The 230686-nt window shown below is 47.2% G+C and carries 174 protein-coding genes, 1 pseudogene and 1 riboswitch (2 of these 176 cut by a window edge); of the genes and pseudogenes, 140 read left to right on the plus strand and 35 right to left on the minus strand.

Annotated elements, in window-relative coordinates; all coding sequences use genetic code 11:
* From AC3WRW_RS00450 to AC3WRW_RS00460, 3 genes are all read right to left on the minus strand, one after another.
* Positions 1-231, minus strand: the 5' portion of a protein-coding gene (locus AC3WRW_RS00450; protein WP_492543918.1) for a RidA family protein. It extends 228 nt beyond the left edge of the window; 231 of the gene's 459 nt are visible here — the first part of the coding sequence; it begins with the start codon at positions 229-231; the stop codon falls past the left edge of the window.
* Between the two features lie 96 nt (positions 232-327).
* Positions 328-1710: a DUF4179 domain-containing protein gene (locus tag AC3WRW_RS00455; RefSeq protein ID WP_492543920.1), complete on the minus strand. Its 1383-nt coding sequence runs from the start codon at positions 1708-1710 to the stop codon at positions 328-330.
* Positions 1711-1717: 7 nt separating this feature from the next.
* Positions 1718-2239, minus strand: a complete 522-nt coding sequence (locus AC3WRW_RS00460; protein ID WP_492543922.1) for an RNA polymerase sigma factor — start codon at positions 2237-2239, stop codon at positions 1718-1720.
* Between the two features lie 179 nt (positions 2240-2418).
* Here AC3WRW_RS00460 and AC3WRW_RS00465 point away from each other — a divergent pair, with 179 nt between their 5' ends.
* The 11 genes and pseudogenes from AC3WRW_RS00465 to AC3WRW_RS00515 all read left to right on the plus strand — a co-directional run.
* Complete coding sequence (locus AC3WRW_RS00465) at positions 2419-2994, plus strand: 5' nucleotidase, NT5C type (protein WP_492543924.1); 576 nt, start codon at positions 2419-2421, stop codon at positions 2992-2994.
* Positions 2995-3180: 186 nt separating this feature from the next.
* A complete protein-coding gene (locus AC3WRW_RS00470; protein ID WP_492543926.1) occupies positions 3181-3474 on the plus strand; it encodes a YjcN family protein in 294 nt (97 codons plus the stop codon).
* 314 nt (positions 3475-3788) lie between these two features.
* A complete protein-coding gene (locus tag AC3WRW_RS00475) occupies positions 3789-4457 on the plus strand; it encodes a 3'-5' exonuclease (protein ID WP_492543928.1) in 669 nt (222 codons plus the stop codon).
* A gap of 133 nt (positions 4458-4590) precedes the next feature.
* Positions 4591-4968 carry a hypothetical protein gene (locus AC3WRW_RS00480; protein ID WP_492543930.1) on the plus strand — a complete coding sequence of 126 codons (378 nt, stop codon included), beginning with the start codon at positions 4591-4593 and terminating at the stop codon, positions 4966-4968.
* 22 nt (positions 4969-4990) lie between these two features.
* Positions 4991-5551, plus strand: coding sequence for a GNAT family N-acetyltransferase (locus tag AC3WRW_RS00485; protein ID WP_492543932.1), 561 nt, complete (start codon positions 4991-4993; stop codon positions 5549-5551).
* A gap of 116 nt (positions 5552-5667) precedes the next feature.
* Positions 5668-5964, plus strand: a complete 297-nt coding sequence (locus AC3WRW_RS00490; protein WP_492543934.1) for a DUF5316 family protein — start codon at positions 5668-5670, stop codon at positions 5962-5964.
* A gap of 146 nt (positions 5965-6110) precedes the next feature.
* Positions 6111-6653, plus strand: coding sequence for a GrpB family protein (locus tag AC3WRW_RS00495; RefSeq protein ID WP_492543936.1), 543 nt, complete (start codon positions 6111-6113; stop codon positions 6651-6653).
* A gap of 143 nt (positions 6654-6796) precedes the next feature.
* Positions 6797-7342: a hypothetical protein gene (locus AC3WRW_RS00500; protein ID WP_492543938.1), complete on the plus strand. Its 546-nt coding sequence runs from the start codon at positions 6797-6799 to the stop codon at positions 7340-7342.
* Positions 7343-7685: 343 nt separating this feature from the next.
* Positions 7686-7880 (plus strand): hypothetical protein, encoded by a 195-nt coding sequence (locus AC3WRW_RS00505; RefSeq protein ID WP_492543940.1) that lies wholly within the window; start codon positions 7686-7688, stop codon positions 7878-7880.
* Positions 7881-8671: 791 nt separating this feature from the next.
* Positions 8672-9682, plus strand: a complete 1011-nt coding sequence (locus tag AC3WRW_RS00510) for a phosphotransferase enzyme family protein (RefSeq protein ID WP_492543942.1) — start codon at positions 8672-8674, stop codon at positions 9680-9682.
* A gap of 284 nt (positions 9683-9966) precedes the next feature.
* Positions 9967-10266 (plus strand): annotated as a pseudogene (locus AC3WRW_RS00515) (DUF7674 family protein); the annotation flags it as partial.
* 667 nt (positions 10267-10933) lie between these two features.
* On the opposite strand, the gene AC3WRW_RS00520 reads toward AC3WRW_RS00515, so the two are convergent.
* Positions 10934-11086 (minus strand): hypothetical protein, encoded by a 153-nt coding sequence (locus AC3WRW_RS00520; protein ID WP_492543944.1) that lies wholly within the window; start codon positions 11084-11086, stop codon positions 10934-10936.
* 67 nt (positions 11087-11153) lie between these two features.
* Between AC3WRW_RS00520 and AC3WRW_RS00525 the strand changes: the two genes are divergently transcribed.
* The 5 genes from AC3WRW_RS00525 (at position 11154) to AC3WRW_RS00545 (ending at position 14799) form a co-directional block, all read left to right on the plus strand.
* Positions 11154-11741 (plus strand): DUF1444 family protein, encoded by a 588-nt coding sequence (locus tag AC3WRW_RS00525; RefSeq protein WP_492543946.1) that lies wholly within the window; start codon positions 11154-11156, stop codon positions 11739-11741.
* 282 nt (positions 11742-12023) lie between these two features.
* Positions 12024-12671: a DEAD/DEAH box helicase family protein gene (locus AC3WRW_RS00530; protein ID WP_492543948.1), complete on the plus strand. Its 648-nt coding sequence runs from the start codon at positions 12024-12026 to the stop codon at positions 12669-12671.
* 218 nt (positions 12672-12889) lie between these two features.
* Positions 12890-13411 carry a DUF6199 family natural product biosynthesis protein gene (locus tag AC3WRW_RS00535; RefSeq protein WP_492543950.1) on the plus strand — a complete coding sequence of 174 codons (522 nt, stop codon included), beginning with the start codon at positions 12890-12892 and terminating at the stop codon, positions 13409-13411.
* 359 nt (positions 13412-13770) lie between these two features.
* On the plus strand, positions 13771-14298 hold the full coding sequence (locus AC3WRW_RS00540) for an AAA family ATPase (protein ID WP_492543952.1): 528 nt from the start codon (positions 13771-13773) through the stop codon (positions 14296-14298).
* Positions 14299-14565: 267 nt separating this feature from the next.
* Positions 14566-14799 (plus strand): hypothetical protein, encoded by a 234-nt coding sequence (locus AC3WRW_RS00545; RefSeq protein WP_492543954.1) that lies wholly within the window; start codon positions 14566-14568, stop codon positions 14797-14799.
* A 131-nt stretch (positions 14800-14930) separates the two neighbouring features.
* Here the strand turns inward: AC3WRW_RS00545 and AC3WRW_RS00550 are convergent, their stop codons facing one another.
* Together AC3WRW_RS00550 and AC3WRW_RS00555 are read right to left on the minus strand one after the other, a co-directional pair.
* Positions 14931-16298 carry a hypothetical protein gene (locus AC3WRW_RS00550; RefSeq protein WP_492543956.1) on the minus strand — a complete coding sequence of 456 codons (1368 nt, stop codon included), beginning with the start codon at positions 16296-16298 and terminating at the stop codon, positions 14931-14933.
* A gap of 105 nt (positions 16299-16403) precedes the next feature.
* The gene (locus AC3WRW_RS00555; RefSeq protein WP_492544270.1) at positions 16404-16688 is read right to left on the minus strand and encodes a PH domain-containing protein; all 285 of its coding nucleotides are present in this window, start codon (positions 16686-16688) and stop codon (positions 16404-16406) included.
* A 292-nt stretch (positions 16689-16980) separates the two neighbouring features.
* Here AC3WRW_RS00555 and AC3WRW_RS00560 point away from each other — a divergent pair, with 292 nt between their 5' ends.
* Together AC3WRW_RS00560 and AC3WRW_RS00565 are read left to right on the plus strand one after the other, a co-directional pair.
* Entirely contained in the window at positions 16981-17439 is a 459-nt protein-coding gene (locus tag AC3WRW_RS00560) for an NUDIX hydrolase (protein WP_492543958.1), read from the plus strand.
* Between the two features lie 77 nt (positions 17440-17516).
* Complete coding sequence (locus AC3WRW_RS00565; RefSeq protein ID WP_492543960.1) at positions 17517-17969, plus strand: hypothetical protein; 453 nt, start codon at positions 17517-17519, stop codon at positions 17967-17969.
* 425 nt (positions 17970-18394) lie between these two features.
* Here the strand turns inward: AC3WRW_RS00565 and AC3WRW_RS00570 are convergent, their stop codons facing one another.
* Positions 18395-18631, minus strand: coding sequence for a hypothetical protein (locus AC3WRW_RS00570; RefSeq protein WP_492543962.1), 237 nt, complete (start codon positions 18629-18631; stop codon positions 18395-18397).
* 638 nt (positions 18632-19269) lie between these two features.
* Here AC3WRW_RS00570 and AC3WRW_RS00575 point away from each other — a divergent pair.
* Positions 19270-19557 carry a hypothetical protein gene (locus tag AC3WRW_RS00575; protein WP_492543964.1) on the plus strand — a complete coding sequence of 96 codons (288 nt, stop codon included), beginning with the start codon at positions 19270-19272 and terminating at the stop codon, positions 19555-19557.
* Between the two features lie 27 nt (positions 19558-19584).
* Here the strand turns inward: AC3WRW_RS00575 and AC3WRW_RS00580 are convergent, their stop codons facing one another.
* Together AC3WRW_RS00580 and AC3WRW_RS00585 are read right to left on the minus strand one after the other, a co-directional pair.
* Positions 19585-20001, minus strand: coding sequence for a hypothetical protein (locus AC3WRW_RS00580; protein WP_492543966.1), 417 nt, complete (start codon positions 19999-20001; stop codon positions 19585-19587).
* 301 nt (positions 20002-20302) lie between these two features.
* Complete coding sequence (locus tag AC3WRW_RS00585; protein ID WP_492543968.1) at positions 20303-21139, minus strand: AraC family transcriptional regulator; 837 nt, start codon at positions 21137-21139, stop codon at positions 20303-20305.
* 186 nt (positions 21140-21325) lie between these two features.
* Here AC3WRW_RS00585 and AC3WRW_RS00590 point away from each other — a divergent pair, with 186 nt between their 5' ends.
* The 7 genes from AC3WRW_RS00590 to AC3WRW_RS00620 all read left to right on the plus strand — a co-directional run bounded on the left by AC3WRW_RS00590 (position 21326) and on the right by AC3WRW_RS00620 (position 32072).
* Positions 21326-22480 carry a glycoside hydrolase family protein gene (locus AC3WRW_RS00590; protein WP_492544272.1) on the plus strand — a complete coding sequence of 385 codons (1155 nt, stop codon included), beginning with the start codon at positions 21326-21328 and terminating at the stop codon, positions 22478-22480.
* 74 nt (positions 22481-22554) lie between these two features.
* Entirely contained in the window at positions 22555-24789 is a 2235-nt protein-coding gene (locus AC3WRW_RS00595) for a helix-turn-helix domain-containing protein (RefSeq protein WP_492543970.1), read from the plus strand.
* A 147-nt stretch (positions 24790-24936) separates the two neighbouring features.
* A complete protein-coding gene (locus AC3WRW_RS00600) occupies positions 24937-26604 on the plus strand; it encodes an extracellular solute-binding protein (RefSeq protein WP_492543972.1) in 1668 nt (555 codons plus the stop codon).
* A gap of 20 nt (positions 26605-26624) precedes the next feature.
* Positions 26625-27599, plus strand: coding sequence for an ABC transporter permease (locus AC3WRW_RS00605; protein WP_492543974.1), 975 nt, complete (start codon positions 26625-26627; stop codon positions 27597-27599).
* Positions 27600-27616: 17 nt separating this feature from the next.
* The gene (locus AC3WRW_RS00610) at positions 27617-28492 is read left to right on the plus strand and encodes a carbohydrate ABC transporter permease (RefSeq protein WP_492543975.1); all 876 of its coding nucleotides are present in this window, start codon (positions 27617-27619) and stop codon (positions 28490-28492) included.
* A gap of 29 nt (positions 28493-28521) precedes the next feature.
* Positions 28522-31338 carry a heparinase II/III family protein gene (locus AC3WRW_RS00615; protein WP_492543977.1) on the plus strand — a complete coding sequence of 939 codons (2817 nt, stop codon included), beginning with the start codon at positions 28522-28524 and terminating at the stop codon, positions 31336-31338.
* 191 nt (positions 31339-31529) lie between these two features.
* Positions 31530-32072, plus strand: a complete 543-nt coding sequence (locus AC3WRW_RS00620; RefSeq protein ID WP_492544273.1) for an AAA family ATPase — start codon at positions 31530-31532, stop codon at positions 32070-32072.
* A gap of 29 nt (positions 32073-32101) precedes the next feature.
* Here the strand turns inward: AC3WRW_RS00620 and AC3WRW_RS00625 are convergent, their stop codons facing one another.
* A complete protein-coding gene (locus AC3WRW_RS00625) occupies positions 32102-32818 on the minus strand; it encodes a YwaF family protein (RefSeq protein ID WP_492543979.1) in 717 nt (238 codons plus the stop codon).
* Between the two features lie 495 nt (positions 32819-33313).
* Here AC3WRW_RS00625 and AC3WRW_RS00630 point away from each other — a divergent pair, with 495 nt between their 5' ends.
* On the plus strand, positions 33314-34891 hold the full coding sequence (locus AC3WRW_RS00630) for a M4 family metallopeptidase (RefSeq protein ID WP_492543981.1): 1578 nt from the start codon (positions 33314-33316) through the stop codon (positions 34889-34891).
* A gap of 64 nt (positions 34892-34955) precedes the next feature.
* On the opposite strand, the gene AC3WRW_RS00635 is transcribed toward AC3WRW_RS00630, so the two are convergent.
* Positions 34956-36308: a catalase gene (locus AC3WRW_RS00635; protein WP_492543983.1), complete on the minus strand. Its 1353-nt coding sequence runs from the start codon at positions 36306-36308 to the stop codon at positions 34956-34958.
* A 337-nt stretch (positions 36309-36645) separates the two neighbouring features.
* Positions 36646-36731, plus strand: a riboswitch (cyclic di-GMP riboswitch).
* A gap of 173 nt (positions 36732-36904) precedes the next feature.
* On the opposite strand from AC3WRW_RS00635, the gene AC3WRW_RS00640 reads away from it, so the two are divergent.
* The 5 genes from AC3WRW_RS00640 to AC3WRW_RS00660 all read left to right on the plus strand — a co-directional run bounded on the left by AC3WRW_RS00640 (position 36905) and on the right by AC3WRW_RS00660 (position 45671).
* Complete coding sequence (locus AC3WRW_RS00640) at positions 36905-37741, plus strand: amidase (RefSeq protein ID WP_492543985.1); 837 nt, start codon at positions 36905-36907, stop codon at positions 37739-37741.
* Positions 37742-37872: 131 nt separating this feature from the next.
* Positions 37873-40062: a family 2 glycosyl transferase gene (locus tag AC3WRW_RS00645; protein ID WP_492543987.1), complete on the plus strand. Its 2190-nt coding sequence runs from the start codon at positions 37873-37875 to the stop codon at positions 40060-40062.
* A gap of 10 nt (positions 40063-40072) precedes the next feature.
* A complete protein-coding gene (locus tag AC3WRW_RS00650; protein WP_492543989.1) occupies positions 40073-43123 on the plus strand; it encodes a hypothetical protein in 3051 nt (1016 codons plus the stop codon).
* Between the two features lie 36 nt (positions 43124-43159).
* Positions 43160-44212 (plus strand): HEAT repeat domain-containing protein, encoded by a 1053-nt coding sequence (locus AC3WRW_RS00655; protein ID WP_492543991.1) that lies wholly within the window; start codon positions 43160-43162, stop codon positions 44210-44212.
* Between the two features lie 34 nt (positions 44213-44246).
* Positions 44247-45671 carry a glycosyltransferase family 2 protein gene (locus tag AC3WRW_RS00660; protein WP_492543993.1) on the plus strand — a complete coding sequence of 475 codons (1425 nt, stop codon included), beginning with the start codon at positions 44247-44249 and terminating at the stop codon, positions 45669-45671.
* 51 nt (positions 45672-45722) lie between these two features.
* Here AC3WRW_RS00660 and bcbE read toward each other — a convergent pair whose 3' ends face one another.
* Complete coding sequence (gene bcbE, locus AC3WRW_RS00665) at positions 45723-46955, minus strand: bacillibactin exporter BcbE (RefSeq protein ID WP_492543994.1); 1233 nt, start codon at positions 46953-46955, stop codon at positions 45723-45725.
* A 162-nt stretch (positions 46956-47117) separates the two neighbouring features.
* On the opposite strand from bcbE, the gene AC3WRW_RS00670 reads away from it, so the two are divergent.
* The 6 genes from AC3WRW_RS00670 (at position 47118) to AC3WRW_RS00695 (ending at position 55708) form a co-directional block, all read left to right on the plus strand.
* Positions 47118-47921, plus strand: a complete 804-nt coding sequence (locus AC3WRW_RS00670; protein ID WP_492543996.1) for a DUF2935 domain-containing protein — start codon at positions 47118-47120, stop codon at positions 47919-47921.
* Positions 47922-48927: 1006 nt separating this feature from the next.
* Entirely contained in the window at positions 48928-49821 is an 894-nt protein-coding gene (locus AC3WRW_RS00675; protein ID WP_492543998.1) for a carbohydrate ABC transporter permease, read from the plus strand.
* Between the two features lie 16 nt (positions 49822-49837).
* Complete coding sequence (locus AC3WRW_RS00680; protein WP_492544000.1) at positions 49838-50701, plus strand: carbohydrate ABC transporter permease; 864 nt, start codon at positions 49838-49840, stop codon at positions 50699-50701.
* Between the two features lie 149 nt (positions 50702-50850).
* The gene (locus AC3WRW_RS00685; protein ID WP_492544002.1) at positions 50851-52248 is read left to right on the plus strand and encodes an ABC transporter substrate-binding protein; all 1398 of its coding nucleotides are present in this window, start codon (positions 50851-50853) and stop codon (positions 52246-52248) included.
* A 93-nt stretch (positions 52249-52341) separates the two neighbouring features.
* Positions 52342-54093: a sensor histidine kinase gene (locus AC3WRW_RS00690; RefSeq protein ID WP_492544004.1), complete on the plus strand. Its 1752-nt coding sequence runs from the start codon at positions 52342-52344 to the stop codon at positions 54091-54093.
* The gene (locus AC3WRW_RS00695; RefSeq protein WP_492544006.1) at positions 54086-55708 is read left to right on the plus strand and encodes a response regulator; all 1623 of its coding nucleotides are present in this window, start codon (positions 54086-54088) and stop codon (positions 55706-55708) included. The genes AC3WRW_RS00690 and AC3WRW_RS00695 overlap by 8 nt, the downstream gene beginning before the upstream one ends.
* A gap of 253 nt (positions 55709-55961) precedes the next feature.
* Here AC3WRW_RS00695 and AC3WRW_RS00700 read toward each other — a convergent pair whose 3' ends face one another.
* Positions 55962-58571 (minus strand): heparinase II/III domain-containing protein, encoded by a 2610-nt coding sequence (locus AC3WRW_RS00700; protein WP_492544008.1) that lies wholly within the window; start codon positions 58569-58571, stop codon positions 55962-55964.
* 227 nt (positions 58572-58798) lie between these two features.
* On the opposite strand from AC3WRW_RS00700, the gene AC3WRW_RS00705 reads away from it, so the two are divergent.
* The 14 genes from AC3WRW_RS00705 (at position 58799) to AC3WRW_RS00770 (ending at position 79910) form a co-directional block, all read left to right on the plus strand.
* Positions 58799-59794 carry a LacI family DNA-binding transcriptional regulator gene (locus AC3WRW_RS00705; RefSeq protein ID WP_492544010.1) on the plus strand — a complete coding sequence of 332 codons (996 nt, stop codon included), beginning with the start codon at positions 58799-58801 and terminating at the stop codon, positions 59792-59794.
* Positions 59795-59964: 170 nt separating this feature from the next.
* On the plus strand, positions 59965-60804 hold the full coding sequence (locus tag AC3WRW_RS00710; protein WP_492544012.1) for a sugar phosphate isomerase/epimerase family protein: 840 nt from the start codon (positions 59965-59967) through the stop codon (positions 60802-60804).
* Positions 60805-61068: 264 nt separating this feature from the next.
* Positions 61069-61236 (plus strand): hypothetical protein, encoded by a 168-nt coding sequence (locus tag AC3WRW_RS00715; RefSeq protein WP_492544014.1) that lies wholly within the window; start codon positions 61069-61071, stop codon positions 61234-61236.
* 33 nt (positions 61237-61269) lie between these two features.
* A complete protein-coding gene (aceA, locus tag AC3WRW_RS00720; protein WP_492544016.1) occupies positions 61270-62547 on the plus strand; it encodes an isocitrate lyase in 1278 nt (425 codons plus the stop codon).
* Between the two features lie 23 nt (positions 62548-62570).
* Positions 62571-64175 (plus strand): malate synthase A, encoded by a 1605-nt coding sequence (gene aceB / locus AC3WRW_RS00725; protein WP_492544018.1) that lies wholly within the window; start codon positions 62571-62573, stop codon positions 64173-64175.
* 98 nt (positions 64176-64273) lie between these two features.
* On the plus strand, positions 64274-65602 hold the full coding sequence (locus AC3WRW_RS00730) for a DRTGG domain-containing protein (RefSeq protein ID WP_492544020.1): 1329 nt from the start codon (positions 64274-64276) through the stop codon (positions 65600-65602).
* 315 nt (positions 65603-65917) lie between these two features.
* Entirely contained in the window at positions 65918-67657 is a 1740-nt protein-coding gene (locus tag AC3WRW_RS00735) for a DUF5605 domain-containing protein (RefSeq protein ID WP_492544022.1), read from the plus strand.
* 265 nt (positions 67658-67922) lie between these two features.
* Entirely contained in the window at positions 67923-69671 is a 1749-nt protein-coding gene (locus AC3WRW_RS00740; RefSeq protein WP_492544024.1) for a sensor histidine kinase, read from the plus strand.
* Positions 69672-69685: 14 nt separating this feature from the next.
* Positions 69686-71272, plus strand: coding sequence for a response regulator transcription factor (locus AC3WRW_RS00745; RefSeq protein ID WP_492544026.1), 1587 nt, complete (start codon positions 69686-69688; stop codon positions 71270-71272).
* Positions 71273-71383: 111 nt separating this feature from the next.
* Positions 71384-72898 (plus strand): ABC transporter substrate-binding protein, encoded by a 1515-nt coding sequence (locus AC3WRW_RS00750; protein ID WP_492544028.1) that lies wholly within the window; start codon positions 71384-71386, stop codon positions 72896-72898.
* A gap of 203 nt (positions 72899-73101) precedes the next feature.
* Entirely contained in the window at positions 73102-74034 is a 933-nt protein-coding gene (locus AC3WRW_RS00755; protein ID WP_492544030.1) for an ABC transporter permease, read from the plus strand.
* A 12-nt stretch (positions 74035-74046) separates the two neighbouring features.
* Positions 74047-74940, plus strand: coding sequence for a carbohydrate ABC transporter permease (locus tag AC3WRW_RS00760; RefSeq protein WP_492544032.1), 894 nt, complete (start codon positions 74047-74049; stop codon positions 74938-74940).
* 49 nt (positions 74941-74989) lie between these two features.
* Positions 74990-77662: a glycosyl hydrolase family 2 protein gene (locus AC3WRW_RS00765; protein ID WP_492544034.1), complete on the plus strand. Its 2673-nt coding sequence runs from the start codon at positions 74990-74992 to the stop codon at positions 77660-77662.
* Positions 77655-79910 (plus strand): glycoside hydrolase family 3 protein, encoded by a 2256-nt coding sequence (locus AC3WRW_RS00770; protein ID WP_492544036.1) that lies wholly within the window; start codon positions 77655-77657, stop codon positions 79908-79910. The genes AC3WRW_RS00765 and AC3WRW_RS00770 overlap by 8 nt, the downstream gene beginning before the upstream one ends.
* A 34-nt stretch (positions 79911-79944) precedes the next feature.
* On the opposite strand, the gene AC3WRW_RS00775 is transcribed toward AC3WRW_RS00770, so the two are convergent.
* Positions 79945-80868 carry a helix-turn-helix transcriptional regulator gene (locus AC3WRW_RS00775; RefSeq protein WP_492544038.1) on the minus strand — a complete coding sequence of 308 codons (924 nt, stop codon included), beginning with the start codon at positions 80866-80868 and terminating at the stop codon, positions 79945-79947.
* Between the two features lie 158 nt (positions 80869-81026).
* Here AC3WRW_RS00775 and AC3WRW_RS00780 point away from each other — a divergent pair, with 158 nt between their 5' ends.
* From AC3WRW_RS00780 to AC3WRW_RS00835, 12 genes are all read left to right on the plus strand, one after another.
* Positions 81027-82151, plus strand: coding sequence for an amidohydrolase family protein (locus AC3WRW_RS00780; RefSeq protein ID WP_492544040.1), 1125 nt, complete (start codon positions 81027-81029; stop codon positions 82149-82151).
* Between the two features lie 9 nt (positions 82152-82160).
* Positions 82161-82532 carry a Rieske (2Fe-2S) protein gene (locus AC3WRW_RS00785; protein WP_492544042.1) on the plus strand — a complete coding sequence of 124 codons (372 nt, stop codon included), beginning with the start codon at positions 82161-82163 and terminating at the stop codon, positions 82530-82532.
* 407 nt (positions 82533-82939) lie between these two features.
* Positions 82940-85963 carry a family 20 glycosylhydrolase gene (locus AC3WRW_RS00790; RefSeq protein WP_492544044.1) on the plus strand — a complete coding sequence of 1008 codons (3024 nt, stop codon included), beginning with the start codon at positions 82940-82942 and terminating at the stop codon, positions 85961-85963.
* 268 nt (positions 85964-86231) lie between these two features.
* Positions 86232-88580, plus strand: a complete 2349-nt coding sequence (locus AC3WRW_RS00795) for a helix-turn-helix domain-containing protein (protein ID WP_492544046.1) — start codon at positions 86232-86234, stop codon at positions 88578-88580.
* 222 nt (positions 88581-88802) lie between these two features.
* Entirely contained in the window at positions 88803-90431 is a 1629-nt protein-coding gene (locus tag AC3WRW_RS00800) for a type 2 periplasmic-binding domain-containing protein (RefSeq protein ID WP_492544048.1), read from the plus strand.
* Positions 90432-90458: 27 nt separating this feature from the next.
* Positions 90459-91373, plus strand: coding sequence for an ABC transporter permease (locus AC3WRW_RS00805; RefSeq protein ID WP_492544050.1), 915 nt, complete (start codon positions 90459-90461; stop codon positions 91371-91373).
* 14 nt (positions 91374-91387) lie between these two features.
* Entirely contained in the window at positions 91388-92260 is an 873-nt protein-coding gene (locus tag AC3WRW_RS00810; RefSeq protein ID WP_492544052.1) for a carbohydrate ABC transporter permease, read from the plus strand.
* 51 nt (positions 92261-92311) lie between these two features.
* Positions 92312-94267 (plus strand): heparinase II/III family protein, encoded by a 1956-nt coding sequence (locus AC3WRW_RS00815; RefSeq protein ID WP_492544054.1) that lies wholly within the window; start codon positions 92312-92314, stop codon positions 94265-94267.
* 139 nt (positions 94268-94406) lie between these two features.
* Positions 94407-98288, plus strand: coding sequence for a CBM96 family carbohydrate-binding protein (locus AC3WRW_RS00820; RefSeq protein ID WP_492544055.1), 3882 nt, complete (start codon positions 94407-94409; stop codon positions 98286-98288).
* A 126-nt stretch (positions 98289-98414) separates the two neighbouring features.
* Positions 98415-100913: a GH39 family glycosyl hydrolase gene (locus tag AC3WRW_RS00825; protein ID WP_492544057.1), complete on the plus strand. Its 2499-nt coding sequence runs from the start codon at positions 98415-98417 to the stop codon at positions 100911-100913.
* 215 nt (positions 100914-101128) lie between these two features.
* Positions 101129-102367: a PTS sugar transporter subunit IIC gene (locus AC3WRW_RS00830; protein ID WP_492544059.1), complete on the plus strand. Its 1239-nt coding sequence runs from the start codon at positions 101129-101131 to the stop codon at positions 102365-102367.
* A 40-nt stretch (positions 102368-102407) separates the two neighbouring features.
* Complete coding sequence (locus AC3WRW_RS00835; RefSeq protein WP_492544061.1) at positions 102408-104678, plus strand: beta-glucosidase family protein; 2271 nt, start codon at positions 102408-102410, stop codon at positions 104676-104678.
* A 291-nt stretch (positions 104679-104969) separates the two neighbouring features.
* Here the strand turns inward: AC3WRW_RS00835 and AC3WRW_RS00840 are convergent, their stop codons facing one another.
* Positions 104970-107063, minus strand: coding sequence for an acyltransferase family protein (locus AC3WRW_RS00840; RefSeq protein WP_492544063.1), 2094 nt, complete (start codon positions 107061-107063; stop codon positions 104970-104972).
* A gap of 270 nt (positions 107064-107333) precedes the next feature.
* Between AC3WRW_RS00840 and AC3WRW_RS00845 the strand changes: the two genes are divergently transcribed.
* From AC3WRW_RS00845 to AC3WRW_RS00895, 11 genes are all read left to right on the plus strand, one after another.
* Positions 107334-107945: a TetR/AcrR family transcriptional regulator gene (locus AC3WRW_RS00845; protein ID WP_492544064.1), complete on the plus strand. Its 612-nt coding sequence runs from the start codon at positions 107334-107336 to the stop codon at positions 107943-107945.
* 175 nt (positions 107946-108120) lie between these two features.
* A complete protein-coding gene (locus AC3WRW_RS00850; RefSeq protein WP_492544065.1) occupies positions 108121-109578 on the plus strand; it encodes a 4-hydroxyphenylacetate 3-hydroxylase family protein in 1458 nt (485 codons plus the stop codon).
* Between the two features lie 97 nt (positions 109579-109675).
* A complete protein-coding gene (gene ssuD, locus AC3WRW_RS00855) occupies positions 109676-110833 on the plus strand; it encodes an FMNH2-dependent alkanesulfonate monooxygenase (RefSeq protein ID WP_492544275.1) in 1158 nt (385 codons plus the stop codon).
* Between the two features lie 43 nt (positions 110834-110876).
* Positions 110877-112160, plus strand: a complete 1284-nt coding sequence (locus tag AC3WRW_RS00860) for an acyl-CoA dehydrogenase family protein (RefSeq protein ID WP_492544066.1) — start codon at positions 110877-110879, stop codon at positions 112158-112160.
* Positions 112161-112209: 49 nt separating this feature from the next.
* On the plus strand, positions 112210-113103 hold the full coding sequence (locus tag AC3WRW_RS00865; protein WP_492544067.1) for a MetQ/NlpA family ABC transporter substrate-binding protein: 894 nt from the start codon (positions 112210-112212) through the stop codon (positions 113101-113103).
* 18 nt (positions 113104-113121) lie between these two features.
* Positions 113122-113892 (plus strand): methionine ABC transporter ATP-binding protein, encoded by a 771-nt coding sequence (locus AC3WRW_RS00870; RefSeq protein ID WP_492544069.1) that lies wholly within the window; start codon positions 113122-113124, stop codon positions 113890-113892.
* Positions 113885-114550 (plus strand): methionine ABC transporter permease, encoded by a 666-nt coding sequence (locus AC3WRW_RS00875; protein WP_492544071.1) that lies wholly within the window; start codon positions 113885-113887, stop codon positions 114548-114550. The genes AC3WRW_RS00870 and AC3WRW_RS00875 overlap by 8 nt, the downstream gene beginning before the upstream one ends.
* Before the next feature lie 23 nt (positions 114551-114573).
* Entirely contained in the window at positions 114574-115953 is a 1380-nt protein-coding gene (locus AC3WRW_RS00880; protein WP_492544073.1) for an LLM class flavin-dependent oxidoreductase, read from the plus strand.
* A gap of 13 nt (positions 115954-115966) precedes the next feature.
* Positions 115967-118198 (plus strand): SfnB family sulfur acquisition oxidoreductase, encoded by a 2232-nt coding sequence (locus AC3WRW_RS00885; protein WP_492544075.1) that lies wholly within the window; start codon positions 115967-115969, stop codon positions 118196-118198.
* 32 nt (positions 118199-118230) lie between these two features.
* The gene (locus AC3WRW_RS00890) at positions 118231-119607 is read left to right on the plus strand and encodes an LLM class flavin-dependent oxidoreductase (RefSeq protein ID WP_492544077.1); all 1377 of its coding nucleotides are present in this window, start codon (positions 118231-118233) and stop codon (positions 119605-119607) included.
* Positions 119608-119623: 16 nt separating this feature from the next.
* Positions 119624-120601 (plus strand): aldo/keto reductase, encoded by a 978-nt coding sequence (locus AC3WRW_RS00895; protein WP_492544079.1) that lies wholly within the window; start codon positions 119624-119626, stop codon positions 120599-120601.
* Positions 120602-120702: 101 nt separating this feature from the next.
* Here AC3WRW_RS00895 and AC3WRW_RS00900 read toward each other — a convergent pair whose 3' ends face one another.
* The gene (locus tag AC3WRW_RS00900; protein WP_492544081.1) at positions 120703-122391 is read right to left on the minus strand and encodes a methyl-accepting chemotaxis protein; all 1689 of its coding nucleotides are present in this window, start codon (positions 122389-122391) and stop codon (positions 120703-120705) included.
* A gap of 366 nt (positions 122392-122757) precedes the next feature.
* On the opposite strand from AC3WRW_RS00900, the gene AC3WRW_RS00905 reads away from it, so the two are divergent.
* Positions 122758-122910 carry a hypothetical protein gene (locus AC3WRW_RS00905; RefSeq protein ID WP_492544083.1) on the plus strand — a complete coding sequence of 51 codons (153 nt, stop codon included), beginning with the start codon at positions 122758-122760 and terminating at the stop codon, positions 122908-122910.
* A 252-nt stretch (positions 122911-123162) separates the two neighbouring features.
* Here AC3WRW_RS00905 and AC3WRW_RS00910 read toward each other — a convergent pair whose 3' ends face one another.
* The 4 genes from AC3WRW_RS00910 to AC3WRW_RS00925 form a co-directional block, all read right to left on the minus strand.
* On the minus strand, positions 123163-123636 hold the full coding sequence (locus AC3WRW_RS00910; RefSeq protein WP_492544085.1) for a hypothetical protein: 474 nt from the start codon (positions 123634-123636) through the stop codon (positions 123163-123165).
* Between the two features lie 95 nt (positions 123637-123731).
* The gene (locus tag AC3WRW_RS00915; RefSeq protein ID WP_492544087.1) at positions 123732-125570 is read right to left on the minus strand and encodes an ABC transporter substrate-binding protein; all 1839 of its coding nucleotides are present in this window, start codon (positions 125568-125570) and stop codon (positions 123732-123734) included.
* A 137-nt stretch (positions 125571-125707) separates the two neighbouring features.
* The gene (locus AC3WRW_RS00920) at positions 125708-127219 is read right to left on the minus strand and encodes an ABC transporter permease (protein ID WP_492544089.1); all 1512 of its coding nucleotides are present in this window, start codon (positions 127217-127219) and stop codon (positions 125708-125710) included.
* A gap of 12 nt (positions 127220-127231) precedes the next feature.
* Positions 127232-128674 carry an ABC transporter permease gene (locus AC3WRW_RS00925; RefSeq protein WP_492544091.1) on the minus strand — a complete coding sequence of 481 codons (1443 nt, stop codon included), beginning with the start codon at positions 128672-128674 and terminating at the stop codon, positions 127232-127234.
* Positions 128675-128828: 154 nt separating this feature from the next.
* On the opposite strand from AC3WRW_RS00925, the gene AC3WRW_RS00930 reads away from it, so the two are divergent.
* The 25 genes from AC3WRW_RS00930 (at position 128829) to AC3WRW_RS01050 (ending at position 166733) form a co-directional block, all read left to right on the plus strand.
* Entirely contained in the window at positions 128829-130565 is a 1737-nt protein-coding gene (locus AC3WRW_RS00930) for an ABC transporter ATP-binding protein (RefSeq protein WP_492544093.1), read from the plus strand.
* 113 nt (positions 130566-130678) lie between these two features.
* The gene (locus AC3WRW_RS00935; protein WP_492544095.1) at positions 130679-131530 is read left to right on the plus strand and encodes a helix-turn-helix transcriptional regulator; all 852 of its coding nucleotides are present in this window, start codon (positions 130679-130681) and stop codon (positions 131528-131530) included.
* Between the two features lie 118 nt (positions 131531-131648).
* Positions 131649-133163, plus strand: a complete 1515-nt coding sequence (locus tag AC3WRW_RS00940; protein WP_492544097.1) for an ABC transporter substrate-binding protein — start codon at positions 131649-131651, stop codon at positions 133161-133163.
* Positions 133164-133180: 17 nt separating this feature from the next.
* Positions 133181-134083, plus strand: coding sequence for a carbohydrate ABC transporter permease (locus AC3WRW_RS00945; protein WP_492544099.1), 903 nt, complete (start codon positions 133181-133183; stop codon positions 134081-134083).
* Positions 134080-134904: a carbohydrate ABC transporter permease gene (locus AC3WRW_RS00950; RefSeq protein WP_492544101.1), complete on the plus strand. Its 825-nt coding sequence runs from the start codon at positions 134080-134082 to the stop codon at positions 134902-134904. The genes AC3WRW_RS00945 and AC3WRW_RS00950 overlap by 4 nt, the downstream gene beginning before the upstream one ends.
* Positions 134905-134957: 53 nt before the next feature.
* Entirely contained in the window at positions 134958-136355 is a 1398-nt protein-coding gene (locus AC3WRW_RS00955) for a sulfatase family protein (RefSeq protein ID WP_492544103.1), read from the plus strand.
* Between the two features lie 225 nt (positions 136356-136580).
* Entirely contained in the window at positions 136581-138245 is a 1665-nt protein-coding gene (locus tag AC3WRW_RS00960; protein ID WP_492544277.1) for a helix-turn-helix domain-containing protein, read from the plus strand.
* Between the two features lie 172 nt (positions 138246-138417).
* The gene (locus AC3WRW_RS00965) at positions 138418-143976 is read left to right on the plus strand and encodes an Ig-like domain-containing protein (protein WP_492544105.1); all 5559 of its coding nucleotides are present in this window, start codon (positions 138418-138420) and stop codon (positions 143974-143976) included.
* A 16-nt stretch (positions 143977-143992) separates the two neighbouring features.
* The gene (locus AC3WRW_RS00970; protein WP_492544107.1) at positions 143993-148090 is read left to right on the plus strand and encodes a beta-N-acetylglucosaminidase domain-containing protein; all 4098 of its coding nucleotides are present in this window, start codon (positions 143993-143995) and stop codon (positions 148088-148090) included.
* A 91-nt stretch (positions 148091-148181) separates the two neighbouring features.
* Complete coding sequence (locus AC3WRW_RS00975) at positions 148182-152279, plus strand: beta-N-acetylglucosaminidase domain-containing protein (RefSeq protein ID WP_492544109.1); 4098 nt, start codon at positions 148182-148184, stop codon at positions 152277-152279.
* A 41-nt stretch (positions 152280-152320) separates the two neighbouring features.
* The gene (locus AC3WRW_RS00980) at positions 152321-155062 is read left to right on the plus strand and encodes a cohesin domain-containing protein (protein ID WP_492544111.1); all 2742 of its coding nucleotides are present in this window, start codon (positions 152321-152323) and stop codon (positions 155060-155062) included.
* A 480-nt stretch (positions 155063-155542) separates the two neighbouring features.
* Positions 155543-156568: a transposase gene (locus tag AC3WRW_RS00985; protein WP_492544113.1), complete on the plus strand. Its 1026-nt coding sequence runs from the start codon at positions 155543-155545 to the stop codon at positions 156566-156568.
* Between the two features lie 43 nt (positions 156569-156611).
* The gene (locus AC3WRW_RS00990) at positions 156612-157133 is read left to right on the plus strand and encodes a hypothetical protein (RefSeq protein WP_492544115.1); all 522 of its coding nucleotides are present in this window, start codon (positions 156612-156614) and stop codon (positions 157131-157133) included.
* A 288-nt stretch (positions 157134-157421) separates the two neighbouring features.
* Positions 157422-158003, plus strand: a complete 582-nt coding sequence (locus tag AC3WRW_RS00995; protein ID WP_171682068.1) for an RNA polymerase sigma factor — start codon at positions 157422-157424, stop codon at positions 158001-158003.
* 7 nt (positions 158004-158010) lie between these two features.
* Positions 158011-158640 carry an anti-sigma factor family protein gene (locus tag AC3WRW_RS01000; RefSeq protein WP_492544117.1) on the plus strand — a complete coding sequence of 210 codons (630 nt, stop codon included), beginning with the start codon at positions 158011-158013 and terminating at the stop codon, positions 158638-158640.
* 50 nt (positions 158641-158690) lie between these two features.
* Positions 158691-159272, plus strand: a complete 582-nt coding sequence (locus tag AC3WRW_RS01005; protein ID WP_492544119.1) for a histidine phosphatase family protein — start codon at positions 158691-158693, stop codon at positions 159270-159272.
* A 139-nt stretch (positions 159273-159411) separates the two neighbouring features.
* Positions 159412-160569, plus strand: coding sequence for a hypothetical protein (locus tag AC3WRW_RS01010; RefSeq protein WP_492544279.1), 1158 nt, complete (start codon positions 159412-159414; stop codon positions 160567-160569).
* Positions 160570-160740: 171 nt separating this feature from the next.
* A complete protein-coding gene (locus tag AC3WRW_RS01015; RefSeq protein ID WP_167053825.1) occupies positions 160741-160929 on the plus strand; it encodes an IDEAL domain-containing protein in 189 nt (62 codons plus the stop codon).
* A 170-nt stretch (positions 160930-161099) separates the two neighbouring features.
* Positions 161100-162122: an LCP family protein gene (locus tag AC3WRW_RS01020; protein WP_492544121.1), complete on the plus strand. Its 1023-nt coding sequence runs from the start codon at positions 161100-161102 to the stop codon at positions 162120-162122.
* Positions 162123-162194: 72 nt separating this feature from the next.
* Positions 162195-162629, plus strand: a complete 435-nt coding sequence (locus AC3WRW_RS01025; RefSeq protein WP_492544123.1) for a DUF2487 family protein — start codon at positions 162195-162197, stop codon at positions 162627-162629.
* Between the two features lie 281 nt (positions 162630-162910).
* Entirely contained in the window at positions 162911-163456 is a 546-nt protein-coding gene (locus AC3WRW_RS01030) for a QcrA and Rieske domain-containing protein (RefSeq protein WP_492544125.1), read from the plus strand.
* Between the two features lie 17 nt (positions 163457-163473).
* A complete protein-coding gene (gene qcrB / locus AC3WRW_RS01035; RefSeq protein ID WP_028554311.1) occupies positions 163474-164145 on the plus strand; it encodes a menaquinol-cytochrome c reductase cytochrome b subunit in 672 nt (223 codons plus the stop codon).
* 20 nt (positions 164146-164165) lie between these two features.
* A complete protein-coding gene (locus tag AC3WRW_RS01040; RefSeq protein ID WP_492544128.1) occupies positions 164166-165056 on the plus strand; it encodes a c-type cytochrome in 891 nt (296 codons plus the stop codon).
* A gap of 63 nt (positions 165057-165119) precedes the next feature.
* A complete protein-coding gene (locus tag AC3WRW_RS01045) occupies positions 165120-165782 on the plus strand; it encodes a DUF1405 domain-containing protein (protein ID WP_492544130.1) in 663 nt (220 codons plus the stop codon).
* Between the two features lie 66 nt (positions 165783-165848).
* Positions 165849-166733, plus strand: a complete 885-nt coding sequence (locus AC3WRW_RS01050; protein WP_492544132.1) for a sporulation protein YpjB — start codon at positions 165849-165851, stop codon at positions 166731-166733.
* A 49-nt stretch (positions 166734-166782) separates the two neighbouring features.
* Here the strand turns inward: AC3WRW_RS01050 and AC3WRW_RS01055 are convergent, their stop codons facing one another.
* On the minus strand, positions 166783-167655 hold the full coding sequence (locus AC3WRW_RS01055; RefSeq protein WP_492544134.1) for a YitT family protein: 873 nt from the start codon (positions 167653-167655) through the stop codon (positions 166783-166785).
* A 113-nt stretch (positions 167656-167768) separates the two neighbouring features.
* On the opposite strand from AC3WRW_RS01055, the gene AC3WRW_RS01060 reads away from it, so the two are divergent.
* The 14 genes from AC3WRW_RS01060 (at position 167769) to AC3WRW_RS01125 (ending at position 180799) form a co-directional block, all read left to right on the plus strand.
* The gene (locus tag AC3WRW_RS01060) at positions 167769-168107 is read left to right on the plus strand and encodes a nucleotide pyrophosphohydrolase (RefSeq protein ID WP_167053839.1); all 339 of its coding nucleotides are present in this window, start codon (positions 167769-167771) and stop codon (positions 168105-168107) included.
* A gap of 62 nt (positions 168108-168169) precedes the next feature.
* A complete protein-coding gene (locus tag AC3WRW_RS01065) occupies positions 168170-168679 on the plus strand; it encodes a tetratricopeptide repeat protein (protein WP_492544136.1) in 510 nt (169 codons plus the stop codon).
* Between the two features lie 26 nt (positions 168680-168705).
* Positions 168706-169509: a 4-hydroxy-tetrahydrodipicolinate reductase gene (gene dapB, locus AC3WRW_RS01070; protein WP_492544138.1), complete on the plus strand. Its 804-nt coding sequence runs from the start codon at positions 168706-168708 to the stop codon at positions 169507-169509.
* A gap of 26 nt (positions 169510-169535) precedes the next feature.
* Positions 169536-169955, plus strand: coding sequence for a methylglyoxal synthase (locus tag AC3WRW_RS01075; protein WP_492544140.1), 420 nt, complete (start codon positions 169536-169538; stop codon positions 169953-169955).
* Position 169956: 1 nt separating this feature from the next.
* Positions 169957-170649, plus strand: a complete 693-nt coding sequence (bshB1, locus tag AC3WRW_RS01080) for a bacillithiol biosynthesis deacetylase BshB1 (RefSeq protein WP_492544142.1) — start codon at positions 169957-169959, stop codon at positions 170647-170649.
* Between the two features lie 19 nt (positions 170650-170668).
* Positions 170669-171841 carry an N-acetyl-alpha-D-glucosaminyl L-malate synthase BshA gene (gene bshA / locus AC3WRW_RS01085; RefSeq protein ID WP_492544144.1) on the plus strand — a complete coding sequence of 391 codons (1173 nt, stop codon included), beginning with the start codon at positions 170669-170671 and terminating at the stop codon, positions 171839-171841.
* A gap of 29 nt (positions 171842-171870) precedes the next feature.
* Positions 171871-173154, plus strand: coding sequence for a CCA tRNA nucleotidyltransferase (locus tag AC3WRW_RS01090; protein WP_492544146.1), 1284 nt, complete (start codon positions 171871-171873; stop codon positions 173152-173154).
* A 44-nt stretch (positions 173155-173198) separates the two neighbouring features.
* A complete protein-coding gene (locus AC3WRW_RS01095; protein ID WP_492544148.1) occupies positions 173199-174167 on the plus strand; it encodes a biotin--[acetyl-CoA-carboxylase] ligase in 969 nt (322 codons plus the stop codon).
* Between the two features lie 257 nt (positions 174168-174424).
* A complete protein-coding gene (panB, locus tag AC3WRW_RS01100) occupies positions 174425-175279 on the plus strand; it encodes a 3-methyl-2-oxobutanoate hydroxymethyltransferase (protein ID WP_492544150.1) in 855 nt (284 codons plus the stop codon).
* Positions 175280-175306: 27 nt separating this feature from the next.
* Entirely contained in the window at positions 175307-176170 is an 864-nt protein-coding gene (gene panC, locus AC3WRW_RS01105; protein ID WP_492544281.1) for a pantoate--beta-alanine ligase, read from the plus strand.
* Positions 176171-176174: 4 nt separating this feature from the next.
* Positions 176175-176558 carry an aspartate 1-decarboxylase gene (panD, locus tag AC3WRW_RS01110; RefSeq protein WP_492544152.1) on the plus strand — a complete coding sequence of 128 codons (384 nt, stop codon included), beginning with the start codon at positions 176175-176177 and terminating at the stop codon, positions 176556-176558.
* 79 nt (positions 176559-176637) lie between these two features.
* Positions 176638-177231: a tetratricopeptide repeat protein gene (locus AC3WRW_RS01115; protein ID WP_492544154.1), complete on the plus strand. Its 594-nt coding sequence runs from the start codon at positions 176638-176640 to the stop codon at positions 177229-177231.
* A gap of 89 nt (positions 177232-177320) precedes the next feature.
* The gene (gene dinG, locus AC3WRW_RS01120; protein ID WP_492544156.1) at positions 177321-180182 is read left to right on the plus strand and encodes an ATP-dependent DNA helicase DinG; all 2862 of its coding nucleotides are present in this window, start codon (positions 177321-177323) and stop codon (positions 180180-180182) included.
* The gene (locus AC3WRW_RS01125) at positions 180179-180799 is read left to right on the plus strand and encodes a redox-sensing transcriptional repressor Rex (protein WP_492544158.1); all 621 of its coding nucleotides are present in this window, start codon (positions 180179-180181) and stop codon (positions 180797-180799) included. Before dinG ends, AC3WRW_RS01125 begins: the two co-directional genes overlap by 4 nt.
* A gap of 68 nt (positions 180800-180867) precedes the next feature.
* On the opposite strand, the gene AC3WRW_RS01130 is transcribed toward AC3WRW_RS01125, so the two are convergent.
* Positions 180868-181869 (minus strand): inorganic phosphate transporter, encoded by a 1002-nt coding sequence (locus AC3WRW_RS01130; RefSeq protein WP_492544160.1) that lies wholly within the window; start codon positions 181867-181869, stop codon positions 180868-180870.
* A 64-nt stretch (positions 181870-181933) separates the two neighbouring features.
* Positions 181934-182560, minus strand: a complete 627-nt coding sequence (locus AC3WRW_RS01135) for a DUF47 domain-containing protein (RefSeq protein WP_492544162.1) — start codon at positions 182558-182560, stop codon at positions 181934-181936.
* Positions 182561-182804: 244 nt separating this feature from the next.
* On the opposite strand from AC3WRW_RS01135, the gene AC3WRW_RS01140 reads away from it, so the two are divergent.
* The 8 genes from AC3WRW_RS01140 (at position 182805) to AC3WRW_RS01175 (ending at position 191233) form a co-directional block, all read left to right on the plus strand.
* Positions 182805-184100 carry an amidohydrolase gene (locus AC3WRW_RS01140; RefSeq protein WP_492544164.1) on the plus strand — a complete coding sequence of 432 codons (1296 nt, stop codon included), beginning with the start codon at positions 182805-182807 and terminating at the stop codon, positions 184098-184100.
* Between the two features lie 40 nt (positions 184101-184140).
* The gene (locus AC3WRW_RS01145; RefSeq protein ID WP_492544166.1) at positions 184141-184635 is read left to right on the plus strand and encodes a cell wall elongation regulator TseB-like domain-containing protein; all 495 of its coding nucleotides are present in this window, start codon (positions 184141-184143) and stop codon (positions 184633-184635) included.
* 116 nt (positions 184636-184751) lie between these two features.
* Positions 184752-185282 (plus strand): hypothetical protein, encoded by a 531-nt coding sequence (locus AC3WRW_RS01150; protein WP_492544168.1) that lies wholly within the window; start codon positions 184752-184754, stop codon positions 185280-185282.
* Positions 185275-186783: an AAA family ATPase gene (locus AC3WRW_RS01155; protein WP_492544170.1), complete on the plus strand. Its 1509-nt coding sequence runs from the start codon at positions 185275-185277 to the stop codon at positions 186781-186783. Before AC3WRW_RS01150 ends, AC3WRW_RS01155 begins: the two co-directional genes overlap by 8 nt.
* A 259-nt stretch (positions 186784-187042) precedes the next feature.
* Entirely contained in the window at positions 187043-187915 is an 873-nt protein-coding gene (locus tag AC3WRW_RS01160; RefSeq protein ID WP_492544171.1) for a 3-hydroxyacyl-CoA dehydrogenase family protein, read from the plus strand.
* Positions 187912-189120, plus strand: a complete 1209-nt coding sequence (locus AC3WRW_RS01165; RefSeq protein WP_492544173.1) for an acetate/propionate family kinase — start codon at positions 187912-187914, stop codon at positions 189118-189120. Before AC3WRW_RS01160 ends, AC3WRW_RS01165 begins: the two co-directional genes overlap by 4 nt.
* A 102-nt stretch (positions 189121-189222) precedes the next feature.
* Positions 189223-190512, plus strand: coding sequence for an asparagine--tRNA ligase (gene asnS, locus AC3WRW_RS01170; RefSeq protein ID WP_492544175.1), 1290 nt, complete (start codon positions 189223-189225; stop codon positions 190510-190512).
* A gap of 40 nt (positions 190513-190552) precedes the next feature.
* Positions 190553-191233, plus strand: a complete 681-nt coding sequence (locus AC3WRW_RS01175; RefSeq protein ID WP_492544177.1) for a DnaD domain-containing protein — start codon at positions 190553-190555, stop codon at positions 191231-191233.
* A 71-nt stretch (positions 191234-191304) separates the two neighbouring features.
* On the opposite strand, the gene mtnB is transcribed toward AC3WRW_RS01175, so the two are convergent.
* The 8 genes from mtnB to AC3WRW_RS01215 all read right to left on the minus strand — a co-directional run bounded on the left by mtnB (position 191305) and on the right by AC3WRW_RS01215 (position 200502).
* Positions 191305-191940 (minus strand): methylthioribulose 1-phosphate dehydratase, encoded by a 636-nt coding sequence (gene mtnB / locus AC3WRW_RS01180; RefSeq protein ID WP_492544179.1) that lies wholly within the window; start codon positions 191938-191940, stop codon positions 191305-191307.
* The gene (locus AC3WRW_RS01185) at positions 191937-192599 is read right to left on the minus strand and encodes a 2-hydroxy-3-keto-5-methylthiopentenyl-1-phosphate phosphatase (protein WP_492544181.1); all 663 of its coding nucleotides are present in this window, start codon (positions 192597-192599) and stop codon (positions 191937-191939) included. The genes mtnB and AC3WRW_RS01185 overlap by 4 nt, the downstream gene beginning before the upstream one ends.
* A complete protein-coding gene (locus tag AC3WRW_RS01190) occupies positions 192596-193864 on the minus strand; it encodes a 2,3-diketo-5-methylthiopentyl-1-phosphate enolase (protein ID WP_492544183.1) in 1269 nt (422 codons plus the stop codon). Before AC3WRW_RS01190 ends, AC3WRW_RS01185 begins: the two co-directional genes overlap by 4 nt.
* Before the next feature lie 42 nt (positions 193865-193906).
* Positions 193907-194776: a pyrroline-5-carboxylate reductase gene (gene proC, locus AC3WRW_RS01195; protein ID WP_492544185.1), complete on the minus strand. Its 870-nt coding sequence runs from the start codon at positions 194774-194776 to the stop codon at positions 193907-193909.
* A 30-nt stretch (positions 194777-194806) separates the two neighbouring features.
* Positions 194807-196054 carry a glutamate-5-semialdehyde dehydrogenase gene (locus AC3WRW_RS01200; RefSeq protein WP_492544187.1) on the minus strand — a complete coding sequence of 416 codons (1248 nt, stop codon included), beginning with the start codon at positions 196052-196054 and terminating at the stop codon, positions 194807-194809.
* Positions 196047-197780, minus strand: coding sequence for a proline--tRNA ligase (locus AC3WRW_RS01205; protein ID WP_492544189.1), 1734 nt, complete (start codon positions 197778-197780; stop codon positions 196047-196049). The genes AC3WRW_RS01200 and AC3WRW_RS01205 overlap by 8 nt, the downstream gene beginning before the upstream one ends.
* Before the next feature lie 31 nt (positions 197781-197811).
* Entirely contained in the window at positions 197812-198912 is a 1101-nt protein-coding gene (proB, locus tag AC3WRW_RS01210) for a glutamate 5-kinase (RefSeq protein ID WP_492544191.1), read from the minus strand.
* Positions 198913-199299: 387 nt separating this feature from the next.
* Entirely contained in the window at positions 199300-200502 is a 1203-nt protein-coding gene (locus AC3WRW_RS01215; protein ID WP_492544193.1) for a pyridoxal phosphate-dependent aminotransferase, read from the minus strand.
* Positions 200503-200683: 181 nt separating this feature from the next.
* Here AC3WRW_RS01215 and AC3WRW_RS01220 point away from each other — a divergent pair, with 181 nt between their 5' ends.
* Positions 200684-201484 (plus strand): carbon-nitrogen family hydrolase, encoded by an 801-nt coding sequence (locus AC3WRW_RS01220; RefSeq protein ID WP_492544194.1) that lies wholly within the window; start codon positions 200684-200686, stop codon positions 201482-201484.
* A gap of 366 nt (positions 201485-201850) precedes the next feature.
* Positions 201851-203233 carry a glycine--tRNA ligase gene (locus tag AC3WRW_RS01225; protein ID WP_492544196.1) on the plus strand — a complete coding sequence of 461 codons (1383 nt, stop codon included), beginning with the start codon at positions 201851-201853 and terminating at the stop codon, positions 203231-203233.
* Positions 203234-203288: 55 nt separating this feature from the next.
* On the opposite strand, the gene AC3WRW_RS01230 is transcribed toward AC3WRW_RS01225, so the two are convergent.
* The 4 genes from AC3WRW_RS01230 to AC3WRW_RS01245 form a co-directional block, all read right to left on the minus strand.
* Positions 203289-203780 carry a cysteine dioxygenase gene (locus AC3WRW_RS01230; RefSeq protein WP_492544197.1) on the minus strand — a complete coding sequence of 164 codons (492 nt, stop codon included), beginning with the start codon at positions 203778-203780 and terminating at the stop codon, positions 203289-203291.
* Between the two features lie 577 nt (positions 203781-204357).
* On the minus strand, positions 204358-205233 hold the full coding sequence (locus tag AC3WRW_RS01235) for an SDR family NAD(P)-dependent oxidoreductase (RefSeq protein ID WP_492544199.1): 876 nt from the start codon (positions 205231-205233) through the stop codon (positions 204358-204360).
* A gap of 113 nt (positions 205234-205346) precedes the next feature.
* Complete coding sequence (locus AC3WRW_RS01240; protein WP_492544201.1) at positions 205347-206306, minus strand: helix-turn-helix transcriptional regulator; 960 nt, start codon at positions 206304-206306, stop codon at positions 205347-205349.
* 26 nt (positions 206307-206332) lie between these two features.
* Positions 206333-207226: a LysR family transcriptional regulator gene (locus AC3WRW_RS01245; protein ID WP_492544203.1), complete on the minus strand. Its 894-nt coding sequence runs from the start codon at positions 207224-207226 to the stop codon at positions 206333-206335.
* A 518-nt stretch (positions 207227-207744) separates the two neighbouring features.
* Between AC3WRW_RS01245 and leuC the strand changes: the two genes are divergently transcribed.
* From leuC to gyrA, 15 genes are all read left to right on the plus strand, one after another.
* Complete coding sequence (leuC, locus tag AC3WRW_RS01250; protein WP_492544205.1) at positions 207745-209166, plus strand: 3-isopropylmalate dehydratase large subunit; 1422 nt, start codon at positions 207745-207747, stop codon at positions 209164-209166.
* Between the two features lie 27 nt (positions 209167-209193).
* Positions 209194-209799: a 3-isopropylmalate dehydratase small subunit gene (leuD, locus tag AC3WRW_RS01255; RefSeq protein ID WP_492544207.1), complete on the plus strand. Its 606-nt coding sequence runs from the start codon at positions 209194-209196 to the stop codon at positions 209797-209799.
* Positions 209800-210068: 269 nt separating this feature from the next.
* Positions 210069-211571 carry an N-acetylmuramoyl-L-alanine amidase family protein gene (locus AC3WRW_RS01260; protein ID WP_492544209.1) on the plus strand — a complete coding sequence of 501 codons (1503 nt, stop codon included), beginning with the start codon at positions 210069-210071 and terminating at the stop codon, positions 211569-211571.
* 67 nt (positions 211572-211638) lie between these two features.
* On the plus strand, positions 211639-212226 hold the full coding sequence (locus AC3WRW_RS01265) for a GerMN domain-containing protein (RefSeq protein WP_492544211.1): 588 nt from the start codon (positions 211639-211641) through the stop codon (positions 212224-212226).
* 29 nt (positions 212227-212255) lie between these two features.
* Entirely contained in the window at positions 212256-214970 is a 2715-nt protein-coding gene (locus AC3WRW_RS01270) for an S-layer homology domain-containing protein (RefSeq protein ID WP_492544213.1), read from the plus strand.
* Positions 214971-215163: 193 nt separating this feature from the next.
* On the plus strand, positions 215164-215835 hold the full coding sequence (gene nth / locus AC3WRW_RS01275) for an endonuclease III (protein ID WP_492544215.1): 672 nt from the start codon (positions 215164-215166) through the stop codon (positions 215833-215835).
* Positions 215836-215860: 25 nt separating this feature from the next.
* Positions 215861-216136 carry an NAD/NADP transhydrogenase alpha subunit gene (locus tag AC3WRW_RS01280; RefSeq protein WP_171682021.1) on the plus strand — a complete coding sequence of 92 codons (276 nt, stop codon included), beginning with the start codon at positions 215861-215863 and terminating at the stop codon, positions 216134-216136.
* An 89-nt stretch (positions 216137-216225) separates the two neighbouring features.
* Positions 216226-219912 (plus strand): dynamin family protein, encoded by a 3687-nt coding sequence (locus AC3WRW_RS01285; RefSeq protein WP_492544217.1) that lies wholly within the window; start codon positions 216226-216228, stop codon positions 219910-219912.
* 269 nt (positions 219913-220181) lie between these two features.
* Positions 220182-222017 (plus strand): ABC transporter ATP-binding protein, encoded by a 1836-nt coding sequence (locus AC3WRW_RS01290; protein WP_492544219.1) that lies wholly within the window; start codon positions 220182-220184, stop codon positions 222015-222017.
* 35 nt (positions 222018-222052) lie between these two features.
* Positions 222053-223861 carry an ABC transporter ATP-binding protein gene (locus tag AC3WRW_RS01295; RefSeq protein ID WP_492544283.1) on the plus strand — a complete coding sequence of 603 codons (1809 nt, stop codon included), beginning with the start codon at positions 222053-222055 and terminating at the stop codon, positions 223859-223861.
* Positions 223862-224385: 524 nt separating this feature from the next.
* Positions 224386-225201 (plus strand): GDSL-type esterase/lipase family protein, encoded by an 816-nt coding sequence (locus AC3WRW_RS01300; RefSeq protein WP_492544221.1) that lies wholly within the window; start codon positions 224386-224388, stop codon positions 225199-225201.
* Positions 225198-226181 (plus strand): ABC transporter ATP-binding protein, encoded by a 984-nt coding sequence (locus AC3WRW_RS01305; RefSeq protein WP_492544223.1) that lies wholly within the window; start codon positions 225198-225200, stop codon positions 226179-226181. Before AC3WRW_RS01300 ends, AC3WRW_RS01305 begins: the two co-directional genes overlap by 4 nt.
* 15 nt (positions 226182-226196) lie before the next feature.
* Positions 226197-227189, plus strand: coding sequence for an ABC transporter permease (locus AC3WRW_RS01310; protein ID WP_492544225.1), 993 nt, complete (start codon positions 226197-226199; stop codon positions 227187-227189).
* A 63-nt stretch (positions 227190-227252) separates the two neighbouring features.
* The gene (parE, locus tag AC3WRW_RS01315; protein WP_492544227.1) at positions 227253-229220 is read left to right on the plus strand and encodes a DNA topoisomerase IV subunit B; all 1968 of its coding nucleotides are present in this window, start codon (positions 227253-227255) and stop codon (positions 229218-229220) included.
* Between the two features lie 24 nt (positions 229221-229244).
* Positions 229245-230686: the 5' portion of a DNA gyrase subunit A gene (gene gyrA, locus AC3WRW_RS01320; protein WP_492544229.1), read on the plus strand. 1000 nt of this gene lie beyond the right edge of the window; the window shows 1442 of its 2442 coding nt (coding positions 1-1442); its start codon is at positions 229245-229247; its stop codon lies beyond the right edge, outside the window.

Genomic DNA, 230686 nt, shown 5'->3' on the forward strand with positions numbered 1-230686 from the left:
TTTCAGTACAGCAAGAATCTCAATCCCTGTTTGGCGAGCGAACTCATAGCCTTCTTCTGTTGTAAAATCCTTACCTAGTTTACCTTTTGGGTTGCCAGTTGGTCCTTTGCCAGATACAAATAACAGTCCGTTAACTTTTACGAAGTTTGCGTACTTCGCCTGTGGCGCGCTTGCCTCAGGTAATACGATTCCTAATGTGTCTAGTCTACTAGCGATAGATTGCTCAGACATTTTCATCTCCCCCAATCGTGTAATACAATAATAGAAAATTGGTAGAATTATACATGCTGCTTTAGAAAACGTCAACATCATAAAACGAGCGAATTGCTACGGGAGAGGAATTGACATTTCAAGATCCTTTAAATAAGTTCTCGGTACCAGATCTTGTGCAATTATGCTGAGCTTTTGTTTCGGTTCTAAGGGTGGAAACTCCCTAACAAACATGTCATTGCCAGACTCGATGGTGCGTTCACCAACCATTTCCAATTCTCCCCTATTTTCCGCAAGTAATCGAAATGCAGCATTATCGTGATCAGATCGCTGTTCACCCAGTGTTCGATAATAAACAAGGGTTTTATCAGATAAAAATGAAATGCCAGTCAACTCCAAGCTGCCCAGATTCCCGCGCTGGACAACGAATGGACTTTCTTGTGTCGGGGTATGATCTACCGGGATTACCGTTGTTTTTCTTGGAGGATCGAAAGGAAGCGAATAGGGACGAATCGTCAATGAGTTGGGTAGTTTGCCCGTGACGCTTGAGGATATTTTCCATTTGTATATGGTTGTTTGATCTTCCTTTCTGGCGTATTTCGTACCACTATTGATTAGCTCTAGGGAGCGTCCGTTCTCATCAGTGACTTCCATGTCGATATAGTTCTCCGAAGGTTCATTTCCCTCCATATCAACACTTGTTTCACCGATAAAATCAATGAACGAATCTGAAAAATTTATTCTCTGTAATGTGAATTGCACATGCTTCTGGCGAGCAGTTTTCATTAGCTCCAGCGTATGAATTCCTTCTTTGAGCATCCCTATAGGACTGTTAAATGAAAAAAACCAGTTTCCTTCTTTGTTGACGATGTCTCCGTTCGCTAGCGTATAACCAACTTTGCCGATCGTTATGTTCAATTCAAACTGTTCCGACAGTCCTTTCAATAATCGATCGTCGGCATAGGTTTGAATAACTCCAGCATATTGATGATCATTAATCAGCTTCCCATATACTGCGATTGCTGAAATTCTTCGATCATTTATAATGAATTCAATATCGTATGGGCTCATATCGTTTTTGACGCTTTGGTCTGTTTCCATTATATAGCTGGCGGTTAGATCATAGCCGTCGTAGTGAACCTCAGAGATTGTAATCTTGACATCACCGTCCTTAACCGATTGCTGAACTTCAGATGTCACACCTCCTAGATCAGGATGTTTTTCACTGAAAAAACCAATCATTTGAAAGGCAGATTTGAAAATAGAAGATTGAGCCATAATCGGTATCATTGGGGTCGAAATAAGTAAAACTACAAACAATACGAAACCAACAGCCGTAATCAAAAAACCATATTTAAGCTTACTTTGAACTGTTTTTCGAATCAACATCGGCTGTTTTGTAAATGTTTGCTCCCATATTCGGTTAAAAGATGTAGTTGGAACCTCATGATCTAGTTTTTTATTCAGAGTTCTTTTAATAGTAGTATTAAGCTCATCCATATGACAATTAACCTCCAAATCTGCTAGATGGTTTCATTGTGTACTCACATTCCGGAAATTTCTTTCTCAACGACTTTAAAGCAGTATTTAGCCTGGATTTACAAGTACCAATCGGTATATTTAGGATTTCTGCTATCTCTGTGAATTTCAAATCAAGATAATAATGGAGATAAATAACTTCTCTACTTTTAAAAGATAAGGAAGAAACCTCGTCCCACAATTGTTCGTTTACCTCATCTTTTACGATCATCTCTTCCAAGGATTCATTCTTATGTTGCCTGTTCCACAGGGTTGTCCAATGTCGTTTGCGTAGTGCCTTTCTAACCGTATTTAGTGTAATTTTGTAAATCCAAGGTTGTATAGGTCTTGTAGAATCATATTGGTGATACACCTGGAAAACTTGAATAAAGGTATCTTGCATAATATCTTCTGACAAGGTTCTGGATTTGGTTAGGAATAAAGCTAATCTGTACACGTAAGCGGATTGTTCCTCAAATATCTTTTCGGCCTCTTCCCGAGAAATGTTCACTTCATATCACCCCCTCAGAATTCTACTACTGTATATATCCCAAAAAGATAAAAAAGGTTCGATCCGCCGAAATAAAAAGAACGACATAAGATATAGGAGGGAATCAAAACTCGATAACGAATATTTAAAAATCGTAATTGAACAATGATTAGAATGTTCGAAAGTTGGAGGTAAAAGCAATGCATATTGGGGTAGATTTAGATAATACAGTTCTAGATGCCACTTCGTCTTATTTGCATTTTTACAATAAGGCTTCTGGTTTATCGTATAGCCCTAAAGATGTTAATGATTTTTACTTTTACCGGTTATATGGGTGGGATCATGCAGAACGTGAAAAAGTTTATCACCAACATGGTCATGATATTCATTGGAACTCATCCCCTTTCCTTCATGCAGTAGAAGTATTACAGGAATTATCTCTTTGTCATCAAATATCCATTATTACTGCTCGTCCTTTGCTTTTTCGAGATGTTACTATTGATTGGCTTAAATATCATGGGGTTAGGTATAACCGTATAGCTTTCACAGAGAATAAGCTCCAGGAGTGTATAAACTCTGAGGTTAGTGTTTTAGTAGATGATGCTCCCCATTATGCCAAAGAATTTGCCGATAAGAATATTCCAGTTATTTTGTTTGAACAGCCGTATAATACGTCTGTGAACATCGATATGGTCTATCGTGCGTCTAATTGGTTAGAGGTAAGCAGACATATCAGCGCCCTAGAAGTGTCATTACGCTCGCTCGAAGAACACTAGTTTAATACAGCAGATTAAAACCTCTCATTAGAAGAAAACCTAGATTTAATAGGACTAATGGGAGGTTTTGTTGGCATATAGGGGGTGATGTATTGCCTCCCTAGAGAGGAAATTATAGCTCAACAAAGTACTGAGGCTGCTGACTGAAAGAGGATTCCATTCCCTGAAATTATTTAATAAGGTGGGATGTTAGTGAAATCTAAGGTTTTGTTCACAATACTTGGGATTACTATTATCATTGTTCTTACGAGTACATATTTTTACAATCACTCATCACCAGAAAAGGCAATTAGGAGCCATTTAAATAGCACTAATTTTAATTACGATATTGTTAAAGATGATTATTTTAACCCTTCTTACGGTCAAAGGTATTACGTTAAAGAGAAGGGGGGAAATTTTCATAATAATTTTCCACATATTTTTTACCTAAAATTTACGATTTTTGGATGGCGAATTGTGACTGGTGGTAATGCTCCTTGAACAGCAAGCATTGCAGCGCGGCAGCTGCTCTCTGTTTTCATTGAAGTAACGGGTAGTATACTTCCAATATGTGGTATATTAGATTTGGTGATAATTTTACATATGAAGTCTGCTTTTAATACTTAAATTTAATCGCTGGCAGGTCGAGAAGTAACTGTCATCGGCATCTGCAACGTACCTACTGATCCGCATGCTATGCTCGGCCGTGGCGCAGCTCACCGACGTGTGTAGGGGATGGACTCTTGGAATTCGGATATTTAGGACGGGCAGGAATTCACAGCAGGCGATTGTCAATTTATAAGGACGTGAATTAAGTGAAAATTAATTTTTTATCGGAAACTGAGTACCTGGTCAAAGATGTCGTAGTTGATCATATACATGAACGGCCTTTTTGCATATTTGATTTAGAAGGTACGGGAATTATTGTTGATAAGGAGTACATCACTCAATTTGGCGCTATTATTTATCAAAACGGAAAAATATTACGAAAGTTTAGTTCCTTGGTAAAATCGGCAAAGTTAATTCCTGAAAGTGTTGAGCAATTAACGGGGATTTCGAACGAAAGTTTAACGAATGCCCCAGCATTTGCTGATGTTTACAGAAAATTTTTACAATTTTGCGGAACCGCAGTATTGGTCACGCAAGCCGGGTATGAATATGATCTTCCAATGCTTCAAAAACATTGCCATATGAGTAATTTAAAACTTTTCGAGACTCCTGTAATCGATACCAAGGTATTATTTGCCAATATACATCCTGAACTTTTTGATGTATTTAGTACTGATTATCTTGTTGGGCATTACCAAATCGAAACAAATGATATTAAACGTCATGATGCAATAGGAGATTGCGTGTTAATAAGCAGGATACTTGATCAAATATTAATTGAATACAAACAGAGAAATATTCGCGACTTCAATGTCAAAGAAGGTCTAACGGTGAAACGATTTATTATTCCTGCGATGTACAATGCGGATGAATAACATCTAAGTGTAGATGGTGATATAATCCACTAACGGGACACGATAGTTAAACATGTGGGGACAGAATGCCAAGGCTAGCCTCTGTTCTTTTTTTTGTTGTTTACGAACTACATAATTTAAGGAGGAGAGATTTTTGTATATTAGATTTCATGGTAATTATTCTAGTCCTAAGACTAAACAACCTTATGGCATCTTTGTTGTTATTTATCACTTATTTCGTGATGATAAGCTTTCGGGAAGTGATAGCAAGCTTTACCTAGACACCAAAGAATGGTTCGAGCAAAATTTGCCCAATCCACCCTTCTACGATGATAACAATTCAGTGAATGCAGTAACATGGTTTAAGGATGGTAATAAGACCCCAGAGATGATAGTCCACTTGGAGCCCTTCATTAATATTGCTAAGAAATATAAAGTCGAAATAATTAAGTCCATTTCCAAAGAGCTCCCTGGCATAATTATTTATGAAGATGAATACCAAGTTGGAATTGTTCCTCGTTACGCTAACTGAGAACGATAGCGGAGGTGGAAGGATGCTAATCATACGAAAATCTATAATAACTGATCACAAGTTTTTAGTTTTAATTGATTTGAAAAATGATGGGTATACGCTTTCTGATGTAATTGATATGACAGAACAAAGTAAAGAGGAACATAGTCAGAAAATAGAAGGGTATCTTACTGACTCAGATAAAGGTGCGTTTATCATCGAGGATTCAGATTCTAACAAACCAGTTGCAATGATAATGTATTCCATAGCAAATAGGGATTCCGTGTATCCGTGGAAAACAATTTACAGCCAGTTAGACAGAAACTTATTTCAAGTTGATGGGCGATTTATTGAGATATTTCAATTATGGGTTCATCCGAACTATCGAAGACTAGGATTAGCGACAAAGCTAAAACTCAAGTTAGAGGAGGAAGCCCAGTATCATAAAGTTGATTTAATTTATACTCATACAGAAGAAAAAAATGACCATGTCATCGAACTCAATAATAAAATTGGGTATCGAGAAGAAGTTTACCGAGGCCCAATTTGGGATGATGAAATTCGAGTGAGTTTAATTAAGAAGCTAAGGGACGGTGAACGTTAGCTAAATAAACAGGGAGCAGTCTGTCGCGGAAAATGCTCCCTGTTTTCGTTCAAGTAACGAGCATTTGAGTTCCAATATGTGGTAATATAAGGAAAGCTTAGGGGAGGCGTTTAAACTTGAAATTAGCTAAATTATCGCTTATAAGTGGACTCACAGCTACTTTAATTATTTTTATTTTGTCATTATTTCTAAACAGTGGTTTTAGTCAACGAATATCGGGCTGCATAGGTTTAATTCTAATAATCTCTACTATTATTACAAGTGGCTCACTGATATCAGGTGACCGCCAACGAGCTAATGATACTACAGAAACCACCAATGATAAAAAACAAAGGGACAGTATCTCTATAGCATGTTTTCTTGCAGCTATCCCGATTTTACTTCTTTGGGGATATCTTAAATATATCAAGTGAAAATTCGATTGAGCTAACAGAGTACTATGGCTAAATAGACATAAGGATAAGCTGCCGACAGCAGAGAACGGCAGCCTTATCAGTTAACGGGCAGCTTTCTTCAATAGAGTGTTAATATATGGATATATGATGCGCAGGAGGGATAAATGGAAAAGCCAGTGGTGATTGAAGAATACAACGAAGAATGGTCTTTCAAATACCAGCAGGAGGAAAGGGGAATAAAGGAGATATTGGGTGATATAGCAATTGCTATTGAACATATAGGTAGCACATCTGTTCCGGGACTAGGGGCTAAACCGATTATTGACTTCATGGTCGGAATAAATGATTTAAAAGAAGTTGAAAAATTTATCGAACCTTTATCGAAGATAGGTTATGAACATGTCTATCATAAAGAATTTCCTAATAGAAGATTCTTTAGAAAAGGTCAATGGAGAGCAGGAACGCATCATTTGCATATATACAATTATGGAAGTGAAGAGTGGAAAAACAATATTTTATTCAGGGATTATTTAAGAACCCATCCAGATGTACTAAAGCAATACAATCAATTGAAGAAAGAACTTGCTGAAAAATATCGTAATGATAGGGTTGCTTATAACAATGCCAAACATCCATTCATCATTGATGTGATTCAAAATGCCAGATTGAGTGAAAAAATAAACTCGATTGATTACGGAATACGATAGCTCAATCAACTGCAACACGAGGCTGCCGCGGGATCGACCGCGCAGCCCCGTTAAGCTACCGGGCAGCTTAATGCAACATTCGCCTGAATTTAGCGTCCTAATTTATGGGAGTGAAAAGACAAACCACTGAAGGAGGGACGCTTATGAGGAAGGTGAACAAGATTCTATTGTTGGTAATATTCCTTCTACTTTCAGGTTGCACAAGTAACGGATACAAATCAATTGAGGAAGCAATACAACATGGAGGAATACAGTATAAACAAATTTATCATCAACATGAAGTAAAGAATGCCATCATAGTATTTTATGGAAATCCGAACGGAGGCATAGATGCTGGAATTGTAGATAAGATTGGTGACAGGTATAAATGGGGCTTTGGCGGCGGCACTGTGTCATTCCCTGCTCCAAAAGAGGTTACCTGGAGTTGGGTTAATCTAGATTACAATGAAAAAGATGAAGATAAGCACTACCAACTTTACTACGGCATAATAAAAGAAGTGCAGATTACCAGACTTCATATCGAGCATATGGGCTCTGACAAATACATTGATAAAGACACAGAAATAGTGGAACTATTCGATGGGAATAAGCTATGGTTTGCTTTGCAAGATAAAAACAGTGAAATTCATCCTGGTTTCATATTGACTGGTTTTAATAAAGATGGCGAAAACGTATTTCATTTTGAGTGATGTCGAATACAAAACTTATTACGCTAACTGGGAACGTTACTTAAATAGGGATTAACAGCGGTCGTGCAGTCTGGACGGTCCCTATTTTATTGAAGTAAAGGGAGGATAGTTGAATCATTTAAAGAATATGTCAATTATGGTGAATTTGCAAGAACAAATGGGGGTGTGAGATTTTGAATCCATTTCCTGAAGATTATAAGTAATTACTTTATTTGAATCAGAACCAATCATTTTAGATAACGAAATTCCGTGGTATTACAATTATCTGCTCTTCAAACTAATAAGGAACGGAATCTTTTTAGATTTAAGCATGGAACCAGCATGCAATCGGATAAAAATAAGAATGAGTAACGAGAGACAAGGAACATTAATAAAAATAGTATATGAGTCGATTAGAGGGATCGAGATTTATAAAGATAACCTCACAGAAGGCTTATTAATATTATTGGATGAAAATGATCCTAATGTGACATTAAGACTTGAAACAAAACCAAATATTAAATTAATAAGTACAGAAGATAAGAACTTTCGAAAGTGAATTCGAATTGGTCGGTATCTTCATTATTTACGCCTCGGTCACTAGATCCCTAGTCCCCCAGGGGCATTTCAGAAATGAAGGTTCAGCTCGTCTTAATTCGTTGCGCTAAAGGGGAATTTAGATAATGGACAGTGAACGTTTGTTAAAGGTATTGGAGCAGTTTGTCGCGGGGCCGGCAGCTGCTCCTTTTTATTGAACGGGCAGATCATAGCTAATTAGAGGAGGTTGTTCTTATCATTGACATTCTTTTAATTATTTTCATGTTTATGGTTGTAACTGGCTTAGTAAGTATTGACAGAAGCTTAAAGCTCAAATTAAAGAATGATAAAATAATTATTGATAAGCTAAATGAAATTACAGAAAGGACAAAGTAGGGCATTTGTTTGACTAACAACTGGCTGCCAATTAGTTAGTTTCTAAAGATGAGAAAACATAGGAGGATCCACCTGTGTGGTTAGAACTTAATAAGCAAACTGCTCGGGAATGCTGGAATCAACGCTTATTTAGTATAAGCACTACTTTTTGTTTTGTGATGAGATCATTGAGAAAACGGATAAACCTCCATACTGGGTTATTGAGCTTTCTTCGTCTTTTCAGAACCTTTCGAACCATTCCCAGATTCATTAACTGACTTTTACATAGGCTGTCTATTTATAAGGTATGAAAGAAAAGAGCTTTCTTGGGCTTATCAAAGGGATAATTTAACAATAATCATTTTGTATCAACCAATTCTTTATTAAATTGTTATTATTTTTGAAAGGGGTATTAAAAAAAATGAAATAAAACTTTATTTGGAGGAGATTCATATCGAAAGTTCTATTAAAGATAAGTTTACAAAAGAAATTTTTGTAGAGGCAGCTGCTCGGTTTGGAATTAAATTTGCAGATACTATAGAACTTGACGGTTTTCAAAATTTTGTATTTTTAGGGAAACGTGAATTAATAAATGTAATATTAAGGATTGCTCATAGTTCACATAGAAGTAAGGAGATGACGCTTGCTGAGATCGAGTTTATTTCTTATCTAGCCGATTCCGGAATGACTGTATCTAAAGCCTTACTTTCTAATCAAGGTGAATATGTTGAAGTTATTGAACAAGCTGATAACTGTTTTATTGCAACTGCTTTTGAATTCGCACCCGGCAGAAGGGCTGAAATTTGCGTCGAAAGTGATATCTTTTATGAACGAATTGGCAGGTTTACTGGTAAAATGCATAAGCTATCAAAACAGTTCTCTCCTAATCTAAAAAGATACGATTGGACTGACAATGCAGCTGTTACAAAATTTCAAGATTATGTACTTAATGAGACGCTTCAACACAAATTCGAGTTAATAATAAGTCAAATTCAATCATTGCCAAGAGACAAAGATTCGTTTGGACTTATTCATGGAGACATTAGTCCGGGGAATTACCTGAATCACGAAGATCACCCGAACATCATTGACTTTGATCAATGTGAGTACAGTTGGTTTGCATCTGAAATTGCAACATCGATATTTCATGAAACTCCAATTCCATTTATTATTACAGATGAGAATAAACGAAAGGCAATAACAAAACGGTTTTTTTCAAACTTTTTCCAAGGATACTCCAAAGAAAATACATTAAGCCGTAGTTCACTAGATGCCATTCCGTTATTTATTAATTTAAGACAAGCTATCGTTATTGGTCTTATACACCGTAGTTCTGATATGGGTAACTTTGATAATTGGAGTGATTGGAACAAGGAAGCATTAACTTTTTATATTAATAATATAAAAAATGATATTCCGTATATTGACTTGGATTTCACAAATCTATGATGTAAATATGAAAAAGTTTGTGATATCAGGGAGAATGTTAACGATGCAAAAGGATCTCTAGGCCGTTGATAATTAATGTGCCGCATCCCAAAAGGTTATTTAACCTTACTATCATATAATGATGATAAAGTAGAGTATATTTACAACCTACTTAAATAGGGTAAACGCTGTCTCAACCAACACAGAACGATAGGAGCATTACAAATGAGTACCTGGAGAAGAATTGGACTAGAATTATTTTATGATCTTAGGTTTCAATTTAATGAGAATTTCTAAATGATAGACTTATAAAAGCCCATATTAATAATGATTTAAGAGAGCAAGACAAGATTTATAATTATGCTGAGTGGTGTTATAACCAATATCGCAGAAGTCATTATATAAATAATGCAATTTGTGTAGGTTTTTATGAACATTTAGTTCAGAATGAAATTACTCGGAAGGCAATTCCTTATAAGATTAAACCAGAGATATTTGTAGCTGTTATGACATTATTTGAATGGATGTTACGCAAAGATGAAGGTTGTTATCAGGTATTAGTTGAAGAATATAACAGAATAAATAATACTAACTTTGAATGCTAATTCGAAAGGGCTAGTCCATCAACTAGAACATATATGCAATATCAAAAGGTGATAAATAGGTGAACATAGATATAGAGTTTCTAACCCAACTTTGCGAATGGTAATACTCATCGATTAAGAAATCATAGCGCTCATCAATTAAGCTAACAGATAACGCTAATTTAATAGAGTCAGTCAGTCTAAAACCTTCCATAAGAAGCAAACTAGATTTAATAGCTCTTATGGGAGGTTTTATTTATGATTTTAAGTGAGTTATGGCGACTGTATGAAGCTGATAAACGTATCCAGGGGTTTTGTCCGAGTACATTGAAAGCCTATGCCCTACAGCTCAAGATGCTGGTAAGAGAACTTGGAGACTGGATATTTCTGAGATTACGTTGAACTTGTTGAAGGAGTGCTTGGCAAAGCAGTCTGATCGATTGAAACCCAGCAGCTTGGGACATCGTATACGTTTTGTTTGCTCCCTGTTCCGCTTTGCTTATGAAGAAACATACTTAACATCAAATCCTTCTTTGAAGTTACGCGAACCCAAAATGGAAAAGCGTATTCCTAAGTTTTTGATCGAGGAGGATGTTATTCACTTGAAAATTTCTTGCCAGTCTCTGAGAGAGAGGGCACTTCTAGAAATTTCTCTACAGTACTGGCTGCCGGGTTGCATGAAAAAGCATCAACCACCCAGATTTACGCCCAGCTGCGCGGGGAACGCCGGCGAGAACTCTACCGTCGTTACTTTTAGGTTTGTAGCGGCGGGTGTCTTATTGAAGCCACCGTTCAACTTAAGGGCAGGATAGTTCAAACGCTTCTCGAATACCTTAGGCATGGCGGTGGCGAATTTATGAAGTTCGGAAATAATGACGTTAGCTGAAACATCCGAAAGGAAGATCATTTTGAACAGACTTACTAAATGTCAACAGTCAATTGCTTATCTAAAAGTATTATTACATGATGATGAGGCTGACGGTTCTGTTTTAAAAGTTTCAGAAGAAGACTTTATTGCTAATGTTCGTTTTACTGACGATCTATTAATTAGTTTTATTTATGAAAATGATGAAAACAGCTTTACATATATTCAAAACAGAACTTTAGTTGAAGAAAAGTTATCAATAAATGAATTATTAGAGTATGGAGTCAATAATTTAAATGGATTCATAGATGATGGTAAGTTGAGGTTATTTGAAGTTAATAATAATTGTTTCTCTTTAATTCTTGATGGTAATTTTGAAGCTAGTCTAATAACACTTGAAGTACTTTGGAATGATTATTTGCAAAACTATGTAAATAATGAATTTGTGGTAGCAATTCCAGCGAGGGATATATTGTTGTTTTGTGACTCAAATAACACTAAAGGGTTACAGGAACTACGAAACACAATAGATCGAGTTTGGGATCAAGGTGATCACCTTTTGACAAATAGATTATTAATTAGAAGAAATAATAAGTGGGAGTATCTCGAGGAAGCCAAATGCATCAACTAACAGCGTACTCACGCTTCGGGACTCCCCTCGGTCCGCCCAAGGCATTTCGGGATTAAGTTAACGGAGAACGTTAATTGAGCGATCAGGATGACTAGTTTCCGCGGCTGCTGCTCCTTTTGTCATTAAGCTAAACGGGCAGAATATTGGAATGAAGAAGGAAAGAAATCCTAAAGCCTGGAATATTATATCTACACCTAAAGATAGGAGGACTTAATATGAATTTTCATTCCTATAGAAGAATCCGCCATCTCTCTCAATATTAAAAAATTGCGGAGGGTAAGTATGAAAATAAATAATAATTACTTGAAGGAACAATTAAAGCATGTCTATTGGTTAAATGGTGGTCCTTGTGCCGGGAAGACCACAATGACTAAAAAATTTATAGAGAAGCTAGGATTTCAAACACTAGAACTTTATGATGTCTTAAAATATAGACCATTTTCTAGCCCTATTGAATATCCTGCCCTTCAATTTCCTCACTCCAACTTAGACTGGGATAAGTGGTTCAATAAACCCGTTGATGAACACAGTCAGTGGTTACTTCAAATAGTCGAAGAGTTAATGGAATTCTTTGTTATTGATTTATTGAAAATGCCTACAGATAAACCAATCATTATAGATTTAGGAATAATGCCCGAGCTCACACTACCCTTTATCCCTAAAGAAAGAATGATATGTCTCTATACTTCTGATGAAGAGATAGAGAGGTTATATTTCTTTAGAGAAGATCACAAGATGATTTTTGACTGTATTAAAGCCTACACATTAAACCCAGAGGAAACAATAAAACACAGTAATAAATCTATGGTGAAATTCTCTAAAATAATTAAAAACGCTTGCATTAACAATGGTATCAAAACAATTGAAAGAACACCAATTATGGGTGTTGAAGAACAATTTAGAATAGTTAGTGAACATTTTGGTTTTTGATTAGAGAAAGCACATAGACAGTCCATTTAACGGGAGACGATAGTTCAAATAACGCAGCCTGCCGCTGTTCTACTGGCCGCCTTCATCGTGCCGATCACATATAGGGCATGTATCGATCTATTTGGAAAAACCGGTGGAATTCGGCAACGAGTCTCGAATAGCCGCCTATAACTTTACAGAATGGAAAGGAGGCGTTCGCGTTGGGTGGTTTTTTACTCGTGTTGCTTGGGCTTTTCAATGCGTTGTTTCCGTATCCGGCGTGGTACCTTTCAGTCGGCTGGCGCATCAAGGATGCCGAGCCGTCCGAAGCGGCGCTCTTCACGAACCGCGCGGTAGGCGTAATCGCAGCCATTGTAGGTCTCGTTATTATGGTATCGAGCTGCTCGCTCGGGGGCGGGAGTTCTGGCGATGCGTCTACGTTTCAGAAGCGGCTGCTCGCCGGCGAGGTGCAGGACATCAAGATCGTCATCCCGGCCAATACGCAGTCCTTATCCGAGGAAGAGCAGGCCCAGGCCGTCGACCTGATGGCGCATGCGCCGATGGAAGGCTTTACGCTAGATACGATTTATAGCGGCGCGGGCGAGGCGACGATCGTTTACAAGGACGGGTCGATGGACGACCTGCTCATCGGTACTTCAGGTGGCATCGAGCTGCATGCGAGATCGGGCGACAAGGCTTACCGGTTTCAAAGCGACGAGCTGGAAAGCTTATTCCGTACGTGGATGAACCGTACAGGTTAAGAGCTGAAGCGGATCAATAGCCCTGTGCTTGTGGACACGGTCGGCGCGGTGGCCGCTACATACGAAAATTGGAAAGCAGCCCATGTTGGCTACGGCCAAGTAGCGGGAGCTTATGGGATCGAGCAGTTGGGTTTATATTTTTCATTATTATGGTACTGAAGAAAAAATAGTGTAAATTGCCAAGAACGGTGATTACACTAACTGGGAACGATACTTGCATCAAACAACTAGGACGATGCTGCCGGTATGATCGGTGGCCCTCGTTAAGCTATTGGGCAGAATTGCTCAATAGTCCTCTAACAAATATGGTGCAATATGACATAAGAAGAGCGAGTTGATAACTGAAGAGGGGAATGTTAATGCAAACTGTTTATATATTGTCAGGACCAGCAGGAGTCGGGAAGTCAACAACATCAGGTGCGCTTCTGAAGGCTTTAAATAACAGTGCATATATCTCAGGTGACGATGTAAGCCATATGCACGTTAGCGGTCGTCAAAAGCCTTGGGAAAGCAAAGCCGAGTTGTCTCTTATTTGGAGTAATATTTTGAGTTTGACTCGAAATTTTGTTAACAATAGAATCGATGTTGTGATTGATTATGTAACTTTTCCAGATGAGGCAAATTGGTTAAAAGACAAGTTAAAGGCACTAACCGTTAATGTTGTCTATGTGGTTTTATGGACAGACCATGAGACCTTACTAAAAAGGGACCAGATGAGAATGCCTGAACACCAAATGGGGGAACGGTGTCTTATTTTAATTGATGAATTTAAAGAGTCGGAATTAAAAAGTAAACATGTGCTTAATACAAGCCAGAAAAACGTTGATGATATCCATCAGGTTATCGAGGAGATTCTTAACAATCAACAATACAAGTTAGAAGATTAAGCTAATGAGAGAATTATAGTTCAATGATGACACGATGGCAGCCGGCCAGAACGATCGGTTGCCATCGTTACGCTAACGGGAGACGATACTTCAATAATCCATGCCAAGAAGCTGCCGCGAGAACGAACGGCAGCTTTGTTTCACTATCTGGCAGGATCCTCTAAGAAAATTACCGAAGTTAAAAGGGCAGTTCAATTATTACTCTGCAAACTTTATATTCAGCAGTTTTTTCTACTTTCAAGATCACAAAATGGAATGATTTATAGAATGAGTCAAATGGTTTATCTGATCTCAAAAAACAAAAATATTAGTACTGCTCATTTAGAAAAACAGATACCGTCCCCTTATAATTTTCAATTTGGGTTTGAATCTTATAGAAGCAAACTTTGGGGTAACAAGATAATGCAGGAAATGGGGTGCCAATTGATTTATTCTTTAAAGGATCGAAATATACTTGCATTTGATGATGATTTGAAAGAGCTAAATGTTAAAAGAAAATAAACCATTAGACCGGCAAAATAAAGATACTTCCAATATGTGTTAATATGAGGGTCTGATGAATCTACGCCGAAAACAATAGGAAGACGACATGATTGGAGTCGTTTTATTACGATGCAGCCTTGAGGACCACCTCACGTTTGCGGATGAGTCGTCTTCTGTTCATCCATGAACTTGTTCATGTTCACCGACTTGATGCCCTCGGCAGTGAGCAGCTCTTTAAGCCGCTTAAGATGCAAATCGCCAAGTCCGTACAACAGATACCCCTCGATCTTCGCTTTCTTAATATGCTGGAACATCGAGAAATCACGGGCCTTCTCCGCTTTCATGATCTCGGTATCCGCTGCACCATAATCCGACTTGGCCACATGCCAATTGTCGGCAAAAGCCTTCTTATCCGCAGCCGATGCCTGTGCCTGCTCCTCTTGAAGCTTCGTAGTGGCGTAAGCCGTTACTTCACGAACGAACGTAGTAAACAGATCCTTGCTATTTGCAGCCTTCATCGCTTCTATTAATGGCTCCGCCGACTGGCCATCGCCTTCAAGGCTGGCTGCGGTTCGCTGCCACAGATCTTCCTGGGCCGCATAGGTCTGATAGAGTGCTGATTCTTCATCTGCACCTGCCGCGAATCGAATCGCCATGCTGAATAATCTTTTCTCCGCCTCCGAGGCAATGACCCGATAATCGTAAATGACATTAATCCCTTGCAAGCCTCGAATGACTTTCGGATAAAAACTTTCCGCATAGTGCGATTTAGCCCCTGGCCCCGTGCCGATGCCGTCGAACTTGGCATTGCGTTCAGCCTCTCGCTTCGTTATAGCCGCTTCAAGCTCGGGATTATCGGCAGCTTCTGCCGGACGTTCGGTGTAGGCTTCGTGCATGAACTTATCCGTCCCCACAGCTTTCACAACATCTTCCAACGCAGTTTCCGTATGGATTTCCCCGATTACCGTCAGCTCATCCGGAATGCGAATCCACGTATTCGTCTTCTCGACATAACCGATCTTCTCTGTCGTCTTCGCCGCGTACTGAGACATTTCATCCTTACTGTTGAAATAGCGTGATTTCCCGTCCGCGATCATATTATCTACGTTCCGCTCGCCTGCGCCTTCGTTGCCGCGGCCGGTTTTGGTCTTGTTCCTGTAGCCGCCAATTAGCGCCCGCTTGATATACACCTTACGCTGAATATCGCTTTGGGATGGCGAAGCGGCTTGAATCGTACCAGCGGCTGCTGTCAGCTCCGCAGGTTTTTCCACGGCTCTCGCAGTGGGGTTAGCCGCTGACTGCTGCTTGAACAGCTCGCCAACCGAGCGGTTGCCGATCGTACGCTGCAGATGCATCATCTGCGCCGGGCTCATCGCCTGCGGGAGCTTCGTTGCACGCTGAAGAGCTGCACCTGACAAGCCTTGTGCCGTTTCATTTTCAACCATATTCAACGATTCGGCGGTGCCGGTCGTCGTTGTCTGCTGAGCAGCCTTGCCCGGTTGTTGGTGTGTTTGCATGAATACGCCCCTTCCTGATAGGACTGTTCACTAGATTATATCATGCTAAGTATTGGAAGAAAATACTAGTAATATATGATAAAGCACCTCATTGGGTGCTTCTCTTCAGCATTTCAAAAGGGCATTAGCTATCAACATGTCAAACTTACGGATATCTACACCTTTATGCAGCCTCACTTTGATATGACCTGCCCTTGTCCACAGCTCTACCTCTGCCGTGGTATCAAGAAATCCTCCTGCATTCTCAGTGGACCACATATTAATAGAGGAATACGGCAAAGAGTAGATCTCTACCTTTTTCCCTGTGAAGCCTTGGGCATCTCTCACAATCAACCTTTTATTTGTAAATATAGCACTGTCCCGAAAAGTTTTATAGGTAGCTAGCGCCATTTCCCCCGTAACGAGCAAACCTTCAACATCTTTTCTGAATGGGGCATTCTTAAACAAAGACCCACTCTAGCATGCTTTTCATTTCTGTTGCCATTTCTACATTTCCCCCAAATATATGGTAATCGTACTGTTTATTCGACATTTACGGGGGACGATTGTTAATCATTGAAGGGCTGCCACTTGGCAGTCCTTCTCCCCGCTAACGGGCGTTTTGCTTAACTCAATTCTTATGAAATTATATCTGAGCATTTGGTATAATAAGGTCGGTTTGCATTGAAAAAGGAGGCTTACTATGACAGAGAATCTCATTGAACGAGCTGCGGGGGGATTAGTTCTTCGCGAGACGCAGACAGGATTACAAGCCCTACTCATTCACGATAGATATGGACATGTGGGGTTCCCAAAAGGACATCTGGAATCTGGAGAGACGTGGGAGGACGCTGCTGTCCGAGAAATCTTTGAAGAAACAGGGATTAAATCAAGAATTCTTTCACCGCTTGGCGATGTTGAATATCCTATCATAAAAAATGGGCTAACCATTCGAAAGCAGGTCCGCTTATTCCTTCTAGAAGCCATTGAGGAACAAGATGAGCCTGTTCACCAGGCTAGCGAAGTTAATAGTGCTGAATATTTCGCTTGGGGAGATGCACTTCGACTTCACATGGAACGAGGCTATATTGACTTGAATTGGGTGTTTGATAAGGCTAAAGCACTTTGGGATTGGCATCGTGAAGCTAACTGGGAACGATAGCGCAATAACCAGCGAGCAACTCACGCGGCAGATGCTCCCTGGTTTCGTTATAGTAACGGGCAGCATTCCAGACGATAATGGCTGTATTAGGTTCTATACAAGGCGGTGGTATGTTAGTTAGTGCATTTCTTGTTCAAAGATCTAAGTTATCGGCAGCTCAATTAATTACCTACGGGATGATTGTCATGGGTACAGGGCTTGGATTAATGGTTCTGTATCCGCATCTTGCCATTACAGCAGTAGGTATCCTTGTATTTAGTTTAGGACAAATTTCTTTGAATGTAGGGATAGCTTCGTTAATGCAAACCAAAGTGCAGTATACGTATCAAGGACGTGTTCAGATGACCTTTCATTCCGCTCTTATGGGGGCATTGACAATAGCACTAATAGCTTCAGGATGGATGTATCAATTCATTCCTTTACGAGTACTTGTAATTAGCGGTGGAGTAATTATTATATTAGGCGGATTGTTAAGTAGTTGGCTGTTCTCTTACGGGCAGCATACAGAACTCGCAGATCATTCTGTTTAATACTTTAGTTGATATGCAAATTACTTGTATCCGTATTAATTAGACACTAGAAGATATCAGAAGAAAAGTATCTAATAGTCTAAAATTCTGGGTAATAACATTTGATTGTTGTTCAACTAACGAATGAACGTTAGTTGAATAACCAGAGAACAGATTGTCGTGGCCGGATTCTCATAGCCACAAACTTTTAGTAAGGGGTCGATTATTCTGCTATATAAATCAAGAAAACTCTTAGTATACTTAGTGATTATAGGTGTAACATTCTGGTTAGCGGGGATTGTTAGCAGTGGGGTATATTATTTTAAAGTAATAAGATATTTTTTTCTGTATTAATATCAATTATTATGTAGAGGAATTGAACGGTCATTAACAAAAGAGCCGCGACACTAGTCCGCGACTCAATATTTGATATTCATCTTTATACATTACGCTGTTTTTGCTGTCTTTGTTGTCTTTACTGCTTTTGCTGTCTTCTTATGTACAGCTCCTGCCTTCTTAATTTTGCTCACAGCCGGTTTTTTTGATTTAGCCTTAGTTGTTTTCTTAGCATGAGTTACGGTTTGTTTTTTTTGAACAGCAGTTTTTGTTGTAGCAGCAAAAGCAGAACCAGTGAAACTAAACAGCAAACAACCGGTTATTCCTAACACTAGCAACTTCTTCATGACGTTCTTCACCTCTTCCTCTAGCTCATTTCACTTACTTCTTGAGTATTATTCGAAATCATTAATTTTATCTGTGAACAGCCTTAAAAGAAGATAAAATTTTCTTTAAAACCGTGCATCTATCGATTTCCATTACCCAGCGGGGCAACTTGGGATCTTGACACTAAGAGAAGTTATCGTATAAGGGATGAATTAGCAGCGGTCTTAAGACACCATGAGATTTTCGAAAAATAGGCTGCTTATTCCTAATTATGGTAATATGAATTATGGAAGTTGATAATCATGTTGTTAAAAAAGGGAGCTTTTTATGGATCATAAAATGAATTTGCTTTACGGAATATTAGCTGGAGTAATTCTACTTTTTTTAAATAATTCTATTGCACATAATACAATAAAAAATCTTTTCGATAGCATGCCAATTGCCTATATTACTGTTAGAGGCATGCTCAATATTGTATCTTTTATTGGTATTTTGACGGTGGTTTTTTGTTCAATAGAATTGATAATAGAAGTACTTAAATTCAGAAAGCAAAGATGACCTTTAATTTGTTCAACATTAAGGCAGCTGGCACGATCGGCTGCTTATGTCTGTTGAAGTAGCGGGCAGAAGGTGTTATTACTCTTTGAGGAGGGTTAAGTTGCTAAACTTAAATCAAAAGAAAAAGATGCTTTGGTCATTCTTTTTTTTCATAGCATTTTCGATTATTGGTCTAGTATTAATATTTAACGGTTTACTACACGGCAAGGAAAATGCAGTCAATAATTCAAGACCCAATGGAGCATCCAGTTGGAGTACTTCCGATGAAGCAATAAAAGCTTTTACATACTTACCAATTTTAAGCGGTGTGTTGTTGCTTATACTCGCTATAATCATTTTTACAATTACCTTTTATTTTTGGATTAAGGATACATCAAATAATCCATAAAAGGTGTAGCAGTGAAAATCCCTCTTATTATTTTCGACTTTTAAGGGCAACAAAAAAGGCACCTGAAAAAAAGAAAAAGGCAAGAAACCAGCCAAAAGCAGGCGCTGAGGGCCAAAGATTTTTTCCTGCAACTGCAAATCCTAAGGAAGCCACTCCAAACATACAAAGAATTGATGGTTTCATAAATGTCTCCTTTTTTAAAACTCCTTCAAAAAATTCCATAATCTGTATTGACGCATCGTTGTAGGAAAAGTTGCATTTTCCAAAAAAGTATATGTAGGAACTCGAAAAAGAGTCGCACAGAAAATCCGTACGACTCTGTAAAAACTTTCTGTTATCGTGTATTCTTCCGCGTCCGCCTTGCCAGTTACCGTGAAGGCATTTGCTGATGTTGACCTTGCCATCCTCCACCTTGGTGGCCCTGCCATTGACCAGTTTGACCATGGCCTCCTTGCCACTGACCACCGTACCAACCATGATAAGGCATTGGATAATGATGTGGTTGGTAATGCGGATATGGAAGCGGGTAAGTAGTAACAGGTTGATGATGCATATGCGGATGATAAGGATTAGGATAATAGTTTTGGCTGTAACTCACTGAACAATCTCCTCCTAATTTTGATACATCAACCTATGTGGAATTGTAATAAATGGATGCTTGACTTTAGCTATTTGGGCGTGATCGATGCTGCTCTTTTTTATAAAGGCACGAAGTTCGCGACTTTTGCGGTTCGCTGTAACCGTCCTAAGTCGATTTACCGTATTGGCCGGGAGAAATCCCGGTAATTTTTTTGAATGTACGTATAAAATTGGCATAGTCGTTAAAGCCGGACATATGACAAGCCTCGGAGACAGAATGTCCCGTGGATAGCAGCTGTTTGGCCTGGGCCACCCGTTTTAACAAAATGTAACGATAAATACTTCCTCCTGTCTGAAGCTTGAACATGCGGCTGAGATGAAACTTATCCACAGATAATGCTTTGGCGATTCGATCTAAGGTCAGTTCATCAAGCAGGTTATTGTCGATGTAACTCATAACAGATTGAATCAAGGAGGAAGTTATGCTCGGTATAGTCGAGCTGGTGCTCCGGAAAATATCATTCGTTAACACAAGAATTTGGGTCAGATACGAAAAGGAAAGCACATCGCTGCCATAGGTGTTTTTTTGATCCAATACGTCTATAAGCTTAGCTCCAAGTGACATGTACGCTTCGATTTGCGCCTCGTTTAGTTGGACAATATTGTTCAGACCCGGTTTATGATTTTGGAAGCAGGAAAGCAAATTTGTTTTGGCCGAGCAAAACGGCAGGACCCTCTGCGGCTTAAAATGAATCGTCATTCGCTCGTACGGATGGGACGTTAGATTGAATATTTTGTGGATCTCATGATTGTTAATGACGAGGAGATGTCCTCTTTCCAAGGGATAGCAGTATTGATCGAGAAATAAATGGATTTCGCCATTCAAAAAAAGGAAGATTTCGTAATTGTCATGAAAGTGAAAATCTTTATTGGGTACAAACGTGGTGTTGGAGTAGTGCGCCAATAAATCCTCTTCCAAGTACTCGTGTTTTGAATTCGGCATCGTGATCTTCCTTTCCCTATGCATGGCTATGAATTCAATGTAATACAGAATACGTGAAAGTTCAATGACGCAAGAAGCGCAATATATGTCCCAATAATCGCAAAGAAATTGCTTAAATTTCATACTAATCTTATAGAGAGGTGGGATTTCGTAAAGCAAACAAAAAACGAGAAAGTGGGAATAAAGATGCTGCAAGCAAGCGATCAGATCTGGTTAGAGCATGTCATTCAAAAAATAGCAACGAAGATGGACTGGGTAAGCGAAAAATCTAGACACAAGATTCCTTATACGACGATTAACGGCACGCATGACAACCGGATCGTGGACAACCCGCTAGGTCAGATTACAGACGGAATCAACTGGTGGACGAACGGGTTTTGGGGCGGAATGATGTGGCTCATGTATCACGAGACCGGCAATGAAAAGTATAAAGAAATCGCCAATTATTCGGAAGCGGCGCTGGATGCATGCTTTCAGCAATATTACGGGCTGCATCATGATGTTGGATTTATGTGGCTGCCTACAAGTGTTGCGAATTATAAAGTAACTGGAAATCTGGACTCACGAAGAAGGGCGCTGCATGCGGCCAACTTGCTTGCCGGACGCTTTAATTTGGCTGGAGGCTTTATCCGGGCATGGAATGACAACGAAGGCGGAGATAAACGTGGCTGGGCAATCGTAGATTGTTTGATCAATCTCCCACTCTTGTATTGGGCTACAGAAGAAACGGGCGATCCGCGATTCGAACAAATAGCGATGAAGCATGCGGATACGGCGATGACGGCATTCATCAGGCCAGACGGTTCCGTTAACCATATCGTTGAATTTGACCCGTTCCATGGCGGTGTAGTGAAAACTCACGGGGGGCAAGGCTATGAAGAAGGCTCCTCTTGGACACGTGGACAGACTTGGGCTTTGTATGGGTACATGATGAGCTATATGCATACGCAAAAGGAAGAGTATTTGCATACGGCCAAGCGTGTAGCCCATTATTTCATGGCGAACATTCCGGAAAATGGCCTCATTCCGATTGATTTCAGACAGCCGAAAGAGCCTGCCTACGAGGACTCTACAGCTGCAGCCATTGCAGCATGCGGATTCATTGAAATCGCCAAGGTCGTCGGGCCGCACGAAAAAGATGTGTATCTTAACGCCGCATTGAAGCTGTTGAAAATACTGGATGCGTCGCGCTGTGACTGGACAACGGAATCCGATTGCATGTTAACAGGCGGTTCAGCTGCGTATCATCATAAGGACCGGCATACGTCAATCATTTACGGCGATTACTATTTCATGGAAGCTATTTTCAAATTGAAGGGAAATGATTTGTTTCTGTGGTAGGACGGCTGAAAGGATGGCAACGACTGGCGGCAGATCGAAGAAAGAGCGTATTTCTTACGCTCATCTTTTCTTACATGATCATTTTGCTGCTTCCCGTTACGATTGGCGCAATATTTTATACCCGGATTGAAGCAATCATGATTGAAAATGCCAAAAATTCGAATATGGCCATGCTGGAGCAGGTCAAGCGGACGATGGACAGCCGTATGAAAGAAATCGATCTGTTGACGCAGCAGATTGCATTCCACCCCAAGCTTCTCACGTTGTTCGATCAGAGACGGGATGGATCCGCCCAACAGAGCCTTTCTTCGTTTATCGATTTTATGGGTGATATGTCACGATACAGATCGGTCAACAGTTTCATGGACGATTTTTACGTCTACTTCAACACGTCAGACATCGTTCTTTCCCCGAAAATGAAAACGGACTCAGATACACTCTATGACAATATTTATCACTATAAAAACCTGACCTACGAGCAGTTTAAGGGGCAAATTTTGCTTCCTTATCATGCCCGTTTTTTTTATCCGTCTGAGGAAATGGCGGTTGGTTTGGGACATACCAAGCGAATGATGACATTCGTGCAGTCGCTCCCCATTGGCGAAAGGGATCGCGTTGAAGGAGCATTTGTCATTTTGATTAATGAAAATCAGATCACAGAAATGTTAGCCAGCCAAGGTATGCGTGATGAAACGGTGTTCATTCTTGACGCCGACGGAACGGTATTGATGCGTAAAGCCGGGAATGAACAGGAAAGCGGCGAAATCAGTTCCTATTTGAAGGAAACGGACATGATGGTTACTTCGGCAACTTCCAATCAAAACGGATGGACCTATGTTTCCGTCGTTCCTAAAGCCGTTGTGCTATCACAGGTTAATGCGGTGAAAATGTGGGCAATCATGGTCGTCCTGCTTTGTCTCGCCGGAGGCGGAGTCGTGTGCTACTATATGGCGTACCGTCACTACCGGCCGATCCGGGATCTCGTTCACGCCGTCGCTCGGGGCGGAGACGCGCATGCAAGAGCCATCCCGAAAAACGAATTCGAACTCATAAGAGAGACGCTTCATACATTGTTCGAAAAAGAGAAGCATCTGGAGACGACTTTGTCCCGCCAATTGCTCGTTGTCCGCTCGGATTTCCTTTCCCGGCTCATTCGTGGTCATGTCGATGCGGCCGTGCTCACGGAACAGGATCTCCAATTTATGGACGTGCATTTCGAATCCGGGCTGTTTGCCGTCCTTTTGATTGATATTGACGATTTCAGCCAATTTTCCGGGCAAACCACCGAACGCGAGTGGGCGCTTGTGCGTTTTATTTTGTCCAATTTGAGCGTTGAACTGCTTGAGCATAAAGGCTATTTGATTGAATTGGATCGCGACCGGCTAGCTTTTCTCGTGAACTTGCCAATGGGCAGCGGATTTGGCACACGCATGGAAATGTTCGTCGATGAGTTGAAGGACATGATGGAAAAGCGGTTCAAAACTAAAATCAGCATTAGCGTCAGCGACGTTCACGAGGGGATCGCAGGCATACCTGAATGCTACAATGAAGCGGTTTTTGCGATGGAATACAAAATGATCAAAGGGCAAAATTCGGTCCTGTATTATGCAGAGGTGCGGGAGCTTGGCCAACCGACGTACTACTATCCGATGGAAATGGAGTCTCAGCTCATGAATGTGGCCCGCAGTGGAGATTTCGCCAATGTCGAGAAAATATTGGATCGTCTGTATGAAGCGAATTTCCAATGGGGCGGCATCACACCGGAGATGGGAAAATGTTTGTTTTTCGACCAGTTTAGTTCGTTGCTCAAATTATCCGGTTCATTAAAGATCGATCAGAACCTGGTTTTGGGTGGCAAGTGCGATCCGGTGCGGATCATTTCCGAATGCGCCACCGCAGAACAGATGGTAGATCAAATCAAACGGCTGTACAGGCGGCTTTGCGAAGTAGTCCAAGAAGAACGAACCGGCAATGGCGAACAATTGTACAGGAAAATAACGGACTATATCCAGGCACATTTTCAAGACGGCATGCTGAGCCTTACGACGATGGCCGATCATTTCGACATGAACGCCTCGTATCTTTCCGCTTTTTTCAAAAATTACAGCGGGAGGAACGTCAGCGATTATTTGACGGAAATACGTCTGAACACATGCAAACGCCTGTTGGCGGAGTCGACGCTGACCGTCTCGGAAATCGCCCTGCAAGTCGGATATGCCAGTAACATCGGATTGACCCGCATGTTCAAAAAAGCTGAAGGAATTACGCCCGGACAGTATCGCGAGGCGATGAAACACGAATCCGGATAACTGATCCAAAAATCAGATAACGGCTCATCCAAAAAACGGATAACCGATATTGAAAGCGTATTCTACCCTTGCAATGGCCTGCTTGTTATGGTGGAGTAAGGCCGGAAGCGGTCATACAACGTTTGAAATGACAGAGGAGGATAAGGTATGCAGAACATGGCAAGTCAAAAGAAATGGGCTGCAATGCTGCTGACGGTACTCACGGCCAGCTCTTTAATCGCGGGGTGCTCCGGCAGCAAGAACGCTGTAGAGCCGAAAAATAGCTCGAGCATAGGCGGGAGCGGTAACACGCAAAACGCAGGGGGAGAAAGCAAAGGCGAAGTCGGTTACCCGGCGCAAATGTCCTATTGGGTGCCTTTGGACGCCAACGTTGCGGCAACATTGAAAAACTTAAGCGATGTAGGCATGTACAAGAAGCTGCAAGAAGTTACAGGCACGAAGGTGGAATTCAAGCATCCGAGCGCGGACTCCACACAGAGGACGGAGCAGCTCAACCTGATGCTGGCATCCAAAAATTTGCCCGATGTTATTGAATATACCTGGACAGAAGTTAGCGGCGGTCCCGAAAACGCCATTCAAACCGGTACAATTCTCAAATTGAACGATTTAATCGATGCGTACGCTCCGAACTTCAAAACATATTTACAGGAACATCCGGATATCGCCAAAATGATCAAAACCGACAATGGAAGTATCTATTCGTTCCCGTTCATTCGCGGCGACAGCAAGCTGATGGTGTTCTACGGCCCGATTTTCCGCAAAGATTGGCTGGATAAAGTCCACATGGACGCGCCGAAGACCATCGATGAATGGGAGAAGGTGCTGACTGCCTTCCGCGACCAGGATCCGAACGGCAACGGGCAGAAAGATGAGATTCCGTTCTTGCTCAAATACAATGAGGTACGCGATGCTACCCGCAACGCTTTAATCGGGGCTTGGGGTATTGGCGCTCAGTTTTATCAGGTGGACGGTAAGGTGAAATACGGAGAAATTCAGCCGGAATACAAGCAATTTTTGATGACGATGCGCAAATGGTATCAAGAAGGCTTGATCGACCCTGATTTTGCGGCCATGGATGCCAAACTGATGGACGCGAAAGTGACGAGCAACAAGCTCGGAGCGTTTTACGGTCTTAGCGGCGGCAACATCGGAAACTACTTGGGACTCATGAAAGATAAGAATCCCAACTTTAACTTGGTCGCTGCGTCTCATCCGACATTGAAGCAAGGCGCGACTCCTGTGCTAGGGCAAAAGGATAAGCCTTACAAAGGCGTTGGCGCTGCCATTTCGGGCAAAGCGAAAAACCCTGAGCAAATCGTCAAATGGCTCGATTACGCTTACAGTGAGGAAGGCCGTCTCCTGTACAATTTCGGAGTTGAAGGAAAGACCTACGAAATGGTGAACGGTTATCCGACCTACACGAAGCTCATTACAGACAATCCGAGCGGACTTTCCATGGTTCAGTCGATGGCCCAATGGATGCGCTCCAACTATAGCGGCCCGTTCGTACAGGATAAGCGCTATGTCGAGCAATATTATAAGCTGGATCAGCAGAAAACCGCCCTTGAGACGTGGAGCAAAGCGGAAAATGCGATTTTGATGCCGCCGCTGACGTTGACGGCGGAAGAAAACAAACGGTTTTCTTCAATTATGAACGACGTGAATACGTATGCCGAAGAAATGGGCTTGAAATTCATTATGGGCGACGAGCCTCTAGATAACTTCGATAAGTTTGTCAATACTTTGAAAAAGTTTGGAATCGAAGAAGCCGTTAAAATCCAGCAAGCGGCCCTGGATCGTTACAAAGCAAGATAAACGAACGGGGGCTCATCACTATGGCGAAATTACAAATCAATTCGACACCGAAGAAGTCCGGGATGCCGGCAATGGATCGCCCAAGCTTCGTGAAACGCGCAGCGAACGATTTCAGAATGAACAAAACGATCTATCTCATGCTACTTCCTGTGGTCGTCTATTACCTAATCTTTCATTACGGTCCTTTGTACGGTTTGCAGATCGCTTTTAAGGACTATTCGCCAATGAAAGGCTTTGCCGACAGCCCTTGGATCGGTTTCAAGCATTTTACGGCGTTTTTTGACAGCTTTTATTTTTGGCGTTTACTGCGCAATACGATATTGTTAAGCGTTTATAGCCTCATTATGGCTTTTCCGGCAGGCATCATTTTGGCGCTTTTATTGAATGAGATCAGGAGTCGCACGATGAAACGGGCGGTCCAGACGATTACGTATATGCCGCATTTTATATCGCTTGTCGTTATCGTCGGTTTCATGGTCGATTTCTTGGAACGGAACGGTTTGATTAACAATTTGCTGACCTCTGTTTTCGGGATTGACCCGATTCCGTTCATGCGCCAGCCGGAATGGTTCCGTACGCTGTATATTGGCTCGGATATTTGGCAAAATGTCGGCTGGAGCTCGATTATTTTTCTGGCAGCGATCAGCAATATCGACCCGTCCTTGTATGAAGCGTCCCGAATCGACGGAGCCGGTCGTTGGAAGCAAACTTTGCATATTACGATTCCCGGCATTATGCCGACCATCATCATTTTGTTAATTTTGCAAATCGGTCATTTCATGTCCGTCGGGATGGACAAAATATTGCTCATGTACAATCCGGCGACTTATGAAACGGCGGATGTCATTCAAACTTACGTGTACCGCAAAGGGATTCTGGAAGCGGATTACAGCTATAGCGCTGCCGTAGGGCTGTTTAATTCCGTGATCAGTTTCGTGCTTCTCATACTGGCCAACGCCATAGCCAGAAGAACGAGCGAAGCAAGGCTTTGGTAAACGAGGGGGGGGCCATTATGAAAAGAAGCTTCGGTGAACATTTTTTTGACATCATCAACGCAGTGCTGTTAATTTCGTTGTCGATCATCACGATTTATCCGCTCATTTATGTTTTGTTCGCATCGTTTAGCGATGCCTCCTTTATCGTGCAAAACAGGGGATTGCTGTTCTATCCGCACGGCTTTACGACTGAGGCCTATCGGTTGGTGTTTAAAAACCCGAATATCGGCACGGCGTATTTGAATACTTTGTTTTACGTTGCCGTAGGGACAGCTATGAACATTTTACTCACTTCGCTCGGCGCATACGGCTTGTCCAGGAGAAACGTCATGTGGAAAAACGCCATCATGTTCCTGGTCGTATTCACGATGTTTTTTGACGGCGGACTCATTTCGATGTACATGTTGGTCAGCAATTTGGGGATGTTGGACACCCGCTGGGCGATCCTCATTCCTTCGGCCGTCAGCGCGTTTAACTTGATCGTCATGCGTACGGCCTTTCAAGCCGTGCCCGTCAGCCTGGAAGAATCGGCGAGAATCGACGGGGCGAATGATTGGACGATTCTGTTCCGCGTCGTGCTTCCGCTGTCTATGCCCGTCGTGGCCGTCATGATTTTGTTCTATGGGGTGTCCCATTGGAATGCCTGGTTCTCTGCGACCATTTATTTGCAAACGCGCGATTTGCTGCCTTTGCAAATTATTTTGCGGGAAATCCTTATCGCCAACGATACGAGCAGCATGCTGACAGGCATTGATACGGGCGATAAAGCGAAGATTGGCGAAACGATCAAATACGCAACTATTATGATTTCCACCGTACCCATTTTGTTTTTGTACCCGTTTTTGCAAAAGTATTTCGTCAATGGCGTCATGATCGGGGCCGTGAAAGAGTAATGCATCCCATATGCAGGAGGAAAATATGCATGCCTATGAATCAAGCTGATTTCTTCGGTAGTTGGGATGAAGCAGCCGGTATATGGCTGGCGGCGGGCAAATGGCAGTATGCCAAATTTCCTGAAATGAAGCCCGTTGAAGATTATGTCAAGCTAGGGGATTATGACAACGCGCAAATCGCGCTGCTTAACTATTTCAAGCAGCGGCAGACGCGAACAGCTCCGCCCTATAAGCATGACGCTGCCAATGCCAAACTCGCGCCTCTGCTTGCCGACCAGATCATTCCTGTACTCAAAGAATCGTATTTAGATACCTTCTATGTGACCCAAACACCCGCTGCCTTTTCATTCGATCTGCTCACCAATGTCAAAGCAGTGGCCGGCGCCGACAAAGTGATCAGCTTTATGCTTATGGGGCGCCATAAAGGTACGGAACCCGCCTACTTTTACAGCAGCCAGCATGACCGCGTCTCCTTGCCGACTGAGCTGTGCCGGCCCGTTCTAATCGTTGACTATACCGATCAACAGGGGGCGCAGTCCGTTCATCTCGCTCCGAGTATGGATACGTTTATTCGGGGGTACGATGACACCAATCACAGTCAAGAACCGCTGCTGGAGGTGCTGGAGTCCGGCGCACCGTTCGATGAGCATACGCGGAAGGCGTATTTAAAGTTTGATTTGTCCCGAATCAGCGGCAGCGTTACGTCAGCAACCCTGCGCTTATCAGGCTACACGCATGCCGAGGAGCCCGTAGGTGTCATGCTGTTTCATACAGGGGATAATGCCTGGGATGAAAACACGTTCACGTATCGTCTTCACAACGGCAAGACCTTCTCTTGGCAGGGGGTGAACGGAGGTACGGATTGGAGGGGACCGGGCGAACCGGTCGCCGATAACCAGTTCGCGATGCAAATCGCCAACTTTACGTGGCTGAATCCGCTTATCGCCGAATACGCCGCAACGAACAATGAAATCTATGCGGCCAAATATATCGATTATATGACCGACTTTATCCATGATGCCGAGCAGTACGTCACTCCGGGCCCTATCAGCATGGGAGCTGGAACTTTTCCGAAATGCTTCCAAGCTTCGCTGCGGGCTGCCAATTGGGTGGACGCCTATCATCTGTTGAGAGGCAGCCCCTCCATGAATGCCGCCGATCATACGATAATTCTGAAGGCCATGTGGAAAATGGCGGCGGCTTTGTCAACGGATGACGGCTATGACCCCCGCAACAATCACGGCATTTACGAGACCAAAGGTCTGTACAGCATTGCTGTCTATTTCCCGGAGTTTACCGATTCGTCCGGTTGGATCGAATTAGCTAATATCCGGTTAAACGCCTTGATCACCAATTTGAATTTTAGCGACGGTTCTTATTCGGAATCGAGCTCCAGCTATTCGATCGGCGCTGCAGATTCTTTTATGGCGATTAAATCATTTGGCCGTTGGAACGGGCACAGCTTCAGCAAGACCTTTGATGCCTATCTGCGGAAAATGGGCTATTACATCGCCGATCTCGCGTTTCCGGACGGGTATCTCCCCCTTTTCGGCGATGGAAGCAGCTTGAATGCCAGACTGACGATTAAGCGTTTGGGCGAGCTGTATGCGGATGATGTCCTGCTGTACCTAGGCACGGGAGGGGAGCAAGGAACTCCGCCTGCACATACGTCATCGATCTATCCGGTAAGCCAATCTGCCACCATGCGCAGCGGCTGGACGAAGGATGCCCGCTATTTATTTATGAATGTCAAGCAAGAACGCTCCCACAGGCACTCCGATGACAACAGCATCATTTACTATGCGCACGGACGGCAGTTGATCGTCGATCCAGGCACCTATTCGTATAGCGATGAGCCGGTTTCCAACTGGTTGCGTTATTCTACAGAAGCGCATAGCACGGTGGAAATTAATCGGCAATCGCAAGACATGACCGAAGGCGTATTCCGGTACTGGACCGATAACGAGACATTCAATTTCGTAGAGGGCGTCATTTATAATGTACCCGGTTTTGTCTACCATCGTGACGTTCTTTTCTTGAAATCGTCCTTTACGATCGTTTCGGACTATATCCGCGCGCCGGAAGGCTTGCATGAGTATCGGCAGCATTGGCATTTCCTTCCTACGGCTAATCCTGTCTTGGATCCGGTCAACAGGCAGGTGCGGACGACCTTTCACGATCATCTGGGCGATATTCAAATCATCCCTGCCGACCCGGAGCAATTGTCTGAAGCGAAAATCAAAGACGGATACTATTCCAGTGCCTTTTATACCGTGTCAAAATCGAAATATGCAGCGTATACGAAGGCGAACATACAAGGAGATGTGACGTACGACACTGTCCTTTATCCGAATGCTGGCGGGGAAATACGCCATATTGAGGTTCGTCGGCTGGAGCTTTCACCGGCGGTACCGACTAAGATTGCTAGCGCGCTGCAAATTGACAACATAGGCGAAGAAGGCCGTACAGGATACTACTATCTGTCGCATGAAGAAGATCCGCAGGGGGCACGCCGATTCGACGTTTTTACTTTTGATGGAAAACTGGCTTATGCCCAGACAAACAGAAGTGGCCATATACGAATGGCTGTCATCAAATCCGGCAAAACCTTCGTACACAACTCGACGACGTTAATCTCATCCGGGCAGGTTATACATGACATTGCCGTAGAATGGGAAGGCACGGTCATCAAGATCGCCGGCTCGAACCTCGCTATTTCCGGTAAGGACAGCGCCGCTTCGGCTATTGCGATCTATGCCCCTGAAGCAACAATCGTACAGTTGAACGGGGAATTGATGACCGATTTTACCATTTGCGGTAATTTTATTTATGTATTTTCGGGATAGGTGGTTGAATGAGGTTGGGCAGACGGGATTAGGACCGGGACTCCTTGGGGGTTTCGGTCTGTTTTTTTTCACTTTAGGTAGTGGGATTAGTTCTGATAAAGAAGTATATTCCGGTATGTGGTAGTATTTGTTAAGTGAAAGAATGAATTTAGACCCTTCCCCCGTAGTAAAAAGCACAGACCCAAAAACAACTGAGGAGAGAAGAAAATAGAATGATTATTATGATAAACGGTGCTTATGGTGTAGGGAAAACAACTGTTGCCAACAAGTTGGTTGAACGAATTGAGAACAGTATGTTGTTTGACCCTGAAGAGGTTGGGTATATGTTACGCAATATAATACCGAGCGAAATAAAGACAGCTGAAGAAAAGACAGATAATTTTCAGGATATTGAAATCTGGAAATCGCTTGTTGTTCAGGTTGCCAAAGCAATAATGACGAAGTATAGAAGAAATCTGATCGTGCCAATGACTATATTTCATAAGGATTATTTTCAATATATTTTCAATGGCTTTAAGGAAATAGACCCACATACCTATCATTTTTGTTTGATTGCAAAAGAAGAAACCATTTATGAGCGATTGTTGCAACGTGGAGAAATTGAAGGGAATTGGTGTTTTCAGCAGATTAAAAAATGTACGGAAGCTTTTAAAGATAAGTGCTTTGAGAACCATATTATTACAGATAATGCAAATGTCGAAGATGTAATAAGTATAATTACAAAAGGACTGTGATACTCGTTACATCGTAAGGAGGCAGTAACTCAACTTGATTTTTTTCTTCGAAGAAAAGGCAAATACATAATTGAAAAGATACATAAGGCAATTAGTTCTTCCGCAGCCAAGTAGTAGGGATAAGGCCCCAAAAGATTTAATATTGAAGCCGCTTCCGGTTTGTGCCTGAGGAACATGTAATTGGATTGTAGCCAATAATCCACACTGCCTACAGTCACGAGGAGGACATTCAGAAAGATCATGGTGATGCCAATGGATTTCCAAGTAGGCCGGTATTTTTCGATCCAAGTCATATAGAGAGGGGCAAGAATAATGGCCATATGAACGATAAAGAAATGGAAAAAACGGAAGTGGGGAAAAGGGTAGTCAAGATCAGGCGTAAGCATAGCTTGTAGTGCGCCGCCTATCCCAGCAAAGAATACAATCTGGTACAATAGCCGACTGCGTGTTAATAGCATGAAGATGGCAAGCAGCTGAGAAATGCTGCAAAGTTCAAGCGGCAACGTGTATTTTACGTCCCACAGTCCTTCGACCGTATACCAAACATAGAGGGTGACCTCGGGTAAAATAAGCCCCAGCAGAAGGGCGGAAACTATAATTTTCCTAAAAATTGAGTTGTCTCTAATAATTGATTTGAATCTATACATGAGGGTCGCCAAAATAACCAAAAATGCAAGGATAATTAAGTGCGAGGCCGTGTATGGAACGAAGTAATCCTGAATATTCGGAGCAAAGAATGAATTCATTTCTCACATCTCTCCCTTACGAATGTCTTCCATGTGTATAGTCTATGTCACGTTCAAAATAAGCACTAGTACTATTTCTATCTAATACCTCCCCTCCTGAATTTCACATGACTTCATTATAAGCATTGCACTTTAACCAAAAATTATAACAATCTTCAAAGTAATTCTATTTATCAAATGCGGGAAACGGTTCGTAATTTAATCGTCACTGATGACAAGTCGCGTCTATGAATATGTAAGTTTTTACAAGATTTCAAAAAAGAGGTTTAAAGAATAGGAAAACCATGATAAGATTATTCCATATTGATCCATTTAATGTTTTCTCTTAACATTTATGGTCGATAGTTTCCCTTTCGCCGATAGAATCTATAGGGAAACATTTTTTTTTTGACTTTTATTTGACCACCGGACAATTAAAGGGGGGGGCTGCCAGGAACCAGTTTTGTTATCGCTTTTAGAAACATGTTTACAAACCAAAAGGAGTGATTATTAGTTATGAAAAAAGCATTGGTATCCATTCTTTCAGCTGCTTTGTTGTTAGGAAGCGCACAAGCCGCGTTTGCCGCTCCGCAGGATCATTTTGAAAAAAAACTTGCTCCAAAAGCAATCATCGGCGAAAACTGGAAATCCCCAGCTGGCGTAGCGGGAGAAGAACGTGTTTGGAACTATCTTGAAAGCAAAAAAGATTCGCTCAAAATTGGCAAGAAAACGGAATTGAAGAAGCAACTCAAGGTTGTGAAAGAAGATACTGATGCGCAAACAGGAACTCAGCATTACCGTCTAAAGCAGTACATACAAGGAATACCGGTTTATGGCGCCGAACAAACCGTACATGTAGACAGAACAGGGCAGGTTACTTCATTAATCGGCAGTGTTCTCTCTGATGAGGAACAATTGGTCCCTCAAGGAAGCGCTTCCAAAATTAGCGAAGCCACCGCCATCGCTGCCGCTGAAAAAGAGGCGGAAAGCCGCATCGGCCAGCTTGGCGAACCGCAGAAAGCGCCTAAAGCAGATTTGTATGTTTATGTGCATGAGGGACAGCCTGTGCTGGCTTATGTTACTGAGGTCAATGTGCTCGAGCCATCTCCGCTCCGTACCCGTTACTTTATCAGCGCTGAAACCGGCAATATTCTGTTCCAGTATGATCTTCTCGATTTCGCTACCGGAACAGGAAAAGGCGTACTGGGCGATACCAAATCGTTCACGACTACTTTGTCCGGCTCTACCTACCAACTTTATGACACCACGCGGGGTAAAGGAATTGTCACTTATACAGCGGGCAATCGCACCACATTGCCTGGAACGCTTCTTACCAGTACCACGAATGCCTGGAATGACCCAGCTGCGGTAGACGCGCATGCCTATGCGGCAACTGTATATGATTATTACAAAACGAAATTCGGGCGCAACAGCATTGACGGAAATGGTCTTCAGCTCAGATCAACGGTTCACTACAGCACCCGCTACAACAACGCATTCTGGAACGGCGTGCAAATGGTGTACGGGGATGGAGACGGAACTACGTTCCTGCCTCTCTCCGGAGATCTGGATGTTGTCGGCCATGAATTAACGCATGGGGTTACCGAATATACGGCTGGGCTGAATTACATTAACGAGTCCGGGGCTCTGAACGAATCGATTTCTGATATTATTGGAAATACGATTGAGAGCAAAAACTGGCTTATCGGCGACGCGATTTATACGCCGGGCATTTCAGGCGACGCGCTTCGTTCTATGTCAAACCCTACGACCTATGGCGATCCCGACCATTACAGCAATCGATATACCGGCACAGCCGATAACGGCGGCGTTCACACCAATAGCGGAATTAACAACAAAGCGTTCTATCTGTTGGCGCAAGGCGGTACTCACAGTGGTGTAACGGTGTCCGGAATCGGCCGTGATGCGGCCGTGAAAATTATTTATCATGCACTCATCTACTACCTGACGCCTACATCCAACTTCGCCGTGATGCGCGCAGCGGCCATTCAAGCAGCTACTGATTTATACGGAGCAAATTCCGCTCAAGTGACCTCTGTAAAAAATGCGTATACAGCCGTAGGCGTGCAATAATTTGATTCCATAACCTAGAGCCTCCAAACCACCTTTAAGGTGAATTTGGAGGCTTGCTTTATTCCTATGAAGTTTGGAGCTTTCGAGCGACTCGTTCGCCAAGCTCGAAGGACGCTTGGTACAAGTAGCTGAGCACGATGGTTTGCGTATCGGGGGATATGCCTGCAAGATCGGCGGCCAGGTTATCTACCAAGCGTTCTTGCTGTAATGGGGCAAGAGCATGATAATACTGACCGGCTTGCGCGAAGTCATCTTGCTTGGGCAGGTCGGAACGCACGAGGCGACCTTCCACGAATCTCCCGTTGCCACTGGTCACGAGGGATTCAGGCGTCCAGTTCTGCTGATGATTAATCGGAATTTTGCGGAAGTCCGGACCAAGCCGCCGGCGCTGCGAATCCCAATAAATATTCGCACGCCCTTGAAGCAGCTTATCGTCCGATAACTCTGCGCCTTCCAGCAGGTTGGAAGGGGAGAAAGCCAACTTTTCTACTTGCTCCATATAATTATTAGGATTTCTATTTAATACTAATCTCCCTACAGGCAGCAAGGGATATTGCTGCTCATCCCATACCTTTGTATTATCCAACGGATCATAAGGGAGAAAGGATTCGTCTAGGGGGTTCATCAGCTGCACGTAAAGCCCATATTCAAACGTTGTGCCTGCGTTCAGCGCATCGAATAAGTCCTTGCCGGCATAATCCGGATTCTCGCAAGCGAGCCGGTCTGATTCTTCACGGTCTATATATTGCACACCTGCCAGAGGCATCCAATGATATTTCACGTAAGTGCGGACACCTTGCGCGTTTTTCCAGACGTATGTATTTACGCTGTGGCCCGGGATGTGGCGCAGACTCTTGACGGTGCCCTCGTCGGAGTAGAGCCGGACAAGAAAGCTTGTGCATTCCGGTGCTCGGGCCACGAAGCTCCAAAATCGCTGCGGATCGATTAGGTTGTTGACGGGCGACGGCAGGAAGGCATTGATAAATTCGGGAAAGCGGATGGCGTCTCTGACGGCGAACACGGGGATATGGTTACAGACAAGATCGAACACCCCATGATCCGTATAGAACTTCGTGGCGAATCCGCGCACGTTGCGGGAAGTATCAGGCGTGCCTTTGTTGCTGACGGCTAAGGAGAATCTTACTGTGACAGGGACCTGCTGACCCGGATGTTGCAAGAAACAAAGCTGCGTGTAAGCCGTCATGGCATGTACGGTCTCAAAATAGCCGAATGCGCCATATCCTTTGACATGCACGGGCCTTTCTAACAATTTCGCATGGATGAAAGTCTCCAGCTTTTCATGCAGCATGTTGTCCTGTTCCACTACAGGGCCTCGTTCGCCCACAGTTTGCGAATGAAAAGCAGCCGGTATATCTCCAGACCTTTGGTTAGGGCGAGTTCCATTACTCTCGTTCATCTTTCAACCTCCCATACCGGATATATCAAAAAAGTATCAAGAACTGCTATGCTATGCGAATAGGCCTGTGCCAAGCCCAACGAGTTGACCAATACATATAAATACAATGCGCATATATGTATTTTTAGAACTAGCCGGACTTCCTCTTGACGTTAACCCTATTGGTTCATTCTCGGGATGGCGGTTGAGCGAGGTTGGATAGATGAAAAATAACCGGTTCTCCTTGAGGAGGGCCGGTTTAGTTCTTCTGATGAGCCGTGTACGCATTGTCCAATTAGTGGACTTTAAGAAGAATATAGTTTAGTATTGGTTTATTCTTACATAAGAACGATCAGTTTCGCGATAATAGCAAACCTGCCGTAAAGGCAGTGACGCAAAACTACAGGGCCTAAGGGTGTATACCTATGGCAGCCAGTTGCCGAACGAAAATGCAATAAAGACAAACTTTGCAACTTTTGTTTTTATGGCGTTATTTCAAACACAGTTCGGTGTGCAGCCGAACTGTGTTTTTTTGTCATGAAAGAAGGGGCGGAGAAATGAAAAGGTTCTTTCCTATATTATGTGGAGTTTGCTTAATATTATTCGGTTTACCTGGAATGGCAGCAGCGGATTCGAAATACGCATTTCAAAATTCTACGAACCTTTCGACATGGTTATGGGATACTTCCAAGATTGTTTCCGATCAGGACAGTATCATTCATAATTTGGTCAACAATAACGTCAAGGTTTTGCTGCTTCAAATCGATACTACACTCGAACAGAAGCATTATAAGGAATTTATAAGCAAGGCGACTGCTAATGGAATTCGTGTGCATGCCCTAGATGGTGCACCTGAATGGGTGGCCGATCATGGCATTACACTTCAGCAGATTTTTCTTAAATGGTTGAATAACTATCAAGAGTTTGCGTCACCAAATGAAAAATTTACGGGTATACATTTAGATGTTGAGCCCTACGGGCATGAGCAGTATGCGGATAACACCAATGAATTTCTGGAAGAATACCAGTCCATGATGCTGACATTTAGAAACCAAGCCGATCAACTCCAATTGGAATTTGGAATAGACATCCCATTTTGGTTTTACGGTGTACAGTACGATACCAAATATGGCAGTGGAAATATGGCAGAGTGGCTTTGTAAAAATGTTGAATTTATCAGCATCATGGCATACCGGGATGCAGCAGCTGGAACTGACGGGATCATCGGGATCTCTTCAGCGGAAATGAAGTTATTTGAGAAGTATAAAGTGAAGGGGACGATAGCGGTTGAAACCGGCCGTCTTGCGGAAGAATATCAATTTGTAACCTTCTTTGAAGAAGATAAAGCGTATATGAATCAGCAGTTGGAGCTTGTTTATCAAAATTACAAAGCCAATCCTGCTTTTCATGGAATCGCGATCCATCATTATGACAGTTGGATGAAGATGGAATAAAACTTTCGCCATAACCCCAGCCATAAAGGTTTAGGGTTATTTTTCATTTTTTATGAAAATAATGTAAAGGGGTCTCAACAAATTGATATTTAAGTCTGTATACCGATAAAATGAAAGGGGAGGCTAAGGAGATGACGCTGAAAATAAAGGTATTACTTGGCATTATTTCAATAATTGTATTATTTGGAATTTTGTTGTTATATCAATTTTTCTTTTTACATAGCAAAATAAATGAAGGCACGACTTCCTTGAAGGAAGGCGATGTTCAATATATCAGCAAAACAGACAATGGTTTTTTTTATATTTTAAATGTAAATAAATGGAATAAAATGTTTGTTAAGGGTGTTAATCTAGGAGCTGGAAAGCCGGGTGCTTTTCCTGGAGAAGTTGCGATTACCTACGATGAGTATATGAGGTGGTTCACCTATATTTCTCAAATGAATGCAAACACAATCCGGGTTTACACCACACAACGTCCGCAGTTTTATAACGCTTTAAGTGATTATAATCACAAGATGGAGAAAGAAGGCAATCAGCCCATCTATATGATTCATGGTGTTTGGGTGAATGAAGATGATATCATGACGATCGATGATGCTTTTGGGAACAACGAGAAGATTCTCAGTGATGTCATTACGAGTGGCAAAGAAATTGTTGATATTATACATGGGAATGCCTATTTGCCTGTTAGGAAAGGATATGCGGATGGCACCTACACGACAGATGTGTCGAAATATGTGATAGGTTGGATTCTAGGCATAGAGTGGGACCCTTCTTTTGTCGTAGGCACGAATGAGAATAACCCTAACCGCCGTGTATATGAGGGCAAGTTTCTATATACATCCGGCGCTTCGCCATTCGAAGCATTTCTAGCCGAAATGGGCGATCAAATCGTCGAGCACGAAATGACCAACTATCATATGCAAAGGCCGGTTGCATTCTCAAACTGGGTAACGACGGATCCGCTCAAGCATCCGAATGAACCGTATAAAAATGAAGATCTGGTGGAAGTTAATGTCGAGCATGTGAAATGGCATGATACGTACAAACCAGGTATGTTCGTTTCGTATCACGTGTATCCTTACTACCCGGATTCTTTTAGTTTTCAAAAGGATTATATTGAATTCAAAGGCCCAGACGGCAAACCAGATCCTTATTTAGCTTATTTGGAAGATATCAAAAAGTTTCATTCGATGCCTATTGTGATATCGGAGTTCGGCATACCGGCTTCGCGAGGGAAGGCGCACGAAAATCGAATAACCGGGTTTAATCAAGGGTTTATCGACGAAAAGACGCAAGGTGATATGCTGATGCATATGATCAACGATATTCACACGGCCAATCTGGCAGGCGGCATCGTATTTTCGTGGCAGGATGAGTGGTTCAAAAGAACGTGGAACAACAACGATCTTGATCTGCCTGATTCTCGTCCGTTTTGGTCGAATCCCCAGACGAATGAGCAGCATTTCGGCCTATTAGCCTTTGATCCGGGAAGCACCAAAAACATCTGTTATGTGGATGGGAAGGTGGATGATTGGACGAATGACGCTCCTCTCGTCATAAACGATGACACGAAGCTGTATGTGAAGAGTGACGAAGCTTATGTGTATATTAGAGTTGATGCTGGGAATTATGACTTTAACAAGGATACGCTGCTGCTTCCCATTGATATCATCCCAGAACAGGGGAACACCGGCTACTCTGAATATGATACGACGTTTAGCAACGATGCGGATTTTGTTCTGAAAATTCACGGGCCTGACGACTCTCGCCTTCTCGTCGATGCCTATTACGATAATTATTATTTTCGCTATGCGGTCCAGACGGATCTTATTGAAAAAAATGAGATGTTCCACGAGAAAAATTCAGGCTTATTTAATCCGATACGACTTGCCTTGAATAAAAAGGTGGTCATTCCACCCGAGAATACGGTTATTCCTTTTACCGGGTATGAGACAGGGGTGCTTCGATATGGCATAGCCAATCCGGACAGTCCTTCCTATAATTCTTTAAACGATTTTTATTACGAAAATGGACATCTAGAGATAAGAATACCTTGGCAGCTGCTCAATGTGATGGACCCTTCCAAGAAATTCGTCATCAATGATATGTATGCGAACGGCAAGATATCACCGCTTCATGTGAACGGGTTCCAAATTGGCATCGAAAAGCTTCAAAGTGGCACGACCAAGGGCTCTCAAGATCTAGCCATGAAGGAGTATAGCTGGAAGGAATGGGACCTCCCTACGTTTCATGAACGTTTAAAGCCTTCCTACTCTATTTTGCAAAAGGGATTTCAACAATTGACTGCCGATAAATGAGGAATAGACCATGAGGATAAAAAAAATAAAAATTCGCTATTGGGTGCTGCTATTTCTATTGGTTAGTGTAGGAACCCCTTTTGTATGGTGGATGTTGATGCCTAATAAAAATTTGGATGTCGTCGTGCTCAACAAAACATTTCCGCTTGTAACGAGTGTCTCCGGTGGAGAGAAACAATTAGACTACAGCAAACAGCGCGGTTTGTATTGGCTTATGGGGTATCTTAGGATAAAAAATCCAGAGACGAATAAGAAATACAACGTAAGTACCGATTATTACGGCAACTTTCTTAATGATGGGAAATTAGTGAACAAACCGCTGCAAAAGTTGACTTACGTGCCGGATGTTATTTATCTTTCGGATACTTATGGGACAGGAAATTCCAAAATCAACGGAGTGGAACCCGAAGGGGTTTCAGGTATGACGAAAGAGGAGGTTGCTCTCGTTGCAACAAGTTATGCCAAGGGGACGACGGTTATCGGCGAATATAATATTGCCGGAGACCCGACAAAAACAAGCGTATCGAAGGAGCTGGGAGACATTTTCGGTGTTAATTTCACGGGATTGGCAGGAAAATTTTTCTCGGACTTGTCTTCAACTGCGGATGTTCCCAATTGGATGCGAGCGACGTATGAACAACAGTACGGGAAGAAATGGAGCCTTACAGGAGCGGGAATTGTCATCGCAGGGAACAATAGAATTGTGGTTTTGCAGCGTGATATTGGGTTTAAAGGAAAATCTCTTCAGATCTACATGGCGGAGCAGAATGCCAAAACCTATGGAGCGGAAGCTGTTGATTATTATAATTGGTTTGAAATTGTTAAGCCGGTAGACGAGGATTCGATCATTGCCTGGTATGACTTGAAGCTTACGGAAGAGGGCAAGAATCAATTAAGCCCATTTGGACTTGATACTAAGCTTCCCGCGATTATAGCTAAACATACAAATCATAAGCATTCTTTTTATTTTGCTGGTGATTTTACAGATTACCGGGGACCTGAGAAGATTACAAGATTTTTAGGGGCAACCACGTTATATCGGTATTTTAGTGTGAATAGCGAGGGGGATCTCTCCTACTTCTACTGGCATTTCTACGTACCTTTGATGTCCAAGCTGTTCAAGGATATAAAGCCATTAGAACACCGCGTATCGTTCAAGGCGGCGACAGAGGTTGCTAGCGATGGCACTCGTCTCTCGTCCAAGATTGATGACAAGCAGTTTTCTGTCTATCAGAACGGTCAGTGGAAGAAGCTGTACGTCAAAGGGGTGGACATCGGTCGAACCGTGCCGGGAAATCCGGAGGGAACGTATCCGGATGACCCAGCCTTTTACTCCGATTGGTTTGAAAAAATCGTCAACATGAATGCCAATGCGATCAGAGTGTACACACGTATGCCAGCTGTTTTTTACCGTACACTGGATAATTTTAATGATAACCATCCGGATCACAGGCTGTATCTATTCCAAAACATAGCCGTTAATCAGGAACCTCCCGAAGGGAATTTTCTAGATAAAGCGTATCAGGCAGCCGTTGAGAAGTCGGCAGAGGATACGATTAATGCCATTCATGGCAATGCGACGATTGAAAGTGCGAATGGAAAGAGCTCCGATGTTTATATCAATGACATTTCGGGGTATGTGCTTGGGTATTTGATCGCGCCGGATTTGAGCCCGGACCGTGTAGCTGCAACGGATGCAGGGAATCCGTCTTATCGCTATACGGGTGAATATGTCTCTGCTGGCAGCAGTGCAACACCAACGGAATCGTGGTTAGCTGCGATAAGTAATAAAGTCTACGAATACGAACAGCAAAGCTATCAGATGCAGCATCCTGCAGGAATTGTCAGCATTCCGGAACTTGATGCCGTATACCAAGACATGTACAAGGCGGCAGATGGGAATAATAAGGCCTCGGTCGTGACGATGAATCATTTGGATACAACGAACAAAGTGACTAGCGGGTTTTTCGGAGCCTATAATATGTTCCCTGACCAACCGGTTTTCAGAAGTGGCGAAGCAGATGAAGCCAAACCTTCTTATGCAGGCTTCAAAACATACTTGAACAATGTCATGAAGGCCCAGAACAAGTATCCGGTGTTAATCAGCGAATTTGGTCTTCCGACAAGCACGGGCTCAACGGAAGCTGGGCAAGGTGCGGGGGTTGTTTCTTTGATCGCGATGATGAAAGACAGCGGAGCGATGGGCGGGCTTATCTACGAATGGGCCGATGAATGGGGGGCAAGCAGTAAGTTCACATCCCCGTTGATGATTCCTTATAGTCGCGGGCCTTTATGGCATAATGTGGTCGACCCTGAGCAAAATTATGGCATTCTGGCCATGGAGTCCAAAATCCCTACAGACTATGCCATGACTTTACGTGGTTCAGACCCGCTGAATACGTTAGCTTTTAACTCAGATGAGTCTTATTTCTATATAAAAGCTGATTTCCAGACTTTGCCGTCGTTTGATCAAAAAAGAATCATGATCTATCTGGATACGATCGATAGAAAAAATGGGGAGTACATAATATCCCCTGAGGGTGAGGAGAACTGGTCGGGAGCGGAGTTCAATATTAACATCGACAGCCAAAACAAAGCCGATTTATTGGTCATACCGACCTACAATACAAGTAAAGGATCTTATTACTCTGCCGTTTCTACGACCGGGATTTTTGAAAAAATGGACGGTTCGGCATTGATCCCAGGGCCGTTTGAGAATAGTATGAGTCATTTCTACGTCGAAGGTAACACGTTGAATGTAAGGATTCCATGGACAAGACTCAACTTCTCCGATCCATCAAGCTTGCTTGTATTAAGCGATGAGAAGAACAAGGGCCCGGCAGAGAGCTTGAAAGAGGCACTTTCTGTGAGAATGACCGATGGCATCGTGGTCTCCTTGGTCGTGATGGATAAAGCAACGCAAAAAGTGGACTATCATTTCCCGGAAAGCGTGACCTCATCGGGCTACAGGACGTTCAGTTGGAACACTTGGGATGTACCTCAACCTGTATCCCGCACCAAAACGAGTTATGGCATGATCAGAGAAGCGTTTGCTAACTAGCATAAGCATACATCAGGGGAAAGGAGGTGAGCGGACATGACGAATCAAGCGTTTTATTTACTCTGGATTTCGATTGGGTTAATTTCAAGTTTTTTTATTGCGATTGTTGTCATGTGGATATATTCGTATTTCCACATGATAGCTGTAACCAAAATTAAGGGGACGTTGGAAGAGATGCTCTCCTCCTATTTTTCTTTAGAGAAAGAGGAGGAGCAGCAGAATGTCGCTCGAAAGCTATCTGCCTATATGAAGAACAGCGTATTAAAAAACGAGATGTTAATGGATCTCATCATTCAGAATGGCGAACCATTTATTGAGAATAATCAAGAGCAATTAATGAAATTGTATGAGACAGCGGGAACGAGACAATTTCTGATCAAACGGCTTTTGTCCAAACGAGCGCATGTTCAGGCATTAGCTTGCCGGCATTTGGGAGACTTGAGGGTACATGATGCGGAGATGCACATTTATCAGCTTATCAACAGCAAAGATAATGATGTTATCTATCACGTCTTGCTTGCTCTTGCCAAGCTTGGCGATTTGCAGAGACTAGCGCATATTTTCAATGCGAATTCCCAAAATATCCATTTATCGTTCCGTGCGGTAATTGAAATCATTGCTATTTTCAAAGGCCCGAAGGATGAATTATTTAAAGCAACTATTGCATCCAGCGATGACTACTTAAAAGGGATTTTAATTAAAGCATCTGCGGATTACCAATTAGAAGATTTGGCCGAGTATTATGTAAAATATTTGAACAGTACGAATATAAACCTCAAGATTGCTTGCATTCGGGCGTTATCTGAGCTGAAAAATCCTGCCTATGAAGCGTATGTGATCGGCATGCTTGAAGATGCGGAATGGGAGGTCAGAGCAGCAGCCGCCAAGGGTCTGGAGAAGCTTGGCACAAGCCGGAGCTTTACCGCTCTAGGAGAAAAAATTAGTGATTCGGAATGGTGGGTAAGACACAATGCAGCCAATTCTCTCGTGTTAATTCCCGGAGGAAAAGAATACGCAAAGCAGATCGTGAAACATAAGGATCGATTTGCACGTGAAGCCGTTATGGGCGCGTTGGCATTGTCGTCGTAGGAACCACCGAATTTCAGGAAGGGCGGCAGATGATATGTATGTTTTTTGGAAGTTCATCCTCTATTTTAGTGAGTTTTGTATGCTTTACACCATTGCCATCAATCTCTTCTATAATGGTCAGATGATCGTTTCCGTCGTAGATATATTTGGCTATTTAAAGAAGATGAAGTCGTCTGATTACAAAAGGTATGTGGACTCTAAGAACATGATTCCGATTTCCATTATTGTTCCTGCGTATAACGAAGAAGCGACCATCGTGGATAATATAAAATCTTTGCTTGCTTTAAATTACTATGAATATGAAATTATTATCGTCAATGACGGCTCTAAAGATGCAACGCTGGATAAGATTATCGCAGAGTTCGATTTGAAAAAAGTGAATCAGCCGGTCAAGAAAAGCTTACAGACCAATGAAATCGTAGGTATTTACCGGAATGCGAATTGCGAGCGGTTAATCCTCGTTGATAAAGAAAATGGGGGGAAAGCCGACGCACTGAATGCGGGGATTAATATATCGACGTATCCGACTTTCGCGTGTATTGATGCGGACTCCATTTTAGAAAATGATGCACTGATCAAGCTGACGATGCTGTTTGTTGAACATCCTGAAACCATTGCAGTGGGCGGCATTGTAAGAATTGCCAACGGTTCGACGATTCAGAACGGGAATTTAGTCAAGATGAATCTTCCCAAAAGTAAAGTTGCCGCTTTTCAAATTGTGGAATATTTACGCGCATTTCTGACGGGACGCACCAGTCTGAGCAAAATGAACTCCGTTCTTATTATTTCGGGAGCTTTCGGAGCCTTTAATAAGAAGATCGTTATTGAATGCGGCGGGTATAAAGTCAACACGATTGGCGAAGATATGGATATCATCATGCGGCTGCACAAGAAAATGAGAGACGAAAAACGAAAATATAAAATTAAATTTTTGGCCGATCCGATATGTTGGACACAGGCCCCGGAATCGCTTAAGGATCTAAGAGTCCAGCGGAGAAGATGGCAAATTGGCTTATTCGATAACCTGCTTAGTTATAAGTCGATGATGCTGAAGCCGAAATATGGAACCATCGGCATGGTGACACTGCCTTACTATTGGTTTTTTGAATTGTTCGGTCCTATTATTGAGTTTCTTGGTTATATTTTCATACCGCTAGCGTACTTATTTGGGTTATTGGAATTTAACAGTTTTCTTATCTATTTTATCATTGCGTTCTTATTGGGCAGCACGTTATCCATGGGGAGCATTTTATTGGAGCAAATATCGTTCCGCAAATATACAACGTTTCTGGATACGATGAAATTAGTCGCTTTTGCCCTCCTTGAGAATTTAGGCTATCGGCAGCTGACGATTCTTTATCGCATTGAAGGTATTTTCAAGTTCAGAAAAGGCCGGCATGCTTGGGGGACAATCAAAAGAAAACAATTCGCCTCAAGTGAGAAAGAGACCCCGATGTGATGAATGGAAAAATACAGCGTCTCATGGTTGTTGAGGGGCTGTATTTTTTGTTTATTTCGCGGTGAGCTTTTCTTGACTTGGTTTAATAGCGAATAAGGCAAGTAGTCCAGCTATAACACAAGTACCGGATATGCTATAGAACATGATTTGCGGTGAAAATTTGACTAGAATTGACGCTAGCGGGGGACCGACAGCAACACCGATGAACCTCATAGAGCTATAAATGGAAGTTATGGTGCCGCGCTCCGCTTTATCAATCCCTTCCGTTAGTAAAGCATCCAGGCAGGGAAGAGCCGCTCCAACTCCTATACCAGCCAAACTAATTAAAGCAATCAACCCGTATAGGGATTGAACCAGGCCACAAACAACAAGAGAAGCCGTGATGAGCACAGTTCCTGCAAAAGTGATCCACTTCATTAATTTTTTGTTTTTGCCAATTTTTCTACCCGTTACGAAGGACGCGAGACACAGCGCTGCAGATGGTATGGCAATCACACATCCTTTCCATATGCCATCAATATGATATTTGTCCTCGAGCGTATCTGATAAATAAAACAGGGTTCCAAAAATAACAACCATACAAATGCAACCAATCGCAAAAATAGCGGCCAACCAGCGGCCATTGTTACCGAATGTCTGTCTAAGGCTTTGAAGAAAATGCCGAAACGTCACTTTTTGGCCATTCTCCTCTTTCTTCTTGGGAGCCTTAACCAGAAAGGCAACTAATACTGTTGATACTACACACAAAACAGGAATGGTAAGAAAGGGGAGAAACCACACCACGAAAGCCAGTACCGATCCCAAAATGGGACTCAAAACTTTACCAAGCGTGTTGGCTGTTTCTACAATTCCCAAGCTTTTACTAACTTCACTCTCATTTTTGTAAATATCACCGACAAGCGGCAGCACAATGGGGAAAGCACCGGCCGCTCCTGCTCCTTGTAACGCCCGACCCAGCATAATGACTACATAGGAATGATCCAGCCACCATGCCCCTAAACCGGAAATCAAACCACCCATTCCCGTAATTAGTAAACTGGGGACAATAACGATCTTCCTGCCAAAGCGATCCGACAAATATCCGGCAATCGGGATAAGTAGGATAGCAACTGCAGAGTAAACGGTAATTAATAAGCTCACTTGAAGCGAAGTTATGTTTAATTCGTTACGAATCGAAGGTAGCACGGGAATAAGCATGGAATTTCCCAACGTCATGATTAATGGAATGGACGCAATTGAAATCAGGCTCCATTTCGTAGTCATCAAAATCCTGTACCTTGCCATAAGGAACGCACGTTATCACCTCTTGCATTAATTTGCGCAATCGCTACTTAATTAATCCTATGGGATTTAATTCATTTGAGGAAATGAAATGAAAGAGAGATTTAATCATAAATTGTATAAATAAACATACCGTTGAAGTAGGAATGGGGAGATGTGTTTGTTATGATCCAACAGGCATTGTTCAAACATCGATTCTGGCTTCAAGTGCTGGGAGACCACGCCAGGTTTATTTTTAATGCCTTAACGCTGAAAGAAGTTCATCCAATTGCAGCGGCCAATCAATTTATTAACCAGTTCGATCAGCTCCTGGATATGGCAAGGCAGCCTGATGCACCTGCAAGGATCCATATCTTGAATCAGCAGGCTTATGAACTAACCGTGAATTTACGGGTGTTCAAGCTAAGCTTGTTAGATCGGATGTTAGTGGGGCAAATTGGACTAGGTCTTCCGCCAACCTTTATGAATCATATGCTCAATGAGCTTGAAGAATATATAAACATTCTTATTGCCCTATTAGAGGGAAAACCCGTGCCCGTCTATGCCCCCCTTCACCATGACTTACTCTGGCTGTCAGATGCCGGAGGACACGCGGCTTCCATTGCCATGGGGCTGGATGCGGTTGAAAAACGGTTAATCAAAAAGAGTAAACAGTTTGAGCAGCATTTTAATGCATTTTATATAAAAGCGATTGAATTATCCGGCTATACACGCACAATGAGATCAAATTTCCCCGCTCTGTCCAGATTTCATAGTGATGTGAATATAGAGATGTCCATATTTATGGCTTTCTTGCTGGAGCTTGAAACCATGGATTTAAGTGCAGAATTGCTTAGCCGATTAAATCCGCTTGTACCCGATCATATGTACCGGGAAGAATGTTATTATTTATTAAAGCTCTCACAAAGCGGAGCTGCTGTTACTTTGCCGGAATGCGATCCGACAAAAGCAAGAGTTGCAGAGAAGTAGATAAAGGCAACGTTGTGGTTGTGGGATCAGCAGGGCACTATTTGAGCTAAATGGGTAGTTTGTTGGCTGCAAACGGAACTACAGGGTCTTGATTCGCCATAAAAGCTCTCGTTTTTCAAAAATCCGTAAAATAAGGGAACGTAGTTCCCGCTAACTTGCAGAAGTCTCAACTTTTCAAAAAATAAGGGACCATAGTTCCCACTCGCGCTTAGGGTAATTTACAACCGCGCCTTCGCCTCGCTCTTGAATTTGTTCTGTGGGTTGCGTGGATCTCCTTTGGCTAACATAGCTATATTGCACTTTGTGCAATCATTTCAGCCTATTTTCGCTTTTCCGGCAGCTATATTGTACTTTGTGCAATCATTTACCCTCAAAAGCTAGTTTTCAGCGCAAATCTAGCTAAATCATTGTACTTTGTACAACGAGAGTGAGCTTTTGCCGCTTTATGCCCACTCTATATTGCACAAAGTGCAGCATAGAGGGCAAGCTGTGGCGCACGCGCTTCTTCCTGCTTACAACCGCGCCTTCATCCCACACTTGAACTTGTTCCGTGCTTCCATGGATCCCCTCGGCAAACATAGCTATATTGCAGTTGTTCCGTGCTTCCATGGATACTCTCGGCTAACGTAGCTATATTGCAGTTTGTGCAATCATTTCAGCCTATTTTCGCTTTTCCGGCAGCTATGCTGCACTTTGTGCAGGTCTGTTAATCTACCAATAAATGGGTTAATAGAAAAGTTAAATTACTCGTCAGATAGATCAACCATTCTGCCGACAAATCAATGAGATCAGGACATTTAGGATTCATTCTAAGTAAATGACAAACGCCAAAAAGGCCGCAAATCTCTTAGCGGTCTGTTTGTGTTTGCCGGGTATTTGCCGCGCACGAACCCCTGACGAAGACAGTTGAATTGTCCTACGGACACAGTTGAATTACCACTCCCGCATGTCTGCGCGCTTGTAATATGCTTGAACTACTAATTTAAGTTTAAGGAGTAGATGTCATATGCGCAAAAGGAATTCTCTCTTCAATTCCTATGTTTTTATTTTTCCAAGTCTGTTTTTAACGTTAGCGCTAGGCATATACCCGCTTGTTTGGGCGTTTCGCTATATGTTCTACGATTACCAAGGGTACGGCAAAGAGAAATTTATCGGCATCGATAATTTTACGAGATTGCTGCACGATACGGAGTATTGGCACTCTGTGTACAACACACTTATTTATGCAGGCGGCAAGCTGATTATCGTTCTGCCGCTTTCCCTCATCCTGGCGGTTATTTTGAATCGCGGCATTCGAGGTAAAGTGTTATTGCGCGCCGTGTATTTCATGCCGACCATTATAAGCACATCCGTCATGGCGATCGTCTTTTTCACCATTTTCAACTCGTATAACGGGCTGCTGAATCAATTCTTGCTCAAGTATGGCATTATCTCCAAATCGATCGATTGGCTGGGGCCGGATTATGCGATGATCACCGTTATTATTATGGCGATTTGGGGCGCGATTGGTAACTATATGCTCCTGTTCATTGCCGGATTGCAAGGTATTCCGGATGATTTATACGAAAGCGCATCAATCGATGGAGCCAATGTGATTCAAAAGTTTTGGTACATTACGATTCCGATGCTCGGACCTGTCCTGCAGATGATCGTGATGCTTGCCATTATCAACTCCCTGAAAGGGTATGAAAGCATTATGGTCATGACCGAGGGAGGACCTTTCGGCAAAACCGACGTCATGTACCTTTATGTGTACAAGCTGTTTTTCCCGGTCTCGGCAGTTTCTCCGACGGTACAGCAGATCGGTTACGGCAGCGCTGCCGGTTTCGTAACAGCACTTATTGTCGGGTTGATTACCATGGTTTATTTCGCGATGTCCAAACGTTTGAATCAGGATTAACAAGGGAGGGTATACAATGAGTACTAGCATGAAATCAGGCGGTTTCCCGGGCACCCGCGTAATCGGGCATAGTATTAAATGGATATTTTTGATCGCAATCGCCTTTTTTACGATTTTCCCCATTATTATGGCGATGTTGGGCTCTGTCAAAACGAATGCAGAGCTGACAACCGGAGCTACGCTATTACCGTCAGTCTGGAAGTTTTCCAACTATGCAACGGCTTGGAAGCAGGCTAATTTTGCACAGTTTACGTGGAACAGCCTCTTTATAAGCATCGTCGTAACGATCGGAACGCTGCTCGTTGCAACGATGTCAGCTTATGCGGTGGACAGAACGAGGTTCCCGGGCAAGCGATTGTATGTGGGTCTGCAAGCCAGTACGATGTTTATTTCCATTGGCGCCGTTGTTTTGATGCCCCAGTTTAATCTCATGGTCAAACTTGGGTTAAACAAATCGCTTTGGGGCGTTATCATCATCCTGATCAGTTCGCACGCCGTGATTTATTTTATGCTGATCGGCTTTTTTAAAGCCATTCCGAAGGATCTGGACGAGGCTGCGTACATTGACGGCTGCAATTTTTTTACGGTCTACTGGCGAATTATACTCCCGCTATTGCGTCCTGCACTTGGCGTCACGGCTTTGTTCACGTTCCGCGGCGCTTGGAATGAATATATTTTGCCGCTGGTCTTCACAATGACGAACCCGAAACTGCAAACCTTGACGGTCGGACTGGCGAATTTGCGTTACGGAATCGGTGCTGCTGCTGAGGCGCATCTTATGATGGCCGGAGCGTGTCTGTCTTTCCTGCCCATTCTGGTCGTATATGTTTTGGCCAATAAGTCGTTCATTCAGGTAACGGCAGGGAGTGTAAAAGGATAACTATTCCCAAACATATAAAAGAGTTATTTTCCCCTACATGGAAAGTTGATTTGTCCTTCACGGTTCAAGTTGAGATCGAGTTATCATGAAAACAGTTACATGATGCATGTATCCGATTACAGGAAGAGAAAACAGGAGGGTTTAACGACATGAGTAAAAAGATAGTAATGAGCGCACTGCTCGGCGTTACAATGGCAGCTTCACTTGCAGCATGCGGAGGTCAATCCGATCAGCCTGCGAACAAAAGTGCTAGTCCGACTGCAGCAAGCGGACAGAAGACGAAACTTGCCTACTGGACGATCGACCGTCATGACGCCGATTATATGAAGGAAGTCATCAAAAAGTTCAATGAGGCGAACAAGGACAACATTGAGGTTGAAATGACGGTCATGGCGGATAACTTTAACCAATCCATTGACATCGCTTTCGCCAGCAAGCAAGCGCCCGATATTTTTCGAACCAACGATTTCCCCGGTTTTGTGAAGAAGGGGTATCTATTGCCGCTGAATGACATGATGACAGATGAGATGAAGAAGCGGTATAATAATTTACTTGTTGAAGATAGCAATATGATCGATGGTAAAATTTATTCGCTTCCAAACACAGGTCAATATTGGAGATTGATTTATAATGTTGATTTATTCAAAAAAGCCGGAATTACAGAGCCGCCAAAAACGATACAGGAATTGGTTGAGGACGCCAAGAAAATTACCGAAGCGGGCAAAGATATCGGCGCTTACGGCTTTGCGGAAAACTTCAAAAACCCGAGCTCTGCCTTTTCACGGATTGCCAATCCGATTGGCTCATTCAGCGGAACGTCCGTATTAGATGGCTATAATTACAAAACGGGTCAGTACGATTTTGCGGCGTACAAGCCAATTGTCGAGGCGCTTCGGCAAATGAAGCAGGACGGCAGCATGCTGCCTGGCGTTGAATCGCTCGATATCGATCCACTCCGCGCCCAATTCGCGGCTGGCAAAATCGGCATGTATTTTAACCACTCAGGCGAACCGTCCGTGTACCAAAGCCAATTCCCGACAAAAATTAATTGGAGCGCGGCATTGCCTCCGACCATTGACGGGAAACAACAAGGAACGGTAGCCGTTGCCAATACGGGAAATTATATTGGAATCAGCAAAGACACTCCGAACAAGGATAAGGCGTGGAAATTCTTGGAGTACATCTATAACCTGGACTTCCAGAAAGAATATCACGAAAAAGGCCTGGGAATCTCGATTGTGCCGGATGTCAACGCAACTGCGAAAAAGCCGGCTATGCCAGGCATTGAAGGCTTCTTGCCTACGAAGTTCGATGCGCTATATGCAACTACGCCGACTGGAGTAGCAGAAACAAAGGTTGAAGGAACGAAAACCGGAAACGTCATTATTAAATACATGCTCGAAGGCGGAGATCTGGATAAAATCTTAAATGATTTGACAACCCGCTATAATACCGCACTCGAGAAAGCGCGTGCCGCGGGAGAAACCAAGTTGAAGGCGGATCCGAATTTTGATCCGAACAAAATGCAGGGCAGCCTCGTGAAATAGGCGCAAAGCGTAATGGATACAATAGGTAAGGGGCGCGCGGCCTAAAGCAGCGCGTCTCTTCCTGTATTATTGTACGGAGAAGGGGGAGTCAGCTTGAATAAATGGTTTTATCGGCTTTCGCTCCGCCGGCGGTTATGGATATCCGTTTTGCTGTTGACCGTGATCTCCATTTCAATAACGGGAATGATGTCTTATTGGATTGCCTTTCGTTCAACGGAAAGCGAGGCGTTTATTTCCAGTCAGAACACGTTGAATAAAACGGCCCGCGTGTTCGACGAGAAACTGAGACACATTATTGTTACGACCTCTTCCATGATGCTCAGCGACCCGTTCAAGAATGCCATGGAGGATGTTCTTTCGAACAATTCGGCTTCATATTATACACGTTTATCTTCTTTGCAAACGCCTCTAGGGCAGATGAAGCTCATCGAGCCTTCGATTCAATCCGTTTTGATCTACACGCCGGTTGGCGAGCTGTACGCTACGAACGATCTTCGTAATGGGCAAATTCGTTTCAAGGATACGCTTTTCTCACGCTATCTGAGCACAAATGACCGCGTCGTGTGGGTGGGAGACCACGAAGATCCTCTTTTTTTAGGGAAAACGAGGGTGATTTCGCTCGTGATGAAGCCGGTCACGGAGGCCGATGTGCGGGATGTTTATGTGGTGGTGAATGTAAACAAAGAGGCGATTAGCAGAGTTGTCACGGATGACCTGCTCGATCAGTCTAAAAATTATTATCTCATAACAAGAAACGGCGATACCGTACTTCCGTTAAGCAGTCAGAAAGCGCTATTTCAAAAGGATCCTCATTTTTTAAGCCAGCTGCAGAACCAAGACCGCGGATTTTTCAAATATGACATCGCCGGCAGCAACTTTCTCGTCAATTATTCGCGGCTAACATTGGCGGACGATTGGTTGATGGTCAGTGTGCAAAAACAGTCGGATTTGCTCCATCAAGTTAATCGGATTAAAACGATTACTCTCGTGATCATGCTGTGCTGCGCCGTGCTCGCTTTCGTGCTGTCCAATGTCATTTCGAGCTTTTTGCTGAAACCGCTGCACAAACTTCAAGGGTTAATGAAGAAGGTGGAACAAAATAATCTCGATGTTCGTTTCACCAGCAAATATGAGGATGAGGTGACGCAGGTCGGGCTGAAATTCAACCGGATGCTGGAGGAGATTTCTTCACTCATTGAGGATGTCAAAGAAGCCGAATACGAGAAACGCAAGATGGAGGTCAAAGCTCTTCAGGCGCAAATCGATCCGCATTTTCTGTATAACACGTTGAATACGATCATTTGGAAGTCGGAAACGTCGCAAAACCGGGATGTCACGGAGATGATCACGTCGCTGTCCCTATTGTTCCAGTTTGGGCTTAATGGCGGGCACGAGATGACCACTTTAGCCAGGGAGATTGACCATGTAAGGCAATATTTGATTCTTCAGCAAAAATGCTACGAGGATCTGTTTGATTATACGATTGAGCTGGAGGATGAGTCGCTGCTGGAAGTTCCGGTTTTGAAAATTGTTTTGCAGCCTCTGGTGGAAAACTCCATTCTGCATGGTTTTCAAGGTATGGAGGGGAATGGGAAAATTCGCATCGTTATTACAAGATCCGAAGATAGTCTTCATCTGCAAGTGGAGGATAACGGCGAAGGCATGGATGCCGGGGCCGTGGACGCGGATATGCGGAGAGATCAAGCGTTTTCCAAAAGCTACGCGCTTCGCAATGTGTATGGACGATTGCGATTATACTACGGAAATAAGGCAGATATCCGTTTAAATAGCGTACCTTATGTCTCCACCACGGTGAAACTAACGATACCATTGCAAGGTGAGTGATAACGTCGTGACGACTGAACTAAGAATGTGTGTAATTGATGATATCAAAACCGTGGTGCAGGGCATTGCGAACCAAATCAATTGGGAGACGTACGGTATTCGGATTGCAGGCACTGCGAGCAACGGCGAGCAAGGCCTTGATCTTGTCAAAGAAACGGAGCCCCACATTGTGCTGACGGATATCCGAATGCCGAAAAAAGATGGGCTGGAAATGACCAGACAGGTTCTGGACAAGTTTCCGCGAACCAAAATTGTTTTCCTAAGCGGCTATACCGATTTCGATTATGCACAGGAAGCTCTTCGTTTGGGAGCGTTCGATTATATTGTAAAACCGTATACCCCGCAAAAAATTATCGACGTAGTTCTGAAGGCGAAACAGGCGGTCGAGGAGGAACTGTTAGAAACACAACGTTATCGCGACATGGAAAGAAAGCTGCGGGAAAGCATGCCGTATTTAAGGCAGGAATATTTTCAACTGCTGCTTCAGTTCCGAACGACGCCTGAACAAGCGAAAAAACGTTGGGATTTCTTGCAAATAGCACTTGAGCGAGAGCGTTTTATTGTCATGTTGACGGAAATCGATCAATTTACGGAACAAACAGAGACGCTTCCCGTACAAGAGGTAGAATTGATCCGGTTCACCGTGCATAACATTTTGGAGGAAAGCTTGGGGGAACATACCCAAGGGTTTGTATTCCGCGATCACACGAACCGGTTTGTAGCGATTTTCAATCCGCCAAGCTCCCTAAGCGCGGAAGCTCTCGCGGAAAAATGCCGTGAGAACGTCAATACATTTTCCAAATATACAATCTCGATAGGGCTTGGGGAAGAGGTGCAGGAGATCCATCAAATATCCTACTCTTACTCTCAATCGTTCGCAGCGCTCTCCTATAATTTCTATACAGGAGGCAATACCGTATACAGTTACCGCAATATGAGCCACGTTCATCCGACATTGCCCAGATACTCTCCGGAGAAGGAAAAAGAACTTTTTTATTGCCTAAGATCCGGCAACTTACAGAAAGCAAGCAGCATTGTGGACGAGCTGTTCGAGGAAACCATTTCATCCATGCCTCCGGCTCCCGAAGTGGTCAAAGGGATGTGTGACGAGCTGGCCTTTCTCATCAACCGCGTTTTCTCTGAAAAATTAACCCGTGAAGAGATGGAAGGGATTGAGCGCCAACAATATCACATCAAAAATCTTTCATCCTATAAGCTGAAAGAGCTTCAAGACAACATCAAGGAAATGTGCCGGCTCGGTTGCGCGTTCATTCAGAAACGTCATGTCGAAGATGTGAACCAAGTTGTCGAACAAGTCATTGCGCATATTCGCCAAAATTTGTCATCCAACATGACAGTCAATGATTATGCCAAATTGGTTTATTTGAGTGGCAGTTATTTTGCCAATCTGTTCAAGAAGGTAACGGGGATGACCGTGACCCAATTTGTAGCCACAGAGCGGATGGAGCATACGAAGGCCATGCTGCTTGAAGGCAGGCAAGTTCAAGAGATCGCCCAGGCGCTCGGATACGAAGACAGAAGGCATTTCAGCGAACTGTTTAAAAAACATACAGGCATGACGCCGTCCGAATTTAAACAGCTGTATACAAAGTGAAAGAGGTGCATCCCGGTTTATGCTATACGCGAACCTCAGGAATGAATAGATAAGAAAGAAGGTCAGTCGATGTTTTCGATTGACCTTCTTTTATGCCCTTGCAGGCGGACAGAGAGGCCCTTATTCGATGGAAAAGGGCCTCTTCGAGCATGTAACGGACACAAGTGCTGTTACTTGCCCGCTTGGGGATTAATTTCGCCCCAAAATTGGCAAATAAGGACTCGGGTGTCCGTTAGCAGAGAGACACGACGCTTTACGCGAAGATAACGGCCGCTGTGTCCGAAGCAGGATGAAGAATAGCAAGCCTGCCGCCGTCCACCTGAATGTGGCATAGCCCGTTCCCATCCGGGTTATGGGATGTTTGGCCTTGGAGGTTCCAAAGTGGTGCTGCGGCTTGGAATGAGAACGTTTGTCTTTGGTTCGTCCCGTTCACCAGCAGAAAGAACAAAGCTTGCTCATCTCGCAGCACCCTGTACATTCGAAGTTCAGGGATGTTGGAATCAACAGGCACAGATAATACGGTAAGACTGGATGAGTCACCGGATTTCGGATAGAGCAGGGTCAGGTAATCGCTGCCGCATTCGCTAACGCACTCGCTGTCGTAGTCGCTGCCGTATTTGCTGTCGCACTCGCTGTCGTAGTCGCTACCGCATTCGCTGCTGATCCGGAAATGTTCTTGTACGGCTAACGGGTAAGCGCCGGATACTGCCCCATGGTCTGCCGAAACAGAAATGCTGGCCGGTTCCAGGAAGGTAACTTCCAGTTTCATGTCATTTAAGCAGTGTGCCGTGATCCGGTTCTTCTCTATATCGGAGGAGGAGCTCATAGTATGCAGATTCCAGACGCTGTTCTTCCGGCTCCGGATATGATCCCAAACCACATAAACGTCAACGCCTGCCTTCACGTAGGCAAAGTGGCGATGGTAGGCTTCGGCATTGACATCCGGAATTGCGCTCCGGACGTAATCCAGCTGATCCGAGAAGTAAACTTCCTCGCAAATGCTCTTTAACGGGCCATTCTGAAAAATTCCAGACTCGTCTATAAATTGCACCACGTTATGCGCATGCCCGTTCAAGTACCAGTGACGGTCTCCGTTGTAATACCCTCCCGTCCCGGGGTCTAGGGTAAGCGGGGTGGAATCCGCCCATATGGAGAAATGGCCTTCGTCGTGATGGGCATGATAGGTTAGCGGCGAAGACTCGAATATGGCATAGTTTTCACGGCCCCATAAACCGGAATGCTGGCGGAAAATAATATAGCCAATCCCCGGATAGTGAACGGAAGTTAGAAGGGGGGCTTCCTGCGGCAGCTCCGGCTGCGGGTAGAGAAGCGCCAGCAGGGCGCAGGGGTAAGCGCCGGTATCCCGGACCACGCCGCCCCCGTGTTTCCAGACCCACATCATCTCCCGACTAAGCTGTGAATCCGATTTGGCATAGAACGGCGCAGCGTAGGAGAACATCCGGAACCACTGGTCGTCCACCGTTGAATCACCAACAGCAGGAGACAGCAAGGCAGGCTCCGAGTCCGATCCGCCCTGAACGTAATCCTTCGGAGTCACCGTGTCGATTAAGAAACGATACATCCTCTTGACCTTATCCCGGGACCAATAGTCGATCCCTTTCAATCGCTGCAGCAGCGCGAAGAACAGAAAGTACCGGTGCAGCACGGCTCCATGGTAACGGATATTTTCCGGCCACGCGCCATCCTGATCGACGACATGCTCCAGCTGCCAATCCACGACATCGCAGGCATGCGCCAGGTAGTCTTCCGCACGTTCCTCCTCCGGAAAAATCAGCGCATAAATGCCGAGGCCGGTGGCACGGTCCGCGTTCCAGTTGCTGCGTTTGCCTCCTTTTTCATCCGGAAACTGTTCAAGGTCAAACCGGTAATACCCGGTATCCATCATTAATTCGGCCATGTAGCGCAAAAGTGACAGGATGGCTTCGTTCTCCTTCGGAAGGATGACCCCGGAGTCCGCAATCTGGTCATAGATGACCGATAGAACCGCCATGCCCCGTCCGATATGGACCGCTCCGTAAATATCATCCACATGCCAGCCGGTCGCCTTGAAAATATCCATGCCTTGGCACATATCCGGCAGCATGTACAGGAGCTTCCGCTTGGCTCGCTCCGCGTACACCGCATCCCCCGTCACCATGTAGACGTTGGCATCAGCTCCGGCTGTTTCCAGCAGGGCGGCCCAATTGGTCGGCGTTTTACGGTTAAAGGAGGGCGAAGTATATACCGCATCCATAGGCTGCCCGGCAGCATCGAGGAAGCTGATTTCGGCATATACGCCATCCGATAAAAGCTCATCCAAACGAAGGGTCGTCTGAAGGCTGTAATGCTCTTCGGCACATACCGGAATCGGAGCTGTAAAGGCCAAGAGCACCTGGTCGTCATACGAGGAATTCCTGACGTGCAAGATCTGCCCGAACTTGGGGACTTCGGATATCTCGAGAGAGGCTGAGTCTGAACTAGGCAGCGACGTAGCAGTCCACCCGGTTAACCCACGATCAAAGCTCCCGTTTTCTAGCGGGACAGGCACGCCTCTTTCCGAATGGGTCAGCTGCAGCCGGTTGATCCAAACCTCACCTTTTCCTCGGATGCGAAGGGCGAATTTCATAGATCCGGCATTCTCCGGCGTTCGGAACACAAAGGGATCCGTTCGGAAAGCGCCTGTCAGATGCATAGGCAAAGACAATTCCTCATCGGCGTAAGTATCGGACAACATCAATTGGCGGTTATATTCTTCCCGCAGTTCAGGCTGCATCATAATCCGGCTGCGAATGCTCTCCAACTGCCCCGCATCATAGCAGGCGAAAGGACGTTTGGCCGTCTCTATTTTAGAGTGGCTGCTCATGCTCATGTACCTCCCGATAATGTTTGATATATTCCACTACTACCAATATAGCATCAGCGCAGATTGAGAGAGAGGGACAATCCGCGCAAGAAGGTGGGGGAAATCAACTGAAAAAGCTGCATATTTCGGTATATTGCAAGTTTCCAAAGCAGAGTATAGAATGGAGAGCATTAAGAAAGCGTGTACACTTAGGGTACTGGATGGCATGTAAGAAAGGAGTGCGTAAATTGAAACCGACCATCTATGACATCGCGAAAGCTGCAGGGGTATCGACGGCTACTGTTTCCAAAGTTTTGAACAATTCGGGGAGAATCAGTGAGAAGACAAAGGTAAAAATTCGAGAAATTATGAAAGATCTTCGCTATCAGCCTAATGTGCTAGCCTCCGCGATGAAGGGAAAGGGAACATTCCAGATTGCATTATTGATTCCTGATGTGGAAAATCCGGTCTACGCACAATATTTGAAGCATATTGAGAATCGCGGCCAAGAGCAAGGCTTTAGTGTTGTGATGTGCTGCACGGACGACAACCCGGACAAAGAAGCGAGACATATTTCTCTGATGAGAAATAAGCAGGTTGACGGGTTTATTCTCGCATCCCAATTTAAAAATGAAGAGCTGCTTAAAGAATTGTTGGCAGATAATGTGCCGATCGTTCTTTTTGCTCATGAGAAACAGGATATTTTAGTGGATAGTGTTACGGTTGACGACTACTTTGGCGGGGTTATCGCAACGGAGCATTTGATATCACTCGGCCACAAGCGGATTGGGATCGTTGCCGAGGATACTGTCAGCAGCCAAGAACGCATTAGGGGTTATAAATTTGCCTTGCAAAAAGCAGGACTCCCCTACGACGAGAAGTTTATTCAAATAGGCGGAACTAAAATGGAGGATGCTGAACGTGCAGCAGGGGAGCTGTTTAGTTCGGCGAACCGGCCAACCGCTATATTTGGCACCAATGATTTGATGGCGTTCGGTGTAATGCGGGCTGCGAGAAAGCATCAGATTGCTGTTCCGCAGGAGTTGTCCATTATTGGTTTTGATAACACGCCAATGTGCTCGATTGTGTCACCCGAACTTACTTCTGTGGCGATGCCTGTCAGCGACCTTGGAAAAAAAGCGATGGATGTAATTATTCATAAAATTGAAGGAAATGACGACATCAAGCAGCGAGTTCTCTTACTTCCTCACTTAGTGGTTCGCGATTCTACGTCGGCGATTTAAAACTTCAAGCAATTCCTCCCCCAAAAAAGATAACGGTTGCAAAAAGATTCTTCTGTAAGATACAATAATTTCAATAGGGTAATCGATTACCCTAATTTTAAGAAAAGTAAAAAGTAAGTCTCGTATGGCATCCGATAAGTTTTCTCAAAATTAAGAAGGCGGTGTCTATTGTGAAGGTAGCATTCAATCAAGCGACAACGATGAAGCATTCTTCTCTGCAGCTGGATTTGGCTTATTGTGAGAAGCACGGTTACGATCTTATCGAAATTCGTCTGGATAAATTAAAGGAATATTTGAAGGAAAATACGGCAGATGACTTAAAAGCGTTTTTTGATAGAAGCAAAATAAAGCCTTACGCTTTCAATGCATTAGAATTCATTAGCTTTAGAGACGAGCCTGGCTACCAGCAAATTAAAGATGACCTGCATTTTTTATGTGAAGTGGGAAGTGTCATCAACTGTAAGAAAATTATTGTCGTACCGACTTTCGATATTGGGGATTACACACAGGAACAAATTAAAGCAGAAACGGTTCGTGTTTTGCATGATTTGGCAGATCAAGCAGCGGCTTATCAGACTGGCCTTGCTTTTGAGTTTGTCGGCTATCCGAACTGTTCGGTGAATACATTCGGCCAAGCTTACGATATCGTTCAAGCGGCGAAACGCGACAATGTCGGCGTGGTGCTCGATTGCTTCCACTTCCATGCGATGAACTCCAAGATCGAACATTTGCAGAAGGCGGATGCGGGCAAAATTTTCGTATTCCATATCGACGATTGCGAAGATCTGCCGGTGGGCGCACTGCGCGATCAGCATCGCGTATGGCCTGGGCTGGGAGCTGTGAATCTCGATTTGATTCTGCAAACGCTGAAGGATATAGGCTATCGCGAAATGGTTTCGGTGGAATTGTTCAGACCGGAGTATTGGGACTGGGATATTGAAAGAACGATACAAACGGGCAAAGAAACGACGGAGAACGTTATACGGAAATACTTTCCGAGCGGAGGATGAGGAAGACAATCCACTTAATGATGGATCAAGTTCTCGTCAAGTTTTAATAGGTGTTCACTCTACGGGGTGAACGCCTTTTTGTGTACGCACAGCATGATCCACGGTGTGAGAGGCCAGGGGTAAGCCGAAACATTTGGTTCATTGTTATAATACAATAAATTAATTTATTTATTTTTTATAACACAGTATTGAACATTAAACTTTTCTGTGTTATATATTATATTAATAAATCAAAACTGTATTAATACATTGGAGGAGATTACGATGGATTGTCCAACTTGCCAAGGCAATGGAGATTTGGAAGAAATGGAAAGTACGAATGAGCACTATCACAAAGAGGGGGGCAGCATTCCTTTTGGTCAGGACCGCGTGCTCTGGCCAAACACTTGCCCTGTTTGCGGCGGCAGCGGATTTCTGGAAGTATCCTTTTAAAACTAAACCCACTATAAAGGAGTGTACAGAATGATGAGTAAATCTAATCAATGCGAATTATTGCAAGCAAGCTGGAATTCCAAGCGATTCTCCGGGGTAACCCGGCCTTATTCGGTGGAGGATGTGCTTCGCCTTCGCGGCTCCGTCGTGATTAAACAGACATTGGCTGAGCAGGGAGCCCGGAAATTCTGGGAGCGGGTTAACGAGGAAGACTTCGTCCCCGCACTTGGAGCTCTAACAGGAAACCAAGCTGTGCAGCAGGCAAAAGCAGGTCTTAAAGCGATTTATTTAAGCGGTTGGCAAGTTGCCGCCGATGCGAACTTATCCGGTCATATGTATCCCGATCAAAGTCTTTACCCGGCTAACAGTGTTCCTAGCGTAGTAAAAAGAATTAATCAGGCGCTGCAGCGCGCCGATCAGATCCAGCATGCCGAAGGCAAGGGGAGCATTGACTTCTTTCTGCCTATCGTAGCGGATGCCGAGGCTGGTTTCGGGGGACCGCTGAATGTATTTGAGCTGATGAAGGGCATGATTGAAGCGGGAGCAGCAGCCGTCCATTTCGAGGATCAGCTTTCCTCCGAAAAGAAATGCGGCCATCTGGGCGGAAAAGTGCTGCTGCCCACCCAGCAGGCTGTAAAAAACCTAATCGCTGCAAGATTGGCTGCTGATGTGATGGGGGTGGAGACGGTGTTAATCGCCCGGACGGATGCGAATGCGGCAAGCCTTCTTACGAGCGACATTGACGAGAACGATCGGCCGTTTCTGACTGGCGAACGCTCGCCCGAAGGGTTCTTCTATGTGAATGAAGGCTTGGATCAAGCGATATCACGCGGTTTGGCTTACGCGCCTTATGCAGATATGATTTGGTGTGAAACATCTGAGCCAAACCTTGAGGAAGCACGACGTTTTGCTGAAGCTATTCATGATAAATTTCCAGGCAAGCTGCTTGCGTACAACTGCTCCCCCTCGTTCAACTGGAAGAAAAAATTAGATGAGGCTACGATTGCAAAATTTCAAATCGAACTCGGGAAGCTGGGCTATAAATTCCAATTCGTGACCTTGGCAGGCTTTCATGCGCTGAATCACAGTATGTTCGAACTCGCTCATGCTTATCGGGATCATGGAATGGCTGCTTACTCTCAGTTCCAGCAAACGGAATTCGCCAGCGAATCTCGCGGCTACGAAGCTACACGCCATCAGCGTGAAGTAGGAACAGGCTATTTCGACGAAGTTTCACTAGTGATTACGAGCGGGAATTCTTCCACAACCGCACTTTCCGGTTCGACGGAAGAGGAGCAATTTGCCCATTAATAGATCAGCTCAATAATAAGGAGATGAGGAAACTGTTCGATCAAACCCTAACGAGCGGAATTGAACTCGAAGCCCCTTTGGCGGAATGGCAGAAGATTCTTACCCCGGAGGCACTAGCCTTCGTGGCGCTGCTTGAGCGAACATTCGGAGCGGGGCGGCGCGAGCTTTTGGAGCAGCGCAGCTTGAGACAGCGGCTTCTTGATGAAGGAGCGCTGCCTGACTTTCTCCCTGAGACCGCGCGGATCCGCGGCGGCGACTGGACAATTGCAGCCCTCCCTGCGGATTTGCAAGACCGTCGTGTCGAAATAACAGGCCCGGCCGGTGATCGTAAAATGGTCATCAATGCTTTCAACTCAGGCGCTTTAATCTATATGGCAGACTTTGAAGACGCCAACTCTCCGACGTGGCACAACACGATGGACGGCCAAGTGAACCTGTACGACGCCATACGTCGAACGATCGCTTTTACCAGTCCGGAAGGAAAGAGCTACAGCCTGCAAGATGAAACAGCCGTGCTCAAAGTTCGTCCCCGAGGCTGGCATTTGGAAGAGCGGCATGTCCAGGTAGATGGGCGCCCGGTCTCGGGTTCGTTATTTGATTTTGGCCTATTCTTTTTCCATAATGCGAAGGCGTTGATTCAGCAAGGCAGCGGACCTTATTTTTATTTGCCCAAGTTGGAAAGTCACCAAGAGGCGCTGCTTTGGAACGAGGTATTCAAGTTTGCTCAGCAGGAACTAGGCATTCCGCAGGGGACGATTAAAGCAACGGTGCTTATTGAGACGATCCTTGCGGCCTTCGAAATGGACGAAATCTTGTATGAACTTCGAGAGCACAGCGGAGGGCTGAACTGCGGACGGTGGGATTATATATTCAGTTATATTAAAAAACTGCAGAAGCAGCCTCACGTCATCGTTCCCGACCGTGCGCTCGTTACGATGGAATCGCCTTTCATGAAAGCCTACTCGCTGCTCGCCATCCAGACTTGCCATAAGCGGAATGCGCCTTGCATCGGGGGCATGGCCGCACAAATTCCGGTGAGGAATGATCCAGTGGCGAATGAAGAAGCGATGGCCAAAGTGAGCGCAGATAAGCTGCGCGAAGTGAAGAACGGTCATGATGGCACATGGGTAGCTCATCCCGGATTAGTACCTGTGGCGAAAGCGATATTCGATGAGCATATGCCGTCAGCCAATCAAATTAGCAAGCAGCTGGCTGACATCGAGATCACCGCCGAGCAATTGCTTGAAGTGCCGCAAGGACCGATTACCGAGAACGGGATCCGGACAAACGTTAGCGTCGGCCTTCAATATTTGGAAGCATGGCTGCGTGGTTTTGGCGCTGTGCCCATCAACAACTTGATGGAAGACGTGGCCACTGCGGAAATATCACGCGCACAGCTATGGCAGTGGATTCACCATCCTCTGGGGATTCTAGATGACGGGCGCCAAGTAACGGCAGAACTATTTCAGCAGATTCAAAGCGAAGAGCTGGATAAGATCAGAGCGAAGCTTGGCGAAGATGAACTACGGCAAAGGAAATTCGATCTGGCGAATGATCTTTTTACCAAAATGACGCTTTCGCCCCACTTTGAATCTTTTTTAACCGAAAAAGGGTATTCGTATTTATAATGATGTGAGACAGGGCCTTGATCAGGCTTCTGTCTTTTTTGATTTGGATATACTATAATTATTTAAATGTTATAGAACAGTTCAGAGGGGTGTGAACCATGAGCACGGGCAATTCGGAGCTTCATACGAAGCATGAACAGATTACGAAATATATTGAATCATTGGCTGTGGGCACGAAGTTGTCCGTACGACAAATCGCTCAAGACCTGGATGTGAGTGAGGGGACGGCCTATCGGGCTATTAAGGAAGCGGAAAATATCGGTTTGGTGAGTACGAAACGGCGAATTGGTACGATCCGAATGGAGAAGAAAGAAGAACCTGTCATCGATAAACTAACGTTCGCAGAAATCGTGAATGTGGTGGAAGGCGTTGTGCTGGGCGGCTCTTCGGGGATACATAAATCACTGAACAAATTCGTTATTGGCGCGATGCAGCTTGAAGCTATGCTGAAATATATAGAAGCAGGAAATTTGCTCATTGTCGGCAATCGTGTGCAAGCCCATATGTGCGCGCTTAGTCAGGGTGCTGGCGTGTTGATTACAGGTGGATTCGATACCACGCCGGAAGTGAAAGAGCTGGCAGACGAGCTGCAGCTGCCGATTATCGGCAGTTCTTTTGATACATTTACCGTTGCTACAATGATTAACCGAGCGATGGAAGACCGCCTTATTAAGAAAAAAATTATGATCGTTGATGACATCGTACGTAAAGATAACCTCATTTACTCATTAACAGAGGTTAACACGGTTAAAGACATGCAAAAGCTGGTCGAAGAAACGACGCATACGCGATATCCGGTCATCGATGAGAAGCAGGTCCCGATAGGCATGATTACAACCAAGGACATCATAGGCGCTAAACCGAATCAACTCATTGGCAGCTTAATGACGCCGAATCCGTTAATGATTAACTTGAAAACATCGGTAGCTTCAGCCGGACATACGATGGTGTGGGAAGGCATTGAGCTTCTGCCCGTTATAGATAACGAGCGCAAGATGATCGGCGTCATAAGCCGTAAGGATGTCATGAAAGCGATGCAGGATATGCAAAGGCAGCCTCAGAACGCTGAAACGTTCGAAGTGCAGATTTATGCAGGGATCGATGAGCTGCGGGATGCGGAAGGCAAGTTGTTTTTCAGAGGAACGGTGACCCCTCAAATGACTAATTTTGAAGGCTTGGTTTCCGAAGGTGTGCTTACAACGATTATGATTCGTGCGGCTTATAGAACCGTTCAGGAGCATAAGAAAGGCGATCTTATTCTGGACAGCTCGTCCAGCTATTTTCTGATCCCGTTGCAAATCGATGACGTTATCGAAATTGTGCCTTCCATCGTGGAAATGAGCCGCAGATTTTGCAAGATCGATATGGAAATCATAACGAATGGTACGCGAGTAGCGAGATCGATGTTTACGGCACGTATTTTATAGTTGTAAAATGCTTCATTTGGACTAAACCCCGTTTCCTCTGTTTACGAATTATAGAGGACGCGGGGTTTTTATTGTTTAATGAGATGCCGCTGCAGGTTAGGTGGTTTATGTTTAGTTCGTTTAGTTATAGTTTATATGAATTCATTCTATAAAAATGAATAATTGTGTGTATTGGCGTAGAATTTTACATCATATTCACTGAAAACTAGTTGACGAGCAGTATGGGCCATGATAGCATTACTTTATAGGATTAGTTATTTTAGTAAACTTATAATATTGTTTAGTTTTACAATTCAGTTAAGGAGGACATAGATCGTGGCATTTACAGAACAGACGCAAATCGGCTTCATTTGGGCTAACCCAGCCGCAAGATCAGTCTTGCTGAAGTATGCGGCGGATTTAGAGCAATCCCCCTATTTGTCTTTTATCAAAATGCGCACTTTGCCGCAGCTTGCTGAAGCGAATCAAGCTTATACATGGTCTCCGGAGCTATTGGAAACGATTTTGAAAGAATTAGCAGAAGTGCCGGATGAACGGATCGTGGACACGGAGCTGGCCCCGGCTTTGGATTATGAGGCAGAATCAATTCCAATGGGTTCAGCGGACATGAACATGCCAGTTCAAACGGAGAAATGGGGTGTTTATGAGCTTGCGCTGCAGGGACCTAAGCATGGCAATCCCTTCGTGGACGTACTCTTAGATGCTGAATTTGTATGCGAGGACCGAAAGGTTGAAGTACCCGGTTTCTATGACGGCGAAGGGGTATACCGAATTCGTTTTATGCCGGATATGGTAGGGAAGTGGACGTTCCGAACGAAGAGCACGGCTCGCTCACTAAATGAGATCGAAGGCAGTTTTGTTGTCAGCGCACCTTTACAAGGCAATCATGGGCCGGTTCGAGTAAAGAATACCTTCCATTTCGCTTATGAGGACGGTACACCGTACCTGCCTATAGGAACCACTTGTTACGTTTGGACGCACCAGGGGGAAGAGCTGGAAGAGTTAACGCTAAAAAGCCTGAGTCAATCCCCTTTTAACAAAATGCGTATGTGTGTTTTTCCAAAATCGTATCAGTATAACGCCAATGAGCCTGAACGGTATCCTTATGAAGGTTCTGTTGCGGAGGGGTGGGATTATACACGTTTCAATCCGGCGTTTTTCCGGCATTTGGAACGGCGTATTGCGGATCTCTGCCAACTTGGCATCGAAGCGGATTTGATTTTGTTCCATGCTTACGATCGTTGGGGCTTCTCGGAAATGAGTGCGGCGGCAGACGACCGGTACTTGCGTTACCTCACAGCCCGGCTTGCGGCGTATCGGAACGTATGGTGGTCGCTGGCCAATGAATACGATCTCATGTGGGCCAAGAGTCTGGAAGATTGGGAACGTTTCGCACAGGTGGTGCAAGCGGGCGATCCATATCGCCATCTGATTTCCATTCATAACTGTTTCAGGTTTTATGATTACAATCGGTCTTGGATTACACATTGCAGTATGCAGCGTGTTGATGTGTATAAGACGGCTGAAGCTGCGAATGAGTGGAGAAATCAATGGCAGAAGCCGATCGTCATCGATGAATGCGCATATGAAGGCAATATTGACCTTGGTTGGGGGAACATTACGGGTGAAGAGATGACCCGCCGCTTCTGGGAGGGAGCCATCCGTGGGGGTTATGTCGGTCATGGTGAAACGTACGTACACCCGGAGGACATCCTTTGGTGGTCCAAGGGGGGCAAGCTTCACGGGACAAGCCCACAGCGGATTGCTTTTCTGCGGAGCATTCTGGAGGAAGCGCCAGAGGGCTGCCTGGATCCGCTGAAATCGGAGTGGGATGTGCCATCGGCCGGCATCGCTGACGAATATTACTTGTTTTACTACGGTTTTAATCAGCCTAGCTTCAGGCTATTCAATATGAGGCCGGGGATTCCGTATAAGGTCGATGTGATCGATACGTGGAATATGACGATCGATACGCTAGAAGGTTCCTATGAAGGAGCTTTCCGGATCGAACTGCCAGGTCGTCAATATATGGCAATCCGCCTTACAAAGGCGTGAATAGATTTTCATCATTTCGGCAAACTTATAATGAGTTTTCCTGTGAATCCCATATCACCTGGCGGTGGTGTGGGATTTTTGCAGCTTCCGGTGAATTAGGTTATCCTGAAACGACAACGCGCCATTTGCTGAAAGTAGTCGAATGCGTAGGTGTGAAAGGTCGAAAACGCTATAGTCGAACGCGGTCATGGACCGTATTGTTGGGATAAGGCGCGGCCGGCTCCACGTTTTGGCTGACTGTCATTGAAAAGGGGAACGACATAGGATGCATTGGCATATACGGCATATTGCTTGGAACTCCATTAGGCTGAAGTTGGTCATCAGCTTTTTGCTCGTGACCGTACCTTTGCTTGCCCTGTTATTTTATAACAATTTTTATGCCATTCATGTCGTGCGCGAACAGGTGGCGATGTCGAGCAAAAATATGATGTCCTTGTACATGGGACAAATCGATAGCGGGTTGGAAGAAGCGGATAAATACATTAATACGCTTCTCACGAGCAACTTTGAGCTGCAAATTATGGACAATCCGCCCTCCGACGACAGTTACATGCTCGCCAAGTTGCATGTGTCCGACAAGCTCACTTCCGACATCCTCATGTATAAGGTAGATGCCTTTTTCGTCTATTCCATAACCAGGAAGGATTTGCTCGATGTCGACAAAAGTCAAGGATCGGATCTGACGGAAAAAGAAAGCATCCGCACGTTCATTCGGCACGAACTTGAAACGGAAACGGCTGCGGCAGGTGAGACGGTCGGCAACCAATGGTATATTAAACAATTTAATAAGGATGCATACTTGTTCCGATTGCAAAAAGTAGGCTCAACCTATGTAGGTGCTTGGGTGAATATGAAAACGTTAATGCTCCCTTTGACGCTCATTCAGTTCGGGGAGAACGGGCGGTCTCTCTTCATTACGGACCGAGGCCAACCTTTGATGGATACGCCTCAAATAACCGAGCATCGATTGGATTTGAGCCGGCCGCTCGAAAGGTATTACTTGACGGGAGACAATAACGAGTTTCTTGTCGTCGGGGAGCCTTCCCGGAAGGGAGGCTTTAGCCTGGTTGCGCTGATTCCGAATGAAATGATATTACAAAACCTGCCTTATTTAAATAAAATCGTATTTATCGTTTCCTTCCTTGGTTTGCTGCTTTTGCCGGGCTTCCTGCTTTTCCTCCGGAAATCGCTGCTTATTCCTTTGAAGCGAATGGTAGCTGTGATGAGAAGAATTGGAGAAGGCGGTGTGAAAGCCAGGATTGAGCCATACCCCGCTTCAGACGAGTTTCAATTGCTCAATACAACGTTCAACAACATGATGGCCCAAATTGAGGAGCTGACGATTCATGTTTATGAGGAGCAATTAAGCAAGCAGAAAGCGGAGCTTCAATATTTGCAGCTTCAGATCAATCCGCATTTTTTCTTGAATACGTTAAACATTTTGTACAATTTGGCCTTAATCCACGATTACGAGCTGATTAAAGAGATCACGATGCGCTTAGTCCGCTATTTCAGATATATGCTGAGGAGCAATTTAACCTTTCTTCCCTTAAAAGAAGAGCTCGAGCATGTCCGCAATTATATTCGGATTCATGAGCTGCGCTATCAGATAACATTGGATTGTCAGATTACTGCGCCCGAATCGTTAGCCCTTGTCCATGTCCCTCCGCTCGTGATTCAAACGTTTATCGAGAACGCGATCAAGCATGCGCCACAGATGAACGAACCGTTGTCGTTATTCATAGATATTCAACTCGAGGAATCTAAGTTGGATCCGCATGTCCAGATTACGGTAAGGGATACGGGCATCGGGTTCCCGGAAGACGTGCTGCACAAGCTCCGCGAGGGCTCGCGGATTGTTGACGAGCAGGGAGAGCACATCGGCATTTGGAACGTGTGGCACCGGCTTCGCTTGCTGTATGGTGACAAAGCCGGTATTGCATTCGCAAACAGCAGTCCTTCGGGTGCTATCGTCAAGATAAAGCTCCCGCTGGAACCAGATCCATCATCATAAGGAGAGCGCTTACTATGTACAATTTATTGATCGTCGATGACGAGCCGCTTGCGATTCGCGGCGTCCAATTCGCAATCGCTTGGGACAGGCTCGGCATCGATCGCATTTATACAGCCAATAATGCGGCGCAAGCCAAGGAAGTATACCGGAATCACCGTATTGATATGATGCTCTGCGATATTGAAATGCCGCAAGACAGCGGCCTGGTCTTATTGGACTGGGTCAAGGCACATTCTCCGGATACGGAGACGGTTTTTCTCACTTGCCACGCCGACTTCTCGTTCGCCAAGCAAGCTATACAGCTTGGAAGCTTCGATTATTTATTGAAGCCCATTCCTCCGGAAGAGCTGGAAGCTGTCATGGTGAAGGTGATCGATAAAATCAAGAAAGTCAAAGAGATCGCTCAAATCAGCCAGTCGTGGGTTCAACATCACCCGCTGTTTATTGAACAATTGTGGCTTGATATTGTTAACCAGGTTATCCCCGCGAATCCGGAAGCCATTCGAAGAACGATGGAAGAGCGCAAAATCGCTCATCTTGGTGGGCTTTGCGTTCTGCCTGTATTGATTGACGTGCAGCGCTGGCATAAACCGTTAACGTTGCGCGACCAGAAGATCCTGGAGTACGGGCTGAAGAATGCCGCTTCGGAAACGCTGCAGGAGCTTCAGCTGAGTGCCCAGTTGATGACGCTCAGCCGCAACGTTGTGCTTGCCGTAATAACGCTGCCGCCCACGGAGAGGCCGGATCTTCAGCGGCTTTGCAGCCAGCTGGAAGCCTTTACCGGCACCTGCTACCGTTATTTTTATTGCGATTTGGCCTGCTATATCGGGGAACCCGCCGATTATCATGAACTGCCGGAGATGGTAGGCAGGCTGCTTGCTCTCAAAAAAAACAACGTTGCATACAGCAATCAAGTGTTCCTGGCCGGCGTTCAGCAGGAAGAGCTCATTTCCGCGCAGATGCCCGATATGCAAGTATGGTCCGTACTTTTAACGCAAGGAGCTAAGGAGCAAATCATAGGAGAAGTAAGAGAGTATTTAGCGAAGCTCATTCATAACTCCAGAATTGATGTTTCCTTCCTGCATCAGTTCCATCACGATTTTATCCAAATCGTCTATTCGGTCCTTAAGGAAAAAGGCATTCAAGCCCATGAGCTGTTTAAAGACAGCAGGTCGATCGAGCTGTCGGCGCAGGCGAATCAATCTGTTACGGATATGTTGGAATGGATTTCGCATATGGTGAACCGCGCAGTGGCCCATACGAATGAGATGGAAGAATCACACTCGGTGGTGGAGAAGGTAAAGCTGTTTATTGCCAAACATTTCGATGAAGATTTGAGCCGCGAGCAGATCGCAGGGCCGTTCTTCCTGCACCCCGACTATTTGGATCGTTTGCTGAAGAAAGAAATCGGCATGTCGATGAAGGAATTTTTGCTGCATGAGCGGATGCGCATCGCCCAGGACTTGTTAAGCAAAACCGAAATGCCGGTTACTAACGTTGCAACATATGTCGGGTTTAATAATGTGTCCCATTTTACGAAAGTGTACCGCAAGCAAACCGGTCTGAGTCCGAGCGACTTTAGGCAGCGTGTGCGTAAATAGCTTTGAAGTCGAATTCGTGCCAATGAAAAGTCGAAATGCGCATAGTGAGCGTTCCCCGTAATGCGTACAATCAAGATAGCTTCAAAAAACAGGACAAAATGGGGGATTACGATGAAAAAAACGACGATACTGCTTAGTGCCGCATTAGCTGGAAGTATGATAACGCTTTCCGCTTGTGGCGGCAATTCGTCAAGTAGCAGCACAAGCCCTTCCGTTTCAAGCGCTCCGAGCAGCGGAAAGGAAGCGCCTTACGAGCTGAACGTGGCTTTTTCCGCGTTCAATGCGATCCCGAGCAATCTGCAGGACGTACAAAATGCAATCAACAAGATTACATTGGAGAAAATCAATGCTACGGTCAAGCTTACCCCGATTAACGCAGGTTCATGGACGCAGCAGTCTAATCTGATGCTGACGAGCAACGAGAAGCTCGATCTCATGTACGTTTCCGGCAGAAACTATGCAAGTTATGTAGCCAAAGGTCAACTGGTCAAGCTGGACACGCTGCTGGAGAAGTACGGGCAGGATATCAAAAAAGTATTCGACAATAATTATTTAAATGCGTCCAAGGTGAACGGCAGTCTGTATGCGATTCCTTCCAACCGCGACCTGGCGGCGAATTACGGAATCAACTTCCGCAAGGATTTGCTCGATAAATATCAAATTGACGTGACGAAAATCAAAACGATCGATGATCTTGAAAGCGTATTTAAGACGGTCAAAGCAGGCGAGCCTAATTTGACGCCGCTTGTTACTCAGGCTTCCGGGATCTCCTTCGTAGATAGCTACCGGTGGTTTGATCCGCTTGGCGACAGCCTCGGCATTTTACCGAATTTTGATAACGGCCTCAAGGTAGCCAATCTCTATGAAACGCCGGAATATGCCGCTTTTATCAAAAAACTGAGAGGCTGGTACACAGCCGGATATATTTTGCAGGATGCGGCCACGACGAAGGACACGAATACCGCATTATTGAAAGCAAATAAAGGGATGGGGTATTTGGTGAATCAGAAGCCGGGCATGGATCTGCAGGATACGCGCTCCGCGGGCATGCCCATCGTTACCGTTCCGCTAACGCCGGCCTACGCAACAACGACTTCGGTAGCCACGATCATGTGGGGGATTCCGATCAATGCGAAGAATCAGCAAAAATCCATGGAGTTTTTAAATTTACTATACTCGAATCCGCAAATCGTCAACCTGCTGGACTGGGGGATCGAGGGTAAGGATTATGTGAAGAAATCGGATAATGTGATCGAATATCCGGCTGGTGTTGATTCGAAAAGCGTAGCTTATACGTTGAACCAAGGTTGGATGTTCGGCAACCAGTTCCTTTCTTACGTATTTACCGGCGACGACCCTAAAATTTGGGACAAAATGGCTGATTTCAATAAAAATGCGGTCAAATCGAAGGCGCTGGGCTTTTCTTTCAATCCTGAACCGGTGAAGACCGAATATGCCGCAGTTACGAACGTCGTCAATCAATACCGGATGGCTCTTGAAACCGGCAGTGTAGACCCGGATAAAGTGCTGCCGGAGTTTAACGCGAAGCTGAAATCGTCCGGGATCGAGAAAATCATTGCGGAGAAGCAAAAGCAGCTCGATGAATGGGCACAAACGGTGAAATAGCATAGCTGTAAATGAAAAGGCTGATCTTGCGTTCATGGCATCCATGACGAAGACGGCCTTTTTACATATCACGAAAGAAAGCAAGGCAATGATCAAGTCGAAATCGGACTAGTGAAAAGTCGAGCGTGACATAGTGGACATGTCCTGATTTTTTTACAATAAAAGTACACCATTAGATGAATGGAGAAAGAAGGGGACGCAGGATGAACGCACAAGTATTGAAAAGAAAACAAGGGCTGCTCAAAAGATACTGGCCGTATTATATGATGATGATTCCCGGGATCGTCTATCTGATTATTAACAATTACATGCCGATGTTCGGGCTCGTGATCGCATTCAAGGAAGTGAACTTTGCTAAAGGAATTTGGGGCAGCGATTGGGTCGGTCTCAAAAACTTCGAATACTTGTTCCGAACGTCGGACGCCTTCATCATCACCCGGAATACAATTCTCTACAACGTAGTGTTCATCATCGTGAACTTGATCGTTGCCGTCGGGGTGGCGATTCTGCTGAATGAAATTAAAAACAAATTGTTATCCCGATTTTTTCAAAGCGTGATTTTGCTGCCGTATTTGATTTCCACCGTTATTGTAAGCTATCTCGTATTTGCCATGCTAAGCATGGATAACGGCTTCATGAACAAAACCTTGCTTCCCATGCTCGGTATGGATCCGCTGTCTTGGTATAACGAGCCGCGAGTTTGGCCTTATATTTTAACTTTTATTCATACTTGGAAGGGCGCCGGTTATTTATGTATCGTCTACCTCGCCGCGATCATCGGTATCGATCAAGAGTATTATGAAGCGGCGACGCTGGATGGGGCCAGCAAATGGCAGCAAATTCGCAAAATCACGATTCCGCTGATTACGCCGGTCATCATTATGATGACGCTTCTGGCGATCGGGCGCATTTTCTACTCCGATTTCGGCTTGTTTTACCAGGTCCCGATGGATTCGGGCGCGCTGTTCGATACGACCAATGTCATCGATACTTATGTATACCGGGGGCTGATGCAGCTAGGGGATATTGGGATGTCTTCCGCTGCGGGCTTGTATCAATCGCTTGTGGGATTTGCGCTCGTGCTTCTGTCGAACTTTATCGTACGCAAAATCAACAAAGAGAATGCTTTGTTCTAGGGAGGGACCGACATGTTGAAACAAGAAAACCGCGGCTGGGAGCGGTATGGGTATATCATTCTTTGGATATACGCGGCTTCGTGCTTATTGCCTTTTGTGCTGCTTTTTATATCATCGATTACGGACGAGACGACCATTGTCAAAAACGGCTACTCCTTTTTTCCGGAACAATTGGGCTTTACCGCCTATCGGTATCTATGGGAACAATCAGCGAGTATTTTCCGGGCGTACGGAATCACCGTTTTTGTGACGGTGGTCGGCACTACGGCCAGCTTAGCGATGACATCGCTTCTCGCTTACCCCATTTCCCGAAGCGATCTTCCTATGCGCAATCCGCTGTCCTTCTTCGTGTTCTTCACCCTGCTGTTTAACGGCGGACTGGTCCCGACCTATTTGATTTATACCCAAGTATTTGAGATTAAAAATACGATTCAGGCGCTTATTATTCCGGGACTGTTGATGAACGGCTTCAATGTCTTATTGATGCGGACGTTTTTTATGACGACGATTCCTACGCCTGTACTGGAGTCAGCCAACATTGACGGGGCGGGCGTTCTGCGGACGTTCTACAGCATCGTATTGCCGCTCTCGATGCCGATTATGGCGACGATCGGGTTGTTTCAAGGCATCGCTTATTGGAATGATTGGTATAATGGCTTGATTTATATTACGGAACCAAAGCTGTTTAGCTTGCAAAGCATATTGAACCGGATTATGTCGGACATTCAGTTCCTGTCAACGAACAGCTCGATGGCTTCCCAATCTAGCGAAGCGCTTGCGGCTCTTCCTTCGGAAACGTTCCGAATGGCCATCGCTGTGATTGGCGTCATACCGATTCTTGTCGCTTATCCGTTCTTTCAAAAGTATTTCGTGAAAGGTATTACAATCGGCGCAGTGAAGGGCTAAGAAGGCTAAATAGGCTAAAAAGGCTAAATAGGAGAGTAGGCGAACCCATATGAATAACCGCTTAAAGGACGTACTGGAAGGAAAACATAATAATTACATCATGCCGCTGGTGTGGCAGCGAGGCGAGGGCGAAGCCGTCATCCGGGATGAAATCGCCAGAATCGACGATGCCGGTATTAAGGCATTTGTGGTGGAATCCCGGCCTCACCCGGATTGTTTGGGACCGGGCTGGTGGGCGGATATGGATGTCATCATGGATGAAGCGCGTCATCGCGGCATGCGGGTATGGGCTTTTGACGATGACCATTTTCCGACCGGGCATGCAAACGGACGTCTGAAGGATGCCTCTGCGGAACTGCGGCGCATGTTTATAGCCGAGCGGCATATCGATGCCATCGGTCCGGCTAAGGATACTTCTTTCTTGCTTTCTCCATGGAAAACGGTGGAGGAATCTGTCATTGCCGTCATTGCCGCCAAACGGGGGGATAAGGATAATAGGTTGACGGGGGAGTTGATCGAGCTCACGGAGCGTGTGCAGGACGAAGTGCTCTATTGGGATATCCCCGACGGCTTTTGGCGTATTTTTATCCTAGTGCAGACGGAAGCGGGCCAGAATGAGAAATTTAAGGATTATATCAATCCACTGGAAGCGGAGTCCGTGCGCGTATTACTTGAGGCGAGCTATGCGCCGTATTATGAGAGGTATGCTGCCGATTTTGGCGGGACATTCGCCGGATTTTTTACGGACGAGCCGGGTTTTTACAACGATAGCAGCATATATGATTTTGAATCCACATTAGGCAAACAACGCGTTTCGCTTCCGTGGTCTCCCGCTTTGCTGCCGCTCCTGGAAGCCGAATTCGAATCGGCCGGGTATGGCGCGTACCGCAACCTGCTGCCTTTGCTGTGGTTTGAGGCAAACGAAGAGCTGACCGGAGCTGTGCGATATGTCTACATGAACATCGTGAGCCGATTATATGCCGAGCATTTCTCTGGGCAAATAGGCGCTTGGTGCCGGGAACATGGTGTAGAACACATTGGCCACGTGATCGAGGATAACAACGTGCATGCCCGCTTGGGCTGCGGTCCGGGACATTTTTTCCGTGCGATGTCCGGGCAGGATATGTCCGGTGTCGACGTGGTACTGCACCAACTTATCCCAGGCATGGACGAAGCGTCCTTTAGCTGGATCGCAGGGAAAACGGACAGCGAGTTTTTCCATTATGGCTTAGCCAAGCTGGCATCGTCTCTTGGACATATCGATCCGAAGAAAAAGGGACGGACGATGGCGGAAGTATTCGGGGCTTACGGTTGGGCGGAAGGACTGAAGCTGATGAAATGGCTGACGGACCATATGCTCGTGCGCGGGGTCAATTATTTTGTGCCGCATGCGTTCTCTCAAAAGGAGTTCCCTGACGGAGATTGCCCGCCGCACATGTATGCCCGGGGGCATAATCCTCAATATCGCAGCTATCGGATACTGAACGATTACACGAATCGAATGAGCCACTTGTTATCCGGCGGGCTTCATCGGCCGACGGTGGCGGTGTTGTATCATGCCGAGGCCGAATGGTCGGGCCGTGCCATGTACTTTCATAAGCCGGTCAAGGAACTTATGCGCCATCAAGTGGATTGCGACGTGCTTCCGGTCGATGCGGTGCTTAGCGGCGCAGCGGTGAAAGATGCGCAATTGCATGTTGGAGACGAAACGTATCAGTGTTTAGTCATCCCGTACAGTGAAGCGCTGCCATCCGAGTTGATTGGTCGGCTTGTGCATATGGCAGGTCAAGGCTTGCCGATCGTGTTTATCGACGGATGGCCACGGCGGTCCAGCGAAGGGAAGGATATTCAAGCGGACATGACCGTATTAAGTCAGTCTGCGAATGTCCGGGCAATGGCGCTTGGCGAGCTGGCGGCTTATGTCAAGGAACGAGGCTTTTACGATGTATCGGTGGAAACGTTTGAGGCGTATTTGCGGTATTATCGGTACGAGCATCATGGATTGGACTTGTTTCTGTTCACGAACGAGCACCCGAACAACAGCATTGAGACGACGGTTGAGTTGCCTGTAGGCGGAACAGTTTATATTTATGATGCTTTGCAAAATAAGCTTTTAGCGGCAAGCGGTGGGGATCGAGATCGGGCAAAAGGAGATCCGGTTCGCTTGGCGCTAAGTCCTTATGAATCGGTATTATTTGCTGCCGGGACGCAGCTGCATGAGTATATTGATTCTATAGATGCCGAGTTAAGCGAAACTTCGATGAGAAGCAGCAATCAGCGTGTGGAGCTGCGAGGGCCTTGGATGATCGCAACAGCAGATGCCTTGTCGTATCCGAAGTTTGAGAATTGGGGGGCCTTGGAGATGCTGGCCAATATGAGCAGCCCCGATAAACTGCCTCGTTTTACGGGGACATTTCGCTATGAAACGGTGTTTGAAGGGGACTATACGGGTCGTCGGGTCTGTCTTGATTTGGGAAGTGCCTATGAGACCGTGGATGTATGGATGAACCACCAACATATCAGAACCCGCATCTGTCCCCCTTATGTGTTCGATATCGGACGCTTTATGCAGAGCGGTGAAAATCATTTGAAAATTGAGGTCACGAACACGCTTGCCAAGCAGCAGCATGATTTCTTTTCGCGTTTTATGCAGCAGGAGCCGAGCGGCTTGCTTGGACCAGTGACCATCATCGTAGATGAAATGAGGGATCGTCGTGAGTAAGGCAGATCAACACATTCGATATGTGCAAAATGAAGACGGTCCGACACTAGGGTATTCCTTGAGCTCGGGGGTTGGCATTCTGTACGTCGACGGACTTGCTTTCAAAGATTTGAATAAAGACGGTACATTAGACAAATACGAGGATTGGAGACTTTCCCCGGAGGAGCGGGCTCAAGACCTTGCTTCGAAAATGTCCATAGAGCAAATTGCGGGCCTGATGCTGTACAGCTCGCACCAAGCGATTCCGGGAAATTTGGGTTGGAAGCCGGCCGCTTACGGAGGCAAACCGTTTGGAGAAAGCGAAGCGCGACCGTATGATTTGTCAGATCAACAGCGTGCCTTTCTGACCAAGGATCATATTCGCCACATTCTCGTAACGAAGGTGGAGAGCCCGGAGACGGCGGCCCGCTGGAATAACGAGATGCAGGCTTATGCAGAGAGCCTCGATCTTGGAATCCCTTCGAATAACAGTTCGGACCCGCGCCATGGACTTGACGCATCCACGGAATTCAACGCCGGGGTAGGCGGCACGATTTCTATTTGGCCGGAGGCATTGGGACTTGCAGCAACCTTTGATCCAGAAGTTGCCTTGAGGTTCGGCGAGATTGCCTCAAGGGAATATCGTGCCTTAGGTCTAACGACGGCTTTATCGCCACAAGTGGATATCGGCACCGATCCCCGTTGGTTTCGCTTTGGGATGACCTTCGGCGAGGATCCCCGCTTGGCGGCTGACATGGCCCGGGCGTACATCGATGGGTTTCAGACGTCTGAAGGCGATGCGGAGATCGCGGACGGGTGGGGCTACAACAGCGTCAACGCCATGGTGAAGCATTGGCCGGGCGGCGGTTCCGGCGAAGCGGGACGCGATGCGCATTTCGGTTATGGCAAATATGCGGTTTATCCGGGGAACAACTTTGCGGAACATCTTATCCCTTTCACAGAGGGGGCTTTCAACTTATTTGGAAAAACCGGCCAAGCCTCTGCCGTGATGCCTTACTACACGATCTCTTTGGATCAAGATCCGAAAAATGGGGAGAACGTCGGAAACTCGTATAACCGTTATTTAATTACCGATTTGCTTCGCGAACAATACGGATACGATGGGGTCGTTTGTACAGATTGGGGAATTACAGCGGACGAGGGTGACGATATCACAAGCTTAGCTTCTGGCGGACGCTGCTGGGGCGTTGAAGAAGACTACACAGTGGCGGAGCGTCATTATAAGCTGCTGATGGCTGGAGTGGACCAGTTTGGCGGCAATGATGAGGCAGAACCGATTATTGAAGCTTATGCGATAGGTGTCAAAGAGCATGGGGAAGCTTTCATGCGTAGAAGGTTCGAGCAATCCGCGGTTCGTTTGTTGAAGAATATGTTTCGGCTCGGCCTTTTTGAAAATCCTTATTTGCAAGTAGAGAGCTCGGTAGCTATTGTAGGCTGTGAAGCATACAGGAAAGCCGGATACGAAGCGCAGCTGAAATCGATTGTGATGCTTAAAAACGAGAATCAAACCCTTCCGCTGCAGGGGCGTAAAACCGTTTATATCCCAAAAAGGAGTTTGCCTGCCGGCAAAGATTGGATGGGGCTGCCGACGCCTCCCGTCGAAAAGTATCCTGTTAACTTGGAAATCGTAAAAAAGTATTATGACTTTACGGAACACCCGGAGAAAGCTGACTTTGCTTTGGTGTTTATCGAAAGTCCGCGATCGACGATGGGATACAGCAAAGCAGATCGGGAGGAAGGCGGCAACGGATACGTGCCGATTAGCTTGCAGTACCGGCCCTATCTTGCTGAACATGCCCGGGAGGAGAGCATTGCTGGCGATCCCAGGGACGTACGCAACCGTATCTATAAAGGAAAAACAGTCACGGTTTCCAATGCCGGAGATTTGGATATGGTGCTCCGAACGAAGGAGCTCATGCAGGAGAAACCGGTTATTGTTTCCATCTTATTATCGAACCCGGCTGTTGTCAGTGAGTTTGAAGGAGCCGCGAGCGCAATGATTGCAAACTTTGGAGCGCAGGAGGAAGCCATCTTTGATTTGCTGAGCGGAGTCAAAGAACCTGGCGGGCTGCTGCCTTTTCAAATGCCGGCTGATATGAAAACCGTCGAAGAGCAGCTTGAGGATGTTCCTCATGACATGGAGGTTTATGTCGATACGGCCGGTCATGCTTATGATTTTGCCTTCGGGATGAATTGGAGCGGTGTCATCCGGGATGCTCGTACGAAGAAGTATGCCAGATCCATTTAGCAAAGAGAGAAACGAAAGGACAGGTCGAATGCAATCATTCGCCTGTCCTTTTTTCAATTCCCGCTAGGGCTGGGGCTGGGTACACCCCGGATTGACCGCGGGTCTTTGCTGCATGTTCGCGCAGCTTGCTCGGGGATACGGCGAAATGCTTGCTGAACGCCCGGCTGAAGGCATATAAATCGGGATAACCCAGCGTCATTGCGATTTCCGTGATGGAATGCGGTGTTTGCTGCAGAAGCTGAAGCGCTCTCTCCATGCGGAGCTTTTGCAAATAATGGATGGGCGTCATGCCGGTCTGTTCGGCGAAAATTTTGGAGAAATAGGCCCGGTGAACCGAAATATACGCGGCGACGTCCTGCACGTTGATATTTTCGGTGTAATGCAGATTCATGTACTCGATGCTGCGGGGAATCCAGCTGGCAGGTCCTTGCTCGGACTTGTCGGGTCTTTTTTGCGGAATCATCAATCCGAATATACGGTAAATAGCCGAAATCAACTCGACCTGTCTCCGGCTGCTGTTATCTTCCTGTTGACTGAACAGATGATCGAGCGATGTTTCGAGCTCTTTGCCGATCACGCCTGGGAGATAAGGGGCAGATGGACGGAAGCCGGCTTTCTCGAGCAGCAGCGGCGTTTGTCCGCCATCGATGGAAACCCAAATCATTTCCAAGGGCTGGCCGGTCGGAACAATGGAATGGTGGTAGACGACACCCGGATATGCGCAAAAAACATCGCCTTTGACAAGCTCGATCTGCTGTTCTCCGAAGCGATGACGGACCTTTCCGTTCATAACAAAATGCAATGCGTAATAATCAATGATCCGCTGCGGAAAGCGATGATCCGGGCCTGCTTTCATGCGTCCCATCCGCACCGGCCATAAGCCGCCGTTCAAGGCCAGCTCGTCTACGACATAATGGCGTGATTCCTCATAGTTGTCAGCATGCTGCCGCTTGCCCATGTTTTCGTCCGCACCTCCTGAAAGCTGTTTGTTGACAGTAGGGTCAGTATAGCATCGACCTTACAAAATGACAAACTGTAATTGCGAATTACCATTTTCGGAGGGGCTGTTCAGGTTTTATGATAGAGATACGAAACATAGAAGGGGAGATGAGCATCATGAGTTTAATAGAAGCAGCGGCCAAGAAGACAAATGGACGTAAAGGCGTTGGAATTATTGATTGCGATATCCATCATACTTTTCAGGACATTAAGCAGCTGTTCCCTTACTTACCGCGAAAATACAGGGAGCGTATCGAACTGTGGGGACCGAGTCTTGGCGGGGGGCCGGGTACGCTGAACGGGGGCAATATCGGAAAAAGAGCCGATTCCTTCCCGCCAAACGGCGGTCCTGCCGGTTCAGATCTGGATTTCATGGTCGAGCAGCTTTTGAATCCTTTCGACATCCGTTACGGGATTTTGACCGGTGAATTTATAGCGAGCACGAACACGGCCGATACGTATTACTCGGCTGCCTTGTGTTCCGCTTTCAACGATTATACGATCGAGCATTGGCTCGATAAGGAGCCCCGGTTCAGAGGCTCTATCTACTTGCCGATTCACGATGTAGCGGCATCGGTTCGAGAAATCGAACGGCTTGGCTCCCATCCCGGCATGGTTCAGGTTTATGTTCCGTCGGGCGCGCCTCATCCTTATGGTAATAAAATGTATCATCCGATCTATGAGGCTTGCTTGAAGCATGGCATTAATTTCACCATGCATGTAGGAGCTATCGGCGATGGGATGAACGCACCGGCTACGAATGTCGGCTATCCTTCTTACTATATTGAATACCGCGCTGCCCGTACGCAGGCGTATATGGCCCATATGGCCAGCTTTATCTTCGAAGGCGTCTTCGAAATTTTTCCGGAGCTGCAGGTGGCGTTTATCGAAGGCGGCGTCTTCTGGGTCGCTCCTTACTTGTGGCGGCTCGACCAGGATTGGAAAGCGCTGCGCGATCAGACGCCATGGGTGAAGAAAAAGCCGAGCGAATATTTGCTCACCAACATGTACATCGGCTCACAGCCCATTGAGGAAACGCCGAACCGGCAAGCTTTCGATACGCTGTTCGAGGCTATGCACGCCAAGGAAAGGCTGCTCTTTTGCAGCGATTACCCGCATTGGGATTTCGACTCGCCGAAGCTCGTTTTCCCCAAATTGGACAAAGAAACAACGGATAATGTGTTTTACAATAACGCTGCCAGGTTCTACGGCTTGCCTATGCCGGACCAAACGGAGGAATGAGGAATAACGATGACGCTCCATTATTTAGGAACCGTTGATGAATTCACGGAGAGCGAACCTGTAATTGTTGATGTCAAAGGGCGGAGCGTAGGCATTTATAAATTGTCCGGAAAGCTTCATGCCATTCTTAATTATTGTCCTCATCAGGGAGCTCAGCTATGCAAAGGGCCGGTTGCTTCATGGGTCACTTCGCCGGCGCCCGGGCAATTTGTTTACGAGCAAGAAGGGGAAATCGTGCGTTGTCCTTGGCATCATTGGGAATTTGACATTAAAACCGGCAGGCTTGTTGTAGATCACAAAGTTCGCACAAAAACCTACGACGTTGTCGTGGAAACGTTTGATTTGTCGGTGGAGCAGGGAAAAGTCTACATCGAGATGTAGCGGATAACTCCTTACAAAATGACAAATAAAGATCGGTGACTATTGCCAAAGCTGAACCGCGGCCGGATTCGCCAAATTTATTTATTGACAAAATATTACTATCCCTTTACTATTTAATTAACTTAATAAAATCTTAACGTGTTACCGAAAGGGCATTAGTAAAAAGAACGACTTTTTACTAATGCCCTTTTTGCTGTTATCATTTTTTGCCGTTAGAGAAAATTAGACGGAATGATCCCATGTGGTTGTCGGTTTGATCATACGAGAGGGGGTGAGTGGATCGAAGCTTAGGTGATTACGACGAAGAATGATAGTGCAATAATTCATCACGAGACTACCTCACGATCAAACGGCAGAGTTCGTTTAGCTAATTAGCAGTACAAAATTAGTAGAGGTGAAAAATAAGGATGAAAAAATTAATCGTTAAAAAAGTAGTTTCTACAGCCTTGGCTTTACTTTTATCCGTAAACATTATAACTGCAATTCCTGATGCTGCTAAAGCTGCAGCAAGTCAGCCTTCGATATTTCCAAAGCCGGTAAGCTATACCGTCGGAACGGGGCAGTTCCTTTTAACAAAAACCACGTCCATCTATGTAGCCGGCAATTCCGCCGGGGAAACCGATGAGTTATTCAAGAATGGGCAAGTGCTCGCCAATAAGCTGAATACATCGACAGGGTACCGGATCAGCGTCATAAAATCAAACAATCCGGCTGCAGGCAGCATTTACTTAACGACCATAGGTGGAAATGCCGCTCAAGGGAATGAGGGCTATGAGTTAAACACCACTTCCGATCAAGTTAAACTCACGGCCAATAAACCGGAAGGCGTCTTTAGAGGAATTCAAACCCTCATGCAGCTCTTGCCGGCAGATATTGAAAAGAACAAAATTGTTTCCGGCGTACAATGGGTGATCCCGAATTCCAATATTAGCGACAAGCCTACATATGAATACCGTGGACTTATGCTTGATGTGGCACGCCATTTCTTCCCGGTGGATGTCGTTAAACGTCAGATCGATCTGGCATCGCAGTATAAGATTAATAAGTTTCATATGCATTTATCTGATGATCAGGGCTGGCGCATTGAAATTAAATCCAGACCTGAACTCATAGAGTATGGAAGCAAGGGACAGGTAGGCGGCGGTCCTGGCGGATATTATACACAGGAGCAATTTAAAGAAATCGTCAACTATGCCGCTGAGCGATATATTGAAGTCATTCCGGAGATCGATATGCCTGGTCATACGAATGCGGCTTTAGCATCGATTGCTGAACTAAATCCGGATGGCAAAAGAAAAGCGATGCGTACCGATACGGCTGTAGGCTATAGCTCATTAATGGCCCGTTCCGAGATTACCTATCAATTTGTGGATGATGTGGTTCGTGAGATTGCAGCCATATCGCCTTCCCCCTATTTTCATCTAGGAGGAGATGAATCCAACGCAACATCAGCTAGTGATTACGATTATTTTATTGGCCGAGTAACAACGATTCTTGGTAAATATGGGAAGAAAGCTGTTGGCTGGGACCCTTCTGATACCTCAAGCGGAACAACCAGCGATTCTATTCTGCAGGACTGGAATTGCACTGCCTCAACCGGAACTTCGGCGAAAGCTAAAGGGATGAAAGTCATCGTATCTCCGGCAAATGCTTACCTGGACATGAAATACTACAATAATACGCAGCTTGGCCTATCCTGGAGAGGAAACGTCAATACGAGCAAAGCTTATGATTTGAACCCGAATGCTTGTATTTCAGGAGCAAATATTTATGGCATTGAAAGTACATTATGGTCAGAAACTATTGTGACGCAAGATAATATCGATTACATGCTCTATCCGCGATTAATCGCGAATGCGGAAGTCGGCTGGACGCCTCAGAGCAGCAGAAACTGGGAAGATTTTAAAGGAAGACTTAACGATCACACTTCAAGATTGCAAAATAAAGGAATCAAATTTTTCGCTGACCCTATTGTATGGACGCCTCCGTTCTTCCCATTCCATATGGAATGGAAGATGGATGAAGGAACTGGAACGACCTTAGGGGATACGTCCGGTTATAAAAATGGTACTTTAGTTGGCGGCGCAGCGTGGGCAACCGGTAAGTATGGATCCGGAATAAGTTTAAATGGAACCTCAGGTTATATCGATTTAGCCACTGCAGATATACCGGGCGACTGGACAGTAAGCGTTTGGGTTAACGGTCAGCCAAGTACCTCGAGAAATGAGGCACTCCTGAGCGGTGTCACTTCTTCCATTAAGATCAACCAGAAGAAAACAGGTAAAGTTGGTTTCTCCATTTACGGTGGTAAGGACTATAATTACAATTATAGTATTCCTAACAACCAATGGACTCACCTGACTTTTGTAGGTACAGCAACCGAAACAGCTCTTTATGAAAATGGGGTGCTGAAAGAAACGCTGCCGGTTAAAATCGATGGCCCAATGGATTTAGTCGGAGCAGAAGCTTCCGGGGCATCAAGAACCTCCTTTATCAAAGGCAGTCTGGATGAATTGAATATTTTCAACAGAGCACTAAGCGCAACCGAAATTGCTGCTTTAATTCAATCGCCAACAGCGCCGAAAGCCGTGCTGTCCGCTCCTCAGACGGCAACTGCCGGCCAATCCTTTGAAGTAACGATGGGATTAAGCAGTGTTGCCCAAAGTGAATACCAGCAAGTGTATGCCCAAGATTTGAAGCTAAACTATGATCCGGCGAATTTGATTCTCGAATCGGTTGTATCGGTTAGAGAAGGGTTTGAAGTCATTGCGCAAAAGAATGATGTGCCGGGACAAAACCGCATTCTGGCTGCCAGCGTAGCGGCAAATAATAAGGGCGTGCTTTCCCAAGGCGATTTGCTAAAATTCAAATTTAAGGTGAAGTCGACAGCCCCGACAGCATATACGTCGGTCTCTGTAGGCAGTGCTTCTATCGCTAACGGACAGGGGAATGAACTGCAGGTAGCCGACGCCTCTCGCCTGATAAGCGTGATCAGCGTACCGCCTGTAGATAAGTCGTTCCTGAACGATCTGATTTCAGAAGCTCAAAGCAAACATAATGCGGCAACAGAAGGAACAGGAAGCGGTCAATATCCAGCGGGATCCAAAGCGACTCTGCAAGCGGCAATTGACAAAGCGAAAGCGGTCGCGGACAACGCATCTGCCACGAATCAGCAAGTTGAGCAAGCGTCAGCCGATTTGAACGCGGCGATTCAAGCATTCCTCTCCTCCGTCATTACGTACCAACCGGGAGACGTGAACGGCGACAATAAATTTACGATCGGAGATTTGGCGATTGTGGCCAAATACTACGGAGCCAAAGAAGGCGACGAGAACTGGAATGAAGCGAAGATCGCGGACGTCATCGGCCACGGCAAAGTAGACATCGAAGACCTCGCCTTCGTAGCGAGCAAGATTCTCGGATATGAATAAACAATAAGATCAGTAAACGGCCTTGGTCCTGATTTCCAGCGGACTGAGGCCGTTTTTTTCGCCTCGTCCTGCTTGTTAGCTATCATTACAAATTTATAAATTTTAACAAAATTAACATATTAATAAAATAATTCATTTGCACGCTCCAAGCGATGCAGCAAATTCGCTCTTTTCAAACTAAGTGCAGCTAGTGTACCATGAAGCTATCATTTTGCAACGGTGAAAAGAAGGATAGATGGAGGCTAACATCGTGCTAAACAGTATTTGGATGAAAAGAAGAAGCGTTGTCTTAACCTGGCTATTTTCTTACATTGCCGTTTTGCTTCTGCCAATCTTCATTGGCGTTTTTGTATACCGCGAATCAAACGCGGCTCTGGAGGATGAAATTCACAGGGCTAACGATGCACTGTTGAGACAAGTTCGTGAAATTATGGACAATGAATTTGAAAGTGTTTTAAGACTGAATACGGAGATTACCTGGAATACCAAAATCCAAGATCTCATGTATGCCAATAAAATGGGACGGAATGACTATCAGTATTCCTTGTATCAAGTGGCGCTGGATTTTAAAATGTATAAAACGTTCTATCCGCAAATTACGAACTTCTATGTCTACTATACGCCGGACGGTACAGGTCTAATGCCAGGGTTAGTACGCAGCGGCGAGGATGTGTATGAGGAGGTCCATAACGACCCTAATTTCAGCTATAACGACTGGCTGTCCATGATGACTACCAAAAAAGCGCCTGCATTTGTTCCTATGGTATACAGAGGGCTGAACGGCAGCATTCATCAGTCGATTGCCCATATTAGCTATTTTGCATCGAACCCTGATACGAAGCCTGAGGGAGCGCTCGTCATTCTAGTAGACGGATCGAAGTTATTAACCGCCCTTCAGAACGTGCAAATGTTCAATGGAGGCGAAGTCTTGGTATTGAATAAAGAGAATCAGATTCTTCTCTCTTCTTTGGAAACGAATCAACATCCGGTATTAACGAATCGGGTTTTTTCCGATGATCAAGGTTTCTTCCATGAAACGTACAATGGACAAGACTCCGTGTTTTATTATATTGCTTCCAAAAAAACGAATCTTAAATTCGTGACCATCATGCCTAGCGCTGTAGTATGGCAAAAGGCGATCAATGTGAGATGGATTACTTACATTAGCATCGTCCTGAGCATTCTCGGAGGGGTTTTGTTAACCTTCTTCTTCTTGAAAAAGAACTACAATCCGGTCAAACAATTAATTCATAACTTCACAGGTGAATCGGCTGATCGTTTAAATGACGGAAGCAACGAATTTCAATTTATTCAGCATATGATCGCCAATACCGTAAATGAAAAGGAGCAAGTTGAGGTCCGTCTCAAGCAGCAAAATCATTTGCTGCGCTCTAATTTTATGACTCGATTATTAAAAGGCAGGTTAGACACCCAAATCCCGATCGAGGATGCGCTGCCTGCTTTCGAGATGCACTTTGACAGTGATCAGTATGCCGTTCTTTTATTTTATGTGGAAGCCAATCCGCAGTTTTTTTCCAGCATGAAAGGGAAGAGTGAAGATGAGAAGGCCAAACTGCTGCAGTTTATCGTTGCAAATGTCGCTCAGGAGATCATGAACGCGAAGCATATTGGCTATATGACGGAGATCGATGACATGCTTGCCTGCATTATCAATTTCCGTGACACGGGACAGCCGGGCAGTTTGGCCGAACTTCGTCAGATGGCGGGCGAAGCGCAGCAATTTTTGAAAAATAAATTTCAAATCGAGCTTACGGTTTCGATCAGCAATATTCACACCTCCATTGTCGATCTTTCGATTGCCTACAAAGAGTCCGTTGACGCGATGGAATATAAGCTTATTATGGGCCGAAAAGAAATTATTTCTTTTCATGAAATCCAGAATGAGGCGCTTCATGAAATCCCTCAAGGCTACTATTACCCGCTGCAGGTGGAACAGCAGCTCATTAACTTTTTGAAAATTGGCGAGTATGACAGGGCGAAGGAAACGTTGGATAACATCGTGGACAGGAATTTGAAGATCAATCAGATTTCGCTGCCCTTGGCTCGCTGTCTGATGTTTGATTTGGTAAGTACGATGGTGAAGGCGCTTCATGAAATTGGCGAAACACAGGAAGAATCGTCTGGCGGCAGTTTGAAAGAGATCGAGAAGCTGACAGCCTGCGAAACCATGCAGGATATGCATGAACAGCTCACCGAGATGCTGAAAGAAGTATGCAGCAACAACTTGGCCAAAAGAAAATCAGCCTTGGTTCAAATCAGGCATCAAGATCTGCAGACACTAATACAGAACATCGTACGTTTCATTGAAGAAAATTATCAGGACACGGATATGAATATCTCGATGATCGGTCTGCGGTTTGATATGAAATCCACCTATTTATCCAAATTATTCAGAGAGCAAACAGGAGAAGGGCTGCTCGATTACATCAATAAAGTTCGTATTGTGAAAGCTAAGGAATTGATCGAAAGTCAAAATATCACGATGAATGAGATATCAGCCCTTGTCGGTTTCAGCGATGTCAACGCATTGATCCGGATATTTAAAAAGTATGAGGGAGTTACGCCAGGCAAATATAAAGAGATGTATTTAAAATAACCGAAAAGGCTGCTGCAAAGCGGTCTTTTTTCCGTTTTAACCAGGTAATGAGCCCGTAAATAAAAAATTTAATATGCGATTGTACAAATTTCAGATCGATTTTTTGTTTTTTTGGATGCCTTTGGAGGATTTTAAGATATTCAAATTGGGTTTACAAAAGCATAATAAAGAAGCGAAAGAGAGTCGCCCGAAATCGTACACATTCTAGGGAGGTAAACACAGATGAAGAAGAAAGTGAAACTTATATCAAGCGCTTTATCTATTATTATGCTGAGTTCAGTCGCATTGGCATGCAGCAAAACGGATCAACAACCGGCTCCGACGCCCCCTGCAAATGAAGAAACCGCAGCCACTTATCCGCTGAAAACAGACAAAACGCTATCGTTCTGGACAGCGGATGCGAACAACATTTTACAGATCAAGCCTAGTATCAAAGATATTCCCTTTTATCAAGAGTGGCAAAAGAAGACAGGCGTTGCGATCAATTTCATAAACCCTGTTATGGGCCAAGAAAAGGAACAGTTAAACGTCACGCTGGCTTCCGGCGATCTGCCTGACATGATTGAATACAATTGGAAGACGAGCTTTCCTGGCGGTCCTGAAAAAGCGATCAAAGACGGAGCGATTATAAAGCTCAATGATGTTATTGATAAATACGCTCCTAACTTGAAGAAATATTTAAAGGAGCACCCGGAAATCGACAAAATGGTAAAAACAGACGACGGCACTTACTATGCCTTTCCATTCGTTCGCAGCGATGACTCTCTGATGGTTTTCCAAGGGCCTATGTTGAGACAAGACTACTTAACTGAACTGGGTCTTCAAGTTCCGACCACGATGGATGAGTGGTATACGGTATTGAAAGCGTTCAAAGAGAAAAAAGGGCTGGAGGCTCCATTGACTTTCCGAAGTAAAGCAAGAGCTCTGGATGATATCTATAATGGAGCTTTCATTGGCGCCTACGGGATCAACCGGACATTCTATCTGGATAACGGCGAAGTGAAGTTCGGACCGGCACAGCCTGCTTATAAGGATTTTCTGGCTACGATGCGAAAATGGTATGCCGAAGGACTGCTCGATAAAAACATTGCTACCGCAGATCAAAAAAACCAGGATGCCAATATGACATCAGGCAAATCCGCTGCCACCGTCAGCCAAGCGGGAAGCGGAATTGGCAAATGGATTGGAGCAGGTCAAGCCAACGATCCGAAATATGACCTCGTTGCTGCTCCTTATCCGGTGCTGAACAAGGGAGATAAGCCCAAATTCGGTCAAAAGAGCTTTGCTTTCGGGTCGGAGCCAAGCGGAATGATTGCCATTACGGGAGGAAGTAAAAACGTAGAGCTTGCCGCTAAATTCCTTGACTACGGCTATAGTGAGGAAGGCCATAACTTCTTTAACTTTGGCACCGAGGGAGTCAGCTACAAAATGGAGAACGGGAATCCGAAATATACGGATTTGATTATGAACAACCCCGATAAGCTTTCCATCGCACAAGCGATGATGCTCTACATCAAAGCAAGTATGAGCGGTCCATTCGTTCAGGATAAACGTTATCTCGACCAGTACTACACGATGAAGCAGCAAAAAGACGCCATTGTTACTTGGCAAAATACAGATGCTATGAAGTATGTGCTTCCTCCAATTACGACTTCACCGCAAGAAAGCACGGAATTGGCTAAAATTATGAACGAAGTGAATGCGTTGGTGGATGAAACTACGCTCAAAATTATTCTTGGCGCGTCGCCGATCGATGAATTCGACAAGTACCAAGCAAAGCTGAAAACGTTGAACATTGACAGAGCGATTGAAATTCAAAAAGCGGCTTTGGATCGATACAACAAGCGATGATCTTACAATTTGAAAGAAGGAAACCTGATGACTACTAAGAAAGATCTATTCGTGAAGGATTTCCTTCTGAATAAATCCTTATATCTTATGATGCTTCCAGTCCTTATCTACTATGCGGTCTTTCATTATGCACCGATGTATGGAGCTATTATTGCTTTCAAGGATTACTCTCCGGTGAAAGGTATTATGGCGAGCGATTGGGTTGGCTTGCAGAACTTTAAGGATTTTATGAACAGTTTTTATTTTTGGCGCATTCTTAAGAATACGCTCGTCCTTAGTCTATATTCCATTCTGTTTGAGTTCCCGGCTCCGATCTTGTTAGCTTTATTCATGAATGAGTTGAAGAACAAATTGTTCGGCAGATTCGTACAGTCCATTTCTTACATGCCTCATTTTATTTCCATGGTCGTTATTTGTGGAATCCTTACGGATTTCACGAATAGTGGCGGCGTTATTAACGCTATCATGGCTAATTTTGGCGGTGACGGGCAGGCCTTATTGCAAAAGCCGGAGTATTTTCGTCCTATTTATGTGCTCTCTGAAATTTGGCAAAAAATCGGCTGGGAATCCATTATCTATATGGCGGCTTTAATGGGAGTCGATCAAGAGCAATATGAAGCCGCCAGGATTGATGGGGCCGGCCGGTTGAAGCAAATGCTCTACATTACATTGCCGGGGATAGCTCCTACAATCGCCATTATGTTCATTTTGCGGATGGGCAATTTGCTTAATGTCGGGTTTGAGAAAATCATTTTGCTATATAATCCGGTTACTTACAGCACGGCCGATGTTATTTCGTCCTTCGTTTATCGCAAAGGGTTATTGGAATTTAACTGGGGATTCAGTGCATCCGTAGGACTGTTCAACTCCGTGATTAACTTGATTTTATTAGTAACAGCTAACCAGATCAGCCGTAAAATCAGTAAAAACGGATTGTGGTAAGGAGGAGGGGAGAAATGAATAAGGAAAGCTGGTCCGAAAGGTTATTTGATGCGGTTAATACAATGATTATGCTTGTATTAGTTGTTGTTACCCTATATCCCTTAGTTTATGTAGGGTTGGCTTCGATTAGCGATGCAAGCTCCCTCATTGCCCATAAGGGATTGCTTCTAAAGTCGTACGGATTTCATATTGACGTCTACAAGCAAGTATTAAGCAACCCTAGTATTCTAAGGGGCTACAGCAACACGTTTATTATTATTATCCTCGGGGTATTCGTTAATTTGCTCCTGACCTCACTTGGCGCTTATGTTTTGTCGCGCAAGAACGTATTATGGAATCGCGTATTCATTGCGATTATATTGTTTACGATGTTTTTTCAGGGCGGCTTGATTCCTCTATATTTGATGGTTAAAGGCGTAGGACTTTACAATTCGTTATTGGCGCTTGTGCTTCCATTTGCGGTCAATACCTTTAACTTGATTATTATGAGAACATCCTTCTCGGCTATTCCGGATAGTTTGGAAGAATCGGCGAAAATAGACGGGGCCAATCATTTTGTCATCCTGTTTCGGATCATTATGCCGTTATCCATGCCTGTCATCGCCGTTATGATCATGTTTTATGCCGTAGAGAAATGGAACGGCTGGTTCTATGCCTCGATTTTCTTGAAAGACAGGGATTTATTTCCTCTGCAGCTCGTTTTACGCGAAATATTGCTTGCCAACTCGACGGAAAGCATGACAAGCGGAGCCGATCAGGGCTTTCAGCTTGCCGAAACGATCAAGTATGCAACGATCATGGTGGCGACTTTGCCCATCCTGTTCTTCTATCCGATTGTCTCCAAATATTTCGTTAAGGGAGTCATGGTCGGAGCACTCAAAGGGTAAGAACAAGCAGTCTATGATGTTAACGCAGGCATGAAGTTGGGAGATGAACCGATGAGCATACAAGCATGGCTGAAGGAGCCGATTTCGACGGCAGAGCTACTGGGAAATTTACGTTCGCGATTAGAGCGAATGGACGTTAAGAGCGCCTATATTGCCGCTCATCTGCCTGAGTTTGTGCAGGAGACGATAGCTAAGGCGGAGCTTGCTTATCAGGGCATGCTCATTCTGCCGGGCACTGGCGGCGTAAGGGAATTTGTCGGCAATCCGCCCCGCTGGCTGGAGCGCAGACATAATGACAATGAGTATTTATGGCAGCTTAACCGTATGAATGATTGGCAGGATTTATTGCAAGCTTATTCCTTAACGAAGAATGAGAAATATGGCCGCAAAGTGATCGACGAAATACTGAACTGGATCGAAACCGTAGAAATGACCGAAGACATGATCGATCTTCCGCTCAGCTATTATTCGGAATGTCATCCGCTTCGCGCACTGGAGCTGGGCATTCGCAGCTATAAGACTTGGCCGCTTGTATTGGAGCATCTGGGACATTCCGAGTTGTTTACGGAGGAAGTGCTGGAGCAGTATGTAGCTGCGGTCTACAAGCAGATCAAAATATTGCGTAAAGTATCGCCGCAGCTGTGGCCCAAAGCGGATCATAACCATTATTTAATGGAATGCTTGGGGATTTTGACCACAGCGCTGTATTTCCCTGAGCTGAAGGAATCGGAGGAATGGAGAGACTTTGCGATCGACGGCATCGAGCAATGCTGCTTCGCCCAGCTGACGGAGGATGGCGGACAGATTGAAGGCTGCCCCTCCTACCATAATGGCTGCATGTTCTGGTTTGGTCTGGCCGTCGTACTCGCCAAGCGCTTTGGCTTCCAGTTCTCGGAGCCCTATATGGAGCGCTATAAGAAAAATCTGGATTACTCGATCTATTCGCTAAGGCCGACAGGGAAATGTGTACCCGTGGGCGATTCACATGCCAACAATCTTGCGATTATGGGCGGCGTATACGGCTATTTGGCTTTGACGGATATGACTTGGCTGGGGCTTTCCGCTAACTTGATCGATACGAGCGAAATTATGGAGGAGGCAAGCAGGCACGTATGGCGCGCGCTGGATGTGGAGCGATTCGTAAGCGATTTGCAGGCTTTGAAGGGAATGCAATATACCTGCGATAAGCAAACCACGTTTTGGAATCGCACGCTTCATCAAGCGATTATTCGCAGCGGATGGGATCGCGAGGCGCTCAGCTTTTTGTTTACATGCCGCAGCCCGATTCAAAATTTTCACGCTCATATCGATCTGATGAGCTTTGATTTCACGGCGCTAGGTAAAGATATGGTGTGCGATCCCGGTCTTTTTTGCTTCAGGCAGGATGAGGACCGCAAGCAGTTTAAAAGCTCGGACTTTCATTCCACGCTTCTCATTGATGACCGTGATCATTTTGAATATAGAGGCTCCTGGGACTATGGTCCGCAAAAAAAGGGAGAGATCTATCATGTGGAAGACAGAGGCTTCTACCAAATCGCAAGCGCCTGCCATCTGAATTATGAGCCGATTGTCCATCATCGTCATATTTCGCTTGTGGGTGGCAAGTTTGTTGTGATTGCCGATCGGGTAGAAGAGCTTGAAGGGCATAGCGTGCAGCGTTATTTTCATCTCGATTATACGGATGTGAAAGAAGCGGCAGGCGTCGTAACAGCAACAAGCGATATCGCGAATCTGGCTATCTTTACTAGCGAGCAGGGGGAACTGGCATTTCTGCCGGGAAGACTATCGGATATGAATGATATCGCAAGACCTTCTACGCGAGTGAAATTTCAGGGCCGATACAGCGGGACGAAGAGCTTTTTGACTGTGCTTGTTCCTTATAAAGGGGAAGAGCAGCCTGCTGTTCAGATAAAGGAGGTGAGGGCCGGCGTTTTCGAATTGAGTTATGGGGAGCAGCGATACGAGGTTGCCGTTAAGGATGGCGATACGATCATTCGTTCCTCATGAATTAGTTAGGCGTGCAATGCTAAAACAAAGAGAGTTCACAAGCTCGTTGGGTGGAGTTATGGTCGAAGTAACCCATCCAACGCAAGCGAATTCCTCTGTCTACGAGTGGTGAATATGCGTATTACAAGGAGGTAGCATGATGAAAAATTTATTGGCCGTACAGAAAAAAAGGAGTTCTTGTTTACTCGTTGCTTTATTAGTTTTTGCTCAAGTGTTGTTGACTTTATTCACTGGGTTTTCGACTGTAAGCGCTTCCTCTGGCGCGAGCAACATGTCGGATGCGACTTTCTTCGGGGTTTGGAATCAAGCTGCGCAGCGTTGGACTGCGTCCGGCAAATTGAACTACGACGGTTTCCCAGGGTTAAGTACCGTACAATCTAGTGTAAAAGCTGGAAATTACGAGGGAGCTAAAGCGGAGTTGCTGGACTATTTCAAAAATCGAACAACCCGAACGATTCCGACTGATTTCGTTGCAAATCCAACGATGGTGCCTCTTTTAATGGATCAAATTGCGACGCCGCTTAAAGAATTTTATTTGAATACGTTTACAGTCGAGTCTGCATCCAAAACGTACAACATGAATATGCTCTCGACGGTACAAGGCGCGGTCGGAACCAATCTTAGCTTCATGCTGATGGGACGCTACAAGGGAACGAATCGAGCGAACATTTACAGTCGTGAACAAGATTGCTCGCAAACACCGCTCACGCAATGCCTTCCCACTCTCCAAATTCAATATTCGGATGAAACAGGCGGTCATACAGTAAACTTGACGTCGACGAAGGATACCTATATTCGGGGAAATGATACGGTTATCCATGCCGGTGAGCCATTGCTTCAGGTACAGGAATCCGGCGCTCCCTATGATTCGAATACGCGCAAAGCTTATCTGAATTTTGATTTATCGTTGATTAAAGGAACGGTTACTGCGGCAGCGCTGAAATTATCAGGGTATTCCGAGTTAAATGAAAATATAGATGTGATGATCTATAAATCGGGCGATACGGCTTGGGATGAGAATACGCTTACTTATGCAAACCATAATGGTAAAACGTTTTCATGGCAAGGGCTGCCTACGGGTACGGACTGGGCGGGTCCTGCGCCAACGATTGCCGATATCGAATACCATTATCAGATCACCCGGTTCTACTGGCTTAGTCCTCTTCTGGCGGAATACATGAATACGGGGAATGAAAGCTACGCCGCGAAATATATCGACTATTTGATCGATTTTATCGTTGATGGCGATGCCTCGACGAGCGTGTCTGGCGCAGGGTCCTTTCCGAGAAATTTCGATACAGGCATTCGGGCCTCGACTTGGGTGAAAGCTTATCATGTGTTAAGAGAGAGTTCTTCCATGAGCGCTGAGTCCAATACGGATCTATTGAAAACGTTCTGGAAAATAGGGGATTACTTAAATACGCCTGGCGGATTTAGTCCCGATGGCAACCATGGAACCGTTGAAACAGAGGGGTTATATACCCTAGGCATATATTTCCCTGAGTTTACCGATTCTGCAACCTGGCTGTCGACGGCCTATTCCCGGTATGACTTTTTAATGTCGACACTGATTTATAAAGATGGCTCGTACATGGAGTCCAGTGATACGTATACGACGGTAACAACCGCTCCCATGATTGCAATCAAACAGCTCGGAATGATGAATAACGTGCCTTTCCAAGGAGCATTTGACAGCAATTTAAATCATTTGGGCAAATACTTGGCCGATATTTCGTATCCTAACGGCTACTCCGTCAGTTTCGGAGACAGTCAGTACACCGACCTCAAAGGTACGATTAAGCAAATAGGTGAGCTTACGAACGACGACGCCTTGCGCTATGTAGGAACTGCGGGAGCGGAAGGAACCAAGCCTTCCTACACGTCCATTCTGTATCCGGACAGTAAAAGTGCCATGATGCGCAGCGGTTGGTCGCCAAATGACCGTTATTTGTTTACGAACGTGAAACAAGCTGCGCCGCACAGGCATCCCGATGATAATGCGATCACTTATTATGCGTATGGCAGACCCTTATTGGTCGATCCCGGTGCGTATTCCTACAGTAATGATCCGATTTCCAACTGGCTGCGATACTCGACCGAATCGCACAATACGATTGAAATCAACGACACGCCTCAAAATTTGTCCGAAGGCTGGTTTCAAGATTGGACGGATAATAGCAAGTTCAACTTTGTTACGGGGGTTACCCAAAATGTGCCTGGATTCAAGCATTCACGTGACACGCTTTTCCTGAAATCGTCCTTCTCGATTGTTTCAGATGTTTTGGAAGCGCCTTCTGGAACGAATAAGTATCAACAGACTTGGCATTTTCTGCCTACGGCCAATCCGGCGTTAGATGCGTCCGCCAAGAAAGTTAGCACCGTATTTGGCGACACATACGGCAACATCCAAGTCGTGCCTGCCGATCCCGAGCAATTGACGGCTACGCTCGATCATGGCTATTATTCCAATGCTTTTTATTCCGTGTCTGACGCTACATATGCATCCTATACGAAGAACGTGTCCGGGAACACTACATTTGACACGGTCTTGTATCCGACCGCCGGGGGTGAGCAGCGCGACATTAAAGTCAGTCGAATTGCCCTGTCTGTCCCGACTACTATAGCCAGTTCGCTGAAGGTTGACAATATCGGAGATGCTGGAACTTCAGGCTATTATTATGTGTCTCACGAAGAAAATCCGCAGTTTAGTCGCAACTTCGATGCTTTTTCTTTTGACGGCAAGCTGGCTTATATTGAAAAGACAGGCAGCGGAACGGTCAAATCTGCCATTCTAAAATCGGGATCGACGCTGGGGCATAACGGAGCAAATGTGATTGCATCTAAAATGCCGGTGACCGATATGGCCGTAGACTGGAATGGTTCGACTCTGGAGATTGCCGGATCGAATCTGGTGGCCGCCAATGACCCTAATGCCGTTTCGGCCGTTGCAATCCGAGCTCCCGGCGTTACGGCGGTGAAATTGAATGGCAGCCCGATTTCCAACTTTTCCGTGTCCGGTGATTATATTTATGCGGTAGGCGTACCGTCATGGTCATCTTCCTCCGCTTATTCGAACAGCATCGATTTGGGGGCAGGACATTCAGGTGTCCAATCCATCGAATTCGATCTGCTCCCGACAGCTAACCAAATTGGAGGGATAGTTGGTTATACAGGACAATCATCCGTCGTGAACAGCGAGTCAGGCTTGCCGATGATTCTCCGGTTAAATTCTGACGGTTACTTCGATGTCCGAAATGGCAATACGTATGGGCAAAATGTCAGACTGGACTATAAAGCGAATGAGCTTTATCATGTCACGTTACTGGCCGATTTGGACACGAAAACATATAACGTTTATATCGCTCCCCGGGGCAAGCCGGAAGTTCAAATTGCGGACCACTTCGCGTTTCAAACAGGAGCACCCGTCATCTCCGATATTGGAAAATTGGTGATGAATAGTCCAGCTAACGATCAGTATCGGATAACCAACCATACATTGGGTCAACCGGACTTCTTTGAATTGGATGTGACCGCAGATGCGTACGTGTGGGCGGGCAATCCGACGACGAACTATGGCACCGGTAAAAAACTGGAGGTAAGAAACTCGACTAGTTCAAGTGTTTACCGCCATTCGTACCTGCGATTTGATTTAGGAGATGTACCGGCAAATTCCAACGCATTTGCTGCGAAACTGCGGCTGACATCGGCTTCGGCGGGAACGTTTACCGATCAAGCGCAGTTTGTCCAAGATGATTCTTGGGGAGAAACGTCTATCATTTATACGAACAAGCCTGCGGGAGGGGCTGTATTGGGGAAATGGAGCATGCCATCCCCAGAGAATACCGTGGATGTTGATATCAGCTCTCAATATAAGACTGAGCTTGCCGGCGACAAGCAGCTAAGTCTGGTTATCACCTCGCAGACGACAAACAACGTTTCTCATTATTATTATGCGAGGGAGAACGGAGGAGGCAAACCGAAGATTGTGGTTTATACGAAAAAGGCTTTTCCTGCTAAATAAATCTGACGAGCTTCTGCGGTCAAATTAGAGGGAATTTCCCCTTTATCTTGATCACAGAAGCGTGACTCCTGTTGTATCTTCCTCGTATTCGGTACATAATATTTGTATGGAAAGCGAGGTCGACCCATGCGATACCTGTACGAATTTATCAAACATCAAGATGACTTGCCTATGCATTTGTTCGTGAACAGCGTTGCGCATGTTCCTTACCACTGGCACAAAGAAGTCGAGATCATTTATGTCCTGCAAGGAGCCGTAACCATCCTGGTGGATCAGCAGCAGTATGATCTTGAACAAGACGACATTATTGTAGTAAACAGCATGTCTGTACATAAATTAGAACGCACCCTGCAAGACAACGTGCTTCTCACGCTGCAGTTCAGCCCTGTTTTATTGGAGGGTGAAACGTTCGTTGCATGCAATTCTTCCCGGAGAACGACGGAAGATCAGGGAGGCTATAACCAAATCCGCCGATATTTAGCCCAGCTCGTATGGGAATCGACCAAAACTGCGCCAGGTTTTCGCAGCTTCTCGTTAGGCCATCTGCATCTGCTGACAGGCTATCTGACCCGGGAATTTTCCGCCGGCAAAAACGAAGCGCTGCAAATTGATGGAAAGCCGCAAGACTATACCCGGCTAAACCGGGTGTTAAAATATATCGATGCTCACTATAGAGAGAAACTGACCCTGCAAGCGATTGCCGATCAAGAGTATTTAAGCTTGCATTACTTCGCTCATTTTTTCAGCGGTAAAATCGGCATGCCTTTTCAAAAATATTTGACGTCGGTTCGCCTGGAGAAGGCGGTGGCCGAAATGACGGAATCAAGCAGCAAAAGCATCACCCAGATTGCCTTGGACTGCGGCTTCGCCAACGTCAAGCTGTTTAATAAGTACTTTAAGGAAAAGTACGATATGACGCCAACTTCTTTCAGGGAAACACTTAAAACCGCTGCCACACGCACCCGTGATCAAAAGGCTTCGCTTACCAAAGAGTCACCGAGCAGCGATTACTATGTGATTGACACCATACAAGCGATGGAGACTTTGTTCCGTCATCTGGAGGATGATAAAGGGGATACTAATATATCTCCTCTGAAAAGATGGAATAAGGATCCAATCTCTATTCAAGTTGGAGCCAATGTTAATGCGAAACCTCATTTAAAGCCATGGAAGCAAATCATCAATGGTGGAAGGGCGCTTGAAGGACTGCGTTCGGACTGGCAGGAACAATTTCGCGATTTGCAGCGAAACATTGGGTTTTCACACATTCGTTTCCACGGTATTTTCAATGATGAAATGATGGTGTATCAAGAGACGGAAGACGGGAACCCCATCTACAATTGGGCCTATGTCGATAAACTATATGATTTTTTATTGGAGTGCGGCATACGGCCTTTTGTGGAACTGAGCTTCATGCCGACTTTGCTTCGCAGCTCGAATGAGACGATCTTTTGGTGGAAGGGGAATGTTGCGCCTCCGGCCGATCAGAAGAAATGGGATGCCCTAGTCGGCGCTTTTGTTCGTCACTGTCTTAATCGCTATGGGCGTGAGGAAGTTACAAAGTGGTACTTTGAAGTATGGAACGAACCTGACCTCACAGGCTTATGTTGGGCTGGAACGAAGGAACAATTTTTTAGCTTTTATAAGTCGACGGCAATAGCGATAAAAGCCATCGCCCCGGAGCTTAAAGTAGGTGGGCCTGCTCTCGGTTACGGTTCGATTTGGAACGATAGCTGGGCGGAGGATTTTATGGCCTTTTGCCATCGGGAACAAGCGCCGCTTGACTTTTTCTCGTTTCATGTTTACTCCGAGTATCCCAATAAAAAGGAGGAGGCGGAGAAGCTCACTACTATTATGCCTCCTTCCTTCTATACAGATACCATTTGTCGTTTAAAGGATCAGATTCATGCCGAAGCACATCCATCGCTCGAGATGTTTATTACCGAATGGAATTTCTCGCTCTATGATCGGAACTTTATACACGATACTATGTTTATGGCGCCATTCGTTATTCATCATGCTTTGCGCGCCAGAGGGATGGTGGAGGGAATCGCCTATTGGTCTTTTACAGATGTGTTCGAAGAAAGCCACGTTCTGCCTTCCCTGTTTTACGGCGGCTTTGGACTCATGAACCGGTTGGGGCTGAAAAAGCCCAGCTATTACGGGCTTGAACTGCTGGGGAAACTCGGAAATCGTGTAATGGCCGAAGGCGATGGTTTTATCGTAACAGGTGGCGGCGACGGCAGCATACAGGTGCTGATGTACAACTATGTACACGTCGATCAGCTCTTTGCAAGCGGGGATTGGTCAGGCCTTACGGAAACGAGCAGGTACACGGTATTCGAGGAGAAAGGCGACATGGCCTTCCATGTCAGGCTGGAGGAGCTGCAGGGGAGCTACAAAGTAACGCGTTACCAATTGAACCGTGATGAAGGCTCTGTGTATGACGAATGGATCCGATTAGGCGCACCGGTTTATCTGACCGGGGAGGAAGAAAGTTATTTGCGCAGCAAATGCGGCCCGGCGATGAAAACATTTCATCTCCAGCATACAGACCATTATGAGGATACCTGTATTCTCCCGCCTCACGGCGTGGTACTGATCACCTTGACGAAACAATACTAAAGGATTTTTCTTATGTACGATAGCACCCTTGCTCTTCAGCAGGGGTGTTATTTGCTGTTTAGCTCTATTTCTTTTATGGCAAAGCTAGGACAGGAACGTCGTTTCAACAAAAAAGAACCCTGATCTGCGCAAAGAAGAACAAGAAAGCGTTATCAAATCGAAGTATACTGTGTTTGTCGACGTTAACGAGAGACATACATTTGGAGGGAATTGATATGGATAGTCTGATGAAGTGGATGACAGAGCGGTTTGCCCCGCGTCTTGAAGCCTTTACCAAGAACGTATGGGTGGATTCAATTCAAGAAGCGATTATGGTTACGCTTCCGATGATTTTTATCGGCTCCTTAATTACGCTGGTATCTATTCTAAAGGAATATATTCCTGGCATGCCGGATTTGACGCCGATCACAACGTTCAGTTTCGGACTTCTAGGCATTTTCATTGCCTTTTTGACACCGTATATGGTCATGCAGAAAAAAGAACGCCACAAAATCAAGCTCATATCAGGGGCGACGGGACTTTCGCTGTACTTGATGCTGCTGAAGCCAACCTTTGGCGATGATGGTACCATCCAATTCGTGCTGGAACGGTTCGGTCCGTCAGGGATGATTACAGCCTTGCTTGTCGGAATTGCGGTTGCTGCCATTATGAATGCATTCAATAAGTTTTCCTGGTTCAAAAAAGATACGAAGCTGCCCGAGTTCATCGTCGATTGGTTCGACTTTCTCGTTCCTATTGCGCTGATTTTGACCTTGGGATGGATATTGATTTATCAGCTGCATTTCGATATTTTCGGCTTGATCGTCAGTGTCTTCAAACCCCTGAATGCGATTAGCCAAACGCTTATCGGATTCACCTTATTTAATATTGTAGGGGTCGTGCTCTATTCGTTCGGAGTTAGCCCATGGGTCATTACGCCTATTCTGTACTCGATCTGGATTCCGGCGATCGAAGAGAACGCGAAATTAGTCGCGCAAGGTATGGCTCCGGTGAACATTAATACGTTCGAAACCTTCTTCAGCGGCTGGCTTGGCGTAGGAGGGATGGGGGCAACACTGCCACTCGTCATCTGGTTTTTGTTTGCCAAGTCGACAAAGCTGAAGACGATTGGCAAAGCGACGATCGTTCCTTCGTTGTTCAATATTAATGAACCGGTCATTTACGGTGCGCCGATCGCGTTCAATCCGATTCTCATGATTCCGATGTGGATCAATGGCGTCATTACGCCGATTATCGTCTATCTCGCCCTGGATTGGGGACTGGCGGCAATCCCGAGTAAAGTGTTTCAGTTATGGTATACCCCAATTGGAATCTCGACTTACTTGATGTCGGGAGTAGGAGGACTTCTGCTGCTGGCCGTCGTGCTGCTTATTATGTTTGCCGTTTGGTTCCCGTTCTACAAAATTTACGATATGCAAGAGTTAAAGAAAGAACAGCAAGATCAGCTTCAGTAACAGCAGGATAAGGATGATGAGGAAAGAGGAGTTGGCTAACATGAAACAAACGACAGAGATGCTTCTGCAAGCATTAACGCTGGAGGAAAAAGCGGGCTTATGCGCAGGATTAAACATGTGGATGACAAAGGGTGTCGAGCGGTTGGGCATACCTCCGATCCATATGTACGACGGCACCAACGGTATTCGTAAAACAAATAGCGACGAAGAAATGGGGATCACAGGTGAAAATATGCCGGCAACCTGTTATCCGACGGGCTCGGCGATCGGTTCCTCTTGGAATACCGATCTGCTGCACGAGGTCGGCGTTGCGCTGGGCATCGAGGGCAAACAAATGGGCGTTGAGCTTTTGCTAGGTCCTGGGATTAATATGAAACGTACGCCGCTTGGGGGACGAAACTTTGAATATTATTCAGAGGACCCTTGTCTCAGCGGTGAGCTTGGAGCCGCGTTCGTAAATGGGCTGCAGAGCCAAGGGGTTGGCGCTTCAGTGAAGCATTTTGCCTGTAACAATCAGGAGTATGAGAAGCTCGTCACCAGCTCGGAGGTGGACGAGCGGACACTGCGGGAAATTTATTTGAGCGCCTTTGAACGAATTATTAAGAAGGCCAATCCTTGGACGATTATGTGCTCGTATAATCTGCTGAACGGTTCGTACACGAGTGAAAATGAGCACCTGCTCCATGACATTCTCCGCGAAGAGTGGGGATATGAGGGTGTGGTCCTATCCGATTGGACAGCGGTTAATGACCGGATCCGCGGTTTGAAAGCTGGATTGGATATCGAAATGCCGGGGCCTGCCCATTACCAGACGAAAGCCATTATCGAAGCAGTCGCAAGCGACAAGTTGAGCGAAGCTGAGCTTGACCGTGTCGTTTCCCGCATTCTGGAGCTGATTCGTAAAACAATGGATCCTGCGGATGTGTTGGAGAAACCAGAAATGGATTTCCATCGGCTTGCAAGAAAAGCGGCGGCAGAAAGCATCGTTTTGCTGAAAAACGATAATCAAATTTTGCCGATCCAACCGGAGAACATCTCGTCGATAGCTGTGATAGGCAGCTTTGCCAAACGGCCGAGAATGCAAGGCGCAGGGAGTGCCAAAGTTACCCCAACGCGGGTTGATGTACCGTGGGAGGAGATTCGTGAGCTTGCGGGGGATTCGATTGCACTTTCCTATGCTGACGGATATCCGCAGCATGATCAAGTAGACGATGCGTTGATTCAAGAAAGCGTTCGACTGGCGTCGCAAAGCGATATCGCGATTCTGTTCGTAGGTCAGCCGGAATATGCCGAATCGGAAATGCGCGATCTGGAAGGCATCCATCTGCCGCCGCATCAAGTGAAGTTGATTGAACAAGTATGCGCGGCTCAACCGCGATGCATCGTAGTGACGAGCAGCGGTACAGCGCTTGCTATGCGGCCTTGGGCGCAGCATGTTCCTGGCATTCTGCATTCTTGGCTCACAGGCCAGGGCGGAGGCAGAGCCATAGCTGAAATTTTGTTTGGCAAGGTGAATCCTTCAGGCAAGCTGTCGGAGAGCTTTCCTGTTAAGCTTTCCGACAATCCATCCCATAAGCGGATTCGCGGAGAGAACGGCAAGCTGTATTATCGCGAGGGCCTTTTTGTCGGGTATCGGTACTACGATAGTAAAGAGATTGCGCCGCAATTCCCATTCGGGCATGGCTTGTCCTATACGACCTTTGCCTATTCGGATTTGAAAGCTATACAGCAGGGAGAGCAGGTGTCCGTTACTTTGCGGTTGAAGAATACGGGGGGTATGCCAGGTAAAGAGGTTGTCCAGCTGTATGTGCATGATGAGGATTGCAAGTGGGTTCGTCCGGATAAGGAATTAAAAGCTTTCGTGAAGGTGGAGCTGCTGCCTGGGGAAACCAAGGAGATCAATTTCGTCCTCGAAGAACGGGATTTCGCTTATTATAACACCAAGTATAATAAGTGGGTCGCGGAAACCGGTTATTTTCAGCTCGTCATTGGCAGTTCGTCCCGAGATATTCGTATCAGAGAAAGAATACATTGCCAGTTCAAAAGCGAGGAAATGACGCTGCATAAATTTAGTTTGCTCAGCGATTGGCTCAGCGATTCGACCGCGAAATCGATTCTCTTGGACAATCTTACGGAGATGAACCGGCATGTGGTCGACAAAGTCGAGTTGACGGATGAGTTTGTCGGTTTCTGGAGCGACTTTCCGACGATTAAAGTGTTTCAAATGTTCGGCCAGAACTGGCTAACCGATCGTTCGCCGGATCAATTGATCGGGGAAATGATCCAAACGTTTGTAGGGATGCGAAAATAGTAGGCGAGGTAAGTTAACGGGAAAATCTCCCGCTAAATGGCTCGAATGATGACCTCGCAGGAATATTGTAAGGAAAAACTCCCGTTAATTTGACCGGAATCAGAGAATTCTCATGATATTGGTGCAAATAGAGGGAGTTTTTCCCACTAAATGGATCTGAAAGGCTTCTACAGTTAGATTAGAGGGAAATTTTTCCTCTATTTTGACTGCGAAAGTAAAATTGCACGAAGAGGGTATCCCATATAATCTGAGGCCCGCGCCTTTAATTTTCACTTATGGGAAGGCCTCTTTTTACTTATCATCCTTCTTTTTTATAGAAGTAACAGAATCAAGAATAAGCTTGGCGTACGCTTCAGCTCCTTTGGTTGTCAAGTGAACGCCATCGTTCGCAAACCAGTCCGGCTTGTCTTCGCTGGATGCATGCCAGTCGAGAAGTTTGACATTCGCATGCTTTTTGCTTGCGTCTGCCAAAGCATCATTTACGGTATCTTGCCATTTTCGGGGCACGCGTGTATTCATGAGAATAATCTTGCGGTCTTCCCCAATCGTATCGAGGAGCTCCTCAAGTTGATCCGGCTTAAAAGGTCCGTTCGTCCCAAGGTGAATAACGACAATTTCGCTTAATGTCTTATCGGCTTTGAATTGCTTGATCAAGTCTGGCGATTGCGACAGCTGCCGACCGACTTTCCCGTCTACGGCAATCCCATCAATCATTTTCTCTAAAGCTGGCGCCGCGCCCAGAATAACGGAATCCCCGATAGCTGTAACATGCTGGGTTAACGGAACCAATTGATGAGCGCCGGATGTGTTCGTCGGGGCGGCGGGCTTTTTCTCACTCTGTGTTATTTTATCCTGATTTGTTGTGCTTGGGGCAGGAGTTGGCAAAGCAGGTGAGCTTTCGGCTTCAGGTGCTGCTGTCGGGACAGGACCCGTCGATTCAGGCGGATTCTTGCCTTCAGGAGAAGATGTCGGGACAGGGCTTGTCAGCACAGGGCCAGGCAAATTCTTGCTTTTAGGAGAAGGCGTCGGAACAGCTTTTGTCACTTCAGGCGATGTATTAACGGCAGGAGAAGATGTCAGGACACTGCTCGTTAATTCAGGCATTGGAACGGAAGTCGAGGAAACCGCATCCGGGTTCGTCAGATTTTGCGTAGTGAATGCTACCTCTGTGCTGCTCCGGTCAAACAGGCCGGCAACGAGGATCAGCGCGAGAATGACAACCGGTACGAGTCCAAATAAGAATTTAAATTGAAACAAAGCTGCCATCTTCTTCCGTCGAAAGCCGGGAATTGTGGTCCAAATGTGCCAGTTGCCGCTTCGGAACGGATTTTCGATGAAGGAATAGGACAAAGCCGCAAATCCGATACTTAGTGCAATCTGCATGATTTGGAGCAAGTAACTTGGAGCCGTATTAGGATTAGCCGGACTAGTTAATACAATCACCGGATAGTGCCAAAGATAAATGGAGTAAGAACGTACGCCGATCCAGCGTAGAGGCTTCCAACTCAGTATTTTGCCAACAAAGCCAGTTGGGCTTGCCGCCGCTGCAATAACGAAAGCGGATGCTAATGAAAGTAGAAGCATACCACCGGTGTACAGCGATTGATCGTATTCTCCAGTCCGAAGGAACATGCAGATGATAACCAAAAGTCCAATTGCACCCGCAATATTGATCCATGAACGATTTTTACTAGGAGCGAGCAGTTTACGGCTTGGATATATAAAAGCAAGGGATGCACCGATCAAGAGCCCGAATGCTCTTGTATCCGTTCCGTAATATACCCGGCTAGGGTCAGTACCGGGTTCATATAAAAGCACCATCGAGATAAAAGAAAGGATGGCGCCGGTGAGGGTGAGTAAAACAAACTTACCGCGAGTTGGGCTAAAGAAACGACTCAAGCCAATGACAAGCAGAGGCCATAATAAATAAAATTGTTCTTCTATAGCAAGCGACCAAAGATGCCCGAGCGGAGAGGGGGGGCCGAAGCTCTCGAAATAGGAGACATGGTGAAAGATGTTATACCAGTTGCTTGTATAGGTTGCCGCCGACCAAATATCCCCCTGAATGGAAGTTAACCTCGAAGGATTCGTAATCGCCAGAAAGACGGCGACAGCAGCGATCATCGACAACATGGCAGGAAGCAATCTGCGAATACGGCGTATCCAAAACCTTTTCAGATCGATACGATGTTTGGTTTTGCGCTCCTCAATCAGCATATCCGTGATCAGGTAGCCGGAGAGTACAAAAAATACGCTCACCCCTAAGAATCCCCCTGAAGCCCACCCCCAGTTGAGATGATAGGCAATTACAGCAAGGACCGAGAGCGCCCTGATCCCATCCAATCCAGGCATATAGCGCAGATGATTGTGTTTGATTTCCTTCATGATGTTAGTTCCCCCAAAGTGTCAATTCCTAAAACAATATACTTAGACTCCGATCCGCTGCCAGCAGTTCAAAGTGAACATCGTTTTTTTTTATACACAATGGATTGCGCTTTTTATGCCAAACATTATAATTCCAATTGATTAACTATGAATTGTGATTTATGATTACATATAACAAATTCAAGAAGAGGAACATAATGCCAGAAAATGTCCGATATCGGACAAATCAGCCGAAAATGTCAAGTATTTGAATGTGAAAGGGAGATGAGTATGAATGTTTTACGATCAGACCGACGAGTTCATAAAACGAGACATCATATTACCAGTGCATTCTTGTCGCTTTGTGAAAAGAAGGAATTCGAAACCATCGTCGTGAGGGATATTACAGAGGCTGCGGACATTAGCCGGTCCACCTTTTATACCCATTTTCAAGACAAGTACGATTTGCTTGAACAAATCATGAAAGATAAGCTTGCCGAGCTGGTAAATGTATATGAAAGCAATAAATCGCAAATTTTGGGCTATGTACCGCATCAAGAAGTGCCTGATCCCTATTTCCTGCTGCTGTTCATGCATTTGTCCGAGCAGGCGCCGCATTACCGTGTTCTGTTGTTTCATTTGTCGGAATCACGGTTTGGAGAGCGCATGATTGAAGCTGTACAGCACACGATCGGCCAACGGGTGGACAACAATCGAATGGACCAGAAGCAGCCGGTTCCTTTGGATATTTTGCTGGAAAGCATGGCATCTTGGATCGTCGGAATTGTCATAACCTGGTTAAAACAAGGGATGATGTATTCCCCGAACTATATGGCGATTCAATTAAGCCGAATAGCTTCAATTGGCTTTTATCAGGCCATGAGCTTGAAAATGCACAATTAAACGATAACTGTTTGTTTTGTGGAAAGATACTGGTCAATAAGAGGGGATATGTCCGAAAAGCGTCATTTTATTCATTTTTGTTTGTTGACCCCGCTGCGCTGGACGGATATGATGTAGTCAATACCTGAGTTAATACATCGGAATTATCAAATTTAAAAATGGCGGGAGTGAGAGCTTGAGAGGCGAAAGGTTTATAAAGAGTTTGAATGATGGGAGGACGGTATGGCTGGGTGGCAATAAAGTCACTCAACTCGACACGCATCCAGCTTTTCGCGGAACCTTATTAACCATACGCAACCTATTCGATACGCTAGACGATCCCCAGCTTCGGGATCAGGTAGGCTATCGGATCAAGGGCAGGGAAGCTTACGCGCACAGTTCCTTCCTTGTTCCTTATACGCCGGAGCAGCTTGCAAGGAGAAGCCAATCCTTCGCCTTTTGGTCCAAGCAATGCAACGGCATGATGAGCAGGCTCTCGGATTACGCCCGTTCTTTCATCACCGGATGGTATGCTGCGCGCCACGAGCTTGATCGATTGGAGCCCGGCTTTGCGCAGAAAATTACAGCTTACTATGAAACGGCCAGAGACAACGATCTTTTTCTGACGACAGCTATCATTGATCCCCAAATTGACAGATCGAGCGGATTGGACGATAACCGAATCGCATCCCGCTTTCTGCATGTGGTGAAGGAGACGAGCGAAGGCATTGTCGTCAGAGGCGCCAAGATGATTGCGACTGGTGCGCCGTATACGCATGACTTTGTTATTTTCTCTTTTCTTAAATTGGAACAAGCCAATCGGAACCATGCGCATGTCTTAATCGTGCCGGCCAATTCCCCAGGCCTTCACATCGTTTGCCGGCAATCGTATGCGAGCGAGAAAGCGCACGATTATCCGCTGAGCGCAAGATATGACGAAATGGATGCCGTGCTGTTTTTCGACGATGTATTGATTCCTTGGGAACGCGTATTGATGTTCGGCGATGCACATAAGGTTATGACGCTTAGGGCGAATAAGACGGCAAATGCACTAGCTTTTCATCAAAATGTGGTGCGCTATGTTGCGAAGCTTGAATTTATTACCGGTGTCACGTTTGCTGTTGCAGAAGCTATCGGCGTAGGCGGGTTTCTCCACATTCAAGAAAAACTCGGCGAATTGTTAACGCAAATCGATACGATCAAAGCGCTGGTCATTGCTTCCGAGACGCAAGCTCAATATGATGAGCATGGCGTTTTGGTCCCTGAGCTGTCTTACATAAACACGGCCAGAAACATAGGGACGAAGTTTTATCCGCGTGCGGTTGAAATTTTACAGCAAATTGGCGGTGGCGGGTTTGTTCAAGTGCCTGCCAGTATCGAAGATTTCTATGGCACCATATCCGAATTAATGAGCGAGTATTTCGAGGGGGCGCAAGTCAGCGCCGAGAAAAAGGTGCAGTTGTTCAAACTCGCCTGGGATTTGGTGGGGAGCCCGCTCGGCTCCAGGCATGAGCTGTATGAGAGATTTTACGCCGGGGACCCTGTACGGGGATTTGCCAATCAATATTTGACCCACGATAAAGAAAGTTTGACCGCTCCGATTTGGAAGCTCATCAAAGAGTCCGCAAAGCGGGGAGCTGTAAACGGAAGCTAGATATGCTTAATGACTGTCAACCGGACACCCGGAGACCTTCTGCCTTATAGGGCTGATTAGGTCTCCTTTTTATTTACAAGAAAGGATGGATCGCATTATGGAAATTTTCTGGTTTATACCGACGCATGGAGACGGACGATACTTGGGTACGGGAGAGGGAGCTAGAGAGGTGGACTTGGACTATGCTACCCAAATTGCGAAAGCGGCTGACTCGCTTGGCTTCAGCGGCGTATTGCTGCCAACGGGAAGATCATGCGAGGACGCTTGGGTAACGGCTTCTGCGCTGATCCCGGCTACAAAGCGGCTAAAGTTCCTTGTCGCACTGCGGCCAGGGCTTATGTCGCCGACGTTATCGGCAAGGATGGCGGCCACTTTCGACAGATTGTCTCAAGGAAGATTGCTCATCAATATCGTAACAGGCGGAGATACGTCCGAGGCAAGAGGAGACGGACTTCTGCTCGATCACGATACGCGCTATGAGCTTACCGATGAGTATTTAACGATCTGGCGAAAGCTTATGCAGGGGAAGCAGGTCGACTTCGACGGATCTCATATCACGGTGGAAAATGCGAAAATTTTGTATCCGCCGGTTCAAACGCCTTATCCCCCGCTTTACTTCGGAGGCTCGTCGCCTGTCGCTCAACAAATCGCTGCGGATCATGTGGATGTTTACTTAACATGGGGAGAAACGCCTGGGCAAGTCAAAGAAAAAATAGAGACCGTCCGGGAACTCGCTGCAAAAAGCGGACGGAAAGTCCGCTTCGGAATACGGCTGCATGTCATCGTCCGGGAGACGGCGGATGAGGCTTGGGCCGCTGCAGACCGCCTCATTTCGAACTTGGATGACGCTACGATTGCCAAAGCGCAAGCGTCCTTCGCCAAAATGGATTCCGTCGGACAACGGAGGATGTCAGAGCTGCACGGGGGAGATCGCAGCAAGCTGGAGATCAGCCCGAATCTCTGGGCAGGCGTCGGCCTCGTCAGAGGGGGGGCAGGGACGGCATTGGTCGGCGATCCGGACACAATTGCGGAGCGGATGCTGGAGTACCGTGAGCTGGGCATCGAAACATTCATCATGTCTGGATATCCGCACTTGGAAGAAGCCTTCCGGGTCCAAGAATTGCTTTTCCCCAAGCTTCCGCTTAGCAACAGGGAGGCGCCGAAAGAGAAGTATGCATTCGTAAGTCCATTTGGCGAAATGGTGGCCAACGATATTTTGCCGAATGCCCATAACCGGTCGGTCGCATCCTCTTGAACGTGAAAGGGCACCGCACAGATCAGGATCAAGGAGGAGCAAAATGGGACATACCGAGGGAGTTTGGGGCTGCGGCCCATCGGACAACTATACGAGACTGGCCGAGCGATTCCGGCCGGCCTTTCAACGAATTCGCGAAGGAGCCGTTCATCGGGAGCTGAACCGTAAGCTTCTTCACCAAGAGATCGAATGGCTGCGGGAGTGCGGCTTCGGGACTCTCCGTATTTCGCAGGAGGAAGGCGGGTTCGGTGCCACGCTGCCCGAATTATTTGGACTGCTGATCGAATTGTCAGCAGCGGATTCCAATGTGACGCAAGCGCTGCGGATTCATTTCGGCTTCGTCGAAAGAATATTAAGCTTGCCATATGGAGAACGAAGGCGACGCTGGTTACAGCGCATCGCAGCCGGAGCGATCGTCGGGAATGCCTTGACGGAGACCGGGGAAAACAAGGTGGGAAGCTACGCTTCCACATTGTCCGGGACGGAGGAGCGGCTTCGTTTGAACGGCGTTAAATATTATTCCACGGGCACCATCTATGCCGATTGGATTGTCGTAAGCGCGACGGCTGGAGAAGACGACATCGTCTCAGCCCTCGTTCCGGCGGCGGCGGAAGGCGTCGACATTGTGGACGATTGGGCCGGCTTCGGCCAAACGCTGACGGGCAGCGGCACGACGAGGTTCGTCAATACGCCGGTGGAGCGAGAAGACGTATTCGAGCGCGAAACCTACACGAAATATGGCACTGCGTTTGCCCAAATGGTTCATCTTGCCACGCTGTCAGGCATAGCCAGGGCGGCCGCAAGAGATGTTGCCGAGGCGGTCGTCGAACGGCGGAGAACGTACTCGCACGCATCGGCCGCCCGGGCCGGCGAAGATCCTCAAGTGCTGCAGGTGGCCGGACGTGTACACAGTCAGGCGTACGCTGCAGGCGCGATCGTGCTGAAGGCGGCCGAGGCCGTGCAGCGGGCGTGCGACGCCCAGTTGTCGGAGGACGCCGGATACGCGGACAGAGCAAACGTCGAAGCGGAGGTGGAAGTGGCGCAAGCGCAGACCATTGTCGCGAGGCTGACACTTGAGGCTACGGCTGCCATTTTCGATGCGCTTGGCGCTTCGGCGACAGCCCGCTCGAAGGGGCTTGACCGCTATTGGCGGAATGCCAGGACCATCGCTTCGCATAACCCTTTGATCTATAAAGAGCGAATTGTCGGCGATTACGCAGTTAACGGTACGCGTCCGCCATTCGCTTGGCAAACAGGAGTAGGCATATCAATACATACCGACCAGACAACTGGGGACAACGACGCTCGGCTGGGGCCGTCGTCTTAGTCTCTTTTTTTAACATACAAATTTCAGATTAAAGGAGTGGTAAAAAAAGATGAAAAAACCAACCATACTCACCGCAATGTCCGTTATCCTTGCCCTCGTGTTCCTTCTTGCAGCTTGCTCCAAAGCGGACACGGCAAGCACTAACGGTGCCGCTCAGCCTGCGGCCAGTTCGAAAGCGGCTGCGACCGCTAATCCGGAAGACAAGGTGATTCATCATGTGATGAGCGATGCCGGGTTCAACGGGGAGATTGTCAAAATTTTAAAAGCGGAATTGGCCAAGGACGGCTACACGCTTGACCATGTGATCGTAAACGACATTGTCCAACCGAATAAAATCGTAAACGACGGCCAAGCGGACACGAATTCGTTTCAGCACGAGGCGTATTTCGATCAATTCGTAAAGGATCAGGGTCTCAAGAACATCTCGCGCGCTTTTTATACGACATTCACGCCTTCAGGCTTGTACTCGAAGAAATATAAATCTTTCAAAGAGGTTCCTGACGGCGCCCTCATCGGTATTCCCGTCGATCCGGCAAACAACGGACGCGCGCTTTTCATGCTTCGCGATCTGGGGCTCCTGAAATTGAAGGACGGCGTGGATGTCATCCATGCGACGCTGAAAGATATTACGGATAATCCTCATAAGTACAAATTTAAGGAAGTCGACCAATTGATGCTGCAGAGAACGCTTGACGACGTTGACGTAGGCTTCTTGTTTGCCGGAACTGCGGTTCAGATCGGTTATAAACCGAAACAGGACGCGCTGGCGTTGGAGACGGGAAAAGATTTGCCTTACAAAGGAATTGTGGCCGTGAATAACAAGCTGCTTGGCACACCTAAAGTCAAAGCGCTGCAAAAAGCTTATGAAAGTCAGGCTGTCAAAGATTTTTATAAGGAAAAATACGGAGACGCCATTGAAACATTGGAAAGTTTGAATAAATAACGAAGGGGAGGGCTTTCCGTGATTACCCTGCAAAATATAAGCAAAACGTTCGCAACTGCCGGAGGACCGCTGCATGCGGTATCCTCCGCTTCGCTGCAGATTGAGCAAGGCGATATTTACGGACTGATCGGCTTCAGCGGAGCGGGCAAATCCACGCTGCTGCGGACGATCAACCTGCTGGAGCGGCCGGACGAAGGCCGTGTCATCGTCGATGGCGAGGAATTGACGCAGCTTCCGCTGCGCGAGCTGCGGAAGAAACGGCTTTCGATCGGAATGATTTTTCAACATTTCAATTTGCTTAACAATCTAACTGTGTATGACAATGTGAGCTTCCCGCTTGAAATCGCCAAGATGCCAAAGGCCGAACGGCACAAACGCATCGAGAGCTGCCTCGAAATGGTCGGCTTATCCGACAAGGCCAAGGCGTACCCGGCCAAGCTGAGCGGAGGGCAGAAGCAGCGGGTCGCGATTGCACGGGCCCTTGCCAACAATCCGAAGATTCTGCTGTGCGACGAGCCGACTTCTTCCGTCGACCCGCAGACGACAGGCAGCATTTTGGCTGCATTGAAGGAAATTAACCGCAATCTGGGGATTACCATCGTCATCGTGACCCATGAGATGAACGTCGTGAAAGCAATTTGCAATAAAGTGGCGGTCATGGAGCATGGGGTCATTGTGGAGAAATTCGATTTGAGCGAGCCCAATATCGTGCCTCAATCCAATATCGCCCAGTATTTGTTCAATAACGAAATTTCACTGGAGAGAGAACTGGAGGCCCACTATGTTTGATAACATAGCCACTGCGTGGCCTGAACTTATTAAGGCGCTGCTGGAAACGCTATACATGCTTATATTGACAATTCCAATTGCCGTTGCCATCGGCACGCCGCTAGGGACGATTTTATTCCTGACACGGCCGGATTCTTTTCTCAAATGGCCTAAGTTTTATCTCATTCTGAATGGATTCGTCAATCTGGTTCGTTCGTTTCCGTTTCTTATCCTGATGATTGCCATTATTCCGTTCACCCGGCTTGTCGTCGGTACGGCGCTGGGCACAACAGCTGCCACTGTGCCGATGATCATCAATGCGGTACCGTATTTTGCCAGATTTATCGAGCAAATTTTGCTGGACGTCAATCGCGGTGTGGTTGAAGCGGCCGAATCGATGGGGGCCAATAAATTCCAGATCGTTTGGAAGGTGCTGTATACGGAAGCTCGATCCGGTATTGCGAACGCGGTTACGATTGTTACCGTAAGTTTCCTCTCCTATTCTACGGTTGCGGGACTAGTCGGAGGCGGGGGCATCGGCGACTTTGCCATCCGCTACGGCTATTACCGGTATCAAACCGATGTCATGTTCGTTACGATCGTCATTATGGTGCTGTTCGTGCAAGTTTTTCAATTCGCAGGGAATTACGTCGTACGCAAACTGGATAAAAGGCTGTAGCTGTAAGGAAGGAGGAGATCCGCATGCCCAAAAAAATTCACCTCAATGCCTTCGAAATGAACTGCGTCGGGCATATTGCGCACGGCTTATGGCGGCATCCGGACAACAACCGGCATCGTTACACAGATATCCGTTATTGGACGGAGCTGGCGCAATTGCTGGAACGCGGGAAGTTTGACGCCTTATTTTTGGCTGACGTTGTCGGCGTGTACGATGTCTACAAGCAAGGGCCGGAGACGGCGATTCGTGAAGCGGTGCAAATTCCTTGCAACGATCCGTTTCTCGTCGTGCCGCCGATGGCACTCGTCACGAAGCATCTGGCTTTCGCCGTCACCTTTTCCACGACGTACGAGAAGCCCTTCGGCCATGCAAGGCGGATGTCGACACTCGATCATTTAACGAAGGGCAGAGTCGCTTGGAACGTCGTGACCTCGTACTTGCCGAGTGCTGCCCGCAACTTCGGTTTGGATCACATGATCAAGCATGACGACCGCTATGAAATAGCCGAAGAATATTTGGACGTTTCCTATAAGCTTTGGGAAAGCAGTTGGGAAGACGATGCGGTCATACGCGATGTCGAAAATGGCATATACACGGACCCCGACAAAGTGCATCTCATCCATCATGAGGGAAAATATTTCAAGGTTCCCGGACCTCACTTAAGCGAGCCTTCCATCCAGCGGACGCCGGTCATTTATCAGGCCGGCAGTTCAGCGCGCGGGCGCGCGTTTGCAGCGAAGCATGCGGAAGCCGTCTTTCTAGGCGGCGGGAACGTTCAGACGCTGAAACGATATGGGGCGGATATTCGCGCACAAGCAGCCGCCTTTGGCCGAGATCCCCAGCATATTAAGCTGATGACCGGTCTGCTGGCCATTGTCGGACGAACGAAAGAAGAAGCGTGGAGCAAGTTTGAGAGCTTTCAAAAGCTGTATAGTTTGGAAGGCGTACTGACTCATTACGGGGGAGGAAGCGGCTATGATTTGTCCGCATACGACCCGGATGACGTTCTAGCCTACACGGAAACGGACCATGGGCAGACGGCAGCGGCCCAATTTACGAAAGACAGCCCGCGTCCGAAGACGGTCCGGGAAGTCATGGAAACGTTGGGTACGCTTGGCGGACGGGGACTGTTCGTCGTCGGGACGCCGGAAGAGGTAGCCGACAAGATGCAATTTTGGGTAGAGAAGGCGGGGATCGACGGGTTTAACGTCACGCAGATCGTCTCGCCGGATACGCTGCGCGATTTTGTGGAGCTCGTCGTGCCTGAACTGCAGCGCAGAGGATTGTTTCGGGAAGAGTATGAGGAATCGACGCTTCGCGAACGTTTGTTTGGGGTGGGCGTAAGCAGACTGCCCGAAGATCATCCAGGCGCCGCATACCGTAAGCAGCCTACTTTGACCTGATAGGAGGATAAGTATGTCAATAAAAATAGATGCTCTGCCGCAGGTGGCGCCTGAGGTGCCGAATGCCATCGATCTCGCTTATGAGCTGGGGGAGCTGCCACTCGATTTGCGGAGAAGAGGCATCCCGGTTTTACGGGATTCAGGCTCCGGCAGACTTCGCCTTAAGGCAGGGGCAGCCGGTGAGTTCGAGCTCCGCATGGAGCGGGCAGCGGTCGTTCTTCAGCGGTTGGCTTTGGGAGAGGAGATTCGCATCATCGGACTTCAGCAGCAGGATCGGCGCGGTGCCATTCTTGTGCAGGCGGATTCGCCGTTACGAACAGCAGCCGATTTAAAGGGGGCAAGATTAGGGATTACTGCTGCGAAGTTCACCCCCGATGGCAGCATTCGAAAACGCGATGTGACAAGGATTGTAGCCGCTGCGCTGCAGAAAGCGGGAGTGGAGTCGGGAACGCTGAAATGGGTGGAGCTTCAAGCCGAGCATGCCCTGGACGGATTCCATGCCGGGAGGAGGGAGCTCCGCGCACTGCTAAGCAAAGAAGTGGATGCCGTATATGCCGACCAGGCACTCTCCGCAGAGTCCCGGCGGCTTCTGGGAATTCGTGAATTGGAAGGCTTCAGCGTGCGTTATCCGGAACTGTCTGTGCTGACTGTCTCGGCAGGATGGCTTCGGGAGCAACCGGTTGAGGTTGAGCGCTTGCTCGCCCATGTTTCTCTGGCTTCCGAATGGGCGAGCGACAACCAAACCGAAGCGCACCGGCTCGCCGCCAAACAGCTCGGCGTACCCGAGGATGCCATCCCTTCCATTTTCTCCGAGCACCTCTACCTGCAATTCGGAACTAGCGTTACGGACGATAAATGGAGCAGGCTCGTCAACCTTAAGAAGGAGATGCAAGCACACGGATGTCTGCAAGGCGATGTTCCTTTAGAAGCTTCGCTGGATCTAACGATCATTCAAAACGCACAAATCCTTGTAGATACCTCAGAAATGGAGCGTCCTCAAAGAGAACCGCTCTCGCAATTCGCTGAGCGCGATCTGCCGCTTTCCTTTTTCAATGAGCGGCCACAGGCGCACGTGCTCCAAGGCGATGAGGAAGCGCTGGCGGCAGCGCGATTGTTTGCGGAGGAAATACGCCCCGGAGCTTCTGACCGGGACCGCGGACGAAAGCTGCCTCTGCGTGAGATGCAGCGTTTGGCCGAATTAGGCTTGCTTGGACTCGTCGTGCCGAAGGCGTACGGAGGTCCGGACGTATCCACCCGAACGCTCGTGGACATCTTCAAGATCATCTCGCACGCAGACGGATCCATCGGCCAAATTCCGCAAAATCATCATTTTTTTGTGAAAACGATCGAGTTGATTGGCAGCAAGGAGCAGAAAAGCTTTTTCTTCCGGGAAGTATTGAATGGCGCCCAGTTCGGCAATGGTTTGGCGGAGCGCAGCAGCAGCAAGGGAGCGAGAAAGCTTACGACCACTGTTCGTCAATTGGAGGGCGAGGAAGGCTTCGTCGTAAACGGCAATAAATATTATTCGACGGGGGCGCTCTATGCACACTGGATCCCTGTCACCGCACTGAACGAAGACGAACAAAGAATGACCGCTTTCGTACCGAGGCACGCACCCGGGGTAACGGTGCTCGATGATTGGTCAGGCATCGGCCAGCGGACGACGGCGAGCGGCAGCGTTGTGCTCAGAGATGTGAAGGTGCCGGAGAGCTATTTGCTGCCCCACTTCCAAATATTTGAGGGCCCTCAATATTTCTCGGCCTTTGGGCAAATCATGCATGCCGCCATTGACATCGGCATTGCGCGGGCCGCCCTGGAGGATGCCGCGTCCTTCGTTCGCGATCATGCGCGTCCGGCTTACGGCAGCGGCGCAGAGCGGGCGAGCGAGGAGCCCGATCTGATTCGCCGGTTCGGCGAGCTAGGCATTCGTCTGCAAGCGGCAGAAGCCTTGCTGGACCGGGCGGCCGACGCGATCGACCACGCGCGCAAGGAGTTGAATGCGGAAACCGCCGGCCGGGCTGCATTGACGGTTGATTCGGCCAAATGGCTCGTTACGGAAACGGCGATCGAGATCACTAACGCTCTCTTCGAGGTTGCAGGCACTTCATCGATGGATCGCAAGCATAATTACGACCGTCATTGGCGCAATGTTCGCATCCATACGCTGCACGATCCGGCTCGTTTGAAGCTGCATCACGTCGGCAAGTGGTTTCTAAATGGCGTTTATCATGAATATAAAGTTTAATGAGAATGAGGGAAGGAGGGAAACACGGGGCTATGGGAAAGCGAATCATCATGAACGCATTCGATATGAACAGTGCGATGCACAATTCACACGGTTTATGGAAACATCCGGATAGCCAAAGACACCGCTATACGGACTTGGATTACTGGGTGGATATGGCCAGGCTGCTTGAGCGCGGAAAATTCGATGCGCTGTTTCTTGCGGATGTCGTCGGGGTCTATGATGTTTATAAAATGAGCGCCGGCCCGGCTATTCGAGATGCCGTTCAAGTGCCGCTAGGCGATCCGGCGCTCATCGTCCCTGCGATGGCGAGCGTTACGGAGAATCTCAGTTTTGCCGTTACGGTGACGACTACTTATGAACATCCTTATGCGCATGCCAGACGGTTCACTACACTCGATCATCTGACTCAGGGAAGAATCGCTTGGAACATCGTCACCTCCTATTTGCCGAGTGCGGCTTTGAATCACGGGTTGGATACAATGATCAAGCACGATGATCGGTACGACGTTGCGGATGAATTTTTGGAAGTTGCCTATAAGCTTTGGGAAGGCAGCTGGGAGGACGACGCCGTCGTGCGTGACACCGCCCGGGGTGTATACGCCGAGCCGGAGAAGGTTCACCGCATCGATCACGAAGGCCGGTTTTTCCGTGTGCCGGGACCGCATCTAAGCGAGCCCTCCTTGCAGCGTACGCCTGTCCTGTATCAGGCGGGTAGCTCGGAGAAAGGACGGGCGTTCGCCGCCAAGCATGCGGAATGTGTCTTCGTAGGCGGCAATTCGAAGCAGTCGCTTAAAGCCAACATTGAAGACATCCGGAACAAAGCGGAGCAATTAGGCAGAGATCCGCAAAGCATCAAAATGTTTACCGGCTTGAACGTCATCGTCGGAGCAACGCAGGAGGAGGCGGAAGCAAAGCTGCGGGAATACGCCGGCTTGTGGAGCCGGGAGGCGGCGCTTGCGCAATTCGGCGGCTCTAGCGGCTATGATCTATCCGCCTTCGATCCCGACTCTTACCTGGAATACCGGGCAACCGATCATGGCCAGAGCCGGGCGGCTCAATATACCAAACATGTCACGAACCGCCTTACGGTCAAGGAAGTGATGGAACGCATCGGGACGTTGAACAAAGGGCAAGGCCACTTGCCTGTAGGAACGCCGGGGCAAATCGCCGACTACATGCAGGAGCAGGTAGAGGAGACCGGTCTGGACGGTTTTAATCTTGCGCATCTGATTACACCGGGGAGCTTGCGTGAATTTGTCGATGGAGTCGTACCGGAGCTGCAGCGCCGTGGCGTCTATCAACTGGACTACGAACCGGGGACGCTGAGAGAGAAGCTGTTCGGACCGGGGAAACGGCTGCTCCCGGCCAGCCATTCCGCAGCGCAGTACAGGAGAACTAAGACCTGAGGGGGAAGATGGTCATATGAAGTACAAGACAATTGGAAAAACGGGCATTCAAGTTTCGGAGCTCTGCTTCGGAACGATGTCCTTTGGCGGCAACGCCGACAAGGAAACTTCCAAGCAATTGTTCCATCGCTGTTTGGACAAAGGCATTAATTTCTTCGATACCGCCGACGTTTACAGCAGCGGAGCAGCTGAAGAAATACTGGGTGATCTGATCGAGGGCAAACGTGACGAGCTGGTTCTTACGTCTAAGGCCGGCTTCCCGTTCGGCTCCGATCCGAATGCGCGCGGAGCCTCGCGCAGACACTTGTTTCTCTCGGTCGAACAAAGCCTGAAACGGCTTCGCACAGACCGGCTTGAATTTTATTTTATTCATCGCTTTGATTCGCTAACCTCCATCGAGGAAACCGTACGCGCCTTGGACGACTTGCGGCGGCAAGGGAAAATCTTGTATCCCGCCGTCAGCAATTGGGCTGCTTGGCAGATCGCGAAGGCGCTCGGCATTTCCGCCAAAGAAGGCTTAGCTGGCTTCGAGCTGATCCAGCCGATGTACAATCTCGTCAAACGTCAAGCGGAAGTCGAGATTTTGCCGCTGGCTGAATCCGAGAAGCTCGGAGTCATCAGCTATAGTCCGCTTGGCGGAGGGCTGCTGACAGGGAAGTACGGAATAGGCAAAAAGCCCTCAACGGGCAGGCTGGTGGATCAGAGCAACTATACGAAGCGTTACGGTGACGAGGCGTATTACGATATTGCCGATAGATTCGCAGCGTATTCCCGCGAGAAAGACATTCACCCGGCTACATTAGCCGTTGCTTGGGTGCTCAGCAATCCGGCAATTACGTCGCCGATCATCGGCGCGCGCAGCGTGGAACAGCTGGAGCCTTCTCTGGCTGCGGTGGATCTGAACTTCACGAATGAATGGCGTAAAGAAGTCACGGCATTGTCCATCGATCCTCCGATCGCAACGGATCGAAGCGAGGAAGCTTATACGTTCTAGGTTAAAGCTGTCAACGAAATAAAGGGGGGAGGGGGCATAAACCATTTTTGGCAGCCATAAGCCATAGATGTGCGCCAGCCCCTTTATTTTGCCGTGCGCCCTTACACTTTAAATTTAGCCATTTGATTGTGCAATTGTTCCGCCAATTTGGACAAGGAGGAAGCAGAGGAGAATACCTGCTCCATGGCAGCCAGCTGCTCTTCCGTAGAAGCGGACACATGTTGGATCCCCGATGCAGATTCCTCGACTATTTTGGAAATATGCTGCATGGAACTGCCCACCTGTACGGTAGAAGCGGACATTTGCTCTGCAGCCGCAGCAACCTCTTCAATCTGGCTGACTACTTTAAGTACGGAATGTTCAATATGCTCGAATGAAGTTCCTGCTATATTTACAACAAGAATTCCTTCGTTGACCTCTTTTATTCCAACTTCCATCGATTGTGTTGCACTATATGTCTCTTGTTGAATGGTAGATATCAAATCCGAAATCTGTTGAGAGGAATGGGAAGATTGTTCGGCTAGCTTGCGAATTTCGCCGGCCACTACCGCGAATCCTTTCCCTTGCTCGCCGGCCCGTGCAGCTTCAATGGAGGCGTTTAATGCCAGGAGATTCGTTTGTTTTGCGATGCCGGTTATGATGCTTACAATTTCTCCGATATCTTGAGAGCGCTCTCCTAAGCTTGTAATGATATTCGATAAATCTTCGATGGTTTTATGTATGAAGTACATTTGAGCAACTACTTTTTGGATGGCCTGATTTCCTTCTATGGACTTTCCGGCAGCTTCTGTAGCGGAGGAGGAGACACCTTGTGCATTTATCGCTATTTGCTCGGCGCTTACTGACATTTCATCAACGGCTTTGACGCTTTCCATGACGCTTTGAACTTGCTGATCGGCTCCAGCGGCGACCTTCTGCATGGCCGTAACAATGACTTCCGTTGCTGTATTGCTATGCTGGACGCTGGCAGTCATTTCCTCTGAAGATGAGGTGACATGTTCAGCACCAGATGTTACTTGATAGATAACACCGCGCAGGTTATCGACCATTTGCTCAAAGGAATCGGCCAATTCACCGACCTCGTCCCGATTCTTCACTTTTACCTTTGCTTGCGTTAAGTCGCCTGCCGCTATTTGTTTTGCCGCTTTTGCGATAAGAACGATCGGTTTGGAGATTACTCTTGAAATAAACAACCCTATGAGTATTGCCGATATGAAGGCGACCACACTAATGATCAGAACAATTTTTTTAATGGAGTCAACCATTACTGTATTACTAGCGCTTTCTTCATCGACTAATTCTTGCTGCCCATCGGCTATTTTATTAGCAAGGCTTTCCATCTCGCGACCAAGCGGAATAACTTCCGAGGAGGCCAGTTTCATTGCCGCTTCTTTGTTCGTGCCCAGCAGGGAATTCACTTGGTCGGCGCTTTTCTTAAATTGTTGATTGAGCTCATTGAATTTGCTCAGGTCGTTTCTGTCCACATCTCGCCTTACCATCGTGCTGGTGGCAGTTATGAGATCCGTTAAATTGGCGCTAGCGAGCATTAAACGATCCTCTGCCTCTTTGTTTGGAGCTAATAAATTGTCACGCAAGCTGCTCATTTGCTGGAGTGTGGCAGCTCTCATGTCCTTTGAATTGTTCAAAATCTTCTCGCGCCTATCAACCAGATCTGTATAGGAATCGTCTATCTTTTGCAAATAAAAGTAGGAAAGCATACTGACAAGTCCAAGAAGAAGTGCAATAACTAAGAAACCTGTTATTATTTTTTTAGCGATGGACAACCTCATAGAGCACCTCTTTTTCTATATTTTTTTCGATATAATTCGACATTAGCATTACCTGTATGTTTTGGCAAGAAATTCGTTTTAAGATTCTGAACTTTTAATTTCAGTTGTTTTTTCTTAGGTGAGGATCAGTTTATTAAACTTTCTTAACCCCAATTAATACGCGTATTTACGGGGTTTATTTTCGTTTTTTGTTGTGAAATTAGTCTCTTTTAAATATGCGGAAAATTCAATCATTTATATAATTCCATTTTTCATGCAAATTTTCGATTTGAATAATATTCGACATTTTTTGATATAAATCGCTACGATTAACTAGTTCATTATTCAAGCTTCCATAATTGTCATGTGGTAAGGTGAAGAGCCGTTATGAGTAAACATCGGGACGGGCGATTGAGCGAGGTAGCGGAGAGCACCACTAATGATCTTGCGTCTGCACGAGACCCTGGTGCATCACGCTTTTATGGAGAAGATGCTTTGGCCGGCAAAGTTGTGAGAACTACAGGGCGCTATTTGCGCTAAAAGAGCTGTTTGTTGGCTGCGGACGGATCTACAGGGTCCTATTGCCCGTGAATACCTCTCATTTTGGCAACAAGGTGTAAAATAGGGGATCATAGTTCTCTCTAGCATACAGAAATATGGACTCTTTCAAAAATAGAGGATCATAGTTCCCACTCGCGCAATAGGATGCCATCCTAGAATCAAAAAGCTGTCCCTCAGGCTATTCCTAGCCTTTTGAGACAGCCTCTCTATTGTATTTTGCACAAAATGAAGTTAGCCTTTATTGTTTTGAAGCTCTGAATACAGCGTCCCAATGGCATATGTCGTTCTCTCTTCCCCAGAAGCGGCAGGCTCCCCACGCACGACCCAGCCGTAAGAAAGAACCGCAGTCAGGCGGTTATACTCCTCCGTATGAAGATTCGCGATGACGAATTCTTTGCCTTGCTCCAGATGCAGCTCGGTTTCTTGTCCGAGGGCGAGGAGAATCCAGCTGGCGATGCCTCGCAGGGTGTTATATTTGATCTGGTAGCCGTGACGTACCGCTTGTTCGAACAGCACGGGATCGCTTTCCGAGAGCTCGGTTAAACGAGCATAGTTGAACTGGAACTTGCTATGATCTACGGGCAGCTCGCCAGTCTTGACACGTTGAAGCAGCTCGTCTGCAGGCCAGCCTTGAGACTTAAGAGATTCAAGGATGAGGGCATCCCATTGTGAGAGTTTGACTGCGTTTGGTTCGGATATAGGCATTTTTCAAAGCTCCTATCTGTGTATATGTGGTTGTATGAAAGAAACTGCCCAACCATCTTCCCGATGATGAGGCAGTCTTTCACATGGTTAGCAGCTTACTTACTAGCTTTATACTTGTTCAGGAAATCCTTCGCTTTAGCCGCGTCTGCTTTGAGTTCCAATCCTGTTTTGACAAGCGGGCTTAACGTCGAGACGGCCTTGAACTTATTATTTTTGTAATAAGCGAGGAACTCGTCTTGATTGATGGAGTACAGCACAGCTTTTCTCAAATCGGCACTCTTGGCAACTTCGCGGTTCTTGGTGTTAAAGAGTAGGTAGGATACGGCATTGCTAGGGACCGTTTGCAGCGAAAGCTTGCTATCGGCTTTGACGACGTCGAATTTAATCTCAGAAACACCGTAGAGCAGGTGAATCTCACCGCTTCTGAGCGCGGAAAGGGAGCTTTCTGCGTCTTTGATGAACCGGACTTTGATCGTATCGACTCGCGGTTCGTACTTCGTGCCCTTCATATATCCCGGGTTTTTGTTGAAGACGGCTTCGTAATCATTTTTGTAAGACAGGATATAAGGACCGCTTGTGGACAAGGTGTTATTGTATTTGGCTCCCTCGGTAACCGTTGATTGGTCTCCGTAGGCAATGTCTTTATTCACATCGTATTTCGCTACATCGTACGTATTGATGCTCTCGACCTGCTTCTTGGAGACAATACCTGCCGATTGATGGGCAAGATAGTTCAATACTTGCGGGAACGGCTTAGTCGTCGTCAGCTTAACCACCTGATACTTGCCTTCCTTATTGCTGGCTTTGGTTTTGTCGGATACCAATGACGTGATTTTGGCGTCGAGCCCTTTTTCCAAAGCTGCTTTGACGGTCTCGGAGCCGCCGGATAGCTTAACGGATTCGAGTGCCGCCGGGTCTGTCACGAGCTCAAGCTTCTGAATATGCTCATGCAGCGTGAACGTGCGGTGATTTGGAACGGAATTTTTGTCTTTGGCGCGATTCAGCGAGAAAATGACATCTTCTGCGCCTACGCGTTCGCCGGAATCCACGGCCAGCTTATCTTTGATCTGTGCGAATCGGATGTCGTCTCGCAAAATGAAGTAGTAGTCCGAATTGCCTTCGGCAATCGCGAAGTTGTACGATAGGGAGCCCTCAGGCGTCAGCTTATCGTCGTCCGTCAGATTGAGCAAACGAACGTACATGTTCGTGTTAATAATATTAATGGATCCATCATTGCCCTTGATCGGGTCAAGCGATGTCAGAGAAGGTAGCGATGATTGCAAAATGATCGGATCTTTGGCGCGTTTGGAAGCATCCTTGAAATCGAGTTCCTCCCAAGGAAGGGAACGTGACTTAGAAAGTCGTACGGACTCTTTCTTCAGAACGTCTTGATTAAACGCTTGCGCTTTAAGCGAATTGTAGAGCGGCGCGATATAAGCTTTGTCAAAAACGAGCTGCTGCTCGAATTTCTTATACGTCTCCGGGTATTGCTCCGGTGTTTGAGCCGAAGCTTGTTCGATCAAATTGTCGATTTCAGGATCTTTCAAGATGCTATAGTCGCCACCCGACTTAAAAAGGGAGCGCACCGCATAGTCCGGGTTGCCGGTAACGGTGGTCCAGCTGGACAAAGCAATGTCGAAGTTGCCTGCGTCCTGTTGGGCTTTGAATGTGCCGTAGTCCGGCTGGATGTTCAGCTTAACGTTGAAGCCGTTCTTCGTCAACTGGTCGCGGACGATGTTAAGATCTGTCTCGTTTGCGCTCGTGCCCAGCAGCTCGATATCGACGGGAGTGTTGTTGACGGCTGCTGTCCCAGGGGTTGCTGCTCCCGGTGTCGGCGATGCTGCGGCCTGATCCTTGGTAGTGAAATTGCATCCGCTGAGCATCAGAGAGATGCCTAGGACGGTAGGAATGACAATTTTGCTTTTAGTCTTCATAATACTTGTGACCTCCTATAATGCTAAATAATATATGAATGCACATTCAATCCAGATCCTGCATGTTTCGTAACGAAGCGGTTTTGGAGAAAGAATGAAAATTCCAAAATCATTGAAAAACGGTTAATCCAAAACGGTTAGTCCAGCTTGGGATCAAGCGCGTCGCGCAATCCGTCGCCCAGAAAGTTGAAGGACAGCACCAGCGCGATAATAGCCAAGCCGGGATAGATTGCCGTATAAGCATTCGTTTCGAGGTAGGAGCTCCCCACCTTCAAAATATTGCCCCACTCCGGGATATGCGGTTCAACGCCGAGTCCAAGGAAGCTCAGACTGCTTGTCGAAATGATGGCTCCACCGACAGTGAGCGTGGATTTGACAATCATCGGCGCAATGGAGTTTGGAGCAATATGCCTGAGCAGAATGATCAGATCTCCCGCGCCGAAAGCGCGTGCCGCCTGCACGTATTCTAGCGAAGAGACGAGAAGCACGTTAGCTCGCATTGTCCGAGCGTACGTAGGGATGGCCCCGATGCTCAGCGCTAGAATGAGATTAATCGTATTGGCACCAAACGCGGCAATGATGGCGATGGCCAGCAAGATGCCGGGAATCGCGTACAGAATATCGAGCGCCCGCATGATTAAATTGTCTGTGTTACGTCCATAGTAGCCGGATATTGCTCCCAGCGAGCCCCCGATGATCACTGGGATTAACGTTGAGAGGATACCGACGAACAGCGAGATGCGGGCACCGAATACGATCCGTGAGAATAGGCAGCGGCCGAAATTGTCTGTGCCAAGCGGATAGGTCAGGTTCGGCGCTTGCAGGATCGCCCCATAATTATTGTCGATGGCCATGCCATAGTCGAACGTCAAGTAGCTGCACAAGGAGATGGCAATTAGAAAGCCAATGAACCACAAGCCCAGCATCGAGGTGGAACTGCGGGACAGCTTGTCGATGACCTCGCTGAGCTTCGGTCCGGATGAATCGCTCCTGTTTCTAAGTCTGGCGATTAACAGGATAGCGAGCGCCAGGGCAAAGAGATTGCCCGTTACGGATGTTGCAAGCAATAGGATGGCGGCTATCCACATCCACTTCGGCAGAAGCGTGTCATCTGAATACCTGGCGATGAGCAGCATAACAAGCAATTGTATGGCACCCCCAACTAACAAGAGCGACATGCCGGGTACGAATAAGTTGGATACATAAGGCTTAAAGACGTTCAAGGCCGAAACCGCGAATACGAATACGGTCGTCAAGAGAGCGTAGACCGAGAGTGTGTAAGCGGCGCTTTTCTTGCTTTTGATGAGTTGAAAAGCCGCCGTTACGACAAAGATATTAGCGGTCAATAAGCTGAGCAACAGCACGTAGCCTAATCGGCGTGTGGTGCGGCGCAGCTCTCCGTAAAGGAGCAGGTCTCTGCGAATCAATGCCATCGTTCCGAATTGGAGCAAGGCGAAGATCAAATATGAGACAAAGGCAGCGAAGACAGCTGGCTTTACGGCTGGTGTTGACCCTCCCTGAAAGCTGTTAATCAGCAGCACTAGCGCTAAGATCAGGGAAGCGATGCCGGCGAAGCTGGCCTGCCCGTATTCGGTACAAGTGCGTAGTCTGAAATGAATGTCTTGTTTCGTTAAAATTGGTTTGGTCACGTTGGCCACCTGCTAGTATTGTTTCATTTTGGATCGGATTCTTGGATCGAAAAAAGCGTACAAAATGTCGATGACGACATTTACGATAGAAATCGTAATGGCCGTATAGATGACTCCGCCCATAATGCTAGGAATATCGGGGATGAACTGCTTGTCCACAATGTAGCTTCCAATCCCGTTAATATTGAAAACTTTCTCCGTTACCGCCGCTCCTCCGAGCATCGCTCCGAATTGCAGTCCGATGACGGTAATAATCGGGATCAGGGCATTCCCTACGGCATGTTTCCACAGCACTTGCCTGCGGGTCAGCCCTTTGGCCCGGGCTGTCGTCATATAATCCTCGTGAATGACCTCCAGCGTAGAAGAGCGCGTCATCCGGGCGACCGCTGCTGTAAGCCCTGTTCCTAGTACGACAATAGGCATAATCATCGTCAACGCGTTCTGCGGATTATACGTAGCAGGCAGCCAGTGCAGCTTGATCGAGAAATTCAGGATGAGAATCAGCCCCTGCCAGAAGTTCGGAATCGACAACCCAATCAGCGCGATCAGCATGAACGTATAGTCAAAGAAAGAATTAGGCCGTGTGGCGGATACTAACCCGATTGGCAGGGCGATCAATACGGCTGCGACCGTGGAGATGACGGTAAGCGTCAGCGTCACGGGGAACTTCGCGGCGATTGAGGTCGTAACGTCTTCGTTGCCTGCGAATGATTTGCCCAGATCAAATGTCAGGATGCCGTGGAAAGTATGCCAGAGCTGGGCCAGATAAGACTGATCCAAGCCATAAAGCTTGTTGAACGCAGCGATTTGCTCTGCGGTAGCGGTTTCCCCGATGATGTTGGCGGCAGGATTCATAGGCGACAAATGCAAAATGGTAAAGACGAGAAAGGCCACTCCAAAAATAACAAAGACGGTCATCACGAGCCGTTCAATGATGTATTTTAGATAGGCGTTGCCATAAATGAGCATAAGCGCGTACATGAGAACACCAGGGACAAGGGATACAGCCAGAATCGCCGGGTGCCGGATCAACGCAGTGAACGTATCCGCATAGGTGACTGGGGGCTGGCCGCCCTCGCTCTGTTGAGCTTTAAGTTGGCTCTGTAGCGCCTCTTTGAATTTGGCTGCGGCAATCCGGTTAGCTTCGCGATTCAGTTTCTCAGGTGCGATGGATTGACCGAAAAAACGGTGCTTGCGTTGGAGTTGATCCTTCGTCTCCGCCACCAGACTGTCTCGATAGCCGGAGGCCGTCCATTCCTGTTCTAATTTATCCAGCCTGGATGTATGCGCACTTTGCTTCTTACGGCGCAGAAAGACAAGATAGATAACTAGATGCAGGGGCGCTCCGGCTGCCAGCAGCAAAAGGCGGTAAGTAGGATGCAATAGCATTTTGGAAAAGAGGTTCCCGAGTCGGTCGACGAGACGGGAATCCATTGCGACAGTGTGCCCGGTCAAGTTCTTGTGCTCCTTTTAACGGTTTGTATTATATATTGCATTATTCCGATCGATATAGTAGATTTTAAAGTGAGCAACGAAGAATGTCAATAATCCTCGAAATAATATTCCACTTTGTTGCGATTTGATGAAAACAATACACAAAGGTGATCATATGACGTCAATCTTAGAAGTAAATCAGTTAACTGTTTCTTTTTATTCTCGCGATAAGGAAGTTGAAGCGGTGCGAAACGTAAGCTTTTCGGTGCGCGAGGGCGAGACGCTGGGCATCGTAGGGGAATCCGGCAGCGGAAAAAGTGTGACGGCCCGGAGCATCATGCGCCTATTGCCATCTCCACCCTCGAAGGTCAAAGGTGGGGAGGTGCTCTTCAAGGGACAAAACCTAGCCGACAAATCGGATTTAGAGATGGAGGAGATCCGCGGACGCGATATCGGCATGATTTTCCAAGATCCGATGTCTTCCCTAAACCCTACGATGCGCATAGGTCGGCAGATTGAGGAAGGCTTGATCAAGCACAGGCGGCTTAATAAGGAGCAAGCCCGGTTTGAAGCAGTCGAGATGCTGAAACTGGTCGGGATTCCTAATCCTGAAGCCCGTTATTTGCAGTATCCCCATGAATTTTCCGGGGGCATGCGTCAACGGGTGATGATCGCGATCGCGCTTGCGTGCCGGCCGGCGCTGCTGATCGCCGATGAGCCGACCACTTCGCTAGACGTAACGATTCAGTCGCAAATTTTGCATCAGATGAAGGAAATTCAGCGCAAGTTGGGGACCTCGATCATCCTGATAACCCATGATTTGGGTGTCGTAGCCGGGATGTGCGACCGGGTTGTCGTCATGAAGGATGGCGAGGTTGTCGAAACGGGGACAACGGAGGAAATTTTCTCTGCGCCGAAGCATCCCTATACGGTACGTCTGCTACATGCGCTGCCTCGCCTTGATGAGAAGAAAAAGCCCAAGCTTGTCTCAGCTGTCAGCCGTTCTGCAGAAGATCGCCCTTTGCTGGAGGTTAGGTCGCTCAGACAGCATTTCAATCTGGGGAAAGGCCAAATCATTAAAGCGGTTAACGATATCAGCTTCGATATCCGGGCGGGTGAAACGCTTGGCGTTGTCGGTGAATCAGGCAGCGGCAAATCCACCACGGGCCGGACCATTTTACGTCTGAATGAGGCGACGGGGGGAGAGGTGCTGTATAAGGGCATACCGCTCAATCGATTGTCGCGGAGTGAAATGAAGACGATGCGCCGCTATATGCAGATGATTTTCCAGGACCCTTATGCTTCGCTGAACCCGCGCATGCGGATTGCCGACATTATCGGCGAGGCGCTGGATCTCCATCGGATGACGAGCGGCAAGTTGGAGCGGCAGAAGAAAATTGAGGAGCTGCTGGAGATGGTCGGTCTCCGCGCATCGCACGCCATGCGCTATCCGCATGAATTCTCGGGCGGGCAGCGGCAGCGGATTGGAATCGCCCGCACACTGGCCGTCGAGCCGGAATTTATCGTCTGCGACGAGCCGCTGTCGGCGCTGGATGTCTCCATCCAGGCGCAGATTGTCAAGCTGCTGGAGGAGCTGCAGCAAAGGCTGGGGCTGACGTACTTATTTATCGCGCACGACCTCTCGATGGTCAAGCATATCAGTGACCGTGTGGCGGTTATGTACAAGGGGAGAATCGTGGAGCTGGCGGAGAGCGAAGAGCTGTATGCGAACCCGCTGCATGCCTATACGAAGTCGCTGCTTGCAGCGATTCCTGTACCCGATCCGGCGGTGCAGTCCCGCAAGACGTTCGTGCCGCCGATCGATCCGGCCGTACAAGATCCATACGGATTGGAGCGGTCGCGGTTCGTAGAAGTTCAGCCTGGGCATTGGCTGGCTATAGCCGAATCGTAAATAGGTGTAAGGCAAATCCTCATGTTTATTGCAAACGGAGGATTTTTTTTGTACTTTTTTTCTTTTTGGATGTAAGCTGTTTATGAATTAACCTTAACAAGGAGTGACCCGTTTTGCTCACACAAGTGAAGGATCTATTTGCCATAACGCTGTTTGATGTGAAAAAAATACAGTACTACTCCCGATTTATGTTTGATTTCACCCAGCCTTATTTGACTGTGTCCTACATTAAACAAGGAGAGGTGATCACGACGGATGACGGTAAGGAGTATATCGCCAGAACCGGAGATGTCATGATTCATCGCCCTGATACGCCTTTTAATGTGATATCGCAGATGGAAGGCGTTCACTTTCTCTTTAGTATTGAACTGGCTGTCAGGGAGGGAGAAGATTTCTTTCGGATGTTCCCCTTAAATAAGGTTATTACGATCAGAGATACCGCTTTGTATGAAAAGAAGTTCGACGAGCTGAAAGACATGTGGCAGCAGAATAACAATACGCATAGGTCCGTGCAGGCGGGTTTTCTGGCTCTTTTCCTGCTTCATGAGATTGTAGAAAGCTCCAAAATAGGAGAAAAGCGTACGTCCAGAGATACGTTTGAGATCAACCGGTTCAATTATGCGCTTCATTATATCGAAAAGGGTTTGGAGCGAAATATTACGCGTGAGGAATTGGCGGACATTTACCATATGAATCCTGTTTATTTTAGCCGGGCGTTTAAAAAGGTTTATGATCTTACCCCGATGCAGATGCTGCAAAAAATGAGAGTTTTACAAGCAAAAAGAATGCTGGAAGACCCGGCAAACACCATTGAGCAAATTTCCCAAAAATGCGGCTTCTATGATGCGTCGCATTTCAATCGCGTTTTTCAGAAAGCTTTTCGCATGTCCCCAAGTAATTTTCGGAAAAGTATCAAAAGTACAAAAAGTGCAATCGTGCCTACATGGTCTGAGGACAGTTTGTAGGATAACATAATACATATAGTTTATCGCGAGGAGGAATTGACAGCGCATACAATTAGCTGAAAGGCGCACGAAATAAGGTTATCTGCGAATAGGTGTCATATTAAAGGGGGAAATGCCAATGGTACAAAAACGGAAGTATGCTGCGATTTTCATCGGATCTGCACTAATTGTACAAATCATTACCGCTTGTTCTGCCTCTCCTGCGAATACAGCCAGTACCCCAACTCCCGCAGCGGGAGCGTCCGGCAATAAAGCCGAAGCAGCGCCAACGGGTGAGAAAGTTACTCTGCGCGTGATGGACTGGGCGGATAGCGAGAAGCCCTATCGCGAGAAGTTTATGAAAGATTTTGAAGCTAAATATCCAAATATCAAAATCGAATATACGCTAATGAGCGTCGATCAATTCCAGAATACGATCACAACAGCGATTAAATCGGGAGATGCACCGGATTTATTCCCTATTCCCGGCAATATGTCGCTCAGTATGGCGGTTAAAGGAGATTGGTATCTCCCGTTAGACGATTACCTAGACGATGCCTTTAAGAGCCGGTTCATTGACGGTGTGTTCGTGGAAGGTTCGACTGTGCTAAACGGCAAGCTTTATTCCATTCCTGCGCTTTCGAGCGTGCCGAGTACGCTTGTCTATTACAATAAGCAGTTGTTTAGAGATGCCGGCTTGAACCCCGACAACCCGCCAAAAACATATTCGGAATTCCGCGAGGCGGCAAAGAAAATTACGGAAGCGGGCAAAGGCAAGGCGTACGGCATCATTGAGGGCGGCAAGCAAATCGGCCGCTGGAAGCTGGCGGCTATGGACTGGTCCGCACTTGGCGGCAGCGGGTTAAACCAACAATCGCCGATCAGTTTGGTGACGCATGACGCGAATTATGACAGCAAAGCCGTTGTCGATGTGATGAACTTGTTCAAGGGGATGAAGGACGACGGAAGTTTCCATCCGAAGACGATGAGCATTTCCGCACCTGAAGCCCGCGCTCTATTCGGGGAGGGTCAGGCTGGTTTCATCTTGCAGGGGGAATGGTCCATCGGGGTGTGGAAGCGGGATAACCCGAATTTGGATTTCGGTGTGATGATGCCTCCGGTGCCGGACGATGGACAAAAGGGATATTTGCCTAAATCGACTATAGGTCCTTGGATCGGGATATCGAAGACATCGAAGCATCCGAAAGAGGCCGCGCTTTATTTAAAGGAATACTTCAGTAAAGAGTACCAGTCCGTATTGGTGAAAGCGGGAGACCGTTTCTCAATCTTAAAGGATGTCAATGAGACGGCTTCCGAAATTCCGCAATTTAAGCAATACTATGACATCGTTCAGAAGTCTTCACGGTTAATTCCGAATCCTCAGATTAGAAACCCTGAGCTTACGAGCGTGTATGGGAACTATAAGGATGTTCAACCTGGTGTCGGCGATATCCTGCAAGGCGTCGTAGCCGGGGCGATCAAAGATCCGACCGCTCCGCTTAAGCAGTACTCTGATCTCGTTAATAAAGCGTTAGATACGGCTATTGCGAAGGCGAAGTCGGAAGGCGCGAAGGTAGACAAAAATGATTTCACATTCTCCAATTGGAGCGCCGATAAAAATTACTTAGAACAAGATTACAAATCGATCAAATAATGGGGAGTTCACGCATCGTGAAAACCAAATGGAAAATTGAATTATGGTGTTGGCTATTCCTGGCTCCGACGATACTCCTTTTCGTCCTGTTTCAAGGCTGGCCGATTGCAGCCAGCTTGTACTACGCCACCTTGGATTGGTCGGGGTTAACCTCCGATGCAACCTATGTCGGACTTCATAACTACGTTCAAGTGGCGAAGGACCCTTATTTTTGGAACGCATTTAAAAATAGCTTTACTTTTATGTTTGGCGTCGTGCCTCTTAATCTGTTCATACCCTTAATACTTGCCGTTGTTCTGAATCGTCCCAGGATAAAGGGGGCCGGCGTCTACCGGACCTTCATCTTTCTGCCGGTTGTTACAACCACATCGATTGTCGGTATTATCATGGTTTTCATATGGGGCAGCGACGGAGCTGTCAATGATGCGTTATTGAAAATAGGCTGGCTCGACGCACCAATTAATTGGCTGGGAGATGCCAAATGGTCCATGTTTACCGTGATCCTCATTTCAGTGTGGAAAAATCTCGGGATTAACATGATTTATTGGCTTGCCGGACTGCAGGGGATACCCAAGGATCTGTATGAAGCTGCGGAAGTGGATGGAGCAAGAGGGAGCAAATTATTTTTTCATATTACCGTACCCCTGCTTGTGCCGATAGGAGCCGTCATTTTGCTGCTCAATGTCGTCAATTCCCTGAAAGTGTTCGATTTGATCAAAACGATGACCAATGGAGGACCCTTCTTCGCGACGGATGTTGTGTCCACCTATATTTACCGGTACGCCTTTTCCAGTGAAATGGGGCTTCCGCAACTAGGGTATGCATCGGCTGCCGGTCTCTTCTTTGCCGTAACCATCAGCGCTCTCGCGGTGATTCAATCCGTGCTGAGTAAACGAATCAAAGGTCGTGCAAAATCATGAAAATTCTAAGATTATCATTGTTCCACGTCATCATGACCGCCTTCTGCCTCGTTTGGATTTATCCGTTCCTCTGGATGGTCTCGGCTTCCTTCAAGACACAGAGCGAATTTTTCGCTAATGGCCTGCGGTTGATCCCGAACAGCTTTCAAATGGGGAATCTGATCCGAGCATGGAATGAAGCGAATTTTGAACGCTATTTTTTGAATAGTGTCGTTATTTCCGTCAGTACTATTCTCATCGTACTTCTGGCAACGTCAACCTGCGGATATGTACTAGGCCGGTACGCTTTTAAAGGGAAGAAGGGGGTTATGGCGGTTTTGGTCGCCAGTATGATTGTTCCGATGGAATTTGCGATTATTCCGATCTATGATTTGATCAAACAAATGGGGCTGATGAACAATTTGCTTGGGGTCATTCTCGCTGAAGCGGGAGGAGCGCACATCATCTTTATCCTGCTCTTTGCTACCTTCTTCGGCCAGATTCCCAAAGAGCTGGAGGAAGCCTCCATTATGGACGGCTGTGGATTTTTCCGCACCTTTTTCACCATTATGCTGCCGTTATCGAAACCAATCATCGGAAGTGTGACGATCATGCAGTTCATTTGGTCCTGGAACTCTTTTATGATTCCGTTAATTTTAACACTCAGTTCGCCCAATCTGCGGCCTCTTGCCGTTGGCTTGTACGCGCTTCGGGGCGAGAATGTGGTGGATTGGACAGGGATTGCCGCCGGAGGCACGATTGCGATCGTTCCGATCATTGTTATTTTCCTGTTCCTGCAGCGCTACTTTGTAGATGGGATTGCCGGTGCCGTAAAAGGTTAATTTAGAGAAGATGCACAAACAACAAATTACATCAAAGGCGGGTTACATAACCTATGAGAATTGTTTATTTGGATTTAGATTCTTTGCGTCCTGATCATTTGGGCTGCTATGGTTACCATCGTGCGACTTCGCCTAATATCGACCGGATTGCCGAAGAGAGCGTTCGGTTTACCAACTACTATTGCTCGGACGCCCCGTGCATGCCCTCCAGATCGGCATTAATGTCGGGCAGATTCGGGATCCACACCGGCGTCGTCGGACATGGGGGCACGGCTGCGGATATGAGGCGCGAAGGGATGGAGCGCGGTTTCAGCGACCGGCTGGCGACGGAAAGCCTTCCTGGCGTGCTGCGTAAAACGGGTATGAAGACGGCATCGATCAGCACCTTCTCAGAAAGACATTCCGTATGGACCTTTAACGCGGGATTTAATGAAGTGTTAAATGTTGGAGGCAGGGGCGGCGAGTCTGCTGAACAAGTATTGCCCGTTGCGCTCAAATGGCTGGAAGATAATGCGAAATCAGAAAATTGGTTCTTGCATCTTAATTTCTGGGATCCGCATACGCCATATAGGACGCCGGAGCACGTAGGCAACCCATTTGCCCACGAACCTATGCCGGCATGGATTACGGAAGATGTATTCTTGCAGCATAAGCTCAAACAGGGGCAGCACAGCATTGAAGATATGAATAAGCTTGCCAAGTCGCATTATTACCGACATCCGAGGCATAGCCAAACGATTGAGCAGCATAACGATTTAAGGACGATTATCGACAATTACGATTGCGCCATTCGTTATATGGATGAGCATATCGGGGAAGTCATTCAAAGGCTTGACGAGCTCGGGGTGTTAGCGGATACAGCGATTATTGTTAGCGCGGATCATGGGGAAAATATGGGGGAATTAGGTATTTACTCCGAGCACGGGACAGCGGATCAGGGGACCTGCCGAATTCCGATGATCATCCGCTGGCCTGGCGGCCTTAAAGGAAGCGTTGACGAGGGGCTCCATTATCAATTGGATCTTGCCCCTACACTGGCCAGCTTGCTGGGTGCGCCGAAACCGGAGTCTTGGGACGGTTTGAGCTATGCGGAAAGCATTACGGAGGGCGCTGATACAGGCAGACCTTACTTGGTTGTATCCCAATGCGCACATGTCTGCCAACGAAGCGTCAGATTTGAGAACTGGCTGTATATTCGAACCTATCACGACGGTTATCATGGCTTTCCCAAAGACATGCTGTTTGATTTGGAAAATGATCCTTACGAACAGTACAATCTCGTTGAAGACAGAAGCGATATCCATATGAAAGCTGTATATTTGCTTAATGAATGGCACGATGACATGATGCTGACTATGAAAGAGGACATTGATCCGTTATGGACCGTTATGAAAGAAGGCGGACCTTTCCACGCGAAGGAATATAAGCACATGATGGATGCGGTGAAATAAACGAAATAGCGGGTGAAGCTGGCGGATACTGTTCGAGAGGTATCCGCTAATTTCATTGGGATTTTAAGCTAATATGTCAAAATAGAGCTATAGATGTAAAGTGAGTGGGATTTTATAAATGGATGATAACGTGTATGATGCGCATGATAGCTGTAACTTGAGCTAGAGCGGTTAGGCAAGTGATCGGCATTCTTGGACAAAAGGAGACGGCATACCGTGTTTAAGATGATGATTGTGGATGACGAGCCGCTGGTCAGACTTGCCTTGCATCAAATGATTCCTTGGCAGGAATTTCATATTCAAATCGTATGCGAAGCCAATGATGGGGCGGAAGCGATCGCATTTTTGCGGAAGTATGGTGACATTGATCTGGTGATTACGGACATCAAAATGCCAAAAATGAGTGGAATTGATCTGCTTCGTGAATGCAATGCCAGTGAAATATGCAAGCCACCGGTCTGGATTATTTTAAGCGCTTATAGCAATTATGAAATCGTGAGGCATACCTTCTTATTGGGAGCGCTCGATTATATTGTGAAAACGGAATTAGACGAGGAGCATCTCATACGTGTCGTTACGAAAGCGATCCAAACGCTTAATCAACGTAGAACAATGAAAAGGATTGGTCGCGTAGAAACGAATGAATGGGGCAGGACGAAAACAGAGCAATACATTAGAAAGCTTATTCCTATGAACCCGGAGGTTGAGAAGTTTGAGTACGATCAACTAACAGCCCAGATTTGTGAAAGTATCGGAGAAGTTAATCAGGTAGCCGCAGTGTTGTGTATAAGGAGGCAAACGGAGCCATGGATGAGCGATACCCAAAAGGGGAGTTTCGTTGTCCAAACGATTCAGACTGTCCTTCATTCCATGTCGATTCCGTTTCTGTATGATAGGCAAGATGCTGACAACTACGTGTTGTTCTTAACGCTTCCCGAAGAAAGGAGCTGGTCGGCAAGCCGTCACAAAATCCAGTTCGCTTTTCAGTTAATAAAGACCCGTATTGAACAATATATGAATTTGAAAGTTTCCATTGGAGTTAGCGATACAGCTAACAGCAGGAAAAATTGGCGCCGGTTGTACGATCAAGCGAAGCAGTTGGCGGCTAGCATTTATTTTGAAGGATTCGGCCGAATATTTTATCCTGAACAAGCGCACGTCGAGCAGGACCGCAGCAAGCTTACGGCACAAAAAGAAGAGATCAAGAGGATGATCGCCGACTTTATCCGTTTTTTTTCGCTGGAAGACAAGCTGGCCTGGGAACACAAGCTGGAACAAATCATGAAGACCATCATGAGAAATAAAGGTTCGGATCCCATTGAAACCAAAGAGGTGTTGGCTGATTTCATTTGGGGAATCGGGGCCTTTTTATATCAAAAAGGGCTGCGTTGGGGTGAATTGGATTGCAAGATTAGCGATCCCTTTGAGGCAATCGAAAACTCTCAGACATTGGAGGATACGCTCATTTGGCTTAGGCAAATATGCCACAGTATGTACAGCGCTACTCATGAAAGCCGTAATGCGCGATGTGAGCCGAATAGCCTCCCCGTTTTGAAGGCAAAACGATTGGTGGATTCGCATTATCGCGAAAACATAAACTTGTCGCTCGTTTGTGAAATGGTCGGTGTCAGTGAAAGCTACTTAAGCAAGCAATTCGCCAAAGAGGTTGGGTGTACGTTCGTTCAGTATGTAACAAACCAGCGTATGGAGGAATCGAAGTCCTTATTGCGAATGAACATGAAGATAAGTGAGATATGCGAACAGGTTGGTTACTTGAATGCTGAACATTTCAGCCGTGTGTTTAAGAAGGCGACAGGATATAGTCCAAGGGCTTATAGAGGTAAATTTCGAAAAAATAGTATAAATAATATCAATTTACTTCTAAAATGATCATTCTTAAACGCTTTTATTATGTTTATTCTTAATGAAGGGTTCCGCATGCAGCGCGCGATACAATTTGTATCTATATGATTGGCGGTAGCGACAAGGCTAGAGGCATGATGTGGTTTTTGACATTGTGCAGCTAGTCTTTTTAAAAGGTGAAAATGAAGGAGGATGTTAAGTGAAGAGGCAAATGATTGCAGCATTTTGTTTGATTGGCGTTTTGCTTTCCAGTAATATGCTTCCCCCACCCATTGCGCAAGCGCAGCAGGCGGCAGCTTCGGATATCCATGCTGCCGCAACGGGCAAAGCCGTTAGTTACAACGGAGAAAGGAGGCTCAATTTCAATGAAAATTGGCGTTTCCAAAGGGAAACGGGCGGGAGCCTCACCGGGGCGCAGCTGCCCGGCTATGACGATTCAGCCTGGAGGCAGCTGAGCTTGCCGCACGACTGGAGTGTGGAGCTGGATTTCAATGCACAGTCTCCTGCTACGCATGAGGGGGGCTTTTTGGATGGCGGTACCGGGTGGTATCGCAAAACGTTTACATTGCCCACCACGTTGGAAAATAAGCGGATTTCTATCGACTTTGATGGTGTATACATGAACAGTACGGCTTATCTGAACGGGCAGCTGCTGGGCACCTATCCGTACGGCTATAATGCCTTTACGTATGACGTGACCGGAAAGGCCTATACGGACGGCAGGGAAAACGTACTCGTGGTGAAAGTGAACAACATCCAGCCTAGCAGTCGTTGGTATTCGGGCAGCGGGATCTACAGAAACGTATATCTCTCTGTAACGAATCCCATCCACGTGGAGAGATACGGTACATTCGTAACGACACCTAATTTGGAAAACGATTACAAAGCGAACAAAGCCGGTGTCAACCTTAGCACAAAGGTGAAAAATGAAACAAGCGCAGCAGCGCAAATAAAGGTTCTATCAACGATTGTGGACAGTGCCGGGGCAGCTGTAGCATCTGTCGAATCGCCGGAGCAAACCGTTCAAGCCGGGGTGGTTGCAAATTTTGCTGATCATGCTGAAATCATGAATCCTAAGCTGTGGAGTATCGATAACGCTTACAGATATAAGCTTGTCACACAAGTAAAGGTTGGCGGCCAAGTTGTGGATATGTATGAAACACGTTTCGGGCTTCGGTATTTTACATTTGATCCGAATAACGGCTTCTCGTTAAATGGGCAGTATATGAAACTGCATGGGGTATCGATGCATCATGATTTGGGTGCGCTGGGCGCAGCTACGAACTATCGTGCCGTAGAGCGCCAGATGCAAATTATGAAGGATATGGGTGTGAACGCCATAAGGGTTACGCACAATCCAGCTTCCCCGGAGCTAATAGAAGCCTGTAACAACTTAGGTCTATTGGTCGTGGAGGAAGCGTTTGACGCGTGGAATCAATCGAAGAAAACGTATGATTACGGCAGGTTTTTTTCCACGTGGGGAGAGCATGACGTGAAGGAGATGGTTGATAACCATAAGAATGAGCCTTCGATTATCATGTGGTCTTTGGGCAATGAAATTTATGATACAACCAGTGCCAGCGGAGTCACAACGGCCCGTAATCTGGTTAAATGGGTGAAAGAGATCGACACAACGCGGCCAACCACCATCGGCGAGGATAAAACAAGAGGCGATAAGGTCAATGTAACAGCTCTAAACGCGAACATTAAAGCGATATTCGATGCTGTAGATATTGTCGGTCTTAACTATTCCGAAAATAATTATGCCGGTTATCATCAGCAAAATCCGAACTGGATCATTTATGGCGCCGAAACCTCATCGGCAACGCGTTCGCGCGGGGTGTATACGCACCCGAATCAATCGAATCAGAGCACAACGTATGCGGATATGCAGCAATCCTCGTATGACAATGACTATGTAAGCTGGGGCAGAACGGCCGAGGATGCGTGGAAAAGAGACCGTGATCTGAAACATGTCGCAGGACAGTTTATATGGACAGGCTTTGACTATATTGGCGAGCCAACTCCTTATTATAATTCCTTTCCTGCAAAAAGCTCTTACTTCGGCGCAGTCGATACGGCCGGATTCCCGAAAGATATTTTCTATTACTATCAGAGCCAATGGAGCGATAAACCGATGGTACACTTGCTTCCACATTGGAACTGGAAAAAGGGAGATACCGTCCGGGTATTGGCATATACGAACGCGCAGAAGGTAGAGCTGCTGTTAAACGGCAGATCGTTAGGCGAGCGCAGCTATGAATCTAAGACAACTTCTTGGGGGGCTGCCTATAAGGAAACTTCGGCTGGAAAGACCTATCTGGAGTGGTCGGTTCCTTATGAAGCGGGCACTTTAGAAGCAGTGGCCAAGGATGCGAGCGGAACGATTATCGGCAGAGACCAGGTGACAACGGCAGGCGAGCCTGCAGCGGTCAGATTGACGGCCGACAAGCAGGTCATTACGGCAGATGGCACGGATTTATCTTTTATAACGGCTGATATCGTAGACAGCGCCGGTAGAATTGTGCCTACAGCCGACAATCTGATTCAATTCAGCCTCTCGGGCAGCGGCAAGCTGGCGGGTGTTGATAACGGAAATGCGGCAAGCGTTGAGCGCTATAAGGATAACAAACGGAAGGCGTTTAGCGGCAAAGCGTTGGCGATTCTGCAATCCGACAAGCAAGCTGGCGAAATCGTTCTGAACGCAGCGGCCGCAGGGCTAACCGGCAGTTCCGTTAGGGTCATTACCGTACCGGCCGCTGACCGCGATACGAAAACGGTGGCCGGGTTCGATCTCGTCCATGTAAGCGTTGAGGTTAACGAGGCGCCCGTACTGCCTGCTGCTGTGAAAGTATTGTACAGCGATTCGTCCGCTGCCACGAAGTCTGTCACTTGGGCGCAAGTGAACCCTGCCCTTTATGCGAAAGTCGGCGAATTTGATGTCGAGGGTACGGTAGAGGGGATAACCGAAAAGGCAAAAGCCAAGGTAACAGTGAAAGGCGCAGCAGCGGTTAAGCCGTATTCAACGGCAACGAAGGTCGGCGTTAGTCCGGCTTTGCCATCGAAGGTGACTGTACTTTACAGTGACGACACGACGAAGGAAAAGGCGGTTATCTGGAACGCCATACCGGCAGATCTTATTGCTAAGGAGGGAACCTTTGTCATAAAGGGCAGCGTGGCTGAACTTAGTATTGAGGCGGAAGCTTCAATCAGGGTTACTAGCGAGAGCAATTCCGTTAACATCATGCGCGCTCAGGCGGGTTCTTCTTATCCTCTTCTGGAGGCATCGTTCACGAATCCGGATGATAAATTAAGCCATATTAATGACGGCATTAAAAGCTATAACGATACGCCTGTCAACCGATGGACGAATTGGACACGCACGCCACGTAATGATGGCGACTCCATAACGGTGGATTTTGGCGAGTCGTACGCCATTAATAATCTCAATTTGTTCGTGTTCACGGATCGAGATACGGTAGTGCCGCAAAGTGTGGCGGTGCAGTATTGGAACGGTTCAGCATGGGTGAATGTTGATCATCAAGTTAATCGGACACCGTACGTCGTTGGCCAAAACACGATCACCTTCGACGCAGTAAGGACGAATAAGCTGAAATTCCACATGATCGCATCGCAAACGAACAAGTTTGTTGCTTTGACAGAGGTCGAGGTCAATGCGGATAAGCTGGTAATGGGTTCAACCGCTAAACTTAGCGGGATTGCGGTGAATGGCCAATTGTTGAGTGCTTTCAGCCCGGATCAACAAAGCTATGAGCTCAGCTTGCCATATGGCAGCAAGATGCCTGAGCTGACGGCAACGGCCGGGGATCATGCATCCGTTATGATCTTGCCGGTCTATCAATTGCCAGGTACGGCCAAAATTTATGTCACATCGGAAAATGGCTTGACAGACGCGATATACACGGTTCATATGGCGACCGAGAAGCAGATGATCAGCTTAAATCCTGTGAATATCGTTGTAGACAAGGGCTATGCTCCTGTTTTGCCGCTAACGGTAACAGCTAATTTTAATGAAGGTAGTCCAGCGGATGTGAACGTCACGTGGGATACGATCGATCCTGCCCTTTACAATAAATTGGGCGAGTTTACTGTCTTAGGTACTGTGCAGGGAACAACGCTCAAAGCGATGGCGAAGGTGATTGTTAAGGGCGCTCTAGCAGCAGAAAATATTACGCTGGCCGTACTGAAGAACCGGATGCCCAATTTACCGAAGACAGTAAAAGTATTTTACAGTGACGGAACTGAGGAGCAGAGAGCTGCCGCTTGGGGGGACATTCCAGCCGGAAGTACAGCAAGTGTAGGGGAATTTGACATCGAAGGTACGATTGCTGGTACGGGGTTCAAAGCAAAAGCGCATATCCGGGTAACCGATGAAATAGGATCCGAGCTAAATATAAGCAGGTCCAAAAACGGCTACGATTATCCGAAGGCTGAAGCCTCGTTCACGAATAGAGGACCGACTTCCAATGATTTCATTGAGTCGATCAATGATGATGTCATCTCTTACGAGGCAACGCCGCAAAATCGTTGGACGAATTGGCAGAGCACACCGCGTCAGGGCGATTGGGTATCCATCACGTTCGGAGATTATGCGCCGCAGGAATACGATGTAGACAATATGGAAGTCCATTGGTTTGAGGACAGCGGCACATCGTTCCCTGCTTCCTTCAAGATCCAGTATAAGTCTGGCGATACGTGGGTGGATGTAACAGGCTTAAAGAGTGTGCCAGCAGCACCGGCCTTAAGACAGGCCAACTTCTATACGTTCGACAGCGTGAAGACGACTTCGCTGAGACTGAATATGGTCGCGAAGCCAGGTAAGAGCTTAGCTATTACGGAGCTGAAAATATTCAACAAGCAGCCGAAGACACTCAGCGAAGCGAAGGTCAAAGACATCATGCTTGATGGAAAGAGCATCCTTCGCGACTTTGTTCAAACAGGGGGCAGCTATGCGTACAGCGTGAATGTAGCTAGCGCAGCCAGCCTTCCGCAAATTACCGGCATTGGGGAAGACAATACGAGCATTACAGTAGTTCCGGCGGTTACGGCTCCGGGCACGGCTAAGGTGATTGCGAAGTCAGAGGACGGCAAGATGACCCTCGTATACACGATTACGTATCATCTCGCGCAGCAGGTACAGCAGTCATCCACCTTAACTGGTGCTGTAACCGTTCAGGCAGGGACTGATTTTACCGTTGGATTCGGGCTGAGTAGTGTGACGCAGTATGTGTACGCACAGGACATCACGCTGAATTATGATGCGAATGTCATGGAATTCGTATCGGCAAGACCGCTCGCGGATCAGGTGCAAATCGTTCGAATCGTGAAAGAGCCGGCAGGCAAGATTCGTCTGATTATAGCAAGCGAAGGTCCCGGTCATGCGGTTACAGGAACTGCCCAAGTAGCTGAGCTGACATTTAGAGCGAAACCGCTTATTCAAGATGGGGCAGGTACGATTGCTGTCATCAATGCCACGCTGGCAGATGAAAAGGGAACCGAAACGCAAGCTGTTTCCTCATCGTTAGACATTCGTTTCACAGTTGTCGTCCCTGGCGTACCAGGAGACATCAACGGTGACGGTAAAGTAAGCATCGGCGATCTCGCTATGATCGCTGCGCATTACGGGAAAGATGCCAACAGCCCGGATTGGCAGATGATTAAAGCAGCGGACGTTGTCCCTGACGGAGTAATCGACATCGAAGATCTTGCATGGCTGGCTAGGAAACTTTTGGAGTAACAGGAGGATTAACGAGATGTCGAGAAAGCTAATTAGCATCTTTCTAGCGATCTTTATGCTATCCAGTCTTGTGCCGGGCATGGTTAGCGCCAATGCTGTTCCAAGTGGAACAGCAATGGGAGCATCTGCCGAAAGCGGTACTTATGAGATCTACCCCTTACCGCAGAAGACGGCCTATGCTGGGACGAAGTTTACAATCACGGATGAAGTTAACGTCGTTATCGAACCTACCGTGGATGCAGCCACGCAAAATTTATTGAATCAAGTGCTTGCCTCCAAATCTTTGAGGGTGACGAAATCTGCGGCTGTCGTATCCGATAAAACCAACGTTCTTATAGGGACAAGGAGCTCCGGCGGATATGTAGACACCTACTTCGGTGCTCATATTCCCAACGATGCAGCGATTTTCGCCAAAAATGACGCCTATGTGTTAGACATTGACAAACAACTGGAGCCGAAAGGGAGCATCGCGATACTGGGAGCCAATACCGATGCGGCATATTACGGGCTTGCGACATTGAAATTGATTTTCGATCAAATTCCCGGGAAAGAGTTGCGATCAGTCAAATACGAAGACTATTCCGATGCCAAATGGAGAGGCTTCATTGAGGGCTTTTACGGATTCCCTTGGTCGCATGAAGACCGCAAAAGCCTAATGCGTTTTGGCGGGCAATTCAAAATGAATTCTTATATTTTTGCCCCTAAAAATGATCAGTACCATAATTCGGCTTGGAGAACGCTGTACCCGGCCGATGAACTGGCGAAAGTCAAAGAACTCGTCGATGTCGGACGAGAGTCCAAAACCCAATTCGTATGGGCCATTCATCCCGGCTTCAGCATGATTAACTGGAATACGTATGACGCTGAGCTGGCAACCTTGTTAGCCAAGTTGGATCAGCTCTATAGCATAGGGGTTCGTCAATTCGGTCTATTTCTAGACGATATCTCCACGGCACAATCTTTGACGGATAAAGATAAACATGTAAAGCTCATTACCGATGTCGCGAACTGGGCAGCAGCTAAAGGGGACGTTAAACCACTCATTTTTTGCCCGCCGTATTACAATCAAGCATGGACGGGAGAAAGCGGCAAGCCTTATCTCCAAGCGTTAAGTAAGGTTCCGGCAAATGTCGAAATCATGTGGACAGGAAGCGGTGTTGTCGGAACCGTAAACACGACCGATATGCAGTGGCCGAAAAATGCTACCGGCAGAGACCCGTACGTATGGTTGAATTGGCCGGTTAACGATTACAAGGATGCCAGACTTCTGTTGGGCAAAGGCGAAGTGCTGAAGGCTGGCACGCATAATATTTCCGGTGTCGTCTCTAATCCCATGGGGAGTGCGGAGTTATCTAAAATTGCGTTGTTCGCCGTAGCCGATTTCACATGGAACAGCGACGGCTTTAATGACAGTCAGAGTTGGCTGGATTCATTTAAGTATGTTGCGCCGGAGGCCGCCCCTGAGCTCAATACGATCGCTTATCATATGAGTGATCCGTCGCCAAACGGACACGGGTCCCAACTAGGGGAATCCGAAAATATTAAGGCACAGCTGGAACTGTTTTTGAGTAAGTTTAACAAGGGGGAAGCAACGACTGAAACCGGAAATCAATTAATTGCCGAATTCGATCAAATCTTGAATGCCATTGCTTCATTTAGAGCAAAAAGCAGAAACGCCAAGATGCTGAGCGAAATTGATCCCTGGCTCAATTGCTTGCAGGGTGTTGTGGAATCCAGTAAATCCGCAGCAAAGTCAGCGATGGCGCTGCAAAGCGGAGACATGCGTTCAGCGTGGGAAGAGCTGGCCAAAGCGGCGAATGCGATGTCTGATTCCAAAAATTACAAAATTAAGAAATTAAATTATCCGGATGTCACGGTGGAAGCCGGCTCGAAGCGGTTAGTTCCATTTGCTAATGAATTGCTTCAAAAACTGGATGCTCGCATTTATACAACCCTGGATCCTGATTTTATCATTCCTACTGCAATGAGCTCCTACGGGTCGGTCTCAGGCTTAGATCAAATGATCGACGGCAAAGAATCAACCTATGTGTACGTCCAGACGATTCAAGTCAATGGCGATTGGTATGGCATTGATTTTGGCAAACCGATTCAGGTCAATGATGTTGATATTGTACAAGGTCGAACCGATACTGATTTTGATATTTTTCAGAAAGGGATATTGGAGTATTCCGTAGACGGGCAAAATTGGACGGCGATCGGAGCCGAACGATCCGGATTTCATATTGCGGTTAGCGAGCTTGACCTGAAAGCCCGATACGTCAGATATCGGTTGACACATGCCGGTATTCCCGGAGGGAAGCCTGATTTATGGACGGCGGTTCGAGAATTTACGGTCAATGCAAAAAATGGAAAAGTAAGCCTCTATTCGAATGTAAACGAGCTTGCGCAAACGAGTGTAAAAAGCACGGATGTCATGGCACAAATATCCAATCTGAACAATGTGAGCTTGAAGCCGTTGCAGTATGTCGGGATTCAGCTATTGTCGATTGAAAAAATTGCCGACATTGCTTTGCAAAGCACAAATGCCGGGGCGGTGCTGGAGGTTTCGGAAAATGGATATGAATGGAGCCCTGTCACGGTAGGGGGACCATATCCGAACGCAGCTTATGTCCGATTAGTTAATAAAACAGACAAAGTACTCACCTTTAATTTGACGAATTTGCAGGTTAAACTGCAAAAGTTTAGTGCTCCCGTCGTTACCCATAACTATGAGAGTATTTATCAAGGTACGATTGCTGGCATATATGACGGTAATCTGGATGCGAAAGTATGGTTTGGCAGCAAGCAGGCCATCGGCAAATACGTACAGGTTGACCTAGGCGGTGTCGTCAATGTGCAGAATGCTGCTGTGGTGATTGGCGACGGTGAGGGTGATTATTTCCGAAAAGGCGATCTTCAGCTATCGGTAGACGGGACGACGTGGGAAACGATTCACAGTTTCAACAATCCGGGAGATCGCAGTCTGAATTTCCCTGATCATGAGGTTCCATACCGCTATAAGCGCGTTCAAGTCGCTAATAAGCCGGCCCGATACATCCGGTTGATTTCAACGGCTAATAACGAAGCTTGGCTCGCGCTTAATGAAATCATCGTCAATGAAGGTCTGGATAAGCCCGGCACCGAGCTTCCTGCGTTTCAAGTAAACCCACAGGGGGACACGGGGAAAGAAGCCTTTTACACAACGGATCATAAATTATCTACGTTCTACACGCCAAAAGGCGATGCGAAGCCCGGCTATTTGAACTACAAGTTGTCCAAGTTTACTGAGGCAAGCCAAGTGATTATTTTGCAAAATCCAACTAGCATTTCTAATGCCGAGGTATCGGTAAGGGATGGAAACGGCTGGCATGAGGCGGGTACCTTATCTCAATCGTACAACGCGATAAATACGGCAAATTATGAGCATGTCTTGGAAGTGAGAATTCAGTGGAACGGCGTCGTCAAGCCTCAAATCTATGAAATTATTCCTGTTCGTCGTGCGGGCGGCTTCGTCCCGGCAACGACTTTAACGGCGGTGAACTCCGTCGTGTCAGGTCAGGATTTCAACGTACAAATCGGGCTGAACAACGTTACGCATGCTGTGTATGCGGAGGATATTACGCTTAATTATGACGCCAATGTAATGGAGTTCGTGTCTGCGAAGTCCTTGTCGTCAGGGATCAGCCTCTTGTGGGCGGGGGAGAATACGCCAGGCAAAATCCGCATGCTTGTGGCCAGCGAAGGCGCTGCGCATGCGATTACCGGCAATTTGCAGCTGCTGGAGCTGACATTCCGGGCGAAAGCAGTGTCACAGGCGACGGAAGGCACGATCTCGGTATCCAAAGCGATACTGGCTGATGGGCAGGGAACGGAATCTGATGCGGCTGCTTCCTCTATGAAGATCAATGTGACGCCGGTCGTTAACCCAGGTATCCCTGGCGATGTGAATCATGACGGCAAAGTGAGCATTGGCGATCTCGCTCTTGTGGCGGCGAATTATGGCAAAGATTCGAGCAGCCCGGATTGGGAGCTGGTGAAGCAAGCCGACGTAACGAACGATGGCAGAATTGGTCTGGAAGACCTTGTTTTCATTGCTAGCAGAATTATTGAGTAAAAGGGATTGGCCATACAGCGAGAGATACATTACGTATCTTTCGCTGCTCTTATGATGTCGTGAGGTGAAATGAGTAGGAGGTCATAATGAAATGCCTAAAAAGACAATCGTCCTTTTAACAGCAGCATTGATGTTAGTGAGCAGCTTTTCTGGCTTACCCCATGCTGCTGCTGCGGCAAGCGATGCTGCGATTGAAGCTGCAACGGCAAGCAGCAATTACGAGATTTACCCATTGCCTCAAAAGCAAACGTATGCAGGGACGAATTTTACAATTACGGATGAAGTGAACGTCGTTATTGAACCTACCGTGGATAATTCTACGGAAAATTTCTTGAATCAAATTCTGGCGTCCAAATCACTTAGAGTGACGAAATCCGCGGCAGTCGTATCGGATAAAACCAACATAATCGTAGGTACTAGAGGCTCGAATGGAATTGTTGACACTTACTTTAATGCTCACATTCCGTATGATCCGGCGATTTTCTCCAAGAATGACGCTTATGTGCTGGAGATCGACAAACAGCTTGAAGCAAAAGGGAGCATAGCGATCCTAGGAGCTTCGACGGATTCGGCTTATTATGCATTAGCTTCATTAAAGATGGTTTTCGATCAGATTCCTGGGAAAGACGTAAATTCCGTGAAATACGAAGACTATTCCGACGCCAAATGGAGGGGGTTTATCGAAGGGTTTTACGGAATCCCATGGTCGCACGAGGATCGTAAAAGCTTAATGCGTTTTGGCGGGAAATTGAAAATGAATTCCTATATCTTCGCGCCAAAGGACGATCCGTATCATAACACTGCTTGGAGAACGCTATATCCTGCAGCCGAATTGGCGAAAGTCAAAGAGCTCGTCGATGTCGGACATGAATCCAAAACGCAATTTATTTGGGCGATTCACCCCGGCTTCAGCATGATCAACTGGAATACGTATGACGCTGAGTTGGCCACTTTGTTAGCTAAGTTAGATCAGCTGTACAGTGTAGGCGTCCGTCAATTTGGCTTATTCATGGATGATATCTCCACAACGCAATCTCTGACGGATAAAGATAAACACGTGAAGCTGGTCACAGATGTTGCAAACTGGGTGGCCGCCAAAGGTGATATCAAATCATTGATCTATTGTCCGCCCTTCTACAATCAGGCATGGACAGGAGAAAGCGGCAAGCCTTATCTGCAAGCCTTAAGAAATGTTCCTGCGAATGTTGAAATCATGTGGACAGGAAGAGATGTGATTGGCTCCGTTAACACGACAGATATGCAATGGGTGAAAAATGAGATCGGGAGAGATCCATATATCTGGTTGAATTGGCCTGTGAACGGATATGCGGGTTCAAGGCTTTTACTGGGCAAAGGAGAGCTATTAAAGCCTGGAACGCATAATATTTCCGGACTTGTCTCTAACCCGTTGGAACAAGCGGAGTTATCCAAAACGGCGCTATTCGCAGCAGCCGATTATTCATGGAACAACGATCGCTTCAACGCGGATCAGAGCTGGTTGAACTCATTCAAGTATATTGCGCCAGAGGCTGCTAATGAGTTCGGGATCATAGCCCGCCATTTGAGTGATCCGTCGCCAAACGGCCGTGGTGTGATTTTTGAAGAATCGGAAGATATAAAGGCACAGCTCGAGCTGTTTTTGAACCAATTTGCCATAGGCGAAGCAACGGCGGAAACAGGGAAACAATTAATCGTTGAATTCGATCGGATATTGGGTGCAATTAAGGATTTTAGTGTAAAAAGTCAAAATGCCAGCATGCTCGATGAAATCAATCCATGGCTAAATTGTTTGTATGATGTCGTAGCATCCAGTAAATACGCGGCAAGTTCGGCTATGGCGTTGCAAAATAAAGATTTGAAAACCGCTTGGGAAGAGCTTGCTAAATCGTCAAGTGCTATGTCGGAATCCAAGACATTCAAGTCTCCTAAAGTGAACGCAACTGAAGTAACGGTAGAAGCAGGTACAAAGCGATTAGTGCCTTTTGCCAACACGTTGATTCAAAAGCTGGAAATGCAGATTTACACATCCATTGATCCGGAATTTGTCATCCCGCTCGCGATGAGCTCTTATGGGGCAGTTACAGGTCTGAATTTCATGATCGATGGAAATAAAAATACGAACGTCTATATTCAGACCGTACAAAAGAACGGCGATTGGTATGGCATTGATTTCGGTAAATCGATTCCGGTGCATGATATTGATATCGTACAAGGTCGAACAGATACTGATTTTGACATATTCCAGAAAGGGATATTGGAGTATTCCGAAGACGGGCAAAATTGGACGGCGATCGGAGCTGAGCGATCCGGCTTTCATATTGCGGTTAGTGAGCTTGATTTGAAAGCAAGATACGTCAGATACCGATTGACGCATGCCGGTATCCCCGGGGGCAAGCCTGATTTATGGACGGCCGTTCGAGAATTTACGGTCAATGCAAACGACGGCAAAGCAGGCATCTATTCAAACGTACCTGAGCTTATGCGAACAGCGATCACAACTTCAGCTGTGTCCGCTGAGCTGCCCGATGTAAACAATGTCACGCTGAAGCCCGCTCAGTATGTTGGAATGAAACTAACAGCGATAGAACAAATAGCGGATATTGTCCTTGAAAGCACCACTTCGGAAGCAGCGCTGGAGGTTTCAGAAAATGGCGTTGAATGGAAGCCGGTCACGGCCGGTGGTCCATATTCGAACGCTGCCTATGTCAGATTAATGAATCATACTGACAAAGTACTCATCTTTAATTTGACCAGATTGGCGATTAAACTTCAAAAATTCACGGATCCAGTCATCACGCATAACTTTGACAGCATTTATCAAGGCAAATTGGAAGATGTGTACAATGGCAAATTGGATGTAAAAGTATGGTTTGGCAGCAAGCAGGCCATCGGCAAATACGTGCAGGTTGATATGGGAGGTATCGTCAATGTGCAAAATGCGGCAGTGGCGATTAATGACGGAGAAAGCGATTATTTCCGAAAAGGCGATCTTCAGCTATCGGTAGACGGGACGACGTGGGAAACGATTCACTCGTTCAACAATCCGGGTGATCGGAGTTTGAATTTCCCTGATTTTGTGGCACCGTATCGATTTAAGCGTGTGCAGGTTAATAATAAACCGGCTAGATACATTCGATTGATATCGACTGAGAACTACAATGCCTGGCTCGCGCTTAATGAAATCATCGTCAATGAAGGTCTGGATAAGCCCGGAACCGAGCTTCCTGCTTTTCAAGTAAACCCACAGGGGGACACGGGGAAAGAGGCTTATTACACAACGGATCATAAATTATCTACGTTCTACACGCCAAAAGGCGATGCGAAGCCCGGCTATTTGAACTACAAGTTGTCCAAATTTACTCAGGTAAGCCAAGTGATTATTTTGCAAAATCCAACGAGCATTTCTAATGCCGAAGTATCGGTAAGAGATGGAAGCGGCTGGCATCAGGCGGGTGCGCTATCCCAATCGTACAACGTGATAAATACGGCTAATTATGAGCATGTCTTGGAAGTGAGAATACAGTGGGACGGCGACGTTAAGCCTCAAATCTATGAAATCATCCCTGTTCGTCGTGAGGGCGGCTTCGTCCCGGTAACTAGTTTAACGGCGGTGGACTCCGTCGTTGCAGGCCAGGATTTCAACGTACAAATCGGGCTGAACAACGTTACGCATGCTGTGTATGCGGAGGATATTACGCTTGATTATGACGCCAACGTATTGGAATTCGTATCTGCGAAGTCTTTGCCGTCAGGAATCAGCCTTTTGTGGGCGGGTAAGGATACGCCCGGCAAAATCCGCATGCTTGTGGCCAGCGAAGGCGCTTCGCATGCGATTACCGGCAATTTGCAGCTGCTGGAGCTGACGTTTCGGGCGAAAGCAGTGTCACAAGCGATGGAAAGCACGATCTCAGTATCCAACGCGATACTGGCTGATGGGCAGGGAACGGAATCGGCTGCGGCTGCTTCCTCTATGAAGATCAATGTGACGCCGGTCGTTAACTCAGGCATCCCTGGCGATGTGAATCATGACGGCAAAGTGAGCATTGGCGATCTCGCCCTCGTGGCAGCGAATTATGGCAAAGATTCGAGCAGCCCGGATTGGGAGCTGGTGAAGCAAGCCGACGTAACGAACGATGGCAAAATCGGTCTGGAAGACCTTGTTTTCATTGCTAGTAGAATTATTGAGTAAATCGGGAAAGTCTGGAGCTGCGACAGAAGGGAGATTTACAAATGTTAGCCATAGAAATGAAGAATTTGCTGAAAAGGATCGCAGTCATTCTAGTCATTGCTTGTTTATTGTTCATGAGCAATATTGTGCCGCCACCACCGGCTCATGCGCTCGAGAATGGCTTGGGTCGCACGCCAATGATGGCATGGTCCAGCTGGAATGCATTCCGAGTTAAAATTAATGAGCAATTAATTAAGGAGGAAACGGATGCGCTGGTCAACAGCGGAATGAAAGCGGCGGGCTACACGAATATTAATATTGACGATGGATTTTTTGGGGGCCGGGACGCGAATGGCTTTGTGCAACCGAATTCTAGATTTCCGAACGGTATGAAAGCAGTCGCGGACTATATCCATTCGAAAGGCTTGAAAGCAGGGATTTATACCGATGCAGGCAGAAATACATGCGGGTATTACTGGGATAAAGCCGATGACTTGTCGCAGCCAGGTGATGGAAGCTACGATCATCGTCAACAAGATTTTGATATGTTTATTAAAACCTGGGGATACGATTTTATTAAAGTTGACTGGTGCGGCGCAGACAAGATGGGACTGAGCCCTCAAACGGAATATACCAAAATACGAGATCATATTTTGGCAACGGGAATTCCGGTTATGTTCGAAGTATGCAATTGGAGATTTCCAGGCGCTTGGGTGACGGATGTAGGCAATCAATGGCGTGTATCGGGAGACATTGCTCCGAAATTCAGTTCAATCATGGATATCGTTGATCTAAATGCGGATCTGGCACAGTATGCAGGTCCCGGTCACTTTAACCATATGGATATGCTGCAAGTAGGCAATGGCATGAGTTATGAAGAGGACAAAACGCATTTCAGCATGTGGTCGATTATGGCTTCGCCGCTGATTGCAGGTAATGATTTACGCACGATGTCTCAGCAAACGAAGGATATTTTGACGAATACAGAGGTCATCGCTATCGATCAGGATCCGGCAGGTATTCAAGGAACCCGCGTGATCGATAATGGCGATCAGGAAGTATGGGTTAAGCCGCTCGGCTCTGCCAACAGCGGAGAAAAAGCAGTCGGCTTGCTGAATCGTGGAGACACTGCAGTGAATATGTCAGTAAATTGGGACAATATCGGTCTTGATACCAACGTAACGGTCCGGGATTTGTGGGCGCATCAGGATAAAGGGATAATTGCAAATTCCTATCATGTAAATGTCCCTGCGCACGGAATTGTACTTCTCAAAGTTAAGGGAACTCCAATTCCGCCAACGCCAATTTTCGTGACAAAGTTCGAGGCGGAGTCCTCTGCCAACACTTTGAGCGGAGCCGTTCGTATCGGTAGCGAATCAACCGCTTCCAACGGCAAAAAAGTAGGATGGATCGGGAATGGTGCTGCAAATACGCTTACATTTAATAATGTGACGGCACCAATTGCAGGAGATTATACGGTAAATATCAGATATTACTCCGGAGAAGTTAGGGCAGTGAACATATCTGTCAATGGAGGGGCAGCGGAAACAATAAATTTTGCAGCCGCAGGCAATTGGACAACTGGCCAAACAAAATCCGTGACATTGCGGCTGAACGCCGGGGAGAACACGATAAAATTCAGCAACGATACCGCCTATGCCCCTGATATCGATTATATTGAGTATATGCCTCCTAAGCTGGTAAGTGTCATAGCTCCGGCTGACGTTACCGGGGTGGCGAACGGAACGGCGAGGACTGCCAGCGCCCTTGGGCTGCCTGAAACCGTAGAACTTATTACCGATATTGGAAAAGGAAATGCCAATGTTCTCTGGAATGTTGATGGAACAGGCTACATTCCTGAGGTCAAGACAGAGCAAACGTTCACAGTAAATGGAACAGTTAGCCTGCCTCTTGGCGTAGCCAATCCGAACAACGCAGCGGTGACAACCGACATCAACGTTACTGTAAATGCAGTGTCATCCGTGCCGCAGTCTACATTGACAGGGTTAAAGCAGGTTAGTCCTGGCCAAACTTTCGATGTAAAGCTGGGATTGAGCAATATTTGGCAAAGCGGATACCAGACGGTATATGCGCAAGATGCGACGCTTCTCTATGATCCGACTATTTTGAAGTTCGAGTCGGTGGCATCGCTGAAGGACGGATTCCAAGTCATCGACCAAAAGGAGACAGCACCTGGGCAAGTCCGGATTGTGGCTGCTGGCGTAGGTGCCAACGTGCCTGCCCAAGGCGATGTGCTCGTACTCAAATTTGCGGCCAAATCTGTAGCTCAGGCAACTATCACGACCATTTTAGTTGATCATGTTGTGATTGCCAACGGACAGGGAGATGAACTGCGGGTCGGCGAAGCCTCCCAGGCTGTACAAATCAGCCGTGCATCCGTAGATAAGTCGCTTCTGAATGCATCAATCGATAGTGCTCAGGCAAAATACGATGCTGCAGTGGAAGGCGACGGAGACGGATTGTATGCAGCAGGCTCCAAATTGCAGTTTAAGTCAGCAATCGATGCAGCACGTGCAACAGCAAACAATGGGAATGCTCTTCAGCAACAGGTTGACAGCGCGAAGGCCGCACTGGATGCAGCCGTTCAAGCGTTCGACGCCAAACGAATTTCTGCAGACATTAATGGACAAGGTGGCGTCACTATAGGCGACTTGGCGATTGTCGCCGCGGCATTCGGTATAGATCAAGGTCAGGCGGGTTGGAACGAAAAAGCGGATGTGAACCATGACGGCAAGATAGACATTGTAGACCTTGCAATCGTAGCAAAAGCCATTTTTCAATAATATGCGTAATGGGATGGGCGTTTGAGAATGTTGGATAGGTAGAATAAGGACCGGGACTCTGAGAAGTTCCGGTCTGTTTTGGGAACGCTGCGCTTCGCCCGGTAAGGAAGGAAATGAAGCAGAATAGCACATTCTGAGCTCAGGGGAACTACAGGGCGCGAGCGACCAATGGTAAAGTCGTGTAATTTAGCAGGTGGAACTCCTGCTTGGAAAGGCAAAAGCCATGCCGCCAATAGCGAGTCTTGGGCTACCGCCAGTAATGGCGGGTGCTAAGCGTAGACAGTTAGGTAGTAGGCCTGAAAGTGATGGAGCCTCGAAATTAGTAACGATGGGAAGGCCGACAGTCTGCGCCCACTGGAAGGCAACACTTGGTTTAGCGAAGAAAAAAAACTACAGCGGAATAATTATACAACTGAAGGTTTTCACCCCCTGTTTATCGAAGTAATAAGGTAACTATTACTTTAAAAACAGGGGTTTCTAATGCGTCCAAAAAATCGAATTGTTCCTGAAAAAACAATATATTTTCGTCCTGAAATTACGAACTGCCCTCACTGCGAGACAAAACTTACACGAGCACATGCTGCATGGAAAAAGAAAATTGCTACTTTACAAGGCGTAATTTTCGCATGGAGCATGTCCTACCGCTGTCCAAACCAGCAATGTCTTCATTTCGGTGCTCTTTTCCGATCCGCAGAAGCAGAAAAACTCTGCATGAAATTCACTACATACGGTTTCGATGTATTGTGTCTTGTTGGAGAACTTCGCTTTAAACATCATATGACACGTCAAGAAATTGCTGACGAACTAAACCGCCTCGGTGTCAAAACGACAGATCGAAACGCACAGATGCTGTACGAGCGGTATCTTGCACTACTTGGCGCAAGTGTTGATCAACATGTCCGTGAAGTATTAAAAAGCGTTTCTGAACAAAACGGAGGTTTGTTGCTATCCATGGACGGTGTTCAACCTGAGAAGGGGAATGAAACGCTTTATGTGATTCGCGAAGTGTTTAGCGGCACTGTACTGAGCGCAAAAAATTTGAAAAGTAGCTCCTCTGAAGAACTACAAAATCTTATTCGTCCCATCGTCGAGCTTGGCTATCCTATTATTGGTATTGTGAGTGATGGGCAACAGTCTATCCGTCTAGCATTTGAAACCTTGCTGCCCCATGTTCCTTACCAATACTGTCAGTACCATTACCTGAAAGACATTGCAAAACCTGTTGTAGATTTAGATCGTAAACTTAAAACAGAGATCAAGAAAAGCCTTCGTGGGATTCGAGAAATTGAACGAAAAATAGAATCTCAGAACTCCGTAGAGACCGAGGTAGCTAAGGGGTACATTGCCTCAGTACGGTCTCTGCTGCTAGAAGACGGAAATCCGCCGCTGGATCTGCCAGGAATGCGAATTTATCAAAATGCCAAAGCCATTCAGGCCTCACTGGAACAGTGCCTGAGTAAAAAAGGGGCCCTCCATACTTCAAGCCATAGTCAGAATATTCAGTAAACTTAATACATTCGAGAATCAATTTCAGGAAGTATGCCGATGGATGGATCCAATTCGGCGCATCGTCTCTGCGTTAGAACCAGCTGAAGATAAATCCAGCAGCACGGTGCGCAAGAAAATGGAAGCCATTCTAGAGTGGTTATGGAGAACTTACGATCGGGATACAGATGTTTCCATGGTGAAGAATGTGACGAGCTACACAAAAGGTTTCTGGAAAGGTTTATTTTCTTGTTACGATCATGGCCACTTACCTCGAACGAACAATGATCATGAACGGTTTTTCAGGCAGACGAAGACCCGTCATCGACGGATGACAGGCCGTCGGAGCTGGAATGAATACATACTTCGCAATGGAGAGTACGTAGTGCTTGTTGATGATGCATTGCAACAGAAAGACTTGACGAACAGGTTAAGTCTTGTTTGTTATGAAAATTACAAACAACAAAAAGAACGCTGGAACAACAGATTAAACGAAAGTGTACTGCGAAGAAGATTTAGAAAAGATCCCCTAGCATACCTACAAAACCTTGAAAACAAGCACAGTATGTTGGTTATTCCGCTGTAGTTTTTTTTTGCTCATATATACCATATTTTTCTGAAAATATTATATAATGGTTAGGGTGGACTGTCGCTTGTAACAGACAAGTCGTAAATATGAATTTTTTTCAACAATTTGTCGAATAGAGCAGGAATTTCACGAGAAATCGAGAAGCATTTAATAGGCATGCTTTTTACATAAAGATCCATTCACGTTTTTTTTACAAATGAACGCAACTTTTCACTCTAACCGCAGTACAACATGTATGAGCAGTTGGAGTGGTACCCGGGGAACTGTTAGGAGGGTCGCCACGTAATGACCGATTCCCAATTGATCAGAGAAATCAAGGATGGAAATGTTCAGCTGTATAACGAGCTTATGCGTCGTTACGAGCGTAAAATCCTTGCCTTCATCTTTCATATGCTCAAAAGCACACAAATGGAAGCTATCGCTGAAGATTTGTGTAATGAAACGTTTTATAAAGCGTATCGCAGTTTGCATTCCTTTCGTGAAATTGAGGCTTCCTTTTCTACCTGGTTGTATACAATTGCCCGGAATACGGTTTTGAGTGAGCTGCGCAAAAATAAAAGTGTGCAAGTTTCGTTAGAGCAAAGCGGCTTGACCCCGCATGCATCCTTTGATGCTATGCCGGAGCAAGCTATGCTGCGCAACGAGAAAGTATCGATGGTTCGAGAGGCGATTAATAGTTTGCCAGAGAAACAACGGTCTGCTTTGATATTGAGAGAGTATGACCAGATGGATTATCAGGAAATCGCCAACATTTTAGGCCAAACTGTAAGTTCGGTGAAGTCTTTATTATTCCGGGCAAGAGCGTCAGTCAAGTTACAGTTGGACCCTTACTTCAGTGAACCGATATTCGAAGAATCGAAGGGATGAAACAGCGATGAAGTGTAGTGAGATCCAGGAATTATTTGGGGTGTATTGGGATTTGCCGAATGATGACCTGAGACGTACCGCGGTAGATGCGCATATTGCGGGTTGTGCCGAATGTGCAGAAGAATTTCAGATCTGGGAGGAAAGTACGATACTCATTCGTACGGCTGCTCTGGATAGCGAGCTTCCGGATTATGAACCGATGGTATCAGGCAAAGTCATGAGCCGTATCTATGAGGACGAGTCGTGGCGTATTCCCGTTGCTGAGCGCATGTATACGATCTCTTATAAGCTTCGCCGTAATCTTACAGCTGTCATTGCTTTCTGTTTAGCTTTATTTGTGTTCAGCTTTTTGTTTGCTGTCGTCTATGAAGGCACGCCGAAGTCATCCATCGCTGCTGCTGATAATTCCTTGTTCGATCTGCAAGCGCCTCAAGCGATGAAATCGACCGGCACCGAATCTATGAACGGCCATAAGATGGTAGATGCCGTGGCAAGTTTGAATCCCAGCTTCATGGAACCATTACGATTTCATGTAGGGCCGATTCACTCCTACCCGCATTATTTGCTGGTTGTTTCCATTCTAGGATTAATTGCAACCATCTTTATTATGAACTGGTTGTCGCGAACGAAAACTTAGTGCTCCTTATGGAGCATTTTTCATTTTAGAGAAACATGGAGGACATTCAAATGACAACAATTGGCTTCATCCGGCATGGAAGTACGGAGTGGAATCGTTTAGGCAAACTGCAAGGGCAGCTGGATACGGATTTGACCGACGAAGGAAGAGAGCAAGCCAGATTGCTTGGACGCCGATTAGCCAATGAAAAATGGGACGGGATCATCAGCAGTGACTTAAAACGAGCAAAAGAAACGGCTCAAATTATTTCGGAGCTGTCGGGCATCCCCCTTATAGGTACGGACAGCAGGCTTCGTGAGCGGAGATACGGTCAGGTGGAAGGAACGACCGTTGCCGAAAGGGAAGAGCGTTGGGGGCCGGAATGGAAGCTTCAGGAACTAGGCCAGGAGTCGGACGATGAGCTTTGGAAACGGTGGTCGGAGCTGGAGGCAGAAATACTTGAGGCCTACCCGGACCAAAAAATATTAATGGTTTCTCATGGCGGGTTCATTGTGCAGGTGCTCCGCGTTTTACGCATGGACAGTGAGCAATTCCTGCAAAATACGTCCTTAACCATCCTGACGCGTCAAGAAAACGGGTGGAAGCTTGAGTTATATAATTGTTTATCTCACTTGGAAACCGTACATGAATAATATCTGAAACGGAAGCATGACTTGTAAGCAGAGTCATGCTTTTTTTGTTCCGTTTGGAATATTTTCGGGAAAAAATCCCATAATGGTTACTAGAAACCAAGGAGCGGGAAGCTCCGCCAAATGGGGGATGTAGATGGAAATGAACCTTGCGGACATGCTCAGCTACGCCGATATTCACGAGCTAGGCCGAATTGCGCATACTTACGAGTGTGAATGCAATGGCCATTCTAAGAATGATTTGATTCAGTCTATTTTGAGCACGGCGCTGCGCAAAGAGATTTTCGAGAAACATATTCAAGAGTTGAACATCGAAGATATCCGTTTCCTAAATTCACTGCTCTTTGATCCTCGCAATGCGTTCAGCATCGAAGAGCTGATCGCTAGAGTTGGGCAGTCACGGTTTCAAAAGGAAGGATCGGATGATTGGAATCCCCGCGACATGGTCATTAAATTTAAGAAGCTAGGCTGGCTGTTTAACGGCTATTCCCAGCAAACGAAATTTTTGTTTCATGTGCCTAATGATTTAAAACGTAAATTTAGCGAGGTGCTGACAGGACAGTTTAAGCAAAGCTTAAAGCTGACCGGCGAGCCAACTGTATATCGGGATGAGCAGACGCTTTTGGTGGATGATATCTTTCATTTCTTGACGTATATTTCACATCAGCAGGAGATTCTCCTCACAGCGGAAGGATCCATGTATAAGCGGCAGCTGCAGCAAATCCTCGACCGGTTGTCGGTTCAGGAGGATATGGTGGCGAAGGGCGCTTGGCGTTTCGGGTATGGCCGTATGTTTAAAGATTACCCGAACCGATTCTCGTTCATCTATGATTACTGCTATTACCGCCAGTTGATCAGCGAAGAGGCCCAAACGCTTCAATTGACGGAGGAAGGGAAAGCGCGCTTGCTGGAAGGCAAAAAAGAAAATCTGGCAGATGTGTACAAGTTCTGGCTCCGGCTGTACAAGAATCCGATTCCCAATGTGCAAAGCCTCGCAGGGTGGGTTGACCGGCTTAGCGGGCAATGGGTCACCATGGCATCCCTTAGCGATGTGTTATGTAAATTGGTAAAGCCCTTTTACTATGATAGCTCGGAATCAATTGTAGAAAAGCGCATTTTGCAAATGATGATGCATCTGGGGCTCATTCGAATCGGTGAAAACGATAGGGAGGGCATGGTGGTACAAGTCACCAAACTCGGATCTAAAGTCGTACAAGGCACTTTTGTTGCGGAAGAAGATAAGGTAGTTCTCTTGCTGGATCAAGAGAGCGCGCGATTCAAATCGGACGGCAAGCAGTAGGTATAAACACATTCCTGTTCAATCGGGCTTTTGAAGGAAGCGCTGTTGTACCGAATGAATATGATAAAGTAGGAGCACACAGGGGTTGGCAGACACCTAGAAACGGACTTTCATGTTTTTGCGAAAAAGAAGCTCCTGACAAACCGCGTACAACATTTGGAGGTAGGTCTCATGGGAAAAATGAATGTATCTAACAACGCGCTGCTGGCACTTTTCGCGGAAATGGTTTGGGATGACGCCATTCGCAAATATAAAGAACAAAATCTCTACAAAGAGATTGACCTTGCGTTAGCTAAAGGGGATCAACCGACATTCCTTGCGCTTACCTCAGAGCTAAAAACGCTGCAATCTTCAGGATAAATGAATATGCTGGCAGGCAAAGCAACTTAGAGAAGACGTGTGAACAATTTCACATGTCTTTTTTTGCTGTAAAGAGGATAAAAAAGAACTATTTTGTTCAGCCGTGCGTCCATTAATTAGACTATACTGCGGAACAAAAGGAGAAAACGATGAGAAAGCTATTGAAAAGCATGAGGAAGCGTAAGGTCTTAACGGCTTTTGTGCTTGTGATATTATTGTTTGCCGGATCTGCGACCGGTTATGCCGCATTTCTAATGAATAAATGGAACCAAACGCTTGATCAAATGGCTGCCCCAGCAGACGCAACGAAAAATAGTTCGAACACAGGCAAAGTCACGCTAACGCAGACTTCCCAATTATCGAATCGGGCAGAGGAAGAAGAAAAACCGCTTACTTTCCTGCTTACGGCTACGGATGAACGCGAGGGCAGCGAGGGATCAAAGAATACGGATGTCATGATGATCTTTCGCGTCGATCCTGTCACCCATCAAGGGACCGTCGTGTCGATTCCGAGAGATCTCGAGATTACGGCGGATAAATCCGGCTTAGAAACATCCCATAAAGCAAATTATTTCTACGCTTATTATTATAATAAAAATAAAGAGACGGCCCTTGAGGAAACCAAACAATTGTTTAGCAGGGTGTATCAAGTTCCCATTGACCATATGGCTGTTATCAATTTTGACGGTTTTCGCAAACTCGTCGATCAATTCGGCGGCATGACGGTAGACGTCGATATGGATATGCGTTATCAGGACGACAGCGATGGTACGGATATTCGGTTAAATAAAGGTATACAGCATTTGAATGGCAAGCAGGTTCTTGACTTTATTCGATACCGCAAATCTAATTTAGGTACGGCGGAATCGTCGGACATCGTGCGAAACCAGCGGGAACAGATTGTCCTGAATCAGCTGCTGGATAACTTGACATCACTGAACGGTTTAACGGCATGGTCCAAAGTGCTTGAGATTATGGGGAATTCCATTAAAACGGACATTCCGGTAGATGAATTGCGAGCTTTGATGAAATCCTACCAAACGTATAAACCGGCAAATGTCCAGTACATTCATTTGGATGGGGAATGGGAGAGTCCTTATCTTGTCGTGAAGGAGCAGGATTTGGAGGATGCGCTTGAAGCTTTGCGCGGACAAACAGGAAGTTCAATTGACAGCCGCGTAATGACGGATTAAAGTGTACAAGTAGCCATGGCTATTGTTACATAGCCAAAGCTTTTTTGGCAAAAGATAGAGGGGGAAGTCCTTTTGAAGTTTAATGATATTCCAGCACAAGATTGGCCCGATTTGAAACCGTACTTGGATACATGCCTGCTTCCGGTAACGGGACTAACGGGGTTCGAAGAACCGGCAAGCGTGACAACAGCGCTGGAACAGCTGCGCGATGCACTTGAAACCATCGAAATTCCTTACAAAGGAAGGGTCGTGACGTACCCGGCGCTTCATTACATGACAGCTGTGAGCATGAAAGACCAGTTGGAAGCACTCTCGCTTCATTTAAAAAGGATGGGATTCCGCTATGTCATTGCCCTAACCATACATACGGAAGATGCGGCCTCCTGGAAAGCGAATCAAACCGATTTGTTGATCATTGTCGATATGGAGCAGTGGACAAGCGGGGCCGAACAGATCAAAGCGAGTATTTCCAAGCAGGTTCAGCACTTGTGGCAGCAAGGCGATTAACTTTCTCCGGTAAGCGTATTATTGGAAAAAAAAATGTGCAGGATAAGGGAAGTAATGGCGTACATTGGCTGACAAAAAGTTGTGACAATTTCGTTAAAATTTGTCCGAACGCCAAGTTTTCAATGGCTCAAAAGGAGTTCTGGATTCTTGACGACCTAGTAGTCGTAGGCTATTATTAGTAATGTCCTAGTTATGTAGTGTAATGTCGAACGACACGTGATAGAGGTAACTGACGTCCGAGAGGGTTGGACATCGGCCAATGTAGGAGGGTAGACCTGAGAATGAGTGATCATAACAATCACAAAGAAGAACAGCACGGGAAGAAACCCGGGACAAAACGCGAAATGTCCCGCCGACAATTTCTTTCTTACACCCTTGGTGGCGCTGGAGGATTCATGGGGGCCGGTATCATTATTCCGATGATACGATTTGCGGTAGATCCTGTGCTTCAAAAGAAATCAGAATCGGATTGGGTAAAAGTTGTCGAAGAAAGCAAAATTACAAATGTACCACAATCATTTACGTTCCAAGTCCATCAGGTAGATGGTTGGTACGAAAGTGATGCTGAGTTGGTAGCGTGGATTTCCAAGGACAGCAATGGGAAGCTGTTTGCATTGAATCCAACTTGTAAGCACCTTGGATGTACGGTCAACTGGAACGACAACCCGGCTTACAAAGATCAGTATTTCTGTCCTTGTCACGGTGCTCACTATACGCAAGACGGCAAGAACCTTGCGGTAGCACCTAAACCTTTGGATGAATACACAACCAAAGTAGAGAACGGTTTCGTTTATGTGGGACAACTGCATGCTAACACAAGAGTATAAGGAGGCGTCACAGTCAGATGTTTAAAAACGTATACAACTGGATTGACGAACGTCTTGATATTACGCCTATGTGGAGGGATGTAGCAGATCATGAGGTTCCAGAACACGTAAACCCTGCGCATCATTTCTCCGCTTTCGTGTACTGTTTCGGCGGATTGACGTTTTTCATTACAGTTATTCAAATCTTGTCAGGTATGTTCCTAACGATGTATTACACGCCTGATATCATCAATGCTTATGCAAGCGTTGATTACTTACAACATAAAGTAGCTTTCGGTGTTATCGTCAGAGGTATGCACCACTGGGGAGCTAGTTTAGTTATCGTAATGATGTTCTTACATACCCTGCGCGTGTTCTTCACAGGTTCTTATAAAGCACCACGTGAAATGAACTGGGTAGTAGGGATGCTCATTTTCTTCGTTATGTTAGGTCTTGGTTTTACGGGATACCTGCTTCCATGGGATAACAAAGCATACTTTGCTACACAAGTAGGTATGAAAATTGCAGCGTCCGTACCTTTCGCAGGTCCGTACATCGAAACATTGCTGCAAGGCGGAAGTATCGTTGGTGCGCAAACACTTACTCGTTTCTTCGCCATTCACGTGTTCTTCCTGCCTGGCGTTCTGCTCGCTTTGCTTGCTGGACACTTCTTCATGATTCGCAAACAAGGTATTTCCGGACCGCTATAAATTAGGGAGGGGCGAATAGCGTGGCGCATGGTCATAAGTCTGACGAAAAAATCGTTTACGTCGGGGATTCCCGCGTAATTAAGAAAACACAAGAACAAAGATTGATTCCTCGCGATTACTCCGCGTATCCGGGAAAATCAGAAGCCTTTATTCCCAACTTTTTGTTAAAAGAGTGGATGGTAGGGGTTGTTGTACTGGTTGGTATGCTGGTGCTGGTTATGTCCGATCCGGCTCCGCTGGGTTATCCTGCGGATCCTAAGAACACAGCGTTCATTCCGATGCCGGACTGGTACTTCTTGTTCATGTATCAATTGTTGAAATACCCGTATACATCCGGAGATTTCGTCGTACTTGGAGCGGTTGTCGTTCCTGGTCTGTTATTTGGCGGCTTGCTGCTGGCTCCGTTCTTGGATACAGGGAAAGAGCGTCGTTTCTATAGAAGACCGATCGCTTCCAGCTTGATGATTTTATCTTTAATCGCTTGTACATACTTGACGTATACATCTTGGGATCACTATCAGTTTGAGTTGAAAGAGAAAAACATCATTCCTGAGCATATTAAGCGTGAAGAAGAATTGCACGCGAACAAAGGCGCAGCTGCTGGCGGCGGCGCTGCTAAGGATACGAAGAAAGCTCCAGCTATCGTGGCTGCTGATGATCCGGGTGCAGAAATCTACAAAAAAGCAACTTGCTTGTCCTGTCATGGTGCCGGACTTAAAGGGATGCCGGCTTCCGGCGTACCGGCTTTGCTTGGCGTAGGTGACAAACATCCGCAAGATGAGATCATGAACATTATCAAAAACGGTAAGGGCAACATGGGTAAACAATATCAAGCTAACATCGATAAAGGCTTAACGGATGCCGATATCACGAAGCTTGCTGAGTGGTTGTCCAAACAAAAAGCCCAATAAAACAGGAAAGCCTGATCGCGCATGCGGTCAGGTTTTTTTAAATCAAATGAAGGAGGAGCTCTCTTGCCTCAAGGAGTGTCCATTTCTTATTTTTGGAGTAAGGATTTTTTGCTGAGCAAAAAGATGCTGTGGCTGCTATTTATTACGAACCTGCTTGGTACGGTGTACGGCTATGAGTGGTATTGGCTTCAAATGGTGGACACCATTGCCGAAAATCCGCTATGGTACGTTTTTTTTGTTCCTGATAGTCCGACAGCCAGCTTATTTTTCACGTTATCTGTCGGCTACTTACTTGCAGATCGTTCGGCGGGCAAAAGCAGATCAAAGGTTTATAAGGCCATTCGAGGATTCGTCGAAGCCTTTGCGCTGATCACTTCTTTTAAATACGGGATCTGGGCGGTTACGATGATTTGGGCAGGCGCCTGGCAAGGAGTTCCTGTCGGTTGGGATGGCTGGATGTTGACGTGCTCTCACTTGGCCATGGCATTGGAAGCGCTGTTATTTGTGAGGTGGTATACGTACCGTCTGCCGGCAGTCGTGGTTGTTGCGTGCTGGACATTTTGGAACGATTTCATGGACTACGAACGCGGGGTATTCCCCAGATTGCCGGATGTGCTTGTAAGCAACTATTATTCGACCATTGAAGGGTTCACCATCAGTTTGAGTTTGATTAGTATTGTGATCGCCCTCCTTTGTTTGCGTATTCGCCAGAACAAAGCAACATAATTAAATAAGCGATGGTCTAAATTGGGACGAACCTCCATATGATGATGGTGAAGGAGGGGATGTCCCATGTTTAGGTTTACCGGGGGATTTAAGCGACTGACGGTCACACTTTTGCTGACAGCAGTTGTTAGTATAAGCTCTGCATGCACGGCCAGCACCAGCACGAGTGGTCAAGCTGCCAAGCCAGTTGATCCGGAACAAATTCAGCGTGTCGAGTTTCTGAATCAAATTGCCGATGAGATGTACAAGCAGACGATGGACGGCCAAGTGCTTGAAGCGCGAAGCAAGCTTATGCAAATGTCTGATGTAATACCCAAAATACATTTCGAGGGCATTACTTCGGTGGAAGGGCTGAATGCATTAACCGAAACGATTACGCAAGCGAAAAGGGTTTATAATGCCGCGAGCTACTCGCCGGAAGAAGGGCAAATGGCCGTCGCCAAAATACGCCTTGCAACAGATGCTCTTACTCATAAAAATCAGCCCATGTGGCTGCAATATTATAAAGTGCTGCAAAATGACACGGCAGCCTTAACGCAAGTGGTTAAATCGGGAAAACAGCAAGAAGCTATCGCCGGATTCGGTAAGCTTTCTCAACATATTGCCATTATTCATCCTTCGTTATTGATAAGCCGGGAGGCATCTTCCGTCGAGAAACTTGACTCTGTCCTTCTCTATTTGCGAAAAAGCATTAACAGCCAGCCCATGGCCTCCCGCCAAGCGGAATCAGGCTTAGACCATCTGGGTCAAGTGCTGGATGAACTATTTCTCAAAAATAAGGATGCTATTGCTTTCGTACCGATAACCGACCCTAAGCATCCAATCATCTGGTCTGCAGGAATTGGGCTGATTATCGTTAGCGTTTTGTCATTCGTTGGCTGGCGGATGTACCAGTCAGGGCGACATATTGTTCCGGTCAAGCAATCCCGGGAAAAGGAACTAGGGGAATAAAAAAAAGGTTGAGCAGATGACAGCATCTGTTCAGCCTTTTTTTTGGCGTTTAGTTCTCTTTAAAGCCCTCGCCGATCACTTCATGGACTTCACCTATAATGATAAAAGCGCGGGGATCGATCGCGCGAATAAGCTCGCGAAGACGTCTCGTTTCGTGGCGGTAGACGACACAATAAACAACTTCTTTATTGTGGCCGGAATAGGCGCCTCTGGCGGGAAACAACGTGACGCCCCGGTCCAGCTCCTTAGTGATGGATTCAGCTACCTCAACAGCTTGGTCGCTTATGATTGTAAACGCTTTGGCGGCATAGGCGCCCTCGGATATGTAATCAATGATGCGTGAGGTAACAAAGACGGCTACGAGAGAGTATAAGACCTTTTCTTTCGGTAAATAGAGAAAGGAGGAGCCAATGACGATGACGTCGATAATGAGGATGACTTGTCCGACACTCCAGCCCTTTTTCTTATGTCCGATTCGAGCCAGGATGTCGGATCCGCCTGTTGTGCCGCCGAAGCGAAATACAAGGCCTAGACCTGTCCCGAGCGTAATCCCTGCATAGAGTGTGGCTAGAAAGTAATCCTGTTTGGTCTGAAAGGGCACAATCCAATTCAGGTTAATAAGCAGTTCCATCATCCAGAGAAAGAACGACAAAGATACGACGCCGTAAATGGTATAGAGCATGGGTCCTTTTCCGAAAATGCGCCAACCGAGATAAAATAACGGAATATTGCACAGCAACGTGGAGATAGAGGGCGGTACGTTAAGCACATACTTCAGAAGCAAAGAGATTCCGGTAACACCGCCTTCCATGAGCTCATTGGAAATCACGAAATAATGCAATCCAAACGCATAAATCGCGGTACCGATTGTAATGGCGAGTACATTTGTGAATTGATCAGCAAACCGTTCCTTAAAAATCATCTCTTTTCCTCCAAACCTGCGGATCCCATCTGTCAAAAAAATTTGTCAACTTTTCTTGTTTAGTTTAACATAGTAATGATATCTTGGTGAAGATGAAGGAAAGAAGGGTGACTATGTCGGAACGAACGCTTAAAGATATACAGAAAGAAGTCGATACTTATATTTCCCAGTTCAAAGAAGGATATTTCAGTCCTTTGGCGATGCTGGCCAGAATGTCTGAGGAAGTGGGCGAACTGGCCCGCGAGGTGAACCATACCTACGGTGAGAAACCTAAAAAAAGCACCGAAGCGGACAATTCCATTGAGCTCGAGCTTGGCGACATTATGTTTATTACGATCTGCTTCGCGAACTCGCTAGGTATTGATTTGACCGAGGCGCATGATAAAATCATGCATAAGTTTAACACGCGGGACGCGGGTAGATGGACTAAAATTAACACCGAAACTACATAAGCTTCATAAACTATTCCATCCCCACTAACGGGAGACTCGCTTTCGATAAGGAGGATGGGCAGATGAATGGAGAAGATCAAATACAGAAAGCGTACGAATCCATACTTTCACAAGATTTTGAAAAAGCGATCGAGTGGTTTGAAAAAGCAATAGCTGCTGAACCAAACAATGCTGCCTATCATTACAAACTATCGATAACTTACGCAAGAGGCAACAAGCTCAGCAGTGCGATTGAACATGCTGTAGAAGCTTCCCAACTCGAGCAGGACAATGAAGCTTACCGCTATCATTTGCAAGTGCTGCATGCCAGAGAACTGGTCGAAAGAGCTCAGAGGCATCTAAGCACACAAACGGAGCATGCGGAAAGAGCGATTTTCTTGCTGAAGGAAGCGATCGTGCTCGACCCGCTGGCAATTGAAGCCTATCTGATTCTAGGCGAAGCTTTTGCTTTCCGGAACGATTATGGGAGAGCCTACCAAACCGTGATGGAAGCCTTGAAATTAGAGCCGAATCACGAACTGGCAAAGCAGCAGGGGGAACGGTACCAGCAAAAGATGAAAAATAGAGATTGAAATATACACAAAGGAGAAACATCGTCATGGAGCGTAAAATTCGAGTAGCTGTCATTGGGGCAAGTGGAAGAATGGGGAGAGAGGTCGTGAAGACCGTACTCACGGAGTCCGATATGGAATTAGTGGCGGGAGTGGACCGCTCCTCTGGCCCGATTGATCTAGGAAGAATGGTAGGGTTTGAAGAATGCGGAGTGACCATGAGCAATGATTTGGAGCTTGCTTTGACCGAATCCAGACCGGATGTATTGGTAGATTTTACGGGGCCCAAAACCGCGTTCTCACACACAAGTTTAGCTATTCGCTTAGGTATTCGCCCTGTTATGGGGACAACCGGATTTAGCCCGGAAGATATTGCTGAGTTGGACAAGCAGTGCCAAGAGAAAGAAATCGGCGGACTCATTGCCCCAAATTTCTCCATCGGCGCGATACTGATGATGAAATTTGCGGCGCAGGCATCCAAATACTTCCCTCATTTGGAAATTATCGAATATCATGGCGATCAGAAGCTTGATGCGCCGTCAGGTACGTCCGTGAAAACGGCGGAACTTATCTCGGAAGTCAGGGAAGAGCTCAGACAAGGCAATCCGCAAGAAGAAGAAATAATTGAAGGTTCGCGCGGCGGGTATTACAATGGGTTTAGAATACATAGCGTGCGTTTGCCGGGTATTTTCGCTCAACAGGAAGTTATTATGGCGCAGCAAGGTCAGGCGCTCAAGATCAGACATGACTCCTATGACCGTGCAGCCTATATGCCTGGCGTTGCGATTGCTGTACGCAAAGTAATGACATATAGCGGTATGATTTACGGATTCGAGCATTTTATAGATTAAGAAGTCTTAGGGGAGTGGAAGTCAGAATGTTAAACATCGCGCTAATTGCCCACGATCGCAAGAAAGATGAAATGGTAAACTTCGTCACGGCTTACGAACGTGTATTCGCAGGTCATAAGCTATACGGAACAGGCACAACCGGGCAGCGGATTATGGAAAATACCAAACTCGATGTCCATCGATTTATGTCGGGTCCACTGGGAGGAGACCAGCAAATCGGCGCTTTGGTCGCTCAGAATGAAATGGATCTGATTATCTTTTTACGCGATCCGTTAATGGCACAGCCGCATGAGCCGGACATTATCGCGCTCTTGCGTTTATGCGACGTACAGGGAATACCGTGCGCGACCAATATCGCTACGGCGGAAATCCTCGTTAAAGCGCTGGATCGCGGGGATTTTGCATGGAGAGAACTCGTACATAAATATAAGCCGGGAATTGAATAAGATGAGCGAGCAGCTGGATATTCTTATTTTTGGCGCACATGCGGACGATGCCGAGATCGGGATGGCCGGAACGATTGCGAAGCATACCGCTTTGGGCTACCGGGTTGGCATTTGCGATTTAACGTATGCAGAGATGTCCTCCAACGGGACCGTTGAGACGAGGATAGAAGAAGCCGATCAGGCTGCCAAGGTGTTGGGATTGACCGTGCGTACGAATCTAGGCCTTCCGGACCGGGGCCTGTATGTGACTCCTGACCATATTGAGCGAATTACCGCTGAAATTCGGAAATTTAAACCGAGAATCGTCTTCGCTCCGTATTGGCAGGATCGTCATCCGGATCATATCGCTTGCTCGGCACTCATTCAAGAAGCTGTTTTCAATGCCAAGCTGCGCAAATATTTACCGGAGACTGAACCTGTGAATGTGGAGCAGATGTATTTTTATTTTATTAACGATGTGTATGAAGCTGATTTCATTGTAAATGTAACCGATTATTACGAGACCAAAACAGCGGCACTGAGCGCATACCGCTCGCAGTTTATTACGGGGCAAGGCACTGTTGCTACGCCGCTCAATCAAGGCTATGTAGAACGTGTAGAAGCTCGCGACCGTCTAATGGGACAGAAGCGGATGCTTCAGTATGCGGAAGGCTTCGTCTCTAAGCTGCCATTGTTGGTGGATCGATTCGATTGATCGGGAAAAGAGGTGCAAGATGAGCGACAAACTTAAAATTGGTATTACTTGTTATCCAACGCTAGGCGGTTCAGGCGTCGTTGCGACGGAACTCGGCAAGCTGCTCGCCGAAAAAGGGCATGAAGTTCACTTTATTACCCACAGCATGCCGTTTCGTTTGGGTAAATTTCATAAAAATATTTTTTATCATGAAGTGGAAGTCAGTCAGTATTATGTTTTCCGCTACCCGCCATACGATCTGTCTCTTGCAAGCAAGCTTGCTCAGGTAGCCAAGATGGAAGAGCTGGATTTGCTTCATGTTCATTACGCAATTCCGCATGCGGTATGTGCGCTTCTCGCCAAACAGATGGTCGGGAGTAAATTAAAGGTAGTCACTACGCTTCATGGAACGGATATCACGGTGCTTGGCCAAGATCAGTCCATTTCGGACTTGATTCGCTACGCGATTAATGAAAGCGACGCGGTTACGGCCGTTTCGAAGGATTTAATTAAGGAAACAAGGGAATCACTGGATATAGACCGTGATATTGATTTGACGTATAACTTTGTCGATAAACGGGTGTACTACCCGCGGGATATTACGAAGCTCAGAGGCGAATTCGCAAGGCCGGAAGAGAAGATTCTTATCCATATTTCCAACTTCAGACCGGTCAAACGAGTCCAAGATGTCGTCGATATTTTTGCTAAGGTAAGCAAGCGGATTCCATCACGGCTTTTGTTTGTCGGGGAAGGTCCCGATTTGTCTAAAATGATTGCGAAGGTCAAGGAGCTTGGCCTTATGGATAAGGTTACGTTCTGCGGCAAGCAGGATGACGTCTCGCAGGTGATTTCGCTGGCGGATGTCATGCTGCTGCCTTCCGAGAAAGAGAGCTTCGGGCTCGTTGCGCTGGAAGCGATGGCGTGCGGCGTACCGACCATTGGTTCTAACGCAGGAGGAATTCCCGAGTTGATTACTCATGGGGAAACCGGATATTTAGCCGACGTAGGCGACACGGACGCAATGGCCGAGCATGCGGTAAACCTGCTAAGCAATCAAGTGCTGTACGAACAAGTGGTGCAAAATTGCTTGGACCGTGCCAGATACACGTTCTGCAATGACATTACAACGATGCAATATGAAGAAATTTATTATCGCGTACTTGGAAGAGAGCTTCCGGAATCACATCGCATCACAGCTTCAACCTGTCAATAAGAGGGTTCAGGCTGGTTAGGAGAAACATGTTGGATGCAGGAAAAATATTAGCAGAAGATCGAGGCGCTTCTTACGTGCTGGCAAAGCTTACGGAGGCAGGCTATGAAGCCTATCTTGTAGGCGGCTGCGTGCGTGATGCCGTGCTGGACAGACCGATTAAAGACATCGATATCGCGACTTCAGCCTTGCCGGAGCAGGTTATCGCCTGTTTCCCGCGGACGGCGCCGACGGGTCTGCAGCATGGGACCGTCACCGTCATCCTCCAGCAGGGGACGTATGAAGTAACGACGTTCCGCAAAGAGGCGGAGTACGAAGGTTTCCGCCGCCCGGCTTCGGTCGCCTATATCTCCGACTTGACGGAGGATCTGAAGCGGCGCGATTTTACGATGAACGCGATGGCGATGGACGGCGCGGGCGTTGTCGTCGATCCTTTTGCCGGGCAAAAGGATCTCGCCTTAGGCGTTCTCCGCTGCGTAGGCAAAGCGGAAGAGCGGTTCGGCGAAGATGCGCTGCGCATGCTTCGCTGCATTCGCTTTGCCTCGACCTACGATTTGCAGGTCGAGGAGAGCACTTGGCAGGCGCTGCTCGCGCAAGCACCGCTGCTTCGCCACATCGCCATGGAGCGCGTGCGCAGCGAGCTCCAGCGCATGATCGACGGCCCGGCCCCTGCGCGGGCCGTACGGCTGCTCTTGGCGAGCCGCCTGACGGCGCACCTCAAAAAGCAGCTGCCGCTGCCTTTTGAGCGCTGGCTCGCCTGGGATGACGCGCTGGACGCTGTCAGCGCGCTGGAAGAGCAGCATGACCGCTGGGCGATGCTGCTGCTGCTCCTGGAGGTGCCGGCGGACATCGTCCGCACGGCGCTCCAGGAGCTGACCTTCTCCCGCGCCGACGGCGACGCGGTATGGGCTGTGCTGGCCCTGCGCGAAGCGGTGGCCGTCTCGCAGCCAGACCCGGCTGCCCTGGAGCGGGTCTGGAAGCTTGGCGCGGTGCGCCGCGGCGAAGCTGCGGCCCGCGCCTTGCTGCGGCTGCTGCGCGCGCTGCAGCCTTGCAGCGGTCAGCGCGGCGAGCTCGCGCTGTTTCTGGACGCAGCGGCGCCGGAGCTGGTGCGCCGCGGGGAAGCGTGGCTGGGCGAGATTCCGTGCTTCAGCCTCAAGCATCTCGCCATATCCGGCAAGGATTTGGCGTCGGAGCTCGGCTTGCCGCCGGGCCCGCAGATGGGCAAGCTGCTGGAGCATTTGCTTGAACGAACAGCGCTCGGGGAATTGCCGAACGAGCGGGAAATTCTTCTACAGGCCGCGCGTGCTGCGAAGTAGCAGCGCGCGTGGTTTTTTCATCATAGTTAATTGGAGTGAACAAGATGAATGAGCGGATTTTAGAGCTTTTCCAACAATCTCCGGAGGCTTACGTTTCCGGTGAAGAAATCAGCCGCAGATTGAATGTGAGCCGCACGGCCATATGGAAGCACATCGAAGAGCTTCGCGGGGCAGGCTATGAATTTGAAGCCGCTCCGCGCAAAGGCTACAGGCTGGTGAGCAAGCCGGATAAATGGCAGGTGACCGAACTGCTGCAGGGCTTGAGAACGAAGGTGTTGGGGCAGAAGGTGCATATATACGGGGAAGTCGATTCCACCCAGACGATCGCCCATGCGCTCGTCGCTTCAGGGGCTCCTGAAGGCACGTTAGTGCTTGCCGAGGCACAGACAGCCGGGCGGGGCCGAATGGGCCGTGCGTGGCATTCTCCGGCCGGGAAAGGCATATGGATGAGTCTGGTGCTGACGCCGAGACTACCTGTTCATTTCTTGCCGCAGCTTACGTTGTTATGCGCTGTCGCCCTGTGCCGGTCGATCCAGAAGGTGTGCCAAGTGGAAATAGGCATCAAATGGCCGAACGATCTGCTGATCAAAGGGAAGAAGATCAGCGGCATTTTGCTCGAAAGCAGCGGTGAAGATGAACGCTTAAAGTATATTATTGCGGGAATCGGCATCAGTGTGAATCTGAAGGTAGAGGATTATCCGGAGGAACTGAGGAAGGTTGCCACTTCACTGGCCATTGAATCGGGGACGGAAATCAAGAGAGAGACTTTGGTACAAGCATTTCTCCTAGAATTCGAAGAGCTGTATGCATTGTATTTGGAAAAAGGGTTTTCACCGATCCGGCTGCTATGGGAAGCTTTAAGCGTAACCCTCAAACGTCCTATCCGCACGCATTCGCCAAACGGCGTCATTGAAGGCTTTGCAGATTCCTTGGATGATACAGGCGCGCTGACGGTAATTACCGAGAGCGGGGAGAAAATCAAAGTCTATTCCGGCGATATCGAACTGCGCTGAAAATTTTAGGTATCATTTGGAATCTCTATTTGGTATAATTGAATAGCGAGGCGGTATCCTTAAAGGAACTGCACTTGCTGCTATACAAGCGCAGTAACAGGTTTGAATGTAGCCGAATAACGCGTAAACAAGATGTTGGATTCTGCTCTGAGCCTTATGGGACCGAGACAGAAGGATCATTGGATTCTTTCTGCATGCGATCCTTTTAGCTCTTAGCTAAAAGGTTTTTTTATTTTAGACGGGAAGCTGGGATACGAATGGAAAAGAGAAAGCCGCTTACAACAGCCAAAATGAGAAAAATGAAGCAGGACGGCGTACCGATTACGATGGTAACCGCTTATGATTATCCGTCCGCCCGATTGTCGGAGGAAGCTGGCATTGATGTGATTCTCGTCGGCGATTCACTGGGGAACGTTGTGCTCGGATATGATTCGACCTTGCCGGTGACGCTGGATGATATGGTCTATCATACGCGGGCCGCGGTACGCGGAGCTTCCCATACGTTTATTGTGGCGGATATGCCGTTTTTGACGTATCATGGGAGCCTGGATACAACGCTTAAAGGTGTCGCCCGGTTGATGCAAGAGGGCGGGGCCAAAGCGGTGAAGCTCGAAGGCGGGGCGGAGATAGCGGCAACGGTCAAAGCGATCACAGAGGCTGGCGTTCCCGTTGTCGGACATCTCGGTCTTACGCCGCAATCGGTTCACCAGCTTGGCGGATTCCGCGTGCAAGGCCGCAGCTCGGAGCAAGCGGAGAAGCTGCTGAGCGATGCGAAAGCCATCGAGGCAGCGGGAGCATTCGCCATTGTTCTGGAGCTGGTTACGGACGAACTGGCCGAATGGATCACCAAACAGCTGTCGATTCCGACCATCGGCATCGGCTCGGGGGTTAATTGCGACGGGCAAGTGCTTGTCTACCATGATCTGCTGCAGTATGGTTCTGACAGTGCTCCCAGAAAGTTTGTTAAAAGTTACGCGAATATCGGGGAAACTATTCGAGCAGGCATTGGCGAATATGTGAAAGAAGTGAAAGCGCGGACGTTCCCCGCCCCTGAAAATACGTTTCATATGGATAACGATGTAGTTCAATACTTGTACGGCGATAAGGAGTAGTGAGCGGCCATGAAAGCGATCCAAACAATGGAAGTGATTCATTCAATTGCCGATTTGCGTTCTCGCATTAGCGAATACCGACGTAAAAATGATGGATCCGTAGGTTTTGTGCCTACAATGGGCTATCTGCATGAAGGCCATGCCAGCTTGCTGCGCAAGGCCAGGTCTCAAAGCGGGCTTGTTGTGTTGAGTATTTTTGTCAATCCGCTTCAGTTTGGTCCCGGAGAGGATTTTGAGCGGTATCCGCGGAATACGGAAAGAGACCTTGAGGTAGCGGAGGCAGCCGGCACCGATCTTGTTTTCATGCCATCCGTCAGTGAAATGTATCCGGCACCGACCCGGACAACCGTTAGTGTGACGGGACTTACATCAAATCTTTGCGGAGCGTCGCGTCCCGGACATTTTGACGGCGTTGCGACAGTAGTCAGCAAGTTGTTTCATATCGTGCAGCCGGATCAAGCGTTCTTCGGACTCAAAGACGCTCAGCAGGTTGCCGTGATCGAGCAGATGGTCCAGGATCTTAATCTTGCCGTCGAAATCGTACCTTGTCCTACACTGCGTGAAAAGGACGGCCTCGCCATGAGTTCACGCAATGTGTACTTAACGGAGGAAGAGCGGAAACAAGCGTTGGTTCTTTCGCAATCTTTGGAACTAGCCAAGGAATTCGTGCGGAATAGATCCAGCTTCGCGGCGGGCGAGTTGGAGAGCCTGGTCAGGAGTCATATTGCCACAGCGCCACTAGCGGTCATTGATTATGCAGAGGTACTTGCCTATCCGGCCTTAGAGCCTTTTGAAAGCAGCACTCATACCGATTCTGTTATTATTGCTCTAGCCGTTAAATTCGGCAAAACCCGGCTAATCGACAATGCTATTATACAATTGAGGAAGTGAAGTTATGTTTCGCACGATGATGAAAGCCAAGATTCACCGCGCTACCGTAACGGAAGCGAATTTGAACTATATCGGGAGCATCACGATTGACGAGGATTTGCTCGATCTAGTCGATATGCTGCCGAATGAGAAAGTGCAAATTGTGAATAACAACAATGGAGCGCGTCTGGAAACCTACATTATTCCCGGGCCCCGCGGAACCGGAGTGATCTGTTTGAACGGCGCGGCGGCGCGTCTGGTTCAGACCGGAGATACCGTCATTATTATGTCGTATGCCATGATGACCGACGAAGAAGCGAAGAAGCATCAACCGACCGTTGCGATCATGGATGCGAACAATAAAGTAGCCCAGCTGTTGAAAGCGGAGGAGCATTCCACCATCATTTAAGCTCGTGATTTCCATGCATGAAATCGGCTCTGTTTACAAAGAATGAGGATAAGCTTTCGAAGCAAAGGTGGGATGCCAAATGTTTAAGCATTTATTTTCCACAATGAACGAGGTTTTGGAAGAAATCCAAAAAGAATATCCGAATAGTGATGTGGAGAAAAAGGCGGAGCTTGACGAGCAGCTGCAGGTGTTGAAGACGATGAGCGATGAGTTCATCGAGGCATGGCTGCTTTTTGAGGAGAAACTGGGAAAGTTTTATGGGGCCGTGCCGATCAGCACCCAAACCCTTCATAAGGAACTGATGGATCTCGATTTGTCCGGGAAGCAAACGGATGAATTCGTCCGCGGGCAAGGGTACTACAAGCTTTATATGTACGATCAGGCGATCAAAGAATTCGAAACGTTGATTCGGAGGCAGCCGGATTTCTTGTTGGCCAGAGTGTATTTGGCGATGGGACATTTGCGCAAAGGGGAGTTTGGAGAAGCGTACCAGCACTTCAAATTCCTCCTGCCCTTAACGGACAATTCAAAGATGAAGGCCATTTCCTACAACGCCATGGGTTGTATTCAAGTTCAAAATCACAATATGGAAAAAGCGTTTGAATATTTTCAAAAAGCGTATCATACCGACCCGTCATGTATGGAGCCGCTCATTAATCTGGACGAATCGTAAACCAAAGTGACGAACTAGGTATTCCCTTTTCCTAAGAAGATTTGGTATGCTAGGAGAAGTGCAGGACGAAGGGATTGAAGATACACGTCATGAAATTTGCAGTTTTAGATTTTGAAACGACAGGAAGTCAGCCTGCGGATGAAATCATCCAGGTTGGACTGGTCATTATAGATCAATTTCAAATTATCGACAGGTATACTTCTCTGGTCAAGCCAGGGATCGGTATACCTTCTTCCATTACAACGCTTACGGGCATTACGGACGACATGGTGGCGGACGCGCCAACGCTGGATCAAGTGATGTCGGATATGTTTCCGCTGTTGTTTGACTGCGTGCTTGTCGCCCACCATGCCGCTTTTGACCTCTCCTTTTTGCAAAAGGGGCTGACGAAAACCGGCTATCCGCCATTTTCCGGCCGGGTGCTCGACACGATGGATATGCTGCGCATCTTGTTTCCGTCCATTTCCAGTCTTCAACTGAGCATGGTAGCCGGTCTATTCGGGATCGATCATGAAAGGCCCCATCAAGCCGATAGCGACGCGGAAGTGACAGCAGAAATCTGGATTGTTTGTTTGGAAAGGCTGCTAGGCCTGCCATTGCTTACCGTTCAGAGATTGCAGCATATTTACGAGAACAGCTCCAGTGACTTAGGCTGGTTTTTGGAAGAAATATGTCTATACAAAGAATCGATAACGAGCGTCGATACGGAAGCCCATCGCTATTTCCGCCAATTTACGCTGAATGTCACGGATTGGGGAGATGAGGATGAGATTCGCTCGGCTTCGCATGAAGACGGGTTAGGGCCATCTTTTAAACATTTCCAACAGGGCTTAAAAACGGCGCTTCAACAAAAGTTTGAGATTTTTGAAGAACGTGAGTCCCAAGAGCAAATGATCTATGAAGTGGAGAAGTCCCTGGAGAACGATCAGCATTTGATGATTGAGGCGGGGACGGGCACGGGCAAATCGCTTGGTTATTTGATTCCGGCCCTCTACTATGGCATCAAGTATGAGAAGAAAGTGGTTGTTTCCACGCACACCATCAATTTGCAGGAACAGCTCAGAGAGCGGGATATTCCGCTGCTCAAGGAGATTTTCCCTGTGCCGTTCAAAGCCGCGGTGCTCAAAGGAAGAAGCCATTACTTATGCTTGCGTAAATTTGAGACGAAGCTGACAACGCGGGATTACGAGAATGGCAAGGAAGATCCGTTAACGGCCGCTCAAATGGTCGTATGGCTCAGCGAGACGGAGCATGGAGATGAAGAAGAGCTGCATTTTGGGAATAAAGGCGCTCAGTTCTGGTATTCGGTTGCCAGCGATACGGACTCCTGTTTAAACCGCATGTGCCCGTGGTACAAAAAATGCTTCTATCATCGCGCCCGTAACGACGCCAATACGGCTGATGTGGTCATTACGAACCATTCTCTCTTGTTCACGGATATGAAAGCGGAGAACCGCCTTCTGCCGGCTTACAAACACCTTGTCATCGATGAGGCGCATCATTTTGAGGAAGTAGCCTCCAAACATTTGGGGATTGAGCTGCATTCATCGGCGATGTACCACTCGCTAACTTGGCTCTATAAAGATAATCGGAGCGGTCAACTGCCGATGCTGCGGTTTCGGCTGCAGAAAGCGGATGAGCAGCAGGAACGCGCAGCGGCTTGGAGCCATACGATTGACGGCCTCTTTCCCAAAATCGTGCAGATGAAAGAGGACTGGGAACGGTTAAGCGAATCGCTTTATGAGCTGCTTTCTTCCAAAAGCGATCCGTCGCAAACGGAGAATTCCACTTATGTTTTACGTATGAAGCCGGAAACTTTGCCTTCCAATTGGCATGAGCTGTTGACGATGGAAGAGAATATTTATTTGAATGCCAATGACCTGCTTCGCACGCTGGATAAGTTATTGAGCGATGTGAAGGAGCATCAGGAGGTTTTTGGCGTTCAAGGTTTAGTGACGGACCTTAACGGAACGGTGAAAGAGCTCTATGAGCATCGGGATGCGCTGCACTTCTTTATGATGAGGGCGGATGAAGGCTATGTGTACTGGATGGAAGCGGGGACCTACGCCAAAGCGAAATCGCTGCAGCTCATCTCGGTACCAACCGATGTGAGCGGCTTGCTTCAGCAGCATTTCTTCGAGACCAAAGACAGCATCATCATGACCTCAGCGACTTTGTCCGTGAACAAATCGTTCCAGTATTCCGCTGATCAATTGGGGCTGGTTATCCCGGAGGACGAAGAGAGCGGCAAGCTCAAAACGGTCCAGCTGCCTTCTCCGTTCAACTACCGGGAGCAAGCCCTGGTGGTCATCCCTCGGGATTTCCCTACGATTAAAGGCGCGGGCGATCCCGTCTTCATCGCATCGCTGATAGAGTCGCTCAGCGATGTGGCCATCGTGACCAAAGGCCGGATGCTCATTTTGTTTACCTCGAACCGGATGCTTAAGCAGATTTATGCCGGCATGAAGGATTACTTGAAGCCGTACGGCATCACGGTTCTCGGTCAAGGCGTAGACAGCGGCAACCGCAGCAAGCTGACCCGCATGTTCCAGGACAACAAAATGTGCGTCCTGCTGGGCACGAGCTCATTCTGGGAAGGGGTAGACATTCCAGGTGATGCGCTAAGCTGTCTGGCGATTATCCGCTTGCCGTTCCAACCGCCGAATCATCCGCTCGTCGAGGCCAAATGTGAAAATATTAAAAAACGCAACGAAAACCCGTTTATGAAATTTTCGGTGCCGCAGGCGGTCATTCGCTTTAAACAAGGCTTTGGCCGGTTAGTCCGACGCGCTTCGGATAAAGGCATTGTGATCATTTACGATACGCGCGTGATTGAAACCTTCTACGGTAAGCATTTCCTCTATTCGCTGCCCGGGCCCAAAATCGAGCATATGAAAACGGAACAAATGCTGCCAAGGATTGAGCAGTGGATGGGGGAGGCTCAGAAATGAAATCACAAAAAATATCGGAGGCTGTTGTTCGCAGGCTGCCCATTTATCTACGTTTTCTAAATGAGCTTGCTATGAAAAATGTCGCAACGGTGTCTTCGCAGGATTTGGGTCAAAAGCTTGATCTGAATCCTGCGCAGATTCGGAAGGATTTGGCCTATTTCGGGGAGTTCGGGAAGAAAGGCATCGGCTATGATATCGCCTATTTGATCGAGAAGATCAGACAGATTCTGAAGTTGGACCGGCATATTCAAGTTGCTCTTGTCGGAGCGGGCAATCTTGGCCGCGCGTTATGCAATTATAATACGTATTTGCGAAACGATATGAAGATTGTCGCTGTTTTTGATGCTATGCCGAGTAAAACGGGAGAGACCATCAATAATTTGACGGTTCAACCCATGAGCGGGATGAAAGTTGTCTTATCGGAGCTGGGCGTGCGGATCGGCATCATTACGGTACCTGCGGACGAAGCTCAAAATGTGGCCAATCAGTTCGTAGATTGCGGCATTGAGGCTATTCTGAATTTCGCGCCTGTCATCATCAAGGTTCCGTCTGAAGTTCGCGTACACTATGCAGACTTTACAACGGAGCTTCAAAGTTTAGCTTATTATTTGGATTAATGCCCATGTATGCACAAAGAGGGTTTCCCGCAAGTCATGAAAATGACTGGGAAAACCCTCTTTCTTTTTTAGAAAATAAGTCTGAAGATAAGGAAGTATAGCGTATATGCAAGCGCGATAGAGATCGGAATCGTAATGACCCAAGTAATCAGCATGCGGCTTACGGTACCCCATTGTACTTCATGGAAGCGCATGACACTGCCTGTCCCGATAATCGAGGAGGAGATAACGTGCGTTGTTGATAAAGGTTTACCGATATGAGTCGAGAATTGAATGACGAGCGACGATGTCAGATCGGATGCGAAACCGTTAATCGGTTCGATTTTTACGATTTTTCCGGAAACGGTTTTAATGATTTTCCATCCGCCGATCGAGGTTCCAAGTCCCATTGCCAAGGCAGCGGAAATTTTTACCCAAAGCGGCACGTTCAGATCCGTTTGCACACCGGCTGCTACCAGACCAAACACGATAATTCCCATTGCTTTCTGTGCGTCATTACCGCCGTGCGAGTAAGAAAGCAGTCCGGCAGAGATGATCTGCAATGTTCTGAAAACGCGGTTAAGCTTCGATCTCGATTTATTTCCTGACCAAATGACGATGTACTTGATCAAAAACATAATGACGTAACCGAGTGCGAAAGCAATGATCGGTGACAGAATCAAAATGATAATGATTTGCGTGAAGCCGCTCCAGTTCACTGCGTTCACGCCGGCTCCGGCGATAACCGCACCGGCGAGAGCGCCGAGCAGTGTATGAGAGGAGGAAGAAGGAATGGCCAGATACCATGTTAGCAAGTTCCAAATAATGGCTGCCAGCAGGGCGGCGATCACGATTTCAACGCCGTTCTCAATTTTAGCCGGGTTGGCAATGCTACCTCCCACGGTTTTGGCAACTTTCGAGGACACCATCGCCCCGACAAAATTAAGAGTGGCTGCCATCGCAATGGCTACCCGCGGGCTAAGAGCGCGCGTAGAAATCGAAGTCGCAATGGCATTGGCTGTATCGTGAAATCCATTAATGAAATCAAAGAGCAAGGCTAGTACAACAATTATGATCAAATAAGTTAACATGATTTCCTCCTAAGAGCTTTCCACTCAAAAAACAATCTTTCTCGTGCGCATGAACCGCACAGCCCTATGAATAACGAAGTACAACGCTGTCTAGGATATTGGCTACGTCTTCGCAAGCGTCTGTTGTTTCTTCCAAGCGCTCGTAGATTTCTTTCAGTTTGAAGTCCTCGTAGGGGTCTTTGCGAGTGATGAAAATTTGGCGGATTCCTTCGCGCATCAAGCGGTCGCCATCATTTTCGAGGGAGTTAATTGCAACGGTGTGCTCGGGAATTTGCATATATTTTTTCTTCGCGAGCAGTTTGAACGCGTCCAGCATATGTTGGCACGAATCGACAATGACAGCCGAGAATTCTCTCATGTACGTATCTGTGTGGGAGACGTTTAAATAGTCAAAACGGGCAATGGTGGCTTCGATTCCATCCGTGACATCATCCACTTTGGAGGCAAGAATCATGATGTCCTCGCGATCGATCGGCGTAATGAAAACTTTATTCAACCCTTTGAAAATTTCGTGGGTAATGGAGTCGCCGGCATGTTCTAAATCGTGGATCGATTTAATGTAGTCTACTGGCGGTTTGTCACCCATCATCGCCGTGCGAAACAGCTGAGCGGTTTGAAGTGCGTTCTCTGCTGCGCGGATAAGCAGCTGCAAGAAATCGACTTCATTTTTTTTTGTGAATAATGTGGTCATAATAGCCTCCTAGTTTTTACTATATGTACAAGATTTTGATCGAATTTTCGAGAGAATTGGACCAATTTGTAGAAAAAACTCACGAAATTAAAAATATCATAATAATTGGACCGAAAGCAACCAAAATTCCGTGACATTTTACAATTTCTTAACATTGGATGCTTCCTTGATTTTACAAGCCTGAAGATGTAAAGTTTATTAAGCGGCATTTAACTTAGAATGAGCATAGAGAGGGTATTTTAGTATGAAAAAAACATTAATTACGAATGGCCATTTTATTTCTACTATTGAAGGAAAATCATGGATTAAAGGCTCTATGGTTATAGAAGGCGATCTTATTACATATATCGGCGAACAAATGCCAGAGCCAAAGGAAAACTACGACGAAGTTATCGACGGGACGAACAAGCTTTATATGCCTGGACTCGTCAATACGCACGGTCACGCGGCGATGTCGCTGCTCAGAGGATATGGGGACGATTTAGCGCTCCAGATCTGGTTGGAACAGAAAATGTGGCCGATGGAAGCGAAATTTAGCGCTATGGATGTAAAATGGGGCACTAGTCTTTCTATTTTGGAAATGATGAAAGGCGGAACTACGACCTTTGTTGATATGTACGATCATATGAACGAAGTGGCGAAAGCTGTCGAAGAGTCGGGAATGCGCGGCGTTCTTGCGCGCGGCGTTATCGGTTTATGCCCGCCCGATGTACAGACGGCCAAACTGAAAGACGCTTCTGAGTTTGCAAAAACTTGGCACGGTGCTGCGAATGGCAGAATCACGACGATGATGTCTCCTCATGCGCCTTACACATGTCCTCCGGATTATATTGAACGAATCGTTCAAGCCGCCCATGATTTGAATTTGCCGATTCATATTCATATGTCTGAGACAAGCCGCGAGGTACAAGGCAATGTGGATCAATACGGTTTGCGTCCGGTTGCCCATTTAGAGAAGATCGGTGTGTTCAGCAGACCGACGCTCGTAGCGCACGGCGTTCATTTAACGGATGAAGAGATCGCTGTACTCAAACAGTACGACGTTCGCGTCTCTCATAATCCGGGAAGCAATCTTAAACTGGCCAGCGGCGTAGCCCGCGTACCGGAACTGCTTCGCGCCGGCGTGAAGGTATCGCTTGGCACAGACGGCGCAGCTTCCAACAACAATTTGGATATGTTCGAAGAAATGAGACTTGCGGCATTGATTCACAAAGGTGTGTCCGGTGATCCGCTCGCTGTACCGGCTGCAGAAGCTCTTATGCTGGGAACGAGCATGGGAGCGGAATCCGTCTGGTTGAATAACGTAGGGCTGCTGCAGCCGGGAATGAAAGCCGACTTTATCGCACTGGATATCGATCAGCCGCATTTCCTGCCAAAAACAGATTTCGTTTCTCACGTTGTTTACTCCGCATGTGCCAAGGATGTTGTTGATGTTTGTGTCGATGGCAACTGGCTTGTTCGCAAAGGCGAATGCTTGACGATGGATGAAGAAAAAATTAAACGCGAGTTTGAGCTGTGCTTCGACAAATTAATTGGTTAAGCAGGTGCCGGCAGTTTGTCCAAGGAGGTGAGCGGTGCTTATGAATGCGAAGCGAACGAGAATTATAGCTTTTGGGGTATTTATTATTGTGACGCTCGGTGTCGTGCTCAGCCGCTTCTACTTAAACGTGCAGAATGAACATTGGGACAGCAAGCGCACCGCGGTAGAAACCGCATTTGAGAAAAGCATCATGACGAAAGCTGTTAAAGTGGATTTCTTCTATGGCGAAGAGCCGGTTCGTATCGTTTATGGGGAAGATAAGCTTGGTCAAGGCTTGATCGTATGGGTTTCCGATAAGGATGTGCATTCGGAAATGGCTTCTGAAAATTTCACGGAAGATCAAGTACGGGATGTGTTGATGAAGAAAAATCCGGATGCGGAGATTGAACGGATCATGCCTGGCAAACTCGGTCAGGAGTATGTGTGGGAAGTTTTTTATAAAAAAATAAATGATAGCGGCACAAGATATTTTTATGATTATTATAAATTCAAAGATGGATCGTATATCGATACGTGGAGACTCAGCCTGCAATAGGCTGAGTTTTTTCTTGTTTCCACTCATTTCATAAGGTTAATGGTTATATCGCGTGATATACTCTGTATATGGAATCGGACGCAACATAATATATCGAGAAAGGGGGACGTTGACTGATGAAGCTACGTCTCTTACCTGTTGTACTCAGTGTAATTATTTCCGCCGGTGTCTTATTTGGAGGCTGGTTTGCATATACAAGTTTTGCCATGGAATCTCCCTTATCGGATATCATTAGCAAAGTTCCCGGAGTGACCAGTTCAACCATGAAATTAGACAAAGATAAAGTGGATATAGATGTTGTTCTAAAAGCGGATGCTAATTTAAGAACGGTTGTTGAACGTATTAACAAAGACGGCGCATCGATTATCGGTAAGCGTACCGTTAATATTCATGTCAAAGACAATCCGTCCGCGAAGCTGGATGAGTGGTGGTCCAAAGCTTTATTCGAAGTTGCCCAAGCCATGGAGACCAAGCACTATGCGGACATTCCGGCAACACTGCAAAAATATGCCGCTGATATGCCGAATATGAAAGTGGAAAGTGAAATGGATCAAACGTACGTATATATTCGATTGACAGATGGTGATGCAACCAAATTCATCATGCTTCCTAGAACTTCCCAGATAGGAGTGTGGCCGAATGAGTAAAATATATAAAGAAATCGGGATTGGCTTTATCCCCGTACTGCTTATTTTCTTAGCATTCTTAGGCGTGAATGTGATCCCTGTCTTGTTTGTTGGCGTAATTGGCGTTTCGTTGTTTTATATGATCCGAAGCCGCGGCGGAGTAGGCATCTCTGCCGGCGGAGGCGGCGACCGTAAAATCAAGAACCGGGCGCCGGCTTTTCTGACGTTTGACGAGATTGGCGGGCAGGACCGGGCCAAGAAGGAATTGACGGAAGCACTTGATTTTTTGATTAAGCATGAAGAAATTAAGAAGCTGGGCATTCGCCCGCTCAAAGGGATATTGCTTACCGGACCTCCGGGAACGGGCAAGACGCTAATGGCGAAAGCAGCCGCGCACTATACGAATTCGGTGTACTTAGCTGCTTCAGGCAGTGAGTTTGTAGAGATGTACGTAGGCGTCGGTGCGAGCCGTATCCGTGATCTCTTCAAGGAAGCAAGAACCCGCGCGGTTAAAGAAGGTAAAGACAACGCGATTATTTTCATCGATGAGATTGATGTGATCGGCGGTAAGCGGGATGGCGGTCAGCAGCGCGAATACGACCAAACGCTTAACCAATTGTTAACCGAGATGGACGGCATTCACACGAACGATGCGCCGCGTATTTTGATTATGGCTGCAACGAACCGGAAGGAAATGCTGGATAGCGCGCTTCTGCGTCCTGGACGTTTTGACCGTCATATTGAAGTGGACCTGCCGGATAAGAAAGGCCGATTGTCGATTCTGGATATTCATGTGAAAAATAAACCGTTAGCAGACGAAGTTTCCTTGGATGTGATCGCCGAACAAACTTTCGGGTTCTCCGGCGCTCAGTTGGAAGGTGTGTTGAATGAAGCGGCTATCTATGCGATGCGTGAGGATAAAAAAGTCATCGAGCAGCATCATTTGGCGTCTGCGATCGATAAAATCATGATGGGCGAGCGGACAGATAAGGAAACCGCGCAGGATGAGAAGGAGCGGGTTGCTTATCACGAGCTGGGGCACGCGATCGTTGCCGAGCTTGTACGTCCGGGCTCCGTGTCGCAAGTAACGGTAAGTCCGCGCGGGAAAGCGCTCGGCTATGTGCGCCATAACCCGCCGAAGGATCATTATTTGTATACGAAGGATTATATCGAGCAGCAAATTATGATCGCATTAGGCGGCGCCGCGGCAGAAGAAATTTTCTATGGCGGACGCAGCACGGGCTCGCGGAACGATTTCGAGCAAGCCCTATCCATGGTCCGCAACATGATGGACTCTGGCTTAACATCGCTTGGCATCATTGACCGTGAGATGGTCACGAAGGATCAGCTGATGAAAGAGAATACGATCATTCTCGATGCTTTGATGATGCGCACCAAGGCGCTGCTGGAGCAGCAGCGGGGCGTGTTCGACCATTCCTTCGCGATTTTGATGAAAGAAGAAGTGATTTCCGGCGATACGTTCCGAAAGCTGTTTGATGCATCAGTTTCCCAAAGTGCATAAAAGGGTAGGGGGTGTCTTGAAAGGTCAGGAATGGCCTGAGGGATAGCCCCTTTAAGTTCGTTCTGGAAGAAAGGCGGAGTTCTCTTTTCTTATCACAATTGTGTCAAAGCTCGTAAAGGTTCCGCAATGTTTTGTGACTGTTAATGAAATTTGACAGTAAAAATTGTATGATAGGTGTGGGCTTCCAAGGTTGCATCCAAAGCTGCAAGGCGCTCTGGCTGCGAAAGATAAGAATGAGCCTTAAGAAGGAGAAATGGGCATGGTTTTCAAAACGATTGGTGTTGTCGGCGGCGGCACAATGGGACAAGGCATATCTGAAATGCTTGCAGCCCGGGGGCTGGAGGTATTGTTGGTCGAGAAATCGGCAGAGAAGCTTGACCGCGCCTTAGAGCAGATTCAGGTTAGCTTAGATAAACAAATCGAACGATGGGCTTTGACGGAAGCGGAGAAAAAGCTTATTTTAGCCAAAATAAAGAAAGCGGATTCTCTCCAAGACATGGCTTCTTGCGATATGGTGATAGAAACAATCACGGAAGATTTGAATGCAAAAAAACACGTCTTTTTTCAATTAAATCAAATTTGCAATCCATCTATCATTTTAGCATCCAATACATCTACGCTCAGCGTGACCGAGATTGCAGCTGTAACAACGAATCCTCAGCGGGTTATCGGACTTCACTTCTTGCACCCGGTTGCAAAAGTGGATCTCGTCGAGATTATCCGTGCGATGAAAACGTCGGATGAAACTTTCGAGAAAACGAAACGATTTGTGGATGAGTTGATTCTAAAGAAGGGCATTAAAGTCAATGAATCGCCGGGTTTTATTACGACAAGACTCATCTGTACGCTGATCAATGAAGCTTTGCACACGCTGTCAGAGGGCGTGGCTTCTGCGGAAGATATCGATAACGCGATGCGCATCGGCTATGACTTCAAATATGGGCCGCTAGAAATGTGCGACCGCTTCGGTTTGGATGCCGTGCATGATGCGCTCGAAGGAATGTTCCGCGATTATGGAGATATTAAGTACCGGCCGTCATTTCTGTTGAAGAAAATGGTGCGTGCCGGTCATTTGGGTGCCAAAACAGGAGAGGGCTTTTTCCTTTACGATAAGGATGGTGACCGTTTATGAATATTCTCGTCATTAATGCGGGGAGCTCGTCCCTGAAATATCAGCTTTTTCAAATGGAAGATGAGACGGTTCTGGCGAAGGGCAGAGTCGAGCGGATCGGGATGGAAACCGCTATTTTGGTGCATGAACCGAAAGGTAAAAGTGAGGTTCACGAGGTCAGCGAAATTTTGGAGCATACGACTGCGATCCGCAAAGTATTGGCGCTGCTCGTTCATCCCGAGCACGGCGTGCTCGCGTCAACGGCAGAGATCAACGCTGTCGGCCACCGCGTCGTGCATGGCGGTGAAAGCTTCAAAAACTCCGTCCTCGTGAACCACGAGGTGAAGCAGGAGATCAAGCGGCTGTTCGATTTGGCGCCGCTGCACAATCCGGCGCATATGCTTGGCATTTTGGCGGTGGAGGCGAACATGCCGGACGTGCCGCAGGCCGTTGTATTCGACACGGCCTTCCATCAGTCCATGCCGGCGCAAGCTTACCTCTATCCGGTGCCGATGGTGCTGTACCGGAAGCACAAAGTGCGCCGCTACGGTTTTCACGGCACTTCGCACAACTATGTGAGCGAACGCGCCGCAGCCTTCCTGGGCCGCCCGCTGGGGGAGCTGAAGCTCATTACCTGTCATATCGGTAACGGAGCTTCCTGCGCCGCCATCTTGGGCGGCAAGTCGGTGGATACGAGCATGGGGATGACCCCGCTCGAGGGTCTGATGATGGGGACGCGCAGCGGCGATCTCGATCCCGCCATCGTGCCTTATGCGATGGGCAAGGAGGATTTGACGCTGGGCGAGATCTCCTCGATGCTCAACAAGCATAGCGGGCTGCAAGCGATCTCGGGCATCTCCAGCGATATGCGGGAGATCACGGAAGCGATGGAGGCGGGGGACAAGAACGCCCACCTTGCTTTCGAGATGTACGAATATCGCCTGCGCAAATATATCGGGGCTTACGCGGCGGCCATGAATGGCGTCGATGCGATTGTATTTACAGCCGGCGTCGGCGAGAATTCGGAACTGCTGCGCAAAAGAGTTTGCGAACACCTGACTTACCTTGGGGTGGAGTTCGACGAGGCGGCAAACCGCATTGGGAGAGGGCAGGAACGGCGCATTTCAACCGCAAGCTCCAACGTGCAAGTGCTGGTCATCCCAACGAATGAAGAATGGGTAATCGCCAGAGACACCTATCAATTAGTTCAGTCTGCCCAAGACTGAATCTTTGCTCAAAATAGTGTACAATAGAAAAGCGCCGGAGATTTCCGGTCATCGTAGCTGTAAGAAAGTTCGTACGAAAACTCAAGGAGGTACTTAACAAATATGAAATGTACGATAGGTGAAGTAAAACATCATGTCGGCGAGTCAGTGACAATTGGCTGTTGGCTAAACAAGAAACGGTCCAGCGGTAAAATTCAATTTTTACAACTTAGAGACGGTTCAGGATATATACAAGGTGTTGTCGTAAAAAGCGAAGTAAGCGAGGATGTTTGGGATGCAGCTTCCAAGCTGACACAAGAAAGCTCACTGTACATAACCGGCAAAGTGAAAGAGGATACTCGCAGCAAAGGCGGTTTCGAGCTTGATGTGACCGGCGTAGAAATCATTCAAATCACCGAAGAATATCCGATTACACCGAAGGAGCATGGCGTTGATTTCTTGATGGATAACCGCCATCTGTGGATTCGCAGTCCGCGCCAACGCGCTGTACTTGTTATTCGCGCCCAAATTATTCAAGCGGTTCAGCAATTTTTCAACGAGCGCGGCTTCCATTTGGTGGATCCGCCGATTCTAACGCCTTCTTCTTGTGAAGGAACGACGAATTTGTTCCACACCAAATATTTCGATGAGGATGCCTTCCTGACGCAAAGCGGTCAGCTGTATATGGAAGCGGCTGCGATGGCGCTTGGACGCGTGTACTCTTTCGGTCCTACGTTCCGTGCGGAAAAATCGAAAACGAGAAGACATCTCATTGAGTTCTGGATGATCGAACCGGAAATGGCGTTCGTCGACCATGCTGAGAACTTAGAGGTACAAGAGCAATTCGTCTCCAATATCGTTCAGACTGTGCTTCAAAACTGTGCGCAAGAGCTGGAGACCCTGGAGCGTGACACATCCAAGCTTGAGAAAATCAAAGGCTCCTTCCCGCGAATTACGTACGATCAAGCGGTTGAGTTCTTGCAAAAGAACGGCCATGAATTCGAGTGGGGCGAAGATTTCGGAGCGCCGCATGAGACAGCGATTGCTGCCGAATATGAAACGCCTGTGTTCATTACGCATTGGCCGACGGAGATTAAAGCTTTCTATATGAAACCGGATCCTAGCCGCCCTGAAGTTGTGCTTTGCGCGGATATGATTGCGCCTGAGGGCTATGGTGAAATTATTGGCGGCAGTCAGCGGATCGACGATCCGGAGTTAATGGAACAGCGTTTCAAAGAGCATGAGCTGTCCAAAGAAGCTTACCAATGGTATCTCGACCTGCGGAAATACGGGTCTGTGCCGCATTCCGGTTTCGGTCTTGGCCTAGAGAGAACCGTTGCTTGGATTTGCGGTCTGGATCACGTTCGCGAAACGATTCCGTTCCCGCGCTTGCTCTACCGTCTATATCCGTAATCGATTTATCAACCAAAGGTAGAAAGAGAAAGGAGACCGGATGAGTAAACCGTTCATTACACAGCAGCAAATTGAAGCGGTCCTGTTGACCAGCATCCAGGAAGGCAGTGTCGCGGTACCGCTTCTTCTGCTGAAAAACTATCGTGCCCTTCAGTTAAGCGAAATCGAGGTTATGACGTTAATCCATCTCATTTCCTTTCTGGAAAAGGAAAAGTACGATTTTCCAACCACCGATGAGATTCAATCCCGCATGTCGGCAGCACCGGATTTGGTTATTGCCGGCTTGCAGAAATTGATTCACGAGCAGTTCATCACAATTGATGAAGAGATTGACGTGCTGTCTGGAATTCGCAGCGAGCGTTACAATCTTACACCGTTATACCGAAAGCTGGCCAAGCAGGCAGCCGAACAGGAGATAGCGAAATTATCGGCTGTCCGTACGCCTATGCAGGCTGACGAGGGTGCCAGAAATATTTTCACCACGTTCGAGAAAGAGTTCGCCCGCCCGTTGACTCCGATGGAGCTGGAAACGATCAGCGGTTGGCTGGACAAGGATCAATATAAGGAAGATCTCATACTGACGGCACTGAAGGAAGCAGTCTTTGCCGGCAAGGTGCATTTCCGATATATTGACCGCATTCTGCTGGAATGGAGCCGCAATCGGGTCGGCACCGTGGATCAAGCGAAGGAATATTCGCAGCGCTTTAGGCAATCGAGATAAACGAAGAGGCTGTCCCTCTGGTCGCTATAGACCTTTGGAGACAGCCTTTTTGGCATATTCAAGCATAATGCTTATTTGTTTAGCAGATGAGAACGGTACACGTATTCAAAAAGGAATTCGAAAGCTTCCAAATGACGCTTCGCTTCAAAAGCATTCGCGCCCCACGCATAAATACCGTGCTTGCGAAGCACGATGCCGGGAATCCGCGGAATTATGGCGCCTTCCACAAGCTCGGCGATACGCGGGATTTCCGCATAGTTCGGCAAAATCGGAATCTCGATTTGAGCTTCCTCATCCCAAATATTGAACGCCTTAATTAGCTCAACGCCATCAACCGGAATACTTTTGCGTTCCCAGTACAGCTCGGACACCAGATTATTGAAAATCGTATGCACATGAAAAATAGCGCCGGCGCCGGTCAATCGGTAGATCTCGCTATGGATTAGCGTTTCAGCCGACGGCTTCAGGCTGGTGGCTTCTGTAGCCACGCCTTTCTCATTCACAAGCAGGAAATCTTCCGGCGTTTGCACGGATTTATCTTTGCCGCTTGACGTGATGGCGAAAGTGAATTGCTCAGGATCAAAGCCGCCTACGCGTACGGATAAATTGCCGCTGGTCGCAGGGAACCAGCCTCTTGCCGCCAGATTGGCTTTAATGTCGCGCAGCTCGGCAAAAGCGCGTTGTTTCTCTTCCAGTAAAATGCTCATACTACAGGTTCAGCCTCCAATTGCTTCATAATATCGAAGAAGTTATCGAACGGGTAATACGCGTATCCCAGCTTCTCGCACATCTCGACAAGGTGGGACCGTGCGAAAATCGTATCAACCAGCTTAGCTCCTTCGAAATCCGTAATGCTGTCTCCGATGATGATCCGCTCATACCGATTGGCATCATAGGAGCGAATAATGCTCGTTTTGCACATGCCGCAGTCCGTTTGACAATGCTCATCGCATTTGTTCGGCCACAAAATTTCAATAACGCTGCCTTCGAAAGAAGAGGCGTTGCAGTAGATGTTCTCATGCGGAATCGGGAAAGGCTTTAGCAGCGGGTAAATAAAGAAATCGATGCCTCCGCTGGTGATCAAAAGCTTGATGTTTTGCTCTTTGCAGTAATCGACAAAGGGTTTGAAGCCATCGCGGATCACCGCATTGCCGATGGCGTATTCCACAATCTCATCCTTGCGCGAAGTTGGCAGGAGGGCGAACATCTCGCCTACGCCTTGACGAATGGAAATGCGTTTATCCAAAATGCGTTCCACAATCGCGTCCCATCCAGCCGGGTTAAAATGCTTCATGATCGCCACGATGTTATCATTTACGGTAATGGTACCGTCAAAATCGCAAAAGATGATGCGTTCCTTGCTCATTCTCTAATCCCCCAAGTATCAATAGCTGTTTGCAGTTCTGGATGGTTTTGGGCGTAGTCGCGAAGCTGAATGCCTTGCAGCGTTGCATCGATCGCTTGCCGGAATGCACGTCCTCCGGCAATTGTGCCTAACGGATGGCCATGAATGCCTCCGCCTGCATTCACGATGACGTCATGCCCGAAATCTCTCAGGATGAGAGGCACGAGACCAGGATGAATCCCGGCTGACGGCACAGGGAAGGAAGCGGCAAGCTTCAAATGCGCATCTGCCGAAGCATTATAGCTGTAGTCGTTATGCAGATCGTTAGTTAGCAGCACATGCTTGATCGCTAAGTTTTCTTCTCTTGGCATGACCACGGAACCGTAAGGAGAAGGGAACAGCACCAGATCGGCTCCGGCTAACCGCATCAATTTGCCAAGCAGCACAGAAGGGGAGATCCCGTAGTGCGGCGATGGATACGTGGCGCCAGCCATAGCCGGGTGCGCCATGATCGGTATGGTAATCTCAGGATCAGCGCTAAGCTCATGAAGCACATCGAAACCGTACGCTAACACATTGAACAATAAGGCGTTTGCTCCTGCACGGATCGCTTTTTTGGCCTGCGCCGCGAGCTTCGAAGTAGGGCCGGTCAAATTAACGGCGTAAAGCAGTTTTTGACCGGTTTCTTTGGAAGCTTGCTCGGCGGCTTCCATGCAAATCTCAATCCGCTTCTCGAGCGGAGTCAGCGGGTTTTCGAATAAGATTTCATCGTCTTTAATCAGATCGACGCCGCCTGCCGCTTGCAAATAAAATTGCTCGCGCAGTGCCGGCAGTTCATATCCGACAACCGATTTGAAGATGCTCATCAGCAGAGGGCGGTCATGGACGCCGAGAATGTCGCGCACGCCCTGCATGCCGAACTTCGGACCGGAGAATCCGGACAAGAAATCGGTTGAGAACTTTAAGTCAATGAGCTTAATTTTGCCGTCCATCGACAGCTTGCCGAATACGGTAACTAACAGTGCAGGAATGTCTCTGCTGAAATTAACGTCCGGATAAGCGATCGTGATATCGGCATAGCGGCTTGATGCGGGCTCCCCAGGGCCGGGCTCGTGAACCTCAACGGAAACCACTTTGCCCAGATGCTTCTCCATTTGCGCTTTTTGCGCTTCCGGCAGCTCCGTCCAGGAGCCTACGGTCAGACCGACAGCAATGCCCGTCGCTTTTTTATGAAAATCGGCTTTCTCATCGAAACTCCGATATGTGGCTAAACAATATGCACTCATCGAAAACATTCACCTGCTTTACTAGAATAAAACCTCGTTCATTTAGGACAATTTGCTTACGGGGCTTGGCACCGCGATTTGTTCGCCCATCTCTTTGGCTCGTTCCGCGGAGCGGAAGACGGCCTTGGCCACTGCTTCCGTAAACTGGTAGCGATCCAGCGCTTCAATGGAAGCTTGCGTAGCCCCGTTCGGCGAGGTGACCTTGCGGCGAAGCTCGGCCGGATCTTCCTGTGTATGCTGAACCATGTGGGCGGCTCCGAGCACGGTTTGCAGCGTGAGCTGCCGCGCGTCTTCCTCGGTTAGACCGCCTTCGATGCCCGCTTTGATCATAGCTTCCATGAAATAGTATACATAAGCGGGACCGCTGCCGGATACCCCGGTAAGAATTTCAAGTTTTTCTTCCTCTACGATGGAAACGATACCCACAGCTTCGAACATTTGGGTTGCAAGCTGCTTGAATGTATCATTGACCTTTGTGGAGAAGCTCATTCCTGTTGCGCCCAATCCGATTGTTGAGGATGTGTTCGGCATCGTCCGAACGATCGGCATATTCGAATCGAGCAGCGTTTCTATTTTGGCGATAGAAAGGCCGGCGATGACAGAAACGAGCAGCTGCCCCTCGTTCAAAAGCGGCTGAAGATCCGCAAAAGCCGACACAACGTCTTTGGGCTTCATGCAGAGCACGACAACATCGGCTTCGCGCAGAAGGGATTCTTTCACAGCCGGATCGGAAGTGGCCTGCAGGCCGTATTCGGAGCGCAAAAATGCGAGACGGTCTTGATCCGAACGGTTCATGACGTACACATTTTGCGGATTGGCTACCTCGGTTTGGATCAAGCCCCGGATGATGGCTTCCGACATGGAGCCTGCGCCGACGAAAGCGATTTTGGCTTGGGATAAAGTAATGGACATCGTACATTCCTCCTCAAATGATTATTGAACTTATTGACGTATTTGTCCGCTGCCGTAGATGCGGAATTTGGTTGAAGTTAATGCCGGCAGACCCATCGGCCCGCGAGCATGGAGTTTTTGAGTAGAGATGCCGATTTCCGCACCGAATCCGAATTCAAAGCCATCCGTGAAGCGCGTAGAGGCGTTATGGTAAACCGCTGCCGCATCGACCTCCTGCAGAAATCTCTCGGCGTTCGAAGCATCTTCCGTCACAATACATTCCGAGTGCATTGTGCCGAATTCACGGATATGATCCAGCGCTTCATCCAGATCCTTAACCACTTTGACGGAAAGAATGTAATCCCCGTATTCCGTTCCCCAATCCGCTGCTTCAGCCTTCAGCATGCCAGGGACGATGGCTCTGGCGCGCTCGTCTCCTCTAAGCTCTACATTGGCGCCTGTGAAGACTTCCGCAATGAGGCTCAAATGCTTAGCCGCCGCCGCTTCATGCACGAGCAATGTTTCCATCGCGTTGCAGACGGAAGGACGTTGAGCCTTGGCATTAAGCCCAATCGAGATCGCCATGTCGAGCTGTGCGCTTTCGTCAATAAAAGTATGACATACACCTGCGCCTGTTTCAATGACAGGGACGGATGCGTTATTGACAACATTTTGAATAAGTGAATGTCCGCCTCTTGGGATGAGAACGTCGATTAAGCCATTTAGCTTCAGCATTTCATCGACTGAACTGCGATCCGAACTAAGGATCAGCTGCAGAGCGTCAGCAGGAATGGCGGAACGGCTTAGCGCGTTATGCAAAACCTCGACGATTTTCTCATTGGAAAATAAAGCGGCAGAACCGCCACGCAGCACAACGGCGTTGCCTGTTTTGAGACATAAGCCTGCTGCATCCACGGTGACATTCGGTCTTGCTTCATAAATAATGCCGATCACGCCCAGCGGAACGCGAATTTTACGGATGCGCAAGCCGTTCGGGCGCTCAAAATCTTCTAGCGTATCCCCGATAGGATCCGGCAGCTCGGCGATTTGACGCAAACCCTCGGCGATCGCTGCGATACGTGCTTCATTCAGGGCCAGACGGTCAAGCAGGGAGGCACTGGTGCCTAATTGTTTGCCACGCTCCAAATCTTTTGCATTCGCCTCAATAATAGCCTGCTGTTCGGTGACAAGGGCATCGGCCATAAGCAGCAGCGCTGCGTTTTTTTGCTCCGTTGTGAGATTGCCCATCGTATGGGCGGCTTGTTTCGCCAGTTTGGACTTTTGAACGACTTCACTCATGGGAAGATCGACCTCCTGTTTGGAAAAAAGTTTGGCAATGCGTAAGTATGTGACGAGCCTCTATTTCATCTTGATGACCGCTGCGGCGTTCCTTGCATTCCACAATGCTCTCTGCGGCTTTTTTTCCTACGGTAATTCGCAAGGGGAAGCCGAGCAGGTCGCTGTCGTTGAATTTTACGCCTGGACGCTCCTCGCGATCATCCCATAGGACGGCAAAGCCGGCCGCAGTCAATGACGTATAAATGTCTTGGGATAATTTCATTTGCGTCTCATCCTGCACTTGAACTGTCAGCAGGTGGATGGCATAAGGCGCAATGGACGCTGGCCAAACGATGCCCCGCTCGTCATAATTCTGCTCGACAATAGCCGCCAGCACACGGGAAACGCCAATTCCGTAACAGCCCATAATGAGGGGCTCGGATACGCCGTTCTCATCGCTGAACACAGCGCCCAGCGAACGGCTGTACTTGGTTCCGAGCTTGAAGACATGCCCGACCTCGATGCCTTTGGCGAAGGCGAGTTCATGCCCGCAGGACGTGCAGCAGTCGCCTGCGGCAGCATTGCGCAGGTCATGGTAAGTCAAGTCTGCGAGATCACGCTCGGCGACGACCTGTGTGAGATGGTAATCCGCTTCATTGGCGCCAACGACGGCATCCTCCATACCTCTCACCGAAAAGTCTGCGATGATCTTGACGTTCTGAAGTCCGATTGGCCCGATAAATCCGGGAATGGAGCCCATTTCGTGAATTTCCGATTCGGACAGCATTGTGAGCTCTGAAACGCCTAAGACATTTTTTACTTTAATCTCGTTGACTTCACAGTCGCCGCGTAGGAGGACGATGACAGGCGCGCCGCTGGCGGAGAGAGCGACAGATTTCATGATCCGCTCAGGCGGAATGCAAAGAAATTCGCTTAGTTGTTTAATGCTTGCCGCCTGCGGTGTGTGTACTTTCTGCGGCCCAGCCTCAAGGTTCGGCTGCTTGTTTGCCGCTGCCGAAGAGGGCGGCAGCGTACCGACGGCTTTCTCCAAATTGGCCGCATACCGGCAGGAAGGACAATGAACAATCGTGTCCTCGCCGATGTCCGCAAGCGCCATAAATTCGTGCGTATCCGTACCGCCCATCGCCCCGGAATCGGCTTCAACAGCCCGGAAGTTTAAGCCGCAGCGTGTGAAAATGCGATCATAAGCGTCGTACATGCGTTGATAGCTTTCATCAAGCCCGCTTGCCGTTTTGTCAAAGGAATACGCATCCTTCATGAGGAATTCGCGCCCGCGCAGCAGGCCGAATCTAGGTCTTCGCTCATCCCGGTATTTCGTTTGAATTTGATACAGCGTGACAGGCAGCTTTTTGTAGGACTGAATTTCGTCTTTCACGATCGTTGTGATCACTTCTTCATGGGTGGCGCCGAGCGCAAACTCACGGCCATGCCGGTCTTCCAGACGCATTAGCTCGGGACCGTAAACGTCCCAACGCCCGGAAGATTTCCATAATTCGGAAGGGTGTAGCGCCGGCATCAGCATTTCTTGAGCGCCGGCCGCGTCCAGCTCTTCACGGACGATGATTTGAATATGTTGAAGGGCTTTAAGCCCTAACGGTAAATAGGAGTAGATCCCGCTGGAGAGCTGCCGTATTAAGCCGGCGCGGAGCATGAGCCGGTGGCTTGCGGCTTCGGCATCACCCGGGACGTCCCGCAAAGTTGGAATCAGCATTCTTTGTTGTCTCATGGTTTGGTGAGCCTCGCTTTCTCATTGTCATTTAGGCCAGCGGAACCCATTCATCGCGGTGGATGACTTCGATTCTGGCTACTTCCACGCGCTTTTGTACTTCCTCGGTTGATAATCCTGCGGCGGCTTGGATTTGCCATGCCGCATAATTCACGACGCCGCGTCCGAGCAGTGTTCCCTCTTTGCTCAGCACTTCGACCACGTCGCCGGGGTGGAAGTCGCCGGTAGCTCCGATGACGCCTGCGGGGAGCAGGCTTTTGCCGCCGCTGACCAGGGCGAGTCTAGCACCCGGGTCAACGTGGATTTGCCCTTGGGGCAGCGAGTGGAAGCCGACCCATTGCTTCTTCACCGGCAGGTTGTTCAGCGCCGTGTCGAAGTACGTGCCCTTGCCGCTGCCGTTAACGGTCAGCGATAAATCGCCGGGCTCCACCACGCGCCCGATGAAAACCGGCACGCCCCCGCGCATCGCGATGCGGGCGGCCTCGACTTTCGAGCGCATGCCGCCGGTGCCGACCGCGCTCCCCGCACCGCCGGCGAAGCTGAACAGCTCGTCGCTGATGGCGGCTACGCGATCGATACGCTGGGCGTTCGCGTTTTTGCGGGGATCGTCCGTGTACAGGCCGTCCATGTCCGTAATGATGATCAATTTGCTGGCTTTCGCCAAATTACCGACCAAGGCTGACAACGTATCGTTGTCGCCGAATTTCAGTTCATCGACCGCGACGGTGTCATTCTCGTTAATAACCGGAATGACGCCGCGCTGCAGCAGCTCGTCAATCGTCATCAGCGCGTTCTGCACGCGCTTGCGGTTCGAGAAGTCGTACCGGGTCAGCAAAATTTGCGCCACGCTTACGCCGTGGGCCGCAAAGGCTTCGTGGTACGCCTGCATCAGCAGCGCTTGCCCGACAGCGGCCGCGGCTTGCTTCTCGTGCAGCACCTTGGGCCGCGTGCGGTACCCGAGGGAAGTGAAGCCGGCGGCTACCGCGCCTGAGGTTACGAGCAGGATTTGGTTGCCGTCCTGCTGCAATTGCGCTAGTTCCGATGCGAAAAAGCGGATTTTATCGGGATTTAAACCACCCGTATCTGAAGTTAAAGAGGAGCTGCCGATTTTCACGACGATGCGCTGAGTCATTACAATCCCATCCTTTGCTTGATTAAATATGTATAATTACAAAAAAAGACTCCCGTCCTCATAACATAAGGACGAAAGTCTGTAGCTTCCGCGGTACCACCTTAGATTGGCGCAAACCGATAGCGGCTACACCCAACTCTGGATTCCCTGATAACAGCAGGGGCTGTTCAACTCATCGTTGACGGTTCAGGGGCGGGTTCGGAATCGGTTCACGGCAAGCTCTCTCAGTCGGTGGAGCTTACTCTCTGTTTACGTGCTGCACGTTCCTACTATTCCCATCATAACATTGTCATATAGAAGTTTTGGAAGACTTCCTTTTTTGGTTCTATATAGAATAGCACGGGGTCCAAGCGTTTGTAAAGCAGCAGAAGCCGCTAACTTTTGGAATTAGACGAATAAATTTAGCTTTCCGATACGCTGCACGGCTTCAGCTAACCTTTCTTCCGAAGATAAAAGGCCGAGACGCACATAACCTTCGCCATGCGTGCCAAAGCCGATCCCGGGGGCAACTACGACCTTTGCTTCTTGGAGCAGCAGATCGGCAAGACTTTGGGACGTGTGTCCCTTCGGAACAGGCAGCCAGGAGAAGAAAGAGCCCTGCGAAGGCCGGGCATTCCAGCCAATGCCCGCTAATGCCGTATACAGGGCATTGCGGCGGCTCTCATACACATCGCGCAGCTCGGTTACGCAGTCTTGCGAAGCGGTCAGTGCGGTTGCAGCCGCAGCTTGGATGCCTCCGAACAAGGAGCAGTAGTAGTGATCCTGCATCAAATTAATGAGGCGGATGACTTCCCGGTTGCCGAGCGCAAAGCCTACGCGCCAGCCGGCCATGTTATACGTTTTGGAAAGCGTATAGAACTCGATGCCGACTTCTTTGGCGCCTGGCGTTTGCAAGAAGCTGATCGGCTTCTGTCCGTCGAAACCGATTGCGCCATATGCGAAGTCGCTGGCCACAACTACGCCGTTCTTCTGCGCGAACTGAACCGTTTCTTCATAGAAGGAAGCGGGCGCCGTTGCGCCGGTCGGATTGTTCGGGTAGTTGATGAACATGAGCTTTGCACGATCCAGATCGGATTGCTTCAGAGCGGAGTAGTCCGGAAGAAAGCTGTTTTCTTCGCGCAAAGGCATAAAGGCCATTTGGGCACCGGCTAGCGCTACGCCCGACCAGTAATCGGGATAGCCCGGATCAGGCACAAGGCAAACATCGCCGGGGTTCAGCAAGCATTGTGCGATCTCGATGAGTCCTGTTTTGCCGCCGAAAAGAATCGCGACTTCCGTCTCCGGATCAAGATCGACTTGGTGATCTTCTTTGTAGCGCTGCGCAATCGCTTGTTTCAGAAACGGAAATCCGCTGAAGGGAGGGTATTTGTGATATAAAGGGTTGGCGGCCGCTTCTTGCATGGAAGCAACGATATGAGGAGGTGTAGGGCGATCCGGGTTGCCCTGCCCCAGATTGATGACGTCATGTCCCTGGGCGATCTGCTCATTCGCCTTGCCTACGAGCGTCGCGAAAAATTGCGTTGGCAAACCTTTCATTCGTTCGGCAGGCTGTATGGGAAATGCGCTTGTTTTTGTAGATAGAATTGTCACGTTTTAATTCACACTCCGGAGATCGGGATTTTAATTAATAACCTAAATGTATCATGATTATTCTTTTTTTCATAGTGATGAAAAAAAACGTTCTGAGCAGCACTTGGGTTCGAACCGAATTTCGATTATGATAGAAAACATAAGTATTGGCTTTGTGCCCATCGGAAGGAGTATTCACCGCATGTCAGAATCAAAACAGCTTCACCTGGCCCTTATTCAAATGGATATTACGATCGGCGAGCCGGACACGAACTTTGCCCGATTGGAAAAGCTTCTGCAAGAAGCCGTTCAAAACGACCCGAAACCGGACGTGATCGTTTTCCCCGAAATGTGGAACACCGGCTACGCCTTGACCGAGATTCAAGAGCTTGCCGACCCGAATGGGGCAAGAACGAGATCGTTCTTAAGTGAATTTGCCAAAGCGAACAGCGTTAATATTATTGGCGGCTCGATTGCCGATAAAAAAGAAGACCGTGTGCTAAACACCATCTATGCATTCGATCGCGAAGGGGCTGAAATTGCGGAGTATTCCAAAATTCACTTGTTCCGTCTGATGGATGAGGAAAAATTTCTGCACAGCGGCGACAGGCTTGGCCGATTCGAGCTTGAAGGCGTTCCTGCCGGCGCCATGATTTGCTATGACATTCGATTCCCGGAGCTGGCGCGCAAATTAGCGCTGGATGGCGCGAGAATTTTATTCGTTCCAGCAGAGTGGCCTCACCCGCGCTTGCATCACTGGCGCACGCTGCTCATGGCTCGAGCGATCGAAAATCAAATGTACGTCGTCTCTTGCAACCGTGTCGGAACGAGCGGAACGACGGAATTTTTTGGCCACTCCATGGTCATTGACCCTTGGGGCGAGGTGCTTGCGGAAGGCGACGAAAGCGAAGCGATTTTGCGGGCGACGATCGATTTAGAGGAAGTTGTTCGGGTAAGAGCCAAAATTCCGGTCTTTGAGGACCGCCGGCCGCATTTGTATTAATTTTATTAAATATGTGTTTGGGGATTTGATTTTTTGTCGGTTTTTTTGTAAACTAAAGCCAATTGAATGATCAATTGTGGCTGTGAAGGATGAATAGTACTTGAACAACTTCTTGTTCAGCGAGCTGGGGACGGTGAAAGCCCAGACAGAAGCTCAAGGAAAAGGCTATCCGGAGCCAATACGATAAAGGGGATACATCGCTTTAACAGGTGTATCAACTAGGGTGGAACCGCGGGTGCGTAAGGCTCTCGTCCCTAGGCATGATTGGATGCCTTTGGATGTGGAGCCTTTTTTTTGTGCGCTCATATCCAAACGGACGTCTTAGGGCTTAGTCCCATTACGATAAGCTGAAGGAGCGAATGAACGATGAGTGTTACGATGGATCAAGTTGTCGCATTAGCAAAGCACAGAGGTTTTGTATTCCCGGGTTCTGAAATTTATGGCGGTTTGGCCAACACATGGGACTACGGTCCGTTAGGTGTTGAGTTGAAAAATAATATCAAACGCGCTTGGTGGAAAAAATTCGTTCAAGAATCCCCATACAACGTAGGTCTTGACGCAGCGATTTTGATGAATCCGCAAGCTTGGGTCGCATCCGGCCACGTGGGCAATTTCAACGATCCAATGATCGATTGCAAAAGCTGTAAAGCCCGTCACCGCGCAGATAAATTAATTGAGAATAAGCTGGCTGAGAAAGATATCGAAATCGTCGTTGACGGCATGACTTTCGATGACATGATGAAGCTGATCGTTGAGCATAACATCGTTTGCCCGGATTGCGGCAGCAAGGACTTCACGGATATCCGCCAGTTCAACCTGATGTTCAAAACGTTCCAAGGTGTAACAGAAGCCAGCTCTAACGTCGTGTATTTGCGTCCGGAAACGGCTCAAGGTATTTTCGTTAACTTCAAGAACGTACAGCGCACTATGCGCAAAAAACTGCCATTCGGTATCGGTCAAGTCGGTAAAAGCTTCCGTAACGAAATCACGCCGGGCAACTTTACGTTCCGTACGCGTGAGTTTGAACAAATGGAGCTTGAGTTCTTCTGCAAGCCGGGCGAGGATATGAAATGGTTCGAATACTGGAGAAGCTTCTGCCACAACTGGCTGCTGTCTCTCGGTGCGAAAGAGGAAAACCTCCGTTTGCGCGATCACAATGAGGATGAATTGTCCCACTACAGCAACGCAACGACCGATATCGAATACAAATTCCCATTCGGTTGGGGCGAGCTTTGGGGTATTGCGGATCGTACGGATTTCGACTTGAAACAGCATATGGAGCATTCCGGCGAAGACTTCAACTATATCGATCAAGAAACGAACGAGCGTTACGTTCCTTACTGTATTGAGCCATCCCTAGGCGCAGACCGTGTAACTTTAGCGCTTCTGATCGATGCATTCGAAGAGCAAAAGCTGGAAGGCGACGACAGCCGTACGGTGCTTCACTTCCATCCGGCGCTGGCTCCGATCAAAGCGGCTATTTTCCCGCTTTCCAAGAAATTGAATGAAGGCGCGCAAGCGGTATTCGCCGATCTTGCCAAGCATTTCATGGTCGATTACGACGATACAGGTTCAATCGGCAAAAGATATCGCCGTCACGACGAAATCGGTACGCCATTCTGTATCACTTACGACTTCGAGTCCGAGACAGACGGCCAAGTAACGGTGCGTGACCGTGACACGATGGAACAAACCCGTATGCCGATTTCTGAATTAAAGGCATTCATCGAAAATTCGCTTCAATTTTAAACTGAAAACCCTCTGCGAGAGGCCTGACAAGGCGCTTTTGCAGAGGGTTTATTTTTTAGATCACATAATCGAGGACTTCGCTGTATGGCAGATAGCGGTTAACGTCGCGAAGCGGCGGGCTATAGACGTGAATGGAAACGGCAGGCTCAGGGAACGGGTTGCTAAGCTGATGTATCTGATTCTGAGGAGCTGTAAAGAGGTCGCCTGCTTTGATGAAATCATCGTTTTCAACTTCAGGATAACCATCCTGATTGAGGATGAATTTGGAATTGACGATGTTGCCTTGAACCAAACAAGCAGCCCCGATGGATGTTCCATGATTATGAATCGCGGTTGCAGCGGAAGGGGGGATATGAATGATAATGACTTCGAGATGCGGCGTGCTATAAATGACATTGCGGCCGTAAGGGAGCTGTCTTGGCTCGGTTTTATACGCAGGCACCTCATAATGCAAGCCGTCTAGCGACAGCAGCGCTTCGCTTAATTGTTCCAATGAGGGTTGCTGCAATTTACAGAATGTCTGTTCAATTGCTCTTTCTAACAACATGGTTTCCGCCTCCTGGGCATTGGTTCTCTTTATCAATATTTGTTAGAGAATCGATAAGTTTTTATTATATTGTATGCGGGCGGTATTCAAATGGTTAGGGGAATTGGCAATAATTTGGGAATGATCGAGAGTATGGGGAGGGGTATGGGGCTCCGGCCGTTTTTTGAAAGGAGGCGGTTAACCCATGGGTGGATGGTTTCATGTGCTTTCTGCTCGTGGAAATATGAGATGGAAGATGTCTCATCACGCTTCGGACACAGCGGCCGTTATTTTCACTAAAAGCGTTGTGTCACAATGCCAACGGACAACAGAGTCTTTATTTGCCGATTTCGGGCGGGGATCGGTCCCCAAGTCAGCAAATAACAGCGCTGGTGTCCGCTGTATGTTCGAAGAGGTTCTTTTTCATCGAATAAGAGCCTTTCTGTCCGTCAGCGAGGAGGATGGATACGCTACCGCTAGTTGCAACTGCTCGACGGGCAATAATGTCAAAAAAAGACGGCCGGATTTCGCAGTTCTTCACAACTGCCGCATCCAACCGCCAAATTATTTTCAAAAAATGGTTAATGAAGGTGTACGTTCATACGCGAAAAGGGGGCAATCGCCTGCCATCCGTATCCGTAAAGTCATATTGTTCGGCCAAGGAGCCGACTTCGAGGATCTTGCCCGCGTGAAGATGGACCTCAGGATCGGAGGCCAGCGCGACTACGGCGCGCCCGATATACTCGACGGACTCCGTCGGATGTAAATCTTCAATTTTCATGAAATCAGGATCGTCAGGTTCGAGTCTGTAATGTTTGAGCACAGCTTCTGTACGCATCCAACCGGGGGCCAGCGTAAGGGCTGTCACATCAAGGTGCTGCGCTTTGAGATTTTGGGACATAGCCCGAGTCATGTTGACAACCGCTCGTTTCACTGTGTCATAGAACACATTTAGAGGATAATTTCCGCCGATGTCGGAGTAAACACCTGTATTAATGATAAGTCCGCGATTCTGCTCCAAAAAGAAAGTCGACATGGCGTAGCGGCTGGAGACCATTTGGGCGCGTAAGCCGGCATCGAACATGCCGTCCCAACGTTTCATCGGCTGCTCCCAAAACGGCGCCAAAAAATCACCGTCCTCATAATTTTCGTAACCGCCCCATGCGTTGTTGACCAGAAGATCAAGCGTGCCTTGCTCTTGTTTGATTCGCTCATACAGCGCTTGGACATCCGCATCAACGGTATGATCGCAGCGAACGGCAATGCCTACCCCGCCGCGCGCCGTTACTTCATCCGCCGTATCCTCAATCGTTCCTTTCAGATCCGTTCTCGTGCTCTGCGCTCTCGTGCTGCGGCCGGTTACATAGACCGTTGCGCCCGCCTCTCCAAGTGCCAGCGCGATGCCTCTGCCTGCGCCTCGACTGGAGCCTGTCACGAGCGCTACTTTTCCTTGCAGCTTTTGTTCATTCTTCATCGGTAAATGCTGCCTCCTTTGCGTCCTATCGCCAAGATGTCTTGCACATATAGATTATCTCGATACTATGACAATTGTTGTCGTAGATTGTGAGCGGATGAAGAATCGAGCATTTAACCGTATGAAAGCTGCATGGCTTGAATTTGCTCGCGAATCCAAATCACCATGTCCACCGGTTCGACGACCAAGGCATCCGCCCCCATGCTTAGAAAGAATTTCGAGAAATAGAGCAGATTGCTTTGATGCATATCCGTCAACAGTTCCCCGCTGCCATCCCCATGAAGGGTTATCGTTCCCTCCATATCGCCGCTTCGTTCGTAGGCTCTGATTCCAGCAGGGGTAAATTTGACGCGAAGCTTGATGAACTCGGTGGAATGCGCTGTCTCGCTAAGACCTGCGGTTAGCCAATCAAGGATGGTATAGTGACTGAGATCTTTGACAGGATGATCCGGCTCAGCACGTTCCAAGCTTATTATGCGATCCGCGCGAAAAAGCAGAATTCGTTCTTTTTGAAAACAATAGGAGGGGAAATACCAGAATCCGTTCGATGAGTAGATGCCAATAGGCTGAACTGTCCGATCTGTGGCGCCGTCCTTGGACGCATACGTCATTCGCAGGGGAAGGCTATCGAGTGAAGCCTCCAATACTTGCTCCAAATATGGGGAACTTTGCGTTCGAGTAGGCGTCCAGAAGGAAACGCGGTCCTTGAGGGCATCAATTCTTGCTTTGGCATCACCTGGGAGGTAGTGATAAAACTTATGAAGCGCTGAAACCGATTCGGCGGCAAAAGGCAGCGCTCCATAAAATTGGAGCGATTGAAAGGCGAAAAACATCGCCACCGCCTCTTGCTCCGTGAATAAAATAGGCGGGAGCATCCGCTTTTTTAACAAGCGGTAGCCCCCGTGCGGCCCGAATTCCGTATATAGCGGCATTCCGAGCTCGGTCAACTCCTGCAAATCGCGATGCATGGTCCGCTCCGAGACGCCGAATTCCTCGGCCAGCTCTTTCGTCGTAAACCTCATACGTTCATTGACAGTCATCATCAGCTGGATTAATCGCTGGGTTTTATTCATGGCGGATTATCCTCCTCTGCGCTTTGCTACCCGATTGTCCGCATGACTTCTTTCATCGTGCTGACGAAAGCTTCAGCCGCTTTGGAAAGATATCTGCCTTTGCGGTAGGCGATAACAAGTGTACGGGCCGGTTTGCCCTCTAAGGCAAGGTGAACGGGCGATAATTCGTTGAAGCTCCGTTTGGAGATTAAATACGGCACAAAGGCGATTCCCATGCCGGCCGCGACAAGGGATTGCACGGTTTCTATATTGCTGGATTCGAAAACGATATTAGGGACAATTCCGGCTTGTTGGCACAGCTCCAAAGTCAGCTTTCGAAACCCTTGCCCCTTCTTCAAGGCAATGAACGCTTCTTTTTCCAATTGGGAGATGCGGACCGGACCGTTATTTTGAGCCAGCGGGTGACGCGGGGGCACGGCGAGAACAATTTCCTCTTCCAGCAAAGTTTCATAAACGAGGGACTCTTCCCTTAGCGGCAAAGACAACAGCGAGATATCCGTCTGTCCATTCATGGTTAACGTTTCAAGATTGGCAGACGTTTCCTCGACGAGCGAAATCTCAATATCCGGATAAGCGGCTTGGAAAACGGGGACGACGAAAGGGAGGATGGTCGATCCTGTAATTGGCATGCTGCCGACGACCAGGCGTCCTTTTTTCATTTGTGAAATGTCTTCCATTTCCTTTTTGAGCTGTTCCACCATGTCGAGTATCTTTTGGGATTTTTCTACGAATAAAGAGCCGGCATGCGTAAGCTCCACGGAGTTGGTGCTGCGCTGAAAAAGAAGCACGCCAATTTCCTTCTCAAGCTTGGACAGCTGTTGGCTTAGCGAAGGCTGGGCGATATGCAGCTTTTCTGCGGCACGGGAAAAGTTTCGTTCGACGGCGATTTGAATGGCGTATTGCAATTGACGTAATTCCAATGTATTTACATCTCCTAATGTGAATGATGAAGATCTTCTTTATTGCTTTTAGCTATAAAGCTTGCAGACGTGTTTCATTAATAACGCAGCATAATTGTATTTTACCATAAGCGCAGCTGTTTTGAGGGACAGAATGTGCATGAGTGTGGTGAGTCGGCAAGGACTGGAATATGTATGCGAAAAGGAGCGGGCGGCGCCTGAGAGGGCCAAAAAGGCCGTCTCCGAAGGCGAGACGGAGAGAACAAGCCGTGAGAGGTCCTAAAAGGCCGTCTCGGCTGTGATTTGCATGAGATTAGGCGGGTTCGGCGCCTGAGAAGGCCAAAAAGGCCGTCTCAGAAGGGGAAACGGAGAGATAGAGCAATGAAAATCGCGATACAATCCCCAGCGTCATCGTATAGGTTATTCCTATCAAGCTTATAGTTATTATATCTTGGAGCAATGACGATAACCGTGCTACACTACGTTATGAGGGTAAGACATTAACAAATTGAGCGGATAATGACAAGAGGTGACTGGATATGAGTAAAAAAACGATGTTCGAGAAAATCTGGGATAATCACGTAATTAACCAGGAAGAAGGCAAACCTAGCGTTATCTATATCGACTTGCAGCTGGTGCATGAAGTAACTTCGCCGCAAGCGTTTGAAGGACTTCGCCTATCGGGCCGTAAAGTTCGCAGACCTGATTTAACTTTTGCAACGATGGACCATAACGTTCCGACGAAGGACCGTTACAATATTACAGATCCAATTTCCAAACAGCAAATTGATACACTTTCCCAAAACTGCCGTGATTTCGGCGTTACTTTATTCGATCTTGACAGCATCGATCAAGGTGTTGTACACGTTATGGGGCCTGAGCTTGGCCTTACGCACCCGGGCAAAACGATCGTTTGCGGCGACAGCCACACGTCAACGCACGGTGCTTTCGGTGCGCTGGCATTCGGTATTGGTACAAGCGAAGTGGAGCACGTTCTTGCAACGCAAACGCTGCAGCAATCCAAAGCCAAAACGCTCGAAGTTCGCATTACCGGCAGCTTGAAGCCGGGTGTAACTGCGAAGGACTTGATCCTTGGCGTTATTGCGAAATATGGCACGGATTTTGCGACCGGCTATGTAATCGAGTATACAGGCGAAGCAATTCGCGGTCTTTCCATGGAAGAGCGTATGACCGTTTGTAACATGTCCATCGAAGGCGGAGCGAGAGCAGGATTGATTGCTCCGGACGAAACGACTTTCAACTACCTGCGTGGCCGCGAGTATGTGCCGCAAGGCGCTGATTTCGATGCTGCGGTAGCAGAGTGGTCGAAGTATGTAACAGACGAAGGTGCGACGTATGACTGGGTAGTTGAGTTTGACGCGGATACGTTGATCCCGCAAGTAACCTGGGGAACTAGTCCGGGCATGGGAACAAGCGTAACTGCTCTTGTACCGGACCCGCAAAGCTTCGAAACCGAGAATGAACGTAAAGCTGCTGAAAAAGCGCTTGAATATATGGATTTAACACCAGGAACACCAATGACGGATCTGAAAGTTGATTATGTTTTCATCGGTTCTTGTACGAACGGACGTATCGAAGATCTGCGTGCCGCTGCGAAAATCGCACAAGGCTACTCCGTTGATCCAAGCGTTACGGCAATCGTCGTACCAGGTTCCGGCCGCGTTAAAATTCAAGCTGAAAAAGAAGGGTTGGACAAAATCTTCACGGCTGCCGGCTTTGAATGGCGCGATGCGGGCTGCAGTATGTGTTTGGCTATGAACCCGGACGTTCTGCAACCAGGTCAACGCTGCGCATCCACTTCCAACCGTAACTTCGAAGGCCGTCAAGGCCGCGGTGGACGCACGCATCTCGTTTCCCCAGCGATGGCTGTCGCTGCAGCAATCAAAGGTCATTTCTACGATGTTCGTGATTGGGAAATCAAAGAATACCAACAAGCTTAATTTTGGCTGATTAAGGAGAATGAAAACATGGAAGCTTTCAAACAACATACAGGCCTAGTCGGCCCTGTCGATCGTGTCAATGTAGATACAGATGCAATTATTCCAAAACAATTTCTAAAAAGAATCGAGCGCTCCGGTTTCGGCCAATTCCTTTTCTTCGAATGGAGATGGGACGAAGCGGGGAACGTAATCGAGAGCTTTCCGCTGAACCAGGATCGCTTCCAAGGCGCATCCGTTCTGCTCTCCAGAGCGAACTTTGGCTGCGGATCTTCCCGTGAGCACGCGCCATGGGCGATTCAAGACTTCGGCTTCCGCGTTATCATCGCGCCTTCTTACGCGGATATCTTTTACAACAACTGCTTTAAAAACGGGATCCTGCCGATCAAGCTATCGGAAGAGCAAGTGGGTGACTTGTTCAACCGTACAGCGCAATATGAAGGCTACAAGTTGAATGTCGATCTTGAAAACAATAAACTGACTGACAATTACGGTCTGGAAATCTCCTTCAATATCGATGAGCACCGCCGTCAATTTTTGCTGCAAGGCTTGGATGATATCGGGTTGACGCTGCAGCACGAAGAAAAAATTACAGCATACGAGCAAGCGCACGCGAAGCGTTTGGCTTACAAATAAGTTCTGATCGAAGACGCATCTTAATGGGGATTCCATGGGATGCGTCTTTTTTTGTTGTTTATTTATGCAACTTTTGGCAGTTTGCCACGTCTAATAGATTACTAGATTGTCGAACGGACGGAGGTTTTGCTGTCGGGCCAAGTGACTATTTTACATATTATGAACAATTGCTGCCAGGTTTTGAGAGACGGATGTCTCGTTTTTGTGAATACGACTATAATTCCGACATTATATAGAGGTGAATGATGAAATTTCCTGCATTTTGTTTCATGTTGCTGATTTCTTTGCTGCTCCCTACAACTGTTTTCGGGGCGGAGGCTCCGAATACGATTAAGCTCTTTTTGAATGAAAAAAGACTGGTTTCTAGCGAGGTTCAGCCTCGCATTATTAGTGGAAATACGATTGTGCCGGTTCGCATCATCGTAGAAGAAATCGGCGCCAAGGTCACTTGGGACGAGGCTGCGCGCAAAGTTACGATTGTCAAAGGCGATGTGGACATTCAATTGGTGATCGACAACAAGACGGCGCTCATAAAAGGCAAGAAGGAAGTTATGGAGGTTGCGCCAATCATTGACAAAGGCAATACGATGCTGCCGCTCCGTTTCATTGGCGAGCAAATGGGTATTGAATTTACATGGGAGGCATCCACTTCGTCCGTTCATATGTTTAAAAAAGACAGCGACGATTCCAAACCCGTAACAGCACCGGTTGAAGACGGGGATGACAAAACGCCGGTTACACCGCCTACAACCCCGGCAAAACCTGGGAACGGCACGGGTACAGGAACTGGGAATGGCAACGGGACTGGAACTGGAACTGGCACTGGAACCGGTACTGGAACTGGTACGGGCAACGGAACAGGTACAGGTACTGAGACCGGAAGCAATATACCGGATCCCAACATTCATTTGTTGACCTCGATCGTGCTGACGGACAAAGACATTACGGTTAGCGCCAAAGATGGCACGCTCGTACCGACGACGATGAAATTAGCCAATCCGAATCGCATCGTATTTGATTTCCCGAATACAACACTTGATGAACCGCTGCAGAAGCTGCTCGTCAAAAATGCGGGAGAGATGGCGTCCAAGCATCAGCTTGTTGAGAAAGTGCGCTTTTCCAATTTCAAAGATAATCCGGCTACCGTAAGAATTATTTTGGATTTGAAAAGCTCCGCAGACTTTAAAGTTCAGCCTTCGAAAATGCCTAATCAGTGGAAAGCGACAATCGGAGAGCATCAGTTGACAGTCGTTATTGATGCGGGTCACGGCGACAACGATCCAGGCGCATTATCCATAACGGGCAAGCATGAGAAGGATTTTACACTCTCGACAGCGAAGAAAGTAGAGCAGCTTCTTCTACAGGACAAGCGTCTTAATGTCCTGATGACTCGTTCTGACGATACGTTCATTCCGCTGGATGACCGGGTTTCTTTTGCAAATAACATTCAAGCGGACCTCTTCTTATCGATTCACGGTAATAGCGCTAAGGCTTCGGTATCCGGTACGGAGACGTACTATAACAGACCGGAAAGCGCAGCTTTTGCGAATATCATTCACAAGAATGCGGTTGCGGCTACAGGATTCCCTGATCGCAAAGTACGCGAAGCTGATTTTAGAGTCATCACGAAAACGACCATGCCGGCTGTTCTGCTGGAAGTAGGTTACTTGTCTAATAAGAACGATGAAACTGCGATGTATAAGGATGCGTTCCAGGACAAGTTAGCCTCATCTCTCGTTGCTGCTATCAAAGAATACTTGAACCTCAAATAAGAGGCGAAGCTCTAATTTTAGGCTACGATGCTGGTTTTGCTAAGCAAAACGCGAAGGAGTGAATGAAATGACCCAAACAAAACGCTTCATACAAGGGGCACTAATTGTGAGTGCCATTACATTGTCTATTACGGCCTGCGGTCAAAAAAACCAATTGGTTAATGGTAATGCTCCGCAGACTACGGCTCCAATTACAACGCCTGCTGGTGAAAGCCCTCTGCCAACGGTTGCGGCGACTCCGACACCGGAGCCTCTACTGCACAAAACGATCAAAGCCTATTATAGCGACCAGGATGAAATGAAGCTTGTAGAAAAAGACGTAAAGATTTCCTATAAAAAGGAAGCCGACGTGTACGAAGCAGCGCTGAATGCGCTCAAAAAGAGCGATGATCCTAAAGCGATTCCTTTATTCGATGATTTGAAGTTTACAAGCGCAGCTTGGGATAAAGCCAAGGGAGAGTTGAAGGTTGATCTCGCTTTCGGCCCCAAGACGCAATTGGGTGCGCCGGGTGAAGAACTGTTTTTGGAAGCACTGAAAAAAACGGTTTTTCAATTTCCCGAAGTAAAAGCGTTGTATATCCTCAAGGATGGTAAACAAGTGGACAGCTTAATGGGGCATATTGAGCTTCCCTACCCGATCAAACGCCCTAATTAAATGGAATAGCAGAGGAGTTTATACGAAATATGAGAAATAAGAAATTGGCAAGCGCAATTTTAAGTTCACTAATTGCAACAAGTTTAGCCGGAACGCCGGTTCTAGCGGCAGAGACCGTGAGCGGAAGCTCAACGAATAACGTAAAGCTTTCTTTTCCGGACGTACAATCAGATTATTGGGGAATTCGCCATATTTCCAAGCTAGCCTTGGAGGGAATTATTGAAGGATATGAAGATGGCGCGTACCGTGCCGAAAATTCGGTTTCGCAGCAAGACGTTCTCATTATGGCTGTCCGCATGATGGGCTTGCAGGATGAAGTTAACGGATTAACCTCAACGACGGTATTTCCTGATTTCATGCTCGTTGATAACTATGCGAGGAACTATGTAGCCGTTGCTCTGCAAAAAGGGCTGATCTCTAACGAGGAAGAGAAAGAAAGAAGCCTGAGCGACAAGTCCAAAGAGAAGTGGGGCCAGCGTAAAGCGTCCAGAGAATGGGTAGCTGAAATCGTCATTCGCGCGATCGGTAAAGGCGCATTCGCCCAAAGCTTGTCACAAACAAAAACGTCGTTTACAGATAATAGCTCAATTAGCTCGACAACTTTGGGGTATGTGAATGCGGCTGTTGCTCTGAAGATTGTCGATGGCTTCGAAGACGGATCGTTCCAACCCAAAGGGGCGGTAACGCGCGCTCAGATGGCGGCCTTCCTAAGCCGTTCTCAGAAAGATCTGACTTCCTTGCCGGCGCACGCGAAGAAAGGGTACTTGACGAGCCTCACCAGCGGTACGATCGGGCTTATGGATAAAGAGGGGAATACAAGCACATATAAGCTTTCACCGAATGCTGTTTTCTACGGGAACAAGAATGATCTAGCCATCGATCCGAAGTCGTTCGAAGAAACGTATGAAGTTTCGATCGTTGAAGTGAATGGTGTGGCTTACTATGCGGAAATCGTTAAAGATGAATTGCAGTTGGATATTCAAGAAGGCAAATTGCTCAAGCTAAATATGAATGCCCTGAAAGCGACTTTGGATGATTTTGAAAGCTATGATTTGGCATCGGATGTTGCCGTAACGGACACGGAAGGCCGCGGGCTCAGCCTTGGCGACATCGTAACCGGCAGTACGATTCAATTGCGCAAAAGTAGAATCGTCAAAACAGACAAGTATACGTCCATCATTGTGAAGCAGGTGCCAGTCAATAAAACTGCAAACGGCGCCATTCAAACCTTAAATAAAGATTCGGCGCAAATAACGATTCTTGGGACAGAGTCAGGCGCGCAGGAGACATACAGCTTCTCTTCTGCACTCATTGTTACGTCCACGGATAACAGCTTGGTAGATTTGAACTCGCTGCATGTCGGCGATACGGTCGAATATACCGTCAAGAATAGCGAAGTCGTAAAGATTGCCGTTAAGAAACAGGCCGACGTTGGGATAAGCGTTGAAGGAGCTCTTAAAGACATAAGCGATGATAAAACCTATTTAACAATCACGAAAACTGCGGGCTCACCTTTAGCATCCTATCTATTGGCTGATAATGTCCAAGTGCGTATCGATGGCTTAACAACCGCCAGCATTTATGATATTGCCCCAGGCGATCAACTCAAACTCGATGTATTGAACAATAAAGTTACTTTAGTTACTGTGACTAACCGCTCTATTGATAATTTATACTTTGCGAAAATCGACAGCTACAATCCGACATCGAAATATTTGACAGTTACAGATAATACAGGGAATCCGCATGTGTATAAAATGACGGAAAATGTTGCTATTTCCTATGCGGGCACGACACTTCCTTTCTCAAACTTCAGTTCTACGTTTACTGCGGGCAAGTACGTTGATTTGCTAGTATCGAAAAATAATATTACGCAAATTAAAATGTCTTCTCAGTTGAACGGTGTCCTGACGCAGTTGAACCTGCAAACGAACGATATTACGTTAAAAACGGACAGCGGTCAAAACTTGACGTTCAAGCTGCAGTTTGCTCCTACAGTTGAGCTGGCGAATAAGCCGAACAGTGCGCTTTCCGATTTGAAAGTCGGGGACAGCGTCAGCCTCTTGTTGAGTTTTGATCAAGGCATTGTTACCAAAATTGTGACCAGCAAAACAGCGATGTACAAAACAATTTTGAGCAATGTGAACGCTAAGCAGATTACAGTGACGGACGATGCCAATACGTCTTATGTCGTATCCTTGGATGGCGTTCCGATTACTAAACCGGATCAAAGCACAGGTACCATCGCAGATATTGCTCTTGACGATTATGTGAAGCTTACGTTCAAAGGCTTAGCTGTTGTAAGAGCGGAGATCGTGAGACCAGTGATGGGGAAAGTAACGGCGGTTAACGCGGCGAGTTCCGCCCTGACCATTCAAGATTTCACTGGCAAAAACCAGGTCGTGAATGCCGGAACGAATTTTGGCGTTAAGCTGAATGGCGGCGCGGATTGGAATTTCTCCTCCATTAAGGTCGGGGATCGCGTGCAAGTGATGAAAGATGTCAATGACAAGCTGATCATTCAAGTGGCTTCTGCGTCTAAGCGGGAAGTTGATAACTACAGCTCCGTTGTGAATTTAATGTATTTTAAAACATCGACATCGGGAGATAAAACGTCCTACAGCCTTTTCCCAAGAGCTTATTACCATAAAGGGACGGATGTTTTGACGCCATCCTCCTTCGTTTCCGGAGATCAAGTGACGATCTATGTTCTGGATAATAAAATCGTGGAGATCGAGAAATAAGTTTTGAACAAAACTTTCGTTAAAACCGTCTGTTTCATAGGAGCCAGGCTCCTGTTGCAGGCGGTTTTTTCTTATTTTAAAATAAATATGGCAATTTTTTAGAAAATGTTCTCATTTTGACGCTAACAAGCATTGATTCTAACGTCACAATTCGCTAAACTGAAGAATATTACGACCCTAAGGAAGCAAAGACATGACGCAGAAGTTAGTAAGGCATATTTTGGATACGATAGGTGAACTTTTTCCGGATGCACATTGCGAGCTGCGTCACAGTAATCCTTTTGAATTAACGATTGCTGTTTTGCTATCCGCTCAATGCACAGATGAAACCGTAAATAAGGTGACATTGGATTTGTTTCAGAAATATAAGCGACCGGAAGATTACTTGGCCGTTCCTTTAGAGGAGCTGGAGCAAGACATTCGCCGGATCGGACTATTTCGAAATAAAGCGAGCAATATTCAAAAATTGTGTCAACTGCTGCTGGACAAGTTTGATGGCGAGATCCCGGAGAAGCACGAACAATTAGTCGAACTCCCCGGTGTAGGCCGTAAAACGGCAAATGTCGTTGTATCAAACGCTTTCGGTGTTCCGGCCATTGCGGTAGACACCCATGTAGAGCGAGTGTCCAAGAGACTGGGATTAGTCGGTCCCGATGATTCGGTTCTGGAAGTGGAGAAGAAGCTGATGAAGAAGGTTCCGCGAGAAGAGTGGACTCAGACCCATCACAGACTGATCTTTTTTGGCCGGTATCATTGTAAAGCGCAAAACCCGCAATGCCAGGTTTGTCCGTTATTGGACAACTGCCGTGAGGGTAAGAAACGTATGAAACCAAGCTCAACTAGGAAAACTATTACAAACAAATGATATGCAGACAAAGGATGGGATTTGAATGAAATGCATCGCCGTATACACTAATAGCTTTGAACTATTCTCCGATATTTTTGAACAAGTGATTAATACGCCATTAGCCGATAATGAGGAAAAAGTCATTGAAGGTGTAACAGTCAGTGAGTCAGGCGAGGTTCCTCAGAATTACATAGACAAAATGAAAACAAAAACTGAGGTCGTTGTGATGAAAGTGAAGGAGTCGGACATTACGATTTTGCAGCATCGCGATGTATTCGAAATTTTCTTGCCTGAAAAAGAAAAAGTAGTAATGTCTTAGTAAATAAATCTCCCTATGGGAGATTTTTTTCTGTATCATCATCCATATGTTTAATAAGAAGACCGGTAAATAAGGAGCGGAACGGACGAATGACGCAAGCGATAGATACACGCATTTCGGTTATGCCGGATGCGATCAGCAAGATGAAGGCGAATCTGCAAACAACAGGGGATCTGGATAACGCAAGCAAGCTGGGACAGCTGCTATCTAAAATTGATGCAGGACGAATGAACATTGCATTCTGCGGCCATTTTTCTGCGGGGAAATCCACGTTAATTAACCAGCTTTGCGGGCATGCGCTGCTGCCTTCTTCCCCGATTCCAACAAGCGCGAATATCGTGAGCATCCGGAATGGGGCGCCAGGCGCTCATGTGACGCACCGTCATGCAAGCATGCAGGGAATGACCAACACGATTCCCCTTGACGAGTTGGAAGCTTACTGTGTGAACGGGACGGATATTGAAACGGTAGAGATTTCATACCCGATCGCTTTTCTGGGCGAGCATACGGCGCTGCTGGACACTCCGGGAATTGACTCCACGGACGATGCCCATCATAAATCTACGGAATCTGCGCTGCATTTGGCGGATGTCGTGTTCTATGTGATGGATTACAATCATGTGCAATCCGAAGTGAATCTTGCGTTTACGAAGAAAATGAAGGAGTGGGGCAAACCGCTCTATCTCGTTGTCAATATGATTGATAAGCACAAGGAATGGGAGCTGCCGTTTTCGCAGTACCAGGAGGGTACGAAGCAAGCCTTTTTGAACTGGGGCATCGAGCCGGACGATCTGCTCTTCGTTACAATGAAGGAGCCGAGTCATCCTCATAACGAGTATGGGAAGCTGCAATGGCTTCTTACACGCCTGATTGAGCAGGGCGACGATCTGCGCAGCTATAGCATTGACGCCTCTGCGCGCTATCTTGCGGCAGAGCATGGCAAATGGCTTGCTGAGCAGCATGAGCCGCAGAAGGCGGAGCTGATGGAGCAAATGAGCCAGGAAGGCGACGTGCAGGAGATTGAGGCGCAGGCCGCTGCGAAGGAGCAGGAGCTTGCGGTCTTGAAAGGACTGCCGGAAGCATTGACGGCGCAGCTGCGCAAGGAAGTTGGCGGAATCATCGAGAATGCCAACATCACGCCGGCCTTGACCAGGGATCAAGCTCATGCGTATTTGGAGAGCCGGAAGCCTGGGTTCAAGGTAGGATTTTTCTCCAGAGCTGCGCAGACAGCCTTAGAGACGGAAAAGAGGCTTGCAGCCTTTCAGGCGGATATATCCGAGCAGGTGGAAGCGCAGCTTGACTGGCATTTGCGGGATGCTTTGAAGAAGGCCGCGCAAAGCCAAGGGCAGCACGATGCCGATCTCTTAGCCCACATTGAAGCTCTGCGCGTGGAAGTGACGACAGAATGGCTGGCGGCCCAAGTGAACGCTGGCGCTACATTCGGCGGGGAGTACACGCTCAACTTCATGAAGCAGGTTGCTTCCGATATTAAGCAGCAGTACCGCAAGCAGGCATTTGCGGTCATTGATCTGCTCGCGGCTGCGGTTCGCGAGCATAGCGCGGGAGCGCTCGGATCGCTTGCGGCCGAGCTTGAAGCGCTGGGCGGCCGCCTCGGCGCCGCCCGCGAACTGCGCCGCCTCGAAGAATCCGAGGCGGAGGCCACAGCCCAGCTGCTGCGCATGGCCAGCTGGGCAAGACCGGCTGCGCCGGCGCTGCCGGACGCGCAGCTGTACACCCCCATGGAGGAGCAAGCAGCCGCCCCGCTGAGCGGGGGGCTGCATGTCACCTCCATGGATAAGATCCTGCAGGCCGCTGCCACGGCATCGGCGGCCGCAGGCACTGCAGCAGCTGCTCCTGCGGAGGCAGCTGCTATGCCTGCCGCGTTCACCTCGGGTGAACACGGCAGGCGCATGGAGCGCAAGGCCGCCGATTTGCAGGCGGCCGCAGGTCTCATCGACGGACTGCCGTCGATGCGGTCGATCGCGCGCGCCATGCGCGAGAAATCGGAACGTCTGCGGCAGCGGACGTTCACGATTGCGCTGTTCGGCGCATTCAGCGCCGGCAAGTCGTCTTTCGCCAATGCCTTGATTGGCGAAAGGGTGCTGCCGGTCTCGCCGAACCCGACGACGGCGGCGATCAATAAGATCATGCCGCCGCAGGAAGGCTGGCCGCATGGCACGGCGAAGGTGAAGATGAAGCAGGCGGACGCGATTATGCAGGACGTCCTCTATTCATTGGATATATTGGGCGTGCAAGCAAGCGATATGGCCTCTGCCTTGAAGCGCATAGGCGCTCTTTCGCCTGCTGACGTAACGGCCAAAGGGAAGCCGCATTATTCCTTCTTGAAGGCTGTCGAGAAAGGCTGGCTCCTCGCGAAGGACCATTTGGGCGCAGAACTGAAAATTACCAAAGAGGAGTTTCCAAGCTACGTAGCGGATGAGTCAAAGTCTTGTTTTGTTGAATTTATTGAATTATATTATTCGAACCCATTGACGGAACAAGGCATTATTTTCGTTGATACGCCAGGCGCGGATTCCATTAATGCCCGCCATACCGGTGTAGCCTTTAACTATATAAAAAATGCGGATGCGATTCTTTTCGTGACCTATTATAATCATGCGTTCTCTCAGGCGGACCGTGAGTTCCTTTTGCAGCTTGGCCGCGTGAAGGACAGCTTTGAAATGGATAAAATGTTTTTCATCGTTAACGCCGCCGATCTGGCCGCAAGTCCGGAAGAGCTTCAAGGCGTAATGACCCATGTGGAAACGAACCTGCTTCAACACGGCATTCGCAATCCGCGTATTTATCCCATCTCCAGTTATTTGGCGGCAGAGGGGAAAATTAACGGCAACGAAGCTCTCGTCGCGCAGTCGGGTATCCGTCCGTTCGAAGGCGAGTTTGTGCAGTTTACTTTCAACGAGCTTAGTGACGTTGCGATTCATGCGGCGAATTTGGAGTTGAACCGGGCGATTGCCACGATGCAGCAGTGGCTGGAGAGCGCTCAAACCGGTGAAGAACAGCGCAAGCAGCAGCTGCTGAAGCTGGAGCAAGCCGAGCGCGAAGGGGCAGAACTGCTGGAGCGTACGCCATTCGAGGCGGAGCTCAAGGAATTGAAGAAAGAGATTCAGGAGCTTCTGTACTATGTGAAACAGCGTACGATGTTCCGATTCGGCGAATTGTACAATTACGCCTTCAATCCTTCCACGTTCCGGGAAGAGGCGAAAGATCCCAAGCAGGCTCTTCAGTCGGCCTGGGGCGAACTGCTGCGTATGATCGGTTATGATTTGTCGCAGGAAGTGCTCGCAACGACGCTGCGGGTCGAGAATCGCATGAATCTGATTTCCGGCAGCCGTGTGAAGCGATGGGAAGAGCAGCTTGGTCAAGTCATAGAGGGCTTCGAAAGCGGCACCTATGAGTCGAATACATTTGCTACGCCTGAAATAAGCTCTAAACTAGAAGCACCTGATATTTCGCTCAAACTGCTGCAAAGCCATTTCAAGAATGCGAAGCAATTTTTTGAGGGCGATGGCAAAAGCAAGCTTCGAGCGGATTTGGAAAATCGGATGACGGGGCCTGTTGCACAGTTTATTGAGCGTCAAACGTCAGAGCTTGAAGAGGCATATGCCAATCAGTTGGAAACTTGGTTAATGACGCAAAAAAATCAGATGCTTCAGCAGCTGGGTGAACACGCGGAGGGGATGCGTGACGCCCTTGAAATGAAGATTGATTTGAACGAACTAATATCTAAACAGCATCAATTAAAGGCGTTTGTTTAACAAATAAACAATAGGGTTGACCGAGTCAAATGAACTTGGTCAACCCTTTTTTCTGCTTTGTCATGTAAAGGCTTACATCATTGGTTATCGGGATGATTTAAAAGAATAGTAGGGATTTCTGCACGTTTTTGTGAAGTTATGGGCTTTTAAGCGAATATATCACGCATTCTTCTGATTGCCCGCATATAGGGATGGTGATAAGATTCATTAAGTATTAAAACGCTTTCCTAGCTTTTCCAAATTCACCTTCTTGAGGAGGGGTCACCAGAGTGGATGTATTCAGGCAACTGAAGCCCTATTTTTGGCCAGAGAAAAAACTGTTTTTTGGAGCAATTCTATGTTTGGCATTAGCAACGGCATTAGGTCTCGTTTATCCGAATTTACTCCGGTATCTGATCGATGACGTGATCTCAAAAAAGCAATTCGAACTCGTTCCAAAATTAGCGCTTGTCGTTGTACTCGTCGTATCGCTGAAGGGAATGTTACAATTCCTGCATGGCTTGTGCGGGGGCCGTTTGGGCAACCGGGTTGCGTATCATTTGCGCAATGCGCTTTACAACAAGCTGCAATATTTATCCTTTCAATATTATGATCAGGCAAGAACAGGGGACTTGATGTCCAGATTGACGGCCGATTTGGAAGCGATCCGGCAATTTATCGGCTTTGGTTTCGCTCAATTGTTGAACGTAGCGTTAATGCTGATTTTCGGCATGAGTATGATGTTCTCAATTAATTGGAAGTTAGCTTTACTGACGATGATTTCGATGCCGTTCCTGGCGTTTACGGCGGTTCGTTTTGAAGGGAAGATCCATCCAGCCTTCCGTTTGGTACGCCAATCCCTCAGTTCGATGACGACCGCGGTGCAAGAAAATATTACCGGGGTTCGGACGGTGAAATCGTTTGCGCGCGAGTCCCATGAAGTGAATAAGTTTTCGGCCCGCAACGAGGATTATAAAGCGATGAATATCGAAAGCTCCGGAATTTGGGCGAAGTACTTTCCAATCATGGAAATTTTGGCGAATATCAGCGTTGTTATGCTGCTTGGCGTCGGTGGGTATATGGTTATCCAGGATACGATTTCGCTCGGCGAGCTCGTCGCTTGCTTTAGCTTAATCTGGTATATCATCGGGCCGATGTGGGGACTTGGTTTCCATATCAACAACTACACGACGACGAAGGCTTCCGGTGAGAAAATTCTCGAGATTTTACATCAATACCTGCATGTCAAAGATCAACCGGATGCGGCCGTAATCAAAAACGATGAAGTGAAAGGGCACGTTCGTTTTGAAAATGTCACTTTTGCTTATCCGGAAAAGCAGCCGGCATTGTATGACTTTCATTTGGATGCTCCTCCAGGCTCTGTTATCGGGCTGCTTGGCAGCACGGGTTCCGGGAAAACGACCGTGATTTCCATGCTGATGAGAGCTTATAACGTGAAAGACGGGCGTATTACACTGGATGGTAAAGATATTCGCTCCTTACAGATCGAAGGCTATCGCAATCAGATTGCGACGGTTTTCCAAGAAACGTTCTTGTTCTCCTCCACCATTCGCAACAATATTGCCTATGGACGCAAAGATGTCTCGATGGATGAAATTATTCGCGCTGCGAAGCTGGCCAAGGCGCATGATTTTATTACAGAGCTGCCGGAAGGCTATGACACGGTTGTCGGCGAGCGCGGATTAGGGTTATCCGGCGGACAGAAACAGCGTATCGCCATTGCAAGAGCCTTGATCAAGGATCCAAAAATTCTTGTGCTCGATGATGCAACCAGTGCGGTTGATATGGAAACGGAGCACGAAATTCAAGCGGGCTTTAGCGAGGTAATGCAGGGCAGAACCACTTTTATTATTGCCCACCGGATTTCTTCCTTGAAGCATGCCGATGAAATTATCGTTTTGGATAAAGGAAAGATCGTACAAAGAGGCAAGCATCATGAGCTTCTGCAGCAGGAAGGCTTATATCGCCAAACCTACGATATTCAATATTCGGATCAGCCGAAGCCGTCAGCGTCCGGAGATCAGGCTGCTGCGGCCAAAGATACGGAGCTGGAAGTGAGTACGCGAAACCATTCCTCTTTGCAAGAAAGAAGGTTAGCACATTGAGTACGAAATCGAACCAAGCCGAAGCGTCTGCCAAAATGGAAGATTCCCAAGTCGGGCAGCGATTTGTTTACCAGGACGATGAATTGATCGATAAGCCTTTTGACTGGGGCCAATTGAAACGTTTATTTAGTTACATGAAGCCGTACAAGAAACAAATGCTGCCTATCATTATCATCATGATGCTGGTCGGAGCCATTACCAAGCTGACGGTACCCTTGCTGATTAGAGAAGCGATCGATAATGCCATTGTACCTAAAGATTCAAAGCTGCTGCTCATCATTGTAGGCATCATGCTGGCGGTATATATCATTCAGTGGCTGGCGAATACGTTCCGTATCAAGTATACGAATATGATCGGTCAACGTGTCATCTACGATCTGCGGCACGATCTGTTCAGCCATATTCAGAAGCTGTCGTTTCGCTTCTTCGATACGCGTCCGGCAGGCTCCGTTCTCGTTCGCGTAACGAATTATGTTAACTCGCTGCAGGATTTGTTTACGAACGGTGTCGTCAACCTGTTGATCGACGTGGTGCAGCTTGTGGGGATCATTATTATTTTGCTGACCTTTAATTTTAAATTAGGGGCTGCGATCATTGTAACGGTTCCCATCATGTTCTTGATCTCCACCAAGCTGCGGAAGCGCATTCGCCATGCCTGGCAGGATGTCACGATGAAACAGTCGCGGCTGAATGCCCATTTGAATGAGTGTATTCAAGGAATTCGAGTCACACAAGCTTATTCGCAGGAAAAAGAAAATATTCAGTTTTTCACCAAAATGAACATGATCAACCGGTTGTCCTGGAACCGGGCTTCGATGCTCAACCAATCTTTTGGTCCACTCATCGAGATCACAGGCGCGATTGGATACTGCATTCTGTTCTGGCTGGGCGCTCATTTAATTCAAACGGAGGAAATTTCAGTTGGATTGCTGGTTGCCTTCGCTACATACATAGGCTATTTCTGGGAGCCCATTACACGTCTGGGGCAAATGTATTCGCAGCTGCTTATTGCTATGGCTTCTGCTGAGCGGATCTTCGAGTTTATCGATGAGAAGCCGTCTGTCGCGGAGCTTGAGGATGCTAAGGATTTGCCGAACATCAAAGGTAATGTGAAGTTTGAGAATCTAGTTTTCGAGTACGAGCCAGGACGTCCGGCGTTGAAAGGCTTTAACTTGGATGTGCGCGCAGGGCAATCGATTGCCTTAGTCGGACACACCGGATCGGGTAAAAGTACTATCATGAATCTGCTATGCCGATTCTATGATCCTACGGAAGGCCGCATTGAGATTGACGGCAATAACATTCGTAACGTAACCATTCAAAGCTTGCGTTCTCAAATTGGGGTCGTCCTGCAGGATACGTTTATTTTCTCAGGGACGATTCGCGACAACATCCGTTTCGGTCGGTTGGATGCAACGAATGAAGAGATTGAGCTTGCCGCCAAAGCCGTGCATGCGCATGATTTTATCGTCAACTTGCCGGGCGGCTATGACACGGAAGTGCAGGAACGCGGGAACGTGCTGTCGATGGGGCAGCGCCAGTTAATTTCCTTCGCGAGGGCACTGCTGGCGAATCCGCGGGTTCTTATTTTGGATGAAGCGACGGCCAGTATTGATACGGATACGGAGCTGAAAATTCAAGAAGCTCTCAAAACGCTTCTCGCAGGCCGGACCTCCTTCATCGTGGCGCATAGACTTTCCACCATCCGGAACGCGGACAAAATCGTCGTGCTGGATCACGGCCGCATGATGGAAATCGGCAATCATGATGAATTGATGCAGGAGCAGAAAATTTATTATGGCTTGATTCAAGCGCAGTACAAGTTTTTGCAGGATGCTGTGTAGAAAATATGCATTGGTGGAACGGAGCGGGTAAACGTTCTGTATGTTTGATGGAACCTCGTGGGACTTTCGTCCTACTAGGTTCTTTTTTTAAGTGCTTCACCATGAACGCACCGTTAGCAGCTAATCTGTAACGGACCCCAAAGCCGTTATACGGTAGTTTTGATTTCTTTGAACAGCTAACGGACTGAGAAGTTGTTATCAATTGATTTTACGGCTGTTTCAACTCGTTTCTTGGTGAATAGAGTTTCGTGTGTCCGTTAAATTCTAAACCAACCCTAAGAGCATCAAATAGAGGCATCTCAGTCCGTTCGCACAGAAATCCGACCAGTCTCATGTGTCAAAGTGCCTAAGAACGCCACGATTTCATTCATAAAAGTGTTGGAATAATGGTTATGTATGTTATACTACAAAAGCGAACGTACGATCTCGTATCTGGCACCGCTAGGATGCAGCGTTTGCAAATTTATTCGAGAAGCTATACTCTTAGAGTGAATTATGCCATTTATTCGCAGGAGGAGACAACCTTGAGATCATCTCGCTTCATATGGGGTGCAATTGGCCTAACCGCTTCAATTACGACGATTGTTTTCGCCGTTGGATTTGCTTACGCGGCGAATCAGATATGGTTTCCTAAAGCATCGGGAACGCTTCAGTTGGCCACGGAGGCTCCGAAGAAGGAAACGATGATTGATAGCAAAGCTAAGCTGCAAATTGTTGCGCTTGGCGATTCATTGACCGCCGGAACAGGCGACAATACAGGCAAAGGCTATGTGGGCCGGGTCCGTGAGAAACTGGAAAATGAAACAGGAAAGCCGGTATTCGTGCTCAATAACTTGGCCATTCCAGGCTACAAGAGCGATCAGCTGCTAGCCGATCTATCGCTGAAAAAGACGCAGGATGCTCTTGCACAAGCCGATATTATTTTGCTCACCATTGGCGGTAATGATATTTTTGCCGGTGGCGAGGGGCTTTTTCAAGGAGAGAACCAGACGGAGTTCAACCCGGAAGCTGCGAAAGGCCGTGTTGCGCCGGCACTCGATAAAATGGACAAAATTCTTCAAGCCATCAATAAGGCAAACTCAAAGGCAACTGTGCTTTACGTTGGGCTGTACCATCCATTTCTTGATTTAGATCCCAAAAGAGAAGGTTCACTCATTGTGCAGCGCTGGAATAATGGCGTTTTCGAAATGATGAACGCTTATCCTCAAATGGTCATTGTCCCGACCTATGATTTGTTCGAGCAAAATTTAATTAAATATTTGTCCTCAGGAGATCATTTTCATCCGAACGGGGACGGCTATGAGCGGATTGCAGACCGGATTATACAAATTCTGAAATGATGGGGGCAGGAAAAGTGGCAGAAGCAGTAACCGTTCCTAAAACCGTTTTGTCCGTGAAAAATTTAAAGAAGCAAATTAGAAATAAAGAGATTATCAAGGGTATTTCCTTTGATGTCTTTGCCGGTGAAATTTTTGGTTTTCTAGGTCCCAACGGATCTGGCAAAACAACGACGATTCGGATGCTCGTGGATTTAATCCGGCCAACGGAAGGAACCATTCACATCTGCGGGTTCGATGTCCGGAAGGAGCATAATCAAGCGATGCGCCACGTCGGTTGTATCGTCGAGAATCCCGAGCTGTATGCTTATTTGACGGGGTGGGAAAATCTCGAGCATTTTGCGAGAATGCTGCCGGATGTCGATGAGCAGCGGATTCAAGAGGTTGTGGAGATTGTCTCCATGGATGGACGAATTCATGATAAAGTGCGCACGTACTCCCTTGGTATGCGGCAGCGGCTTGGCATTGCCCAAGCGCTTCTCGGGCGGCCCAGTTTATTAATTTTGGACGAGCCTACGAATGGTCTGGACCCGCAGGGAATTAAGGAGATGAGGGAGTTTATCCAGCGTTTGGCTGCGGATGGGCTTAGCTTGTTTGTTTCCAGCCATCTGCTGAGCGAGATTCAGCAAATGTGTGACCGCGTTGCCATCATAAGTCATGGGCAAGTTATTCAAGTCGGAGCTGTTAATGAGTTGGTTGCGCAAGGCGGCAAAGTGGTTTGGTCCGTGTCTCCGGCCGATAAGGCTGAGGGGCTTCTCGATGCGTCTCCGCTTGTCAATACGATTGAAGAAATTAGTGAAGAAGACTCCATGCATCCCTCATCTTCGGTGAAACAAATTGTTACGCAAATGGATAAAGAGCATGTCCCGCAAATAAGCAGGCAATTGATGGAAGCAGGAATTAGCCTCTATGCTGTAGAAATCAAGAACCCAACGCTGGAAGATTTGTTCTTGAGCCTAACCGAAGGGGAAACCATACAATAGGGGACGGTGAAAGAATTGCGCATTTTATATGAGTTGGTCAAAAATGAATGCATCAAAATGATTAAGAAAAAACGTTTTTATGTGATCCTCCTTATTCTGCTTGCTCTTATTCCTATGTTCACCTACGCACAAATGCGCGTCGCCCAAAATACGCAAAAGCAGTTTGGAACGACAGATTGGAAGGCGGATCAGCGCCAGAAAATCATTGATTGGGAGAAGCGCTTAAGCTCCGCGCGCACACCGGACGAATGGAAGCAGCAGCTTAGGGTTCAGATTCAGATTGCCAATTATTATTTGGAAAAAGACGTCGATCCAAGCTCGCCCAATGCCGTGACATTTACGCGCGAATTTGTCAAAAATGCCGTGTCGTTATTCATTCCTTTGATCATTATGGTCATTTCGGCAGATATCGTATCATCCGAGCATTCTACGGGGACTATTAAATTATTGTTGACAAGACCGGTTCGGCGATGGAAAATCCTATTGAGCAAATTAATCACCGTCATCTTCTTCACTTCGCTTACGGTTTTATCTACAGGCGTGCTCTGTTACTTGATTTCCGGCGTTGTATTCGGCTATAACGGATGGATGATGCCGATTTTTACAGGGATTCAGATCAATGGCACAGATGTCGATTTCAGCTTAGTAAGAGCGGTCGATCAATGGTTCTTTCTCTTAATGGAGTTTGGCCTGGTTTGGTTCTCGGCGGTAGTGGTCGCACTCATGTCGTTAATGATCTCGGTTCTCATTCGTTCCACGGCTGCCGGTATGGGGGTCATGCTCGCGGTTTTAATTTCGGGAACGATTCTTTCGAACATGGTGTCATCCTGGGAAACCGCGAAATATTTATTTATGGTCAACTTGGACTTAACCAAGTATTTAACGGGAGGACTTCCGCCGATCAAAGGAATGGACTTAGCGTTCTCGCTCTGTGTTTTAAGCGTATGGGCCGCAGTTTCATTGGTCATTTCCTTTACAGTTTTCTCCCGCAAAGATATATTGAACTAACAAAGACGAAGGAGCGGCGGAGCTCCTTTCAACGCACCCTATATTAGAAAAAGGAGGGCTTCAATGACTGAGCAACTAGAATTTGCGAATGGAAAAGCCCCAACATCCAATTATGATGTCGATGATATTCAAGTACTGGAAGGGCTTGTCGCTGTACGAAAAAGACCAGGGATGTACATCGGCAGCACGAGTTCTTCCGGCTTGCACCATTTGATCTGGGAAATCGTCGATAATGCGGTTGACGAGCATCTTGCCAAACATTGTTCCAAAATCAACGTAACCATACATAAAGATCAATCCATCACGGTACAGGATAACGGCCGGGGGATTCCGACCGGCATGCATAAGACAGGAGTTCCGACGCCGCAGGTCGTATTTACCATTTTGCATGCAGGCGGGAAATTTGGCGGCTCCGGTTACAAAAAGTCCGGGGGACTGCATGGTGTAGGCGCATCCGTAACCAATGCGTTATCCGAATGGCTGGAAGTCGAAATTTATCGGGATGGCAAAGCGCATAAGCAAAGGTTTGAATATTGGGTAGATGAGACGGGCTTTGAGCACGTAGGCGAGCCTACCACAGGACTAGAAGTCATCGGGAATTCGAACCGGACAGGCACGAAAGTCACATTCAAACCGGACAAGCGGGTATTCCAAGGCGGCACGACGATTTCGTACGATACGCTTTCCGAACGTTTGCAAGAAATTGCTTTCTTGAACTCGGGGTTGATGGTGAATTTAAAAGATGAGCGAACGGATAAGCAGGATTCGTTCCAGTACGAAGGCGGCGCGAGCCAATTCGTTGAATTTTTGAATGAAGAGAAAACTGTGCTTCATCCCGTGATTCATTTTGCTGCAGAGAAGGACGAAATTGAAGTTGAAGTTGCCCTTCAGTACAACGATGGCTATACAGAAACGATTGCGTCATTCGTAAACGCGATCCCGACCCGCGGCGGCGGTACGCATGAGACTGGATTCAAAACGGCCTATACAAGGGTCATGAATGAATATGCTCGCAAAGCGGGCATTCTCAAAGAGAAAGAAAAAAATCTTGACGGTACCGACCTACGGGAAGGTATGATGGTCGTAATCAATATTAAGATGGGCGATGTCGAATTCGTCGGTCAAACCAAGGATCAGCTTGGAAGCGCTATTGCCAGAAGCGCGGTGGATGCCGTCGTTTCGGATAAAATGACGGTGTTTCTGGAAGAAAATCCGCAAATCGCCCAAATGATGCTGAAGAAGGCCGTGCAAGCATCCAAAGCTCGCGAAGCTGCCCGTAAAGCGCGGGAAGAGATTCGCAGCGGGAAGAAAGGGAAGAGCGAGAGCTCGAACCTCGGCGGTAAGCTGACCCCGGCGCAATCCAAAGATTTGCAGCGCAATGAATTGTTCGTCGTTGAGGGTGACTCAGCCGGCGGTTCGGCGAAGCAAGGGCGCGATTCCAAGCATCAGGCTATTTTGCCCCTAAAAGGGAAGCCGATGAATCCCGAGAAAGCAAAGCTTCTCGATATTATGAAAAACGATGAATACAAAGCGATTATCGCGGCCATTGGGGCAGGCGTTGGCTCTGAATTCGAAGTCGATGAGATGAATTACGGTAAAATTATTATTATGACGGACGCCGATACCGACGGCGCGCACATTCAAGTGCTGCTCCTGACCTTCTTTTACCGCTATATGAAGCCAATGATCGATGCGGGCAAAGTGTACATTGCACAGCCGCCGCTGTATAAAGTGACGAGAAAAGGCAAGAATGGCGGATACAAATATGCATGGACGGATGAGCAGCTGCAATCTGTTGTGAAAGAGCTTGGCAAGAATAGCGAATTACAGCGTTACAAAGGACTTGGCGAGATGAATCCGGAGCAATTGTGGGAAACAACCATGAATCCGGAGAGCAGACAGCTCTTGCAAGTTCAGATTGAAGACGCTGCGAAAGCAGAGCGCCGGGTGACAACACTGATGGGCGATAAAGTAGATCCGCGCAAACGTTGGATTATCGAGAATGTCGATTTTACCGAATATGTAGAGTAGACCAAAAAGAGTGGTGACTGAAAGTTGGGTATTTTAGAAGAGTTTTTACCAGCCTATCTGGAGGAGATCGTTGGCGATCGATTCGGGCGTTATTCCAAATATATTATCCAGGATCGCGCGATCCCGGACGTCAGAGACGGCTTGAAGCCTGTACAACGCCGCGTATTGTATGCGATGTACGATTCAGGGAACACCCCTGACAAACCTTACCGCAAATCCGCCAAAACCGTCGGCGATGTCATGGGGAATTATCATCCGCACGGAGATGCCTCCATTTATGACGGAATGGTTCGGATGGCACAGCCTTGGAAGATGGGGCATACGCTTGTGGACGGACACGGCAACTGGGGTTCCTTGGACGATGATCCGCCGGCAGCTATGCGTTACACGGAGGCCAGACTCTCGGAAATTGCGATGGAGCTGCTTCGCGATATTGAAAAGCGCACGGTTATGTTCAAAGATAATTTCGATAACTCGACGAAAGAGCCTGTTGTGCTCCCGGCGCGTTATCCCAACCTGCTCGTGAATGGTGTAAGCGGCATTTCGGCCGGCTTTGCGACGGAAATTCCGCCGCATAACTTGCGGGAAATCATCGATGCTTGTACGGCTATGATCGACAAGCCTGAGATTACGGTTGATGAGTTAATGACGATTGTCAAAGGGCCTGACTTCCCGACATCGGGCATTATTATGGGCGAAGAAGGCATTCGTGAAGCGTACCGTACAGGGAAGGGCCGTATTTATATCCGATCCAAAACGGCGATTGAAGACATGCGCGGCGGCAGACAGCAGATTGTGATCACGGAAATTCCGTATCAGGTCGTGAAAGCGCGCCTTGTAACGTCGATGGAGAACATCCGGCTGGAGAAGAAAGTCGAAGGGATCGCAGAGGTTCGTGACGAAAGCGGCCGCAATGGCTTGCGGATCGTGATCGAGCTGAAAAAAGATGCGGATGCCCAAGGGATTTTGGCCTATTTGCTGAAGAAGACGGATTTGCAAGTGACATACAATTTCAATATGGTGGCGATCGTCAATAAGGCGCCGCGCCAATTAGGCATTCGTGAAATTCTCGAAGCATACATCGAGCACCAGAAGGAAGTTGTCACATTCCGTTCCCAATATGAGCTTGAGAAAGCGGAAGACCGCGCTCATGTGCTGGAGGGTCTTGTCAAAGCCCTTAACATTCTGGATGAAGTGATCGCTACGATTAAGGCATCGAAAAATCGGCAGGACGCCCAAAACAACCTGATCGAGAAATTTGGCTTCTCAGAACGTCAAGCGGACGCTATTCTTGTTTTGCAATTATACCGGTTAACGAATTTAGAGATCACAACGCTTGAAAAAGAGTTGAAAGATGTTGAAAAAACAATTGCGTACTTGCGCGGTATTCTTGGCTCTTTGAAGAAACTGCTAGGCGTAATTAAAGATGAAATGGGCGAAATTCGCAAGAAATACGGAATTGACCG

The sequence above is a fragment of the Paenibacillus sp. FW126-R14 genome (assembly GCF_058789495.1).

Bases quoted from the DNA above. Each gene is read 5' to 3' on its own strand.
- AC3WRW_RS00455 (WP_492543920.1), bottom strand. From the start codon at position 1,710: ATGGATGAGCTTAATACTACTATTAAAAGAACTCTGAATAAAAAACTA.
- AC3WRW_RS00465 (WP_492543924.1), top strand. From the start codon at position 2,419: ATGCATATTGGGGTAGATTTAGATAATACAGTTCTAGATGCCACTTCG.
- AC3WRW_RS00470 (WP_492543926.1), top strand. From the start codon at position 3,181: ATGTTAGTGAAATCTAAGGTTTTGTTCACAATACTTGGGATTACTATT.
- AC3WRW_RS00485 (WP_492543932.1), top strand. From the start codon at position 4,991: ATGCTAATCATACGAAAATCTATAATAACTGATCACAAGTTTTTAGTT.
- AC3WRW_RS00495 (WP_492543936.1), top strand. From the start codon at position 6,111: ATGGAAAAGCCAGTGGTGATTGAAGAATACAACGAAGAATGGTCTTTC.
- AC3WRW_RS00500 (WP_492543938.1), top strand. From the start codon at position 6,797: ATGAGGAAGGTGAACAAGATTCTATTGTTGGTAATATTCCTTCTACTT.
- AC3WRW_RS00505 (WP_492543940.1), top strand. From the start codon at position 7,686: ATGAGTAACGAGAGACAAGGAACATTAATAAAAATAGTATATGAGTCG.
- AC3WRW_RS00520 (WP_492543944.1), bottom strand. From the start codon at position 11,086: ATGCCTAAGGTATTCGAGAAGCGTTTGAACTATCCTGCCCTTAAGTTG.
- AC3WRW_RS00530 (WP_492543948.1), top strand. From the start codon at position 12,024: ATGAAAATAAATAATAATTACTTGAAGGAACAATTAAAGCATGTCTAT.
- AC3WRW_RS00540 (WP_492543952.1), top strand. From the start codon at position 13,771: ATGCAAACTGTTTATATATTGTCAGGACCAGCAGGAGTCGGGAAGTCA.
- AC3WRW_RS00545 (WP_492543954.1), top strand. From the start codon at position 14,566: ATGAGTCAAATGGTTTATCTGATCTCAAAAAACAAAAATATTAGTACT.
- AC3WRW_RS00550 (WP_492543956.1), bottom strand. From the start codon at position 16,298: ATGCAAACACACCAACAACCGGGCAAGGCTGCTCAGCAGACAACGACG.
- AC3WRW_RS00555 (WP_492544270.1), bottom strand. From the start codon at position 16,688: ATGGCGCTAGCTACCTATAAAACTTTTCGGGACAGTGCTATATTTACA.
- AC3WRW_RS00560 (WP_492543958.1), top strand. From the start codon at position 16,981: ATGACAGAGAATCTCATTGAACGAGCTGCGGGGGGATTAGTTCTTCGC.
- AC3WRW_RS00565 (WP_492543960.1), top strand. From the start codon at position 17,517: ATGGCTGTATTAGGTTCTATACAAGGCGGTGGTATGTTAGTTAGTGCA.
- AC3WRW_RS00570 (WP_492543962.1), bottom strand. From the start codon at position 18,631: ATGAAGAAGTTGCTAGTGTTAGGAATAACCGGTTGTTTGCTGTTTAGT.
- AC3WRW_RS00580 (WP_492543966.1), bottom strand. From the start codon at position 20,001: ATGGTCAAACTGGTCAATGGCAGGGCCACCAAGGTGGAGGATGGCAAG.
- AC3WRW_RS00585 (WP_492543968.1), bottom strand. From the start codon at position 21,139: ATGCCGAATTCAAAACACGAGTACTTGGAAGAGGATTTATTGGCGCAC.
- AC3WRW_RS00590 (WP_492544272.1), top strand. From the start codon at position 21,326: ATGCTGCAAGCAAGCGATCAGATCTGGTTAGAGCATGTCATTCAAAAA.
- AC3WRW_RS00595 (WP_492543970.1), top strand. From the start codon at position 22,555: ATGATCATTTTGCTGCTTCCCGTTACGATTGGCGCAATATTTTATACC.
- AC3WRW_RS00600 (WP_492543972.1), top strand. From the start codon at position 24,937: ATGCAGAACATGGCAAGTCAAAAGAAATGGGCTGCAATGCTGCTGACG.
- AC3WRW_RS00605 (WP_492543974.1), top strand. From the start codon at position 26,625: ATGGCGAAATTACAAATCAATTCGACACCGAAGAAGTCCGGGATGCCG.
- AC3WRW_RS00610 (WP_492543975.1), top strand. From the start codon at position 27,617: ATGAAAAGAAGCTTCGGTGAACATTTTTTTGACATCATCAACGCAGTG.
- AC3WRW_RS00615 (WP_492543977.1), top strand. From the start codon at position 28,522: ATGCCTATGAATCAAGCTGATTTCTTCGGTAGTTGGGATGAAGCAGCC.
- AC3WRW_RS00625 (WP_492543979.1), bottom strand. From the start codon at position 32,818: ATGAATTCATTCTTTGCTCCGAATATTCAGGATTACTTCGTTCCATAC.
- AC3WRW_RS00630 (WP_492543981.1), top strand. From the start codon at position 33,314: ATGAAAAAAGCATTGGTATCCATTCTTTCAGCTGCTTTGTTGTTAGGA.
- AC3WRW_RS00635 (WP_492543983.1), bottom strand. From the start codon at position 36,308: ATGAACGAGAGTAATGGAACTCGCCCTAACCAAAGGTCTGGAGATATA.
- AC3WRW_RS00640 (WP_492543985.1), top strand. From the start codon at position 36,905: ATGGCAGCAGCGGATTCGAAATACGCATTTCAAAATTCTACGAACCTT.
- AC3WRW_RS00645 (WP_492543987.1), top strand. From the start codon at position 37,873: ATGACGCTGAAAATAAAGGTATTACTTGGCATTATTTCAATAATTGTA.
- AC3WRW_RS00650 (WP_492543989.1), top strand. From the start codon at position 40,073: ATGAGGATAAAAAAAATAAAAATTCGCTATTGGGTGCTGCTATTTCTA.
- AC3WRW_RS00655 (WP_492543991.1), top strand. From the start codon at position 43,160: ATGACGAATCAAGCGTTTTATTTACTCTGGATTTCGATTGGGTTAATT.
- AC3WRW_RS00660 (WP_492543993.1), top strand. From the start codon at position 44,247: ATGTATGTTTTTTGGAAGTTCATCCTCTATTTTAGTGAGTTTTGTATG.
- bcbE (WP_492543994.1), bottom strand. From the start codon at position 46,955: ATGGCAAGGTACAGGATTTTGATGACTACGAAATGGAGCCTGATTTCA.
- AC3WRW_RS00670 (WP_492543996.1), top strand. From the start codon at position 47,118: ATGATCCAACAGGCATTGTTCAAACATCGATTCTGGCTTCAAGTGCTG.
- AC3WRW_RS00675 (WP_492543998.1), top strand. From the start codon at position 48,928: ATGCGCAAAAGGAATTCTCTCTTCAATTCCTATGTTTTTATTTTTCCA.
- AC3WRW_RS00680 (WP_492544000.1), top strand. From the start codon at position 49,838: ATGAGTACTAGCATGAAATCAGGCGGTTTCCCGGGCACCCGCGTAATC.
- AC3WRW_RS00685 (WP_492544002.1), top strand. From the start codon at position 50,851: ATGAGTAAAAAGATAGTAATGAGCGCACTGCTCGGCGTTACAATGGCA.
- AC3WRW_RS00700 (WP_492544008.1), bottom strand. From the start codon at position 58,571: ATGAGCAGCCACTCTAAAATAGAGACGGCCAAACGTCCTTTCGCCTGC.
- AC3WRW_RS00715 (WP_492544014.1), top strand. From the start codon at position 61,069: ATGGATTGTCCAACTTGCCAAGGCAATGGAGATTTGGAAGAAATGGAA.
- aceA (WP_492544016.1), top strand. From the start codon at position 61,270: ATGAGTAAATCTAATCAATGCGAATTATTGCAAGCAAGCTGGAATTCC.
- aceB (WP_492544018.1), top strand. From the start codon at position 62,571: ATGAGGAAACTGTTCGATCAAACCCTAACGAGCGGAATTGAACTCGAA.
- AC3WRW_RS00730 (WP_492544020.1), top strand. From the start codon at position 64,274: ATGAGCACGGGCAATTCGGAGCTTCATACGAAGCATGAACAGATTACG.
- AC3WRW_RS00740 (WP_492544024.1), top strand. From the start codon at position 67,923: ATGCATTGGCATATACGGCATATTGCTTGGAACTCCATTAGGCTGAAG.
- AC3WRW_RS00745 (WP_492544026.1), top strand. From the start codon at position 69,686: ATGTACAATTTATTGATCGTCGATGACGAGCCGCTTGCGATTCGCGGC.
- AC3WRW_RS00750 (WP_492544028.1), top strand. From the start codon at position 71,384: ATGAAAAAAACGACGATACTGCTTAGTGCCGCATTAGCTGGAAGTATG.
- AC3WRW_RS00755 (WP_492544030.1), top strand. From the start codon at position 73,102: ATGAACGCACAAGTATTGAAAAGAAAACAAGGGCTGCTCAAAAGATAC.
- AC3WRW_RS00760 (WP_492544032.1), top strand. From the start codon at position 74,047: ATGTTGAAACAAGAAAACCGCGGCTGGGAGCGGTATGGGTATATCATT.
- AC3WRW_RS00765 (WP_492544034.1), top strand. From the start codon at position 74,990: ATGAATAACCGCTTAAAGGACGTACTGGAAGGAAAACATAATAATTAC.
- AC3WRW_RS00775 (WP_492544038.1), bottom strand. From the start codon at position 80,868: ATGGGCAAGCGGCAGCATGCTGACAACTATGAGGAATCACGCCATTAT.
- AC3WRW_RS00780 (WP_492544040.1), top strand. From the start codon at position 81,027: ATGAGTTTAATAGAAGCAGCGGCCAAGAAGACAAATGGACGTAAAGGC.
- AC3WRW_RS00785 (WP_492544042.1), top strand. From the start codon at position 82,161: ATGACGCTCCATTATTTAGGAACCGTTGATGAATTCACGGAGAGCGAA.
- AC3WRW_RS00790 (WP_492544044.1), top strand. From the start codon at position 82,940: ATGAAAAAATTAATCGTTAAAAAAGTAGTTTCTACAGCCTTGGCTTTA.
- AC3WRW_RS00795 (WP_492544046.1), top strand. From the start codon at position 86,232: ATGAAAAGAAGAAGCGTTGTCTTAACCTGGCTATTTTCTTACATTGCC.
- AC3WRW_RS00800 (WP_492544048.1), top strand. From the start codon at position 88,803: ATGAAGAAGAAAGTGAAACTTATATCAAGCGCTTTATCTATTATTATG.
- AC3WRW_RS00805 (WP_492544050.1), top strand. From the start codon at position 90,459: ATGACTACTAAGAAAGATCTATTCGTGAAGGATTTCCTTCTGAATAAA.
- AC3WRW_RS00810 (WP_492544052.1), top strand. From the start codon at position 91,388: ATGAATAAGGAAAGCTGGTCCGAAAGGTTATTTGATGCGGTTAATACA.
- AC3WRW_RS00815 (WP_492544054.1), top strand. From the start codon at position 92,312: ATGAGCATACAAGCATGGCTGAAGGAGCCGATTTCGACGGCAGAGCTA.
- AC3WRW_RS00820 (WP_492544055.1), top strand. From the start codon at position 94,407: ATGAAAAATTTATTGGCCGTACAGAAAAAAAGGAGTTCTTGTTTACTC.
- AC3WRW_RS00825 (WP_492544057.1), top strand. From the start codon at position 98,415: ATGCGATACCTGTACGAATTTATCAAACATCAAGATGACTTGCCTATG.
- AC3WRW_RS00830 (WP_492544059.1), top strand. From the start codon at position 101,129: ATGGATAGTCTGATGAAGTGGATGACAGAGCGGTTTGCCCCGCGTCTT.
- AC3WRW_RS00835 (WP_492544061.1), top strand. From the start codon at position 102,408: ATGAAACAAACGACAGAGATGCTTCTGCAAGCATTAACGCTGGAGGAA.
- AC3WRW_RS00840 (WP_492544063.1), bottom strand. From the start codon at position 107,063: ATGAAGGAAATCAAACACAATCATCTGCGCTATATGCCTGGATTGGAT.
- AC3WRW_RS00845 (WP_492544064.1), top strand. From the start codon at position 107,334: ATGAATGTTTTACGATCAGACCGACGAGTTCATAAAACGAGACATCAT.
- ssuD (WP_492544275.1), top strand. From the start codon at position 109,676: ATGGAAATTTTCTGGTTTATACCGACGCATGGAGACGGACGATACTTG.
- AC3WRW_RS00860 (WP_492544066.1), top strand. From the start codon at position 110,877: ATGGGACATACCGAGGGAGTTTGGGGCTGCGGCCCATCGGACAACTAT.
- AC3WRW_RS00865 (WP_492544067.1), top strand. From the start codon at position 112,210: ATGAAAAAACCAACCATACTCACCGCAATGTCCGTTATCCTTGCCCTC.
- AC3WRW_RS00875 (WP_492544071.1), top strand. From the start codon at position 113,885: ATGTTTGATAACATAGCCACTGCGTGGCCTGAACTTATTAAGGCGCTG.
- AC3WRW_RS00880 (WP_492544073.1), top strand. From the start codon at position 114,574: ATGCCCAAAAAAATTCACCTCAATGCCTTCGAAATGAACTGCGTCGGG.
- AC3WRW_RS00885 (WP_492544075.1), top strand. From the start codon at position 115,967: ATGTCAATAAAAATAGATGCTCTGCCGCAGGTGGCGCCTGAGGTGCCG.
- AC3WRW_RS00890 (WP_492544077.1), top strand. From the start codon at position 118,231: ATGGGAAAGCGAATCATCATGAACGCATTCGATATGAACAGTGCGATG.
- AC3WRW_RS00895 (WP_492544079.1), top strand. From the start codon at position 119,624: ATGAAGTACAAGACAATTGGAAAAACGGGCATTCAAGTTTCGGAGCTC.
- AC3WRW_RS00900 (WP_492544081.1), bottom strand. From the start codon at position 122,391: ATGAGGTTGTCCATCGCTAAAAAAATAATAACAGGTTTCTTAGTTATT.
- AC3WRW_RS00905 (WP_492544083.1), top strand. From the start codon at position 122,758: ATGAGTAAACATCGGGACGGGCGATTGAGCGAGGTAGCGGAGAGCACC.
- AC3WRW_RS00910 (WP_492544085.1), bottom strand. From the start codon at position 123,636: ATGCCTATATCCGAACCAAACGCAGTCAAACTCTCACAATGGGATGCC.
- AC3WRW_RS00915 (WP_492544087.1), bottom strand. From the start codon at position 125,570: ATGAAGACTAAAAGCAAAATTGTCATTCCTACCGTCCTAGGCATCTCT.
- AC3WRW_RS00930 (WP_492544093.1), top strand. From the start codon at position 128,829: ATGACGTCAATCTTAGAAGTAAATCAGTTAACTGTTTCTTTTTATTCT.
- AC3WRW_RS00940 (WP_492544097.1), top strand. From the start codon at position 131,649: ATGGTACAAAAACGGAAGTATGCTGCGATTTTCATCGGATCTGCACTA.
- AC3WRW_RS00950 (WP_492544101.1), top strand. From the start codon at position 134,080: ATGAAAATTCTAAGATTATCATTGTTCCACGTCATCATGACCGCCTTC.
- AC3WRW_RS00955 (WP_492544103.1), top strand. From the start codon at position 134,958: ATGAGAATTGTTTATTTGGATTTAGATTCTTTGCGTCCTGATCATTTG.
- AC3WRW_RS00960 (WP_492544277.1), top strand. From the start codon at position 136,581: ATGATGATTGTGGATGACGAGCCGCTGGTCAGACTTGCCTTGCATCAA.
- AC3WRW_RS00970 (WP_492544107.1), top strand. From the start codon at position 143,993: ATGTCGAGAAAGCTAATTAGCATCTTTCTAGCGATCTTTATGCTATCC.
- AC3WRW_RS00975 (WP_492544109.1), top strand. From the start codon at position 148,182: ATGCCTAAAAAGACAATCGTCCTTTTAACAGCAGCATTGATGTTAGTG.
- AC3WRW_RS00980 (WP_492544111.1), top strand. From the start codon at position 152,321: ATGTTAGCCATAGAAATGAAGAATTTGCTGAAAAGGATCGCAGTCATT.
- AC3WRW_RS00985 (WP_492544113.1), top strand. From the start codon at position 155,543: ATGCGTCCAAAAAATCGAATTGTTCCTGAAAAAACAATATATTTTCGT.
- AC3WRW_RS00990 (WP_492544115.1), top strand. From the start codon at position 156,612: ATGGATCCAATTCGGCGCATCGTCTCTGCGTTAGAACCAGCTGAAGAT.
- AC3WRW_RS00995 (WP_171682068.1), top strand. From the start codon at position 157,422: ATGACCGATTCCCAATTGATCAGAGAAATCAAGGATGGAAATGTTCAG.
- AC3WRW_RS01000 (WP_492544117.1), top strand. From the start codon at position 158,011: ATGAAGTGTAGTGAGATCCAGGAATTATTTGGGGTGTATTGGGATTTG.
- AC3WRW_RS01005 (WP_492544119.1), top strand. From the start codon at position 158,691: ATGACAACAATTGGCTTCATCCGGCATGGAAGTACGGAGTGGAATCGT.
- AC3WRW_RS01010 (WP_492544279.1), top strand. From the start codon at position 159,412: ATGAACCTTGCGGACATGCTCAGCTACGCCGATATTCACGAGCTAGGC.
- AC3WRW_RS01015 (WP_167053825.1), top strand. From the start codon at position 160,741: ATGGGAAAAATGAATGTATCTAACAACGCGCTGCTGGCACTTTTCGCG.
- AC3WRW_RS01020 (WP_492544121.1), top strand. From the start codon at position 161,100: ATGAGGAAGCGTAAGGTCTTAACGGCTTTTGTGCTTGTGATATTATTG.
- AC3WRW_RS01030 (WP_492544125.1), top strand. From the start codon at position 162,911: ATGAGTGATCATAACAATCACAAAGAAGAACAGCACGGGAAGAAACCC.
- qcrB (WP_028554311.1), top strand. From the start codon at position 163,474: ATGTTTAAAAACGTATACAACTGGATTGACGAACGTCTTGATATTACG.
- AC3WRW_RS01050 (WP_492544132.1), top strand. From the start codon at position 165,849: ATGTTTAGGTTTACCGGGGGATTTAAGCGACTGACGGTCACACTTTTG.
- AC3WRW_RS01055 (WP_492544134.1), bottom strand. From the start codon at position 167,655: ATGATTTTTAAGGAACGGTTTGCTGATCAATTCACAAATGTACTCGCC.
- AC3WRW_RS01060 (WP_167053839.1), top strand. From the start codon at position 167,769: ATGTCGGAACGAACGCTTAAAGATATACAGAAAGAAGTCGATACTTAT.
- AC3WRW_RS01065 (WP_492544136.1), top strand. From the start codon at position 168,170: ATGAATGGAGAAGATCAAATACAGAAAGCGTACGAATCCATACTTTCA.
- dapB (WP_492544138.1), top strand. From the start codon at position 168,706: ATGGAGCGTAAAATTCGAGTAGCTGTCATTGGGGCAAGTGGAAGAATG.
- AC3WRW_RS01075 (WP_492544140.1), top strand. From the start codon at position 169,536: ATGTTAAACATCGCGCTAATTGCCCACGATCGCAAGAAAGATGAAATG.
- bshB1 (WP_492544142.1), top strand. From the start codon at position 169,957: ATGAGCGAGCAGCTGGATATTCTTATTTTTGGCGCACATGCGGACGAT.
- bshA (WP_492544144.1), top strand. From the start codon at position 170,669: ATGAGCGACAAACTTAAAATTGGTATTACTTGTTATCCAACGCTAGGC.
- AC3WRW_RS01095 (WP_492544148.1), top strand. From the start codon at position 173,199: ATGAATGAGCGGATTTTAGAGCTTTTCCAACAATCTCCGGAGGCTTAC.
- panB (WP_492544150.1), top strand. From the start codon at position 174,425: ATGGAAAAGAGAAAGCCGCTTACAACAGCCAAAATGAGAAAAATGAAG.
- panC (WP_492544281.1), top strand. From the start codon at position 175,307: ATGGAAGTGATTCATTCAATTGCCGATTTGCGTTCTCGCATTAGCGAA.
- panD (WP_492544152.1), top strand. From the start codon at position 176,175: ATGTTTCGCACGATGATGAAAGCCAAGATTCACCGCGCTACCGTAACG.
- AC3WRW_RS01115 (WP_492544154.1), top strand. From the start codon at position 176,638: ATGTTTAAGCATTTATTTTCCACAATGAACGAGGTTTTGGAAGAAATC.
- dinG (WP_492544156.1), top strand. From the start codon at position 177,321: ATGAAATTTGCAGTTTTAGATTTTGAAACGACAGGAAGTCAGCCTGCG.
- AC3WRW_RS01125 (WP_492544158.1), top strand. From the start codon at position 180,179: ATGAAATCACAAAAAATATCGGAGGCTGTTGTTCGCAGGCTGCCCATT.
- AC3WRW_RS01130 (WP_492544160.1), bottom strand. From the start codon at position 181,869: ATGTTAACTTATTTGATCATAATTGTTGTACTAGCCTTGCTCTTTGAT.
- AC3WRW_RS01135 (WP_492544162.1), bottom strand. From the start codon at position 182,560: ATGACCACATTATTCACAAAAAAAAATGAAGTCGATTTCTTGCAGCTG.
- AC3WRW_RS01140 (WP_492544164.1), top strand. From the start codon at position 182,805: ATGAAAAAAACATTAATTACGAATGGCCATTTTATTTCTACTATTGAA.
- AC3WRW_RS01145 (WP_492544166.1), top strand. From the start codon at position 184,141: ATGAATGCGAAGCGAACGAGAATTATAGCTTTTGGGGTATTTATTATT.
- AC3WRW_RS01150 (WP_492544168.1), top strand. From the start codon at position 184,752: ATGAAGCTACGTCTCTTACCTGTTGTACTCAGTGTAATTATTTCCGCC.
- AC3WRW_RS01155 (WP_492544170.1), top strand. From the start codon at position 185,275: ATGAGTAAAATATATAAAGAAATCGGGATTGGCTTTATCCCCGTACTG.
- AC3WRW_RS01160 (WP_492544171.1), top strand. From the start codon at position 187,043: ATGGTTTTCAAAACGATTGGTGTTGTCGGCGGCGGCACAATGGGACAA.
- AC3WRW_RS01165 (WP_492544173.1), top strand. From the start codon at position 187,912: ATGAATATTCTCGTCATTAATGCGGGGAGCTCGTCCCTGAAATATCAG.
- asnS (WP_492544175.1), top strand. From the start codon at position 189,223: ATGAAATGTACGATAGGTGAAGTAAAACATCATGTCGGCGAGTCAGTG.
- AC3WRW_RS01175 (WP_492544177.1), top strand. From the start codon at position 190,553: ATGAGTAAACCGTTCATTACACAGCAGCAAATTGAAGCGGTCCTGTTG.
- mtnB (WP_492544179.1), bottom strand. From the start codon at position 191,940: ATGAGCATTTTACTGGAAGAGAAACAACGCGCTTTTGCCGAGCTGCGC.
- AC3WRW_RS01185 (WP_492544181.1), bottom strand. From the start codon at position 192,599: ATGAGCAAGGAACGCATCATCTTTTGCGATTTTGACGGTACCATTACC.
- AC3WRW_RS01190 (WP_492544183.1), bottom strand. From the start codon at position 193,864: ATGAGTGCATATTGTTTAGCCACATATCGGAGTTTCGATGAGAAAGCC.
- proC (WP_492544185.1), bottom strand. From the start codon at position 194,776: ATGTCCATTACTTTATCCCAAGCCAAAATCGCTTTCGTCGGCGCAGGC.
- AC3WRW_RS01200 (WP_492544187.1), bottom strand. From the start codon at position 196,054: ATGAGTGAAGTCGTTCAAAAGTCCAAACTGGCGAAACAAGCCGCCCAT.
- AC3WRW_RS01205 (WP_492544189.1), bottom strand. From the start codon at position 197,780: ATGAGACAACAAAGAATGCTGATTCCAACTTTGCGGGACGTCCCGGGT.
- proB (WP_492544191.1), bottom strand. From the start codon at position 198,912: ATGACTCAGCGCATCGTCGTGAAAATCGGCAGCTCCTCTTTAACTTCA.
- AC3WRW_RS01220 (WP_492544194.1), top strand. From the start codon at position 200,684: ATGTCAGAATCAAAACAGCTTCACCTGGCCCTTATTCAAATGGATATT.
- AC3WRW_RS01225 (WP_492544196.1), top strand. From the start codon at position 201,851: ATGAGTGTTACGATGGATCAAGTTGTCGCATTAGCAAAGCACAGAGGT.
- AC3WRW_RS01230 (WP_492544197.1), bottom strand. From the start codon at position 203,780: ATGTTGTTAGAAAGAGCAATTGAACAGACATTCTGTAAATTGCAGCAA.
- AC3WRW_RS01235 (WP_492544199.1), bottom strand. From the start codon at position 205,233: ATGAAGAATGAACAAAAGCTGCAAGGAAAAGTAGCGCTCGTGACAGGC.
- AC3WRW_RS01240 (WP_492544201.1), bottom strand. From the start codon at position 206,306: ATGAATAAAACCCAGCGATTAATCCAGCTGATGATGACTGTCAATGAA.
- leuC (WP_492544205.1), top strand. From the start codon at position 207,745: ATGAGTAAAAAAACGATGTTCGAGAAAATCTGGGATAATCACGTAATT.
- leuD (WP_492544207.1), top strand. From the start codon at position 209,194: ATGGAAGCTTTCAAACAACATACAGGCCTAGTCGGCCCTGTCGATCGT.
- AC3WRW_RS01260 (WP_492544209.1), top strand. From the start codon at position 210,069: ATGTTGCTGATTTCTTTGCTGCTCCCTACAACTGTTTTCGGGGCGGAG.
- AC3WRW_RS01265 (WP_492544211.1), top strand. From the start codon at position 211,639: ATGACCCAAACAAAACGCTTCATACAAGGGGCACTAATTGTGAGTGCC.
- AC3WRW_RS01270 (WP_492544213.1), top strand. From the start codon at position 212,256: ATGAGAAATAAGAAATTGGCAAGCGCAATTTTAAGTTCACTAATTGCA.
- nth (WP_492544215.1), top strand. From the start codon at position 215,164: ATGACGCAGAAGTTAGTAAGGCATATTTTGGATACGATAGGTGAACTT.
- AC3WRW_RS01280 (WP_171682021.1), top strand. From the start codon at position 215,861: ATGAAATGCATCGCCGTATACACTAATAGCTTTGAACTATTCTCCGAT.
- AC3WRW_RS01285 (WP_492544217.1), top strand. From the start codon at position 216,226: ATGACGCAAGCGATAGATACACGCATTTCGGTTATGCCGGATGCGATC.
- AC3WRW_RS01295 (WP_492544283.1), top strand. From the start codon at position 222,053: ATGGAAGATTCCCAAGTCGGGCAGCGATTTGTTTACCAGGACGATGAA.
- AC3WRW_RS01305 (WP_492544223.1), top strand. From the start codon at position 225,198: ATGATGGGGGCAGGAAAAGTGGCAGAAGCAGTAACCGTTCCTAAAACC.
- parE (WP_492544227.1), top strand. From the start codon at position 227,253: ATGACTGAGCAACTAGAATTTGCGAATGGAAAAGCCCCAACATCCAAT.